At 45.3% G+C, this 163,552-nt stretch carries 130 protein-coding genes; 88 read left to right on the top strand and 42 right to left on the bottom strand.

All coding sequences use genetic code 11. The features are described 5' to 3' along the window. Positions 1-184: 184 nt before the first annotated feature. From yidC to rpmH, 4 genes are read right to left on the bottom strand one after another with little or no spacing between them, the layout of a single operon-like run. Entirely contained in the window at positions 185-1,972 is a 1,788-nt protein-coding gene (yidC, locus tag HY960_14795) for a membrane protein insertase YidC (protein MBI5217020.1), read from the bottom strand. A gap of 22 nt (positions 1,973-1,994) precedes the next feature. After that, positions 1,995-2,195, bottom strand: a complete 201-nt coding sequence (gene yidD, locus HY960_14790; protein ID MBI5217019.1) for a membrane protein insertion efficiency factor YidD — start codon at positions 2,193-2,195, stop codon at positions 1,995-1,997. A gap of 7 nt (positions 2,196-2,202) precedes the next feature. Then, positions 2,203-2,586 (bottom strand): ribonuclease P protein component, encoded by a 384-nt coding sequence (locus HY960_14785; GenBank protein ID MBI5217018.1) that lies wholly within the window; start codon positions 2,584-2,586, stop codon positions 2,203-2,205. Positions 2,587-2,631: 45 nt separating this feature from the next. Continuing rightward, entirely contained in the window at positions 2,632-2,778 is a 147-nt protein-coding gene (gene rpmH / locus HY960_14780) for a 50S ribosomal protein L34 (protein ID MBI5217017.1), read from the bottom strand. 488 nt (positions 2,779-3,266) lie between these two features. Between rpmH and dnaA the strand changes: the two genes are divergently transcribed. From dnaA to gyrA, 10 genes are all read left to right on the top strand, one after another. Further along, positions 3,267-4,715 (top strand): chromosomal replication initiator protein DnaA, encoded by a 1,449-nt coding sequence (gene dnaA / locus HY960_14775; protein MBI5217016.1) that lies wholly within the window; start codon positions 3,267-3,269, stop codon positions 4,713-4,715. A 378-nt stretch (positions 4,716-5,093) separates the two neighbouring features. Further along, a complete protein-coding gene (dnaN, locus tag HY960_14770; protein ID MBI5217015.1) occupies positions 5,094-6,209 on the top strand; it encodes a DNA polymerase III subunit beta in 1,116 nt (371 codons plus the stop codon). A gap of 13 nt (positions 6,210-6,222) precedes the next feature. Continuing rightward, on the top strand, positions 6,223-7,365 hold the full coding sequence (recF, locus tag HY960_14765) for a DNA replication and repair protein RecF (GenBank protein MBI5217014.1): 1,143 nt from the start codon (positions 6,223-6,225) through the stop codon (positions 7,363-7,365). Continuing rightward, a complete protein-coding gene (locus HY960_14760) occupies positions 7,362-7,652 on the top strand; it encodes a DUF721 domain-containing protein (protein MBI5217013.1) in 291 nt (96 codons plus the stop codon). The genes recF and HY960_14760 overlap by 4 nt, the downstream gene beginning before the upstream one ends. Before the next feature lie 15 nt (positions 7,653-7,667). Continuing rightward, positions 7,668-9,695, top strand: coding sequence for a DNA topoisomerase (ATP-hydrolyzing) subunit B (gene gyrB, locus HY960_14755; protein MBI5217012.1), 2,028 nt, complete (start codon positions 7,668-7,670; stop codon positions 9,693-9,695). A gap of 52 nt (positions 9,696-9,747) precedes the next feature. Further along, positions 9,748-9,948, top strand: a complete 201-nt coding sequence (locus tag HY960_14750) for a hypothetical protein (GenBank protein MBI5217011.1) — start codon at positions 9,748-9,750, stop codon at positions 9,946-9,948. Continuing rightward, positions 9,935-10,501: a nucleotidyltransferase gene (locus HY960_14745; GenBank protein MBI5217010.1), complete on the top strand. Its 567-nt coding sequence runs from the start codon at positions 9,935-9,937 to the stop codon at positions 10,499-10,501. The genes HY960_14750 and HY960_14745 overlap by 14 nt, the downstream gene beginning before the upstream one ends. Positions 10,502-10,578: 77 nt before the next feature. Continuing rightward, positions 10,579-10,866 carry a type II toxin-antitoxin system HicB family antitoxin gene (locus HY960_14740; GenBank protein MBI5217009.1) on the top strand — a complete coding sequence of 96 codons (288 nt, stop codon included), beginning with the start codon at positions 10,579-10,581 and terminating at the stop codon, positions 10,864-10,866. Then, on the top strand, positions 10,859-11,077 hold the full coding sequence (locus HY960_14735; GenBank protein MBI5217008.1) for a type II toxin-antitoxin system HicA family toxin: 219 nt from the start codon (positions 10,859-10,861) through the stop codon (positions 11,075-11,077). Before HY960_14740 ends, HY960_14735 begins: the two co-directional genes overlap by 8 nt. A gap of 99 nt (positions 11,078-11,176) precedes the next feature. Continuing rightward, positions 11,177-13,684, top strand: coding sequence for a DNA gyrase subunit A (gene gyrA / locus HY960_14730; GenBank protein MBI5217007.1), 2,508 nt, complete (start codon positions 11,177-11,179; stop codon positions 13,682-13,684). Here the strand turns inward: gyrA and HY960_14725 are convergent. From HY960_14725 to HY960_14710, 4 genes are all read right to left on the bottom strand, one after another. Beyond that, on the bottom strand, positions 13,595-14,353 hold the full coding sequence (locus tag HY960_14725) for a response regulator transcription factor (GenBank protein MBI5217006.1): 759 nt from the start codon (positions 14,351-14,353) through the stop codon (positions 13,595-13,597). The two genes, gyrA and HY960_14725, sit on opposite strands and share 90 nt — an antisense overlap. A 14-nt stretch (positions 14,354-14,367) precedes the next feature. After that, complete coding sequence (locus HY960_14720; GenBank protein MBI5217005.1) at positions 14,368-16,293, bottom strand: PAS domain S-box protein; 1,926 nt, start codon at positions 16,291-16,293, stop codon at positions 14,368-14,370. A gap of 180 nt (positions 16,294-16,473) precedes the next feature. Further along, entirely contained in the window at positions 16,474-17,892 is a 1,419-nt protein-coding gene (locus HY960_14715; protein ID MBI5217004.1) for a BamA/TamA family outer membrane protein, read from the bottom strand. Positions 17,893-17,903: 11 nt separating this feature from the next. Continuing rightward, a complete protein-coding gene (locus HY960_14710) occupies positions 17,904-19,913 on the bottom strand; it encodes a hypothetical protein (protein MBI5217003.1) in 2,010 nt (669 codons plus the stop codon). A gap of 421 nt (positions 19,914-20,334) precedes the next feature. On the opposite strand from HY960_14710, the gene sprA reads away from it, so the two are divergent. The 27 genes from sprA to HY960_14575 all read left to right on the top strand — a co-directional run bounded on the left by sprA (position 20,335) and on the right by HY960_14575 (position 53,558). Beyond that, positions 20,335-27,486 carry a cell surface protein SprA gene (sprA, locus tag HY960_14705; GenBank protein MBI5217002.1) on the top strand — a complete coding sequence of 2,384 codons (7,152 nt, stop codon included), beginning with the start codon at positions 20,335-20,337 and terminating at the stop codon, positions 27,484-27,486. A 207-nt stretch (positions 27,487-27,693) separates the two neighbouring features. Next, the gene (locus tag HY960_14700; GenBank protein MBI5217001.1) at positions 27,694-28,068 is read left to right on the top strand and encodes a glyoxalase; all 375 of its coding nucleotides are present in this window, start codon (positions 27,694-27,696) and stop codon (positions 28,066-28,068) included. Positions 28,069-28,374: 306 nt separating this feature from the next. Beyond that, complete coding sequence (locus HY960_14695) at positions 28,375-29,208, top strand: alpha/beta hydrolase (protein ID MBI5217000.1); 834 nt, start codon at positions 28,375-28,377, stop codon at positions 29,206-29,208. Between the two features lie 84 nt (positions 29,209-29,292). Further along, complete coding sequence (locus HY960_14690; GenBank protein ID MBI5216999.1) at positions 29,293-30,858, top strand: response regulator; 1,566 nt, start codon at positions 29,293-29,295, stop codon at positions 30,856-30,858. Between the two features lie 95 nt (positions 30,859-30,953). Next, positions 30,954-31,391 carry a tRNA (adenosine(37)-N6)-threonylcarbamoyltransferase complex ATPase subunit type 1 TsaE gene (gene tsaE / locus HY960_14685; GenBank protein ID MBI5216998.1) on the top strand — a complete coding sequence of 146 codons (438 nt, stop codon included), beginning with the start codon at positions 30,954-30,956 and terminating at the stop codon, positions 31,389-31,391. Next, a complete protein-coding gene (gene tsaB / locus HY960_14680) occupies positions 31,388-32,173 on the top strand; it encodes a tRNA (adenosine(37)-N6)-threonylcarbamoyltransferase complex dimerization subunit type 1 TsaB (GenBank protein MBI5216997.1) in 786 nt (261 codons plus the stop codon). Before tsaE ends, tsaB begins: the two co-directional genes overlap by 4 nt. Positions 32,174-32,200: 27 nt before the next feature. Then, positions 32,201-33,049, top strand: coding sequence for an acetyl-CoA carboxylase carboxyltransferase subunit beta (locus HY960_14675; GenBank protein MBI5216996.1), 849 nt, complete (start codon positions 32,201-32,203; stop codon positions 33,047-33,049). Between the two features lie 146 nt (positions 33,050-33,195). Beyond that, positions 33,196-33,393: a hypothetical protein gene (locus tag HY960_14670; GenBank protein ID MBI5216995.1), complete on the top strand. Its 198-nt coding sequence runs from the start codon at positions 33,196-33,198 to the stop codon at positions 33,391-33,393. Between the two features lie 5 nt (positions 33,394-33,398). Further along, positions 33,399-33,827, top strand: a complete 429-nt coding sequence (locus HY960_14665; protein MBI5216994.1) for a PIN domain-containing protein — start codon at positions 33,399-33,401, stop codon at positions 33,825-33,827. 61 nt (positions 33,828-33,888) lie between these two features. After that, positions 33,889-34,797 (top strand): arginase, encoded by a 909-nt coding sequence (gene rocF, locus HY960_14660; GenBank protein MBI5216993.1) that lies wholly within the window; start codon positions 33,889-33,891, stop codon positions 34,795-34,797. A gap of 273 nt (positions 34,798-35,070) precedes the next feature. Continuing rightward, complete coding sequence (locus tag HY960_14655; GenBank protein ID MBI5216992.1) at positions 35,071-35,739, top strand: MotA/TolQ/ExbB proton channel family protein; 669 nt, start codon at positions 35,071-35,073, stop codon at positions 35,737-35,739. Continuing rightward, positions 35,736-36,152 (top strand): biopolymer transporter ExbD, encoded by a 417-nt coding sequence (locus HY960_14650; GenBank protein MBI5216991.1) that lies wholly within the window; start codon positions 35,736-35,738, stop codon positions 36,150-36,152. Before HY960_14655 ends, HY960_14650 begins: the two co-directional genes overlap by 4 nt. After that, positions 36,149-36,853, top strand: a complete 705-nt coding sequence (locus tag HY960_14645) for a TonB family protein (GenBank protein MBI5216990.1) — start codon at positions 36,149-36,151, stop codon at positions 36,851-36,853. The genes HY960_14650 and HY960_14645 overlap by 4 nt, the downstream gene beginning before the upstream one ends. A gap of 23 nt (positions 36,854-36,876) precedes the next feature. Then, on the top strand, positions 36,877-38,766 hold the full coding sequence (locus HY960_14640; GenBank protein ID MBI5216989.1) for an outer membrane beta-barrel protein: 1,890 nt from the start codon (positions 36,877-36,879) through the stop codon (positions 38,764-38,766). Positions 38,767-38,958: 192 nt separating this feature from the next. Further along, positions 38,959-41,994: a tetratricopeptide repeat protein gene (locus tag HY960_14635; GenBank protein ID MBI5216988.1), complete on the top strand. Its 3,036-nt coding sequence runs from the start codon at positions 38,959-38,961 to the stop codon at positions 41,992-41,994. Further along, complete coding sequence (locus HY960_14630) at positions 41,991-43,631, top strand: TonB-dependent receptor (protein ID MBI5216987.1); 1,641 nt, start codon at positions 41,991-41,993, stop codon at positions 43,629-43,631. Before HY960_14635 ends, HY960_14630 begins: the two co-directional genes overlap by 4 nt. Then, on the top strand, positions 43,628-44,482 hold the full coding sequence (locus HY960_14625; GenBank protein ID MBI5216986.1) for a pantoate--beta-alanine ligase: 855 nt from the start codon (positions 43,628-43,630) through the stop codon (positions 44,480-44,482). Before HY960_14630 ends, HY960_14625 begins: the two co-directional genes overlap by 4 nt. Positions 44,483-44,658: 176 nt before the next feature. Beyond that, a complete protein-coding gene (locus tag HY960_14620) occupies positions 44,659-45,432 on the top strand; it encodes an NTP transferase domain-containing protein (protein MBI5216985.1) in 774 nt (257 codons plus the stop codon). Positions 45,433-45,507: 75 nt separating this feature from the next. Then, the gene (locus HY960_14615) at positions 45,508-45,732 is read left to right on the top strand and encodes a DUF433 domain-containing protein (GenBank protein ID MBI5216984.1); all 225 of its coding nucleotides are present in this window, start codon (positions 45,508-45,510) and stop codon (positions 45,730-45,732) included. 26 nt (positions 45,733-45,758) lie between these two features. Beyond that, a complete protein-coding gene (locus tag HY960_14610; GenBank protein ID MBI5216983.1) occupies positions 45,759-46,094 on the top strand; it encodes a DUF5615 family PIN-like protein in 336 nt (111 codons plus the stop codon). A 94-nt stretch (positions 46,095-46,188) separates the two neighbouring features. Next, positions 46,189-46,668, top strand: coding sequence for a hypothetical protein (locus HY960_14605; GenBank protein MBI5216982.1), 480 nt, complete (start codon positions 46,189-46,191; stop codon positions 46,666-46,668). A gap of 127 nt (positions 46,669-46,795) precedes the next feature. Continuing rightward, positions 46,796-47,311, top strand: a complete 516-nt coding sequence (locus HY960_14600) for a LytR C-terminal domain-containing protein (GenBank protein MBI5216981.1) — start codon at positions 46,796-46,798, stop codon at positions 47,309-47,311. A gap of 12 nt (positions 47,312-47,323) precedes the next feature. Continuing rightward, complete coding sequence (gene rsfS, locus HY960_14595) at positions 47,324-47,713, top strand: ribosome silencing factor (GenBank protein MBI5216980.1); 390 nt, start codon at positions 47,324-47,326, stop codon at positions 47,711-47,713. Then, a complete protein-coding gene (locus HY960_14590; protein MBI5216979.1) occupies positions 47,710-49,341 on the top strand; it encodes an arginine--tRNA ligase in 1,632 nt (543 codons plus the stop codon). The genes rsfS and HY960_14590 overlap by 4 nt, the downstream gene beginning before the upstream one ends. Before the next feature lie 192 nt (positions 49,342-49,533). Then, the gene (locus HY960_14585) at positions 49,534-49,887 is read left to right on the top strand and encodes a translation initiation factor (GenBank protein MBI5216978.1); all 354 of its coding nucleotides are present in this window, start codon (positions 49,534-49,536) and stop codon (positions 49,885-49,887) included. 81 nt (positions 49,888-49,968) lie between these two features. After that, positions 49,969-51,681 (top strand): hypothetical protein, encoded by a 1,713-nt coding sequence (locus tag HY960_14580; protein MBI5216977.1) that lies wholly within the window; start codon positions 49,969-49,971, stop codon positions 51,679-51,681. Positions 51,682-51,686: 5 nt separating this feature from the next. Beyond that, complete coding sequence (locus tag HY960_14575) at positions 51,687-53,558, top strand: PAS domain S-box protein (protein ID MBI5216976.1); 1,872 nt, start codon at positions 51,687-51,689, stop codon at positions 53,556-53,558. A 255-nt stretch (positions 53,559-53,813) separates the two neighbouring features. Here HY960_14575 and HY960_14570 read toward each other — a convergent pair whose 3' ends face one another. Next, positions 53,814-54,551, bottom strand: a complete 738-nt coding sequence (locus HY960_14570) for a hypothetical protein (GenBank protein MBI5216975.1) — start codon at positions 54,549-54,551, stop codon at positions 53,814-53,816. Between the two features lie 213 nt (positions 54,552-54,764). Further along, on the bottom strand, positions 54,765-54,926 hold the full coding sequence (locus HY960_14565) for a hypothetical protein (GenBank protein MBI5216974.1): 162 nt from the start codon (positions 54,924-54,926) through the stop codon (positions 54,765-54,767). A 181-nt stretch (positions 54,927-55,107) separates the two neighbouring features. Here HY960_14565 and HY960_14560 point away from each other — a divergent pair, with 181 nt between their 5' ends. The 6 genes from HY960_14560 to HY960_14535 all read left to right on the top strand — a co-directional run bounded on the left by HY960_14560 (position 55,108) and on the right by HY960_14535 (position 84,012). Then, entirely contained in the window at positions 55,108-56,898 is a 1,791-nt protein-coding gene (locus tag HY960_14560; protein ID MBI5216973.1) for a M2 family metallopeptidase, read from the top strand. Continuing rightward, positions 56,895-57,749 (top strand): hypothetical protein, encoded by an 855-nt coding sequence (locus HY960_14555; protein ID MBI5216972.1) that lies wholly within the window; start codon positions 56,895-56,897, stop codon positions 57,747-57,749. Before HY960_14560 ends, HY960_14555 begins: the two co-directional genes overlap by 4 nt. A gap of 84 nt (positions 57,750-57,833) precedes the next feature. Continuing rightward, positions 57,834-59,087 (top strand): DUF4032 domain-containing protein, encoded by a 1,254-nt coding sequence (locus HY960_14550; GenBank protein MBI5216971.1) that lies wholly within the window; start codon positions 57,834-57,836, stop codon positions 59,085-59,087. 335 nt (positions 59,088-59,422) lie between these two features. After that, positions 59,423-71,059, top strand: coding sequence for a proprotein convertase P-domain-containing protein (locus tag HY960_14545; GenBank protein MBI5216970.1), 11,637 nt, complete (start codon positions 59,423-59,425; stop codon positions 71,057-71,059). Between the two features lie 132 nt (positions 71,060-71,191). Then, positions 71,192-80,518 carry a choice-of-anchor D domain-containing protein gene (locus HY960_14540; protein ID MBI5216969.1) on the top strand — a complete coding sequence of 3,109 codons (9,327 nt, stop codon included), beginning with the start codon at positions 71,192-71,194 and terminating at the stop codon, positions 80,516-80,518. Between the two features lie 128 nt (positions 80,519-80,646). Next, complete coding sequence (locus HY960_14535; GenBank protein ID MBI5216968.1) at positions 80,647-84,012, top strand: choice-of-anchor B family protein; 3,366 nt, start codon at positions 80,647-80,649, stop codon at positions 84,010-84,012. A gap of 17 nt (positions 84,013-84,029) precedes the next feature. Here the strand turns inward: HY960_14535 and HY960_14530 are convergent, their stop codons facing one another. The 3 genes from HY960_14530 to HY960_14520 all read right to left on the bottom strand — a co-directional run bounded on the left by HY960_14530 (position 84,030) and on the right by HY960_14520 (position 89,492). Beyond that, positions 84,030-85,565, bottom strand: coding sequence for an N-acetylmuramoyl-L-alanine amidase (locus tag HY960_14530; protein MBI5216967.1), 1,536 nt, complete (start codon positions 85,563-85,565; stop codon positions 84,030-84,032). Between the two features lie 94 nt (positions 85,566-85,659). Continuing rightward, the gene (locus HY960_14525) at positions 85,660-86,751 is read right to left on the bottom strand and encodes an ATP-dependent 6-phosphofructokinase (GenBank protein ID MBI5216966.1); all 1,092 of its coding nucleotides are present in this window, start codon (positions 86,749-86,751) and stop codon (positions 85,660-85,662) included. 113 nt (positions 86,752-86,864) lie between these two features. Beyond that, positions 86,865-89,492: a T9SS type A sorting domain-containing protein gene (locus HY960_14520; GenBank protein MBI5216965.1), complete on the bottom strand. Its 2,628-nt coding sequence runs from the start codon at positions 89,490-89,492 to the stop codon at positions 86,865-86,867. Between the two features lie 456 nt (positions 89,493-89,948). Here HY960_14520 and HY960_14515 point away from each other — a divergent pair, with 456 nt between their 5' ends. From HY960_14515 to HY960_14505, 3 genes are read left to right on the top strand one after another with little or no spacing between them, the layout of a single operon-like run. Further along, the gene (locus HY960_14515; protein ID MBI5216964.1) at positions 89,949-90,179 is read left to right on the top strand and encodes a helix-turn-helix transcriptional regulator; all 231 of its coding nucleotides are present in this window, start codon (positions 89,949-89,951) and stop codon (positions 90,177-90,179) included. Between the two features lie 4 nt (positions 90,180-90,183). Next, positions 90,184-90,513, top strand: a complete 330-nt coding sequence (locus HY960_14510; protein ID MBI5216963.1) for a HipA N-terminal domain-containing protein — start codon at positions 90,184-90,186, stop codon at positions 90,511-90,513. Then, entirely contained in the window at positions 90,510-91,517 is a 1,008-nt protein-coding gene (locus HY960_14505) for a HipA domain-containing protein (protein ID MBI5216962.1), read from the top strand. Before HY960_14510 ends, HY960_14505 begins: the two co-directional genes overlap by 4 nt. 45 nt (positions 91,518-91,562) lie before the next feature. On the opposite strand, the gene HY960_14500 is transcribed toward HY960_14505, so the two are convergent. The 4 genes from HY960_14500 to HY960_14485 are packed head-to-tail and all read right to left on the bottom strand — an operon-like array spanning position 91,563 to position 94,038. Further along, positions 91,563-91,754 (bottom strand): hypothetical protein, encoded by a 192-nt coding sequence (locus tag HY960_14500; GenBank protein MBI5216961.1) that lies wholly within the window; start codon positions 91,752-91,754, stop codon positions 91,563-91,565. Positions 91,755-91,761: 7 nt separating this feature from the next. Continuing rightward, positions 91,762-92,202, bottom strand: coding sequence for a hypothetical protein (locus tag HY960_14495; GenBank protein ID MBI5216960.1), 441 nt, complete (start codon positions 92,200-92,202; stop codon positions 91,762-91,764). Between the two features lie 9 nt (positions 92,203-92,211). Beyond that, positions 92,212-92,844, bottom strand: coding sequence for a threonylcarbamoyl-AMP synthase (locus HY960_14490; protein ID MBI5216959.1), 633 nt, complete (start codon positions 92,842-92,844; stop codon positions 92,212-92,214). A gap of 51 nt (positions 92,845-92,895) precedes the next feature. Then, positions 92,896-94,038 carry a DNA recombination protein RmuC gene (locus tag HY960_14485; protein MBI5216958.1) on the bottom strand — a complete coding sequence of 381 codons (1,143 nt, stop codon included), beginning with the start codon at positions 94,036-94,038 and terminating at the stop codon, positions 92,896-92,898. 110 nt (positions 94,039-94,148) lie between these two features. Between HY960_14485 and pdxH the strand changes: the two genes are divergently transcribed. Beyond that, positions 94,149-94,757: a pyridoxamine 5'-phosphate oxidase gene (gene pdxH, locus HY960_14480; GenBank protein ID MBI5216957.1), complete on the top strand. Its 609-nt coding sequence runs from the start codon at positions 94,149-94,151 to the stop codon at positions 94,755-94,757. A 39-nt stretch (positions 94,758-94,796) separates the two neighbouring features. On the opposite strand, the gene HY960_14475 is transcribed toward pdxH, so the two are convergent. The 3 genes from HY960_14475 to HY960_14465 are packed head-to-tail and all read right to left on the bottom strand — an operon-like array spanning position 94,797 to position 97,607. Continuing rightward, complete coding sequence (locus HY960_14475; GenBank protein ID MBI5216956.1) at positions 94,797-96,077, bottom strand: aminotransferase class V-fold PLP-dependent enzyme; 1,281 nt, start codon at positions 96,075-96,077, stop codon at positions 94,797-94,799. Further along, positions 96,074-96,619 (bottom strand): CoA pyrophosphatase, encoded by a 546-nt coding sequence (locus HY960_14470; protein MBI5216955.1) that lies wholly within the window; start codon positions 96,617-96,619, stop codon positions 96,074-96,076. The genes HY960_14475 and HY960_14470 overlap by 4 nt, the downstream gene beginning before the upstream one ends. Positions 96,620-96,656: 37 nt before the next feature. Then, positions 96,657-97,607, bottom strand: a complete 951-nt coding sequence (locus HY960_14465; GenBank protein ID MBI5216954.1) for an RNA methyltransferase — start codon at positions 97,605-97,607, stop codon at positions 96,657-96,659. Here HY960_14465 and HY960_14460 point away from each other — a divergent pair. Both HY960_14460 and HY960_14455 read left to right on the top strand, forming a co-directional pair. Continuing rightward, positions 97,592-98,338, top strand: coding sequence for an urease accessory protein UreH (locus tag HY960_14460; protein ID MBI5216953.1), 747 nt, complete (start codon positions 97,592-97,594; stop codon positions 98,336-98,338). The two genes, HY960_14465 and HY960_14460, sit on opposite strands and share 16 nt — an antisense overlap. A gap of 10 nt (positions 98,339-98,348) precedes the next feature. Continuing rightward, a complete protein-coding gene (locus tag HY960_14455; GenBank protein MBI5216952.1) occupies positions 98,349-98,870 on the top strand; it encodes a DUF1572 family protein in 522 nt (173 codons plus the stop codon). On the opposite strand, the gene HY960_14450 is transcribed toward HY960_14455, so the two are convergent. Next, entirely contained in the window at positions 98,818-99,516 is a 699-nt protein-coding gene (locus tag HY960_14450) for a pseudouridine synthase (GenBank protein MBI5216951.1), read from the bottom strand. The two genes, HY960_14455 and HY960_14450, sit on opposite strands and share 53 nt — an antisense overlap. 162 nt (positions 99,517-99,678) lie before the next feature. On the opposite strand from HY960_14450, the gene HY960_14445 reads away from it, so the two are divergent. From HY960_14445 to rodA, 9 genes are all read left to right on the top strand, one after another. Beyond that, entirely contained in the window at positions 99,679-100,716 is a 1,038-nt protein-coding gene (locus HY960_14445; GenBank protein MBI5216950.1) for an LD-carboxypeptidase, read from the top strand. A 77-nt stretch (positions 100,717-100,793) separates the two neighbouring features. After that, entirely contained in the window at positions 100,794-101,447 is a 654-nt protein-coding gene (locus HY960_14440; GenBank protein ID MBI5216949.1) for a phosphoribosylglycinamide formyltransferase, read from the top strand. After that, entirely contained in the window at positions 101,444-102,991 is a 1,548-nt protein-coding gene (gene purH / locus HY960_14435; GenBank protein ID MBI5216948.1) for a bifunctional phosphoribosylaminoimidazolecarboxamide formyltransferase/IMP cyclohydrolase, read from the top strand. The genes HY960_14440 and purH overlap by 4 nt, the downstream gene beginning before the upstream one ends. Positions 102,992-103,003: 12 nt before the next feature. Next, on the top strand, positions 103,004-104,029 hold the full coding sequence (locus HY960_14430) for a rod shape-determining protein (GenBank protein MBI5216947.1): 1,026 nt from the start codon (positions 103,004-103,006) through the stop codon (positions 104,027-104,029). Between the two features lie 115 nt (positions 104,030-104,144). Beyond that, complete coding sequence (gene mreC, locus HY960_14425; GenBank protein ID MBI5216946.1) at positions 104,145-104,978, top strand: rod shape-determining protein MreC; 834 nt, start codon at positions 104,145-104,147, stop codon at positions 104,976-104,978. Between the two features lie 169 nt (positions 104,979-105,147). After that, a complete protein-coding gene (gene mreD / locus HY960_14420) occupies positions 105,148-105,648 on the top strand; it encodes a rod shape-determining protein MreD (protein MBI5216945.1) in 501 nt (166 codons plus the stop codon). Next, on the top strand, positions 105,638-106,417 hold the full coding sequence (locus HY960_14415; GenBank protein ID MBI5216944.1) for a hypothetical protein: 780 nt from the start codon (positions 105,638-105,640) through the stop codon (positions 106,415-106,417). Before mreD ends, HY960_14415 begins: the two co-directional genes overlap by 11 nt. 32 nt (positions 106,418-106,449) lie before the next feature. Continuing rightward, on the top strand, positions 106,450-107,472 hold the full coding sequence (locus HY960_14410; protein ID MBI5216943.1) for a hypothetical protein: 1,023 nt from the start codon (positions 106,450-106,452) through the stop codon (positions 107,470-107,472). Then, a complete protein-coding gene (gene rodA / locus HY960_14405; GenBank protein ID MBI5216942.1) occupies positions 107,444-108,661 on the top strand; it encodes a rod shape-determining protein RodA in 1,218 nt (405 codons plus the stop codon). Before HY960_14410 ends, rodA begins: the two co-directional genes overlap by 29 nt. A gap of 389 nt (positions 108,662-109,050) precedes the next feature. On the opposite strand, the gene HY960_14400 is transcribed toward rodA, so the two are convergent. Continuing rightward, a complete protein-coding gene (locus tag HY960_14400) occupies positions 109,051-109,440 on the bottom strand; it encodes a hypothetical protein (protein MBI5216941.1) in 390 nt (129 codons plus the stop codon). A gap of 245 nt (positions 109,441-109,685) precedes the next feature. Then, a complete protein-coding gene (locus tag HY960_14395; protein ID MBI5216940.1) occupies positions 109,686-110,189 on the bottom strand; it encodes a 3'-5' exonuclease in 504 nt (167 codons plus the stop codon). Positions 110,190-110,490: 301 nt separating this feature from the next. On the opposite strand from HY960_14395, the gene HY960_14390 reads away from it, so the two are divergent. The 3 genes from HY960_14390 to HY960_14380 all read left to right on the top strand — a co-directional run bounded on the left by HY960_14390 (position 110,491) and on the right by HY960_14380 (position 111,644). Further along, a complete protein-coding gene (locus HY960_14390) occupies positions 110,491-110,634 on the top strand; it encodes a hypothetical protein (protein MBI5216939.1) in 144 nt (47 codons plus the stop codon). Positions 110,635-110,701: 67 nt separating this feature from the next. Continuing rightward, positions 110,702-111,001, top strand: a complete 300-nt coding sequence (locus HY960_14385) for a hypothetical protein (protein MBI5216938.1) — start codon at positions 110,702-110,704, stop codon at positions 110,999-111,001. Between the two features lie 7 nt (positions 111,002-111,008). Beyond that, complete coding sequence (locus HY960_14380) at positions 111,009-111,644, top strand: hypothetical protein (protein MBI5216937.1); 636 nt, start codon at positions 111,009-111,011, stop codon at positions 111,642-111,644. 32 nt (positions 111,645-111,676) lie between these two features. On the opposite strand, the gene glgP is transcribed toward HY960_14380, so the two are convergent. The 4 genes from glgP to HY960_14360 all read right to left on the bottom strand — a co-directional run bounded on the left by glgP (position 111,677) and on the right by HY960_14360 (position 116,530). Next, the gene (gene glgP, locus HY960_14375; GenBank protein MBI5216936.1) at positions 111,677-114,238 is read right to left on the bottom strand and encodes an alpha-glucan family phosphorylase; all 2,562 of its coding nucleotides are present in this window, start codon (positions 114,236-114,238) and stop codon (positions 111,677-111,679) included. 158 nt (positions 114,239-114,396) lie between these two features. Beyond that, a complete protein-coding gene (locus HY960_14370; GenBank protein ID MBI5216935.1) occupies positions 114,397-115,923 on the bottom strand; it encodes a fumarate hydratase in 1,527 nt (508 codons plus the stop codon). Positions 115,924-116,063: 140 nt separating this feature from the next. Next, positions 116,064-116,357 carry a type II toxin-antitoxin system RelE/ParE family toxin gene (locus tag HY960_14365; protein ID MBI5216934.1) on the bottom strand — a complete coding sequence of 98 codons (294 nt, stop codon included), beginning with the start codon at positions 116,355-116,357 and terminating at the stop codon, positions 116,064-116,066. Further along, entirely contained in the window at positions 116,342-116,530 is a 189-nt protein-coding gene (locus tag HY960_14360; GenBank protein ID MBI5216933.1) for a hypothetical protein, read from the bottom strand. Before HY960_14360 ends, HY960_14365 begins: the two co-directional genes overlap by 16 nt. A gap of 247 nt (positions 116,531-116,777) precedes the next feature. On the opposite strand from HY960_14360, the gene HY960_14355 reads away from it, so the two are divergent. The 7 genes from HY960_14355 to ssnA all read left to right on the top strand — a co-directional run bounded on the left by HY960_14355 (position 116,778) and on the right by ssnA (position 122,211). Continuing rightward, the gene (locus HY960_14355; protein MBI5216932.1) at positions 116,778-117,317 is read left to right on the top strand and encodes a thioredoxin family protein; all 540 of its coding nucleotides are present in this window, start codon (positions 116,778-116,780) and stop codon (positions 117,315-117,317) included. Position 117,318: 1 nt separating this feature from the next. Further along, positions 117,319-118,503, top strand: coding sequence for a T9SS type A sorting domain-containing protein (locus HY960_14350; GenBank protein MBI5216931.1), 1,185 nt, complete (start codon positions 117,319-117,321; stop codon positions 118,501-118,503). Between the two features lie 113 nt (positions 118,504-118,616). Then, a complete protein-coding gene (locus tag HY960_14345; GenBank protein MBI5216930.1) occupies positions 118,617-118,754 on the top strand; it encodes a hypothetical protein in 138 nt (45 codons plus the stop codon). Between the two features lie 105 nt (positions 118,755-118,859). Next, positions 118,860-120,101: a threonine synthase gene (gene thrC / locus HY960_14340; protein MBI5216929.1), complete on the top strand. Its 1,242-nt coding sequence runs from the start codon at positions 118,860-118,862 to the stop codon at positions 120,099-120,101. 8 nt (positions 120,102-120,109) lie between these two features. Beyond that, complete coding sequence (locus tag HY960_14335) at positions 120,110-120,454, top strand: nucleotidyltransferase domain-containing protein (protein MBI5216928.1); 345 nt, start codon at positions 120,110-120,112, stop codon at positions 120,452-120,454. After that, on the top strand, positions 120,451-120,855 hold the full coding sequence (locus HY960_14330; protein MBI5216927.1) for a HEPN domain-containing protein: 405 nt from the start codon (positions 120,451-120,453) through the stop codon (positions 120,853-120,855). The genes HY960_14335 and HY960_14330 overlap by 4 nt, the downstream gene beginning before the upstream one ends. A gap of 18 nt (positions 120,856-120,873) precedes the next feature. Beyond that, positions 120,874-122,211 (top strand): putative aminohydrolase SsnA, encoded by a 1,338-nt coding sequence (gene ssnA, locus HY960_14325; protein MBI5216926.1) that lies wholly within the window; start codon positions 120,874-120,876, stop codon positions 122,209-122,211. Positions 122,212-122,271: 60 nt separating this feature from the next. Here the strand turns inward: ssnA and HY960_14320 are convergent, their stop codons facing one another. Next, on the bottom strand, positions 122,272-122,475 hold the full coding sequence (locus HY960_14320; protein ID MBI5216925.1) for a cold-shock protein: 204 nt from the start codon (positions 122,473-122,475) through the stop codon (positions 122,272-122,274). A gap of 281 nt (positions 122,476-122,756) precedes the next feature. Between HY960_14320 and HY960_14315 the strand changes: the two genes are divergently transcribed. Both HY960_14315 and HY960_14310 read left to right on the top strand, forming a co-directional pair. Then, positions 122,757-123,602, top strand: a complete 846-nt coding sequence (locus HY960_14315; GenBank protein MBI5216924.1) for an acyltransferase — start codon at positions 122,757-122,759, stop codon at positions 123,600-123,602. Further along, the gene (locus tag HY960_14310) at positions 123,599-124,732 is read left to right on the top strand and encodes a glycosyltransferase family 4 protein (protein MBI5216923.1); all 1,134 of its coding nucleotides are present in this window, start codon (positions 123,599-123,601) and stop codon (positions 124,730-124,732) included. The genes HY960_14315 and HY960_14310 overlap by 4 nt, the downstream gene beginning before the upstream one ends. Positions 124,733-124,813: 81 nt before the next feature. Here HY960_14310 and HY960_14305 read toward each other — a convergent pair whose 3' ends face one another. Next, entirely contained in the window at positions 124,814-125,911 is a 1,098-nt protein-coding gene (locus tag HY960_14305; protein MBI5216922.1) for an adenosine deaminase, read from the bottom strand. Between the two features lie 299 nt (positions 125,912-126,210). Here HY960_14305 and HY960_14300 point away from each other — a divergent pair, with 299 nt between their 5' ends. Together HY960_14300 and HY960_14295 are read left to right on the top strand one after the other, a co-directional pair. Then, positions 126,211-126,570, top strand: coding sequence for a winged helix-turn-helix transcriptional regulator (locus tag HY960_14300; GenBank protein ID MBI5216921.1), 360 nt, complete (start codon positions 126,211-126,213; stop codon positions 126,568-126,570). 1 nt (position 126,571) lies between these two features. Continuing rightward, positions 126,572-128,689, top strand: a complete 2,118-nt coding sequence (locus HY960_14295; GenBank protein ID MBI5216920.1) for a heavy metal translocating P-type ATPase — start codon at positions 126,572-126,574, stop codon at positions 128,687-128,689. Between the two features lie 22 nt (positions 128,690-128,711). On the opposite strand, the gene HY960_14290 is transcribed toward HY960_14295, so the two are convergent. After that, positions 128,712-129,101 (bottom strand): response regulator, encoded by a 390-nt coding sequence (locus HY960_14290; GenBank protein ID MBI5216919.1) that lies wholly within the window; start codon positions 129,099-129,101, stop codon positions 128,712-128,714. A 278-nt stretch (positions 129,102-129,379) separates the two neighbouring features. Between HY960_14290 and HY960_14285 the strand changes: the two genes are divergently transcribed. Further along, positions 129,380-130,585, top strand: a complete 1,206-nt coding sequence (locus HY960_14285; GenBank protein ID MBI5216918.1) for a hypothetical protein — start codon at positions 129,380-129,382, stop codon at positions 130,583-130,585. Between the two features lie 70 nt (positions 130,586-130,655). On the opposite strand, the gene HY960_14280 is transcribed toward HY960_14285, so the two are convergent. Further along, positions 130,656-133,082, bottom strand: coding sequence for a carbohydrate binding family 9 domain-containing protein (locus HY960_14280; protein ID MBI5216917.1), 2,427 nt, complete (start codon positions 133,080-133,082; stop codon positions 130,656-130,658). A 208-nt stretch (positions 133,083-133,290) separates the two neighbouring features. Here HY960_14280 and HY960_14275 point away from each other — a divergent pair, with 208 nt between their 5' ends. From HY960_14275 to HY960_14255, 5 genes are all read left to right on the top strand, one after another. Continuing rightward, positions 133,291-134,016: a Crp/Fnr family transcriptional regulator gene (locus tag HY960_14275; GenBank protein MBI5216916.1), complete on the top strand. Its 726-nt coding sequence runs from the start codon at positions 133,291-133,293 to the stop codon at positions 134,014-134,016. 51 nt (positions 134,017-134,067) lie between these two features. Beyond that, complete coding sequence (locus HY960_14270) at positions 134,068-134,904, top strand: PHP domain-containing protein (protein ID MBI5216915.1); 837 nt, start codon at positions 134,068-134,070, stop codon at positions 134,902-134,904. An 18-nt stretch (positions 134,905-134,922) separates the two neighbouring features. After that, the gene (locus HY960_14265) at positions 134,923-135,399 is read left to right on the top strand and encodes a 6,7-dimethyl-8-ribityllumazine synthase (protein ID MBI5216914.1); all 477 of its coding nucleotides are present in this window, start codon (positions 134,923-134,925) and stop codon (positions 135,397-135,399) included. A gap of 129 nt (positions 135,400-135,528) precedes the next feature. Beyond that, entirely contained in the window at positions 135,529-137,841 is a 2,313-nt protein-coding gene (locus HY960_14260) for a hypothetical protein (protein ID MBI5216913.1), read from the top strand. Beyond that, positions 137,838-138,506, top strand: a complete 669-nt coding sequence (locus HY960_14255; GenBank protein ID MBI5216912.1) for a glycosyltransferase — start codon at positions 137,838-137,840, stop codon at positions 138,504-138,506. The genes HY960_14260 and HY960_14255 overlap by 4 nt, the downstream gene beginning before the upstream one ends. Before the next feature lie 201 nt (positions 138,507-138,707). Here HY960_14255 and HY960_14250 read toward each other — a convergent pair whose 3' ends face one another. Further along, positions 138,708-139,457 carry a hypothetical protein gene (locus HY960_14250; protein MBI5216911.1) on the bottom strand — a complete coding sequence of 250 codons (750 nt, stop codon included), beginning with the start codon at positions 139,455-139,457 and terminating at the stop codon, positions 138,708-138,710. Positions 139,458-139,670: 213 nt separating this feature from the next. Here HY960_14250 and HY960_14245 point away from each other — a divergent pair, with 213 nt between their 5' ends. The 3 genes from HY960_14245 to HY960_14235 are packed head-to-tail and all read left to right on the top strand — an operon-like array spanning position 139,671 to position 143,622. Beyond that, entirely contained in the window at positions 139,671-142,751 is a 3,081-nt protein-coding gene (locus HY960_14245) for a glycosyl hydrolase (GenBank protein MBI5216910.1), read from the top strand. A 4-nt stretch (positions 142,752-142,755) separates the two neighbouring features. Further along, complete coding sequence (locus HY960_14240; GenBank protein MBI5216909.1) at positions 142,756-143,202, top strand: hypothetical protein; 447 nt, start codon at positions 142,756-142,758, stop codon at positions 143,200-143,202. Between the two features lie 3 nt (positions 143,203-143,205). After that, positions 143,206-143,622, top strand: a complete 417-nt coding sequence (locus HY960_14235) for an acyl-CoA thioesterase (GenBank protein MBI5216908.1) — start codon at positions 143,206-143,208, stop codon at positions 143,620-143,622. Between the two features lie 125 nt (positions 143,623-143,747). Here HY960_14235 and HY960_14230 read toward each other — a convergent pair whose 3' ends face one another. Next, a complete protein-coding gene (locus HY960_14230; protein ID MBI5216907.1) occupies positions 143,748-144,452 on the bottom strand; it encodes a DNA alkylation repair protein in 705 nt (234 codons plus the stop codon). Positions 144,453-144,712: 260 nt separating this feature from the next. On the opposite strand from HY960_14230, the gene HY960_14225 reads away from it, so the two are divergent. Further along, the gene (locus HY960_14225) at positions 144,713-146,545 is read left to right on the top strand and encodes a phosphoenolpyruvate carboxykinase (GTP) (GenBank protein MBI5216906.1); all 1,833 of its coding nucleotides are present in this window, start codon (positions 144,713-144,715) and stop codon (positions 146,543-146,545) included. Between the two features lie 62 nt (positions 146,546-146,607). Next, positions 146,608-147,633, top strand: a complete 1,026-nt coding sequence (locus tag HY960_14220) for a zinc-binding dehydrogenase (protein ID MBI5216905.1) — start codon at positions 146,608-146,610, stop codon at positions 147,631-147,633. A 745-nt stretch (positions 147,634-148,378) separates the two neighbouring features. On the opposite strand, the gene HY960_14215 is transcribed toward HY960_14220, so the two are convergent. After that, positions 148,379-149,605, bottom strand: a complete 1,227-nt coding sequence (locus HY960_14215) for a DNA polymerase (protein ID MBI5216904.1) — start codon at positions 149,603-149,605, stop codon at positions 148,379-148,381. A gap of 227 nt (positions 149,606-149,832) precedes the next feature. Between HY960_14215 and HY960_14210 the strand changes: the two genes are divergently transcribed. Beyond that, complete coding sequence (locus HY960_14210; GenBank protein MBI5216903.1) at positions 149,833-152,145, top strand: SEC-C domain-containing protein; 2,313 nt, start codon at positions 149,833-149,835, stop codon at positions 152,143-152,145. A gap of 29 nt (positions 152,146-152,174) precedes the next feature. On the opposite strand, the gene HY960_14205 is transcribed toward HY960_14210, so the two are convergent. The 5 genes from HY960_14205 to ftcD form a co-directional block, all read right to left on the bottom strand. Next, positions 152,175-152,348 carry a hypothetical protein gene (locus HY960_14205; GenBank protein ID MBI5216902.1) on the bottom strand — a complete coding sequence of 58 codons (174 nt, stop codon included), beginning with the start codon at positions 152,346-152,348 and terminating at the stop codon, positions 152,175-152,177. 19 nt (positions 152,349-152,367) lie between these two features. Further along, positions 152,368-152,715: a type II toxin-antitoxin system PemK/MazF family toxin gene (locus HY960_14200; protein ID MBI5216901.1), complete on the bottom strand. Its 348-nt coding sequence runs from the start codon at positions 152,713-152,715 to the stop codon at positions 152,368-152,370. Next, positions 152,705-152,923, bottom strand: a complete 219-nt coding sequence (locus HY960_14195) for a hypothetical protein (GenBank protein MBI5216900.1) — start codon at positions 152,921-152,923, stop codon at positions 152,705-152,707. The genes HY960_14200 and HY960_14195 overlap by 11 nt, the downstream gene beginning before the upstream one ends. Before the next feature lie 88 nt (positions 152,924-153,011). Next, complete coding sequence (locus HY960_14190; protein MBI5216899.1) at positions 153,012-153,644, bottom strand: cyclodeaminase/cyclohydrolase family protein; 633 nt, start codon at positions 153,642-153,644, stop codon at positions 153,012-153,014. A gap of 8 nt (positions 153,645-153,652) precedes the next feature. Continuing rightward, positions 153,653-154,648 (bottom strand): glutamate formimidoyltransferase, encoded by a 996-nt coding sequence (gene ftcD / locus HY960_14185; GenBank protein ID MBI5216898.1) that lies wholly within the window; start codon positions 154,646-154,648, stop codon positions 153,653-153,655. Positions 154,649-154,867: 219 nt separating this feature from the next. Here ftcD and HY960_14180 point away from each other — a divergent pair, with 219 nt between their 5' ends. Further along, the gene (locus tag HY960_14180; protein MBI5216897.1) at positions 154,868-156,655 is read left to right on the top strand and encodes an ABC transporter ATP-binding protein; all 1,788 of its coding nucleotides are present in this window, start codon (positions 154,868-154,870) and stop codon (positions 156,653-156,655) included. A gap of 133 nt (positions 156,656-156,788) precedes the next feature. Next, entirely contained in the window at positions 156,789-157,685 is an 897-nt protein-coding gene (locus tag HY960_14175) for a dihydrodipicolinate synthase family protein (protein MBI5216896.1), read from the top strand. 35 nt (positions 157,686-157,720) lie between these two features. Here HY960_14175 and HY960_14170 read toward each other — a convergent pair whose 3' ends face one another. Both HY960_14170 and HY960_14165 read right to left on the bottom strand, forming a co-directional pair. Further along, complete coding sequence (locus tag HY960_14170; protein ID MBI5216895.1) at positions 157,721-159,547, bottom strand: S9 family peptidase; 1,827 nt, start codon at positions 159,545-159,547, stop codon at positions 157,721-157,723. Positions 159,548-159,620: 73 nt separating this feature from the next. Then, positions 159,621-162,050 carry an AAA family ATPase gene (locus HY960_14165; protein MBI5216894.1) on the bottom strand — a complete coding sequence of 810 codons (2,430 nt, stop codon included), beginning with the start codon at positions 162,048-162,050 and terminating at the stop codon, positions 159,621-159,623. A 211-nt stretch (positions 162,051-162,261) separates the two neighbouring features. On the opposite strand from HY960_14165, the gene HY960_14160 reads away from it, so the two are divergent. Both HY960_14160 and HY960_14155 read left to right on the top strand, forming a co-directional pair. Continuing rightward, positions 162,262-162,486, top strand: coding sequence for a DUF5618 family protein (locus tag HY960_14160; protein MBI5216893.1), 225 nt, complete (start codon positions 162,262-162,264; stop codon positions 162,484-162,486). A gap of 92 nt (positions 162,487-162,578) precedes the next feature. Further along, a complete protein-coding gene (locus tag HY960_14155) occupies positions 162,579-162,842 on the top strand; it encodes a hypothetical protein (protein ID MBI5216892.1) in 264 nt (87 codons plus the stop codon). Between the two features lie 5 nt (positions 162,843-162,847). Here the strand turns inward: HY960_14155 and HY960_14150 are convergent, their stop codons facing one another. Further along, complete coding sequence (locus tag HY960_14150) at positions 162,848-163,420, bottom strand: hypothetical protein (GenBank protein MBI5216891.1); 573 nt, start codon at positions 163,418-163,420, stop codon at positions 162,848-162,850. Between the last annotated feature and the right edge of the window lie 132 nt (positions 163,421-163,552).

Here is a 163,552-nt window from a genome sequence, read left to right as displayed (position 1 = left end):
TGGGGTAACTCCGCTCGTCCTACGGACTCGCTCCGTTACCCCACACGGTACTTGAACTTGATTCTCTGAACTTAAACTTGTATTATCTACTGACATTTCTAAAGTGCTCTACATACTGACATTTCTAAGGAGTTACTACACGTCCCGAAAATTTTCAGGACGGGGTTATAGAAAAATCTTGCTGTTACTTTTTCATCTCAGGAAGATTCTTTGCAAGTCGTGCAATTATTCCTTTTGATTTTTTTGACGGGTCAATCTTCTTCAGCGGTTCATCTCCATGTTTTCGTTTTATCCATTCTTGTTGAGCGATTGAAAGAAGGTTAAACATGAAGTAGTAAAGATTCAACCCGGAAGGAAATGAATTGAATAATAATGTCATTAACACCGGCATCATCCAAACCATCATTTTTTGTCGCGGGTCTTGAACAGTCATTTTTTGTTGGATGAACATTGTAATTCCCATAAGAATTGCCAAACCGCTTACTTCTGTTATACCAAAAATCGGAATTGCAAATGGCAGTTTTGCTATGACATCAGGAATTGAAAGGTCTTTTATCCACCAAATAAATTCTGCCTGGCGTAGTTCGATTGTTGAGCGAAACACAGACCAAAGTGCATATAAAATCGGCATTTGCAACAGCATCGGAAGACAGCCGCCCGCCGGATTTACACCGTACTCTGAATACAGCCGCATAATCTGTACGTTCATTTTCTGTGGGTCGTCTTTATGCTTTTCCCGTAACTCTGTAATCATCGGTTGTAGTTTTTGCATTTTGCTCATTGATTGCAAACTACTCTTACTCAACGGATGCAAAAGTATTTTTATGATGATTGAAAATACAATCAACACAAAACCATAATTGGGAATGAACCAATTAAGAAATTGAAAAAGAGGAATGATAAACCACTCGGAAATTGGTCGAATGAGAAACGCCATTCCCAAACTCATCATTTGGTCAAGTTCTACATTATAACTTTTGATGATATCGAAATCGAGCGGACCTAAAAACAATGTGAGGCGTGAAGTCTCAACTTCTTTTCCGAGGAATTTCATACGCAATCCAACACTGTAATCTTCTTTCGCTCCTAGGTCAGGCATTGCTTTACGATTCCCTTCGATGAACGCTCCCTCGCTTTCTGCACCGTTCGGTATCATTGCTATGGCGAAATATTTGTTCCGTGTTCCAACCCATGCGACCTGTCCGGTTACATTTTGCTTTACCTCTTCGTTTACGTTTGCGGCATCTATTTCCGTAAGTTCACCACCTGCAAAGATTGATGCGTTTGCAAATCCTGATTCATCTACACTGTTATGTTCAGCATACTTCATCCCGGTTTCCCATGTAACCTGATATTCGAAATCGGAAATTATTGTCTCCATGTTTTCGAATCGGTATGCTACGCTCACATCATACTTGTTTCCATAGAACGTCAGAGTTTTTACAATCCGACTTTTATCATTGATATTCAAAGCATAATCAATGTTTAGTGAGTCTGAACCTGTCAGTTTAATGTTCTGAAAGTTCGTGTAAGTCGTTGTAAAGTAAAGGCTTTTCGTGTTGACCACCTTGCCCTCACTCGTTGAGAAAAGAAGATGAAAGTCCCCTCCTTTTGTTTCATCAATCAGGTTAACTGGAAGTTTATCCCACGTTTTGAACTTGCTGAGTTCCCACGACTTCAGACTTCCTCCTTTGTTTGAAATCTTCGCTTTGTATAATTCCGTTTCAACAAAAAGTGTTTTCCTCTCTCCTGAAACGAGTGGTGCAAAATAATTGCCGAGGGTATCTTGCGCTGTAAGTGTGTCTGTCGTTACCGTTTGAACTGGTTGTTTCAAACTATCGGGTTTTGTCTGAACGGCAGTTGTATCATGAGCTACTTGTTGTGGTGGTTTCGGCGGCGGCGCGGTGATGTACATCCACACCATTAAAATGATACCGATGAGAACAAACGCAATGACTGTATTTCTATCCATAGTTACTTTCTAAAAACTTTTTTCATGGGACGGGGTCGTATCCTCCGGGGTGCAACGGATGACAACGAAATATTCTTTTTACTGCTAACGAAAACGCTTTGAAGAAGTTATGCTTTTGAAACGCTTCTAATGCATACGATGAACACGTCGGATAAAACCTGCATGTGTTGGCGGGCAAGAGTGGAGAAATCAATTTCTGATAAGCACGAATTGCAAAAATCATGAACGAATTAAACACGCCCATCAATGAATGCAGAAATTGTTTCTAATAACGTAATTATATCATCCTGGATGAATGCAAAGGAGGGAAGCGGAGCGTCCTGTTTACGGGGAAATGTATAAATAAACAAAATTTGTATTTGCTTTGATAAATCGTGGTGTACATTGAGAAGCAGTGATTTGTTGAGTCTATACGATTCTCTCATTAGCCGACGGATTCTGTTCCGGTCAACCGCTTTTGCGAGTAACTTTTTGTTTACAGAAAAAGCGACTGCGAACTGTTTAACAGAATGATGTTCCTCCCTTGATTGTATTGCCACATAGCAGCGAAGAAACTTTCCTTCGAACTTCTTGCTATTTCTTACAAGGTGCTCAAAATTCTTCTTGCCCCTCAAAATTTCAGATTTTTTGAGAGTAGCACGCACACAGGTAAAAACCGGTTACTTCTCGTCGCTGACGGTAAGTTTCCAACGACCTTTTGCTCGGCGGCTTGCAAGCACTCTTCTGCCGTTCTTTGTTTTCATCCGTTCGCGAAATCCGTGTTTATTCTTGCGCTTGCGATTGCTTGGTTGAAATGTTCTTTTCATGACTTTTCTTAAATATCTATTACCAATAGGGAAAAAAAGAGGAACACGTGAAATGTTCCTCAGCGTTTGTTTAAACGCGGGCTAAAAATATGAATTTCCCTGCTCAAAACCAAACAGATTTTTTTCCTGAAAGAGGTGTTGCGATGAATTTGTTTTCTTTGTATAATCGGAATACACAAGCACCAATTTTTTATGTTGATAACCTGTGGATAACTTTTATTTCTTTGAAAAATGATTTGTTTTCAAAGCGTTCTCTGTGTAAATATGCTTAAAGTAATTTGTTAATAACTCCGAGTTCGCTATTACTCAGCATTGCATTTTTGAAAGAAAAATAAGTTCTCTTGAAGCCTTTGTCAACTCGAATTGTTTTGTTCGCTTCTGTGTAAAAGTTGTTCACATAGTTGTTAACACAATGTGGATAATTCAACTATTCCCGTTAACTTATTTACCTGTAACGAATTAGAAACATGGAAACTCAAGAACTTAGTATGAATATCTCTTCTGAGATAGAAAAACATACAAAGACTGCCGTATTAGATCTCTCCGCTCAACAGATTTGGCAGGATTGCCTTAACATCCTCCGAAGTAAGTTGAGCAATTTGAACTTCAAAACATGGATAGAACCTATTATTCCTCTGAAAATAGAGCAAAGTAATTTTTTTCTTCAGGTTCCAAGCCCGTTTTTCTTTGAATGGATTGAAGAGCATTTTTACAAAACCATCAGCGATTCGCTCGCTCAGGCGTACGGAAAAGAAATTCCTGTTCAGTATATCATCTCTCAAGACGAAGATACACTGAACGAAAATCTTACTCCCGCCCCTTCTGTTTTTTCTTCTCCTCGCCTTGATGAAACACAAGTTCCGCGGGTTTCAACTAATCAGATTCACATTACTCCAAAACCACAATTTGAATCCGGCTTGAATCCAAAATATAAATTCGACCATTATGTAAAAGGCGAGAGTAATCAATTCGCTCTTGCCGCCGCTCTTGCCGTTGCAAATAATCCCGGAGGAACATCGTTCAATCCGTTGGTGGTGTACGGTGGTGTTGGATTGGGAAAAACACATCTTGTTCAATCAATCGGAAATCAGGTTGTTCGTTCCGGCAAACCGACAAGAGTATTGTACATCTCAAGTGAAAAGTTTACAGTAGATTTTGTTGATGCGATTCAGAAAAATAACATTGCCGATTTTTCCAACTTCTACGGCAATGTTGACCTCTTAATTGTGGATGATATTCAATTTTTCGCGGGAAAAGAAAAAACACAGGATTATTTCTTTCACATCTTCAACGCCTTACATCAACAAGGAAAGCAAATTGTACTCTCGTGCGACCGTTCTCCGAAAGAACTGAAAGGATTGAACGATAGGTTGATTTCCCGTTTTCAATGGGGATTAACGACCGATGTTCAGCCGCCTGACCTTGAGACACGCATTGCAATCCTTAAAACCAAGAGTTCTACTGAAAATATTGAAATTTCACACGAAGTAATAGAATTCGTTGCCTCCAATGTTACAACGAACATTCGCGAACTTGAGGGATGTTTGATTGGAATTACCGCACGAGCATCGTTAGAGAAACGAGTAATTGATATTGACCTTGCAAAAGATGTTATTCGCTCGGTGATTGGTGAATTCCGAACCCACATCACAATTGAAGATATCCAACGGCTTGTGAGTCAACAGTTCAGTATTCCTGAAGATTTGTTGCGTGGAAAAACTCGCAAGCAAGAAGTCGTTACGCCGCGACAAATTGCAATGTATCTTTCAAAGGAATTAACAAATTCATCGCTCAATACAATTGGTTTACATTTCGGAGGACGAGACCACAGCACCGTCATTCATGCATATCAAACAGTAGAAGATAACATGAAAAACGACGCTAAGCATCGTCAATTAGTTCTCTCTCTTAAATCAAAATTAGAAAGCAGATTATAGACGTAGCACACCGTGGATAACTTGTTGGCAGGTGAAGTATTTCTCTTGATAGTTTCCCAATAGTGTGTTGACAAGTTCGGTAGTTTTTTCTTCTTGTCAGATGTTTGTGGATTGTGTCTATAACTAAGCTAATCATCCACATCCCATTCACAAAACAAAACTCTCATTCTTCTACAAACGAAACAGGGAATGACATATCCTCCAAGTTATCAACATATTCACAAACATATTAATACAATCATTTTTAAAGAAATCTCTCTCTTATAATATATTATAGCACAATATGTTACAGTGATTTTGATATTGTAAGTCACCTAAAAAATGCGTACTTTCTTCACGCATTTTTATCACCAATTTTCTCTTAGGAGTTTATTTTACATGAAATTTTCCGTATCTACATCAGACCTCCAAAAACATTTAGGAAGCATCAGTGGAGTAATTCCGGCAAAGTCCACGTTACCGATTTTAGAAAATTTTCTTTTTGAACTTTCCGGCAATGAGTTAGAGATAACCGCTACTGACCTTGAAATGTACACGACAATTAAATTGAATGTTGAAGGCAACGATAAGGGTAAGTTCGTTATTCCGGCTAAACGACTTTTAGAGACAATTCGCTCACTTACCGACCCGACAGTGAAGTTTGATGTTGATACCGACACGTTTAAAATTGTGATGAAAACGGAGAATGGAGAATATAAACTCACGGGTGAATCAAACGAGAATTATCCGTCACTTCCTGACTTCAAAGGAGAAAAGGAACTGAAAATCGGGAGCGATATTCTTCGGAGATTAATTGCAAAAACGGAATTTGCTGTTAGCAGTGATGAACTCAGACCGGCAATGACAGGCGTGTTATTTCAAATGCGACCGGAAGAAATTTGTGCGGTTTCTACCGATGGTCATCGTCTTGTAAGGATGAGAGAAACAACATTCAAATCAAAACATAAATCTACAGACGTTATCATTCCGGCGAAAGCGCTTAAATTGATTGCAAAGAGTCTCGAAGAGTCAGAGGGAACCGTTCTCTTTAATGAATCGCACATCAAATTTACACTCGGCAGTCTTATTCTGATTACGCGGCTTATCGAGGAGAAGTATCCGAACTACGAAAGTGTTATTCCTCAGGATAACAATAAGAAACTTTCGGTCAATAAAAATCAACTTCTTTCTTCGGTGAGAAGAACTGCATTGTTTGCAAACTCAACAACACGGCAAGTTCGTTTCTCTCTGAAAAGTAATTCCATGTCCGTCTCTGCTGAAGATATTGATTTCGGAAGTGAAGCAAACGAAACGCTCACATGCGATTACAATGCAGACGATATGGAAATTGGTTTCAACGCAGGATATGTTGTTGATGTGTTATCACATATTGATAGTGATGAAGTGGTGTTTATGCTCAATACATCAACACGCGCAGTAACAGTTATGCCGCCAACTCAGAAGGAAGGCGAAGATATTTTAATGTTGGTGATGCCCGTTCGTTTGAACGCTTGAAGGTGAACCGTGAATGCGTCTGACGACACTTCGGGTACAAAATTTTCGGAATCACGCCGAATCGGTTTTTGAATTCGGTAACAACGCCAATCTTTTTTTAGGAGAGAACGGACAAGGAAAAACAAATATCCTCGAAGCAATTTCGTATCTCTGTCTGACGAAAAGTTTTTACGCAAGCAGTGATGCAGTTGCCCTGCGACTCGGAACAGAATTCTTCGAGCAGGAAGGAATGTTCGTTTCGGAGTCGGGCAACGAAAACAAAGTCCGCGTCGCATACGATAGACAACAATCTCAAAAAGCGTACTTCATCAACAAGAAATCGGTCGAACCGTTTTCTACCGTCATAGGAAAATTCCCGGTCGTTATTTGCTCGCCCGAACATAACCCGATTACATCCGGCGGGCCCGAAGAACGGCGCAGATTTGCCGATTTTGTGATTTCTCAAGCAAGTTCTGTCTATTTAAAAGCGTTGATGGAATACCGCCGGGTCATCAAGCAACGAAATAAAATTTTGCTCGATGCCCGAATCGGAAACATGAGTCCAGCGGGATTGCTTGAATCGTGGGATGAACAACTTCTCCAACACGGTGCGACAATCACGCACCGGCGAAAATTATTTGTTGATGGATTCAAACATATTCTTCATTCATCGTATCACGAACTTATTGGGAGTGAAGAAGAGCCGCAGATTGAATATTCTCCGTTTGCAGAATCGTTCTTGTCTGAAGATGATTGCCGGGTGTTGTTGAAAACTTCGTTGGCGCAAAATCGAAAAGAAGAATTGCGTGTCGGTTCAACTCTTACAGGTCCGCACAGAGATGAGTTTGTTTTCACCATCAACGGGCTTGACTTACGAAAGTACGGTTCGCAAGGTCAGCATAAAACCTTTTTGGTTGGATTGAAGTTAGGCGAGTTTTTCTATTTGAAAAATCTCTGCAACGAAACGCCGTTGCTGTTACTCGATGATATTTTCAGTGAGTTGGATGAACGCCGCTCGAAACGGCTGTTGGATTTTGTCGGAACAATCAGTCAAACATTTATCACCTCGACCTCGGTGAAATGGTTTGAACCGTTTGTAGAGTTCAATCATACAAACAGGAAATTTTTTATTAAAAGCGGCTCAGTTGTTCCGGAAGAGAAAGCGATTGTTGCATGAGAGCATCGGCGCCGAAACAACTTGGCGGTGTTCTCGAATCGGTTATTCAAAACCTTGGACTCGGACAACGACTTAAGAAAGCAGAAGCGCTCGACCGGTGGAGCGAAATCGTTGGAGAACAAATTGCACGCGTAACCGTTCCGGTTCGAGTTGAAGGTGATACGTTAGTTGTTCATGTCACTTCATCGGTGTGGCGGAACGAGTTGGTGTTTCTCAAACGAGAGTTGATTACAAAAATCAACAAATCGGTACAAAAAGATTTAATCAAGGATATAATTTTTCGATAAGAAATCGAACAAAAAATGAAATCAGAAAAAGAAAATAAGAAAAAACAAGAAGGCGAATACACTGCGGACGACATTACCGTTCTTAAAGGACTTGAGCCGGTCCGTCAGCGCCCCGCCATGTACATTGGTGATGTATCCACACGCGGGCTTCATCATCTTGTGTATGAAGTTGTGGATAACTCGATTGACGAAGCGCTTGCCGGCTATGCTCACAATATTAATGTGAGTATCAATAAAGACGGTTCAATAACGGTCGTTGATGACGGGCGCGGAATCCCGACGGGAATACACGCTGAAGAAAAACGTTCGGCGCTTGAAGTCGTTATGACGGTTCTGCATGCAGGCGGGAAGTTCGATAAAAGCACGTACAAAGTTTCCGGCGGTTTGCACGGCGTCGGTGTTTCGGTGGTGAACGCTCTTTCCGAGTGGCTTGAAGTGGAAGTTTCGCGTGAAGGAAAATTGTGGTTTCAGAAATTCAAACAGGGAAATCCTGTCGAACCGGTGAAAGTTATCGGCAAAGCAGAAGGAAGGAAAACAGGAACAAAGGTTACCTTCCTTCCCGACGGTACGATTTTTAAAAACCGAACATATAAATTTGAAACACTTGCTGAACGGCTGCGCGAACTCGCGTTCCTCAATCCCGACGTTGTTCTCACCATCAAAGATTTGCGTAAAGGACAGGAACAGGAAGAAGAATTTCATTTCAAAGGGGGATTGATTGAGTTTGTAAAATATATTGATTCAACCCGTCCCTCGTTGTTGAAAAAATCGTTCTATGCAAAAGGACAGGACAAGGATGAAAACGGACGGGTGGTCGAAGTTGAAGTCGCGTTTCAATACAACGACCAATACAACGAAAATATTTTCACCTATGTCAACAACATCAATACGCATGAAGGCGGAACGCACCTTATCGGGTTCCGCACAACGCTTACCCGCACACTGAATAGTTTTGCATCGAAAAATAATCTTGTAAAAGAAAACAGCGTTCAACTTACCGGCGATGATTTCCGCGAAGGATTGACGGCGGTAATCAGCGTGAAAGTTCCGGAGCCGCAGTTTGAAGGACAAACAAAAACAAAACTCGGTAACAGCGAAGTGAAGGGAATTGTTGAAGGAGTTGTAGGCGAACATCTTGCAACGTGGCTCGATGAAAATCCGCCCGATGCGAAACGGATTATTGAAAAGTGTTTACGCGCGGCAGAAGCGCGGGAAGCCGCCCGCAAGGCACGCGAACTTGCGCGCAGGAAAAACGCGCTCGAATCTTCAACGCTTCCCGGCAAACTTGCCGATTGTTCCATTGAAGACCCGGAACACTGCGAACTTTACATTGTAGAAGGAGATTCCGCAGGCGGCTCGGCTAAGCAAGGACGCGACAGAAGATTTCAAGCAATCCTTCCCATTAAAGGAAAAATTCTGAACGTGGAAAAATCGCGGATGCATAAAATTCTTGAGAACGAAGAAATCCGTTGTATCTTTCAGGCAATCGGAACAGGCGTGGGCGAAGATTTCAGTTCAGCAAAATTGCGCTACGGGAAAATCATCATCATGTGCGATGCCGACGTGGACGGTTCACACATTCGCACACTCTTGTTGACACTCTTCTTCCGCCACATGAGAGAACTGATTGACCTCGGGCATGTGTATATCGCACAGCCGCCGTTGTACAAAGTCAAAAAAGGAAAACAGGAACATTACGCGTTCGATGATGAAGAGCGGGATGAAATCATCAAACGATTAAAGGGAGAAAAGAAAAAAGACACAGAGAAAGAAGAAGCAACGGTTGAAGTTGTGGAAGGAGAAGAAGTTATTGTTAACTCGAGCGGGATGGCTATCTCCCGTTTCAAAGGGTTGGGTGAAATGAATCCCGAACAACTGTGGTCAACAACGATGAACCCCGAAACACGAACCGTGTTACAGGTAGCGATTGAAAACGCCGCGGATGCCGACCGAACATTTTCCATATTGATGGGAGATGAAGTTGAACCGCGCCGTGCATTCATAGAGAAGAATGCGAAGTATGTACGGAATCTTGATGTGTGATTATATGTATGTGAGTATATAGTATTTGAGTAGTTGAGATTAAAGATAAAGCATGATAAGAAATCCGGAAGAAGTAGAGCGAATGAGAAGAAGGCAAGAGCGCGAGCATCCTTTGACTATCGAACAAAAATATGCTCTTCTTGATTCGATGTATGAAGAAGTAAAATCGCTCGGCAAATTGAAGACGAATAACGGAGAAGATGATTTGAGCCATTTGATTGCCATAGCAAGGAAATTGAATGTCGGTATTTGAAAAACTCCTCTCGAGAATCGTGCCTTTGCTTGATCGAGAAAACATTCCGTATATGGTAATTGGTGGTCAAGCGGTCATTGTTCACGGCGAACCGCGCTTTACGAAAGATATAGATATTACGCTTGGAATTGACACAAACGAAGCAGAACGAGTATATAAAATAGCTCAAGAACTTTCGCTTGAACCGAGGAAGGGCGTAACAAAGGAGTTTGTGATACGAAATGCTTTATTCAGCGTGGAAGAAAAAGAGACGAACGTTGTTGTTGATTTTATCTTCTCATTTATGCCGTACGAGAGAGAAGCGATTCAACGAACGGTGACGGTCCGACTCGGGAATACAAACGTACGATTTGCGACCGCTGAAGATACGATTATACATAAACTGTTTGCCGGAAGACCGCTCGATATTCAAGACATAAAAGGTATTATTAATACAAACCGAAATCTTGACACAACGTACGTAAAAAAATGGTTGAAGGAATTTTCAATGAATTCAGAAAGAAACTTGGTGAAAGAGTATGATGAAATTGAAGAAGAAGTACAAGGTTTGTAATTAAGAATACGCGAGGTTTGTATGTCATCAAGATGTTTAATAATTAGATTATCGAATAGTTTCTAATGGAATGAAATATGAAGAAAGTATCGTTTGCAGAATTTGTCAAAGAAGTCCTCAAGAACGCGCGTTACAAAGAAGGAGTGAATGAAAAATGTATTATAGGCATCGCCCCGGATTTGCCGGGTTGCATGACGCAAGCAGATAATTTTGAAGATGCCCGGGCAAATCTTATTGATGCAATAGAATTATGGGTAACTTCTGCATTGAAGGATGGGGATCCGATTCCCGCTGTTAACGGACGAAGTTTGATTACCGCCGTGAACAGATTAAGCAAATCAAGAAAAAATTTTGTTCATGCCTAAAATTCCACCTTGCTCACGGTCTGAGTTAGTGAAAAAACTGAAGAATCTCGGGTTCCAGGGTCCATTTCCCGGTGGAAAACATGAATATATGAAGCGTGAAAAATTTCGGTTGACAATTCCCAACCCGCACGGAAAACAAATAGATAGTATTTTCATCAAGGAATTGTTGCGGCAAGCAGAGATTGATGTAGATGAATGGTTAAATAGATAGATCGTCGAAAAGAAAAAAATGATTTACAATTTAAACTGCTAAGAATAAACAACAAAAGAACAACAGTCAACCGACAACCAAGAACGAAGAACTAAGAGAATGGCAACATTAAGCGAAAAAATAGTCCCCGTAGATATTGAAGACGAAATGAAGGGCTCGTACATTGATTACGCGATGAGCGTAATCGTGTCAAGAGCATTACCCGATGTGCGTGACGGATTAAAACCCGTTCATCGCCGCGTGCTGTTCGGAATGAGTGACCTCGGACTTGCGAGCAATCGGGCGTATAAAAAAAGCGCGCGTATCGTCGGAGAAGTGCTTGGTAAATATCACCCGCACGGAGATTCGGCGGTGTATGATACGATGGTTCGTATGGCGCAGGATTTTTCTCTCCGCTATCCGCTTGTGGATGGACAAGGAAACTTCGGCTCGATGGATGGAGACGCGCCCGCGGCAATGCGTTACACAGAGGCGCGGCTTTCCCGTATCGCAGAAGAAATGCTTCGTGACTTAGACAAAAACACGGTGGATTTCGCCCCGAACTTTGACGACACGCTGAAAGAACCGACCGTTATGCCCGCGCAGATTCCGAATCTTCTCGTCAACGGAAGTTCAGGAATTGCAGTCGGCATGACGACAAACATTCCTCCACACAATCTTACCGAAGTGATTGATGGTTGCATCGCGGTGATTGATAACCCCGCGCTTCCCGAAGAAAAGTTGATGAAGATTATCAAAGCGCCCGATTTCCCGACCGGCGGAATTATCTATGGTTACGACGGAGTGAAGGATGCGTATAAAACAGGGCGCGGGAAAATTATTGTTCGTGCGAAAGCGAACATCGAAACAGGAAAAGGAGACCGGCAGAGAATTATCGTCACCGAAGTTCCGTATCAGGTCAACAAAGCATCGTTGATTGAGAAGATTGCAGAACTCGTCCGGGAAAAGAAATTAGAAGACATCTCCGGCGTGAATGATGAATCCGACAGAGACGGATTGCGTGTCGTGATTGATTTGAAACGCGATGCCGATGCGGAAGTTGTGCTGAACAATCTTTACAAACACACGCAACTTCAGACAACATTCGGCGTTATCATGCTTGCGTTGGTTGACGGACGCCCGCAAACGCTGACACTCCGACAGATTATTGACCACTTCATCAAGCACAGAAATGAAGTTGTCGTTCGCCGCGCGAAGTACGATTTGGATGAGGCGGAGAAACGCGCTCATTTACTCGAAGGATATATTATCGCGCTCGATAATATTGATGAAGTCATCCGTGTCATCAAAAAATCGAAAGATGTTCCGACGGCGCAGGAACAGTTGATGAAGCGATTCAAACTTTCCGAGATACAGGCGAAAGCGATTCTTGACATGCGCTTGCAACGGCTTACCGGTCTTGAACGGAAAAAGATTGAAGAAGAGTACAAAGAGACGATTAAACTCATCGAGAAGTTGAAAGCAATTCTTGCAAGCAAAAAATTACAGATGCAAATCATCAAAGAAGAATTGCAGGAAATCAAAAAGAAATATGGGGATGAACGCCGGACGGAAATCATCTACAAAGCGGAAGAGTTCAGCATTGAAGATATGATTGCGCAGGAAGATGTCGTTATCACGGTCAGCCACGGCGGATTCATTAAACGTTTCCCTGTTTCCAACTACAGGCGGCAAGCCCGTGGCGGAAAAGGAGTTACAGGCGCGACTACGAAGGAAGATGATTTTATTGAACAAATGTTTATCGCCTCGACGCACAATTATATTTTATTCTTCACAGATAAAGGTCGGTGTTATTGGTTGAAGGTGTTCGAGATTCCCGAAGCGGGACGAATGGCGCGCGGGAAATCCATCGTCAACCTTGTTCACAAACAATCGGATGAAAAAATCACCGCGTTTGTTTCCGTCGCACAGTTTGATGACGACCACTATGTTGCTATGTTCACCGAACAGGGTTTGATTAAAAAGACGGCGCTTTCGGAATACAGCAACCCGCGTAAAAACGGTATTGCCGCAATCAAATTACAAAAGGGAGACCAACTGATTGATGTAAAACTCACCGATGGAAAATCCGACATCGTTATCGGAACGAACAAGGGAGTTGCAATTCGTTTCCATGAATCAGAAGCGAGACCGATGGGACGAACAGCGAGCGGCGTTCGAGCCATCAGGTTAGAGAAGAAAGATAAAGTCGTCGGCGCAGTAGCGGCGCGAAGACAAACGACAACAATTCTTGTCGTCTCGGAAGATGGTTTCGGAAAACGGAGTGACCTTGCCGATTACCGCGTTAGTCATCGCGGAGGCAAAGGCGTGTACACATTAAAGATAACCGAGAAAACAGGGAACATGGTTGCCATCAGGGAAGTGTTAGACAATGATGACATCGTTGTCGTAACATCGCAGGGCATTATCATCCGCCAACCAGCGAAGACAATTCGCGTTGCCGGACGGAACACGCAGGGCGTTCGCCTCATCCGTCTTGATGAGAAAGATAATGTTTCCGCGGTTGCCGCCGTTCCATCAGAGGAAGAAGAAAACGGCGCGAAAGAAATCGCGGGCGAAGGTGAACAGCAGACATTGTTTGAAGAGAAGAAACGCGGGAAGAAATAATGTTGAATATTCTACCCGCACCAATCCCTTCTGAATTGCATATTTAACCAACCCCGCGACATCGTGTACACCGAGCTTCTCTATAATGTTAGCTCGGTGAAACTCGACCGTGCGAACGCTGATAAAAAGTTTATCGGCAATTTGCTGGTTGGTGTTTCCTTCCGCTATCATCTGGAGGATTTCACGCTCACGCGGCGTCAGTTCAACTTCTTTTACTTTGTAATCGTGGGTATTTGATTGTTTGACGAACGAATCAATAATTATTTTTGAAATCGCCGGAGTAAAAAACTGTTCTCCTGAGTGAACCGTGCGTATCGCCTTCAGCAAATCTCCGGTTAAAGAATTTTTAAGAATATATCCGCTTGCCCCGCACTGTAACACCCGCTTGATGTATTCTTCATTGTCATACTGTGTGAGGATTAGAACATTGACTCCCGCGTGATGCTTTTTAATACGATACGTCGCCTCGATGCCGTTCATGTTCGGCATACTAATATCCATTAAAACAATATTGGGAGAAAGCGTTCGAACTTTTTCTATTGCATCCAATCCATCCTCTGCCTCGCCTACGACATGAATGTCGGTTTGATTATTCAACAGCGCGACGATTCCCGCGCGCACAACATGGTGGTCATCTACAATTAGGACTTTTATTTTTGAGGATTTCATTCCGGGTAATTTTGTTAATGAATTGCTTTGTGTGGCGATGTATTCGGTGAGAGTAGCTCGGGGATGACAGTGTTATTCCGTAGAGGAATTTCAATCATGATTTCTGTTCCATGGTGAGGAGCGGATTCGACGCGAAATGTTCCTCCGAAGAATTCCACGCGCTCTCGCATGTTTCGTAAACCATGGTGAACCCCGTCGGCATCCTGCACGTGTTCGCGCCGGACAAATCCTTTTCCGTTATCTGCAACAATAAGTGCAAGCACACCATCACGGATAAGAAACTGAATTGTCACTTTTGTCGCGTTCGCGTGTTTGGCAACATTCGCGAGTAATTCCTGAACGATGCGGAAAAGACTCGTCTCAATCATCGAATCGAACCGTGCTTCATAAAAGGGAAGATGGAGGTCAATGGCAATGCCCGTCCGCCGTTCAAAATTCGCCGAGTGAAGTTTGATTGCCGCTTTCAATCCGAAATCATCGAGAATGGTCGGACGAAGGTCGTTTGCAAGATGTTTCGCTTCTGCCTCGGCTTCATTGGCAAGTGTTAGGACCTCCTGTAAATAGGTCATTGCTTTTTCCTGTTCTGCGTCAAAACTTTTTATCGTCAGTTCGGTATTAATCTTCAACATTGTTAACACCTGGCTCAACCCGTCGTGGATTTCCCGTGCGAAACGCTTGCGTTCTTCCTCTTGTAAGCGTACCATTGCGTGAGACATCTCGCGTAGTTCCTGCTCGCGTTCACGGGCAGATTCATACAGGGTCGCGTTCTCTAAGGCAACACCGATTTGCTTGCCAAATGTTTGCAACATCAGTTTCAGTTCATCTGAAAACGGAAACGGTTGACGATGAATTATGCTTAAAACCCCAAGCAAACGCCCTTTCGAAACAAGGGGAAGTGTTGCAAATCCACGGATGTTTTCCATAGCGCGGAGTTTCGGGTCAAACATTAAATCATGGTTCGCATCATCTATAAAAATAGGCAAGCCGGTTTTTGCCGCCAAGCCCGTGTTTCCTTTTCCTATTTCCCAGCGGCGGACTTGTTCAAGAAACCCGGGAGAGAGTCCGTGAGAAAATTGTACGATTAAATCTTTACGCGCTTCGTCAACGAGATAAATAATTCCCGCGTCGAATCGTGTAACTTCCAGGACGACCGAGAGTGCGTTTTGTAATCGTTGGTCGAGTTGAAGCGATTGTGCAAGTCCAAACGAGAGACGTTGCATCGCGGAAATTTGTTCGTAGCGTCGTTGTAATTCTTCTTCCGTTTTTTTTCTGTCGGTAATGTCAATAAGCAGGAGGACGTATTCAGTTGTTCCGGTTTGATTATTCACCGACGGGGTTGCATCGACAAGAACCCACCGGGGAACCGCGCTTGAAGCATATATTTGAATTTCAAACGGCTGTCGTTCGTTCAAAGGCTGATGAAGTCGCTGCATCAACTGAGAACGGGAAGTTTCATCGCGAACAAACGTCGAAATATTCTTTCCAAGAATTTCATGCGGAGCAAAACCAAGCAAAGTTGCCGCGGGCGCGTTGACATACTTGATGATGTTTGTTCCGTCAACAGCGATGATTCCCTCGATCGCGCTTTCAACTATTTTCGTATAACGTTCTTCTGCGTGATGTAATTGTGAGTGGAAGTGTTGGCGGATATAATCAAGCATAAACACAACGCCGGAAAAAATGGCTGCTCGTTCAACGGAACTCCACAAAATCATGCCGAGTGAATTCGCTTCCCAGAGTTGAAGATTCACTTGCCAGACGAGAAGACAAAGGGCAACGATAAGCAAACCGGGAGTTCTCCCCCCGTACCATGTGACAAAGGCAATGGGAAGTAAATAAAAAAGTTTGAGAGAAATGTTCGGACCGGCAAAATGCGACGCGATACCAACGATGAGCGTCAGGATAATTCCAAGTGCAAGGAGATATGTTCGCGAAAACATTTGTTCGATAATGATGTAGAGAAGTTATGCTCAGTGTAAGTCGCCTAAGTATAAGGCATTAAATTTCAAAAATCAATTTTTTGCCTGCCGTGAAATAAAGAATGGATGCCTTTATCAGACATCCATTCTTGTTTCAGGAAGTTGGAGTTGGGTGGAAATTCACCAATTGCCGTTTCTTGATTAAAATGGTCTGTTCAGCCTCAAAAATACATGAACGGGTTCGGCAATATCCGTACGCCATGCAAAGCCGAGACGGATTTTTGCATCTCTTGAACCGACACCGAATCCCCAGTCGGATTTCAAATTATCGAACCGGAGAGTTTCGAATCCTTTATCGGATTTTTCATCACTTGCGACTGTATTCGCATAGCCCGCATCATAAAATAAAATCAAATTACAGTTGCGTAATAGCCACGACGGGAACACGTCCACCGCATCAAATATTTTTCCGTTCAACATATACTCGGCATTGAACAGTGCGATGCGGTTTCCTTGAAACTCTTTGTAACCGTACGCGGGCAATGTGCTGATGCCGCCGAGTTCGAACCATTTTTGCGGAGGAACATTGCCAGTCGCAGAAGCGGCACGCAATCGGAAGTTGAGATTTTCGTATTTGCTCAATGGCTGGTAGCGAATAAAATCAAACACGTAACGGTTGAATTCAAAATCGCCGCCGAATGATTTGCCTGCGACTTCCGCGCTCATCGCGACTTTCCATCCGGAAGTAAAATATGTGCGTTGTTGTTCCCGATGCATCTCGAACGAAGCAAGCGCGCTTTTCATTCTTCCTTCAAGTACTTGAGGATTATCTCTGAATGATTTATCTCCGCCAAAGAGTGACCAGTTCGTGTTCCAGTCGAGAGATTGATATTGGTCGCTTAGGTACGCAACGCGGAATTGCATGTCGGAACTTTTCCATTTGCCGAACAGACCGAACCATGCAGAAGCGCCTTCCCGCCCGTAGTAATCCCGGTAATCATCTCTCATAAAAAATGAAGTTAATGAGTTTTCCCCTTCGTCAATAATCCATTGGTCTTTCGAATCGGTGAGACTGTGTCCTTCGGCTCCGACTTCAATCAGCGTGCGTCCCATGCCGAATTGTTGAGAAATTCCTCCGTTGTAACGCCAGCGATGTGAGGCAAATCCGTAGCCGACAGAACCAAATAATGATATGGAACGCTCGTCCCACGAATAACGATTCGGGAAATTCATTCCAAGGAACAGGGCTTCAACGCGGTTATACCTGACAAAAAAGTTTTCATTATTGAGTTCCCATGGATATGAAACAAACGCCGCCTGATTCAGGCGAGAGTCGTTCGCCCCGGCGTAGAGCCTGCTTTCGGCAATTCGTTTCCTTCTCAAGAACCGTTCGTCGTTCGACCAATCTTCGAGGTCGTCATCTTCGTCTCTGTATTCGCGAGGTTCATCACTGAAGATGTACGTATCATATTTTTCATCGAATCGTGTGAACGCATCTTGCACAACCGAATCAATCATTGAATCAAACGAGTCAGACCGATCGTTTTCCTGACCAACAGAAATTCCTACAAGAACGAGTGTGCAGATGATAATTCCTAAAAGTGTAAACCATGTTTTCATTTATTTCATCCTTATTGTTCATTCTCTCTATATAAAGTTATTCCCCACATTGTCGGGTCGTCCGGCGCATCCATGTTCCAGTCGTTGTAAGAATGTGAATCGTCTGAAACATAGCGAAGGAGGTATTCGCCCTTTCTGAGAATAATGGTTGTGTTCACCATTCTGTTTTTGCGCGCTCCGCCGGCATGAAACGTCATCGAGTACGTCATTTCCCAAACAACTTCGCCCGTGTGCGCGTTTTCAATCCAACCATAATCAAACATCTCGCGGTTTTGTCCTTCGCCGAGTGCGTAGACACGAACGCGTGTCTCCTGTTCAAGTTTGAAGCGCTCACTATTATCTTCGCCGTCCCGTACCTGAATGATTTGTGCAAGCGCACTGTTTCGTTTTGGGGAAACATCTTTTTCCACAGACGCGGGATTAAATTTTTCTCCTTCTCCCATGATTGTGATTCCCCAATGTTTTTGGTCAACCGGCGCCGAAGCATTCCACTCATTGTATGCATGCGAGTCATCGGTTTTGTAATAGACAGTGTAAGTTCCATTGGGCAACGAAATCGTTTCATCAATCATTCTGTTCTTTGAACTGCCGCCAGCGTGTTCGGTTCGGTCGGCTTCCATTACCCAGACTTTCTCGCGGGTTTTCGCGTTGATAATCCAGGCATAATCAGCCATGGAACGATCGGAGAGCGAGCGTTCGCCGAGTGCATAAATACGTATTGAGGTTTCTTCTTTGAGATTGAACGATGAGTTACGTGTTTCATCATTTCCGATGCGCGATAACTCAACGATAATATTTTTGAAATCAGCCGCCTCACTCAACTTGAAGTTTGATTTATCTGTTGCATTGGTTGCCATCAGGGTGACTCCGTAATGGAACGGGTCGTTCGGTGGCGCAGAGTTCCAGTCGAGATACGAATGTGAGCCATCGGTAACGTACATCAAAACATAGTCCCCGGCATCGAGAGAAATTGTTTCGTCGCACTTCTTATTTTTCTTTGCGCCGCCTGCATGTGTGACGTTCTCTTCGCTCATTTCCCAGACGCGCTTGTGAGTCTTCGTGCTGACAATCCATCCGTAATCAACCAACTCATCGTCGTTCACTCCTTCGCCGAGCGCGTACACGCGAATCGTCGTCGGCTTGCCCAGAGAAAATCCCTGTTTCACATAATCATTCTCTCCGACTTTATGAGATTTATACAGAATGTTGGAAAATTCTTTTGGCGCGTTGAACGTCGTTTCATCAATGGTCGGGTCGGAAAGATAAATATCAATACCCCAATTCTTCACGCGCTTCTCCCAATCTTTGTAAAAATCGTCAGTGAAAAAATTGTAAAACCACGAGAACGGCCCCCATTCTTTTTTCATCTCTTTGGAATCCATTTTTTCCCGACGGTCAATATTTAACTCGATGTTTCCCAATCCGGATTTTTCCTGAAAACCATACGCGGCAAAATAAACCTCATAACTTCCGGCGGGTAATTGAACGCTGCCATCAAACAGACGGTCTTTGTTTTGATTTTCAGTATTCTCATAATTCATTACCCAGACACGTTCACGGGTTTCCGAGTTGAGTATCCAACCATACGCGAACAAATTGACGCGGTCAAAAAAGTCTCCGCTTTTTTTTCCACCACCCAAGGCATCAATATGAATGGTTGCAGGATGGGGGAGGGTGAATCCAGCGGCTTTCACTTCGACCTGTGAAAAATCTCTAAGCTGAATTAACAGCCGCTCGCCGGCGAATGCCTGGAGTGAAATGAGCAACGAGAGCAACGTAACGGTTACGCGTGCAATTCCCGGATGATGTTTATGGTTTTGTTTCATAGTTTTTATAGAAAATTCCCTTTTCATGGTACGGTTTCGGGGTATTGAAGTTTCAAAACCCGGCAAATGCTTTATTAATAGAGCGAACAATCCCGCATTCCGTTTTACTTTCGATAGCGAGATTGTGAGCGCCTTGCGCCATCCCGTTGGGACTTCGTCGCTTCGCTCGCGATGACCATCTGGCAACAAGCTCATTATGGGACGGACATTTTGTTCGAGGAAGATTCGGATTCTGCATTTTTGAAAATCTATTGAATCTGAACATCCCCGGCAACTTTTATCATAGGGAGACTGTTTAGTCTCGGCATGAAAAACGATATTCACGGGAATAATACTGTTCAACAAAATATATTCAAAGCAGAAAGGGCTTTGGCAAACTGTTTTCTTGCTATTGACAGACCTTTTTCCTATTTTTTCCGTGTAATCGTTGAGAGCAGAAGTCTCTCATAATAAATTCAACATTATCCACCTCAACAAGCCTCAGAAAGGAACGTTGTATCGGTTCTTGGTAACAGTTTTATTTTAGTGAGCAGGAAAGACTTGCTTACGCTGTACTTTTTATAAATAACAGGATCGAAGTTTCAACGTGCCTAGGGGTTCCAACGCGTCCGGCGATATGACTATACATCTACCGGCGCGCGCATTAGTTCCGTTAGTAAAGGATTTCACGCGTACGCGTTATTTTTACGCGATAGGTGTGGTGTGTCTTCTTTTGCTCACACAGCAGACGGGAGTTATTTCCTTTTCAACGGGAATGTTACATCAACACGCTCCCTCACAAGGTAATTTTCTTTTTCAGTCCTCCAATACATTTACTGCTTTAGCAGATACCGACCTTGTTGGTGCGGATACGGTGAAAACCGACAGTCTGAAAAAAGATACGCCGGTCGAAGCGCTTCCTCTTGAAATTCCTGATACAACAGAAGATGAGTCTGTTGCACCGGAAGATTCTGTTGAAGAAGAACCGGAGGTTGAACCGGAAACTGAAGCGGGAGAACCCGATTCACTTGTACAAGAAGATAGTTTAAAAATCCCCAAAAGTCTTCTTCATGATTCACTGCGTGTTGCCAGCGATTCAACAAGTTCCGATTCCACGAAGAATGATTCAACGTATGTTGTCTTTTTAGATTCGACGTGGAGGATGCAACAACACACGCATCATCGCCGCGATGATGTTGCGGTCAATCTGTTTGCGCGATATAATTCTTCGTTGTACTTAGATGTTGTTTCTCCTGCATACGTGCGCGAGATTTCGATGGATACGCTTGGCAGATTTGTCACGATACGCGAGCAGGTGAACGGCGTGGATGTGAAAGTACCTATCACGCTGACAACGGAAGAATACATCAGGCAACGGCTTGAATTCGAGAAACTGAATAACTGGCGCACGATGACGTACGAGTACAACCTTAACAAGGGAGACGATGGGCTTGGCGGCTTATTCAGTTCGTTCACAAATATTGAAATTCCCGTTCCGCAAAACCCGATTTTCAGCATTTTCGGAAAAAATAAAATCAGTTTGCGCATTACGGGGGCGATTGATATCCGCGCCGGCTTCCGGAATGTTACTTCCGACCTGCAAACATTGGCATCAACAGACCAATCGCGCAACGAGCCCGATTTCAAACAGGATGTTTCTATTAACGTCGATGGTTCGGTCGGAGACAAGTTGAAAATCAATGCCGATTGGAACACGCAACGAACGTTTGAATTTGAAAACTCCTTGAAAATTCGGTATCAGGGATACGACGATGACATTATCAAAACAATTGAGGCGGGAAACGTTTCCCTTTCTGTTCCGTCGTTTGTTGGAAGCAGTCAGGCATTGTTCGGAATTAAATCAGAAATGCAATTCGGTCCGCTCAAGTTGACTGCGTTAGTTTCTCAGAAGAAGGGTTCGGCGAAAGAGGTTTCGGTGTCGGGTGGTTCAAAAGCGGTTGGGAAAGATATTTCTCCGTTGCGTTACTCACTGTCTCACTTCTTTGTTGATACTGTGTATCGGAAAATTTTTGAAGAGTTTCATCGGGTCTATCCTCCGCAAATTACAAGCGAGATGCAGCAGTTGGAAATCAGTGAAATTGAAGTTTGGAAGGCGCCGACTAATGCTCAGGTACAAGGAAGGAAACAGGCACGCGCGTACATTAATCTGCCTCCCAAGATTGACCGTAATGAAACGTATGACGAAGACATTCTTTCAACATTAGACTCTACGGTAGGTTCGTACTACTCAGGATTTTTTGTTCGTCTCGAACCAAACAAAGATTATAAAATTCATCCTGTCGAAGGTTTCATCTCGCTTAACTCCGCTCCGAACGACAATGAAATCATTGCGGTGTCGTACAGTACGATTGGAGGACAATCCAGGTACTTTGGAGAGTTTGCCGGGAACGATACAAACTCAACGCGCCCAATCGTACTCAAACTGATTAAGCCGGAAAACTTAACGGAATCTTATTATCCTGCATGGAAACTTCAACTTCGAAATATTTATTCGCTCGATGCGAGAGATATTAAAGAAGGGGGACTTGACCTGAAGGTGTATTACAAGCCCATAGTCGGGAACGATATAGAAGACCCGAAAGGCGTGAATTTGTTGACACTGCTTCAACTCGACAGGTATCGCGTGGGCGGTGAAGGTCCTGATAATTTATTCGATTTCCTACCGAACTTTACCATTGATAAAGAACGGGGAGAACTGATTTTCCCCAACCTGGAGCCGTTCGATTCTGCCCTTGCCGAACAATTCGAAGCAAACGGTGTTAAAGATTATGACAGTTTAATTCTTCGTGGCATCTATAACAGAAAATTAACCGAACAGGAAAGAAACTCACTCCAGAGTAATATCTATACAATTCGTGTCAATGTTACAGGTGCCGTCAGCGCGCGGATTCCGCTTGGCTCGTTCAATGTTGTCGAAGGAAGCGTTCAGGTGTTGCTGAATGGTTCACCTCTTACCGCCGGTGTTGATTATGATGTGAATTATATTATCGGTGAAGTAAATGTCAGGAAAGAAGAAGCGCTTGTGCCGGGAGCGAATCTTCAGGTGAAGTTTGAACAGAATGATATGTTCCAGATTGCATCGAAGACGTTGATGGGAGCGCGCGGCGAACTCGATTTGGGACGAGATTCAAAATTCGGTTTCACCATTATGAACCTGAATCAGGAAACACTCAGCGATAAAGTCCGTCTTGGCGAAGAGCCGACGAACAATACCATCATGGGAATTGACGGGGGAACGTCGTTCAATCTTCCGTTCCTCACTTCTGCTCTTGATGCAATTCCCGGGCTCCGCGCGCGTGAGATGTCATCAATAAAAATTTCCGGTGAAGCCGCGTACATTCTCCCCGACCCGAACACAAAACGAAGTTCTATTCAAAGCGATAACGGCGCGAGCATTGCCTACATTGATGACTTTGAAGGTTCCCGAAGAACTGTTCCGCTCAATGTCAACTACACGGCGTGGAAACCTGCAAGTCCGCCGGTGTATACGTTGGTTGGTCCTGAAACTATGACACCGCTTTCGAAAATGTATTCAAAAGCGAAAATGTCGTGGTTCAATAATACACAACGATATGAGCCGGTATCTACACAGGAAATCTGGCCATTTAAAAGTGTTCGCCGCGGGCAGGAACTCGTCCCGATTTTGATTCTCGATTACAACCCGCTCGAACGCGGGATGTTTAATTACTCTTTGAATATTGACTCGACGTTGAAGATGTATCCGGAGAGAAACTGGAACGGTGTTCAGCGATACATCAACTCGACAGCCGGAGATTTAACACAACAGAACATTGCGTACTTGGAAATGTGGTTCCGCGCGACGAGCGAGGATTCGCTTGATTTGCGTAAAGGACGATTGTATGTTGATATCGGAAAGGTGAGCGAAGATGTCGTTCCGAACGGTAAGTTGAATTCGGAAGACGCTGTCATCACCGAACAAAATCTCGCAGGTTTACCGAATGGCGTTCTTAATCCCGGAGAAGATATTGGATTGGATACGCTATCTGATGTTCAGGAACGTGCACGGTATTCAGAATTTATTACGCGTAACCCCCAGTATGCCGACGACCCGAGCGGCGATAATTTCGACTATACAACCGAAAGCAATAGTTTTGAACGCATCAACGGAACAGAGAGAAATGGTGAACGAAACTCGGTTGATGGTCGCTATCCCGACACAGAAGACCTGAACGGGAATGGTACGGCAGACGTTACCGATACATATATTGAATATGAAATTCCGCTTGCAGAATCGCTTGAGGATGGTTCGAAAAACATTGCTATCGTTGGCGGCGGAACGAACAAATGGTTTCAGGTTCGCATTCCCTTGCAGGATAGTACAAGGATAGTTGGCGGGCAATCGGTAGTAAGCATTTTACAAAATGTTCAATACATCCGTCTCTGGCTTTCGGGATATAAAGCCCCGGTCCGTTTACGAATCGCGGAAATCAGTTTTGTCGGAAATCAATGGCTCGAAACCATGCGTGATGATTCTGTAATGAAAGTTTCGGTCGTGAACATCGAAGACAATAGCGGCGCGCCTGATTTCTACACGATTCCCCCAGGCGTTATCCGTGAGCGGGACCGCACACAGCCGGACCAGGAAATTTTCGGGAACGAACAATCGCTTGCCATGCTTATCAACGGGTTGCGCGCAGGCGAGACCCGGCAGGTAGCGAAATATTTTTCTCAACGCCCGATTGATATGTTCAACTACCGTTCGTTGAAAGTCTTTGTGCATGGTGACCAGTCGTTTGGTGAAGATGCGGAAATCTTTTTACGGTTTGGAGCCGACACCTTAAACTATTATGAATACCGCCAGCCACTCACATCGGAGTGGGGTGAGATGAATGTCGTCTTTTCCGAATTGACTTCGGTGAAAGCCGCGCGGGATTCCGGTGCGAACGCGTCACAGATTCCCGCTCCCAGCGGACCACCGGGTTCGTTCTATGCGATTCGCGGAAACCCCGCACTCACGAAAGTGCAATATCTTGGCATTGGCGTCCGGAATATTTCGGGAAGATATCCGCATAAAACACGCTACACAAATCCGCCGCGCGAGTTGTTCGGTAAGGTGTGGGTGAACGAAATGCGTGTAACCGAGGTGGACAACAGCGCAGGCGGCGCGTACAGGTTCGACACGCAAATAAAATTAGCCGACTTCGGAAATGTTTCTGTGAATTATTCGTACACCGACCCGAACTACCACGGAGTTGACCGTGCGTTCGGCGACCGCGTGACAAGGAAGAATTGGGCGGTCAATACAAATTTTGCACTTGACCATTTCCTGCCGCAGGATTGGAAAACATCACTGCCGATTGCCTACAGCCATCAGGAAAATATCGCATTGCCGAAATATCTCCCGAACACCGACGTCGTTGTTGATGAAGCGGCACGGAGAGCGGGGGAGAGAACTTCGGCAGATGCAACTCCCGAAGAAAAACTCGCCGCATCCGAGCGTATCATCACCGAATCGCAAACGTTGAGTGTGCGTGACAACTTCTCTGTTTCAGGCTTCAAATTCGGACTGCCGTTCGAGGCGTGGTATATCCGCGATATTATTAATAGCATCACGCTCCGGTTCAACTATGCTTCATCAAGTCAGCGCGACCCATCCATTGTTTCGGCTACTTCATGGCAATGGAATTTCGGAATGAACTATGATGTGACGCTGAACCACAGTCTCTTCCTGCAACCGTTCTCTTCGTTGTTTAATGGAATTTATTTGCTGGAAGATTATAAAGACTGGAAGATTTATCTCTTCCCGATTATGGGCTTCAGATCCAGTTTGGATGGCGGACGTTCATTGAACTCATCGTTAAGCAGAACGCAAAACTCGGCAGTGCGCGAAACGCGAACGTTCAATGCCTCGAAACAATTATCGTTCGGTTGGAAAATTACAGAAGGTGGTTTGCTTGGTATTGGCGGCGATTATGTTATCAACATCAAAAGAGATTTGTTGTATCTTGATACAACCGGAACACAGAGTTTTTCACAAGTCCTTCATGCACTTTTCTTCGGCGGGCGCGATGGTTCATACGGGCAGAACATCACGTTCAACCTGAAACCGAAAATCCCGAATATCTTCAACATCACAAAATATCTTGACCAGATTAATGTCGGGTACCGGGTTAACTATGCATGGCAGAACGCGTTTCAGCGCGGCGACCTCGGCAAAAGCGCGGCGTGGGAAAACTCCATCAGTGCGGGGTTCAACTTCCGTCTGAAATCGCTTGCCGACGGTTGGTTTAAGGATGATGATGCACCGGCACAATCAAAACAACAACAACCACCGCGCATTCAGCAGCGGGAAATGCGGGTTGACCCGAATGATTCTACCAAGAGAATTCCGGCAGATTCAGCCGCGGTGGAAGATACAAGTGCCTCTATTAACCCGTTGGAGAAGTTGAAGTATTTTGCAAAGATTTTAATCAAGTATCCACTGCTTGATTATGAAAATATCAACATTTCATTCGGGCAATCGAATCGCTCTGCCAACAACGGAGTAATCGGAAGTACGGGGTTTAAAAATTTCTGGGGAACGCTCCCGTTCCAGATGCCGGATGCAGACACAAACGGCGGCGGACCTTCGCGGCTGTATCAGTTAGGACTTGTCTCCGACCCAAGCAGTACATTACGATGGACAGGCAGTTTCCCGTTCTTCGAACCGATTGCGTATCGCGGACCGGATGGCTGGGTTTCAAACTCGCTTGGTTTACGAGCAAAAAATGGTAGACTGACGAACGACTTCAGCCAGAAAAATGATATCGCTCTGAAAACCAATCGTCCGTTGTGGGAAGGCGCTTCTTTGGAAATCAATTGGAAAGTCGGATGGCAATACCGGCGTACAACGAACCTGTCAACAGATTCTATCCTCGGGCTTCCGATAGAAGGTTCTACGAAAACTGGCGGTACTGTTGAGCGTTCGTATATGTCGCTTCCCCCGATTTTGCTGTTTAAAGTTTTCAAGAGTAATCTGGAAGATGTGGGAAAGAAGTATGAAGCAAATATAAAATCCCCTGAATATACGAACAAGCCGGGCGCGGCGGCAGCAGATGCATTCGAGAAGGGAATGGAAGCGCTTCCGTTCCTCAATAAATTCCTCGGACAATTTGTACCGCGCGCAAACTGGTCTCTGCGTTGGAGTGGCGTAGAAAAAATTACGGGTATCAGCGATTGGGTGCAATCTATGTCGCTCGACCATAGTTACCGCTCTTCGTTCCGACGTGATTTCCACATCGCCGATGATGGAAGCGAACAAACGGATGTGGAGCGCATCAGTTATGATTTTGCCCCGCTTATCGGACTTCAAACAACATTCAAAGAAGTATGGAAAGGAAATCTGGGCGGAAACTTCCAGTATAAAACCAGCACGGCGTACGACTTGAGTCTGACAAACCAGAAAATCACGGAGGATGTTACATCGGAAATGTCGTTATCGCTCAACTATTCGCGTCGCGGTTTTGAGTTCCCGTTGTTCGGATTGAATTTGAAAAACGATTTGGAGTTTTCGTTCACCTATTCGCGTGCGTTAAAAACACGGCGCCAACACGACCCGGCATTCCTGCAAACCAATCAGGAAGGAACACCGTTGGATGGAAACATCCGCACGACCATGGAGCCGCGCATTCGTTATACACTGAGCGCACGCGTTACCGCATCGTTGTTCTATCGTTATTCCCGCACCGCGCCGGATGAGGGTGGTTCAACCATCCCCGGCACAACAACGAACGAAGCGGGTGTGGATATTCATATTTCCATCCAATAATTTCCGAAAGTTGAATTCTGATTTCTGCCCGAAAAAAATCAGAAATCAACAACGCTATGGTTCTCCTTCGCGAAATTTCAATTTTGGGTCTGTTCTGTCACGGACCACGCCTTGATTGAGTAAAGAGAAGATTAGTCTTGCGATTATATTATCTCTCTTCATTTTCAATAATTGAGTTCATCCCACACAACAACTATTAAGAACACTATGGAAAGCCTGACACCAAACATCTTCGTCAAGGATATCAACGAGACAATTGAGTTTTACAAATTGCTCGGCTTCACATTGACCATGACCGTACCGGAAGAGGGAGACTTCGTTTGGGCGATGATGAACAACGGAAACGTTACTATCATGTTTCAAACATTCGGGAGCCTCGGAGAGGAGTTGCCGAATATCAGCAGGCAGGATGGCGGTTCGTTGCTTTTGTATATCAAGGTGAGTAACGTTCGTGAATTGTTTCAAAAGGTTCAAAGCAATGTGACCATTCTGAAAGGATTGGAAAAAACTTTTTACGGCGCCACCGAGTTCTCAATCCTTGACATCAATAACTATATCTTGACGTTTGCGCAAGATGAGTGAACAACGGCAACTGAGTTACTACTCAATCCGAATATTTTTTCTTATTACAACCCTCCTTTCATTTATCGGGTGTAGGAACGTAATGCATTATGCCCTTCAAGGCTCAACTCCAGTTTTTTTAATGCTGAGTGTTTGACTCATCAATCCTTAGGTAACCCTAAGAATTGGGAAAAAACGAGACAGTTCTTCAACCAACTTGTTTGAATATGTTGGATTCCTTATTATTCACATCAACTTTTTCTTGTTCCCCTCGCTCCATAATTTTTCCGGTGAAGGGGGAACGTACACATTTATTATTATCATTATATGAGACAGTTAATCACAACCTTCTTGTTCTTCATCCTATGTTCTGTGGGTTTTTCCCAGGTACCGGTTTCCGAAACAGGGAAATTCTATGATTACAACGGAACGAAAATTTACTACGAAGATATTGGTCAGGGTGAACCGCTCTTACTTCTTCACAACTTCAACGGTACAGCAGATTCATGGAAGCCCTACTTTGAAAGTTACTCCAAGCATTTTCGTGTAATTGCTGTTGATATGATTGGTCATGGTCGCTCCGACATCTACAAAAAGGATGATGTGGAGTTTAAACATGGTGAGTATGCTAACATCGTTCTTGCTCTTATGGATTATCTACACATAGATACCGCCAATGCAATTGGCGCAAGCGCCGGCGGGATGACTCTTCTCTACGCGAATTATATGAAGCCGAATAAATTTAAAAACGTTATCACAGTTGGAGCGCAAATATATATTGACAAGAGAGTGCGAGAATGGATAATTGCAGATGGTTCTGACAGCGCTAAGCCTGCTTATCTCGAGCGTGCCTCGAAGAATCATGGATATGAAAAAGCGCTGTTGCAAGCAAGGCAGTTTTGGCAATTCAGAAGAGCATACGGAGACCCTGCATTTACGCCCGATATGTTAAACTTAATAACTGCAAATTGGTTAATCGTGCATGGTGACAACGACTTTATTCCGTTAGACCAGGCATTAGAAATGAAACAACATATTCCCAATAGCAGGCTTTGGATTTTCCCAAATGGCGGACACCTGCCACATTTACGTCAAGCAAATATTACAGACTTCACACAACGCTCAACAGAGTTCTTGCTCGGAAAATGGAATAAAAAATGAGTGGGGAATTTCTCCGCCCGCTTCGCTGTTGAAGAAACGAATTCACTTTGTTTCTCACTTATCAAATCTGTATTTTCACATCGCATGAACATCTCAAAAGGCAACATTCTCTGGGTTGATGATGAAATTGACCTGCTTCGCTCACATATTTTTTTCCTCAAAGAAAAGGGCTACGTCGTCGAAACCGCAACGAACGGTGAAGACGCGATTGACCTCGTCCGCTCGAAACGGTTTGACCTCGTCTTCCTCGATGAAATGATGGCGGGGATGGGGGGATTGCAAACGCTTTCCCTCATCAAAGATGTTCGTCCTGAGTTGCCCGTTGTCATGGTGACAAAGAACGAAACTGAGGGATTGATGGAAGATGCCATCGGCACAAAAATCAGTGACTACCTGACGAAGCCGGTGAACCCAAGTCAGATTCTCCTGACATGCAAAAAATTTCTTGAAGGAAAGAAAATCGCCGAGCAATATGTATCGCGCGATTACATCAAAGAGTTGCAGGATATTTCCATCGCGCTCCAATCGCCGCTCGATGCGGATGAGTGGATTCGGTTGTACGAAAAGATTTCCGATTGGAGTATCGAGTTGGACGCGCATCCCGAATCGGGCTTGCAACAAACGCTCGCCGACCAGGTGCGTGAGTGCAACGTGGAGTTTTCAAAATTCATCGAACGGAATTACCGGAACTGGCTTGAACAGAAAGAACGTCCCGCTCTTTCACTCGATGTCGTTGACCGGTTCGTTATCCCGGAACTGCAGGAAAACAAATCGGTCTTTCTCTTCGTCATTGATTGTATGCGGCTCGACCAATGGCTGATGTTTGAAGAAGTTCTGCGCGAGTATTTCACTATCTCGAAAGATTTTTATTATTCGATTCTCCCGACGGCGACGCCGTACTCCCGCAACGCAATTTTCTCCGGCGCGTTCCCCGATGAAATCGAAGTCCGCTTTCCGGAAATCTGGGAGAAGTGGGAAGACGACGATAACAGCCACAACAAGCACGAGCCGGACTTCCTCAACAATTTATTACAGCGGCGGAAAATCAATCTCAAACCCGAATCGAAGTATGTGAAGATACTCGACCCGGATTACGGGCGCGGCATCGAACAGAATATTCTTTCATTTATGAACAACAAACTCACCGCAATCGTTGTGAACTTTGTTGACATGCTCGCGCACGGTCGCTCCGATTCACAACTGCTGAAAGAAATTGCGCCGAACGAATCGGCGTATCGCTCGCTGACGAAATCGTGGTTTATGCACTCGTCGTTACTCGGAATGTTGCGCACGCTTTCGCGTCAGAAGAACGCGACGATTGTCATCACGACCGACCACGGAAGCATCCGCAGTTTGCGCAACACAAAAGTCGTTGCCGACCGGGACGCGTCAACCAACCTGCGTTACAAGTTCGGGCGCAATCTTAAATGCGACGAGCGACATGCTATTTTTGTGAAGAATCCGAAAGATTTCCGCCTCCCGCGCCGCGGGCTCACCATCAATTACTTGATTGCGAAGGAAGATTTCTATTTCGTCTATCCGACGGATTTCCACAAGTACGTCACGCAGTACCGTGACAGTTTTCAGCACGGCGGGATTTCGATGGAGGAGATGATTTTACCTGCCATCAAATTGCTTCCAAAATTATAGTTTGGTGGACTTGACAACGTGCATCGTTTCGACTACGAAATGCAAAAGGCAAAATTCAAAATGAAAAAAATTTTTCATTTCTGATTTCGGATTTTTTGAAGTTGCTTCGTACACATAACGAACTCGACACCATCAACGCGGGAACGTCTTTTGCGCGTGAATTACAACCGGGAGACATTGTTGCCTGTTACGGCGACCTCGGTTCGGGGAAGACACGGTTCATCAAAGGGATTTGTGAAGGACTTGGCGTGCATGAGCATGTTGCAAGTCCGACGTTTACCATCATCAACATGTACAACTCCGGCAACACAAGTATCTATCATTTCGATTTGTACCGCATCAACTCGCTCGATGAACTGTACGAACTCGGTTTTGAAGAATACACGAACAGCGACGGCATCTGCCTGATTGAATGGGCGGAAAAAGCGAACGGACTTCTCCCGCAAAACCGCTACGATGTTCACTTCCAACTTGGTGAAACAGAGAACGAGCGGGAGATTTCCATTAACCAAATCACCGACGGAAGAAAATGATTCTCGCCATCGAAACCGCAACCAACGTCTGTGCCGCCGCGCTCGTCTCGAACGGAGAAATCATACAAGAACGTTCCGTGAACGAACCGCATGTCCACTCGGAGAAACTTCTTTCTTTGATTGACAGCCTACTCACCGCCCAACAATCCGAAATCCGAAATCTGAAATCCGAAATCACGATTCAGGATTCAGGATTCAAGATTCAAGATTCGCCTGCTTTTAAGCTCGATGCTGTGGCGGTTTCCATCGGTCCCGGTTCTTTCACCGGACTGCGCATCGGTTTAAGCGTTGCAAAAGGATTGTGCTACGCATGGGACAAACCGCTCGTTCCCGTCCCGACTCTTCAAGCATTGGCATGGAATGTTTTGCTTGATAATGTCATCCAAGAAAATGATTTCGTGTTACCAATGCTTGATGCGCGGCGAACTGAAGCCTACACCGCACTCTATCAACGAAACGGAAACGACCTTGTCGAGGTTTATCCCGTACAGGCGCTTTCAGTGGAAAAGATTGTAGAGTTGCTTCCGAACGAGCAAAAAGTATTTGTTTTGGGCGATGCGTCAATAAAATTCAAAGCGCATCTTGAACATTTGGAGTCAAACGTTGAGCGTTGTATCTTTCTGCCGGCTGAACTGCAGCAATGCCGTTCAGCAACTGTCGGACTTGTGGGCGAAAAATTATTGGCGAACGGAATCGTTGTCGACCTCGCCTCGCTCGAACCGATGTACGTGAAGGAATTCTTCACGACCGCGCCGGTGATGCCACACCATCACGGTGCGTAAGCACTCAAACAATCTTAGCACAAGAACATGGCTTGGTTTAGACGCTCAAAAAAAAGTATTGAAACACCCGAATACCCGCGCAAGGAAGTCCCCGATGGATTGTGGACGAAGTGCGACGGATGCGGAGAAATTATTCACCGCAAGCAACTCGAACAGCAATCTTTTGTCTGTTTGAAATGCAACTACCATTTCCGTATCGGAAGCAAAGAGTACATCGGCGTTCTGCTCGATGAAGGTTCGTTCAAAGAGATGGACAAGAAAATGCGCTCCACTGACCCGCTCGATTTTACCGACACAAAAAAATATAAAGACCGCATCAAGGATGCAATCCGCAAGACGGAACTAAACGACGCCGTGCGCACCGGAACCGGTACGATGAACGGCATTGAACTTGTCGTCGCGATTATGGATTTCAGTTTTATCGGCGGAAGCATGGGCTCGGTCGTGGGCGAAAAAATTGCCCGCGCAACTGACCGCGCATTGAAGGAGAAGAAACCACTTATCATCGTTTCATCGAGCGGCGGCGCGCGCATGATGGAGGCAGCTCTCTCGCTGATGCAACTTGCAAAGACGAGCGCGAAACTTGCGCAACTTCATGAAGCGGGCATTCCCTACATTTCCATGATGACCGACCCGACCACTGGGGGAACAACGGCAAGTTACGCGATGCTCGGCGATATCAACGTCGCAGAGCCGGGCGCACTAATTGGCTTCGCCGGTCCCCGCGTCATCAAACAAGCAACGGGAAAAGATTTGCCCGAAGGATTTCAACGCTCCGAATTCCAACTCGAACACGGCTTCGTTGATTTGGTTGTTCACCGGAAAGAGATGAAAGAGACGCTGACGAAGTTGCTGAAGATGATGTATGATAAGTGATGATTTCGGTCTACGACCCGTGGGGATTTCGGATGCCAAGGGCATGCCTTCGGCATTGCGGATTTGTTTTGATCGATTGAAAATCGACTTGTTTATGTTTGATGAAGTTTCTACCTTTATTGTAGCAACAATTAATGAACGCCTTTATGCCTGATACAATTATTAAACGAAAGCGAACAAGACCCCAAAACGGTAAGCCACCTGTCATAGAGCAGAAAAACGAATATTCTGTTGAAGATTTTTTGGAAGGGCGGGTTCCCCGATTCGAGGGAGAACTTGACGTTTTTCATCTGAAGGTTCCGAAGAAATTTAATTTACGCGAAGTTGCTTACGATCTAGACTAATGTTGATGGATGTTATTGCAGTTGATACAGGCATTCTTGTACATGCGGCGATAGATACACTACCTCACCATAAATTTGCAGTCCGGCTTGTAGAGCGGGCAATAAATTTAGAGTTCATCGGCTGCATAACCGGACAGGTACTTCTTGAAAGCTATGCAGTCCTTACAAAATTTGGGGCGAATCCAAAACGGGCTGTTGCTCTTGTCCAAAAATATCGAAAAATCTTTGCCGTGATTCACCCGACTTCAAGAACGACCGACTTGTGCCTTGCCCGCGCCGAACGTCTTCACAATGTTACTCGCTCACAGATTTATGACCTTTTTTTAGCCTCAACAATTCTTGATAATAACATTGATGTACTGTTAACATTCAATGTGCGGCACTTTAAACGATTCAAGTTTCCTATCACCATCCTCGATGCAAAGAAGTTTTAACTTACTCTTTTGTACATTCCACTTGAAATAATTTTTTAACTTTTTCCTTTTGACTTTTGAATTGACAAAATCTATTCACATCATCGGCGTCCCGATGGATTTGGGACAAGGCAGACGCGGCGTGGACATGGGTCCCTCGGCGATTCGTTACGCGGGACTTGACCAACGCCTGAACGAACTCGGCTACTTCGTTACCGACGAAGGCGACCTCAACATCAAAACGCAGGAAGAACAACGCGTCAGAGATGAACGCGCAAAGTATCTTCCCGAAATCAGCCGCGTGATGAAATTACTTGCGCAGAAAGTCGAACGCTCGATGAACAAGCAACGCTTTCCGCTGGTGCTTGGCGGCGACCATTCCATTGCCATCGGAACCATCAGCGGCGTTGCGGCGCACGCACACAAGCAAAAGAAAAAGATCGGTGTGCTGTGGATTGACGCTCATGGTGATTTCAACACGCCGGAAACTTCTCCTTCGGGAAACATTCACGGAATGCCGCTTGCCGTTTGTTGCGGTCTCGGACCGAAGGAATTGACAGGTGTCTGTGGCGCGTTCAGAAAAGTTCAGCCGCAAAACGTCGCCATCATCGGCTTGCGAAGCATTGACCGGAAAGAAAGTGATTCGCTTCTAAAACAGGGACTCAATCTCTTCACAATGGGAGACATTGACAAACACGGAATTCATCGTGTCATGAAAAAAGCGTTTCAAAAAATCGGAGACGTGGATTTTCTTCACGTCAGTTTCGACCTTGACAGTGTTGACCCTGTGTACGCACCGGGAGTCGGAACACCGGTGAAAGGCGGGCTTGATTATCGCGAAGCGCATCTTATCATGGAGATGATTGCCGACTCCGGCAGAATGACTTCGTTGGAGATGGTCGAGGTCAACCCGATATTGGATAACCGTAACCAATCCGCCGAGTTTGCCGTAGAGTTGGTGCAGTCGGCATTCGGAAAAAGTATTCTCTGAGCCGATTACCCGCCACCGTCGGCGGGCTTACGAATTCGGTTCATTCTCTAAATTCTTCGTATCTTTGTACCCGATTGTGCCTTCGAATCGCTCATTGTCATTGCGAGGATTCCGCTCGAAGATCGGATGACGAAGCAATCTCTCGCGTATAATTTCTTTCTGGCGCGGGATTGCTTCACCCTGCTAAAGCAGGATTCGCAATGACTCACAACGACGAAGGAACAAACTCACAAACTTTATAGTTGATATTCAGAACACTACCATCAGAGAAGAATGAATCTTGTAGAAATGTACATCAAAGGGGGCATCGTGATGCACCCGATTCTGTTGCTTTCGATTATCGGTCTCTATATTATTATTGAACGATGGTTGACGATTCGCTCGGCGAAACCCTCCTCAGCACAATTCCATATTAAACTGCGCGTATTCCTCGAAGGAAAAAGCATACAGAAGGCACGTGATTTTTGCATCAAGGAGAATACACCTGCAAGCAGAATCGTTGCGGCGGGGTTGGAAAAAATCAGCCACGGACCAAGCCGTGTTCGTCAGGCGATGGAAGACCAAGGGCGCGAGGAAATCACCACACTCGAACGTCATCTCGGAATTCTTGCATCCATCGGTGGTATCGCGCCGATGCTTGGTTTTCTCGGAACGGTCACCGGATTGATTTCCGCGTTTCAGGCGGTTGCCGCAGTGAGCGGACAACCTTCGCCTGTTGACCTCGCAGACGGAATTTGGGAAGCACTCATTACGACTGTGTTCGGTCTTGTTGTCGGAATTCCGGCGGCGTGGGTCTATAATCTTTTTCTTTCTTCCATTCACGGAATTTCTGCATCGCTCGAACGCGTCGGGCGGGACGCTCTCGATACACTCGAAGAATGTATCTTCGTCAACGGAAATCAACCATTCACTGTCGAACAATCAACGAAAGAACAGGAATGAACTTCACCTCGACAAGCCAACATAAATATCTCGACACGTTCAACTTCTCTTCGTTGACCGACGTCGTGATGCAACTACTGATTTTCTTCTTGCTGACCTTCTCGTTCGCGAACACACGCGGCATGAACGTAACGCTTCCGAAAGCGCAGGCAGGTCAGCCACCGATTCAGAAAACGATTAGCGTTTCCATCGCGCAGGATAAAAAGATATTTCTCAACGGCGACCACGTAACAAAAAATCAATTAGTCAATCGTCTTGCTGAACTTATCAGAAAAGACTCGCAACAACAAATTGTTGTGCGCGCCGATAAAGGACTTCAACTTCAGGATGTGATTGATGTTCTCGATATCGCGAAATCCACCGGCGCGACAAAACTTTTCATCGCAACAGAAGAAGCAACTGAAAACAGGTGAGTGTTTCATCTCCATATTTTGTGGAAGACCGCCGCAGGAAAATTATCGCGGCGTTTTGCAGTGTTGCCTTTCATGCGCTTTTGTTTATCGCGATGTTGTTCATTTCCTCATGGACTCCGCCGAAAGAAAACTTAGTCGAACTTGATTGGGGCGGCATAGGCGGCGGCTCAGGAAATAATCCGATGTTTGCGCCGGAGAATGAACCCGAAGCGGCGAAGGCAAAAACCGAAACCGAGAAGGCAAAGACCGAACTTCCGAAGATGACGAGCGCATCCGATGTGAGTTTGCCTGTCCCGAAAAAGAAAATTGAGAAGGAAAAACGTGTAACTACTGACAACGTTCTTACGTCAAAAAGTAAGTCGCGGAAACGTTCCGGTTCGGGGACGGGAACGGGCGGTGGCATTGGGAAATCTACAGGATATTCAATAGATTGGGGCGGCGTAAACTCACGGAAGTTGTTAAGCGGGCGCGTCCCGGAATATCCCGAGGGAACAGACAAAGAATTGCCCGTGTTCTTACAGTTTTCCGTGTTGCCTGATGGCTCGGTCACCAACGTCATCCCCGTTCGGAAGAGCGATGAGTTGTTGGAACGCGAAGCCATCAGCGCGTTGCAAACATGGCGTTTTGACCCGTTGCCGGCACAGTTTGAGCAAAAAGCTCAGACCGGCAAAGTAACTTTTGTATTTAAACTTGAACGATAATGATGAAAGGAAATTTCTTTACTATGTATAATATCTTGTCGAAGTATATGCTTGTTGTGGCGTTGACACTTTTGTTGTGCGTTTCATTGAACGCACAGGACCAACGCCTGATGCCTGAGTGGTGGTTCGGAGCGGGCTTGGGCGTGAACTTCAACATGCACAGCACCGACATTTTGAAACTCAATAACAACACGGCGTTGCAGTTCTCGAAGCCGTTTGAAAGCGCATCCGGAGTCGGACTGTGGATTGCGCCTCTGCTTGAATATCGTCCCGACCCGGTGTGGGGCGGAATGGTTACGCTCGGTTTTGATGGACGAGGCGGCTCGTTCGATGACATGACCGACACCTCGCTCATCACACACAAACTTTCCACTTCGATGAATTATCTCTCGCTCGAACCGAGTTTGAGAATTTCCCCGTTTGAATATCCATTATATTTCTTCCTCGGACCGCGTCTCGGATTTAATGTTGCAAAAACATTCGAGCATGAAGCACAAGGAACGACGACATCAGGAGAGTGGAACAGCATTCGCGGAACGGTCATCAGCGCGCAAATCGGCGCGGGCTACGATATTCCTCTCGGCTCACGCGATTCCGATTGGTTGACGGATGTTTCGCCGTTCGCTTCATTCCATTTCGGACAGGGACCACGCTCGGAAGAAAGTTGGACGCTGACAAGTTTTCGCGTCGGCGCCGCGTTGAAATTCGGAAGCACAACAGTTATCAAACAAAAAGTCGAACGTGAAGTGCAGTTCTCCGTTCGCTCGCCGCAGTTGATTCCGACTGAGCGAAAAGTGAAAGAGACACTTCCGTTACGCAACTATGTCTTCTTTGATGCAAATGCAACGCAGGTTCCGTCACGATACATCTCGCTCTCAAAAGATGAAGCAAAGAAATTCAGTGAAGAAAGTTTAGTTGAACCGCAACCAAAAGATTTAACCGGACGCTCACGCCGTCAGTTGACCGTCTATTATAATGTGTTGAATATTCTCGGCGACAGGATGAGAAGAAATCCTTCGACGACCGTGAAACTCTCCGGCGCATCATCGCAGGGAGCGAACAACGGCAAAGCGATGGCAGAAGCAATCAAACAATATCTTGTCGGTGTGTTTGAAATTGACGGAAACAGAATTTTAACAGCCGGAACAACAAAGCCGGAAAATCCGTCGTCACAGCCGGGTGGTTCACGCGAACTCGAATTTGTTCAGGCAGAAGACCGCCGTGTTGATATTTCAAGCGCTTCAGTTGAACTGCTGATGCCGGTACAAATCGTTTCTTTACAAGAAGACCCGTTCGACAGCGATGTTATTTTAAGTCTTGATGATGCCGACGGCGCGCTTGCTTCGTGGTCGCTTGATGTTACAGACACGAAGGGCGAGGCAAAACATTTCGGTCCGTTCACTTCTGCTCAGGAACGAATCTCCGGGAAACAAATTCTCGCAGGGCAATCTGACGGACAGTACAATGTTGTCATGGTCGGCGAAACAAAAAGCGGACAGACAATCAGAAAAGAAAAAACTATCCGTCTCGCGCTTGCAGACAAACCGGAAGATGAACTTGGCTTACGCTTCAGCACATTGTTTGAGTTTGACCAATCGAAAACAGTTGCAACATACGAACGATTCCTGACACAGACAGTTGCACCGCTCATCCCCGAAGGAGCGAGTGTCATCATTCACGGGCATACGGATTTTGTCGGGGAAGATGAACACAACTTGAAACTCTCCCGCGACCGTGCAGCGCAAACAATGGCGGTGCTTGAACGTGAACTTCAGAAAGCCGGAAAGAAACGGGTCCGTTTTGACACATATGGTTTCGGAGAAGATGCACGCCGCGCTCCGTTCGATAACAATCAGCCCGAGCAACGTTTTTACAACCGCACGGTGATTATTGATATAGTTCCGGAAGGATAACAAGGTTGATAAGGAGTTCAAGTTACACAGCAACGTTGCATGATGTTAAAAATCCTAATATCGAAATCCTAAATCCTAAACAAATCCGAAATTCAAAAACCAAAACCGTCACTTTCAGGTAAATTAGAACGTTTAACTATTCGAGATTAGAATTTGTTTAGAGTTTCGATATTAGGATTTAGGATTTTTTCATTGCATACACTTGCTTGTGTAACATCCGTAAGGAAAGTAGCAGGACAGGCAGCACTCGTTGCTGCCTGTCTCGTTTGGTGGGTGAGCGGTTTCTGTTTTGCACAGATTCCCGCCGTCGGTTCTTCTTCCCGCGACGATGTTTTGCATCATGCGCAGGAGTGGGAAATGATTCGCTCGGTTCATACGTCGCGACATGTTTTGCATGATGCTTCAACTTCATTTCAGTTTAATGAAGACGCGGAATTCAGTTTCAATCTTCTTGCCGCGACATTTGAAGAACAGGATTACGAAGCGGCGTACGGAGAGGCAAGCACATTTCTTTTTCAGTTCCCGAACGATGCACAACGACTCAATGCGTTGTACATGCAGGGAGTCAGCGCATTTCAAACGGGACGAATTGATTCCGCGCTCAGTTCACTCAATACGTTTCTCGCTCAGGCAACAGATCACCCACGACAGGGCATTGCTTCATATTGGCGTGCGAGATGCTTCCTTGAGAAACGTGATTGGCAATCCGCTTTAGCAGATTTCAAGCAATGTTATGACGATACTTCCTTGCAGAGTCACCGGGATGATGCATTGCTCGGTTGGTCGGTTGCATTGGAACGACACGGAGAGTATGCACAAGCGTTGAGTAATCTTCAAAAATTTCTCAACGAATTTCCTTCAAGCGATTTGCTGAACGATGTCCGGCTTCGGTTAGCATCTCTTTCGTTGCGTCAGGGAGATGCACGCGGCGCGTTGATTCTGCTTCAGGAAACAAAAACGCCTTACCGTTCTCAGCGGGAAGAATCGTTGCTCTTGCGCGCCGAGGCAAATTTTCAAATGGGATTTTATGACAGCGCCCGCGTTCGTTACGAGCGTTTGCTGAAAGATTTTCCTGCAAGTCCGTACGCACGGAAAGCGCGGTACGGCTTGGCGTGGACTCTACTCAAACTCGGAAACACCGCAGATGCACAGGAAGAGTTTGACCTGCTTGGAAATGGCGGCGACACACTTGCGATTACTGCCGCGTATCAAAACGCAATCGTCTCGCTTCTGTATGGCGATAATAAAAATGCAACGTCGCGTCTCGATTCGTTCGTGACAATGTATCCGTATGAAACTGTTTCCGATAACGCGTACTACCAACTCGGCGTGGTTGCATATCGAACACAAAAATACCGGGACGCACGAAAATATTTTCAACTTGCCGCACGGTTGTTTCCCGAAAGCGAACTGAGGCTTCAATCATACTACATGCTCGGCGAAGCGTGCATGGCGCTGAGTGATTTCTCCAACGCGCAACATTCATTCTCGCAAGTGCGAAAGTTGAACGCGCCCGACAGTTTGCTTGCAACCGCGATGTTTCAGGAAGGCGTCGCGCTCTATCATCTCGGAAGATTCAAAACAAGTTCCGAACGCTTCACCGAATTTCTCAGACAATTTCCCAAGCACGCGTTAACGGCGGAAGGTTACGTTTGGAAAGGAGAAGCGTTGTATCAGGATTACCGATTTGATGAAGCAGAGCGCGCATACGCCGATGCGTTACGGCTCTTCCCGAATAATCTGCAACGACAGGGTGCGTTGTACGGAGTTGCGTGGACGCAGTTCGAGCAGAAAAAATTCAGCAAGGCGGTGGAATCGTTTGAACAGTTCATCAAGTCGTATCCGCAAAGCGAACACCGGCTCGATGCTTCATTGAGAAAAGCAGATTGTTATTTTTTCCTTGGTGAGTATTCGAAGTCGGAAGAGTTGTATGCCTCGCTCGCTTTCGAAAAGAAAGACGGACGCTATGTCGAGTATGCAGCGTTTCAAATAGCAATGTCATACATTCAACGCGGCGACAACGAACGGGGTATCGAACACTTGCGTGGTTTCCTCAGCCGCTTCACGAATTCGATTTACAACGAAGTCGTACAGTTCAACATCGCGTGGACATTCTTCTCGAAAGAACAATTCGCCGATGCGTTGAAAGAGTTTCAATCATTGCTCAAAGCGTATCCTGAAAGTCAGTTACTGCCGCGTGTCTTTTTCAACATGGGTGACGCGTTTTACAACACGCAATCGTACGACAGTGCAAGAGTCTATTACACAAACGTGCTTGAGCAGTTTCCGCAAAGCCCGCTTGCGACCGATGCACTTTCCGGTTTGGAGTTCACTTACCGAGCCGAAGGGCGACCGGCGGAAGCACTCAAAGCAATCGAAAAATTTGCAAGTACTAAACCGACCGGTGCATCGCAGGAAGTGTTGTTGTTGAAAAAAGCAGACATTCTTTTTGACCAAGGAGATTTTGCCTCGGCGATTGCCGAGTATCAGCGCGTCCTTTCGCTCAAACCGGACAGAACTCAGCAAGCGAAAGCAATGCAACAACTCGGTCGTGCGTACGAACTTGAAAACAATCTTGCACAGGCGATTTCATATTACCAACAAATCGTGGCTAATTTTTCTGATGCTGATGCCGCGCCGTCAGTCAGTCTTTCGCTCGGACTCGCGTACATCAAAACAAAACAATTTGCTCAGGCGAAAGAAATCTTCGGCAGTTTCGGAACGAAGTTTCCAACATCCTCGCTCCTTTCGGAAGCCCGGTTTCAACACGGCATGACGTTTCTTCATTTGAAAGATACGACGGCGGGATTCAATCAGTTTCAGTCGGTGGTGAGTCAGCACCCGACAGATATTTTTGCCGAACGAAGCCGCTTGCAGATTGCAAAATATCATCAGCGGAAGAAACAATATCAGGCATCGCTCGATACGCTTGAAGGAATTGTCACGCGCCGCAACGATGACCTCGCCGCGGAAGCGTTGCTCATCATGGGAGAAGATTATTTGTTGATGAAACGGAACGGCGACGCGTTGCAGGCGTTTCTCGATGTTGTTGAACAATACACGGAGTTTCAGTTGCTTGTCGAGCGGGCAAAGTTAGGCGCGGGCGAAAGTTATACGCGCCTGCAGGAAAAATCGAAAGCAAAAAAAATGTATCAGGAAATTGTCAACGCGCCGATTGACCCTGAAATGAAAAAGGATGCACAGGAACGACTCAGGAGACTCAAATGAACCGCTCTCTGCTCTATGCTCTACGCTCTTTGTCATTTGTCATTTGTCATTTGTCATTCGGGTTGATTGGATTTGCGCAAGCACCGGACACGACGGGACAGGGAATGCCGAAGTTGGATATTCCTGAAATTACTATCGTCGGGAAGAAAGCGATTACGCTTCCGTTTGCCCGCAAGGGAGAAGTGTTTGATGTGAAATTGTTTCAGCCGCCCGCGCCGGATTCTTCGTTACTTGGCGAGCGACTTTCGTCCTCGCTTCCCGTCGGTACGATGCCTAAAGAAGATGAACGGATTCAGCCGCTTCATGCTTCGGCGGAAGGCGCGTTCGGAAGTTTTTCAACAGGCAAACTCAACGCATTTCTTGATTACCGAAAGGGCGGATGGAATTTTTCTGGTCATAGCGGATTCGCTTCGACGGAAGGACATATGGACAATGCAAAAGCATCTTCGTTCGCGGCGGACGTGAACGCGCAAACATTATTGCTGACCGATAACGACGCGCTGAAGAACTTGCAACTCTCTCTCGGAACTTCGCTTCTGACAGAAACCTACGGAATGTTTGCCTACCCCGATGTTGAACGAAGCCGTCAAAACTTTCAACTCATGTCATCGCTCGGCACGCTTGACCGGCGAGGACTGACGCTTGACCTTGCACTCAACACAAATGTTTGGAATGTGAAAGACAAACTTCCTGCTTTGGAAGAAGAAATTACCGCCGTCTCTCCGACACTCACAGCCGCGTTCGCGACGACGGTTGGCAAGTTTCGATGGACGAATGATTTGTCGTTCAGCAGTATCTCGCTTGATTATTCAATGCCGACGCAATCCGTGACACTGTTTCATTTTACAAGTTCTGTTCGATGGAATATTTCTTCTTCATGGACGACAACACTCGGAGTACTCTTTGCTGATGGTTCCGATGTACTTGGAACAAGTAGGAGTTTACTGCTTCCAACCGCTACGCTTGAATGGAATATCAAGCAAGAGCAACAACTTCGCTTTTGGTGGAAGCCGGAGATGCGGTTGACTTCATATGATGAACAGGTTCGGATGAATCCGTATTTACTCCGTGAGATTGGATTACAACCGGAACGAACTCCCGTCAACGTCGGAGCGACATTCTCGACTTCACAGAATGTATATTCTGTCGAAGCAGGCATTTCGTTCGCCTTGACATCAAACAAAGCAATTACGCTTGCCGACAGCGGAAGGGTTTGGCTCGATTTTGTTGAAGCAACACAAACAAAGTTTGAATTACGCGGACAATTGAAACCATCCGAAAGTTTCAGGTTGCATGCTTCGGGCATTGTTCAGCCGACATTTGAAAGCGGTTCGAGCGGGCAACTTCCCATGATTCCGCTTGTCAAATTTCAGGCAAAAGGAGAATACGATTTGAAACAACCGCTTACTCTGTGGGCTTCGCTTGATTATCAGAGCGTAAGAAATGCAGACAGCGCAGCAACGCGCCAACTCGACGGAGCGCTTCTGCTCGGTATCGGCGCATCAACTACGCTCGTTCCCCGCACCTCCCTCTCGCTCAGTGTAAACAACCTGCTTGATACGAAGTATGATTGGTGGTATTGGTACGCCGCGCCGGGAATTCAATTCTCGCTTGAAGCAAAAGTGAACTTGCGATGAAGCCCGTATCTTCCGTTCTTGAAATGCAGCGAACGGCGGATTCCGTTCGTCTGCAAGGAAAACGCATTGGCGTTGTTCCGACGATGGGGTACCTTCACGAAGGACATCTCTCGCTCATCCGCATCGCAAAGCAACATGCGGATGTTGTTATCACAACCATTTTTGTCAATCCGCTGCAGTTCGCACCGTATGAAGATTTTTCCCGCTACCCGCGCGATATTGAACGCGATTCACGCATGGCAGAAGAAGCGGGAACGGATTTTTTGTTCATCCCGGAACAGAATGAAATGTACTCGGCACAACATCTGACGTACGTTCAGACCGAATCGCTGACGGAAGTGTTGGAAGGAAAAATCCGCCCCGGACATTTTCGAGGAGTCACAACCGTAGTGGCAAAACTTTTCAACATCACAAAACCACATGTTGCTGTGTTCGGGCAGAAAGATGCACAGCAAGCATTGCTGATTCAACAGATGGTTCGCGATTTGAATTTCGATATTGAATTGGTCATCGCACCGATAGTTCGCGAGCCGGATGGTTTGGCAATGAGTTCACGAAATGTCTATCTCAATCCTGAAGAACGAAAACAGAGTGTGGCTCTTTCTCAATCATTGAAGAGGACAGAAGAATTGATTGCAGGAGGTGAACGGAATTGCAAGCACATCAAAGCTGAAATGACAAAGCTCATCAGTTCACAGCCGTTATCAGAGATTGATTACCTTTCTATCGCTGACACTTCAACATTGCATGAGTTTGACCAACTCACAAGCGGAACAACCGCCCTTATTTCGATTGCCGTTCGATTCGGCAAGACGAGATTAATTGATAACACCATCGTTCGTATATCATGAGTGTGTTGCCGAAACGTCATTGCGAGTCATGCTTTAGCATGGCGAAGCAATCCCCCGAATTGAGATTTAATGAACATGTCGGGAGATTGCTTCGTCATCCCATAAATGGGATTTCTCGCAATGACTCTTTCGGAAATATTGCCACACGTATTTCATAACCAACGAAAGGTTTTTCTATGCCCATCGAACTTGTTCGCACACCGCCGTTAGCCGTTGTCATTCTTGCCGCAGGAAAAGGGAAACGAATGAATAATCCAGACCTGGCAAAAGTCATGAACGAACTGCACGGTAAACCGATGATTGAGTATGTGCTTTCGGTCGCTAATAAACTTCAACCGAAACGGGTGTTGCTAGTTGTTGGGTGGCAGAAGCAGAACATTGTGGATTTTGTTTCTTCCCTGTTCCCCGCCATTGAGTTTGTCGAACAGCGGGAACAGTTAGGAACAGGACACGCCGTGCTTCAATCAAAAGAAGCGTTGCAAAATTTTGAAGGAGATGTTCTTGTTCTCTCCGGCGATGTTCCTCTGCTGACCGAGCAAACCGTGAAAGCGCTTGTCGGCTTTCATCAAACAAGCGAAGCAGATGCGACGATACTGACGGCAGAACTCAACGACCCGACCGGCTATGGGCGCATCATCAGGAACAAAGACGGAACCGTAAAGAAAATTGTCGAGCAGAAAGACGCATCAAAAAAAGAACAGGCAATCACGGAAATCAATTCGGGAATTTATGTCTTCAACAAGCAGAAGTTGTTCGAGACGCTCGCGCTCATTACGCCGGACAACGCGCAGAGCGAGTATTACCTGACCGATGTATTTGAACATTTCCGGAACAACCAACAGCATGTCGCCGCGGTGAAAGCGATTGACGCGCAGGAAATCCTCGGCATCAACGATGTGAACCAATTGGAAAATGCCAAGCGGGCGTTGGCGGCAAGAATATCTGCTTGAATATTGGGATGAATTGTTTTACATTTGTGAAGTAATATGACTTTTCAGGTATGAATAATAAATACACATACTATAATGCAAATCGCACATAGAATAACAATTGACAATAATATTCGGTTCGGTAAACCTGTTATAACGGGGACACGTGTTCCTGTTGACCTCATCGTCGGGAAACTTGCAGGAGGAATGACGTACAACGAAGTAATGACTGAATATGAAATTTCGCTTGAGGATATATTAGCTGTGTTGGATTATGCCGCCAAGGTTCTTTCTGAAGAACATTACCTCGCTGCGAGCTAATGATTTGTTTTGTCATTGACGAAGACATGCCTCGTTCAACGGGAAAAATCCTTGAGCAAAATGGTTATCAGGCAAAAGATATTCGGGATTATGGACTCCGTGGTTCGTCTGATGAGATAATTTATGAATTTGCTCAAAGAGAGAAATCCGTAATCCTCACCGGTGATAAAGGGTTTGGGAATATATCCCGAATACCAATCGGCACGCATTGTGGAATCGTGCTGACTCGTTTTCCGAACGATATGCCTACCGACGAAATCAATAGACACATTATTGAAAAACTGAGTAAACTTGAAGAAAAGGATTTCAAGGGAAACCTGATTGTTATAGATTCAGAAAAAATCAGAATCAGAAACAGATGAATCGTTCATTTTCAAGGAACTCTAACTTTCAATTCATGTGTTTGACTATCACCTCCAATTTCACTATACTTATACCGGTTTTAGAAGTTTAACAATGAAACAATTCCTCTTTTTCATCATTCTTGTGGCTTTTTGCACGGCGGTTTCGTCGGCGCAGTTCCGTGCAAACTCGGAGCCGAGCGTTTCGCAGTCGCTCGTGCATCCTTCGGCAAGCATCAACGGTTTTCTCGGTTTGCTCAACCCGGAGAACTTTCTTATGCGGCACAACGTCTCGCTCAATTATATGTCGTTCGGCGGGACAAGTCTATCGTTAGCATCGTACACGAACAGCATGATGTACAAAATCAGCAGCGACCTGAACCTGCGCGCAGACATTACGTTGCAAGGTTCGCCGTTTGGAAACGGTGGTGCGTACTCGCAAAACAATCTTAACAAATTATTTCTCAGCCGCGCCGAGTTGAATTACCGCCCGTCGGAAAATTTCTTTCTCCAACTTCAGTACCGGGAACTGCCAATGAATTATTGGGGCTCGTATCCGTATTCTCCCTACTCACGATTTTTTGGAGACGAATAACAGACGTTGCTATACAGGGGCTTTCTTTTTCAGGTTTCCCGAAAGGGTCGCAAACCTTTCTTGCCGGGTTGTTCCCGAATTGTGAACGACTCGGTTTTTTATTCCCGTTTCGCTTGTTAAACTTCTGATGGAACCACACACAGAAATTCCGACAGAGCAACCGTCCGCGCCCGAAAACAATTCGGGCAAAAAGATGTTGCTCTTTTTGCTGAATATTGTCATCGCCATTCTTCTCGTCGCGACGGGATATTTTGGTCATAAATTTTTCGACCGGTTTTTTCCGCCGAAACAACCTATACAGGTTACAGAGCAAAAAAAAGAACCGCCGCGACCGACAGAAGTTCTCCAAGTAGATGTGCTGAACGGTTGCGGAGAGAAAGGTGTCGCATCGCGCTTCACAAACTTTCTCCGTGCGAAAGGGTACGATGTTGTCGAGATGAAGAACTACAAAACATCGAGCATCCCGCGCACGCTCGTCATTGACCGGATGGGAAACATGAAGCCGGCACGCGACATCGCCGAACTGCTCGGCGTTGCCGACACAAATATTTTACAACAACTCAACCCCGATTATTTCGTTGATGTCTCCGTCGTCATCGGGGAAGATTTTTATGAACTCACTCCACCCAAAGAAAAAAAGTAAAGGACAGAGAATTTGAGAACGAAAACATTTGCCAAACGCATTGCTCAACTCGCTCACACGAAGAAAGCCGCCGATGTCATCATCATGGATGTGCGTGAAGTGACCGACGTTGCGGATTATTTTGTCGTTTGTTCTGCTGATTCGGACACGCAGGCGAAGGCGGTCGCCGACGCAATCATGGACGGGACGGAAAAACTCGGTGAGTTAGCCTGGCATCGCGAAGGTCTTGCCAACCGTCAGTGGATTGTGCTGGATTATGTTGATGTTGTGGCTCATATTTTTCTGAAAGAAGTACGAAAGCATTACGCATTGGAAAAACTCTGGGGCGACGCAACGGTCGAGGCGATTGAAGACAAACCGAAAGTGAAACGCGCTCCGCGCAAGAAAAAATCGGAAGAATGAAAGAATACCTGAAAGAACACGTAACTTCCGCGCTTGCAATTCTTTGCCCGGGAAGCGACATCATTCCTTCGTTTGAAAAACCGCGAAATCCTGAACACGGAGATTTGACCACCAACGTTGCCATGACGGCGGCAAAGCAAGCGAAAACCGCTCCGCGTCCATTCGCTCAAAAAATTATTGACAATCTCCATCTTGATTCTTCACTTGTTGAGAAGATTGAAATTGCCGGACCCGGATTTATTAATTTCAAATTCACTGAGAATGTAGTGAGAACATCGTTGCAGGAAATTCTCCGACAGGAAAAGAATTTCGGGCGACACAGTATTGCAAACGGAAAGAAAACGCAAGTCGAGTTTGTCAGCGCGAATCCGACGGGACCATTGACGGTCGGTCATGGTCGCGGAGCGGTGTACGGTGATACGATTTCCCGCTTGCTTGAGTGGACGGGTCATAATGTTACACGTGAATATTATTTCAACAATGCGGGACGGCAGATGCGCATTCTCGGCGACTCCGTCCGGCTTCGTTATTTGCAATTACTTGGCGATACGATTGAGTTTCCTGAAGATTATTATCAGGGAGAATACATCAAAGACATTGCTCAGACATTGGTGAATGAACATGGCGACAAATTAAGAAATGAACCCGCTGAAGGGCTCTTCAAACAGCAGGCAGAGAAAGATATTTTTGCAGATATCAAAAAGACGCTGAAGTCAATCGGTGTTGTGCATGATGTCTTCTCGAATGAGAACGAACTGTATGAAACCGGAAAAGTAAAAGAAGTAATTGAAGAACTTCGCTCGAAGGAATTGGCGTACGATTTGGAAGGCGCGGTTTGGTTCAAAGCGACACAATTCGGAAGCGAAAAGGATAAAGTCATCGTCAAAAGCACGGGCGAACCGACATATCGTCTGCCGGACATTGCTTACCATCGGGAAAAAATTCGGCGCGGCTTTGAATTGATAGTTGATGTTCTCGGCGCTGATCATGTTGCAACGTATCCCGATGTTCTTGCAGGATTAACCGCTCTCGGTTATGACCCTTCCTGTGTGAAAGTTCCGATTCATCAGTTCGTGACGATTGTGCAGAACGGCGAAGTTGTAAAAATGTCAACCCGGAAAGCGAATTTTGTTACGCTCGATGAATTGATTGCTGAAGTTGGCGCGGATGTCGTGCGCTACTTCTTCATCATGCGAAGCATTGACAGTCATTTGAATTTTGACCTCGGACTTGCGAAGAAACAATCGGATGAAAACCCGGTCTATTATCTTCAATATGCTCATGCGCGGATTGCAAGCATCATTCGCCATGCTGAAAGCGTTGGGATTGATAGAAACGTTCCGGCGGATTTATTGTTGTTGAATCAAGCCGAAGAAATTTCGTTGATGAAAAAACTTGCAGACTTTCCCGACATTGTTGAGTCGTGTGCCGCGACGTTCGAGCCGCACCGGCTTGCTGATTATCTTCACGATGTCGCCGGGCAGTTTCATAAGTTTTATCACTTCCACAAAGTTGTTACGGAAGATATTCCCTTGACGGCGGCGCGCATGTCACTTTGTCTTGCAACGAAGATTGTTCTTGCAAACGGATTTTCTATTCTGGGAATCTCCGCGCCGGAGAGAATGTAGAGACCCTGTCGCAACAATCATTAGTCAACAATTTTATAACAAAGACAACTAAACACTTTATCGTCATGCCGAATTTGTTTCGGCATCTATGCGGGATAGACCCCGAAACAAGTTCGGGGTGACGAATTATTAGTTTAGAGTTTCTATCACACAAGTTTTAACATATCAAACACAAATAATACAGAAGCAAACATGAAAACAGTAAAACAACAACTACGATTAAATTCATTTTCCGATTTGAAAAAACTTCTTCCAAGTACGTCGAAGGATTACTCCCCGGATATTTTTCTTCAGAAGAGTCACAAACATGATGGCAAAGGAAAGTCCGTCCGCGTGTTCATAGACAAAAGCGGACGACGGGGGAAGACCGTAACGGTCGTTTCGGGTTTTCAACATAATCCTCAGACGATTGAAGAAATTGCAAAAATCCTCAAGCAGCATTGCGGCGCAGGCGGTACGGTAAAAGAACGGGAAATTGAAATTCAGGGAGAACAAGGCGACCGCGTGAGTGAAAAACTCAGGGAACTGAATTATATCGTCAAATAATTTTTACTTCATCAAAAGAATCTGGTCTGATTTCAACCGTACAGTTGAAATCAGACCTTTTTTTTCTTATCTTCTCAGCGATTGAAACACTCAGCAAACGTATTTATCAGCCGCCAACCATTTCGGTTTCGACTCACGGGCAGGCATAGTTCTTTTCTCTTGACTGTGCTTACCGGCTGTGTGTTTCTTGTGTTGCTGTCATCCTGTATGCGTGAACAAAAAAAACGAGTAACTTCGAAAGATGAATTGCTGCCGTTCCTGGATACGCTCGAACGGCGATACGAAGCCGCGTGCGTTGCGATGGGAGCTGCGAACTGGCACAGTTATGCAAAAGACAGTTCGTACGACCTCAACGCCGCGAAGGCGCAGTTCTCTGAAATATTTCTTGACACATCGCTTCGCAACATCATCTATGAATGGCTGAATATTTCCGGCTCGCTTGCCGATAAACATCTCGAACGAAGATTGGAACTCTGGAAACGATGTTTCATCGGGGGCGGAATTTATGCCGACCCGGAGATTGCGCGGCAAGAAAACTCTCTACAGGAAAAGATCACCAATTTTAAACTGACCCATCAAGGACAACCAACGACTCGCGCAAAAGCAAGCAATGCGTTACGTCAGGAGAAACGTCAGGCAAAACGAAAAGCATTATGGGGCGTTCCGGGACAAATCTCCAAGGCAACACTCAACGACCTCGTCGAACTTGTTCAACTGCGAAACGCGAAAGCCAAAGACGAAGGATTTCCGAATTATTATTCGCTCTCGCTCTATCTTCATTCGATTGATGAAATGTGGTTGGTTAATACTCTTAACTCGCTTGAGGAGCGAACACGCCCGTTGCTCGATAGTTTCATTTCTACATCAAAGAAGAAACACAGAATAAAAAAGTTTGGTCCATGGGATTTTGATTATGTTCTGCGCGAAGCCGCATCACTTCCCGATAAATATTTCCCGGCAGATTCCGTTTTCAAAGTGATTCATCAGTTTGAAAAAGAAATTGGTTTCGCTGTTGATAGTCTCCCAATCAAAGAAGTAGTGAAAGATATTCCCTACGGTGGATTAAGTCTTGCAATCAAAATTCCGAAAGACTCCCGCTTTCTGGTAAATCCGACAAAGGGAAAAGGATTTTTTGGTGTTGCATTCCATGAGTACGGTCATTCACTCAAGGCGGTTCACACGAATGTCGAGTTTCCGATTATGAAGGGATACGAGTGGATTCCCGGTGCTCAGTGCGCGGCGTACGAAGAAGGCGTTGCCGAGATGCATGCCGAATTCACGGAAGACACGATGTGGATTAAGACCTACACCAAAGTCAAAGAGAAAGAACTTGCAAAGTATATCGAAGGACGAAGTTTGCCCGCTCTCTTCCGCCTGCGACGGTTGTTAAAAGATTTCTTCATCGAGTATGAGATGTACAAAAATCCGACACAGGATTTGGCGGCGCTTGAGCGGGAGATGTTCAAAAAATATTTGCTCGTTGAACTTGATTCAACCGAACAACATCAATTCGCTTCGTCCATCTGGTATGTTTCGTACCCGTGCTATTACCAAAATTATATTCTTGCCGCGATGATTGCCACACAACTGCAAGAAGCGATGTCGAGCAAGTTCGGTGAAGAAAAATTGCACAGCAAGAAAATCGCCGCATGGATGAAAAAACATTTGTACGCCTCCGGCGAAACGACGGAATGGATGGAGAGAATCCGTGACGCTTCCGGAAAAGGACTTGAACCCGGAGCGTACTTGCGTAAACTTGGAATTGAAATCAGTCAACACATTCATAAAGATTGAGTGGTATGAAACAACAACCTTCCAAACGAACGCCCAAACCCCCGCCCCGCACGCACAAAACAAAACCGCTCCCGCACGATAAATACAAAAGCATTTTCTACAATGCCATCGAAGGAATTTTTCAATCAACGCTTGACGGAAGACTCCTTACTGCGAATCCATCATTTGTGAAGATGCTCGGATACAAATCGCTCTCCGAGTTAAAAAAACGTCCGCTCATTGAAATATTTTTCAGCCCGAATGACCGGCGTTTGCTGACGAACGCGCTCAACAGCAAAGGGTTTGTTCATGATTTTGAATTACGGCTGAAACGGAAAGACGGGAAGGAAATTTTTGTCAGCGAGTCAAGCCGTCTTGTAAAAGACAGGAAAGGAATTCCGCAGTACATCGAAGGAATGATCCTCGACATCACGGAACGCAAACGAATTGAGGAACAACTTCACGCGGCGGAGCAAAACTATCAAAGTATTTTCAACAACGCTGTCGAAGGAATCTATCAATCCACACCGGACGGGACGTTGCTGACAGCAAACACGGCGTTTCTCACCATGCTCGGTTATGCAAGCATCGAGGAATTGGAGCGGGCTGATGTCAATCAGTTATACGTCAACCCGGAAGCGCGACTACTTTTTCGTGACAGGGTTGAAAAAGAAGGAGTTGTTACGGAGTTTGAACTTCAACTTCGCCACAACGATGGGAAAGTGATTACCGCGTTGCTCAACTCCCGTGCTGTCCGCAATGAAAAGGGCGAAACGCTTTACTATGAAGGAATCATTCAGGACATCACGCGGCGAAAAGCACAGGAAGAACAACTCCGGGTGCTGAACGCGCAGAAAGATAAATTTCTCAGCATCATCTCGCACGATTTGCGCGCGCCGTTCAACAGCATCTTGGGATTCTCCGAATTACTGTTGGACGAACTGAGTCCGCCGCCCCCCGAAGAGCAGAAAGAATTTGTCCGCTTCATCAATGAGGCGGCGAAGCAACAACTCCTGCTTCTCACGAACCTGCTTGATTGGTCACGCTTCGAAACGGGAAGAATGAGATTCTCGTTCAAGCCGGTGAATCTGAGCGATGTGGTCGGCAAGTGTATTATCGCGCTGTTCGGCAACGCGAAGAAAAAACGTATCGCGCTCTCGGCAACCGTTGACCCGTCGCTTGCAGTCTATGGAGATGAATATCTTCTTCAACAATTATTTACCAATCTGATTTCCAACGCCATCAAGTTCACGCCGGTTGATGGTTCTGTTACGATTGCAACACGCGGAGTGAAAAATCATTTCGTGACTGTCACCGTAAGCGATTCGGGAATCGGGATTTCCAAAGAAGACCAGCAGAAACTCTTCCGCATCGAAGCGAAACATACAACACGCGGAACAGAAGGCGAAGAAGGTTCGGGCTTGGGACTCGTTCTCTGTTCGGAAATTGTCGAAAAGCATGGCGGAACCATTTCGATTGAAAGTGAACCGGGAAAAGGAACGACATTCGTTTTCACGCTTCTCCTCCCGCGTAAAACAGTGCTTGTTGCTGAAGATGATAAAGCAGACCGCTTGCTCACCGTCCGTTTTATTGAACAATGTTTTCCTGATTATTCCGTCATCGAAGCATCCGAGGGAGAGACGGCGTTCAGATTAGCGTTGCAACATCTTCCTTCCGTTATTATCGCCGACTTTGTTATGCCGGTGATGGATGGTATCAAACTCATAAAAGAGTTACGGAAGAATCCTGCAACGAAAGGGATTCCTGTCATCAGTGTTACGTCGGTGCAATCGCAGGGAAGCGCGGCAGATTTACGCGCCGCCGGCGCGATTGAAGTGCTGTTAAAACCGTTCAGCAAATCGGAATTGTGCGCGGTGATGGAGAGGTTTGTAAAGTGAGGGTTTATTAGATGGAGTCCACCTGCGGGTGGACTCCATCTTGACGCAGTAACCTTGCGAAGGTTCCATCTGACGATTACGATATGTTGGAAAAAGAAATGTGTTAAAGAAATGTGTTGCTTCGTTGAGTGGTGTTCTGTATTTTCTTTCCGTGTTCCTGCGTGGTGTGGCCATAACAGCCCAAATTAACCTGCTTTGTCACAGCCTTTGCAAATAAGTGAGTGTGTAGTTTGTCACTGTTAGCTCCGACCATTTTCAAACGATTTCAATGCTCTTTTGAAGCCTGTAGAAGCCGTGACCATTACCCTCCATTTTAACAAAGCCTACCTCTAACAGATATTTGCCTTTCGGAATATCAAGAGTAATTGAGAACTTGTTTAATCGTTGTTGGACTTTGAACTTGTAGTCTCGGATTCTGTAAGCCTGACCTTCCCGATATTCGGTAAGCTCAACTCGTAGTACCTTTACGTCGTTAAGATTAAATGATTCTGAAAAACTGAGATACAAATCAAGTTTCTCTCCGGAGCGGTACTTGTCCGGTAAATACTTTACTTCAAAAAAATCTTCGGGCGGGTGAACAGTCCAGCTGGGAATTTCATACTCAGTGCGTTCATTAGGTTTAAGGGCGTCAAAGAGTTTGAATTCAAGTTCTTTATTGCGTCGTAATGCCAACTCAAAATTCGAAAGAGTAATCTGATACTCCTTTTGCTTCTGTACGAGAAGACGATTTAGACTGTCCAGTTTGGTTTGGTCAATATTTGCAAGCAATGAATCGGTTTGTGCCAGTCTTTGGTTGGCTTTGTTTAGAATGGTCTGCTGAACTGAATCAATTTTGTCATAGCCAAAGTATGCCAATATCGTAAATAGGATAGCTACCGAACTTCCCAATATCTTTAAACTACGTATGTACGCCTTGATGTCAACACGCACTTCAAATAACTCGTCTCTGAGTTTTTCAAAGTTTGATTGATCGTGCTCAGTTTCTTTAGCCATAATCTCTTTCTGGGTGGTTGGCAGTTAATAGTGTAAGTCCGCAATCGTAGTTGCATCTACTATCCCAACGCTGTATAATAAACGCTACCTTGCGTGTATTTCGTTTTTGAATACAATACTCATGACTTAATGTTCATACAAACCGCCGTAATGTATAGAAATGAATTCTGAATGTCAATGGGTTGAATATTTCAAAACCAATTTTCTTCTGTTTCAGGAAGTAGTAACAGTTTTTTTCGCCAACAACTTTTTCAAGTATGCCTTCTCCTCCGCGAAGGTCATGTTCATAATTTCCTTGCTCAATTGGTCGCGGATTTCGCGCATGGTTTTTACGGCATCAAAAACTTTTTCTTCTTTGTTTATTTCTCTTTTCATAACCCTGTTTCTGAAAAACTGTGTAAATGTACAGAATGAAATTCTGAAAGCCAAGAACTATTCCTGTTTCTTGATGGTCATTACCGTAGAAAAACCAAGCAAACCTTTCCTTTGGAGAACACCCCAACCCTTTTTATATTGCTTCCCGCATTATTCACCATCGAAAAAAAAGGAACACTCCATGAAATCTCTTTTGGTATTCACACTGTTGTTACTTCCCTTCGTCGTATTGAGTCAATCGAATGTGAGGGAAGAAGCGGCGGAATTTATCAAGATGTATAACTCACTCTATCAGAAAATCAGTACCGTCTCGGCTGAAGCACAATGGGCTTCGAGTACCGACGTAACGGAACAGCATACCGGCGAACGCATCGGAGCGGATAAAGCATCGGCGGCGTTCTCGGGAAGTCCGTACGTTGTTACGCGTGCGCAGGCGTTGCTCGCCCGTCAATCGGAGTTGGACGAACTGACCGTTCGTCAGTTGAAGAAAATTCTCTACATCGCATCGCATTACCCGGGCACCATTCCCGACCTCGTTAACCAGCGAGTCACGGCGGAAGCAAACCAAAGCGCCGTGCTCGATGGCTTCACCTTCTGCCATGAAAAGCAAGGGGACAATTGTGTGAAGACAACAACGCCAAACCAACTCGACGAAGTCCTTCGCACGTCCACCGATTTAGCAGAGCGGAAACACGCGTGGGAAGTTTCCAAGCAAACCGGTCCCGCGCTGAAAGAGGGACTTGTGAAATTGCAGGGTCTCCGGAACAACATGGCGCGGGAGATGAAATATTCCTCCTACTTCGGATTGGAAGTTTCCGATTATGGCATGAGCGTTCCTGAAATGATGCAATTGCTTTCTTCGAGCGTGGATGCGTTGAAGCCGCTCTATCAGCAACTTCATTGCTGGACGAAAAACAAACTCGCGGAAAAATACAAACAACCGGTGCCGAAGAAAATTCCGGCGCACTGGCTCGGCAATCGCTGGTCGCAGGCGTGGCCCGGCATCGTCGAGGGAGTTGACCTGAACGATTTATTCAAAGACAAATCGTCCGAGTGGATTATCAAACAGGCAGAACGATTTTACACATCGCTTGGAATGCCGGAACTTCCTCCGACGTTCTGGGCAAAATCGGATTTGTACGAACTACCCCCCGATGCAACGCGCAAGAAGAACACACACGCTTCTGCATGGCACATGGATTTGGACAAAGATGTTCGTTCGCTTATGAGCGTGAAAGCGGATTATGACTGGTTTGAAACAACGCATCACGAACTCGGACACATCTACTATTATATGGCGTACTCCAATCCCGATGTGCCGGTAGTGTTGCGTGAAGGCGCGAACCGCGCGTTCCATGAAGCAGTCGGCGATTTGATTGGCATCGCGGCGCGGCAGGTTCCGTACTTAAAAGAAATCGGAGTGATGCCGAAGGAGATGAAGATTGATGAAACACAATGGTTGCTGGCAGAAGCGCTCGATAATGCGGTTGTGTTTATTCCGTGGTCTGCGGGGACAATGTCGCATTGGGAACGGGACTTGTACGAAAACAATCTTTCACCGAACGAATACAATAAACGTTGGTGGGAATATGTCGCGAAGTTTCAGGGCGTAGAACCGCCACAGGAACGTGGCGAAGAGTTCTGCGATGCGGCAACAAAGACGCACATCAACGATGACCCTGCCGGTTACTATGATTACTCGCTCGCGTTTCTTATCAAATACCAACTGCACAATTACATCGCTAAAAATATTTTGAAGCAAGACCCGCACAACTGTAATTACTACGGCAACAAGGAAGTCGGAGCGTGGCTGTGGGATTTATTGAAACTCGGAGCGACGAAAGATTGGCGGCAGGTCATCAAAGAAAAAACGGGTGAAGATATTTCTCCGAAAGCAATGCTGGAATATTTCGCGCCGCTCGAAAAATATCTGAAAAAAGAAAATCGTAAGCGTGAGGTGAGTTGGGAATGAGTCAGGTGTTTATCATGAAGGTTCGTTTGTTCTTCGTTGTACTTGTTGCGCTTTTGGGATTAAGCAATTATTCCCTCGCGCAACTTCCGCTTCTCGAATCATATCCCTTCATGGATTCGGTGAACCGGTATCCGGTGCAGGAAAAAGATTTGGTGGTTCTCTGCAAGAAGAAAGTTTCAGAGCGACATATAACGTTTGTCGGTGTAAAAGGAGTTGATAGTGTTTTGCTTGTCGCGGTCACACTCGAACCGATTGCTGATGTGAAGAAAGATATTTCTCTCACCGTGCAGTTCATGGGCATCAACCCGAAGCCGGGAAAAGTGGAAACGTGGGGATACGTTTATGACCGCAACCACGACGGAAAGATAGATTACCTCTCGCTCATGAGCGGTGCCGCTCCGTTCTGGGCAGATGATATGCCGGAATATTTTCCCGAACGAGGCATGAGCATGGATATGGACCAGATGGAACTGTTCGTCAGTCATGCCGACCTTGTGTTCAATCATTGGGCGGATGATAATTACGATGGCAAACTTGACGGCGTGATTCATGTTGATATGTTCGAAGAGCGTGATTGGGTGAAGCGGCGATTGATGGTGCGAAGCAGTACATTCAACGATGAGTACGACGACATCACTGCGTTTCGCAAACACCCCGGCGACCTTGAAGACACAATTGAAGTGAATGACACAGGCGTCCCGTATATTCCTATCGGCAAGCCGAAAGAAGAAATCAACAAGAAAATGTTTGAGGAGAAAACAGCCATTCTTGATTTGTTGAACAAAGCGGTTTCGGAGTGCAAACTTTCTAAGAAACTGCGCGGGATGCCGATAAAACCGCGTGAGGAATAAAACATTGACGATTGACGGTTGAGTCATTGTATCATTGATGAATAAAAAGATGTCCATTCGTTTGAAGAAGCGGGGTTTCCGTCTGTGAAGCCCCGCTTTTCTTTTCCAAAGATTACGTTCGATGTTGACGAATTGCATCGTGATGAAATAGCATCTCTTCCGTGGAAGCAACCAATCACAGAATGGAAAGAGTTGGGAATCAAACATCTCGAAATCAAGCGGGGAATCGGAAGGCATCCTGTTATTTTCATCGAAGTCGGAAACCATAATTACGTCATCAAAGAACTTGGAGTTGATGTTGCGCTACGCGAGGTGAACAATTACAAACTCATGCTCGCAAAAGGGATTCACACGCTCATTCCGGTCGGTTGCGTGGCGAGAGAAGAATCACCGCTTCGCGTTCACACACAGATTGGCAAGCAGTACGAGCGGAACATCGCAGGACACACGGTGACACTTCTCGTTGACCGCGTCCTTCCCGATTCACAACTTTATCGCCGAGCATTTACGTTCGAAAACAGAAAACGCATTTGGGATGCAATCGTGGATTTATTTGTCGAGATGCACTCGAACGGAGTGTATTGGGGAGATGCTTCGCTCTACAACATGCTTATCAAGTTCATCAAACTCGATGTTCCGTTCATCGGAAAGAAAACACAACTCAAAGCAATTCTTGCCGATGCGGAAACAGTGGAAGTGCGCGATGCACTCAGCGATTCGATGCGCTATGCTGACATGAATTTCTTTTTCGAATCCATGGAGTGGATTAACGAAGACCTTCGTTCTGAAGGAATCATGCGCGATGCATTCTCCACCGAGATGGACAAAGTGTATCTCCGCGAAAATTATGAGAGGTTGTATGAAGTCGCTCAGCGAAGCAAAGCATTCGAGCAAACAAGTTCTCTCAACATGAAGCAGGTGCTCGGAACGGTTCGTGAAGCAGTCTATCTTGATACGTTGCAAAAGCATATCGAAGAACACAAATGGTATCTGAGCGAACAGCAACGCCGCGAAGTCCGCTTCGCCGATGCATCGCAGGATTGGTTGAACAACATTTTTATTCCGATGTGCGAGTTGTTCAAAGCGGAAGGAGTGGTGGATGTGTTCCCGGGAAAAACCGCCTCCGATTTATACGTGGAAATCATGACGCACAAATATTATCTCAGCCAGAAGAAGCAGGCGGATGTCGGGATGATACACGCGATGCGTAATTACGCCAGACAATTCGGGATGAAAAAACCGCCGCGGGGGTTCTGGCAGCGCATTTCACGTAAAATGCTGAAAATACTGGGAGTTCGCGAGCGGCAGGCTCTCAGAGTCGGTGAGATGCAGGTGTAAGTAGGCGCCCTCGTACTACTACGAGGTTGAAATCTCGTAGTAATTTCTTGGAATATTTTTGTTATTTCTATTGCATTTTTCGGGAAAATATAGTAGAATCACACTGCATCTTTCGTAGTGCCTCCTCCAATTCACTCAGCAGTCACAGGGTGAAAGTAATGTTCTTTGTTTAACACTTCAATTTCTCTTTCGGTCCGATTCTTCACAGGAAACAACGGGGAGGAAGTGTTTTATGTTCTGCCACGCAGGATGCATTCTCTGTTGAAAAAATCCCAACTGATTACAACTCAAAAATTTTTTTTCACTATATCCATAAACTTCCAATTGGAGTCTTTATGAAACACGTTACTATTTCTATTCTCTTTATCATCTCTTTTGTGTTGATGACGGGACTGTCTTCCACTCCCGCGATCGCTCAGTATGCAACGCCCACAGTGGACGGCAGCATTGGCGCAAGCGAGTACGGCACACACACCGACGGACAAAACCAACAAACAAATGGCTCGCAGGTTTGGTATGCGACGTGGGATAATACCAATCTCTACGTTGCCGTGAGTGCAGCAAATCTTGCAGAAGGAGCTGTCATTTATATTGACAAGAACCCGGGAAATCCTTCGGGCAACAGCAACGGTTCTGTCGCCGGTCAGAATTATGATGGAACAAATTTCTCGAGTCTTCCAATTCGTGCTGACTTTGTTGCATACATTAAAGACGGATACAGAGAATACAGAAATGCAGATGGCGCAGGAGGTTGGGGAAGTGCGACCTCGGGATTTGGTTCATACGCCTCCGGCGCAGGAGATGTTCGGGAAGTTGCTATTCCGTGGTCGGCAGTTACCGGCGGAACAATTCCTTCATCATTCAGTTTCTTTAGCTACGTAACATCCTCAGGCGGATTTGTGTACGGACAGGTGCCGACCGGTAACGCAGGCGGAACAATCGGTACGAGTGCAACATACTCGCTCTACTATACAGTGAAGAGTACAACGGATGGTGGAAGTACAAAACCATTTTCGCTCAACAGTGTGGATGCAACCGTTGGTGCAACCGGTGCAACCTACACAACGCTGAAAGGCGCGTTCGATGCAATAAACGCAGGAACATTGACAGGGACGATTAATTTATATGTGGTTGATAATACCTCAGAAACAACGGCAGATACATTAAAAGCAAGCGGTATCGGAAGCGCATCGTATGTTTCAATTACAATAAAACCTTCAGGTGGAGCATCAAGGACGCTTTCAAGCGCTGCACCTGCCGGAAGCGCGTTTATACATTTTGCCGGCGCTGATAATGTTACTATTGATGGTTTGAATTCAGGAGGAAACTCGTTGACGATTTCAAACACAACCTCATCGGCAACCTCCGGAACCTCCACGATAAAATTTATGGAAGGTGCAACAAACAATACTGTAACAAATTGTACCGTCTTAGGTTCATTCTCAGCCTCTGTAGCAACGAACGGAGGGAATATTTTCTTTAGTACGGATGGTACTACTGCGAACGGCAACGACAATAACACGATTTCTTATTGTAATATCGGTCCTGCTGGTTCCAACTTACCGACGAAAGGAATTTTAGGAAATGGTTCGACCGGTACAACAGCAATCGGGAACAGTGGAATCGTTATTGATAACAACAACATCTATGATTATTTCGGAGCGGCTGTTACAAGCGCAGGCGTGGCAACTAATGGTGGGTGCAACACATGGACAATAACAAATAACAAATTCTATCAAACTGCTACTCGTACTTGGACGACAGGTGCCCTGCACACTCCAATTTATATAACTCCTTCATCGGCTACTCAGGGTGCACAAGGGTTTACTATTACAGGGAATACAATCGGCTATTCGTCTAACACACAGACGGGAACGTACACACTAACAGGTTCGACGGGTAAGTTTATAGGAATTTACTTTACTGGAATTACCGGCGGAACTGTCTCCAACATCAATAGTAATACGATAGCTTCGGTTAGCCTAACGGGCGTCACCTCCAGTGGTACTGGTTCAACTAGTCCTCTTACGGCGATGTATATTTCCAGTGGTCTTGTAAATACAAATAGTAATACCATTGGAAGCCAAAGTGCGACGGGTTCTTTGACATTTTCCACAACAACTACAACGGCATCAGATTTTTCAGGCATTTACAATTTCAGTAGCGACGACTGGACGGCAAATAATAATACCATAGGCGGCATTTCAATAACTAACCTTGGTGCCTCAGGCACAATGACTATCTATGGACTGAGAGCGAACACAAGCACTTCGAAAGTATTCAACGCAACCTCCAATAATATCGGTGGAACGGTTGCAAATTCAATACAGTTAAACGCAACGGGCGCGTTATCTCAGGTGATTGGTATTGCAACGGGCAACGCGGCTGCTACTTGGACTTCTAATATTATCAGAAACCTCACCAATAATATCGGTACTGGAACAACTACGGGTGCATCTGTTATTGGTATGTTAAGTACAACTACTTCGACAAATCATACTATTTCACAAAACACAATCTATAATTTAAGTAACACCAACACCACGGCGACAACAATAGTAACAGGTATTCAATTTACCGGCTCCACTGCCAATACAGTAGCGCGTAATTTTATTTATGGTATAACTTCTTCAACAAACAGTGGGAGTGCTGAAATCAACGGTATCCGTGTTGGGGGCGGTACAACAACGTATAAGAATAACATGATTGCCTTAGGCGCGGGTGTTACCAATGCGATTGGTTCTGCAGCTACAAATTCAGGAACAACCGGAATCAATGGTTTTAATGGATTTTTGGGTACGGATAATTTCTGGAATAACAGTATCTATATCGGCGGCAGTCCCACAAGCGGAAGCGGTGCATCGTATGCATTTAACGGAACGCAAACTACTAACACGCGTAGTTTCAGAGATAATATTTTTGTCAACGCACGAAGTAACAGCGGGGCGACCGGGAAAAACTATGCGGTAAAAATCAATGGAACAACAGCTAACCCAACCGGACTTACCATCAATAATAATGTGTATTATGCAAATGGAAGCGGCGGAGTTTTTGGCTTTTTCAATTCACTTGATGTTGCAGACCTTGCGGCGTGGAAAACCGCCGTTGGTCAGGACGCGAGTAGTTTTTATGGCGACCCACAATACAACGACCCGACAAACGCAACACCCGACCTCCATCTTCATCCGACTAACTCCACTGTGGCAGAAGGCAATGGTGTTGACCTCGGAGTTACTGATGATTACGACGGCCAGACTCGTGCAAGTTTTACACCGGTTGATATCGGCGCCGATGCAGGAAACTTTACCGGCTCGGATATGTCCGCTCCAGCTATCGCTTACACAGCGTTAGGCAATACATCAAACACAGCAAACCGAAGTTTCACAAGCGTTACTATTACGGATGCAAGCGGTGTCAATACAACCGCGGGAACGATGCCACGCGTGTATTACAAGAAGACATCAAACACCAACGGGCTCGGTGGAACAAATGATAATACCACTGATGGCTGGAAATATGTTGAAGCAAACGGAACATCTTCTCCGTTCGACTTTACGATAGATTATTCTAAACTTTACAACACCGGTAGTGTAACAGGCGGAGATACTGTGCAGTATTTTGTTGTTGCACAGGATTTGGCTGCTACACCAAATGTTGCTATCAACTCGGGTACGTTTGCAGCGAACCCGACAAGTGTTGCTCTCACTTCCGGGGCGTTCCCATTAACCGGAACAATCAATTCGTATAGAGTTCTTGGAACAATCAGCGGCACAAAAACAGTTGGCGCAACCGGCGCAGATTATACAACGCTCACCGCCGCCGTTGCAGATTTGAACAGTAAAGAATTAAACGGCGCACTGGCCATTCTCATCAATGCAGATTATGCAAACACTGGCGAGACATTCCCGATTACCATTAACGCAAACTCCGGCTCGAGCGCGACGAATACGGTTACAATCAAACCAAACACCGGCGTTGCAATTACTGTTAGTGGTTCTTCTGCCTCCTCAATTTTCAAAATCAACGGAGCGGATTATGTAATATTTGATGGCTCAAATACCGCCCTCTCTCCGAACGGAACAGACAAGAGTCTTACGATTTCCAATACAAGTACCGCATCAAGCACAGCGGCGATTTGGGTTGCAAGTCTTGGTACAGGTGCCGGTTCAACAAACGTGACGATAAAGAATTGCAATATCGCGGCAGGTTCAAATACGGTGACGTCAACGTTCGGTATCTTCGTGGGCGGTGCTTCGATTTCAACTTCCGGAACGGGAGATGATAATGATAATCTGACCGTCAATAACAATTCAATCACGAAAGCATACTATGGTCTGTATGCACGTGCTTCTGCTACGGGTGTGAACAATGCGTTGTCGGTAACACAGAACTCTATCGGTTCGTCAACGGCAACCGACTATGTCGGGAAGTACGGATTGGATGTTACCCAAACGACCGGTTCTGATATTTCACAAAACACGATATTCAATTTTATCGGTACGAATACAAACCCCACGGGTATGTTGCTCGGAACCGGTGTTGTGAGCACGACAATTACAAGAAACGATATTCATAGTCTCCGTTATACGGGAACGACCGGATATGGAGGTAAAGGAATTGACATTAACACAGGCTCGTCATCAAGCAACGTTACGATTGCTAACAATATCATCTACGATTTAGCAGGAGATGGTTGGAGTTCTCTGACGAGCGACGCCATCGTTGGTATTCGCATCCAAGGTACAACAGGTGGATTAAATATCTATTACAACTCTGTGAATCTTTCAGGAACTGCTGATAGAGCGGCAACTGCAACTCTTTCTTCTGCATTATACATTCCCTCCGGTGTCACAAATATAGATGTACGTGATAATATTTTTGCTAACTCTATTGTTAATAGTTTAAATGCAGGTGCTAAGGCGTATGCGATTTATGATGCGGGCGCCAACACGGTGTTCTCAACGATCAATTATAATGATTATTACGCATCAGGCACACAAGGCATTCTTGGATTCCTTACGAGTGACCAAACCACACTTTCAGCATGGCAAACTGCAACCGGGCAAGATGTAAACTCAATTTCAGCAGACCCGAAATTTACCAGCAATACAAATCTTCATATCAATACAGCGACAACTGCTTCACCGGTGAGCAATGCAGGAACATCCATCGGAACAGTTACAACCGATTATGATGGAGATGCACGACATGCTTCAACGCCGGACATTGGCGCAGACGAATTCTCTTATCCGATTCCTCAGGCGTTCACATTAACATCGCCAAGCGGTCCCGGGCAAAATCTTTCCGGAACACTTTCATGGGCGTCTTCGACCAATGCTCTTTCATACAACGTGTATCTCGACCAGAATGCAACACCAACGACGTTGCACGAAGGAAATGTTGCCGGTACAACATCCGCGTACACCGGTCTCTCCCAGAACACGACATATTACTGGGATGTGTGGGCGAAAAACTCAGTCGGTGATAGCGTAAAAGCAAGCAATGGTCCGTTCAGTTTCACTACCGTTACTCCTCCGGCAGACCCGACAGGTTTACTGTTGAGCGATGTCAAAATGGATAGCATGGTGGTGAGTTTCACCGATAACGCTCCCGATGGCGGAAGTACGGAAACAGGATTCATCGTCTATCGAAAAGCAGGTTCGGCGCCGACGGTTGGCACCGGCTCTCCGGATAGCGTCGCTTTGTTAGGAGCGAATGCGGGAACGGGAGCGGTCAACTATCAGGATTACGGACTCTTACCGAACCTGAATTATTTCTATCGTGTTGCCTCGCGCAATGCGCAGGGTGAAAGTAACTACACGGAAAATGATACAACCACACTCGCACAAACTCCCGGTGCGCCGGCGCTTACTCCGAGCGGACATTCTATCAGGGCAGTTCTTGTTCCATTGAGCAACTCAGCAGCAACAGAATTTACTTTGCGATTTAACGATACGGCATACGTGAATACCTCGGGAGCGCTTTCTACAACACCGGTGTGGGGAACGTATGCGGCGTTTGGCGGTGCAACAGGTGTGAGCGTGACAGGATTGAATCAAGGTGCAACGTATGTGTTCGATGCAAAAGCGCGCAACGCGAACGGATACGAAACCGGATTCGGCACACAGGCATCAACCACAACGCTCGGTGAAATGAGTGGCGATTACACGGTCGGTCTGACGATGTTTAATTCCATTGCAGGAAAAGAAATTACCTTCAAGAAAGAAACGAGAAAAATTACCGTAACGGTTGATGAATTAGTAAGTGAAGAAACGAAAACCAGCCCGGCAGTCTATAAACAAGTCGAGAAGGAAGTAGAACAGGAATATTATGTTCCGTTTGAAAACGGAAAAGTCTATGAAGGAGAACTCTTCGCCCGCGAACCGAATTCGCCGAACGCCGGAGTGTATCCGACTATCACCGCGGCAATTGCCGACCTGAACGACAGAGGAATTTCCGGAGCCATTCGATTCTTACTCCTCGATGCCACGTATCCGACAGAGACCTTCCCGATTGTTATCAACAATCTTGCAGGTTCATCGGCAACGAATACGATAACAATTAAACCGAGCAGTTCGGTTGTGACAACTATTTCCGGTGTTTCAACATCTGGTATCTTCAAACTTGCCGGAGCGGATTATGTTACGTTCGATGGTTCGAATACGAACGGTGGTACAACGAAAGATATGACAATTAGTAACACGGGAACAGGCTCAAACACCGCCGCAATCTGGCTCGCAAGTCAGGGTGTCGGAGCGGGTTGCTCGAATGTTACGATTAAGAATTGCGATATCGCCGCAGGTTCTAATACGGTTACTTCAACGTTTGGTATTTATGCAGGCGGTACATCAATTTCAACTTCCGGCACGGGGAACGATAACGACAACCTGACGATTACGAACAACTCGTTCACGAAGGCATACTACGGAATCTATGCTCGTGCGACATCTTCCGGTGTGAACGACGCGTTGATGATTACACAGAATACCATTGGCTCCGGTAATGCGGCAGACCAAATCGGCAAGTATGGAATCGACGCGAACCAAACAACAGGTTCGGATATTTCACGCAATACCATTTTCAATTTTATTGCAAGCATTTCAAACCCAACCGGGATGTTGCTTGGAACAGGGTTTACTAATTCGACTGTAACGCGGAATGATATACACAGCCTTAAATATACAGGTACAAGCGGCTACGGCGGAAAAGGAATTGACATCAACACCGCTTCATCATCAAGTAATGTTACGATTGCCAACAACATGATATATGATTTATTGGGTGATGGTTGGAATGTATTATCTTCCGATGCTGTTGTAGGTATCCGTGTTCTTGGAACTACGGGCGGTGTAAACATCTATCACAATTCTGTCAATCTTACAGGAAATACAGATCGCGCTGGTACAGCAAACAAGTCAGCGGCTCTTTTTGTGTTCTCCGGAACGAGTAATTTGGATATACGAAACAATCTGTTGGCTAACTCTATTGTTAATTCGTTGAATACAGGAAGCCGAGCCTATGCTATCGCTGATTCAGGTTCAAATGCAGTATTCGGAACAATCAACTATAATGATTATTACGCTACGGGGACCCAGGGTGTCTTAGGTTATATTAGTAGTACAAACAAGACGACAATAGAAGAGTGGAGAACAGCAACCGGACAGGATGCAAATTCATTTGCTACCGACCCGCTCTTTACAAGCGCAACGGATTTACACATCAATAATTCACCCGGAATGTTTTCTCCGGCAGGAAATACCGGTGTTGCAATCGGAAGTGTTACAATCGATATAGACGGTGATGCGCGTTCATCAACCCCGGATATCGGAGCGGATGAGTTTGTATCGCCTGCGCCAAATGCATTCACTATTCTATCGCCGACCGGCGCATCGCAACCGGTTGTTGTTGTGATGAATTGGAACGCGGCGGTTGGAGCGACACGATACGATGTGTATGCAGGCACGGATAACCCGCCAACAACGCAAGTGGCGGATAATGTTGCCGACACACAATACACATTCAGCGGATTACCAAACACCACATATTACTGGAACGTGTATGCTGAAACGCCCGATTCAGACCAAGGGTCACGAACCATTTCGAGCAACGGTCCGCTTTCGTTCACAACAGTTGATGCACCGAATTCACCGAGTAATCTTATGCTCACAACTAGTGTAAGCACACACTCTGCTGAACTGTTGTCAAGGATTACTTCTCTGAAACAATCGCTCTCTTCAGATAAGATTTCAAAAGTGGAAGCAAATGAGATTGAAAAGCAGATTGAAACACTAACAGCCGAGTATCTTGCATCCGCGTCCATTGAAGCAACGTGGATAGATAATGCAAGCAACGAGGATAATTTCTATATCTATCGCAAAGCAGGTTCGGCTCCATCAATAGGCGCACCATACACAGACAGAATTGCAGTGATAGGTCCGAGCGCAGGTTCAGGTGGAACGGTGAACTTCAATGATACGCCGCTTGATTTAAACACTCATTATTATTATCGGGTTACAGCCGCAACAATAGCAGAAGTAGAAAGCGGTTTTGCTGGTGCAGATACAACAACGCTCGCTGAAACACCGGGCGCGCCGGTGTTTGCTGATGTACAGTTCAACAACTTACGGATTATTGTTGATCCTGCAACCAACCCAGCAGATGTTGAGTTCGCAATCAAAGATTCCAGTTCAGGTTTGTATATAAATGCATCGGGACAAATTGTTTCTGCTTCTCCAGTGTGGCTAACGGTTGCCGGATGGGGCGGCGGTCTCGGGTTAAAATTAGTGAATCTCGAACGCGGGACACTGTATGCCTTCAATGTGAAAGCACGAAATGTTGCTGGTGTTGAAACGGGATTTGGTGCTACGGGCAGACAACAAACAACATTTGACCAGGCTGTGTTTTATGATTACAGCAGCAAAAATAGAAGATCAATTTCTGATAATTCGTACATGTACGATACTATCGCATTAGGTACTATTCAAATTCAAAGTATCAAGGCAGGAATTGACAGTCTCTACCATACATATGATGGTGACATTGATATGTTTTTGTTTGCTCCAAATGGAGATTCGCTTGAACTTTCCACCGATAACGGCGGGACAGGTGAAAATTTCATGGGGACAATTTTTGATGATGCAGCAGCAACATCTATTACGAGTGGGACGGCTCCGTTTAGCGGATACTTTAGACCAGAAGGAGTTCCCGGATTAAATAGATTTGTTCTTGACATGCCGGCGGGGGATTGGGTACTCAGAATTTATGATGACGCGACGGGAGATACCGGTTCTATTCGCGGTTGGCATCTGACAATAGAATCAATTACGTCGCCGAACACCGTCACAATCAAAAAGCAAGTTGATGCGGATGGTGACTTCGGAACAACCGGTGATAGAACTGCGAAGGCGTGGGGTCTCTCACTCCGTACCGGTTCACCGACAGGAACGGTAGTCGCCTCTGTTGCTTCCGATACGATGTTAGTCGTTCCGAATTTGCTTGATGGAACATACTACGCCGTTGAAGAAGACAGTGCAAGTTGGGCGCATCTCGGCTATATTGTTGATGCAACACCGACTGCCAGCTCTGCAAACTATGTTGAGTTCACTATGACGGGCGGAGGAATCGGCAAAGAGATTACCTTTGTGAACTTCCAACCGAATACTGTCATCGTAAGAAAATATGCCGATGCTGACGGAAGTGTTGGGACAACCGATGACCGCTCGAAGAAGAGTTGGTTCCTTGCTCTCTATCGTGGCTCAGTCAGCGAAGGAAATCTTGTTGCTTCCGGAGACACCGATTCTCTCTTTGCAGGCGGATTGAGTAGTGGAACGTATATCGCCGTTGAAACGGATAGTTCAGGCTGGACGGTTCTCGGTCATGTACTGAACGGAACACCGTCATCGAACACGAGCAGATATGACACGCTCAATGTCAGCGGCGGTTCTACAACGACGGTTGACTTTGTCAATGCGTTGTTGAATTCCATAACTGTCAATAAATATCGTGATGCAAACAGTGGTCTTCTCTCGAAAGATGAAGCACGAACATGGTTCCTTGCTGTTCGTTCGGGAAGTTGTTCCGGTACAATAGTCGCAAGCGGAAACTCAACCAGCATTACAGCATCAGGGTTGCCTGCGGGAACGTATTACGTCACCGAAGCGGATAGCAACGGTTGGCAACACAGCGGTTACTTCCTCGATGATGTTGAGAATTATGAACAAGTAAATTGTGTCGCCGTAACGGTTGGCGGTGGTCAATCCAGAACCGTTGACTTTATCAATTGGCACCCGAATACTATTACCGTGCGGAAGTTCCGTGATGCGGATGGCGGGACTCCGTCGTTCGATACACAACTGCCGTGGGGACTTTCAGTTAAAGATGATGAAAATGATGTTCGTGGAGAAGGCACAAGCGGAGAATTAGTTGTCACCGATTTGATTGACGGTACATATAGCGCCTGCGAAGCGGACAGTGAATTCTGGTCAGCGGTCGGCTATCGAATTGATAACGGCTCGACTGTTGCCGGTTCATCACAGTGTGTTTCGTTCTCCGTTTCCGATGGTCAGCACATCGTTATTGACTTTGCTAACTTCTTACTCGATACAGCGAAGTTTTATACAGTTGTTGCCGATTCGTTTGCACTTGTGAAGGACAGCAAACTGGCTTCAAAGTCAATCAAAAAGAAAGCGGATAAAGTTGAATTTACTGTCCTGCTTATCGCAGACAGCAACAATGTCAACGATGTCCATTTCGAATTTGGTGTTGAAATAGATACACTCCTGTACGATTTGACAGTCACGCCAACACCGACAACACTGACGCCGGTTGCAAAATCAAGTAACAAGAAATGGGATGCGACGTTTGCTTCTGCTCTGAACGCGGGCGACACAGTAACTATCTCCGGATGGGGAAAGAAAGGTTCGTTCCAAAAAGTATCCTCGTACTGGTGGACGCGAAACGGAGCCCTCGTTGGAAAGAAAAAATCGAAAGGCGCCGTGTTCACAACGAATCAACTCAGATTGCCGATGCCGAACGTTCATAATCTCGGCGAGGAAATTTTTGCACAAGGTGCATTTACGTCAACAGTTGGAATGTACGTTGGCGTGCCGCGTCTCGATGCACCGAAAGAATTCGGTTGGGTCATTCACAAGAAATACTCAGATGTCCAGAAATCGTTGGTGAAGAAAGTAAAGACCAACTATCTCATCCACGATAGTACGGCTCGTTGCTTCGACTTATTTAAGACCGGTAAATTCCTTGTTGGTAAACAGGGAAGTCTGCCGCCGGATAAGTACGACAATAAGTTATTTGCTGAAGCAATCGCACTGAAGTTGAACATCGCGGCAAGCGCATTATCAAAAACACCGGTTGGTTTCGGTGAATTGAAATACAGCGATGCCGGACATCCGCTCGACGGAAAGATGGTGAAAGAAATTTCCGCCTATGTTGATACACTCTTAACCCAGTGCTCAATGTATGGCGGGTTAACTCCCGTTGGATTTGATTCTGTCGTCAGCAAGATTAATGCAGCATTCGCCGGGACATTCGATACATTAACATGGTCGTCGAAGTTGGTGATGAAGCCTGCCGTTCGGTTGAGCGACAGAACGTTCCTCGTTCGTGACCCGTCTATCGAGTCGGCTACGATTGTTTCGCTCGAACAACCGATAGCACAAACTCCGGAGAAGTATGAGTTGTATCAGAACTATCCGAATCCGTTTAATCCATCAACAATGATTAGTTTTGATTTGCCGGAAGCAAGCAAAGTAACATTGAAGATTTTCAACCTGCTTGGTCAGGAAGTGATGTCGGTATTCGAGAATGTCGAGTTTGAAGACGGCGCACAGGAAATCGAACTCAACGCCTCACAACTTTCTACGGGAGTCTATTTCTATCGTATTTCTGCAACTTCGCTTGATGATGAATCGAGCGCCTCGTTCAGTGAGACGAAAAAACTTATGTTAGTGAAGTAATCTCTCTTGGCTTTAACGGGGAAAACAATTACCTTTGACAGCACTCGTCCCGCCCATGCGGGACGAGTGCTGTCTATTATCTACAAGTGTCTCTATTCCATTATTTAACAATTCAATCGCAAAGGATTCCTCATGTATAACAATGCAACCATCTCTCGTTACCTTTGGTGCATCATTCTTTCTTTGTTTTTTATGGGTGTCGTTGTCGCACAGCAACAACCCGACCCGAGAAAGTGGAGCCAGATTGACCTTCGAATGTCGAAGGTTGCTCGCTCTGCGGAACAAGTCAAAGTTCCTCTCTCGGTCAAAGAATATGTTCATCCCGTAACAACTCCGACGACCTATAACACGGCGCAAGGAATGTTGACGGTTAATCCGAGTTTTCGTGTCCACCCGACAACATGGTCAACACAAAGCGAAGTGCCTATTACACGTCACCCGTTGAACGGAAACATTATGTATGGTAGTGCAAACACGGTGGACTTGGGTGTTTCGTTTATCAGCGAGGGTATGTACCTGACGACCGATGGTGGAAATACATGGTTTGGTTCCGATACAACTGCGGCGGCAACACTTTCACAGCACAGCGGCGACCCCGCGCCGGTGATTACACCGAACGGAACATTGATTATTTCTTATTTGTATGGAAACGGAGTTGGCGCTTCTCGCTCAACGAACATGGGTGCAACATGGGATGCAACGGATGTTCTGGAAAGCGGTTCTTCCGACAAGAACCACACATTTGTAGATGATGTACCGACGAGTCCGTACTATGGAAGAGTGTATGCAACATGGTCTGACTTTTCACAGTCATTACCTCCGACCGCAGTCTCTTATTCCTCCGATGATGGGGCGACATGGTCTGCTTATCAAATTATTCACACAGGATTATCCGGTCACTATGACCAAGGTGTGAACGGTGTGGTTGGTGTGGATGGAACCGCGTATATTTTCTGGCAAAATCCTGTTGCAGGTTCACCGTACACTGGCGATTTTGTCGGTATGGGAAAATCCACCAACGGCGGTGCGACGTGGACAGTAACACCAAATATTTATGATTGTAATGGCATTCGCGGAACGATTTCACAAAAGGCAAGCATCCGTACAAACGATTTTCCTTCAACAGGAATTGATAAGACGAACGGCGCGCGCCGCGGATGGATTTATAGTGTAACAGCAGAGAAGAATCTTGCACCGGCAGGTTCTGACCCCGATATCGTTCTTCATCGTTCAACAGATGGCGGTACAACATGGTCAGCCGGGATTCGCGTGAATCAGGATGCACTGAACAATGGAAAAATTCAATACATGCCATGGTTGGTTGTTGATGATGCAGGGGCGGTCAATGTTATTTTTTATGATGACAGAGAAACAACCTCCGATTCAGCGATGGTGTATGTAGCGCGTTCGCTCGATGGCGGTACTACGTGGACTGAAATTCCTATTCCTGATTCCCGATTCAAACCGCAACCAATTTCCGGTCTTGCCGGTGGTTATCAGGGTGATTACATCGGTATTACGTACGGTATCGGAAAAGTGTGGCCCTATTGGATGAGTAACAGAAGCGGAACGTATCAGGCATGGACAACATCAATCGTGACAACGGAAGGTTTTGGTTTTGTCGAGGGAATGGTGACGACGAACTCCAACCCGATTGGTGGAGTCGCTCTTGATTTCATAGAACCTGAACTACAACTCCCCGGTGCGAGTGATGCAACAGGATATTACTTTGCAGGTGCAAGGGTTGATACACCCGGAACACAGGCGACTTATACCCTGCGTGCGAGAAAGTTTGGTTATTTAGATACAACGTATCAGGTAACGCTTATGCGAGGTGATACAGTTTTACAAGATGTGGTCATGACTCCCGCTCCGGGCGGAACGCTTTCGGTGTATGCACACACAACGAGTGGCGCACCGATTAAGGCAAACGTTAAAGTAAAGTTCAACGGAACGGAAGTCATTAATGAATACACCGACTCGTTAACCGGTATGTTCGCCGCGCCGTTACCGGTTGGGACGTATGAGGTACTTGTTGACCCGCCATCTCCGTACGGGCACAAAACCTATACGAATGTAGCGATAACGGAAAACACAACGACACCGATTGATGCAGAGTTACGTCCGGTCGTGGAAGCATCGCCGACGGCGTTGTATGATACACTTGGAGTCGGACAATCAAACACGGTGATGCTGACGCTGACAAACACAACGAGCGATTCAGTTCCGTTCCGACTTTCGAACGATGAAGCGTTGTTTAGAAATCTTCCGAAGCAACCGCAGTTCGCCGAGAACAGTCCCTCGAAAGATTTGAATCTTGTCGTCGGTAAAGATGAACAAGACCCGCGTTTTGGTCCCAATCAAACCATGGGGAAAGGCGGACCGGATGCTTTCGGTTATGTTTGGATTGATAGTGACGAACCGGGTGGTCCCGCATTTAATTGGATTGACATCTCAACGGTAGGGACTCCGATTACAACTTGGTCGGGTGGTACGGATGACGATGGACACTTTGTTGTGACGCTGCCGTTTACATTCAATTGGTATGGAAATAATTATACCTCGGCAAGAATCGGAACAAACGGTTTCCTCGGTTTTGATGTCGCTTCGACAAGTTATGGTGCGACTAACGGAGCGATACCATCATCTGCTTCACCCAATGATGCTATTTATGCATTCTGGGATGACCTCGATCCGGGTGCAGGCGGAACTGTGTACTATTACTATGATGCCGCAAACAGTCAGTTCATCGTTCAGTACAATAATATTCCACATTACGGAACAACGACTCCCGGTTTGTACACGTTTGAAATTATTCTGCAACCGAACGGAACTGTTCTTGTTCAGTATTTGGATATGCAACAGACAGTTAATGCCTCAACGCTCGGAATTGAAAATTCCGCAGGTGATATCGGATTACAGGTTGTGTACAATAACACGTATGTTCACAACAATCTTGCAATTCTCTACAAGTTGCGCGGCGTAGATTGGCTCTCGCACGAGCCTTCATTTGGTACCATCCCGGCAATGGGCAGCGTGAACATCACGAACACGTTCGATGCTACGGGATTAACTCCAAGCACAACGTATCTTGCAAATATTTTTGTTGATGCAACACATCAGGATATTTCAGGAAGCGTGACGGTGCCGGCATCATTGCGCGTGATTCCTCTCGAAGGACCCGGCATAGCCGTGAATCCGCTTTCGAAAGATTTCGGTCAGGTAATTATTTACCAGACAAAAACCGATAGCGTGAAAATCCGGAACATCGGAACAGCACAACTCAATATTTCGTCTGTCGTTTCTACGAACGGAGATTTCACGACACAATTATCAAGTGCCACAATCGCCCCGGAAGATAGTGCGAAGTTATATATCACATACAGCCCGCAAATGCCGGCAGGCGCGGAAACGGGTGAAATTTATATTCTCAGCAACGACCCGCTTAATGATACAATGACAGTCAATGTTGCCGGTACAGCCGTGGGTGCGCCTCATTTCTTCAGCGCAACAACAACATTAGATAAAACACTTGAAGGCGGTGTAAAAGATTCTATCCTGTTCAATGTTGGAAACGATGGAACGTTGGATGGAAATTTCAATGCCCGCGCGGTGATGTACTCAGTAAATGCAGGAGTTAATGCTATTCCTATTGAAGTACCGATGGCGATCAAATCATCCAAGCGATTTCAACCAGCACAATTATTTGCAGAGAACAGTCCGTTAAAAGATCCATACGCAGAATTTGGTAAAAACGAATTTGACCCAAGATTTGGTCCTCTTGTTCTTATGGGTAAAGGTGGCCCAGATTCTACAGGCTATACATGGATAGATAGTGATGAGCCCGGTGGTCCCCAATTTTCGTGGATGGATATACGTGGAGTAGGAGATACAGTCACCTTGGGGGATGATGTTAATCGCGGACCTTTCCCGCTTGGGTTTGATTTTACCTTCTATGGAAATACGTTCAACTCCATCAGAATAGTATCGAATGGATTTTTGACTTTCACATCTACGGCAACTGGAATCACAAATGCAGCTATACCAACCACGACTGAACCTAATAATTTAATAGCCCCGTTCTGGGACGATCTTGATCTTCGATCAACAAATGGAGGAAGTGTTTGGAAATATTTTGATGCAGCCAACAACAGATATATTGTACAGTACGATAGCGTTAAGAAATATGGCACTACTGAAACAAGCCGCTTTACATTCCAGGTGATAGTACAAGCAAATGGACAAATTGTGTATCAATACAAGAATATGGTTGGCACATTAAACTCAGCAACGATTGGTATCGAGAATAGCACGGGTACAATAGGCTTACAGGTTGTTTTCAATAATACGTATGTTCATGATAATTTAGCAATTCTGTTTAGTCCTCCGGGTGTAAATGGTGGTGGTGGGACATGGTTAAGTATCAATCCAACAACGGGAACGGTTCTCATCAACGACTCAACACAACTTGCCGCGACATTTGATGCAACCGACCCGAGCATCTATAATAATCCGGGCGATTACTACGGCAGGATTGAAATCACTGCAACGAACTCAACGTTAGCAGACAGTCTCAATATTCCCGCTCACTTATTTGTCGTTCCTCCTGCAGGCGCACGATTAGCGGTGACTCCCGATTCACTCGGCTTTGGGAATGTTGAGATTGGCGCGAATACATCATTGTCGGTATTGGTGAAAAATATCGGCGGCGGTTCTTTGAACGTGACAGATATTCAATTGACCAATTCCGGTTTCTCGGCATCGCCGGCAAACTTTACGTTGAACTCACTTGATACACAACGCGTCACCGTGACATTTACAGCGCCGTCTCCCGGTGGTTTGTACAGTAGTGTGATGAGTTTTGTTTCTAATGATGCTTCCGCTCCAACAGTGAAATTGAGCGGACGAAGCATTGGCGTTGCACACTTCACCGCTTCACCGGATTCATTCTATGTCAGTCATCCTTCAGGACCTGATACGTTATCTCAGAATCTGACAATCAACAACACGGGAACCGATACATTACGCTATCGCATTGATGAAGCAGGAACCGGTGTTGTTTCAAGCGTAATTGTTCCGAACCCGGAACCGGCGTATGAATTACCCAAAGGCGTCGAAGACCCGAGGAGTGGAACGCCGCAGTTGATGGGCGCAGGTGGTCCCGATGCATTCGGGTATCGCTGGATTGACAGCGATGAACCCGGAGGTCCGGCGTTTAACTGGGTTGATATTACAACCGTTGGTACGCAGATTACCGATTGGGGTAGCGGTACGGGCGATGAAGGTCATAATATCCAGACGTTGCCGTTCAACTTCCCGTTCTATGGAAATACCTATAACTCCGTGAAGATTACTACAAACGGATTTATTAGTTTCGATGTCGTTTCGACAAATCATACATTTTCAAACGTAGCAATTCCATCTACGGGCGAACCGAATCTCAACATCTTCGGATTCTGGGATGACTTGGATGTACGCACTTCCGGCGGTGTTTATTACTACCATGATGCAACAAATAACCGCTACATCATTGAGTATTACAACGCGCCACATTTCAGTACCGGCGGACCGTACACGTTCCAGATTATTCTCAAACCGAGTGGCGAAATTCTCTGTCAGTATCTGACAATGACCAACCCGTTGAACTCGTCATCAATTGGAATTGAGAACGCAACAGGAACAGATGGACTGCAAGTAGTGTACAACAATACCTATGTCCATAACAATCTCGCGCTGATGTTCACAGCAGATTTGTATCCGTGGCTTTCCACAAACGTAACAACCGGAACACTCGCTCCGGGTGCAAGCCATACGGTTCAGGTTCGTACACATCCCGGGATTGAACTTCCGGCAGGAACATACAGCGGTCGGCTCCGTCTCTCCGGCAACACAACCGATACAAAGAATATCGGTGTGCGAATGGATGTTACCGGCGGTTCACCCTGGGTGCAGGTAACGTATCCGAACGGTGGTGAATCGTTCATCGTCGGACAGTCATATAATATTACATGGAATAAAAATCTTGTTGATTCTGTGAAGATTGAATATTCAACTGACGCGGGAACTACATGGTTACTTATCAACGCAGGAGTTCCTGCATCGTTAATCGTTGATGGAACGCATCCGAAAGATGCATTGCGCGGTGCAACGAGTCTCAATGAAACGGGTTCGTACCTGTGGACCATTCCGAATGCGCCAACAACGATGGGCAGAGTTCGTGTGTCTGACAAGAATAACTCTTCAATTACAGACATGAGTAATGGTAACTTCACAATTTCTTCATCGCCGCCGGCGACATGGGCAACGCAGACAAGCGGTACAACTTCGGCGTTGTACAGTGTTTCTGTGGTAGATGATCAAGTTGCATGGGCAGTCGGTGATGCAGGTGTTGTTCGCAGAACAACGAACGGCGGTGCTACATGGTCGGCTACGGCAATTCCGTTAAGCGGACAACCCAATCATCAGGTGTTTGCAGTAAGCGGTGATGTTGCGTTTGTTTGCGTTAATCCATCAGCAGGAAACGATGGCAGAATCTATCGTACAACGACTGGTGGAACAAGTTGGTCAATGGTGTACCAAAATACAGGTACAGGCGCGTTTATCAACGCGGTATATATGTTTGATGCAACGAACGGTTTGGCGATGGGCGACCCGGTCAACAGTCAGTGGACTCTCTTACAAACTACCAACGGCGGAACTTCATGGACACCGTATGGAACGTTAGCACAAGCAGGAACAGAAGCGGGATGGAACAACTCATTTGAATGGAAAGGATCACAACTCGGTTGGTACGGAACGAATAACTCACGTGTCTATTACACAACCAATGGCGGAGCGTCGTGGCAATATTCTGCAACGCCGGCGCCAAATTCGTATGGTGTTTCATTCATCAATTCACAACTGGGCATGCTTGGCGCCGCAACCGGTGTTACCGCCGCATCGAACAACGGTGGTACATCATGGAGTGCGACCGCAAACGCAGGTTCGGGTAGCGCATTGTTCCCGGCTGGTGTTTCAATCCCGACACAACGATGGTGGATGGCAAGCGGTACAACGCTTTACAAAACAACAGACCAGGGTGCCAGTTGGACGACAGACCATAGTCGTTCAGGCGCGTTCAATCATATGCAAATGAAAGTTGTTTCTGGCGCAGGTGTTATTGTCGGATATGCCGTTGGCGCGTCTGGACAAATTTCAAAATACACGGAATATCTCCCGGTTACAGCAGGTTCCATCAGCGGTATGAAGTTCGAAGACCTTGATGCCGATGGTGTGAAAGACAACGGTGAACCCGGATTAAGCGGTTGGAAGATTTACATTTCCGGAGCGATGACCGATTCAACAACAACTGATGCAAACGGCGCGTACGCGTTTGAAGATATTGATGAAGGCGACTATGTTGTGTCAGAAGGTATGCAACAGGGCTGGTATCAAAGTTATCCTGCAAACGGAACACATTCAATTTCGCTTACCGCAGGTCAGGCGCAAACCGGAGTTGACTTCGGAAACTACCGTCTTGCATCTCTTGCAGGAAGAAAATATGAAGATGCAAACGGTGATAGCACCGGAACGAATGATGCCGGAATTCAAAACTGGGCAATCTATATCAACGGAACTACGTCCGATACAATGATGACCGATGCCGCAGGTGCGTATCTCTTCAGTGGATTGAGACCGGGAACGTATACGATTTCCGAAAACCAATCTGCCGGATGGACGGTAACGCAACCTGCAAGCGGTGTGTATCAGGTGAATCTGCAATCAGGTCAGGCTCGTACCGGATATAACTTCGGGAACTTCGAATTCGGCTCCATCAGCGGTATGAAGTGGAAAGACTTCAATGGCAACGGCGTGAAGGATGCGGGTGAAATCGGGATGTCTGATTGGACGATTAACGCAGTCGGTACGAAGCCGGGCAATTCTCATCAGTTGATGACGGATGCGAACGGCAACTTTATGTTTGATGGTTTGTTCTATGATACGTATACAGTCACCGAAGTTCAGCAGGACGGATATACACAAACATATCCGCCGGGTGGAATGTACTCTATTACAATCACCAGCGGGACGAATGTAACCGGAAAAGATTTCGGAAACTTCTCACCCGATACCGGCGCCTTCCGAACGTTCAGCGGCGATACGATTGCTCTTTCAAAAGATGCAAGAGGAAAAATCGGAAAGCCGGTGAAGCGCGTTGCAAATATTGTGAACTTCAGGTTCAAATTGATTACGCCGAATTCCGCTTCGCATTTCCTGCAATTAGACTTTAATGTCTCGGCAAACGGAAAGATTCATCGCGTTCGAGGTGCTAACGATACAGTTGTTGGCGTCTTTAACAGCAAGCGATTCGGACCGGTGAACTTGAGCGTTGCCAATGGCGATACTGTCTTTGTTGAAGGTGTCGGCAGTTCCGGGAATCCGATTAAAGCAACCTATAAGTGGAATGCTGCAGATAAAGTGAGCGTTTCCTCGTTCTTGCGAAATCAGCCGGGATTACCGCAGCCGAACGCACTCAATTTGATTGAAGAACTCTATCAACAGAACGCATTTGGAAGCACGGGATTGAAAACCGGTGTTGCGCTTACCGGAACGCTTGCCTTGCGTTATGGTTGGGCACAGATTACACGATTCTCCGATGCATCGAAATCGTTCTATGATGGCGGACGACGTCACCAGGGAACACCGCGTGCCTTCGATTTAATTGGCTCGAAGCCGTTTGTCGGAAAGCAAGCGAGTGTTTCTCCGAAGAAACACAACAACGCGTTCTTTGCCGAACTTGCCGCATTGCGAATTAACATTGTAGCCAGTGCAGCAGGAAAAACTCCGAACGGATTCGGCGACCTCATCTTCGATGATGAAAGCGGAAATATGTTCTGCGGTAAATCAGTTATCCAGATTGCATCGAAGGCAGATAGTTTTGCTACCTTTGGAGTGCTGGAATCTCCCGCAACCGCACAACTGTATTACGATGTTGTGAAGATGCTCAACACATCGTTCCAGGGGACGGTTGATACAGTCAGCTTCGCCCGAAAGACGGTGTTCAAAGGTACAAGACGGTTGTACGAAGTTCCTTATTTGCATCTGAACCTGACGGGAGAACGCACGGTCATCACTCTCAATGAAGATGAAGTTGTGTCCGAGACTCCGGTTGCGTTTGCGCTCGAACAGAACTATCCTAACCCGTTCAACCCAAGCACGACGATTAAATTCTCGCTGCCGGAAGATGGAATGGTAACGTTGAAAGTATTCGACATGCTCGGTCGTGAAGTCGCTTCACTCATTAATCGTGAAGAGATGTACGAAGGTGAACATGAATTCGAGTTCGTTGCAACCAATCTCGTCAGTGGTGTGTACTTCTATCGCATCGTCGTCGAAGCGCCGAATGGCATTGAAGATGAAAACGGCGTTGTCGGAGTGAAGACATATCAGGATGTCAAGAAACTCCTCTTGATGAAGTAAGTCACGTAACGTCATCAAGTAAATAATTACATTATCGGCACGGAGAATCCCGTTGTACGGGACTCCGTGCCGTTTTATTTCTACCTGATATTTTTGTTCTTCAGTAATCAAAAAGTTTTATCCTCGCTATGAAATTCGTTCAACTCCTTTTTATCATTGTTTCGTTGGTTGTTCTTTTCACTTCCTCTCTTTTCTCGCAAAACGGTCTTTCGTTCGTCGGTCATCTTGACCAAAAGCATGGTACGTCGGGAGATAACATTTCATATTCTGCATGTTGGGGGTATGTCGCTCCGAACGGTCGTGAATATGCAATCGTCGGGACGTACACCGGCACGCAAATCATCGATATAACCAGCACCGATTCAATCCGGGAAATTACGCACATCAGCGGACCATCCTCTATCTGGCGTGAGATGCGAACCTACAAGCAACGCGCATATGTCGTCAGCGAAGGAGGAAGTGGTGTACAAATCATCAATCTCGAAAACCTTCCCAACTCTGCAAACCTTGTTCGCTCATTCAATTACACAAGTGGCTCGAAAAATATTTTGAGAAATCACAGCATCGAAATTTTCGATGGATACATGTATCTCAATGGAAGCGCGAATTGGTCGCCAGGAGGCGTACTGATTTTTAGTCTAGCAAACGTTGATACGCCAACCTATGTCGGTCAATACCAACAGGAATATGCGCATGACAGTTACGTGCATGGAAACCGATTGTATTCGGCGAGCATTTATACCCCGGGCGGATTGAATGTAGCAAACATTACTAACAAGGCTAACCCAACACATATTACAAAAATAACGTACAGCAATGCCGGAACGCATAATGCATGGACAACAACCGATGGCAATTTTGTCATTACAACCGATGAAGTCGGCAATTCAGTAAAAAATTTGAAGTTCTGGGATGTGCAAAATATTCCACCAGCACCAACTTCGCCGATTGCAACATATAGAGTTGGAGGTGACGATATCGTACACAATGTTTTTGTGCGCGGTAATTATGCTTATGTAGCATGGTACACAGCAGGTATTCAGGTTGTTGACATTTCAAATCCATATTCACCTACAACGGCGGGATATTATGATACATCGTTAGAACCCGCCCCCGGGTACAATGGTGTATGGGCTGTCTATCCGTATTTCTGGTCGGGCAAAGTGATTGCAGGCGATATGCAGAACGGCTTGTTTGTATTTCGGTTTAATAATCTCGCTCCGCGCACCCCGGTCAGTTTACTTGAACCCGCGAACCAACAAGCGTTCTGTTCGAACAATCCGATTAATTTCAAATGGTCAAGAGTTGCAGACCCGGCGAAAGATCCGCACGCGTATTGGTTTTCTCTGAAAGGACCGGGAGTTGATACAATGTATGTTCTTACTACCGACACATCCTTCACTCTGAATAATGTTGCTTCACTGGCGAACGGAACATACAAATGGTACATCACCACAAAAGATGAAGCGACACAAATTGCAACACGTGACACGTTTTCGTTTGTGAAAACCACACGTTCACTTTCTCTTTCTTCTCCCAACGGAAGCGAATTGCTGAAAGCGCAATCAAACGTGAACATCAATTGGTCTGCCGCGTGTGTTGACAGCGTGGAAATCTCCTACTCAACGGACGATGGTTCGACATGGAATATCATACAATCATCCCTTCCGGCATCGGGCGGAACGTACACGTGGAATGTTCCGAACACGCCGACAACGCAGGGAAGAATTCGTGTCCGCGATGTTTCCGACACGACGCTTCTTGATTTGAGCAGTTCTTCATTTACGATTTTTGTTTCAGTGAATGTTACCGTGCTTGTTCCGAATGGCGGAGAAATCTGGGAAAGTGAGAGCATGCATCAAATCTCATGGTCGTATGAAAATGTGAGTAACGTTACCATTGAATATTCTTTGGATGCAGGCGGAACGTGGACGACTATCATTGCAGATACTTCAGCATCAACGGGAACTATTGACTGGCAATTGCCGAATGTTCCCGATACGACCGAAGCGCTGGTGCGAATCATAAATCTCAGCAATTCTTCAATTGCCGATACAAGCGACGCCACCTTCACGATAATTAAAATCCAGCCGCAGCTTCATCTTCTCGTTCCCAACGGAGGAGAGGTCTGGCAGATTGGAACTCAGCAAACAATTTCATGGTCAAGTTTACTTGTTGATTCAATTACGATTGAACTTTCGGTTGATAACGGAACGACGTGGGCAACCATTGTTGCGAATCTTCCGGCATCGTCCGGTTCATACTTGTGGACGGTTGATGGAGAAGGAACAACAACAGCATTGGTCCGATTGAAAAACTCAGCCGATTCAACATTGCTCGACCAGAGCAATGCCGTATTTGAAATGCCGGTGCTTGCAGTCTCTGTGTTGCCGTCATGGAATCTTGTGTCGGTTCCTGCACGGTATGAGAACGAACTCATCAGCAATATTTTTTCAGGTGCGGCTTCAGAAGCATTCAAATATGTCGGTGGGTATGAAACGCTCGATACAGCAATCATCGGAAATGGTTTCTGGATAAAATATGCTTCTGCATTAACATTCCCGATTTATGGATTATCAACATCACAGGAAACGATTGCGGTGAGAGAAAAGTGGAATATCATCGGCTCACTCAGTTCATCCTTCTCTGCATCAACGCTTGAACCGATTCCTCCGACGATGACACTCTCACAACTTTTCGGCTATCATCCCGATTCGGGTTATACCATTGCCGGAACGATTCAGCCGGGAAAAGGATATTGGCTGAAAGCCTCAGAAGCCGGTTCACTTGTGTTGAACAGTTCTCTCATCGCTTCCAAAACAATGCCTGTTGATGAGAACAACGGACAGGCTTCTCTGAACTTCAAGGATAACAAAGGCAGAGTGCGAACATTATATCTCCGGGATGCCGAAGCAAGTCAACGAACAACAGTGATGAATGAATTGCCGCCTATTCCGCCATCGGGCGTGTTCGATGTGCGGTTTGCTTCTCAGCGAAATACGGAATCACTTTCTGAAGCGACATCAAAAGCCACTATCGAAATTCGTTCGGCGGAATATCCGTTGAACTTAACATTGGCGGGCAACCAACATGGTTCATACAAACTTGTCGAGCGGAAACAGGGTGTAATCATACATGAATATGATTTCAATACATTACCCGTCATTTCGCTCTCATCAGGGCCGGAAGGAACGTTGACCATCGAAACCGGTAACTCGTCTGAACTTCCTCAACAGATTTCTCTTGGTCAGAATTATCCAAACCCGTTCAATCCGGTTACGGTTATCAGTTACCGGTTGTCGGTTAATACTTTTGTCTCCTTGAAGGTGTTCAATCTTCTTGGAGAGGAAGTTGCAACGCTTGTCAACGAAGTGCAGGACGCTGGAACGAAGAGCGTGGAGTTTTTCGCCGATAAACTTTCGAGCGGTGTGTACGTGTATCGCTTAACAGCGGGGAACGTAACAGAAGTGAAACGGATGACCGTTTTGAAGTAAGCAGGAATGTCAATGGGTCAACGCGAAGAGGGAGGCCATGCAAAGAGAACGATTTTTCCAGGCTGATTCACTTTTATCCAATATGCCTGAAACGGCATAAGTGTATCTGCCGCGAAGTAACCGGTTCCCTGTGCGTATCCGAAAAAAGAAGAAGTAAGAATTCCATCGGGGATTGTTTGCACAGAACCGACAGAGATTGGTTCGGAAAGTGTCCCGATAAAATTCCAATCGCAGTTGACTTCAAGAGTATCACTTCTCATCGGCATTCCAGAAACGCTTACCGTTCCTTCCGATGGAAGTTTCATCCAATATCCTTTACCCGATTTCAAAGTGTCTTCGACGAAATATCCACCGTTGCAATTATATCTTGTAAGGGAAGATGTTCCGGCAGGAATATCAATCGTGCTTTCATCATTCAACTCTACGGGAAAAGAAAACATATTCCATCCTGCGTTTGCTTCTCGGGTGAGAGTTACAGGAAACGTTTTTATGACAGAATCAACTGCGATGCGAAGAGAAGAAAGCCGCGTATACAGACTCTCGCCCGGACACTCTGTCGAGCATCCAACTCGATGCCCGCTGATGTTCGGAATAGTCAACCCGGTTGGTGAATGAAACGAAGTATCCAACGGCGCAATTGTTCTCTCGTATGCTTTCCATGCAAGAACGTTTCGTAATATTTCCAACGCAGTATCGGTCGGTGCGATAGATGTAAACGTTCCGAGTAGCGAAACACCCATCGTCTGCTCGTTATTGTTAATGCCGTTCGGGTCGGGAGCGATGCCGCAGAAATGTCCGCCCCGAATATTTGAAATCGAATCGCCATACCATGCTCGTCCTTGATATAATACGCCGTTCGGGTCAATCAACCAGTTGTATCCGATGTCGCCCCAGCCGAGCGTGTTTGCATGATACACCCAAATCGAACGGACAACTGCCGCCCAATCAGAATGATTATTTGAATCTGCCGTATGATGAACAATGAGATGCGTAACATTAGTTTGCAACGGAGACCATCGCGGAGATGATTGCCCTTCGGGACATGACCAATCAGTGCGGGAAAGAAATGAAGGAACGACGTTGAAAGTGCGATGTGAAGAATTCGTTTGCTTGATTGGTTGAGGCGTTGTTCCCGGGTTGATGAACGTGAACTTCAAACTTTTTATCGTTGATGAACCATTGGAAACGGGGATGGTGAAACGAAGTTTACATTGAATTGACTGTGTCTCTTTTCCCAGAAACAGCAATGCACTCGAAAGATTTTCGGTCGAGGACACAACGTCTTCATCGCGGTGAACTATTTGCCATTCGCTCCATTTCACTCCGTCGTGGGAGCGAATGAAAAGCGTTACTTCGTCTTGTTCGATGTTATTCATCTCCCACACTATTGCCATGGACAAGAACGGCTCAACGTTGTTCATAGGAATGTTGATTGCTTCAAACAGTATTTCCGAAGCAAACCCGGATGGCAGAATGTTTCCACCCGGAATTAACGTCACTTCTTCTGTTTGTACTAAGCTAGGATTTTCCTGTGCTTGAACGAATTGAGACAAAGGGAAAAATACAATGAACAGAACAATCGAGCAAACTAAAGTTATCAGTCTACATTGTAAATCCGCAATTGGTAATCCGAAATTCGAAATCCAATTAATCACCAAAACTCGTTCCCACCGCTCTCGCTGTCAATATCAACTGCGAATCCAACGGCACAAGTCGCTGACGACTAATGGCATCTTCGAGTTTCACTAATTCAACATCGCGCCCGCGCAGACTGACCATCTGTCCGAATTTTCCTTCCGATGCCGCTTGCAACGCCATCGAACCGAATTTCGTGGCGAGAATTCTATCGTATGCTGTCGGACTTCCGCCGCGCTGTAAGTGACCAAGCACAGTCGTGCGTGTTTCCAATCCGGTATGTTCGGTGATTTTCCGTGCAACAAGGTCGCCGATACCGCCGAGACGCAACGGGTCGGTTCGCTTTGTATCATGTTCTTTGACGACAATCTGGCCGTCTTCCGGTTTCGCACCTTCCGCAACGCACACGATGCTGAACCGCGCGCCTTTACTTCGCTTGAGAACCGTTTCAAAAATCGAATCCCACTTGAATGGAATTTCAGGAATGAGGATAATATCCGCGCCGCCGGCAAGTCCTGCGCCGAGTGCAATCCATCCTGCGTAGCGTCCCATCACTTCAATCACCATGACGCGGTGATGCGCAGACGCGGTAGTGTGGAGACGGTCAATCGCTTCCGTAGCAATCGAAAGAGCGGAATCGTACCCGAACGTTACGTCGGTTGCTTCGAGGTCGTTATCAATTGTTTTCGGAACGCCGATGATGTTCATTCCCATCTTGGAAAATTTGTATGCGATGTTCATCGTCCCGTCGCCGCCGATGGCAAAGAGCGCATCGAGTTCCCATTTCTGATAATTGATGAGCGCGTGTTCCGAGTAATCGAGCGTGGTAATTCCTTTCGGTCCTTCGACGGGATAGTGGAACGGGTCGCCTTTGTTCGATGTGCCGAGAATTGTTCCGCCGAGATTGACAATTCCGAGAATGTCGAGTTTTGTCAACTCACGCATTTTTCCTTCGACAAATCCTTCGAAGCCATCCACGATACCGATGACTTTTGCATTGAAGAACGACATCGCCGGTTTGGCGATGCTTCGGATGACGGCGTTGAGTCCGGGGCAGTCTCCGCCACCGGTGAGAATTCCGACTCGTTTCAATGTTTTGGGCATAGGTTTCCTTTTCTGAAATCAAACAAATGAATGAGGAAGAATGTAAGAAATTTCTTTGATCTTTAATCCGATACTATAAAATAGGAAAGTTATACAAAGAATTGTGTAGGTTACTATTTCAAGATAACTGCCTTTTTTACATCAAAAGATATACCTGATGTGAGTTTGTAAAAATAGATCCCGCTTGGAACATGAGATGCATCCCATTGTACATGCTTATCTCCTGCACTTACTACTCCCTCAACGAGAGTAATGATTTCTTCTCCCAATACATTATACACCTTCAACGTAACATACATTTCTTTAGCAAGAGTGTATTTAATTTCTGTCAAAGAGTTGAATGGATTGGGGTAACTTTGCTCAAGCCTTAATGCAACTGTAATCTCAGGCGGTGAAGGAAAATCTTCTATTTGCCATGGTGGTGATGGGGGTAATTCATGAAAACTCAGCGGATTAATCGGAAGATAACGGACCAATGATTGTAGTAAGATCGAACCTGTATCAGAAGCGAGCGTGATAGATCCATTTCTTTGAGTCTTTATCCAATAACCTTTTCCTGGAGAAAGTACGTTCGATAGTTGATACGTGCCAGACGTGTATTCATAAAATGGAGATATGATAAGGTCAGCCGAATCTTGAATTACATTACTGACATTTATCTGTTGTGTAATTCCTCCTATCAGATTCCATCCTTGGGACAACTCTACCATAACAGATTCCATACTATCTCCGTGTAAAAAATGAAAACGTTCATCCTGTGATTTTACCCAATACCCTTTTCCAATTTCCAGCGTGTCCGTTATTTGGTAACCCTTATTGTACCGATATGCTTTTGATGAGATATTAGGAAAAACAATTGACGGGTTTCTTTCAGAGGTTTCCAATGGTAACGATATCAAATTCCATCCTGTTGAAAAAAGTACTCCGCGACCGGGTATGAAACATTGTACATAGGGCGGTTGGATTACTGATGACGCAGGTGTATGAAGAATGCCTGCACCACAAGCAACCCAGATAGAAACACTATCGAAAATATCAACGCCATAGCCGCTTGGTGAATTCGGAAGAAACTGCCATTTTTTTCCACCGTCAACAGTAGCAATAATACCTTGCGGACCAACAGCCCAACCGACATCATCACTGAGAAATTTATGTTGCCAAGATGTAATGTGAAGTGAATTGATGTCAAACCAACTTACTCCACCATTAGTCGTTTTCAAGAGAGTACTTGTTCCTGAAACCCATCCAATTTGATTTGATGTAAAGGAGATATCTGACAACTGATGCGGAAAAGCGACCGTAGATACTTCAGTCCATGTCATTCCGCCGTCAGTTGATTTCATAATACTTCCTCCATTTCCTACCAGCCACCCATTCAAAGAATCAAGAAAAAAAACCGAGCCTAAATCATCCGGGGTTCCTGAATTAATCGCTATCCATTGATTTCCTCCATCGGTTGTTTTTGCATACGAACCAAATCTTCCAGCGAGCCAACCAAGATTCTTATTAAGAAAAAAGACCTTGTACCAGCCACGAAAATTTTGTGGAGCATACTGTTTTGTCCATTGTTCGCCCCCATCAGTCGTATGATAAACCACAGACCATTCTTCACCAACACACCATGCAGTAAGTGTATCAAGGACAAAGAGTGAATGTAATGTACCGCCGGGTTGATATTGTGGAAACCATTCTTTTCCACCATTAGTTGTTTTCAGTATCCCACCACCAACCGCCCACCCAACTAACGGATTACAAAATTTTACATCGAACGAACTACCAGCATGACTTGAAATATTGTTCCACTCGATACCACCATTTGTTGAGGAGGTAATAAACCCTTGGCCACCCACTGCCCATAGATGAGATCCATCCCGTGTGACATGGAGGGAACTCAGTGAACCGATCGAAGCCACAGAATCCCACGTCCAACCACCATCAACAGATTCATAGAGATAATTCGACGCCATTGCCCATCCATGCATAGAATTAACAAATTGTATTGACTGAAGACGATCATAGATAACCTCATCCCATGAACGATCAATCCAGCTTGTACCACCATCAGTGGTTAATAAATGAGCAGCAAACCATTGCCCTCGTTTACCACCTACCCATCCATGCAAACTGTCAGCAAAGAACACGGAATAATCATAATCATCGTTACTACTCAATGAGAGAAACCATGTAGAACCTCCATTGGTTGTTTTATAAACTTTTGTCTGTAATGCCACCCATCCCAATCGTTCGTTAACAAAGTAGATTGACGAGATAGTGTAATAATCTGAAATTATACTCGAATCCCATGTCACACCACCATTTATAGTGCGCCATACGGTATTTTCTCCTGACACCCATCCGTGAATATCATCAATAAAAAACACAGAGGATAGATTAATGCCGAAATTATTTGTATGGCGAAACCATGTTTGTCCTCCATCTGATGTTTGGAATAATGACTTACCTCCTACGCACCATCCTACACACCGATTAATGAATTGAAGCGATGTTAGGTTAGCAGAAGCACTATCTATTTGGTAAAGAATTCTCCAAGTTACTCCTTTATCCGTGGTTTTCAATACCGTTCCGTTCCCTCCTACAGTTACTACATTATTTGAATCGAAAACCCAAACACTGTTGAGCCAATTTCCCTGCGGTTTTGGATACTGCCATTCCCATTCTTGTCCGTTAGAAGGCAACCAAGTAAAAACAAAGAAACATATGATGCTTAGAATCTTTTTCATAATATCTTTAGCAAAAAAGTGAAGCGTTCATTTTGAGAGAAGTTACTACTTTACTTGACAAAAATCAACCATTCGCTTCATCTTAACCACACTTGTTTCGTCTCAGGTAATCTCCCGTATGTAAAGACCATTAATTACAGAATTCCTGATTGAAAAATCAGTATTAGCAGGAGCCAGTCTTTTTGAAGTAAATTTATCGCCCGAATCTCTCAGGCACGTACTTCACAAACAACTCGGTGAGTTTGTTGCGTGAAATGGAATCGAAGTCTTCGTCGTCGCTGTTTCGCTTGCGGAGGACTTCAAATTCGACCTAATATTATTCCTCTTCCCCCTCAACATTCTTTTTAAGCGTAACATATTAACCGCTTCCCCACGGTAATTAAATCACACTATACTGTGATTTTACTTGCAAAGTCAGGCTTTTCTTATTACATTTGCTCAAAAAATCACACTATAATGTTAGCCAAATATATCGGTGAAACGATAAAGCGCCGGAGAAAAGAACTTGGAATCACTCAGCCGCATCTTGCAGAGTTAGCCAACATCAGCACGAACACGTTGTATAAATTGGAGAGAGGTCAGGGCAATCCTTCGTTAGATGTCTTGAACAAATTAGCAGAAGTGCTCGGCATGGAATTGAAACTTGAAGTCATGAATCTGCCTGCGGGGAAAGCGGGAAAACTGTAATTCCATGAGACAGGCAAACGTATATCGCAACGGAATATTTGCAGGTATTCTGGCGGAGGACGACCGGCATCATTTTGTTTTCCGCTATGATGATGCCTACTTCAACGACAACAGCAAACCGGCAATCAGTGTAACGCTTCCAAAGACTCAACAGGAATACCGGAGCGAAATTTTGTTTCCGTATTTCTTCAACATGTTGAGCGAGGGGGTGAACAGGAAATTGCAATGTACACATCTGAAAATTGATGAAGAAGATAATTTTGGTCTGCTGATGGCAACGGCACAATACGATACAATCGGAGCCGTTACGGTAAAACCGATTGCGATGCAATGAGCGGAGTGCAGATACCATATTGTCCCGGAACATTGGCAGAAGGATTTTCTACCTACAGTCCGGGTTGTTTGCGGAATCTCTTTCATGGGAAGAAAGTAAGCCATGTATTGCCCTACGACGCGCCGGAACAAAACGAAGAGGTGGCTGAGCAGTTCAGAGATAATCGTAAACGCATCTCTATCTCAGGCGTTCAGGAAAAGTTGAGTTTCATCTTAGAGAAAAATGTGTTGCGGTTGACGAACGAAGGCGAACAAGGAACATACATCCTGAAACCGATTCCGAGAGATTTGAAGAATGTTACTCAGGTCCCGGCAAACGAACATCTGACCATGCAAATCGCAAAGCAAGTGTATGGAATAACCACCGCTGAAAATGCTATGATATTTTTCAAAGATGGCACACACGCTTACATCACCAAGCGGTTTGATGTGGATGATAATGGAAGAAAACGAGGGAAAGAAGATTTTGCCTCGCTTGCTGGAAAAACGAAAGATAATGCAGGCGCGAATTTCAAGTATGAGTTCAGTTACGAAGAGATTGGATTCCTGATACAACAATACGTCCCTGCGTGGCGCGTGGAAATAGAAAAATTTTTCTTGTTAGTAGTGTTCAACTATTTGTTCTCGAACGGAGATGCACACTTGAAAAACATTTCGCTTCTCGAATCCTCGAAAGGTGATTACCTTCTCAGCCCTGCGTATGATGTAATCAATACAAGACTGCATGTGGACGATTCTGATTTTGCTTTGAGTAAAGGATTGTTTGCCGATGCAAAACGTTACCGAGGTAAGAGCGGACATCCATCCAAAGCGGATTTTATTGAATTCGGAAAACGTATTGGAGTAACAGAAGGCAGGATTGAAAAATTGTTAATTCCTTTCTTGGAGGAACAACGCATGGTTGTAACGCTGACAAATCGTTCCTTTTTGGATGAACCAAGCAAACGTGGATATTTGTTGATGTATCGAACGAAAAGGAATTATTTGAATACAGAGAACGGATAAACTTGTTCTTGTTCTCACACTCCGCATACCGTAGGAACGAGAACGTTATCTTCTAAATCTCTCCGGCACATACTTCACAAACAACTCGGTGAGTTTGTTTCGTGAAATGGAATCGAAGTCTTCGTCGTCGCGGTCGCGCTTACGGAGGACTTCAAATTCATCGTAATCTTTTCCCTTCATCTTGTGTGAGTATTCTCTCAGTGACTCCACCATCGAATGTTGTTCGCTTTTTGTCATAATGTTTTTAGTTTATAGTTTTTTGTTGTTTGATTCGTACATCAAGCAGGTACAGAATGTATTGAATAAGCGCCCCAATCGCGGCGCCTGTGAAGAACAGATTTTTCACAGGTATTTCATCAAGCAATAATAAAGAAAAATTTTTAGAAATGAGAAGCGCAATCGTGTAACTCATACCGCCAAACATTCCCCAGAGCGGAACATGGGAGAGGATGGCGTACCAACGATGCGGTTGATTGAAATAATTTGCAATCGTGGCGTACCAAAGCCGCTCGCCTCCCCACCCGAAAAATGAAAATCCGATTCCGACCAAACCATACGCGGCAAGGAACCCCGCGTCGAAGTGTCCGAGCAACATCATCGTGAACGAATAGAGCGCCATGATAATGATTGCATAGACACAATTCCGCAGGATTCCCATCGCAGGTGTTTCGTCAAAGAAACGCAACGTTGTTCCTCACGCCACTTGTTCGGTAATGATTAAATTGCTGATGTCCCCCGCTCCTTCGCGGACAACAAGTGGTTGGTCTTCCGTCAAATCCAGAATGGTCGAAAGTTCGAGCCCGCTTATTCCGCCATCGAGAATTACATCCACTCGCTCGTCGTACGCGCGTTTGATGAGTTCCGGGTCGTTCGGCAGTTGTTCGTTCGTGCCGTCCACGCTCGCGTTGAGAATCGGATGACCGAGTTGCTTCACAATCTCGATACAAATTTTATTGTTCGGTACGCGGATGCCGACCGTCTTTCGTTTGCTGATGAGCGATTTCGGAAGTTGTTTCAGCCGGCTTGCTGGAAGTACAAACGTGAACGGTCCCGGCACGAGATGCTTCATCAACCGGAACGCGGGGTTCGATACTTTCGCATACTCGCTGATGTGGCTCAAATCGGAACAGACAAAACTGAACGGCTTCGCCGGGTCTTGTTGTTTGATTTGATAAATCCGCTCAATTGCATGAGTGCTGTAAATGCTACAGCCGATGCCATACACGGTATCGGTCGGATAAATGATGACGCCGCCATGCTTTAACACGTCAACCGCGTGTTCGATGTGGCGACCTTGAGGATTATCAGGATGAACTTGTAGATACATAGAAATTTCCTTGTAATTGTAGTTGGTAAAGAGCGACTGACCGCACTGCGGTCAGCGTAACAATTGGTAATTCGATTCTGATTGTTCATTGGTGTTGGTTCGTTCTGCAATTCCTTCCAATTTGTTTTCGAATAGTGAAAGCCGTTTGTCTGCTTCGTCGTATTTGTTGTGCGCGTTGTTGAGATGCGCACCAAGCGTCTCGAACGCATCGCGCACTTTTCCGATGTCGCCTTGCAAACGACCGAGTGTGTTCAAAATCTGTTTTGCGCTCTGTTCGATTTTTAATCCGCGCAAGCCAAGAGCAATCACCTGTAAGTACGCGTAGAAACTGTTCGGCGAAACCGGCACAACATTGTTGCTTAACGCAAGTTGATACACGTCTGCGCCTTCGGCTTTGATGATGACTTCATAATAAATATTCTCTGCAGGAATATACATCAACGCAAACGGAAAGGTTCCTTCATCCGGAAGGATATATTTCCCTGCAATGGCTTCGATATGTTTCTTCACATCGCTGAGAAATGTTTTCTGAAACTGTTTCTTCTCGCTTTCGGTTGATGTTTCATAATATTTTCTGAAATTTTCGAGCGGAAATTTTGAATCCACCGGAACGATTCCTTCCGATGTCCGAATGATTGCATCAACCGTCTGTCCGTTTTTGAATTTGTATTGCATTTCAAAATGTTCCGACGGTAACACCTGTTTCAGCAAATCTTCGAGAAGCAATTCGCCCAAACCGCCGCGAAGTTTCGGAGCGCGAAGCAGTTCTTCCAACTTGGAAACGCTTTGTCCCAACTCTTTAATCTCCTGCGTCGCCTGTCCGAGTTGCCCGAGATTTTTCTGAACATCGCCTATCACCCGCGTCGCATTATCGAGACGGCTGCCGACGGAAGTGGTTTGCGTTTGCAGTTGTTGCGTAACACTGTTGAGTTGTTGATTAAGATTTTCCGAAACATGCTGTAAACTTGTTCGCATGTCGCCGCGCAACGCTTCGACCTGTTGTTGCATAAGTTGAAGAGTTTGGGAATAATCTGTTTGCGCTGGAGTGGGTTTCCGCGAAAGGAGAATAACAACAAGAATGACAACCGCCCCGAGCAATATTAACGTCAACACATCCATTCGTAGTTTTCGCGAGCGGGAAATGATGAATCCGTTCGACTGATTGAACCTAAGAAAAATTTGGGAAACGGTCAAGAGAGTTGTTCAGTTTTTCTTGATTTATTTTCTTATTTGATATATTGCCATTGGCATGATTCAATCATAGATTTGTTTTGATAACATCCACTATAATAAGAAGTTAAACAATGAACCACTCCCTCGATACAACAACTATTCATCCGAATCCGATTCAGCAATTCAAGAATTGGTTTGAAGAAGCACAAACATCCGGCATCGCCATGCCCGAAGCGATGTCGCTCGCAACCGTTTCAATAGACGGAAAACCATCGTCGCGGATGGTGTTGTTGAAAGAAGTGAACGAACATGGATTTATGTTCTTCACCAACTATAACAGCAGGAAAGGAAAAGAACTTGAACAAAATCCGAATGTTGCGTTATTGTTTTATTGGCAGCCGTTGGAACGGCAAGTGAGAATCGAAGGAACGGTGGAAAAAGTTTCTGCTGAACATTCAGACGCGTATTTTCAGACGCGACCAAGAAACAGTCAATTGAGTGCATTCATCTCCGCGCAAAGCGAAGTCGTTTCAAGCAGGGAAGAATTAGAACGATTGTACTCAGAAGCGGAAAAGAAATTTGAAGGAGCAGCAGTTTCTCGTCCTGAACATTGGGGCGGCTATCTCGTCAAACCAAATCGAATGGAGTTTTGGCAGGGACGTGAAGGGCGTTTGCATGACAGAGTTGAATGTGTTTTGCAAGAGAGTGGAGAGTGGAAAATACAACGGCTTGCACCGTAGTTTGATTCGCGGGCATATATCCCAAATCTCATATCGAAGTTAAGCGACTTCCTTCACCGCTTCCACAAACCTCTCCACTTCATCGAAATTATTATAAAGATGTGTTGACACGCGAATCGAATTCAAATGACTTTCCGGAACAAGGCGAATACGAAATCCTTTCTTCGATGCGTGTTCTCCGAATTTGTCGTACGGGATATTTTTCAAACAAAAACCAATCATCGAACCGCGTGATTGTTCTTCTGTTGGTGTAAGCATTTCAATCTTGTCCCCAAGTTCAAGAAGTTTTTGTTGAAGAGTTGAAGCGAGGGAGTTTCCGCGTCGGACAATATTCTCTACTCCAATCTTGGAAAAGAAATCCACAGCAGAAGCAACACCGATGTACAGCGCAGCATTCTGTGTTCCGTAATCGTACCGATGCGCGGTTGGAACAAATCCTTTGAACTCAATCGGGTTCGTCGTCAAATCCCATCCGAGGTCGGTGTAACCGCCGACGAATTTCGGTTGAAGAGTTTCGAGCAATCCTTCTCTCACATACAAAAATCCGGTTCCTTTCGGTCCGCAAAGCCATTTATGACTGCACGCCGAATATGTGTCGCAACCAATTTCCGCAAGGTTCAGATTCGTCATCCCCGGCCCGTGCGCTCCATCGAAACAGACGAACAATCCTTTGTCGTGTCCGAGTTGAGAAATTTCTTTTGCCGGAAAAACTTGTCCGGTGGTGCAGGTAATGTGTGGAATCGCGATGACGCGGGTTTTCTTCGTGAGCAAATCGTTGATGCGGTTAAGATTTTCCGAAACAGTTTGTGCGGGTTGAAATGTTTTGATGACGATGCCGTCAACCTTCGAACGGTTAAGCCACGGCAATGCGTTGCCGACATGTTCGTGCGTTGTAAGAATCACCTCGTCGCCCCGTTTGAGAGGAAGTCCCCACACAACAACGTTGATTCCTTCGGTTGTGTTGTGCGTGAGAGAAATTTCCGATTCCTTTACGCGAACAAACTCAGCGAGTTTTGTGCGCGCAACTTCCCATCCGCCGTACTCGCCCCGCCTGTCCAAATCATCAATTGCCGCTTTCACTGCTTCACGAACGATATACGGTGATGGTCCAATCGTCCCGTTATTGAAATAGATTCGTTCGTGAGTAAGAGGAAATTGTTCCCGCACAAGTTTCCAAAACTGTTCATTCTCCGGTTCGATGTCCTGACCAATTTCAGGAAAGGAAAACGCCTGTGATGAATCAAAAAGATTGGAGAGGAGAAGACTGCCGGAAATTCCACCGACAACCTTCTTTACGAATGTCCTTCGAGTTGTGTTCATGGCTTATCTTGAATAATGTTGAGAAAATGTTTGATTATTCCCGCGGTCGCCCCCCAAATAGCATGCTGTTGATAATCGAAAAACCAAACTTTCAAATGTTTTCCGTTCACCGTTCGCTCTTCTGTTCTCCCGTTTTGTTCATCGGCAAAAAAGGAAGGAGGGACAAACAACACCTCGGCAACTTCTTCGGGATTTGGTTTCAATAGCGGGAGCGATTGGATGTAGCCAACAACGGGAGTAATCAAAAAGCCGGTTGGCGTTACAAAATCATCAAGAATACCGAGAATTTCAACAGAAGATTTGGGCAATCCGATTTCTTCTTTCGCTTCACGCAACGCCGTTTCTGTTTCGTTCGCATCTTTTTCATCACACATGCCGCCGGGGAATGAAATTTGTCCTTTGTGCGTTTCTACTTCGTGCGTTCTCACGGTCAGCAATACATGCAATTCATTGTTGAGAACCACCAACGGCACAAGAACGGACGCACGAATAATTTCGTTCTCGGTAGACGTTGTGGCAACTTGCCGTTGATGTTGAGACACGGCTTTTTTTATTTTTTCAATAGAAATATTTATCACTCTACGCCCTACACTCTACGCCCTTAGCTCTTTGCTTATGTGCTTCATATAAAAACACAGCGCTCGCACTTGAAACGTTCAGCGAATCAGTTTCATTCTCCATCGGGATTGCAACATGCTTTGAGCAGACATCGAGAATTTCTTTCGAGATGCCAAGCCCTTCATGTCCGAACACAATGCAAGTATTTTGAGATAAGTCTGTTTGATGAATTGACGACTGTTCATGCGGATGCGCGGCGATAACTGTTGTTGAATATTTCTGTTGAAGAGTTGTCAAAGTCTCCGCTAAGTGAAGAACATGAACGACGGGAATTTTGAACACCGTTCCCATTGAGTTTCTTACAGCGCGCCGCAAATACGGACTGCTTGATGTTTCACCGACGATGATTCCCTGAACTCCGAACGCTGCGCAGTTTCTTACAATGACGCCGATGTTTTCCGAGTTAACAAGTCCGTCGAGCGCGACGAGGAGAAACGGTGACGGGATTGTATTCATTAATGATTCGAGCGTCGGATTTTCAGGAACTCTCGCAACCGCCATGATACCTTGGTGGAGATTGTAGCCGACGATGGTCTCGACAAGTTTGTGGTCAGCAAGGTAAACAGTGATTGGTGAATGGTGAGTAGTTAGTTGTGAGTCGGTTGATAATGCATCGAGCCATTCGGGAGTCATCAATAATGAAATAATGGAGAGATTGGAGGCGAGTAAACGTCTCACAACTTTTTCTCCTTCCGCGACGAAAATTCCCTGTTGAATATGTTCAAGCGGACGGCGGAGCGTTCTGTACGGTTGCAACTCAGGCAAATCCAATGAGTTGACCGATTGTATGTTCGTTTCTTTCACGGGTAGAAAAGTACAGTATTCGGATGAGAGAAGCAATTTCTTTTCTCTCAATTCCGATGTTTGTATATTGGTTCGCAATCGAATCAACAATAATGGCAACAGAAACATTTTCCATTCTCGCTCTCGGCTTCGGACTTGGCGTCAAGCACGCGCTTGATACCGACCATCTCGTCGCGGTCGCGGCAATAGTCAGTGAGCGAAAAAACATGCTGAGTTCATCGCTTGTCGGTGCGCTGTGGGGAATCGGGCACACTGCTTCACTTCTTGCCGTCGGACTTGTCATTCTTCTGTTTGATATTCAACTTCCCGAAACATTTTCTCATGTTATGGAATTTGTTGTTGCGCTCATGCTTATCATTCTTGGCATTATCGCAATCAAAAAAGTTGCACGAGGAGATTCAGTTCACATCCATCAACACGAACATGAAGGGCGCAGACACATTCACTTGCATGTTCACAACCATTCCGAAAATCAGATACAAGAGAAACATCATCACGAGCTTCCTCTTTTTACGCGCCTCAGTTTGATCGCGGGAAGTAAGAAGCCGTTGTATATCGGGATGGTTCACGGACTTGCAGGAAGCGGCGCGTTGATGCTTCTGATTTTATCAACGATTCCCTCAACAGCAATGGGGTTGTTGTACATCGGAACGTTCGGTGTTGGTTCGATGCTCGGGATGTTGATGATGAGTGCGCTCATTAGTGTTCCTTTTTTTCTCTCAGCAAAAGCATCGCACAAACTGAATAATGGCGTGAGATTAGTTTCGGGAATTCTGAGTATTTGTTTCGGAATTTTCTTCGGGTATCAAATTGCTTTCGTTGATGGATTATTTCTTTAACAAATAACAAATGGCCATTTCAATCGAACAAGAATATCTCGCCTATTGCCGGCGAAGATTGTTGCAAGAATATTTTCCACGCATTCAGAAATGTCTCGAAGAACTTTCGGAAGAAGATGTGTGGTGGCGTCCGAATGAGGAAAGCAACAGCATTGGCAATCTTCTGCTTCATCTTTGCGGCAACGTGCGACAGTGGATTATTCACGGAATAGGAGGCGCGGAGGACAAACGCGTTCGCGACGTTGAATTTTCTGAACGGGGACCGCTTCCCAAATCAACACTCCTCACGAAGATGCAAGAGACGCTTCTTGAAACCGACAAAGTTCTTGAACGATTTGATGTTGCGAAGTTTCTTGAGGTGAAACACATCCAACGCTATGACCTCACGTATCTCGATGCTATCTCTCACGTTGTAGAACATTTTGCTCAACACACAGCACAGATTGTGTATATCACGAAGTTGAGGAAAGGCGGCATCGTTAATTTTTTCCCGACGTACTTCCCTGATAAAGAATCTTCTTCAACTCCGTAAGTTCCGCTACGCTCACTTCGCGATGCTGACCGGGAACTAACTTTCCAATCGTGAGATTAGCAATTTTGATTCGCACCAAACGCAACGCCGGATGACCAACCGCGGCAGTCATCTTTCTAACCTGACGATTTCTTCCTTCTTTCAATGTTATCTCCAACCAAGCAGTCGGAACAGTTTTTCTGAACCGGATTGGAACAGGGCGCTCCGGCAGGTTTGGTTCTTCCGATAATAATTTCACAATAGCAGGAAGCGTTTTCTTCCCTTCAATTACAACCCCACCTTTTAATTGAGTCAAGACAGTTTCATCGGGAATTCGCTCGATTTGCACCATATATGTTCGCGGGTGGTGAAATTTTGGTTCGAGTAAACGATGTTTCATTGTCCCATCGTTTGTCAATAGAACTAATCCCTCGCTGTCAAAATCAAGTCTGCCTGCCGCATACACATCGGGTGGAAACGGTCCGAAATCAGAAAAAGTTTTTCTCCCCTCTTCATCGGTGAATTGACATAGAACTCCATACGGTTTGAAAAATACAATGTATCTGAAACGATTCGGTTGGTTTCGTTTGCTGAGATGCGTAGCTGAATCGTGAACGTGTGAGGTTCGTCGTGAGCCACTTTGTTTTGTGAGTTTTCGCACAGGCATTGTCAAATTTTATGAGTTTATTGAATGTAGAAATTGCGGCAACGCTAGTGAATGTCCGTCTCATCCAACGCACCGCAACGCGAAATATATAGTGGAATAACGTAACCGACTCTGAATGTTGAAGCTGTGCTTCGGGGGCTTCGAAGATGATGCAACATTCAGATGTCGGTTTCTTATTTCCATGAAGGTACTTCCTTCCCGTCCTACTTCCAAACTTTTGTTGCAAATCGTTCTCCATCTCGTTATTTTGCCATCCAATCAATGCAAATTATCAAACCAAAAGCCCTGAAACGGGGCGAAGTAATTGGGATTGCCGCACCTGCAAGTCCGCCTGCGTCGGAAGAACATCTCACGCGCGGGGTCAGGTATTTGGAATCGCTCGGCTTCAGAATCGAACTTGGCAAATATGTGCTCAAACGCAGAGGGTATCTCGCAGGAACCGACCGCGAGCGGGTTTCCGATTTACATGATTTATTCTCCAATCCGAAGGTCAAAGCTATTTTTACAGTCCGCGGCGGCTACGGCTGTACTCGCATTCTTCCTCAATTGAATTATCGATTGATACGACGGAATCCCAAAATACTTGTCGGGTACAGCGACATCACGGCTCTCCAACTCGCCCTTCTTTCCAAATCGGGTTTGGTTTCCTTTTCCGGTCCTATGGTTGCTGTTGAAATGGCAGGAAAACTACAGGGAGAAACGGAAGAGCAATTCTGGCGTTGTCTGACCTCAACGGCGAAGTTACCATCTGTTCATCTAAATCAAACAAAAAAAAGAATCATTCAAAAAGGAATTGGTGAGGGAATTCTGTTGGGGGGAAATCTCTCGCTCGTAGCCTCGCTTGTTGGAACCGAGTATGTTCCCAGGGTCAAACCATCAATTCTTATGCTCGAAGAAATTGAAGAGCGACCGTACCGGGTGAACCGAATGCTCAACCAACTCCGATTAGCGAACGTGTTCAAGCGAAGTGCAGGAATTGCGCTTGGGGAATTTACGGGTTGTGAAGCAGAGGCGGGGAAACCATCACTCACGCTTCAGCAGGTGTTTGAAGATTCGTTTCAGGGGTACAATTTCCCCGTTGCAGGTCACTTCCACAACGGACATGTTGATAATTTGTTGACCATTCCGTTCGGTGTGCGGGTTCGATTGGATGCAACGCGCGGGCGGCTTTCCTTCCTCGAAAATGCCGTAACGCGATAAAATCGTGTTTTGATATTGCTCGAATTCTCACTACATTTTCCCCGCGTTTGCTCTGAATCGTTCTCGAATAATTTACATTGAATGAAAGTAAGTCCGCTTCGGGCGGACTAAGAATTGCTGTACTTGCGTCCGGTCGCGGCTCTAATTTGCGGGCGATTGTTGACGCCATCCATGCCGGAATCATTTCCAACGCCAAAGTTTCTCTTGTCCTCAGTAACAATAGTTCTTCCGGCGCGCTGGAGTTTGCTCGTCAGCAGGGAATTCCCGCCGTGCATTGCAGCCGACTTCAGTTTTCTTCCGATGCAGAATTCGTCGCGGCGATGATGCAAACGCTTAGGGAACACAACAATAATTTTATCGTCCTTGCCGGATACATGAAGAAACTCGACCCAACAATTATTTCATCGTTCAAAAACCGAATCATCAATATCCATCCTGCGCTCTTGCCCGCGTATGGTGGAAAAGGAATGTACGGGATGCACGTGCATGAAGCAGTGATTGCCAATCGTGATTCTGTTTCCGGCGCTACGGTACATCTGGTTGATGAAGAATATGACCGTGGTCCGGTTGTGTTGCAGGAACGGGTTGATGTTTCAACGACGGACACACCCGAATCGTTGGCGGAAAAAGTTTTGAAGATTGAACATACGTTGTATCCTAAGGCAATTAATTTATTCGCGCAAGGAAGAATTCATGTGAATGGTCAACAAGTGACGATTGAACAGAAATGAAATTGGTTGAAATCAAACGCGCACTCATCAGTGTGTCAGATAAAACAGGCATCGTTGAGTTCGCTCGCTCGTTACAAAAATGGAATGTCGAAATCATCTCGACAGGCGGAACGCTGAAGACATTGCATGAAGCAGGAATTACCGCTTGCTCAGTTTCTGAACTCACAGGCTTCCCCGAAATTCTTGACGGCAGAGTGAAGACGCTTCATCCGAACATTCACGCGGGCTTGCTTGCGGTTACAGAAAATCCTTCTCACGTTCAGCAACTCGCCGAGTTGAATATCGAACCGATTGATTTGGTCGTGGTGAATCTCTATCCGTTTGAACAGACAATCGAGAAGAGCGGAGTCTCGCTTGATGATGCAATCGAACAGATTGATATCGGCGGACCGACAATGCTTCGCTCTGCGGCAAAAAACTTTTCGAGCAAAACAGTCATCGTCAATCCGCAACATTACGCACGAGTTCTTTCCGAGATGGAAGCGCACAATGGATGCGTCACCGAAGAAACAAGATTTGCCCTTGCAACGGAAGTGTTTCACCATACAGCACGATATGACACGGCAATTGCCGGGTATCTTCAACGTTCAGGCGCGACTGGCTCAGCGTTACCTGAGACTTTTTCTCTTTCACTTCCGAAAAGTTTTGATTTACGGTACGGAGAGAATCCGCATCAGTCTGCCTCGTTGTACGGAACGTTCAACGAAATATTTGAAAAACTGCACGGAAAAGAACTTTCTTTCAATAATATTGTTGATATTCAAGGCGCCGCGGAATTGGTGGAAGAGTTTGACGAACCGACGGTTGCGATTATCAAGCACACGAATCCGTGCGGCGTTGGTTCGGGAACAACGCTTGCCGAAGCATACGAGAAAGCGCTCGCAACCGACAAAACTTCAGCGTTCGGCGGAATTGTCTGCATGAATCGTCCGTTGGATTTAGAAGCGGCGAGGTTGATTGATTCGGTTTTCACGGAAGTTATTATCGCACCGGAAATTCCGAACGATGTTCTTGAATTTCTCAAAAAGAAAAAAGACCGTCGTTTGATTCTTCAGAGAAAGCTGCTTCAGTCGTTGCATCAAATGAATGTACGGAGTGTTGCAGGCGGTCTGCTTGTTCAATCTCCCGATGTTCTGCTTCTTGAAGAAGAGAAACTTCGTGTTGTAACGAAACGTACTCCAACAGAAGAAGAACACTCCGCTATGATGTTCGCATGGCGCGTTGCAAAGCATGTCAAATCAAATGCGATTATTTATGCACGAAGCGACAGAACCATCGGTATTGGCGCGGGACAAATGTCACGTGTTGATTCATCACAGCTTGCAACAATGAAAGCAAAAGAAGCCGGATTGGAGTTACGCGGAACAGCAGTCGCCTCCGATGCCTTCTTCCCGTTTGCCGATGGCTTGCTTGAAGCGGTGAAGGTCGGCGCGACAGCGGTCATACAACCCGGCGGTTCGGTTCGTGACGAAGAAGTTATACGCGCCGCCGACGAACACAACATAGCAATGCTTTTTACCGGTATCAGACATTTTAAACATTAAGAAAAAACTCCTATGGGAATGCTCTCCCTTTTTTGTCCTGATTTAGCAATTGACCTCGGCACGGCAAACACCCTCATTTACATGAAGGGAAAAGGCGTGGTGCTGAACGAACCTTCGATTGTCGCGTTCGACAGAAACACGAAACGCATCGTTGCAATCGGCAACGAAGCGCGTGAGATGTTGGGGCGCACACACCGCGACATCCGCACAATTCGCCCGATGAAGGACGGTGTGATTGCCGACTTTGAAATCGCAGAAGGAATGTTGCGCGAGTTCATTAAAAAAATTCATGCAGGATTATTTCCGAGCAGGCGCATTGTTGTCTGCGTCCCGAGCGGCGTGACGGAAGTAGAGAAGCGCGCTGTCCGCGATTCTGCCGAGCATGCAGGGGCAAAAGAAGTTCACCTGATTGCAGAACCGATGGCATCGGCAATTGGTATCGGGATGGATGTTGACGCGCCTGTCGGAAACATGGTGGTGGATATTGGCGGCGGCACAACCGAAATTGCCGTCATTGCTCTTTCGGGAATTGTAAACATGGAATCCATCCGTGTGGCGGGCGACGAGATGAACAACGCCATCATTCAGTTTTTCAAAAAGAATTATAACATGCTGATTGGCGAACGGACCGGCGAAGCAATCAAATGCGAAGTCGGTTCTGCGATGCCGCTGAAGGAGGAAATTTCAATTCAGGTAAAAGGGCGCGATTTGGTGAACGGCATTCCAAAAACGGTCGAAACCAACTCTGCTGAAATACGCGAATGTCTGAATGAGGCAATTCAATCCATTGTTGATGCCATCAAACTGACGCTTGAACGAACGCCCCCTGAACTTTCTGCCGATATTCTTGACCGGGGTATCATGCTCTCCGGCGGCGGCGCGCTCATCAAACATTTGGATGAACGCATTCGCCGCGACACAAGTTTACCCGTTCACGTCGCCGAAGACCCGCTCACAGCAGTTGTTCGCGGCACCGGAAAAGTTCTTGAAAATCTCGGACACTACTCGAAGGTGTTGATTAAGACAAGGAGATATTGAGCAGTGGGGTGCTTGCCCGCCTTTGGCGGGTGAAAGCGCTGAGCGCAGAGTTATGAGATTTTTTTCAACACTAATTGCTGCTCACCGCGCACCACTCATTGCTCACTGCTAAAAAATGCAAAGACTTTTCGGTTTAGTTCGTTCTCTCAGAGAATATCTCGTTTTCTCCCTCCTCATTCTCGTTTCATTACTTCTTCTCAGCGCAAATGATAATCCGCAGTTGCGGGAAGTGCGCGCATACACTGTCGGGTTTATCGGACTTGTACAGGATGCGCTCTCGGTCATACCCAATGTATTTCAGTTGCAACGAGAGAACGAAATTCTCCGGCAGTTGAATGTGAATCTTGCTGATGAAGTGAGCCGCTTGCGCGAAGCGCGGCTGGAAAACATCAAACTGAGAGAAATGCTGGGGCTGCGTGAGTCGAGTCCGTACCCGATTCTCGCCGCGGACGTTGTGGCAAAAAGTACGCACATGCTGAGAAACACCATCACGCTCAACGTCGGCGAAGCGGATGGAGTGAAACCCGATATGCCAATCATCTCCGAAGCAGGATTGGTCGGGAAAATTACAACGACGAGCAGTCGTTTTTCCGTCGGGCAGTTGATGTTCAACAAAGATTTTCGGGCGAGCGCAAAAGTGGAGCGAAGCCGCGTGGATGGAATTATCGCGTGGGATGGCGGCGAGTTTGTCCGCCTGAAGAACGTTCCGAAAAAGCAGGATGTCGTTCAGGGAGACATCGTTGTCACCTCAGAGTACAGCAATGTGTTTCCTCCCCGTGTTCGAATCGGGCGCGTCGTTCATGTCGAAGAAAAACCCGCGTCGCTCTTCAAAGATATTGAAATCGAGCCGAGCGTGGATTTCATTCGCCTTGAACAGGCATTCATCGTTCTCCTCACACCGGATACGAGCCGTACCGTCATTGAACATCAATCACCTGAAGGCAAATGATGGGTGTGTTACCAAATACTAAAAAGTGTCTTTGCGAGGAGCGAAGCGACGAAGTCCCAATGGGATGGCGCATTGCGTACACAATCCCACGTTTGATTCTACTTTCAATAGTGAGATTGCTTCGCCCCGATAAAAGCGGGACTCGCAAAGACAATTCAGCAGTATGCTCATGATAGCGCGGCAATTTCGTTTTGCGTTTGTAGGGTTTCTTCTCATCGTTGTGCAGACGACGATTGCGCGCTATCTCAGCGTCGCAGACATCGCTCCCGATTTGCTTGCAATTTTTATCGTGTACCTCGCCGTGAAGGAAGGACAACTAAGCGGAACTATGTGGGGGTTTCTCGTCGGGTTGGGAATTGATATGATGGCGGGAAGTTTTATAGGTCTATCCGCGCTGACGAAAACATTCGGCGGGTTCATCGCCGGTTACTTTCACGAAGAAGGTCAAAACAAATTTACGCTTGGAAGTTACCGGTTTCTGATTGTCGTTTTTCTTTCTTCGTTCGCGCAGAACATTCTCTACTTTCTTCTCTTCACGCGCGGCTCAGACATCGGCTTGGTGTCGGCGATTGTCGAGTATGGCGTCACGACAACACTCTACACAACGCTCGTCTCGTTATTTCCTGTTATGATTGTTGCACGAACATCGGTGAAGGTCAATGTGGAATAGTTTTGAAGAATCAAACAGGAAGCGGCTGTTTGTGTGGGGAATAGCGATGATGTTCGTTCTCTTTTTCGGGCGACTCCTGCAACTTCAGATTCTCTATCACGATGTGTATGGAAAAAAATCGGAGGAGAACAGCATCCGACCGATTGCGCGTGACCCGATTCGCGGGTACATCCTTGACCGGAACGGAAAAATAATTGTTGATAATCGCCCCGCATACACGATGACGATTACGCCCTCGGAGTTCAAATCGGAAGCGGCCTCATTTCTCTCTTCGACGTTGCGGCTTGACCCGGTGTTTATTTTCGACAGAGTAAAACGGGGAATCCGCTACAACCGCTTCGCCCCGACAAAAATCAAACGCGACATTGATTTCAAAACGCTTTCCGTTCTGGAAGAACACCGTGACAAACTTCCCGGCGTTGATTATCAAACAGAAACAAAACGATACTTGCCGACCAAAGCGAAACTTGCTCACCTTGTCGGTTACACGAAAGAAATTCCCGAACGACTTCTCTCCGTTACGTCCGAATATCAGCCGGGCGATATGATTGGCGCGACAGGAATCGAAGCGAAGTATGAAAGGGAACTTCGCGGCAAAAAAGGATTCGAGTTCATCACCGTGAATGCGTGGGGACAAAAAGTTCAATCCTTCAACGAAGGGAAGAATGATATTCCCGATAAAGAAGGAAACGATTTATTGCTGACGATTGATGTTGATTTGCAGGCATTTGCCGAATCGTTGCTCTCGGAAAACAGGGCGCGGTTGTAGCCATTGACCCGACGGACGGCGGAATTCTCGCCATGGTCAGTAAGCCTGATTTCGACCCGGCGCTTCTCACCGGATTTACTTCGCAAGCAGTCTGGTCTGCATTGAATAACGACCCTGCAAAACCGCTCTTCAACCGCGCGACGCTGACGCGTTATCCTCCCGGCTCGACATTCAAAATGGTACTTGCCGCCGCCGCGCTGAACGAAGGAATCATCACACAGGATTGGCGCGTGAACTGTTCCGGCGCGTTTCGTTTTGGCGACCATGTGTTTAAAGATTTGCATGTGCATGGCTCGACGAATGTTGTTGAAGCGATTCAGCGTTCATGCAACGTCTTTTTTTATCAGTTGATGTTGAAGGTCGGCTTCGAGCGGTGGACAGAGTACGGTGCGCAATTCGGTTTCGGACAAAAAACCGGACTCGATATTTTTGAAGAAGACCCGGGCTTGCTTCCCTCGAAAGAATTTTTTGATAAAGTGTATGGCAAAGGAAAATGGACGAAGGGATATCTCATTAGTTTGTCTATCGGTCAGGGAGAAGTCGGCGTGTCGCCGTTACAGATGGCGGCGTACTCGGCGATGCTGGCAAACCGGGGAACGTTCTACACGCCGCACGTGGTGAAGAGCGTGAAAGAAAAAGAGAACGGAAAAGTGTTTGATGTTTCTGTACCGGGCAGGAAATTTGAAATGAAACATCAAACATGGGAATTGATTCAGGAAGGATTGCGCCGCGCAGTGATGGAACCGGGTGGAACGGGAAGTTCGGCAAAGGTGAGCGGGATTTCTGTTTCGGGAAAAACGGGAACAGCGCAGAATCCGCACGGGAAAGACCACGCGTGGTTTGTCGGTTATGCGCCATCGGAAAATCCGAAGATTGCAATTTGCGCGCTGGTGGAAAATGCGGGATACGGCGGAGTGGAAGCCGCTCCGATTGCCGGACTCTGCATCGAAAAATATCTGAACAGATTTATCAACCGCGACAAACCTGCACCCGCGCAGGCAGAAAACAAAACAGTGAAAGAAACAAATGGACAACTGGTTCAAAGAGAGCATTGACGGCGTAACGCTACTCGTTGTGTTGTTGCTCGTCTCGATGAGCGCGCTCTCGGTGTATAGTGCAACGTATGATGCTGGCGCGTCGGTCGTCTTCTATCGCCAACTGATGTGGATTGGTGTCGGCTTGCTTGGGATGATGATAGTCATGTTCATTCCGTTCCGGACAATTCAGCAATGGTCGTATCCGGCGTACGGAATTTCGTTGCTCTTGCTTGCCGCCGTGTTGGTTCTCGGTCGCAGTATCGCCGGCTCGACGAGTTGGTTCGGTGTCAGCGGATTCGGATTGCAACCATCGGAACTTGTGAAAGCGACGACCATCCTCGCTTTGGCAACATTTCTTTCCCGCGGCAATGTGTACCTGTTCCGGTTCAAACACATCGTCATGGCGGCGGGATTCGTCCTCATTCCTGTCGGGTTGATTGTGTTACAGCCCGATGTCGGAACGGCGATTATTTATCTCGGCATGTTGCTCTTGCTGATGTATTGGTCGGGATTATCAGTCTTATTCGTGCTTGCGGTAATTGCACCCGGCGCCGCCGCGATCGCCGCGCTGTTCGGAACAACTCCGTTTCTCATCGTCACCGCGCTTACGTTTGTTGTGTTGCTTCTTCTTCGCGAAAACAAACTCGGCTCTGCCATCGTCTTCTCGCTGACAACGTTGGTCGGTGTTTCCGTGCAGTTTATTTTTGCGCGGCTCGCACCGCACCAACAGAACCGTATTCTTACCTTCATCAATAACGAAGCAGACCCGCTCGGCGCGGGGTACAATATCATTCAGGCGAAAATTGCCATCGGTTCCGGCGGCTTCACCGGGAAAGGATACCTGCAAGGTTCACAGACGCAACTCAACTTTATCCCCGCACAATGGACTGATTTTATTTTCTGCGTTCCGAGTGAAGAGTTCGGGTTTCTTGGAGCGTGTTTCGTGCTGATATTACTCGCCCTGTTACTCTTTCGGGGAATCAAGATTGCATCGCTTGCAAAAAATAAGTTTGCAAGTATCGTTGCAATCGGTATCGTCGCAACGTTCACCGTACATGTTGCCATCAACATCGGCATGTGCATGGGAATTGTTCCGGTTATCGGTGTTCCGCTTCCGCTTATGAGTTACGGCGGCTCAAACATGATTACCAATCTACTTATGGTCGGGCTGTTGTTGAATATGTACGCGAATCGGAAAGAATACTAATACTCTCGTTTTTGGAGTTTAGTAAAGTTTTATGATGAAGCCCTGAGTTTCGTCTGACGCTTGTGACAAACAATTGTATGGTGCGGCACGGAAGCAGCGAGGACACAAACCCGGATTGAGATGAGCGTACGCTTAGTGGCGATTATCAACAAGAGGCTTGGTCTCATTTATTCACTCTCTACAATTTGATGATTTTGAATCTCACATCGCTTGAGAAAAGTCCTCTGTATCAACTACCGACAACTACCACGCCGATTAATTGTGTGTTGAATCCCGTAAACCAATTGTCTTCCTTTGAGTTTTCGTGGGACGGCCGCACCCCGTTTTTTCTCTGCAAAGAAATCTACAACGTTATCACGGGGAGGGTGCGATAAATTTTTCCGGCATCCTTATTTCTTTTTCTTCTTCACCAACACGCTATGGTCCAGCAACAAATATTTACAGTTGTTGCAATGCCATGCCCGGTTAAACGCGGGAGGAAGCGACATGCTCAAGGTGTTTTCCAACACCTGATTGATGGTTGAAAACGAGCTGATGGGTTTTCCGTCGTCGGCTTTGTAAATGATACCCCGTCCGGCTAACGCCATTCCCCGCTCCATGTGCTGATTGCACTTCGGGCATTGATAATGAACCGCGCCCTGAATATCCTCCGCTTCGTCAATCACCCTGTTGTTGCGTTTGTATGTTTTGAAAAGAAAGAACAAAAGAAATGAAACACTGCTGATGCCTATCAGCAATGCAATGATGATCATGAGTATGCGTGATGAATTGTCGTCCATAAATTTTCCTTTTATAAATATTGTTCACGTAAAGCGTCTTTGCGAGGAGTTCCGTTAGAGTTGGAACGACGAAGTCCCAAAGGGCTGGCGCAAGGCGCTCACAATCCCGCGTTGTGTTTCTATCTCGGCGGAGAGATTGCTTCATCCCGTTCTGATACATGATGAACGGGATTCTCAATGACGGTTGGTTCAAAAGAACGGATGACAAAAATGATGGGGTAATGTACGACTCTGTTTTGAAAAATTCAACCCGGAGATTGCTTCATCGTCTCTAACGCGCGAATCATAATTTTCGCACACGCTTCCGTATCCGAAGCCGCATCGTGGTGCCTGAGCGGAATTCCGAAATGCCGGCACACGGCCGCAAGATTTGCCGGTTTCAATTTCCATAATTGCCGCGAGAGTTTCACGGTACATTTAAACGGGATATCCGGCGGTGTTATTCCTGCCGATTGACAACACGCATAAAGCACGCCTTTGTCGAAACTTGCATTATGAGCGACGAGAAAATCTACATCGTGCATCATTGCATGAATCTCTTCCCATAACTCTCCGAATGTTGGTTGATGCTTCACATCGTCCCATGTAATTCCATGAAGATAAGAGAAGTGAATATTTCTTCTCGGCGGGCGAATCAGGTGTGTCTCTTTCTTCACGATGATATTATTCTCCACGCGCACCAACCCGACAGCGCACGCGCTATCGCGCCCGTAGTCGGCAGTTTCAAAATCTATAGCAAGGAATTTCATTTATGGTTTTCTCTGCTGAATGTAATCATTTTTGAAGAAATCATTTGTCCCACAGGTTGTGGGTTTTTTAGGTCGGGCTGTCGTAAACCGTGCTTTTGAGACATCTACATTTTTTCGTTGGAGAGTCCGATTCGTACTCGGACGAAAATAGAAAACGGAATTGTTCTGCATTCGTTGTGTCCAATCGTCCTGATTGGTTGGGAGTCACTACATATTTTTTTGATAGCAACACTACAGTTTTTGTTTGATTGAAAAAAGGAATGATGTATATTCGCGGGAAATGAATTACAGTCAAAACAGAATGAATTTGAGTGGCTCTCGTTTCGGAAGGAAACTTCCGACACCGCATTTAATGCCATCGGAAAAGAAACAAGGATTCATCTTCTCATCGGCGCTTCGGCTCAGGGATAACACACTTCTTATTTCAATCCGGGAAATATTTTAGATGAAGTACTTGATTTCGTAGATTCCATTAAGTATATTATTTGTGATATAATTACTCAGGAATTTTTATGCGTTATAATCGCACATCAAAGAAAACATCAAAAAGAAAAAAAAAGAGAGAACAACTATTTATAGTTAGTAAAAGGGGGAATATTATCAAGCTTTCGGACGGGACACAAGTAAGAATTACAACCATACAAAGACCCGTACCACAGAGCGTTCGTACAGTTCAAAGACCCCTTGCAGTTCCGACAAAAAATCAACGAGCAATTATTCGTGCAGTAAATGTAATGGCCGCTATCAGTAAACAACGAAAATACTTGTTGGATAATCATCGATCGTATCAGGAGTTATTAATAGCTGTTTGATTAATTCATGGATAAGTATTCTCTCAATGTTTTTATTAATTGTCCGTTTGATTCAAAATATAGTAATATCTTTGAAGCAATCGTGTTTGCTGTTTTTGACTGCGGTTATATAGCACGATGTGCATGGGAATCCGATGATGGAAGTCAGGTTCGCATAGAAAAGTTGTATTCAATTATCAAGAACTGTCAGTTTGGAGTTCACGATATTTCAAGAACTGAGCTTGATACAAGGACAAGATTACCCCGATTCAATATGCCTTTAGAATTAGGGATTTTCCTTGGAGCGAAAGCATATGGCTCAAAAAAGCAAAAGCGAAAAATTTGTCTCATCCTCGATAAAGAACGGTATCGTTATCAAAAATTCATTTCAGACATTTCTGGTCAAGACATTCAATCGCACCAAAACAACCAACACGAAGCAATTAATCTTATCAGGAATTGGCTTCAAACTGAATCAAAGAATAGTAATTCTAATTTAATCCCATCCGGGAGTTTCATCTTTCGACGATTTTCAATTTTTAAGAGTCAATTACCAGAACTTTGTTCTCGTTCAAATCTTGACCATAGCAATTTGATTTTTGGGGATTATGTCTGGTTAGTTGCAACGTGGTTGCAAAAAAATGCATGGAGTGAATTTAAATAGTTAAAATGGTCCACAATTTTATTTCTTCCAACTCACGCCCACAAAATCAACCCTAACCGAAACGGACTATGTAAGTCGGGATGAAGAGGGAGAACGCGTACGGTGTGCCCCATTCTTCCGCTCGAATCCAATCTGATTGTGCCTTCGAATGTTGCAGGTTTTCCTTTGGATGCACTGACCGGTTTCATCGCAATCATTTTCGGCTCTTCGATTTCTCCTTTTGCATTGAGTTGTCCGTAATAGAGTTCAACGGAAATATCGGAAGCGTTCAACGCACCGAGTTCTATCGTCGCTTTCACGGCAAGCGTATCTCCGACTTTCATTCCATCGTCGCCGTCAACATGGACACCGGCAATTTTCAGTTCTTCCCAATGTTCCTGAATGTGTTCGAGCCACACGGCGAATGATTTCGCACGCTCGAAATTGTTCGCGCTCAGACTCGCTTCCCGTTTTGCGGCGTGGAGGTACATCTCTTCCGTGTATTGCCGCACCATCCGGTTGCTGTTGAATTCCGGTCCGATGGTTCGCATCGCGGTTTTCATCCGCGCAATCCATTGACGAGGTAAATCATCTTCGCCGCGCGAATAATACAACGGAACAATTTCTTTTTCCAGTAAATCATAGAGCAAATTCGATTCAACATCGTCCTGATATTTTTCTTCCGCGTATTCCTCTCCCTGCCCGATTGCCCAACCGTTGCCGCTGTTATACGCTTCATCCCACCAACCATCGAGGATGCTGACATTGAGCGCGCCGTTGAGCGTTGCTTTCATTCCGCTTGTGCCGCTCGCTTCCAGCGGACGGCGCGGCGTGTTCAGCCAAATATCAACTCCCTGCACAAGATACCGCGCTACCACCATATCATAATCTTCAATGAACACCATGCGCCGCCGCACTTCAGGATTCCGCTCGAAGTGAGCTATTTGTCGGATAATATCTTTGCCTTCATTATCCATCGGGTGCGCTTTCCCCGCAAAGATAATTTGTACCGGTCGTTCTTTGTTGGAAAGAATTTTGATGAGTCGTTCAGGATTTCTGAGAAGTAATGCAGCGCGTTTGTACGTTGCAAACCGTCGTGCAAAACCAATCGTGAGAGCGTCGGGATTCAGCACCTCACGCGCCTGTGCAATTTCTGATGCCGGTACTCCGCGCGCTGTTAATTGATTTCCCAATCGTTGACGCGCAAACGCGACGAGCCGTTCACGCCGTCGTTCATGCGTTCGCCAGAGTTCTTCATCGGGAATATGAAGAACGCGACTCCACATTCCGTGATGCCCCGGGTCTTCACGCCATGTCGGTCCCAAATATCTGTCGTACAAACCGGCAATGTCGCGGCTGATCCACGAAGGAGCGTGAACACCGTTGGTAATCGAAGAAATCGGAAGTTCGTTCACGGGAATTCCTTCCCACACTTTTTGCCAGAGTTTGCGCGAAACCTGTCCATGTAACTTGCTCACCCCGTTACTGAAATCTGACATTCGAAGCGCAAGAACCGTCATGCAGAAATGTTCCGTTTCGTCTTCGGGATTTTGTCTGCCGAGCGCGAGAAATTCATCAATCTCCAACCCAAGTTGTTCTGCCATGAACGAAAAATATTTTTTCATCAACTCGGGCGGGAAGTAATCGTTGCCGGCAGGCACGGGCGTGTGCGTTGTGAAGACCATGCTCGCCATCGTGGCTTCCGCCGCCTGTGCGAATGAAAGGTTCTGCGCCTTCATCAAATCAAGGCTTCGTTCGAGCGTGAGAAATGCGGAATGTCCTTCGTTGATATGATACACCGTCGGAGAATAGCCGAGCAAGTGTAACGCCCTGTACCCGCCGATGCCGAGAAGAATTTCCTGTTTGATGCGCATTTCCTTGTCGCCGCCGTAGAGTTGGTCGGTGATGTTTTGGTCGGCGGGATTATTCTGCGGGATGTTCGTGTCGAGCAGGTACAACGGATTGCGCCCGACCTGTACCTTCCAGATTTGCGCCGCGACCGAACGACCGGGAAGTTCGATGGAAATTGTTTTGGGTTTGCCGTTTTCGTTTCGTTCGAGATGAAGCGGCAACGTGTAGAAATCATTTTCAGGATACCGTTCCTGTTGCCAGCCGTCGGCGTTTAAATATTGTCGGAAATATCCTTGCTGATAGAGTAACCCGATACCGATAATCGGAAGTCCCAAATCGCTTGCCGATTTGAGATGGTCGCCTGCCAGCACTCCCAATCCTCCGGAATAATTTTGCAGGCATTCCGTCAAGCCGAACTCGGCAGAGAAATATGCAATTTGAAGTTTCTCCGCGTCGGGATGACTTTTCTTAAACCAACTCGAAGATGTTGTAAGATACGATTTCAGTTTGCCGCAGCATCGCTCCACCTGCGACATGAATGCGTCGTCGTGGGAAAGTATGTTCAGTCGTTGCTGACTCATTGTGCCGAGCATCATCACCGGGTTGTGGTTGGTGAGTTCCCACAGGTCCGGGTCCATGCGAAAGAATAATTCCATCAGGTCATGGTCCCACACCCAGAGAAGATTGTAGGCAATGAATTGTAAACATTGCAGTTCCTTCGGAAGCGAAGGCGCGACAGTATGTGTATGGATAGGTCGAATCATACCTATTCCTTTTTATATTATGAAGAAAATATCTCGTCAGCCTGAGCGCCCGCCTGCCATAGTGTAACGGCGGGCAGGAAGTCGAAGACTGAGAGTACGCTTCGACTTCGCTCAGCGTGACGGTCTTTTTTTTATTTGAATAAACTCAAATTGTTTTCTTACACCATCATCGGTTCGCGGAACTTTTCCAGTTCAACACCCGAAACTTTCTCAACATCCGCATGAAGACTGTTACCGTGTGAATCCATCGTGACGATGGCGGGGAAATCTTTCACGGTCATGTGCCACATCGCTTCTGGCACACCGAACTCCTGAAGGAAATCCACGCGTGTCACTTCAACGATGCACTTTGAGTAATATTGTGCCGCGCCGCCGATGGCATTCAAATAGACAGCGCCGAACTCTTTCAGTCCGGCAAGTGTCTTCGCTCCCATGCCGCCTTTGCCAATCACCGCACGCAAACCGAATTTCTTAATCACGTCTGCCTGATACGGTTCTTCGCGACTACTTGTCGTCGGTCCCGCCGCGTTGATGAACCACTTGTCGCCTTGCTTCAGCGCGACCGGTCCGCAATGATACAACGCCATGCCGCGCAAATCAACCGGTGCATCATGCGTTATTAAATGATGATGAATCATATCGCGTCCGGTGACAATCTTTCCGCTGAGCAACACAACATCTCCGACTTTCAAACTTCGTACTTGTGCTTCTGAAAGCGGCGTTGTCAACCGGATTTCTCTTCCGGTGAGAGGAAGTTCTTCAAGCGAAGCCATCTTCATGGTTGATGAATCGCCTTTGTATAGCCATTGTTTGATTGAGCCTGATTGCGCATCAAGCACAACGCCGAGACGACGAAACGCCCAGCAATCATACGCAACGGAAACAAAGAAACTTGCAGGCAGGCGATTGTATGCGCCGATTTTACAGCCAATCAATGTCGCTGCGCCGCCAAACCCCATCGCACCGACTCCGAGTTTGTTCGCATCTTCCATGATTCTGTTTTCCAGTTTTGCAAGTTCGGGATTTGGATTGATGTCGTCGAGTTCGCGGAAGAGTTGTGCTTTTGCAAGCGAGTACCCGGACGTTCTGTCGCCGCCAACGCCGACACCAATCGCCCCGACACTGCACCCGTGTCCCTGTGCCTGCCACACTGCGTGCATGATACACTTCCGAATTCCTTCGATGTCTCTGTCCGCACGTCCAAGATGTTCAAGTGTGCATGGAAGAGAATATTGGATATTTTTATTTTCGCATCCGCCCCCTTTAAGAAGCAGTTTCACTTCAATATCATGCTCTTCCCATTGCTCGAAGTGAACGACCGGAGTTCCTGCGCCGAGATTGTTGCCGCTGTTTTTTCCGGTGAGCGAATCCACCGAATTGGGACGAAGTTTTCCGTTCTTCGTCGCGTCGGCGATCGCTTCGAGAATTTGTTTCTTCATCGCAAGTTGGTTCGCGCCAATGGGAGTTTTGATTTCAAACGTCGGCATTCCCGTGTCCTGACAAATCGGCGCTTCGCTGTCGCACGCCATGTCGGTATTGATTGCCATGGTTTGCAATGCAAGAGAGGATTGTGTTCCGGGAATCTCGCGTTTCATTGCTTGGGTAAATGCCCGACGAACATCGAGCGGTAAATTAGTGGAGGTTTCTACGATAAGTTTGTAAATGCTGTCTTTGAATTGGTTCATTGTCTGGGTTCCAGTTGAAAAATACTATGCAAAGTTACCAATTCTTTGGGTGAGGAACAAAGAGATTCATTCAAAGATTGTATTGCCAATCAAGCCCATGTCTATAAAATTCTTAGTGTAACAAAAATACGTAAAGACAGTTACAGTATTTCCTCCAATGGTTTCGAGCAATGACATATTGCAACGATTTCGATGAGCGGTTCTTTTACTCGGTAAACTATTCGGTAGTTTTTGAAGATTTTTTCGCGGAGGAAATAATCGCTGTACTCAGGAACGATGCGTCCAGCAAACGGGAAGCTTAGTATTGCCCTGATGATTGAAAGCAATCGCCGTATGAACGATGAAGCATAATACTCAGAATCGGTCGCTATATATTTGTAGATATGTTCAAGATTTGAGATGGCGCGTGGCGACCACCTTATTTTGCTTGCCATGCAGAGAACCGCCGCTCAACTTCTTCGTGTTGAATTCCTTTCCCATCATCAAGTTCTTTCAATCCCGAATCTACTTGCATCTTGAAATATAATTCCCCCATGATATCGTCAACTGTTACATCATCGGGAAGTTTTTTAATCATTTCGATTACTTGTTCTTTTGTATCAAGCATACGTATATACCTTCATAGAAATTGATTTTTCATCATCGTCTGACGATGAGAAGTTACTAAGACTTTTGGAGAGAAGCAAAGCAATAATTGTAACCTTACGAAGGATTTTCTATCTCTTAGTTCCGTGAGATTATTCAGGTTCTAATCATATTTCTACAAAATCATTTGCAAACGTATCTTTCCGACAAGAATATTTGATTTGAACAAAAGGATATACGATATTCAACACGAACAATGAAAGAATGGTATGACAGAGCAACAACTCAAAACTGGGAACCCACTCCCTTCATTTTCCCACCTTCCCGCCACCGACGAAAAAAATTATTCATCAAACGATTTTACAAACGAAATTCTCGTTATCGTTTTCTCGTGCAATCATTGTCCGTATGTGCAGGCGTACGAAGAACGGATGATTGCATTTCAAAGTGAGTACGCTCCAAAAGGTGTTCAACTTGTCGCTATCAATTCAAACGATGAAATAAATTACCCGGACGATAATTTCGAGAGCATGGTAAAGCGGGCGAAGTTGAAAGGATTCAACTTCATCTATTTGCGGGATGAGAATCAAACGGTAGCGAAAGCATTTGGCGCAACACATACGCCACAGTTTTTTGTGTTTGATAAAGCACGGACACTCTGTTACTCCGGCAAGTTCGATGATAGTTGGAAAGATACTCAGGCGGTAAAAGAGAATTATCTTCGCGATGCAGTTGACGCATTGCTTGCAGGGAAGGAAGTGAACGTGCAGGAAACGTATTCCATCGGATGTACAATTAAATGGAGATAAGATGAGACGAATAATATTACTTTCGATGCTATTCTTCTTATTGATTTTTTCACATCAAACATTTTCCCAACGGGTCATTGTGTTGGTGATAGACGGCGCGAGATACTCCGAGTCGTTCGGAGCGGAAAGTACGTACATGCCGAAAATCTGGAAGAACATGAAACCGCTCGGAACGACATGGTCAAACTTCCGCAACGAAGCGTACACGCTGACGAACCCCGGACACGCTTCGATTCTTTCCGGCACATGGCAGACAATTGATAACAACGGAACACTTCGCCCGACGATGCCGACCGTGTTTGAATACTTCAGGAAACAAACCGGCGCGGATACTTCAGCAGTGTATGTCGCAGTCGGGAAACCGAAATTAAATGTTCTCACCTACAGCACACACGCAGACTACGGCATCAATTACAAAGCCTCGCAGTTTATCGGCTCAAGTGATGCAAGTGTTTACAGCGGCGTTCTTTCCATCATGAACACGAAGCGACCGAGATTGATGATAATAAATTTCCCAAGCGTAGATGTTGCGGGACATGCAGGAAACTGGAACAATTATCTCACCGCAATCAGCGTCGCCGATTCGTTGACGTATGAGTTGTGGAAGAAAATTCAAGCCGACTCTGTTTACAAAGACAGCACGACGTTGTTCATCACCAACGACCACGGACGACATGACAACTCGCACGGAGGATTTCAAAATCACGGAGACGCGTGCGAGGGATGTCGCCGCATCATGCTGCTTGCCATCGGAGAAAAATTTCCCGCCGGAAAAACCGTCACAACAACACGAACACAACGGGATATCGCGACAACAATCGGAGAGTTGCTTTCATTCGGAACTCCGCATTCCCTTGGCAGTAATCTGCTCGCCGATACAACTTCCGTTACAGGCGTTGATGAACATGAATTACACACACCAACTGAATTTTTCCTCGAACAAAATTATCCCAACCCGTTCAACCCGGTAACAGTTATAAGTTATCAGTTAAAAGGTAAAAATTTTGTTACGTTGAAGTTGTACGATGTGCTTGGGAAAGAAGTCGCTACATTGGTAAATGAAATTCAGAGCGGTGGGTATAAATCAATACGGTTTGATGGTTCATCGTTCTCAAGCGGCGTGTATTATTATCAATTGAATGTTGGAGATTTCAGCCAAACGAAAAAACTATTGTTATTGAGATAAAATCCAATGTTCGATGATGCAACCTTCTGACATTCGAAGTCGTATTCGGCTCAGTAATCAATGAAGGGTAGTTCCAAAAACTCTATAGCAAACTCACCATCATTTACTGGTCCATGGATGGATTTCTCGAAGTGTTGTGGCGCGGCGTCGGCACACTTCCCATTCTTCCAAACATCGGAATTCTCCTCGGCATCGCCGCACTCGTGAACGTGGTGAGCGTGATTCAATTCAAAAGGGGACACGTCTTTTAATCAATGCAAAAGTCAAAATGAAAAATTAAAAAAGTTTTTCCTTTAGTATTTTTTACTTTTTACTTGAATTCTTGGTACATTCATCCCACCTAAATAAGAATGACCATGAACTTTTCTCCACCACCTTATGTAACCGGACTCAAATGCCTCATCTGTGGTGCAACGTACCCGCACGGCAACGTCTTCACTTGCCTGAAGTGCGGTATCGAAGGCATCCTTGATGTCCAATACAATTACCACAACATTGACAATTCGCAATTCACAATTCGCAATTCACAATTCAACCACTGGAGATACAAAGAATTACTTCCAATCTCTCCCGACCTGAACGTTCCGCATCTTCACGTTGGTTGGACACCGGTGTATGATGCCAAACGTCTGGCAAAACTTCTCGGCATCAGAAAAGTGTTTCTGAAAGATGACGGACGAAATCCGAGCAATTCATTCAAAGACAGGGCAAGCTCGGTTGGCGTGATGAAAGCAATCGAATTCGGATTCAAGACGATTGCATGTGCATCAACAGGGAATGCGGCATCTTCGCTTGCGTGCATGTCTGCGGCGGTGGGATTGCAGAGTTTCATTTTTGTTCCTGCGCGTGCGCCGGAACCGAAAGTAACACAGTTGCTGATTTTCGGAGCGACGGTTATTAAGGTTCTCGGAACGTACGAACAAGCGTTCGATTTATGTCGCGAAGCGTGCGAGAAGTTCGGCTGGTACAATCGTAACAGCGGAACAAATCCGTATTTGGTGGAAGGAAAGAAAACTGCCGGGCTTGAAATCGCCGAACAGATGAAAGATGACGTCCCTGATTGGGTGTGTGTTTCTGTAGGCGATGGTTGCACCATTGGCGGCATCGGAAAAGGATTGCAGGAGATGAAACAACTCGGTTTCATCGAGCAAGTTCCGAAATTACTTGGCGTTCAGGCAGAAGGCGCGAAGCCGTTGCTTGAAGCATTTCAAACAGGAAAAGAATTGGTACCTTCCGACACAAACACGATTGCCGATTCGATTGCTGTCGGGACGCCGCGCAACTGGCGACGGGCAATTCATCACATCAAACAATCTCACGGAGAAATGATTGCCGTAACTGACGAGGAAATTCTTGAAGCAATGCGAGTAACGGCTCGACTTGGCGGCGTGTTTGGCGAACCGGCAGGCATTGCAAGCACGGCGGGATTGAAAAAAGCGCTTCAACAAAATATCATCAAGTCGCACGAGTCGGCGTTGGTGATGATAACCGGAAACGGGTTGAAGGATATTCAATCGGCGAAGCAGGCGGCGGGGAAGGCGTTAGAGGTTAAACCGACGATGGATTCATTGGTTGATATTCTCGAAAAATCTCTGTAACATTGACCATGCTTATTGAATCACAATCTCCGAAACCTGACAGAGTGCTTGTTGCAAAAGAACTTGCTGATGCTATCCATTCTTATTGCCGTGATGCAAAAATATTGTTATACGGTTCGACGGCAAACAGAACGAACTTGGAAGAGAGCGATGTGGATATGTTGGTCGAAGTTCCCGATTCCGAAAAAAAATCAACCCTTGAACAGGTAATACAAGACCTTGCCTGGAAGACCGGTATGGAAAATAATATCGTGTTCCAAGTATGGGTTTATGGTTCATCGGAGATTTGGAAAACACCAAGGCGCTCCTCACCGTTCATAACTTCTGTGTATCAATCCGGAATTTCGTTATGAATCAGGGCGATATTTCTGCGTTGATGTCTCGTCGTTTGCAACAAGCGAACGATGCGGTAACACAAGCAGAGACATTGCTGGGAATCGGTCAATCGTTTGGCGCTGCGAACCGTGCTTACTACGCGATGTTCTATGCAACGCTTGCCATTCTCTTATCAAAGAATTTAGGAAGTTCGAAGCATACGGGTGTACTGGCATTGTTCGATAAAAATTTTGTCAGGACAAATGAAGTTGAGACAACATGGTCGAAGATGCTTCATCGTGCTTTCACATTGCGGAATCAGGGAGACTATGATGATTGGATGTCGGTGAGCGAGAACGATGCCCGTTTGATGTGTGACGATGCCAAGGAGTTTGTTTCGTGGGCGCATCAGTGGCTTCGTAAACGAAACTTTATTTAATCCTACCGAACAAGATTTATGATTTTAAAAAATTGTTCACTTGCCGTTCTATCCTCATCGAAGGTTATCAATGTTGATGTCAGAATCGAAAACGGCAAAATAACCGAACAAAAGAAACAAATCACTCCACGACGTGGTGAAGAAATTATTGACCTTACCGGAAAAATAGTCATGCCGGGTTTTGTCAATGCGCATACGCATTTGTACTCGAGTCTTGCGAGGGGAATGTCTGCGCCGAAAATTCCTCCGAAAAATTTTCTGGAAATTTTGCTGAAGATTTGGTGGAAACTTGACCGTGCGCTTGATGAAGAATCCATCTATTATAGTGCGTTCGTTGGCGCAATCGAAGCGGCTCTCTGCGGAACCACGACGTTGATTGACCATCACGCGTCACCAAAAGCAATTGACGGTTCGCTCGATATTATCAAACAAGCGATGAACGAAGTTGGTTTGCGCGGCGTCCTTTGCTACGAAGTAACCGACCGTGGCGGAATGAACGAACGGAACAAGGGATTGTTGGAAAACGAGCGTTTCATTCAGGCAAACAAAACCAATCAACAGTTTCGCGGAATGGTTGGCGCACATGCTTCGTTCACTCTTGGAAATGAGTCGCTCCGGTTGCTTGGAGAAATGGCTGAGCGAAATCAAACCGGTGTTCACATTCACGCCGCAGAAGATAAATGCGATATTGTTGATGCGGAAGAAAACTATCGCCAATCAGTTGCTGAACGATTGAAGCAATGGAACATTTTGAAAAAAGAATCAATCCTTGCTCACTGTATTCATCATTCGCATAAAGATTTTCAGACAATTCATCAACACAACTGTTGGTTGGTGCATAATCCCCGCTCGAACATGAACAACGCGGTTGGGTATGCGCCGGTTCATCTCTTCGGCGAGCGAGTAGCGCTTGGGACGGATGGCTTTCCGGGAGATATGTTTGAGGAAGCGAGAACAGCTTTCTTCAAAAGCAAAGATATGAGATATGAGTCTTGGGATATGAACAGGAAAACTCACTCACCATTCACGACTCACCAATCACCCGACTTCAGTAAGTTAGCAACTGGCGGGCAAACTTTGATTTCCGAAATTTTTCAGCAAAAATTCGGAACATTGAATGCTGGAAGTGTTGCTGATTTGCTCGTGCTTGATTATCAATCACCGACACCGGTAACAAAAGAAAATCTTGCCGGACATTTTTTGTTTGGCATGCGTTCAGCGAATGTTGAATCGGTGATGGTCGGTGGGAAATGGATTGTGTGGAACCGGCAGTTTCCCGGAATTGAAGTTGAGAGCATCATGAACAAGGCAAGGAAATCAGCCAAGAAGTTGTGGGAGAGGTTGAGAAAACTTTGAGTTCAATAAAAAACCCCGTCGTACAACAAACGGGGTTTTAAGGTAAAAAAGCAGTAGCGATTATTTCAATACAGTAACCTTTGCTGCCTGCAGTCCTTTCGGTCCTTCTTCGACTTCAAATTCCACTTTGTCACCTTCGTTGAGGTTTTTGAATCCCTCACCGACGAGCGATTTGAAATGAACAAACACATCGCTACCGGATTGACGTGCGATAAAGCCAAAGCCTTTGGTCCGATTGAACCACTTGACTGTTCCTTGTTCCATAGGAACCGTCCTTTCGTAATTGATGATACATTGTGTACGCCTTGCTTGTTGCTCTTGATCCGGGAAATTATTTCCGGTGATTGACCGGCTGAACTTTCCTTCTCACTGCGACACGCACCAATTACGTTACGGGATACAGCGTGAATCAAAACAGAGTAAACAACGGTGTACTGTTATTTGCACATGAAACATAAGGAGTTTTCGGTTGAATAGCAATAGGTTTCACTAATTTTTTTGATATTTGAATCTCCCCCGCAGAAATTGTATTTTCATGCCACACTATGAAACTCGCAATCGTCCAAACAAACCCCGTTTTTGGTCAAATTCAAAAAAATGTAGATGACTCGTTGTCTCTGATGAAGTCGGTCGAAGCAAATCTCTTCGTTCTTCCCGAATTGTTTAATACGGGATATAATTTTCAAACCCAAAACGAAATTGAAGAATGTTCGGAAGATGACTCCGGGTTGACGATGCAACGCGTTGCTGAATTTGCATCGAAGAATTCCTGTTACGTTGTGTATGGATATGCTGAAAAAGTAGTCAGTAGCAAGTCCTCGGTAATTAGTATTGAAAACAATCAACCGTTAACTGTCAACCGAGAACCAAAATATTTTAACTCTTCCGCTCTCGTCGGTCCGGATGGATTGATAGGCAAGTACAGAAAAGTTCACCTTTATTACCGGGAGAAACTTTTCTTTTCTCCGGGAAATCTCGGATTTCCTGTGTTTGATTTACCGTTCGGAACAATCGGGATGATGATTTGCTTCGATTGGTTCTACCCTGAAAGCGCACGCACACTTGCGTTAGAAGGCGCGCAGTTAATCGCCCATCCGGCGAATCTCGTTCTTCCGTATTGTCCCGATGCGATGATAACACGTTGTTTGGAAAATAAAATTTTCGCAGCAACGGCAAATCGTATTGGTGTTGAAAATCGCAACGATATAAATATGACCTACATCGGAACAAGTCAGATTGTGTCGAACAGAGGCAAAATTCTTGCCCGATGCAGCGATGACAAACCCGAAATTATCGTCGTCGAAGTTGATTTGTTGCAAGCAAAGAACAAGCGGCTGAACGAATTCAACGACCTGCTTGCCGACCGAAGACCGGAACAATATTCATTGTGAAACCGCGCTTCAACATTCTTCTCACCAACTCGTCCGATATGTACGGAGGCGGAGAGTTTTACGTTCTCGAACTTGCGTGCGAACTAAAAAAACGAGGACACAACATCATTGTTACATGCAAACCGGATAATTTGCTATGTAAGAAATGTAATGATGCCGGTGTAGTCACGTTGCCGCTTGATTTCCCGCCGCAGGGAAAACTCGTTTCATTTGTGATGAATCTAAAGCACATTATTCAGCAACACAACATTCAGATTGTTCACACAAATACGAATTACGATAGAACAGCCGGAGCGTTTGCCGCATGGCTTTGCGGAGTGAAGCATGTAACGAACGTTCACAGTTTTCATTCGCTTCAGCATAATCTCACGCACTGGATACGGAACAAATGGGCAACCGACCATTTTCTTGTTGATGGTATTTGTGTGAAAGAGTTACTCGTTCGGGGAGATAAAATTTCAACGGATAAAATTTCGGTTGTGTATCTTGGCGTTGACCCGGAATCTATGTCTCGGAATGATGAGCAACGGCGTAGAGTGCGAGCGGAGTTTGGTCTAAATGATGAGCATATTGTTGTAGGAAATGTCGGGCGGCTTGTACCTATGAAAGGACAGGAATATCTTATCAAGGCATTTGCGGAAATTGCATTGCTCCATCCCCGTGCGCGCCTCCTTATCATCGGCGATGGGGAACTTCACGAAAAACTAAAAGCGATAAACCCAACACTACAAACAGAAAATAAAATTTTCTTTGCCGGTTTCCGCGACGACCTTCCTGCGTGCTACTCCGCGTTTGATGTGTATGCACATACAAGCATCGAAGGATGTGGCGAAACATTTCCATTCGCCGTGCTTCAGGCGCTTGCCCAGGAACTTCCTGTCGTCGTAACTCGAGTCGGTGATGTTGCCGCGATGGTAGAGGAAGGAGTGAACGGATTTGTACTTAACGAGAAAGATGTGAAATCAATTACCGAGAAGTTACGTGTTCTTATTGTAAACAAGGATGTTCGCGAAATAATGGCAAAGCAGAGCCGGAAAATATTATTGCAGAAATTCACCATCAACATTATGGTTGATAGTATTGAAGCAGTATATGCTCAAATCGTACCCACGCCCGGGAAAACGGAGTAGCAAATATCTTATTGGATACTTACCCCGAATCTCTGAATCTGACACGCCAAGGAAACGACGAAAAAGAATTCGGATGCAGATTTATTTTTTCTTTGATTTCAATTTTTCTCGCGCCGCTTTATATCCCGGTTTAATTACATCATAAATAATCCCGATACGTTTTTTATAGGGAAGGAACGCACTCTTCATTGCGTTGATGGATAGTTTTTCCAATTCATCCAACTTCAAGCCGAACACATCCTGGGCGAGTTTAAATTCCTTCGAGAGCGTGGTATTGCTCATTAGCCGGTCATCGGTGTTCAACGTAACGCGGAATTTGTAGCGGTAGTAAATTCCGAACGGATGTTCTTCAAGACTTCGCACCGCGCCGGTATCAACATTGCTTGTCAGGCACATTTCGAGCGGAATACGTTTATCTAACACGTACTGAGCAAGATAGCCCATATTCACTATTTCCGTCGGGTCATCGTCAGCAAGTTTGATGTCATCAATGAGACGCGTTGCATGTCCGATGCGATGTGCGCCGCACCATTGAATCGCCTGCCAGATTGATTCTTTCCCGAATCCTTCCCCGGCGTGAATGGTGATATTAAAATTTTCCCGTTGGATTAAATGGAATGCATCAACATGTTTCTTTGGAGGATAACCGCCTTCTTCGCCGGCAAGGTCAAACCCGACAACGCCACGTTCACGGAAATCAACTGCAAGTTCCGCCATCTCCAGTGAAAGTTGCATGTTCCGCATTGCGCAGATAATCAACCCATACTCAACACCAAAATCTTTCTTCCCTCGTTCAAGTCCTCGTAGCACTGCTGATACAACTTCATCCCAATGAAGTTTTTTCTTTGTATGAAACACCGGCGCAAACCGCGTTTCCACATACACAACTCCATCCTTCTTCATATCTTCCATCATTTCATATGAGACCCGTTCGAGAGCGTCTTCCGTTTGCATCACTCCGCATGTGTGGTCGAAGCCTTCTAAGTACAGAGGCAAACTCCCGCGTTGTGCGCCCTGATGAAACCATTCGGCAAGTTCGCCTGCATCGGAAGTAGGGAGTTTTTTGTATTTAACATCCTTTGCTAATTCGATAACTGTTTGCGGACGTAAGCCGCCGTCGAGGTGGTCGTGGAGTAAAACTTTCGGTAACGTGCGGATGAATTTTTCAGTCAGTTTCATAGGATAGTAGTATGTAGTTGAGATTGAATCGTTGTGTTTTGTAAGTACAGAGTAAGGAGAGAAGAATCCGGGTGAATGAAATCGCGCAAACATGACATTCCGTTCCTGAAATGGAAGTTGCCATGAATATTGATTGATTTCATAAGTACACTCAAATTTAGTGGCAGTCAATGTATTAAAAACAATATTCAAAAGCAACGGCACAAAATTTCCCCATCCATTTATGATTTTGCAATAACGTAGCCGCCGCGTATATTGCAACGTATGAATAACTGTTCAATCGTTCTTATGTTACTGATATGAAAAAATCAAATGAACTCTGCGAAGTAAAATATGTCCACAAGGACAGGGTCAACTCTGCCCGGAAGTCGCTCCATGATGAAGAAACCCTATTTGAATTATCGGAATTGTTTAAGATTCTCGGCGACCCGACCCGATTGAAAATCGTGCTTGCACTTTCCAAAGAAGAACTGTGTGTCTGCGACATTGCGGCGTTGCTTTCTATGACTGATTCGGCAATTTCTCACCAACTCCGGCTCCTGAAAAATTTCCGCCTCGTCCGGTTCACCCGCAAAGGAAAAATGACATATTACACGCTCGACGACGAACACATCGAAGACCTTCTTCGGTTTGCCATCAGGCACGTTTCGGAAGATTGATATGAAATCACATACAACAACCTTCGTCGTCAACGATCTTTGCTGTTCGACGGAAGAACTCCTCATCAGGAAAAAACTAAAAACCGTCGCGGGCACGGAAGTGCGAGGGATAAATCTTGCCGAGAAAACCGTCAGTGTTCATCATACCTGTCTGACCAACAACATTCTTAACGCATTCAACGAAGTTGGATTCAAAGTCGAACTTTTAAACGACGTCATCGAAGAACAATCTTTTTGGAAACTGCATGGCGTAATGGTAATGATGATTTCCTCATCAGTATTGTTGTTGACAGGTTTCCTTTTTTCTTTTGTGATTCAATTTGAATTCGTTGCGACGGTTGTATTCATTCTTTCCATTTTCCTCAGCGGATGGAACGTCCTTCGGAAAGGAGTGAGGGCGGCGAAAAACTTCTCCCTTGATATGAATTTTCTCATGACGATTGCAACCATCGGCGCAATCATTATCAACAAATTGGAAGAAGCCGCAGTGGTGATGTTTTTGTTCGCACTTGCAGAACTTCTTGAACAACTGAGTTTGAAACGTTCACGCGGAGCGCTTCGCTCGCTGATGTCATTGACTCCGGAAACTGCAATTGTGCTACGAGACGGAAAAGAAGTTGTTGCCAATGTAAGAGACATTCATGTTGAAGAACGAATCCTCATCCGCCCGGGAGAAAGAATTCCGTTGGATGGTATTGTGGTTTCCGGCGCGTCATCGGTCAATCAGGCACAAATCACCGGCGAATCAAAGCCATCGGCAAAAAACATTGGAGATGAAGTTTTTGCAGGAAGCCTCAATGAACGTGGAACGCTTGAACTGGAAGTGAGAAAACCATACTCCGACACAATGCTTGCGCGTGTCATTCGCTTAGTTGAGAATGCACAATCATCCCGCGCTCCCATGCAAAACACCGTCGAACAATTTGCCCGGTATTATTCTCCGGCAATTTTTCTACTCGCTTGCTGTATTGCTCTCATTCCGCCTCTTGTGTTCCGACAACCGTTCGATGAGTGGGTGTATCGGGCTTTAGTGTTATTAGTCATTGCTTGTCCCTGCGCGCTTGTTCTTTCAACTCCCGTGACCATTATGAGCGGATTGACGAACGCGCTTCGTCACGGAGTTCTCATCAAAGGAGGAAAATTTTTGGAATTACTCGGCAGAATACGAGCAATAGCATTTGATAAAACCGGAACATTGACAAAAGGAACTCCGGTTGTCACAGACATCATTTCATTCAATTCCTTATCGGCAGAGGAAATACTGAAAATTACAGCCTCAGTAGAATCGAAATCTGAACATCATTTTGCAAACGCGGTCATTCAAAAAGCGAACGAACACAACACTTCCCGATTCGACATGTTCGTTCATTCGTTCGAGTCCCTTCCGGGAAAAGGAGTTCGCGCTATCGTTGATGGACAATTGTATGTTGTTGGAAATCATTCCTTGATTGAAGAGATGAACATTTGCAATCAACAAACAGAATACCGGTTGGAAGAACTTGAACGTGAAGGAAAATCAACGGTAATTCTTGCCACTGAGCAGGAGCCCCTGGGAGTAATCGCCATTGCGGATGAAATGCGAACCGATGCGCCGCACATTATCAAGAGACTTCATGATGATGGAATGAGTAAAATAATTTTGTTAACGGGTGACACAGAAGCAATTGCGCGACCATTCGCCGCGCGAGTAGGCATTGATGAAGTATGGTATCAAATCTTACCGGAGGAGAAATTACTCCATATCAACAGGTTAAAAGAGAAATACAACACCGTTGCGATGGTTGGCGACGGCGTGAACGACGCCCCCGCGCTTGCTTCGGCAACTGTCGGGATTGCAATGGGAAAGACCGGAACCGATGTTTCGCTTGAAGCGTCTGATGTTGTGTTGATGTCGGACGAGTTATTAAAACTTCCCCACATCATTTCATTAAGCAAAAAAACTCTTTCTATCATCAAACAAAATATTGCCATAGCGCTACTCACAAAACTTGTGTTTCTTGTGTTAGGAATGTTCGGCGTTGCAACACTCTGGATGGCAATCATCGCAGATGATGGTGCGACGTTAGTTGTAATATTGAACGGGCTGAGAGTTCTTCGGTTCAAACCCAAGAACGAATGACGATTGTCTCCCATTGACAGAGTTAGTGTGAGTTTTTCGTTTTCTTCACTGCTTCTTTCAATGCCTGATGAATTTCATGCATGTCAACTCTTCCCTTCCTGAGATACATTACCTCATGAACTTTTAGGTCGGTGATTTCCTTGACAGAAAGGTCCCGTCCCGTAATCACAATAATCGGTATGCGTTTATGTTTCGCATGTTTCTTGAGTTCATGAATAAAATCAAGCCCGTTCATCCGGTTGAGAGCGAGATCCATACAGATGACGGTCGGGTGCGTCTTTTCGACCCACTCCATAAGATTTTCTTCGAGCGGAAATATGACAGGTTTGAACCCTTCATCTTCTATTACGTACTTGAGCAGTTCGGCGAATCCCGGACTATCTTCAACAATTAATATTGTCGGTTGATTCATAAATTTTCTGTTAGATGTTTCATTGGACGAGAAAGTAAGACGTCTGCTTTACACCTTACGCTTCAGCAGTTGCCCCGTTCGCCGTAAAGGTAGAGAGAATTTTTCAAATAGTCAATCCTTTTAAGAAAAATTTTCGTATTTATTTCTCCACAAACTTGGGTAGAATTCAAGACGAAAAACGGGGGAGATGTTAATTTTGTCTCCAAATCAAGAAAAATGAATGGCACGGCTATTGTACAAAGTCAAACCGGATAAAAAAATTGTAGAAAGATACTTCAATGAAACGGTTAATACTCTTTACGACATTAATAACCCTGCTACTCGGAATCTCCGGTGCAAATGCTCACTCCAAGTTTGGCGGCGGTTTTTCCGTGTTTTATTCTTCGCTCTCGCAATACGGTGAGTGGGTTGATTGTTCATATGGAAATGTCTGGCGCCCGGTGCACGTTCAACACGGGTGGAGACCCTACTTGCATGGCAGATGGGTGTGGACAGATTACGGCTGGTACTGGCTTTCAAGCGAACCATTTGGTTGGGCAACGTTTCACTATGGTCGCTGGCAATACGATGATTACTATGGATGGATTTGGATTCCTGATGATGTGTGGGGACCAGCGTGGGTCGAGTGGCGTTACAGCGACGATTATATCGGTTGGGCGCCGTTACCTCCAATTGCCCGCTTCAGTTTTTCCTTCGGGTTCTCGTTTGATGCCGGTTGGAATGCGCCCATACATTACTGGAACTTTGTTCCATGCAGAAGTTTTACTTCCGTAACGATTAACAATTATATTCAGCCGGTTGAACGAACGCGAAGATTTTTCGGAAGTACACGAAGTGTACGAACTATTGAAGCAGACGGCGACCGTGTGATGAATCGGGGAGTTGATGTTGGATTTGTTGAACGGCGAACACGTTCACGCATCGAACGAACAGAAGTTGTCGGGCGTGACCGCGGCGAGGGCGAACAATTCATACGAAGTGAAGGACGACAACGGCTTGAAGTGTATCGTCCCCGTGTCGAAGGTGCATTGCGGGAAACAGAAATGCGGCAACAACGCGAACGAAGTTCAAACGTTCAACGCGAGTATCAGCGACGCGAACCTGTTACCGGTGAACGATACGAAGGCAGAGATTCGAAAACACGAACCGAGGGAACAGAGGAATCCGTTCGCCGTGAATATGTTCCGAACAGAAGATATGAAGTGCAACGCGACAGACAGGTTCAGCGCGAAACGTACGAGCAAAAAGAACGGTTGCGCGACAACCGGCAAACAGATGTCAATCGTTCATATCAAAGACAGGAGCGGCGGGAAATCCAGCGACGTGAAAGTCAAACAGAACGGAGAACTGAAACACAACGGACCGAACGAAGATTTGAAACCGGTGGTCGCACTAATCCGCCGCAACGAATCGAACGCGCCCCCCAACCGAAAAGAGAAGCGCCGCAACGCGAATCACACTCCGGCGGAAGACGAAGACCATAAATGTAGATAGACCAGACACATATACCCTCCGAACAAGGCGGCTGAGTCACTCCTCAGTCGCCTTTCTTATTCACAAACCTAAATAATAGCTTGCTTTGAGCAAGAGTACATTTGAGGAAGGTATGCGAAATGCATCGTAAAAATCATTTTTGAATGTCTGAAGATAATCCGACGATTCGTCTTCCCTCGCTTGAGACCAAACAAAAAATAACGTACTTCCGGGTAAATATTCCCAACGAAGCACAACATTGGAATGCCATGACTGCGCAACGAAATCCTGATTGACAGCAATGAGTGTGGGAACAAAATCAGAGGTGCCGACAAGTTCACGAAAATTTTCATGGTATCCTTTTGCGCTGAAATATTGTCCATAGAGTTGTAATGTCAAATCGCGTGTGAAGGTGATAGTGCTTCTGAGCGTCAGATTCATTTCATCAATGTTCCGGTCTCCGAAAATACTTATGCCTGTCCCGGGTAGATTTGTTAACCATGCTTCGAATCCACGGGTACGACTTGCCTCGGATTCAAATTCAAATTCCATCCACGAAACAGGTTTGAGCAACAACCGGAGTTCAGTTTCTGCTCGTGTTGCAGATTTGCTGTTGGAACTTGCTTTTTGTTCAAAGGCAACGATAACATCGTTTCGATGGTCTGTTGAAATGTCGAAGGATGCATTGTACGTTATTGGTTTACGATACAAACCGTTTCCGCGAGTTTCCCTATCGTCATACAACCCCGCTTCAATGCCGCCGCTTAATTCTACATTCCAGTAATTTGTAAAAAGAAATTCCGTGCCGAGGTTTGCTTCTCTGAACAAATTCACTTCATCAAAATTTCTTCGCTCATGCAAAAACAATCCGACGTTGTAGTTTCGAATTACTTTCGCCGGTTTTTCTTCTTTGTAGGTCAGCGTTGCAACACTTCCCCAATCATTTGGGCGACGGAAAAATCCGATGTCGTTGATGTTGAATTTCTTGCTTGTGAAATCAAGGTCAACCGACCAGAGCCAATGCTCTCCACCGATTTTCGCGTATGTGACTCGTCCAGCGGAGCCGGTGATGCGGTCGAGCTCTCTGTTTGTGGTGTGAGTAAGAGAGAGAAACCCATCGAGTTGATATGTGCTGTTGTCGAATTTCAAGTTCCAGTCTAATCCGCCTGTGAACGCGGGGTAACGTTGTTCTTTTTCAACCGAAGTGAGAATGAATCCAACATTGGAATTTTCAAGAACATCCTGTTTCATTCTCAATATTCCGTAATGGGCGAACGGTTCGACAATTTGTTCGGTTGTATGTCCGGAAGTATCAATGAGCGTTGCGGATTCTTCCTGAGTAAGAGCTTGCATGATTCCTACCGACAAACCGGAGTTTGTTTTCCCTGTAATTTTTGCCGCTCCTAAGATTGTTACGTTTGATGGAATGTTGTCAATTGTTTGAATATCGGAAAGGTTGACTTCATCTGGAGAAATTGCACGCCCGACGCGACGTGAATAAAACATGCCGGGACCAAAATCTCCGCCGAACGTTGAGAAGCGAATAATTTGTGTTCCTTCAATAAAGAAGGGGCGCTTCTCAGGATAGAACGTTTCAAATGTTGAGAGATTCAAAACTGCCGGGTCGGCTTCAACCTGTCCGAAGTCGGGATTGATAGTGAGGTCGAGCGTGAAGTTGGAAGTGATTCCATACCGTAAATCCAATCCGGCATCACCGATAAATTTATTATTCGTTTTTCTTATTGATGATGCTGGCTGAGATGAATGTCTGGCGACGACGAATGGTAGCAATTCGATGTATCGCGGAACGGGTAAGTCAGATAATCCTTTGAGATGACCGAAGCGGGAAACAAATCCGCTCTGGCTCTTCGGATGAAATGCCCACCATGTTGATTCCTGTTTTCTGCTGATGTACCGAAGAAAATTTATTCCCCAATCCTGTTCAGATGTATCACCTTCTTCTGTTCTATATCGAAGAACATGAAACGGAATCTTTACTTCAGCAGACCAACCGTTCGGAAGAATTTTTGTTTCGAGGTCCCACACAACATCCCACGACGCATCTTCTCGATTGGCATCATCATACTGAAGAATATCAATCTTCACTCCGGCAGGATTGAAGGTAAACTCGAACGATGTTTGGTGGTCATGGTACGAATCAATCCGGATAGAACCGCGGTCATATTCTATTTCATTATCGCGGCGAGTAAGCCGTGACACGATTTTGTCCGGCTCAGAATCAAAAAACATACATGCGAAATAGAGAGCGTTCTCATCATAGAGAACACGAATTTCTGTTTGCTCGGTTGCCGGTTGTCCTTCGGAGGGGTCGCGCTGGGTAAAATCGGTCACGGGTTCGGTGAGTTTCCAAACTTCGTCAGAGAGAACTCCATCAATATTCGGAGCGGAAGGTGTTCGTACCGCACGAATGGATTTCGGGTTATCGCCTGTATAACAGGTGCCGACAACAAGAATGAAGAGAAGTAGGAGAAAAAGTGAGTTTCGCATAGTCATTTCCTGATTTTAAGGTGTGGAAAATAAGGAAAACTCCACTAAGACACAATCGAAACCCGATAATTTTCACAAAGAAAAAGAAGAACCGACAAAAAGAAATTTCTCTACAATTTTTCCTTGATTTTCAACACGCACTGCCTTATATTGTGGCACTTGTTTTCGTCCAATGAAGTAATCAATAAAAGAACTATCGAGGTCATTCATGGCTTTTACTACGCAACCGTTTCCGCCAATAACTCCTGAAGTAGCGGAGACGATTAAAATTCTCCGTAACGTTCCCATTTTCGGAGATATTGACCAATCCGAACTTGCACGAATTGTACATGTCGGCGTTCGGAAAAAATATAAAAAGGGAAGTATTATTCTTCTCGAAGAAGAAGCCGGCGCCGCGCTATTCATTATCGCCTCCGGCAAGATAAAAATTGTCCGCACCGATGATGAAGGACGGGAAGTGATTCTCTCCATTCTCGGTGAAAACGATTTCTTTGGAGAAATGGCAATCCTCGATGGATTGGCACGTTCTGCCACAGCGGTTGCTACGACGAAAACAGATTTGTTTATGATTCACCGACAGGATTTTCTCAAGTTGTTGCACGAATATCCCGCGGTCGCGATTTCATTACTCAGGGAACTCACCTCCCGACTCAGAAAAGCAGATGCACAGATTAAGAACTTATCGTTGAAAGATGCAAACGGCAGAGTTGCAAATGTCATCATCCAGATTGCGGATGATATCGGAAAGATTCGGAAAGGGCGCGTCGAGATTGATGAGTTGCCGTTGCAACAAGACCTTGCCAACATGGCAGGAACTTCGCGTGAAACAATTTCGCGCATGTTGCATCAGTTTATTAAAAAAGGTCACGTGGAACTTCAAGGAAACAAACTTATCATTAATGACTATGAAAAATTCAAAAGTCTATACCTGTAGTGCTGTTGTGATAGCATTGAGTTACAACGGTAAGAACGCGGGGAGGAATGTATGCATCCAATTGCCGACTTACACACACACACGACTTGTTCAGACGGCGCACTGACCCCCGAACAACTCGTCGCGAAAGCGCAAGAATCGGGCATCAGTATTCTCAGCATCACTGACCACGATACAATCGAAGGAGTTGAACGCGCGCAAACACGCGGAAAGGAATTAGGCGTTTCCGTTCTTACGGGAATCGAAATGAGCGTCTCGTGGAATCATCAGGAAATTCACCTGCTCGCTTATTGTTTCGACCAACACAACGCTGAACTTTGTTCTTGCCTGGAATTGTTCCGCGTTCAGCGAATCCAACGAGCAGAGAAGATGGTGAAAAAACTCAACACCATGAATCTTCCCGTTACACTCAATGATGTTATGGAGAAAGCGGCAAACGGTGTCGTGTGCCGTCCTCATATCGCCGAAGCGCTGGTTGAAAAAAAACTCGTCGGTTCGTACAGTGAAGTGTTTAATAAGTACATTTACGACAACGGACCTGCATACGAAAAGAAACAGGAGTTTCCGTTGGAGAAAGCAGTCGAAGTAATTTCCAGAGCCGGAGGATTAATGTTCCTGGCGCATCCGGGCAAAAACTTCACAGAAAAAGAACTGGCTAATCTCTTCAAGACAGGAATTGACGGAATTGAAGTTGTGCATCCGAGCCACAATCAGGAAACACAGCATTATTATCGGGGAATTGCAAACGAATATTTCTTGTTAGAAAGCGGCGGTTCGGATTTTCACGGCGGATTACGCGGCGACGAGAAGAATTTCGGTCAGGTCGGAATTTCTCCGCACGCTGTCGAGCGAATGAGACAGCAACTACACAGAAACAAACTTATGTAAGTGAACGAAAGAAACACAATGGCAAATATAATTGAAGGAAATCTCTCGGCGACACCGTTCCGCTTCGGAATTGTTGTCAGCCGGTTTAATGAATTTATTACCGGGCGATTGCTCGATGGCGCGCTCGATTGCCTGACGCGTCACGGAGCGAAAGAAAATGCCGTTGACGTTGTTCGATGCCCCGGCGCATTTGAAATCCCGCAACTTGCGCTTCAACTTGTGCAGAGTGATAAGTATGACGCCGTCATTTGTCTCGGCTGTGTCATACGCGGAGAAACTCCGCACTTTGAATACATTGCGAATGCTGTCAGCGCCGGTATCAACCGCATCGCTCTCACATCGCAAACACCGGTCGTGTTCGGAGTTCTGACAACCGACTCGCTCGAACAGGCAATCGAACGGGCAGGCGCAAAGAGCGGAAACAAAGGTTGGGAATCAGCACTCGCCGCTATTGAACTTGCCGACGTTTTCAAAAAATTATCCAAGAAAAAATAATGAACCTTGTTACGCACGATAGATACTAATTAAACATTCTTTCCGGTTTGCTCTGGTGAACTGAACTGTTCGACGTTTGGAATCCGGGAAAATGATTGTTCCATTGAAAATAATTTCTGTTAGCGTAATATGAAATATAACTTCTTGCTCGCGTATCTGCGTCCTTTCAGCGCAGTTCTGTTCATCCTATTTTTTGTTGAATGTTCATACGGCGGAAACATCGGCAAATGGAAAAACTACACATCAAAAAAAGAAGTGCGGGATGTTGTAGTAGTTGATAATGTCGTTTGGGCGGCAACAAGCGGCGGGCTTTTCTCCTACAATCTTACCGATAAAAATTTTGAGCAGTTTACAACCTCCGAAGGTTTGCGCACAATTGATTTGACCGCAATAACTGCGGATGAAAACGGAAATATCTGGATTGGCGCCTCGAACGGATTTGTTCAATCCTTTAACCCGCGCCACCGTGAATGGAATTATGTTGCCGGAATTGCTTCGATGACGGATGAACCGACAAAGCGAATCAATTCATTCTATGTTTCAGGTGATTCGTTGTTCATACTTTCCGATATTGGCGTAAGTGTGTTTTTCGTTTCACGAAATGAATTTGGTGATTCCTACCGTCGATTCGGAACTTCACCACAACTCACAGGCAAAGTCACCTCGTTTGAAATTTTCAATAACAGGTTTTGGGTAGGGACGTCAAGCGGAATTGCTTCGACGCCGATGACAAATCCGAATCCTTCCGAGCCAAGTTCATGGCAGGTGATGAACAACGGTTTACCTTCAATCGCCATTCGGGATATTACTTGTTCCAATGATACACTTTTTGCTGCAACATCTCTTGGTATTGTTTATTTTAACGGAGTTTCTTGGAATACTCTTTCAGAAACATCCGGCAAAGATATTACTGCTCTTTCGACCAACTCAGACTTAGGATTAATCGGAACTCCTTCTATTTTCTTTCTAACCGACAATGAATATTGGATTTATACCAGTGGAGACTTCAGAATATTGGCGTCCGACTTCCCTTCAAAACTAACATCAATTGGGAAAATGGATGTCCTTGGTTCAACTAATAACGGTTTGTTTATTAACACTTCGGTATTACTGAGACCTCTTGGAATAGATTGGCAAAAGATCATTCCTCCCGGTCCACCTGTCAATAAATTTTTCGGAATGGCTGTTGATGACAAAAGCGTTTTTTGGTCGGGTACGGGACAGGCAAGCGGCGAAGGATTCATTAGTTTTAATGGCGATACATGGCGAACATTCACTCCGCAAACATTGCCGTCGCTCAACGGCGCACGCTACGCCTATCAGATTGATATCGGAAGCGATAACTCGAAATGGGTGAGCATGTTCGGCGAAGGAGTTGTCCATCTCGATGCAAACAATTCCGTCCAACATATTTTCAATTCAACAAACGGGCTTTTTTACACGGAGAACGCACATAACAATCGGACGTTTGTTGTCGTTACCGGAGTTGTTGTTGATAGAAGCGGAGACGCTTGGATTAACATTCGCTCAGCCGCCGATAGAAATTTGCTCGCGATATACTCTCCCGGCACCCGGACGTTTCGCTATGCAAATTATCCGACCGGTTCGAAATTGCCGATACTGACCAATATCATTATGGATAACCATGGAACGAAATGGTTCACCTCTCTTTCCGTAACGGAAAACAGTTCTCCCGGGCTTGTTTTTTATGATGAAACGAAACGGTTGCCGCGACGCATTGACGCATCAACAGGGTGGGGAATCATCACGAAAGACCGCGACGGATTGACCGACAATGAAGTTACTGCGGTCGCCATTGATAATGATGGAAGTTTATGGGTCGGTACGAATCAGGGAATCAATATTATTGTTGACCCGGCAGTTCCGTATCGAATTCTTCCGTATCATCCTTTGAGCGGAAAACGTGTGAACGATATTTTGGTTGACCCGCTCAATCAAAAGTGGGTTGCAACGGAACAAGGCGTCTATCTCTGGTCTCCCGATGGAACGACGGTGTTGGAACATTTCACGGTCGAATCAACACAAGGGAAATTACCGGATGACAGAGTTTCTTCTTTGACCATTGATAACAATACGGGAACGTTGTATTTCTCAACGGAGGCAGGGCTTGCCACGCTTACAACTCCTGCCGTTGCGCCTGTCCCATCGTTCGGTGAGTTAAAAATATTCCCCAATCCGTTTTTACTTCCATCATCGAGCGAACTGACAATTGACGGACTCGTTGAAGGTTCAACGCTCAAAGTATTTACAGTCTCCGGAAATTTGGTAAAAGAAATATCCACGCCCGGTGGCAGAGTAGGATTTTGGGACGGGTTGGATGAAGAAGGAAATGTTGTTGCGAGCGGCGTGTACATTGTCGCCGCGTTTTCCAAAGATGGTACCGCGGTTGGGAAAGGAAAAGTGGCGGTCGTAAGAAAATGAACGCGGCTGAAACAACCTGTGTTCTTGTCATCATCAATTATCAAACACCCGATTTAACTCTTCAGGCGTTCAACTCATTTCACAAGTTCTACTCTAAGGTTCCGGTTACGATTGTTGACAATGGCTCGCGGGATAACAGTCAATCGCTTTTTGCTGAAATTCAACGCTCTCATCCCGAACAAATTTCTATTGTAAATTTTCCCAAGAATATACATCACGGTCCGGCGATGGATGCAATGCTTCGGCAAGGAAATTCAAAGTATATATTCTTTCTCGATTCTGATTGCGAAGTTATGCAAGGAGGGTTTATGGAACAGATGCTTGAACTCGCAGAACAAGAAAAGAATGTATTTGCCGTAGGAAAGAAAATTTTCATGAATAAACGCGGATTTGATGTTGAGGAATCGAACAATGCAATTCCTTACATTCGACCGTTTTGTATGCTCGTTCACAGACAAAACTACAAACAACTTCCTCCGTTTCGGAAACACGGAAGTCCTTGTTTGGAAACGATGCGAGCGGCGGCGAAGCAAAATTTTTCGCTCATTCATTTTCCAGTGCTTGATTATATCCGACACGAAGGAAGAGGAACCGTTGGTCGCTTCGGTTATCAATTAGGTTTGAAAGACAATCTGAATTATGTGCTTCATCGGTTAGGATTGTAACGATGTTTGATACTGTTGGATTTATTTCACCAGAAGTTCACCGAACAAAATACCACGAATGGGGTATTGCGTAACCGGTACATTCTTCTAACTTGAGAGTGTAATGGAAATCCGCGTAGCGCTTGTAGAAGACAATTCATCACTCCGAAAAAACTTTCGGCAACAGTTTGCGTTCTATCCCGATATTCACCTCGTTGCGGATTATGCAACGGGTGAGGCGGCAATTGAGGGCTTGCGAAGAATGCCGCCGAGTAAACTTCCGAATATTGTTCTCATGGATATAGAACTTCCGAAAATGTCCGGAATTGAAACAACCATCATCTTGAAAGAATTACTCCCGGAGATTGAAATTCTTATGCTCACCGTGTTTGAAAACAGTGAGAAAGTATTCCAGTCGGTGCAGGGTAGAAATGTATAGAGATATTTATTAGAATGAAGGACAACGTTTCCATCATCATTCATGGTCATATACAACGTTTTATTTTCAACAGGGAATGATGAGAAGCTGTTTCGATATAACACGGAAGGTCCGTTATTTGTCAGAAAATAAATTTTTCCCTTACTATCCTGGATAATTTTACTGACACTATTTCCACGCAATCCTTCCTTTGTTGAATACACCTGAAATGATGTTCCATCAAAGCGTGCAACGCCTCGTTCGTATGTTCCGAACCACATATATCCTTCAGTATCCTGAAATATCGCGGTAATAAAATTGTCCGGTAATCCGTCTCGTTGTGTGTATGTTCTGAATTCTCTTCCATCATACTTACTCACACCCCTATCTGTTCCAAACCAAATGAATCCATCCCGGTCCTGAAACATGCACAACACATAATCGCTGGCGAGTCCCGAGGACCTGTCGTATGTTTTCAACACAAGTTGCTGTGCGTGGATTTCATTTGCAACGAGCAACTGAAACAAAAATAGGAATCCGATGATTCTTCTCATTTGCCTGAATATAGAGAGAATTCTTCATGGTTTCAACAGTTTTGTCTTTCCCTTTGTAAGAAGTTTTTCTATATTCATGCCGAATTACATAGGAACTTCTACATGCATCAATCTACACATCACAAATCACCACTCACTACTCACCTGTTTTTTGCAATCGGTACTTTGTACTTGGTACTTTGTGCTTCATTGTTCGCTGATTCAAAATCGGCAATGAAGTATGATACGCTTCTCTACAATAAAATGAAATGGCGGGAGATTGGTCCGTTCCGCGGTGGTCGCTCGGTTGCAGTCGCCGGACATAAAGACCAACTGAATACATTTTACTTCGGTGCGACCGGCGGAGGCATCTGGAAAACTGAAGACGGCGGTGAATCGTGGCTTAATATTTCCGATGGATTTTTGAAAGTCGGAATAATCGGCGCGCTTGCAGTTGCCGAGTCTGACCCGAATGTTATTTATGCAGGAACCGGTGAAGCATGTATCCGCGGCAACTCGATGCCGGGAGAAGGCGTGTACAAATCTGACGACGCGGGAAAAACATGGAAGTTTATCGGTTTAAAAGAAGCGCAAACCATCAGCAAAATTCGCGTTCATCCGAAAGATGAAAATCTCGTGTATGTTGCTGCGTTTGGCCACGAGTTCGGTTCGAATCCTGAACGCGGTATCTATCGTTCGAAAGATGGTGGAAAAAATTGGGAGAAAATTTTATACAAAAATGACAGCACCGGCGCAGTTGATTTGATGCTCGACCCGAATAATTCAAGAGTTCTGTACGCGGCATTGTGGCAGGCGAACAGAAATCCGTGGAGTATGACAAGCGGTGGCAAAGGAAGCGGCTTGTGGAAATCAACCGATGGCGGTGATACATGGAAAGAGATAACGCGAAGTGAAGGCCTGCCGAAAGGAATGGTCGGGAAAATCGGTATTGCTGTTTCTCCGGCGAAGCGCGAACGATTGTGGGCAAGTGTAGAAGCAGATGATGGCGGTTTGTTCCGTTCGGATGATGGAGGAACAACATGGTCGAAGATGACCGATGACCGACGCATCAGGCAACGTGCGTGGTATTACTCGCATATCTACGCCGACCCGGAAGAGCCTAATTGTGTGTACATTCTTAATGTTCAAATGTTCAAATCAATTGATGGAGGAAAAACGTTGCAAGGGATGGGAGTTCCACACGGAGACAACCACGACTTGTGGCTCAACCCTGACAATCCGAAAATAATGATTCAAGGAAATGATGGAGGCGCGAATGTTACGTTCAACGGCGGACAAACATGGAGCGAACAGGATATTGCTACTGCGCAATTTTATCATGTCGTACTTGACAATCAGTTTCCGTACAACATTTACGGCGCGCAACAGGATAACAGCACAGTGAAAGTTCCAAGTCGCACGCTTGGTTACGGCATTGATGAAACCGATTGGCATCCGGTTGCGGGAGGAGAGAGCGGCTACATCGCTCCCCACCCGACCGACCCCGACGTTACGTACGGCGGAAGTTATGGCGGCTATCTGACGAAATACAATCATCGGACAAAGCAAGAACAAAATATTTCTCCCTGGCCTGACAATCCGATGGGTGGCGGCGCAGTCGCTACGAAGTACCGTTTTCAATGGACATATCCGATTGTCGCTTCGAGGCACGACCAAAACACATTGTATGTTACCGCGAATGTTGTGTTCAAATCAACTAACGAAGGGGATAGTTGGACGGTCGTCAGTCCCGATTTGACACGGAACGATTCTTCCAAGCTCGGCTCCTCCGGCGGACCAATCACGAAAGATAACACAAGCGTTGAATATTATTGTACGATTTTTACGTTTGCCGAATCGCCGGTGAATAAAAAAGTGTTGTGGGCTGGCTCGGACGACGGATTGATTCACGTCTCACAGGATGGAGGAACAATATGGCAAAACGTCACACCGAAAGAATTGCCTGAGTGGTCAATGGTCAGCATCATTGATGCTTCGCCATTTGATGAAGGAACAGCATACGCCGCGTGCAACCGGTACAAGTTGGATGATTTCAAACCGTACATTTTTAAGACAACTGATTTTGGAAAATCGTGGAAGATAGTTGTGAAAGGAATTCCTGAGGTCGAGTTCACACATGTTGTCCGCGAAGACCCGAACAGAAAAGGATTGTTGTACGCCGGAACCGAACGCGGCATGTATGTTTCGTTCAATGACGGTGAGAACTGGCAGACACTTCAACTCAATCTTCCCGTCGTACCGGTTCATGATTTGATGATTCAGGGACGCGATAAAGATTTGGTTGTTGCAACACACGGGCGTTCATTCTGGGTGTTAGATGATTTGACTCCGCTTTATCAAATCAATGATGAAGTAGCGAATGCAAATGCGTATTTGTTCAGGCCGAGAGAGACATACCGCATCGGTGGATGGACGTTCGACCGTCCCGGACTTGCACTCGGGAAAAATCCTCCGGGCGGCGTTGTCATCAATTATTATTTGAAAGATACACTACACCCAAAAGACACGTTGCTCTTAGAATTCTATGATGAACAGGCGAAACTCATCAAATCATTTTCCACCAAGCCGGAACAAAAAGAAGGCGAAGAGCAACCGAAAGTTTCTTCAGACACAGGAATGAATCGTTTTATCTGGGACATGCGTTATCCCGATGCGTCGAAAGTCCCGGGTGCAATTTTCTGGGGCGGAACGACGGAAGGACCGCAGGCGGTTCCCGGAACGTATTCCATTCGGATGAGTATCAACGGAGATTCTGCGCACGGGAAACGAAGTTGGGTTCAATCGTTTGAAATCAGGAAAGACCCGCGTATCCTGACAACGCAGGGTCAGTTCAAAGAACAGTTTGATTTTCTTATCAGGATTCGGGACAAAGTCACGGAAGCGCACGATGCCGTGAACGCAATCCGCGACATCCGAAATCAAACGAACGATTTAGTGAAGCGATTGGAAAAGCACGCCAAGAAAGATACAATCAGTTCCCTCGCGAAAAAATTGAACGATTCGCTCAAATCGGTTGAAGAAGAAATCATTCAAACCAAAATCAAAGCGGGACAAGATGCGTTGAACTATCCGATTAAACTCAATAATAAAATCGCCGCACTCGTGGATGTCGTAGCAAGCGCTGACACGAAACCGACTCAACAATCGTACGATGTCTTCAATGAGTTGTCAGGAAGGTTAGATGGATTTATTTTAAGATACAAGAAAATTGTTGATAAAGATTTAGCCGAGTTTAATAAAACTGTTCGAGAGTTAGATGTACCTGCTGTAATTATCAAACAGAAGGAAAAATAACACGATGGCGAATACGAATGCACAAGTGGAAGCAGAGAAATGGATAAGAGAAAATGAATTGCCACGTATTTACGGTCAGACATTTCGGCAACGGAATCTTTGCTTAAAATCGAAAGGAGAATTTAAGTTTGATGCAGTTTCTGACGATGGAAAAATAGTCGTTGTCATCTCTACTAGCTCAGCTGAAAATAAAAACGGTAAAACAGGAACCGGGAAACTCCTGAAGATAAGGGCAGATGCTTATTGGTTTATGAATTTAGCTGAAAAGCCTGACAAGTGTGTATTCGTATTCTCTGAAGATTCAATGATAGAACTTCTAAATGAAGAACGGAAAAAAGGAAGATTCCCTCAAGAATTTGAAATAATAAAAGTTGTGCTTCCTCCGGAGCTTGAAGATAAAGTTAAAGAATCAAGAAAAATTGCTTCCGAAGAAGTTCGACCGAGAAATTAAATTATGAAAAACTCCTACACCACTTTCGAATCTGAGTTAACTGTCCGCCCCGACGATATTGACATGAACAACCATGTTCACTTCTCGCGGTATCTCGATTATGTTCTTGCGGCGCGCTACGACCAAATGGGACGGTGCTACAAAATGTCCATGAATGAATTTATCGCTCTCGGTTTTGGTTGGGTGGTAAAATCCTGTACGATTGAATACAAACGTCCGCTTGTGTTAGGAGAGACGATGCTCGTTCGGACATGCATAGATGAAGTAAAAGCGACAGAGGCGAGAGTGCGGTTTGAAATTATCAAAAAAGAATCGGGCAAAATTTCGGCAGAAGGATATTTCGATTATACGCTCGTCAACCTGAAGACGGGACGAGCGGAGAAAATTCCCTTGGAAGTTATTGAAAAGTATAGCATCTGATGCTGTGTCCAAAAGAAGATAACGTAAGGTCCGATTCGTAATCGGACAGTGTTTAAAAATTTCTCAGATTCGACTCGCCCGCCTAGAGGTTGTCCAAAAGCCCCTCAGCAGTTGAACGCAATGAATTATTTTATCTTTTTCTCTTTTGCATGTAAGCGTTTCCTTGTAGTCTCGCTCTGTAATTCTTTCAGCGCATCCGAAGCAACCCACCGCGCAGATTTTGAATCGAGGCTCTGAATTTCTTTCGCGGTCTCAATCGCCTTTTGATTCAGCGCTAGATTTCTTTTTCCGATTTGCCGCAATGCCCAGTTCACTGCCTTCCTCACATAATTTCGTTCATCCGTCACTTCCCGTTTGATAACGGGGAGAAGTTTTTCAAATTGTTTATCGTTCGCTTTCTTATCATGCACAGCGAGAACAGCCATCAACGCAAAACCGGCACGTTTAACAAATTCTTCTTTCCGCTTACTCCATGCGAGCGCTTTCTTCCAAGCCAAGGGAGTTCTATCAAATAAATGCAAACACGCTCCGTCGCAAATCGCCCAATTGTCAAAGTCACTCACCCATCGTTCTATTTGTTCCTCGGTAACCTCCGTCGGTTCTTCAATAAAAATTGCAATGATTCTCGCGTCGAAAATTTCTGTTTGCCACAGTTGATGCGCGAGTTCATGGTTCTTGCCAATTTCTTTTGCCATGCTTTTCAGCGTCGGCATACAAACGCCGTACACCGTTTTGGAAACGATTCCGTACCGCGCCATACCTGCAACTGATTCGGGGACAGAAAGAGATTTCAATTTCTTTACAATATTTTTGACTTTTGTGTTGTTCATAGTGTTCCCGTTTTTTGCTTGAAAATTAACAAAGTGAAGGTGAAAACCCAAGAATATTCTTAGTTGGCTCTCTCTTATTTTTTAAGTATTTTCACGGCGTTCAAAACAATGGAAACCGATGAAATGGTTTCACTTCAACATTATTGTGGTTATCCCTCGTAAAGTCGCGGGATAACTAATTCTAGTTCTTTGAAGTTTTCATCATACATTCTTTTGTGATGGAAACTTCATTATCAAATTAAATAGAAAAAGGAACTCTCATGGAAACACCTTTATTTGTCAATAATCAGAAAGCCATCAAATGGATTAATGATGCAGTTGTTCTTTGTAAACCGGATTCAGTTTATTTTTGTGACGGCTCGAAAGAAGAGTACGACGCAATGTGTAACAAACTCGTCGAATCGGGAACGTTCATTAAACTGAATGAAGCAAAACGCCCGAACAGTTTTCTTTCACGCTCTGACCCAGATGATGTTGCGCGTGTCGAAGACCGCACGTTCATTTGCAGTCTCAGAAAACAGGACGCGGGTCCGACCAACAATTGGGTAAACCCGAACGAGATGAAAGCAACACTTTCAAAATTGTTCGATGGTTGTATGCGCGGCAGAACGATGTATGTCATTCCGTTCAGCATGGGACCAATTGGCTCGCCGATTTCTCACATCGGAATTCAGTTGACCGATTCTCCATACGTTGTCGTCAGCATGAACATTATGACGCGCATGGGAAAGAAAGTGTGGGAGACTCTTGGTAACGGAGAATTTGTTCCGTGTATGCACACCGTAGGCGCGCCGCTCGCGCCGGGGCAGAAGGATGTTTCATGGCCCTGTAACAAAAAAGAAAAATACATTGTGCATTTTCCTGAGGAGCGAAGTATCTGGTCATACGGAAGCGGCTACGGCGGGAACGCGCTGCTTGGAAAAAAATGTTTTGCGCTTCGCATTGCTTCCGTGATGGGGCGTGATGAAGGTTGGCTTGCAGAACACATGTTAATTCTTGGTATTGAATCTCCCGATGGAGAAAAAACATATGTCGCTGCCGCGTTTCCAAGTGCGTGCGGAAAGACAAATTTCGCGATGCTCATTCCACCGAAAGTATTCAACGGATGGAAGGTAACAACCATTGGCGATGATATCGCGTGGCTCAAACCCGGGACAGATGGAAAAGTTTATGCAATAAATCCTGAAGCAGGATATTTCGGCGTCGCTCCGGGAACTTCGATGAAGTCAAATCCGAACGCGATGAAATCAATTGAGAGCAATACCATTTTTACCAATGTCGCGCTCACACCCGATGGCGATGTCTGGTGGGAAGGAATGACTGATACGCCGCCTGCCGAATTGATAGACTGGCGCGGAAATACATGGACACCGGAAAGTAAAACGCTCGCTGCACATCCGAACGCACGATTCACAGCGCCCGCGTATCAAAACCCGATTATTGATGCAGCATGGGAAGACCCGCAGGGCGTTCCCATCTCCGCATTTATTTTCGGTGGAAGACGAAGCACGGTCGTGCCTCTTGTTTATCAACCGGTGAACTGGAATTTCGGAGTGTATCTTGCGGCAACGATGGGTTCGGAAACAACGGCGGCGGCGGCGGGAGAAATCGGAAAAGTGCGCCGCGACCCGATGGCAATGCTTCCCTTCTGCGGCTATCACATGGCAGATTATTTTAATCACTGGTTACAATTCGGACGCAACCTGCCGAACCCGCCGCGCATCTTCGGTGTGAACTGGTTCCGCAAAGATGAGAACGGAAAATTCATGTGGGCGGGCTTTGGCGAAAACATGCGCGTGCTTGAATGGATTGTTCGCCGCGTGCACGGTAAAGGATACGCAATTGAAAGTCCGCTCGGCTGGATGCCCCGCTACGAAGACATGAAATGGGACGGAATGGAATCTATGACACCGGAGAAGTTTAATAAACTCATGTCGGTGAATGCAGAAATCTGGAAACAAGAATTGCTTTCACATGAAGAACTTTTCTCCAAGTTGTATGATAAGTTACCGAAAGAGTTCACCTTTATGCGTGAATTACTTCTTTCAAGTTTGTGGCGCTCGCCGGAAGTGTGGGAACTTGCACACGAATAGACCCGGTAGGATAGGACTCCCGTCCCGTCCTCTCTACAACTTATATTACATAAAATAAAAACATGAAAGCAATTCGATTCCATGAGTACGGTAACGTTGATGTCCTTCGTTATGAAGATGCACCAACGCCGACCATCAGTCCAACCGAAGTCTTAATCAATCTCAAAGCCGCAGCGCTCAATCATCTCGATTTGTGGGTGAGAAGCGGCGCGCGTGAGCGAAACATTCCATTGCCGCACATTGGCGGTTCTGATGGTGCAGGAATTATTGCAGAAGTCGGAACAGCTGTAACGAATGTAAAAGTCGGTGACCGCGTTGTCATTTCTCCCGGACTTGGTTGCGGAAATTGTGCAATGTGTCTTGATGGAAAAGACAATCTCTGCTCATCCTATCACGTCCTCGGAACAAAAGAAGACGGCACGTATGCGGAGTACGTGAACGTACCGGCAAACAATGTTGTCACGCTACCATCATCAATCAGTTTTGAAGGAGCGGCGGCGGCTTCACTCGTCTTTCTTACAGCATGGCACATGCTTGTTACGCTTGCCAAAGTTCGGCTCGGTGAAACGGTTCTTGTTCACGGAGCGGGAAGCGGAGTTGGTTCAGCCGCAATTCAGATTGCCAAACTATTTGGCGCTCACGTCATCACCACCGCAGGCACGGATGAAAAACTCGCCAAAGCAAAACAACTTGGCGCCGATGAATTCATCAACTACAAAGAAAAAGATTTTGTCGAGGAATTAAGACGGCTTACCGAAAAACGGGGCGTTGATATTGTGTTTGAACATATCGGCGGCGAAGTGTTCGAGAAAAGTATATTGATTATTAAAAAAGGAGGGCGACTTGTCACCTGTGGCGCGACCGGCGAGTTCGTTGGCAAATTAGATTTACGGTATCTCTACTCACGGCACATCACACTGCTCGGTTCATTCATGGGAACAAAATCAGAATTATTTGAAGTGATGAAGTTTCTCGGCACCAAACTTCATCCGGTGATTGATTCCGTTTTCCCGCTTTCTGAGGCGAAAGAAGCACAGCAAAGAATGGAGGAGCGGAAGAATTTCGGGAAGATTATACTTTTTCCATAAATAATAACTTAAATATTTTAATTAATAATATGACAAATGATCAAAATGAAAAAAAAACAAAGTTTGAAAAAGTGAACGCAATATCAAATATCATCATTGCATTTACTAGTTTTTTAACCTTGATTATTACGTCCTTTGGGAACAAAAATAATTTACCTTTCTGGTTTCTGTTCATGCCATATATTTTTATTTTTCTATTTATAGTATGGCTCATAATGAATTACCTGCCAAGTTTTCTTCAGGAAAGAAGAAACAAAAAAATAGCAAAGGTTTATTTTCCCAGATTTGTACTTTTAGTTGAAGAATTCAGTGAACTAACTAGTCTTAGGATGGATTTCACAATGACGAATGTCCTGGAAAGCCTCAGACTAAAAGGTTACAACTTCCAGAACCGAGAATTTGCTGAATTATCCGAATGGGTAACTTCTAATTTAATTAATAGGTTAAAATCGTGTTCGCTATCATTTAATAATCTTAACATAGGTCTTCGTGACCTCCACACACTAACACATTCATACTATCGCTATTATTTTATCGCGACCTTTAACAATATTAGAGTATTGAATAAAGAGTTTATGACTGATAACGAAAGAAAAAAAATCGAAACTGCCCGAGAAGGTTTTACCAGATACTTAGATAGATTCCAGCTATTATGTAAGGAAATAAATAAAGCGATGGGGGACGATATTTTTCAATATTACTTTGAAAAATCGTCTGCTCTTTAGACAAATTTCTAATCTGTTAATCACTCATCCCCCTCTATCTCCGGATCAGGAATATGCGTGAATGCAATCCGCATCGGCGCGGAATCTAGGGCTTCGTGAGCGCCGCCGAAATAGACCGTGTTCTTTTTGTACATGCTGTTCAGTTTATCGAGCGCGGTATTGAGCGCTTCCGACGACCTGCCGAACGGAAATAACTGAGGCGTCTTGTTTTTCTCCTCCTTCAACTTGAACAGTGTAATAGCAACCTTAATCGGCGTTGCATGAACCGGTTCTTTCCGTTCCCACATTTTCGTCAGAGCGTTGATGAAATGCACCGTGTCCTGTGTTTCTGTAAAATGAATTTCATCCGTCCACCGCTCGCCGCTGATGTATTTGATTTTCACATACATTGCGCTTGCAAGCAGTTCATATTTCCGCAGACGCATCGCCGCTTTTTGAAGCAGGCGATGAAGCGTTGCATACGCTTTCTCTTCCGTCCGGTAATCGGGTGCAAGCACGTGCGAGTGTCCGACGGATGATTTGTGTGTCGGCGGCGAATAGACAACCTCGCCGCGCAAATTATCATACATCCGTTCTCCTTCGATACCGCCCCACACGTTGTGCAGTTTCTCTTTGCTTGCGTTCCACAACTCAAGTACCGTGTTGATTCCGTTTCTTCGCAATCGCTCTTCCATCCTCGCGCCGACTCCGTAAATATCACGCAACTCCATCTTCAGCAGGCAGTGCGGTAAATCTTTCGGTTCGATGATGACGAGCCCGTTGGGTTTTTGTAAATCGGAACCGGTCTTAGAAAGAAAAATATTCGGTGCGATACCAACTGAACAGCGAAGACACTCGCCGACGTTTGTTGCAATTGTTTGTTTGATTTGATGTGCCAACGCGATTGCCTTTTCCCGTTGCCGTTGACTTCCCGTCAGTTCGCACACCATTTCATCAATGGACATGACTTTAAAAACCGGAAGACACGACTCGACCGCTTCAATCAGTTTGTGATGATATTCTATGTAGATAAGATGCCGTGCCGGAACACAAATCAGTCCTGGGCACATTCGCTTCGCCTCTCGTACAAGCGTTCCGGTTTTCACGCCGAACTTTTTCGCCTCATAACTCGCGGCAATGCAACTCGTTGTATCCGCATCCATCGGAACAACGGCAACCGGCTTGCCGCGAAGTTTTGGCTCTACCTGCTGTTCACACGAAGCGAAGTAGGCGTTGAAATCAATGAAGAGGTAACGGAGAGGGGTCATACATTATGAATTTCAATCACAGTATAATGAACTTCTCAAAAAGAGACAACGGGATTAGTTATTTGATTATTCTCGTTTTCACTCAGTCTGGGGTGTGTGGAAATTAGTAGCAAATGACCGAACTTCTGGGACAATTGCTTGTTTCATTATAATGAAAATAATAACTACTATTAATCAACAATTTGATATCGAGTTTAAAATCAGATCACTTTGGATTCTATTTGGTAATGAGAAAAACTGAAATAATAATCGATGAAATTAGACAACTAGTAACCTCTAAGGGCTATATTTATGCTCTTTGTATGATTCTTTTTGAAGATTTTCATATTGTTCTAGAACAATTACACAAATTAGATTACAGAAAAAGATTAAGCACAAACGAAGCATCTCTGCTGCTTGGTTTTTTCATACAAAAGAAGATAGAGTTTGCGCCACCAGAAACTCCCCTGGAGCTAATTCAACTAAAACAAAAAACGTACGGATTAATGGAAGAGTTACATCAATCTTTCAATATTCCATTTATTGAAAAATTAGAAAAAAGCCTCGAAGCAGAGCACAACATTGAAAATTATAGAAGCGACCAAAAAGAGTTCTTTGGCAAGGGAGATATGCTCATCGAGGCAATATTTTATTCTGGAAGTGGGGTTTATGATTTTCAATATTCAGAGTTTTTAGAAAGAAAATACAAATACGATAAAGAGTGGCTTTCTAAAAATAGAAAATTTAGTCTCACTGATACTCCAATGATTGTTTCTCAGATAAAACACATTCTACAAGAAAAATCAGAAAAAGTACACTTATATGGACTGAATGAAAAGTTACCCGAATTAATTGAAAAGATGAAGAAAAAAAAGCCTACCGAGGATTGGGAAAAACAAGCTCGAGATATTTTGCCATTAATGGAAATACATCAATATGTTGAATTATTCTTTGAACATGTAAGAGATAAAGAAAATTTAACAATGGAGGATATAAGAGAAGATGGTTGGAAATCGTTTTATCAGAGTTTAATAGAGTTGTTTATCGTTGAGAGAGCATCCTTCGGAAACGAAAGCAACATTCAAGCATTTTTAGATAATTTTTCCATCTCTCCAGAAGATGGTGTAAATTTTAAGTTTCAAACCATTGGAGATTATAATCTTATAAACTCTCATCCAATCATTAAACTTGATAATGAAAAATATTTTGTACCAATTACATTTTTGTTGTTTGAAGCAATATATGAATGTCCTTATTATTGGATGTCAAATGACAAAGAATACCTTGATCAAGCTGCTGAAAACAGAGGAAGGGTCGGAGAGGAAGTGACGTATGCTTTCTTAGCGAAAGTCTTTGGAGTTTATAGAGCCCATAAATCCGTAAAAATAAAAACAACAAAAGGGCACGAGTCGACTGATATTGATGTTCTTTGTGTTTTGGGGAGTAAGGCTTTATGTGTGCAAGTAAAATCAAAAAAGCTTACCCTCTTATCTAGAAAAGGCAACGATAAAGGATTAATCGATGATTTTCAGAAAGCTGTTCAAGATGCCTATGAGCAAGGATTAGTATCTCGTCAGAAAATATTAGAAAAAAAAGCAAAGTTTATAGATGAAAATGGTAATGAAATAATACTATCAGAAGGGATTGACGAAGTTTATTTAATGGTAGTTTCAACTGAAAATTATCCATCCCTCACTCATCAATCTCATATCATGTTGGACAAGAAAGACGATGAACCGTTTCCAATCGTTTTAACAATTTTCGATTTAGAACTGCTTGCATATTACTTGAATGATCCATACGATTTTCTTTATTACATAAAACAAAGAATAGCATTAATGGATTATTTCCTGGGAGAAGAAGAGATGGTATTTCTCGGTTATCATTTGACTAACAAGTTGTGGAAAATCCCCAAATGCGACCAGTTTCTTATAGATACAAGCTATGGTAAACTAATAGATAGAAATTATTATCCAGTTAAAGCAGGTATAGAAGTTTCCGATGAAGGTGATGCAATTAAAAAGAAATGGAAAAATGAAGATTATGACCATCTTTGTCAAGAGCTTAAAAGTATCTATGAGCCAAAAATAACCGATATTTTGTTTTACCTCTCCGATAATTCTGGTAAGGCAAGAGATGATCTTGTAAATTTCATACTAAAAACAAAACAAAAAACTTTTGAAGACCAAAAAGCACATGATTTTTCTTTACCGCCGGACAATAGATATTTACCGCGTGTTGGTTTTTCATATTTTTCATTGAACTCCGATAACTCTGAGGAGTTAAAAAGTAAATTATTAACATTGTGTCAGGTAAGAAAATACAAAAGTAAGGGTGATGTTTGGATTGGCTTTGGAAGTCTAAAAAACAGTTCAAGAATGATCGATACAATTGCGTTCAATGATGAAGTTTGGAAATATGATGAAAGTTTAGAAAAACTCGCTAAACTTTTATTAGAAGGTAAAGGCCAATATCTTCGTCTTACCAAAAAAATGGGCAGAAATGATCCATGTTCTTGTGGAAGCGGCTTAAAATATAAAAATTGTTGTGGCGCGAACTAATAGAAGTTTATTTATCGACACAGATGAAATCACATCCCCGCAATCTTCCTCCTCACCACATCCAGCACCGCATCCGCCTTCGCCCTGCTCGTCTTCAACAGAGAAATCGCTTCTTCTTTCCATCCGTTAAAGTTATGGTCGGAGATGGAGTTGAGATTGATGCGAACATTGAGAGCGGCGGCTTCGCATGCAGTATGAAACATAAATGCGTTCATCCTCACCTTAATGCTTCGGTTTCACAATCTCTGCTATTACCTTCTCAACTTCTGAGAAATACTTTTCTTTCACAATGCTAAACTTCCGGATAATTTTCGATTTGTGGATGGAAAATAATTTATGTGCTTTCACAACAGAAGATTCGGGCAACATTCCCATTTCCAAATCTTCATTCCGCAACTCTAACGAGTAAGAATCTTTAAAGAGATTACTCGATATAACACAGACAACGACATCATCGAACTTGTCGTTGAAGTCGTCGTTGGACACAATTAAGACAGGACGTTTTTTACTTGCGCTTAAATCTGAATACGGAAACGGAACAAGTACTATTTCACGTTGTCTATAACGCATCCCAGCCACTCTCTTTTTCTCCCCAATGATGAGAGACGCTGTACTCTGTTAAATCTTCCGTATGCTCACCCATGTACAGTCCATATTTATCCTGATAGAGTAAATCAATGAGACGATTGACGTTTTCAAGAAGTTCCGTTTTTTTGAGCAACCGGATTTCTTCAATCAGATTTTGGTATTCATTCATCGGGAGTTGTATCGTATTCATATCGTTTAAATTTATTGAGTGAACATACAAAATGATTGTTATGTTTGCAATTGTCTTTTTGCATCTGTAGTGTTTTTTTTAGGTATCCTTACACACCCGCAATCTTCTTCCTCACTACTTCCATCACCTCATCAGATTTCGCTTTACTTGTCTTCAATAACGAAAGGAGTTCTTCTTCTTTCCAGCCATTGAAGTTATGGTCGGAGATTGTGTTGAGGTTGATGCGAACATTAAGTGCGGCGGCTTCACATGCGGCATGAAGGAGCAACGCGCTCACTCCGGCATCGCTTGCGGAGTTGACGTTTCCTTTTTCTGCGACAACATGCGCAAGCGCGAGAGCATCAATCACATGCTTCATCACTTCGAGCGGAACGAGCGCGGCTTCCTTCGTCGTCTCCTGAATTGCCGCGGCACGAAGCGCCTTCTGTCCTTCCGTATCTTTCGGCAACCCATACGCTTCTATCACCTTGTTGAAGGTTTCCGTGTCTTTATCAACTAATGTTGTGAATGTGGCGCGTAAATCTTCTGCCTGCTCTAACACGGTTCTCAATTCGGCCTCCACATCGGCATACTTCTTTTTGCCGATTGTCAGATTACAGACCATTGAAGTGAGCGCAGAGCCAAGCGCCCCCGCCAGAGCGGCGACACTTCCTCCGCCGGGCGCGGGTGAGTTGGAGGCAAGTTCATCGAGAAATGTTGTGAGTGTTTTTTCGGTTAACATACGTTCTTTCAAATCATGAATTCAATAATTTTCTTTTCGGGGACGAACGGTTCGAGTTGGCTCAATCCCAAATGCTCAATTGCTGTTTGGATTTGTGCCTGCTCGGTTTGCTCAGTCGCACCGTAAAAATTTCCTGCTAAAAGTAACGCTTCTTTCGGAATTAACCCAACGATTTCACTTCCGGTTATTTCCACGCCGAGCGTTTTGGCTTCTTTCTTCACTTCTTCAAATGCGATATGCGGCGGCACGAGCGTATAGTTGGTTACGTTGATGGAAACCTGAGCAATGTTGAATCTCTCCAATTGAACTCCCATTGCTTTAATGGATTTGAGCGAACCGGGAATCGTCGTCTTCGTTCCATCGGGATTTTTTATTGTGCGACCGCTTTCACGGATGCGAAGCGCAATCTCGTGTGCAATCTCTTTGTCGTTCGTTGCAAGATTGACGTTGTATGCAATCAGGAAAAACCTCGCGCCTGTCACCGTCGCGCCGGACTTCGCATTGAACTCTGCAAAACCGAAATCCGGTTTCCATTCCGGGACTTTCAATTTTTCTCTCAGCGCTTCGTACTCGCCCTTCCGGATTGTTGCAAGATTTTTTCGTTCCGGGGTTCGCGCGGCTTCTTCATACAAGTATATGGGAATGTTCAGTTCCTTCGCAACACGCTCGCCATATCCTTCGGCAAGGTTCACACATTCCTGCATCGTCACTCCCGAAACAGGAATGAACGGCACAACATCCGTCGCACCGATGCGCGGGTGTTCGCCTTTGTGATTCGTCATGTCAATCAGTTCGGCGGCTTTTTTGGTCGCGGCAAACGCGGCGTCGCGCACCGCTTCCGGCTCGCCGACAAATGTTACTACCGTTCGGTTGTAATCATTATCCGGCTCGACGCTGAGGAGTTTAACATGCTGTACTTGTTTGATGCTTTCTGCAATTTCATTAATGATATGTTTGTCCCGTCCTTCACTGAAGTTGGGGACGCACTCGACTAATTGTTTCATGTATTCGTTTTCGTTTGATACTATTGAGGTGTAATCTGAATGTACTTTGAAAGTAATTGTGTTATGGAATTTTAGCAAACTCAGGCTGGTAAACATAACAGTTTTTTTCTCATTTTACCACTTTCTCAAAGGGTGTGCTCTCGTTCATCCTTTGAAGCAGAATCTCACAAAAATATTTCCTATCTTAGCCCATCATTTTTTGCTCTGCATCGAACCACTATGAAACTTCTCCTATCGTACCTCAAACACTACTGGAAACTGATTACACTTGCGCTGTTTCTTGCCGCAGTCAATCAGACATTCTCACTGCTCGACCCGCTCATCTTCCGCCATATTATTGATGAGTATGTTACACGCTTCAAGGAATTCTCTTCGGAAGAATTCTTCAAAGGTGTCGGGACGCTTTTGCTTGCGGCAGTCGGCGTTGCGTTCGTTTCACGCGTGGCGAAGAACTTTCAGGATTATTTCATTAATACGATTACGCAAAAGTTAGGAGCGCAAATCTATTCCGACGGACTCCGGCACTCGCTCGAACTTCCGTACTCCGTGTTTGAAGACCAGCGAAGCGGCGAAACACTCGGTAAACTTCAAAAAGTCCGAACGGATGTGGAACGAGTGATTTCAACTTCCATCAATGTTCTCTTTACAACGCTTGTTGGAATTATCTTTGTCATAATTTATGCGTTCAGTGTCCACTGGCTCATCGCCCCGATCTATTTTATGACGATTCCGTTGCTTGGTTTTCTCAGTTCTGTCATCGGAAAGAAAATCAAAACAATTCAGAAAACGATTGTCGCCGAAACAACTGCGCTAGCCGGCTCGACAACAGAATCGCTCCGCAACATCGAGTTGGTGAAAAGTCTCGGACTTGCTCAGCAGGAAATCGAACGGCTCAACACGACGACCGGAAAAATTCTCCTTCTTGAACTGAAGAAGGTCCGGTACTTGCGCAGTCTCAGTTTCATCCAAGGTTCCGCCGTTAATGCACTCCGCACAGGAATTCTCGGTTTCATGCTCTATCTTATTTTTTCTCAGGAAATTACGTTCGGTCAATTCTTCTCGCTCTGGATTTACTCGTTCTTCATTTTCGGACCGTTGCAGGAACTCGGTAACATCATCAATATATATCGCGAAGCGGAAGTCTCGCTTAATAATTTCGAGCAAATTATGAACACACCGAAAGAACCGAAACCGCTCAATCCTGCATCGCTCGGACAAATCAGGATGCTTTCGTTCGAGCAGGTTTCTTTCAAGCATCAATCAGCAACGAAGAACGCGCTCGACAATATTTCGTTTTCCGTGAGAACAGGAGAGAGCATTGCCTTTGTCGGTCCTTCCGGCTCCGGTAAGACAACGTTGGTGAAATTGCTCGTCGGTTTGTATCGCCCGCGGGAAGGGAGAATTTTGTACGATACTATTTCTTCCATTGATGTTGACCTCGACCGGCTTCGTGAACAAATCGGATTTGTCACGCAGGATACGCAGTTGTTCTCCGGGACAATCAAGGAGAATCTTCGCTTTGTCAATCCATCAGCAACAGATGCCGAGTGTATGGATGTTCTTCAGAAAGCGGCATGTCAAAGTTTACTCGCCCGCGCGGAGAAAGGCTTGGATACGGTCATCGGTGAAGGGGGCGTGAAAGTTTCCGGCGGCGAAAAGCAACGGCTTTCGATTGCACGCGCGCTGTTACGTCATCCTAACATACTTGTGTTTGATGAAGCAACGTCATCGCTTGATTCGTTAACGGAAGAAGAAATAACTGAAACCATCCGCGATATTTCTACGCGTCGCGAAATGATTACGATTCTCATCGCACATCGTCTCTCAACTATTCTCCACGCCGATAGAATTTATGTTCTGGAGCGAGGACGCATTGTTGAAGCGGGAACACATTCGGAATTGCTGGAAATGAAGGGCTTGTACTTTGCAATGTGGCGGCAACAGATTGGAGAACGGGAAAACGGTGTGATGAATGAACTTACGATAGAAAAAATGGCGTTGAATTGAAAACGAGAAATTATTCACCACAGATTGCACGGAAACAACGCGGATGTACGCGAATGACTTTCTTACTGTCTGTGTAAATCTGTGTGAGTTTCTGTGTCACCGTGGTTAATGAAAACATGAAGATAGAAACACAATGATAATCAAAGGTATCTTTCCTCCCATGCTCACACCGTTCAAAGAGAACGGCGATGTGGAGTACAACGCATTTGTTCGCAACATCGAGAAGTGGAACAATGAACCGCTCGGCGGCTATCTCGTCCTCGGCTCGAACAGCGAGACGGCATATCTCAATGAAGAAGAAAAACTCACACTCATCGAACTGACGGTTCAAACTGCAAAGGAAGGGAGAACAATTCTTGCAGGAACGGGATTGGAGTCGACGCGGGAAACGATACGAATGACAAACATGGCGGCGAAGTTAGGCGCACATGCCGCACTTGTTCTCACGCCAAATTATTATTTGGGACAAATGACTGACTCAACGCTCATCCGACATTTTACTTTCATCGCAGATGAATCTGAAATTCCGGTATTGATATACAACGTTCCGAAGTTCACGCATCTCAATATTTCTGTTGAAGCGGTACGGGTTCTCAGTCAGCATCCGAACATCGTCGGGATGAAAGACAGCGCAGGAAATATAGCGCAACTTGAATCATTCAAGAAGGCAGTTCCGGAAACATTCAACTTGATTGTCGGCTCGGCGACCATTCTTTATTCTGCATTATCATTAGGAGTGAAAGCGGGTATCCTCGCTCTTGCTAATTGCGCACCGAAAGCGTGTGCAACAGTTCAGGAATTATTCAATCGAGGGAAGCATGACGAAGCCAAACAACTTCAGGGAAAATTATTACCGGCAATCAAGGCGGTAACCGATACATACGGAATTGCCGGATTGAAACATGCGGCAACATTGACAGGGTATGAAGGAGGATTTGTGAGAAGTCCGTTGGTTGAGTTACGTACAGGGGAGAAAGAAAAGATTCGGACGATTCTTTATGAAATTGACGATGTACAATTGCATCAATGATACAATCGTCAATGACTCAATCGTAAATCGTCAATCTATTCTACTCTTCCACCCAGATACTTCGCGAGAAATTTCTCCGCAACCGAATAGAACTTCAACCGGTTTTCCGGTCGGGCGAAGCCGTGTCCTTCATCGGGGAAGAGCATGTATTCTACTTCCTTCCCGTTCTTCTTCAATGCGTCAACAATTTGCTCGCTCTCTGATTGCTTCACGCGCGGGTCGTTTGCACCCTGAGCGATGAGCATGGGGATGGTAATCTTCTCTGCATGAAAAAGCGGCGACCGTGATTTGAGAAATTCTTCTTCCGTTGCCGGGTCGCCGACTCGCTTGGTGAACTGCACTTTCATTGGTTCCCAATACGGCGGGATGGAATTGATGAGCGTGATGATGCTACTCGGTCCGACAATATCAATCGAACAAGCGAAGACATCGGGAGTGAACGCCGCGCCCGCAAGCGCCGCGTATCCGCCGTACGAACCGCCGTAAATGGCAACACGTTTCGGGTCTGCAATTTCTTGTTTGATTGCCCAGTTCACTGCATCAATCAAATCGTCATGCATCTTCGCCCCCCATTCGCGGTCTCCGGCATTGAGGAATTGTTTTCCGTAACCTGTTGAGCCGCGGAAATTAATTTGCAAACACGCGTACCCGCGATTGGCAAACCACTGTGCTTCAGGATTGAATCCCCACACATCCCGCGCCCATGGCCCGCCGTGAACATCAAGCACGAGCGGAAGATGTTTCGACTCTACACCAAACGGAAGAGTCAAATATCCGTGCAGAACCAAACCGTCGCGGGCAGTGACGGTGATGGGTTTCATCTCCGTAAGTTGATATTGTTCCAACGCGGGGCGGTTGCTGAATAAATACGTCGCTTTCTTCGTTTTTCTTTCAAACAAATAATAAACAACAGGGCCGTTATCTTTCGTGAATGCGAGAACCCATACCGAATCGTCAGTCGTTCTGCTGTTCAGCACAACATCTCCGCTGTCAATCTTTTGAATCGTTTCAAAATCTTCTGAGAGTGAACCATCAATAACGCTCCAGACATTTCTGTGTTTGTAAAACGAAACGAGTTGGAGTATGTGTTTCGTCGGATGGAGAATGACGTTGGAGATATCGTATTCTGCATCTTCTGCAAGAACGGAGACATCGCCGGTCAACTTCATCTCCACAAGACGCGTCGCGTTCCAATCGCGGGAATCACCGACGTACATTGCGGAGTTATCGTGTGTGAATCCATACACATTAGGAAATCCATCTTCAAACGACCACGTTGCAAGATGATTCCAACTTCCGTTTGCCAGAACATTCAACGCGTATCCGCCATCCACGTTCTGCACAAGCGCGGCGCGAACAGTGAACGCATTGTCCGCAATCCAGCCGACAACATTTCCGGGATTTTCAACAAGGAGTTTCTCTTCTCCCGTTTGCAAATTCAGTTCATACACATCATGCAGGCGTTTATCCCGGACATTCAAGCCGACGAGAATTTTCTCCGGCACATTCGGGTCGGTGTGAATGACTTGCGCCTGAATTTCCGGATGCGGTGTTAAATCTCGCACCGATTCGGTTTCACAATTCACCAAATATAAATGCCAGTTCTCATCGCCATCTTTATCCTGCGCGTAGATGATGTTGCGGGAATCTTCGCTCCAGAAATATTGACGGATGCCGCGATGTTTATCACGCGTAATAACTCTATCGTCGTTCTTGTCAACAGAACGAAGCCAGACATTCAACACTCCTTCAAACGGAGCGATATAGGAAAGCCATCGTCCGTCGGGAGAAATCTGTGGAGACATCCGTTCTGGGTTTCCGAAAAGGACGGAGCGGGGGATGAGTTTTGTGTTCGTGTTCATTCTTGTATTCAAGTGTTGGGGAATAGTAAGGAATTGACGATTGAGTCATTGAATCATTGATACAATGATTCAATTACGCTGAGAGTTCTTTCCAGCGTCTCGCGTACTTAGCCAGAGTTTGGTCAACGAGAAAATGTACCGAACCCTTTGTGAAGAGATGTTTCTTGTTTTTCGTTCCGGCTTTTCGTCCGGTCAGGATTTCAATTCCCTCGTCAATTGTTTTCACTGCAAAGACTCGAAACTTACCTGCGTTGACTGCTTCAAGTACATCCCGTCGAAGCATTAACTCCGGAATGTTTTGATGCGGAATTATTACGCCTTGTTTGCCGGTCAATCCTCTTGCTTTGCACACATCAAAAAAGCCTTCAACTTTTTGATTTACTCCTCCGATGGGTTGAATTTCTCCTTTTTGATTGACAGACCCGGTGACTGCAATATCCTGCCGCAACGGAAGATTGGAGAGAGAAGAAAGCAACGCATAGATTTCTGTCGAAGAAGCGCTGTCGCCATCCACGCCACTGTACGATTGCTCGAACGCGATGCTAGCCGTCATCACGAGCGGTTTGTTCATTGCATACGTGCTGTGCATGTACCCGTTGAGAATCAACATTCCTTTGTCGTGTGTTGGTCCGCTCATCTCTGCTTCGCGTTCGATGTTGATGATGCCGTCGCGACCGAGCGATGTTTTGGCTGTGATACGAGTCGGTTTTCCGAAGGCGTACTCGCCAAGGTCATACACCGAAAGTCCGTTCACTTGACCGACCGCCCAGCCATCCGAATCAATCATGATGCTACCATCAATAATCATGTCCTGAATTTTTTCTTCGATAAGATTCACCCGCTCGATGCGTTCATCAATCGCTTTCCAGACATGGGATGCGTTTGCCATCGCGCCGTTTTCTTTCGATGCCCAGTAACTTGCTTCGCGCAACACATCGGCGATGATGTTAAACCGTGTCGAAAGTTTGTTTTGTCGTCCGGCGAGCCGCGTTCCGTATTCAATCACCGCCGCAACTCCTGTAGCATCGAACGAACAGAGTTTATCCTCGTCGCAGATCATCTTGATGAACGAAACATACCGGTTGATGGAGTCGTCCTGTTTCGGCATTTCAATATCGAAATCGGCGCGCACCTTAAAAATTTTCTTGAAGTCGTCATCCTGCTCGTACAATAAAAAGTAAATGTACGCATCACCAATCATGATGACCTTGACACCGATTTCCACCGGCTCAGGTTTCAGCGCCGAACTCATTCCGAACAACCCGCTTTCCATGGATTGGATTTCCAGCAATCCATTCCTCAGTGTTCGCTTCAACGTTTGCCATACGCCCGGTTCGACAAGCGCGTCGAGCGCGTTCACAACAAGATAACCGCCGTCTGCCTTCAACATGCTTCCCGATTTAATCATTGTGAAATCCGTTCGCCACACGCCGTTGCGGTCAACTTCCCGTTCTATCGTTCCGAAAAGGTTTTTATACTTCGGATTTGTTTCGATGACAATCGGGATACCTTTCGTCTCGGAATTATCCAGCACGACATTGACGCGAAATTCAATAAACGAATCCTGTTCTGATTGTTCCGCTCCATCTGTTCCCGGTGGTTGGTTCTCCCCATCCTGCGGTTTGAACTTGTGAAGATTGTTGACGACATGTTCAACGACACTCTCAAGGTGCTTGTGCAGTTTTTCGTTCTGATATTTTGTTCGAATTTCTTCAACATGGAGTTTGACAATCGGTTGAAAATGTTTCTTCGTCAACTCTTCGATGGAGTCTTTTGCTTTCCGGTCAATGTTCCGCATTTCGCGAAGCATCACTTCCATCGCTTTCTCAAGAAGCATTCTATCCTGAATTTTCTGTTCGACATCTTCTTTGGTGATTTTTCCTTGTTGAATCAATCCGTCCAACTGGTCGAAACTTACCGGTTGATTGCCGACCACCGGCGCAATCTCCGGCTGAACCCCGGAAGCAACCTGCACCTGAATGACTTCGAATCCTTTTTCTTTCACCTTTTTTTCGAAATCGCGCAACACGCTTCGCTGACGTTCCTGAAAATGTTCCAACACGCCGCGCCGTTTATCCTGATAGCGTTGACTCTCCAGCGCGGATGGAATAATTTTAATCAACTCATGCAACAATCTTTCCATGTCGGAACGAAGTTGAACGCCTTGTCCCGCAGGCAAGGTGACAAGTATCGGCGCGTCGGGGTATTTGATGTTGTGAACGTAACATTGGTCTTTCAGAGGAACCTGTTTTCCTTCAAACTCAGCAAGAAGTCGTTTGATGGTTGTCATTCTTCCTGTCCCGGAATACCCGGTCACAAACACATTGTAGCCGGCGTTATGAATTTCCAAGCCGAGACGAAGCGCACGCAACGCGCGCTCCTGACCGATAATATCATGTGACGGATGAATATCGTTTGTTGATTTAATGTTTAAACTGTTCGGGTCACAATTCCAGCGAAGTTGTTCGACCGGAACTTCATATTGTTTGATGTTCGATTTCATGAGTTCTTATACGATGAATGATTTCTTGGGGTGTAAACTTACTAATGTTCTGGGTGAATGACAAGTTTGTGTTACGTGTTAATTTTCCCGTGTCTAACGAAATATCAGGAGAAATCGTTCGATGTGAGAAAAGGAGCGTTGGAGTATATGAAGGTGGGTATCATGGGCCATTCCGTGAGTCGGCAAATTAGCAAGTGCCATGGTTCGGAACATGACACCCCCAAAAAAAGAGTTATCGCAATCGGTTGAAGGATACAGGCAAGTGCTTCATGCAAATTTATCGGTGCATAACGGCAAATTCAGTAAAAAATTTGAATCATTGTACCGCGAGTTACACATTGCAGGATACTACAGAGGATTACTTACAGATGTCGGTGTTGTCAAAGAAACTTTTCGCTCCGCAAAAGATTTTATTGACAAAATCAGTAATTCATAAACCCGATGTAAAATAATTTGTGATATTCGACCTCATAAGTACACACATTATATACTAAGGAAGTTTTGTTACTACCAATACCGAAAACGGAGATGATTGGATTTGTAAATTTCTTTGAATCGAAAAAAAACACCCAATGCAAGGCAAAAGAGAAATGGATTTTCGGTTATGCAATAAATACGATAACCCTCAGTCCGTGTTTTGATAAGCCATTTGAAGGTTTAAAAAGTTGTAAAAATAATGTGCAAACCACGGGGGCTCAAAGCGATGGCATCTTAGCAAACAGAATCAATATTAATAGAAAGGAGAAAAAAATATTTTTTTTTGAGGGATGTCACTGGTATCAATTTAACTGAGATCATTAAATGAATTTCATAAAAGTAATTTGAGTGCCATGCCGAATATTAGATGAATTTCCCATTTTTTTGAATTTGTTATAATTAGAAGTTAATACAAATCGACGTCGATTTGTCTCTATCATAAATTCATCTACAAAGTGTTGTATTTCATACAGCCCATGATGTCTATTAGATTGTATAAGTTCAAATGGATTTCCTTCAAATCCCAATCCTCTATCTCTCAAAATCACTTTAATATGATCATGTTCAAAATGAACAGAAATTTCTCCTCCACTAGCGTTTTCTAACGCATTTTTTCCTAATTCTATGATACAGTATCCTATCATGGAAATGTTTTTTTCTTTTGGGTTATATCCGTTAGCAATGCATAGATTATCCCACCAAGAATTTAATCTTCCTACCAATTCGTTACTACCGATATGCATTTTAATATTATCAAAGTGATAGTAGTTAAAGGCTACCCTATATATCTTTGGTTGTTTATAATTGTTTGATTTCTTGATAATGGTAAAGTTTGAAATTCTTTCTCTTGAATCTATACTAAAGAAAACAAAACGCCCCTCATGGTGAATCATAACCAAATGTTGTGTAAACTTTTCATTAAGCGGCGTTCAGTATCTTAGCATGGTTTTTCGATTTCATATACTCAATTGTTTCTTCGATCAGTTGGAATGCATTCAGTTTCCGTATTCGCGTTTGTCGTTCCA

This window comes from Ignavibacteriota bacterium (assembly GCA_016212665.1).
Classification (GTDB): Bacteria; Bacteroidota; Ignavibacteria; order UBA10030; family SZUA-254; genus FW602-bin19.
Note: the sequence above shows the minus strand (reverse complement) of the source record. Positions and strands in the feature narration are given on the sequence as shown.

What these genes read in the sequence shown, in the direction of transcription:
- yidC (MBI5217020.1), bottom strand. Translation starts at nt 1,972, where the DNA reads ATGGATAGAAATACAGTCATTGCGTTTGTTCTCATCGGTATCATTTTA.
- yidD (MBI5217019.1), bottom strand. Translation starts at nt 2,195, where the DNA reads ATGATTTTTGCAATTCGTGCTTATCAGAAATTGATTTCTCCACTCTTG.
- rpmH (MBI5217017.1), bottom strand. Translation starts at nt 2,778, where the DNA reads ATGAAAAGAACATTTCAACCAAGCAATCGCAAGCGCAAGAATAAACAC.
- dnaA (MBI5217016.1), top strand. Translation starts at nt 3,267, where the DNA reads ATGAATATCTCTTCTGAGATAGAAAAACATACAAAGACTGCCGTATTA.
- dnaN (MBI5217015.1), top strand. Translation starts at nt 5,094, where the DNA reads ATGAAATTTTCCGTATCTACATCAGACCTCCAAAAACATTTAGGAAGC.
- recF (MBI5217014.1), top strand. Translation starts at nt 6,223, where the DNA reads ATGCGTCTGACGACACTTCGGGTACAAAATTTTCGGAATCACGCCGAA.
- HY960_14760 (MBI5217013.1), top strand. Translation starts at nt 7,362, where the DNA reads ATGAGAGCATCGGCGCCGAAACAACTTGGCGGTGTTCTCGAATCGGTT.
- gyrB (MBI5217012.1), top strand. Translation starts at nt 7,668, where the DNA reads ATGAAATCAGAAAAAGAAAATAAGAAAAAACAAGAAGGCGAATACACT.
- HY960_14750 (MBI5217011.1), top strand. Translation starts at nt 9,748, where the DNA reads ATGATAAGAAATCCGGAAGAAGTAGAGCGAATGAGAAGAAGGCAAGAG.
- HY960_14745 (MBI5217010.1), top strand. Translation starts at nt 9,935, where the DNA reads ATGTCGGTATTTGAAAAACTCCTCTCGAGAATCGTGCCTTTGCTTGAT.
- HY960_14740 (MBI5217009.1), top strand. Translation starts at nt 10,579, where the DNA reads ATGAAGAAAGTATCGTTTGCAGAATTTGTCAAAGAAGTCCTCAAGAAC.
- HY960_14735 (MBI5217008.1), top strand. Translation starts at nt 10,859, where the DNA reads ATGCCTAAAATTCCACCTTGCTCACGGTCTGAGTTAGTGAAAAAACTG.
- gyrA (MBI5217007.1), top strand. Translation starts at nt 11,177, where the DNA reads ATGGCAACATTAAGCGAAAAAATAGTCCCCGTAGATATTGAAGACGAA.
- HY960_14725 (MBI5217006.1), bottom strand. Translation starts at nt 14,353, where the DNA reads ATGAAATCCTCAAAAATAAAAGTCCTAATTGTAGATGACCACCATGTT.
- HY960_14720 (MBI5217005.1), bottom strand. Translation starts at nt 16,293, where the DNA reads ATGTTTTCGCGAACATATCTCCTTGCACTTGGAATTATCCTGACGCTC.
- HY960_14715 (MBI5217004.1), bottom strand. Translation starts at nt 17,892, where the DNA reads ATGAAAACATGGTTTACACTTTTAGGAATTATCATCTGCACACTCGTT.
- HY960_14710 (MBI5217003.1), bottom strand. Translation starts at nt 19,913, where the DNA reads ATGAGCTTGTTGCCAGATGGTCATCGCGAGCGAAGCGACGAAGTCCCA.
- sprA (MBI5217002.1), top strand. Translation starts at nt 20,335, where the DNA reads ATGACTATACATCTACCGGCGCGCGCATTAGTTCCGTTAGTAAAGGAT.
- HY960_14700 (MBI5217001.1), top strand. Translation starts at nt 27,694, where the DNA reads ATGGAAAGCCTGACACCAAACATCTTCGTCAAGGATATCAACGAGACA.
- HY960_14695 (MBI5217000.1), top strand. Translation starts at nt 28,375, where the DNA reads ATGAGACAGTTAATCACAACCTTCTTGTTCTTCATCCTATGTTCTGTG.
- HY960_14690 (MBI5216999.1), top strand. Translation starts at nt 29,293, where the DNA reads ATGAACATCTCAAAAGGCAACATTCTCTGGGTTGATGATGAAATTGAC.
- tsaB (MBI5216997.1), top strand. Translation starts at nt 31,388, where the DNA reads ATGATTCTCGCCATCGAAACCGCAACCAACGTCTGTGCCGCCGCGCTC.
- HY960_14675 (MBI5216996.1), top strand. Translation starts at nt 32,201, where the DNA reads ATGGCTTGGTTTAGACGCTCAAAAAAAAGTATTGAAACACCCGAATAC.
- HY960_14670 (MBI5216995.1), top strand. Translation starts at nt 33,196, where the DNA reads ATGCCTGATACAATTATTAAACGAAAGCGAACAAGACCCCAAAACGGT.
- HY960_14665 (MBI5216994.1), top strand. Translation starts at nt 33,399, where the DNA reads ATGGATGTTATTGCAGTTGATACAGGCATTCTTGTACATGCGGCGATA.
- HY960_14655 (MBI5216992.1), top strand. Translation starts at nt 35,071, where the DNA reads ATGAATCTTGTAGAAATGTACATCAAAGGGGGCATCGTGATGCACCCG.
- HY960_14650 (MBI5216991.1), top strand. Translation starts at nt 35,736, where the DNA reads ATGAACTTCACCTCGACAAGCCAACATAAATATCTCGACACGTTCAAC.
- HY960_14640 (MBI5216989.1), top strand. Translation starts at nt 36,877, where the DNA reads ATGTATAATATCTTGTCGAAGTATATGCTTGTTGTGGCGTTGACACTT.
- HY960_14630 (MBI5216987.1), top strand. Translation starts at nt 41,991, where the DNA reads ATGAACCGCTCTCTGCTCTATGCTCTACGCTCTTTGTCATTTGTCATT.
- HY960_14625 (MBI5216986.1), top strand. Translation starts at nt 43,628, where the DNA reads ATGAAGCCCGTATCTTCCGTTCTTGAAATGCAGCGAACGGCGGATTCC.
- HY960_14620 (MBI5216985.1), top strand. Translation starts at nt 44,659, where the DNA reads ATGCCCATCGAACTTGTTCGCACACCGCCGTTAGCCGTTGTCATTCTT.
- HY960_14615 (MBI5216984.1), top strand. Translation starts at nt 45,508, where the DNA reads ATGCAAATCGCACATAGAATAACAATTGACAATAATATTCGGTTCGGT.
- HY960_14610 (MBI5216983.1), top strand. Translation starts at nt 45,759, where the DNA reads ATGCCTCGTTCAACGGGAAAAATCCTTGAGCAAAATGGTTATCAGGCA.
- HY960_14605 (MBI5216982.1), top strand. Translation starts at nt 46,189, where the DNA reads ATGAAACAATTCCTCTTTTTCATCATTCTTGTGGCTTTTTGCACGGCG.
- HY960_14600 (MBI5216981.1), top strand. Translation starts at nt 46,796, where the DNA reads ATGGAACCACACACAGAAATTCCGACAGAGCAACCGTCCGCGCCCGAA.
- HY960_14590 (MBI5216979.1), top strand. Translation starts at nt 47,710, where the DNA reads ATGAAAGAATACCTGAAAGAACACGTAACTTCCGCGCTTGCAATTCTT.
- HY960_14585 (MBI5216978.1), top strand. Translation starts at nt 49,534, where the DNA reads ATGAAAACAGTAAAACAACAACTACGATTAAATTCATTTTCCGATTTG.
- HY960_14575 (MBI5216976.1), top strand. Translation starts at nt 51,687, where the DNA reads ATGAAACAACAACCTTCCAAACGAACGCCCAAACCCCCGCCCCGCACG.
- HY960_14570 (MBI5216975.1), bottom strand. Translation starts at nt 54,551, where the DNA reads ATGGCTAAAGAAACTGAGCACGATCAATCAAACTTTGAAAAACTCAGA.
- HY960_14565 (MBI5216974.1), bottom strand. Translation starts at nt 54,926, where the DNA reads ATGAAAAGAGAAATAAACAAAGAAGAAAAAGTTTTTGATGCCGTAAAA.
- HY960_14560 (MBI5216973.1), top strand. Translation starts at nt 55,108, where the DNA reads ATGAAATCTCTTTTGGTATTCACACTGTTGTTACTTCCCTTCGTCGTA.
- HY960_14555 (MBI5216972.1), top strand. Translation starts at nt 56,895, where the DNA reads ATGAGTCAGGTGTTTATCATGAAGGTTCGTTTGTTCTTCGTTGTACTT.
- HY960_14545 (MBI5216970.1), top strand. Translation starts at nt 59,423, where the DNA reads ATGAAACACGTTACTATTTCTATTCTCTTTATCATCTCTTTTGTGTTG.
- HY960_14540 (MBI5216969.1), top strand. Translation starts at nt 71,192, where the DNA reads ATGTATAACAATGCAACCATCTCTCGTTACCTTTGGTGCATCATTCTT.
- HY960_14535 (MBI5216968.1), top strand. Translation starts at nt 80,647, where the DNA reads ATGAAATTCGTTCAACTCCTTTTTATCATTGTTTCGTTGGTTGTTCTT.
- HY960_14525 (MBI5216966.1), bottom strand. Translation starts at nt 86,751, where the DNA reads ATGCCCAAAACATTGAAACGAGTCGGAATTCTCACCGGTGGCGGAGAC.
- HY960_14520 (MBI5216965.1), bottom strand. Translation starts at nt 89,492, where the DNA reads ATGAAAAAGATTCTAAGCATCATATGTTTCTTTGTTTTTACTTGGTTG.
- HY960_14515 (MBI5216964.1), top strand. Translation starts at nt 89,949, where the DNA reads ATGTTAGCCAAATATATCGGTGAAACGATAAAGCGCCGGAGAAAAGAA.
- HY960_14510 (MBI5216963.1), top strand. Translation starts at nt 90,184, where the DNA reads ATGAGACAGGCAAACGTATATCGCAACGGAATATTTGCAGGTATTCTG.
- HY960_14505 (MBI5216962.1), top strand. Translation starts at nt 90,510, where the DNA reads ATGAGCGGAGTGCAGATACCATATTGTCCCGGAACATTGGCAGAAGGA.
- HY960_14500 (MBI5216961.1), bottom strand. Translation starts at nt 91,754, where the DNA reads ATGACAAAAAGCGAACAACATTCGATGGTGGAGTCACTGAGAGAATAC.
- HY960_14490 (MBI5216959.1), bottom strand. Translation starts at nt 92,844, where the DNA reads ATGTATCTACAAGTTCATCCTGATAATCCTCAAGGTCGCCACATCGAA.
- pdxH (MBI5216957.1), top strand. Translation starts at nt 94,149, where the DNA reads ATGAACCACTCCCTCGATACAACAACTATTCATCCGAATCCGATTCAG.
- HY960_14475 (MBI5216956.1), bottom strand. Translation starts at nt 96,077, where the DNA reads ATGAACACAACTCGAAGGACATTCGTAAAGAAGGTTGTCGGTGGAATT.
- HY960_14460 (MBI5216953.1), top strand. Translation starts at nt 97,592, where the DNA reads ATGGCAACAGAAACATTTTCCATTCTCGCTCTCGGCTTCGGACTTGGC.
- HY960_14465 (MBI5216954.1), bottom strand. Translation starts at nt 97,607, where the DNA reads ATGTTTCTGTTGCCATTATTGTTGATTCGATTGCGAACCAATATACAA.
- HY960_14455 (MBI5216952.1), top strand. Translation starts at nt 98,349, where the DNA reads ATGGCCATTTCAATCGAACAAGAATATCTCGCCTATTGCCGGCGAAGA.
- HY960_14450 (MBI5216951.1), bottom strand. Translation starts at nt 99,516, where the DNA reads ATGCCTGTGCGAAAACTCACAAAACAAAGTGGCTCACGACGAACCTCA.
- HY960_14445 (MBI5216950.1), top strand. Translation starts at nt 99,679, where the DNA reads ATGTCGGTTTCTTATTTCCATGAAGGTACTTCCTTCCCGTCCTACTTC.
- purH (MBI5216948.1), top strand. Translation starts at nt 101,444, where the DNA reads ATGAAATTGGTTGAAATCAAACGCGCACTCATCAGTGTGTCAGATAAA.
- HY960_14430 (MBI5216947.1), top strand. Translation starts at nt 103,004, where the DNA reads ATGGGAATGCTCTCCCTTTTTTGTCCTGATTTAGCAATTGACCTCGGC.
- mreC (MBI5216946.1), top strand. Translation starts at nt 104,145, where the DNA reads ATGCAAAGACTTTTCGGTTTAGTTCGTTCTCTCAGAGAATATCTCGTT.
- mreD (MBI5216945.1), top strand. Translation starts at nt 105,148, where the DNA reads ATGATAGCGCGGCAATTTCGTTTTGCGTTTGTAGGGTTTCTTCTCATC.
- HY960_14415 (MBI5216944.1), top strand. Translation starts at nt 105,638, where the DNA reads ATGTGGAATAGTTTTGAAGAATCAAACAGGAAGCGGCTGTTTGTGTGG.
- HY960_14410 (MBI5216943.1), top strand. Translation starts at nt 106,450, where the DNA reads ATGGTCAGTAAGCCTGATTTCGACCCGGCGCTTCTCACCGGATTTACT.
- rodA (MBI5216942.1), top strand. Translation starts at nt 107,444, where the DNA reads ATGGACAACTGGTTCAAAGAGAGCATTGACGGCGTAACGCTACTCGTT.
- HY960_14400 (MBI5216941.1), bottom strand. Translation starts at nt 109,440, where the DNA reads ATGGACGACAATTCATCACGCATACTCATGATCATCATTGCATTGCTG.
- HY960_14395 (MBI5216940.1), bottom strand. Translation starts at nt 110,189, where the DNA reads ATGAAATTCCTTGCTATAGATTTTGAAACTGCCGACTACGGGCGCGAT.
- HY960_14390 (MBI5216939.1), top strand. Translation starts at nt 110,491, where the DNA reads ATGAATTTGAGTGGCTCTCGTTTCGGAAGGAAACTTCCGACACCGCAT.
- HY960_14385 (MBI5216938.1), top strand. Translation starts at nt 110,702, where the DNA reads ATGCGTTATAATCGCACATCAAAGAAAACATCAAAAAGAAAAAAAAAG.
- HY960_14380 (MBI5216937.1), top strand. Translation starts at nt 111,009, where the DNA reads ATGGATAAGTATTCTCTCAATGTTTTTATTAATTGTCCGTTTGATTCA.
- glgP (MBI5216936.1), bottom strand. Translation starts at nt 114,238, where the DNA reads ATGATTCGACCTATCCATACACATACTGTCGCGCCTTCGCTTCCGAAG.
- HY960_14370 (MBI5216935.1), bottom strand. Translation starts at nt 115,923, where the DNA reads ATGAACCAATTCAAAGACAGCATTTACAAACTTATCGTAGAAACCTCC.
- HY960_14365 (MBI5216934.1), bottom strand. Translation starts at nt 116,357, where the DNA reads ATGGCAAGCAAAATAAGGTGGTCGCCACGCGCCATCTCAAATCTTGAA.
- HY960_14360 (MBI5216933.1), bottom strand. Translation starts at nt 116,530, where the DNA reads ATGCTTGATACAAAAGAACAAGTAATCGAAATGATTAAAAAACTTCCC.
- HY960_14355 (MBI5216932.1), top strand. Translation starts at nt 116,778, where the DNA reads ATGACAGAGCAACAACTCAAAACTGGGAACCCACTCCCTTCATTTTCC.
- HY960_14350 (MBI5216931.1), top strand. Translation starts at nt 117,319, where the DNA reads ATGAGACGAATAATATTACTTTCGATGCTATTCTTCTTATTGATTTTT.
- HY960_14345 (MBI5216930.1), top strand. Translation starts at nt 118,617, where the DNA reads ATGGATGGATTTCTCGAAGTGTTGTGGCGCGGCGTCGGCACACTTCCC.
- thrC (MBI5216929.1), top strand. Translation starts at nt 118,860, where the DNA reads ATGAACTTTTCTCCACCACCTTATGTAACCGGACTCAAATGCCTCATC.
- HY960_14335 (MBI5216928.1), top strand. Translation starts at nt 120,110, where the DNA reads ATGCTTATTGAATCACAATCTCCGAAACCTGACAGAGTGCTTGTTGCA.
- HY960_14330 (MBI5216927.1), top strand. Translation starts at nt 120,451, where the DNA reads ATGAATCAGGGCGATATTTCTGCGTTGATGTCTCGTCGTTTGCAACAA.
- ssnA (MBI5216926.1), top strand. Translation starts at nt 120,874, where the DNA reads ATGATTTTAAAAAATTGTTCACTTGCCGTTCTATCCTCATCGAAGGTT.
- HY960_14320 (MBI5216925.1), bottom strand. Translation starts at nt 122,475, where the DNA reads ATGGAACAAGGAACAGTCAAGTGGTTCAATCGGACCAAAGGCTTTGGC.
- HY960_14315 (MBI5216924.1), top strand. Translation starts at nt 122,757, where the DNA reads ATGAAACTCGCAATCGTCCAAACAAACCCCGTTTTTGGTCAAATTCAA.
- HY960_14305 (MBI5216922.1), bottom strand. Translation starts at nt 125,911, where the DNA reads ATGAAACTGACTGAAAAATTCATCCGCACGTTACCGAAAGTTTTACTC.
- HY960_14300 (MBI5216921.1), top strand. Translation starts at nt 126,211, where the DNA reads ATGAAAAAATCAAATGAACTCTGCGAAGTAAAATATGTCCACAAGGAC.
- HY960_14295 (MBI5216920.1), top strand. Translation starts at nt 126,572, where the DNA reads ATGAAATCACATACAACAACCTTCGTCGTCAACGATCTTTGCTGTTCG.
- HY960_14290 (MBI5216919.1), bottom strand. Translation starts at nt 129,101, where the DNA reads ATGAATCAACCGACAATATTAATTGTTGAAGATAGTCCGGGATTCGCC.
- HY960_14285 (MBI5216918.1), top strand. Translation starts at nt 129,380, where the DNA reads ATGAAACGGTTAATACTCTTTACGACATTAATAACCCTGCTACTCGGA.
- HY960_14280 (MBI5216917.1), bottom strand. Translation starts at nt 133,082, where the DNA reads ATGCGAAACTCACTTTTTCTCCTACTTCTCTTCATTCTTGTTGTCGGC.
- HY960_14275 (MBI5216916.1), top strand. Translation starts at nt 133,291, where the DNA reads ATGGCTTTTACTACGCAACCGTTTCCGCCAATAACTCCTGAAGTAGCG.
- HY960_14270 (MBI5216915.1), top strand. Translation starts at nt 134,068, where the DNA reads ATGCATCCAATTGCCGACTTACACACACACACGACTTGTTCAGACGGC.
- HY960_14265 (MBI5216914.1), top strand. Translation starts at nt 134,923, where the DNA reads ATGGCAAATATAATTGAAGGAAATCTCTCGGCGACACCGTTCCGCTTC.
- HY960_14260 (MBI5216913.1), top strand. Translation starts at nt 135,529, where the DNA reads ATGAAATATAACTTCTTGCTCGCGTATCTGCGTCCTTTCAGCGCAGTT.
- HY960_14255 (MBI5216912.1), top strand. Translation starts at nt 137,838, where the DNA reads ATGAACGCGGCTGAAACAACCTGTGTTCTTGTCATCATCAATTATCAA.
- HY960_14250 (MBI5216911.1), bottom strand. Translation starts at nt 139,457, where the DNA reads ATGAGAAGAATCATCGGATTCCTATTTTTGTTTCAGTTGCTCGTTGCA.
- HY960_14245 (MBI5216910.1), top strand. Translation starts at nt 139,671, where the DNA reads ATGAAGTATGATACGCTTCTCTACAATAAAATGAAATGGCGGGAGATT.
- HY960_14240 (MBI5216909.1), top strand. Translation starts at nt 142,756, where the DNA reads ATGGCGAATACGAATGCACAAGTGGAAGCAGAGAAATGGATAAGAGAA.
- HY960_14235 (MBI5216908.1), top strand. Translation starts at nt 143,206, where the DNA reads ATGAAAAACTCCTACACCACTTTCGAATCTGAGTTAACTGTCCGCCCC.
- HY960_14230 (MBI5216907.1), bottom strand. Translation starts at nt 144,452, where the DNA reads ATGAACAACACAAAAGTCAAAAATATTGTAAAGAAATTGAAATCTCTT.
- HY960_14225 (MBI5216906.1), top strand. Translation starts at nt 144,713, where the DNA reads ATGGAAACACCTTTATTTGTCAATAATCAGAAAGCCATCAAATGGATT.
- HY960_14220 (MBI5216905.1), top strand. Translation starts at nt 146,608, where the DNA reads ATGAAAGCAATTCGATTCCATGAGTACGGTAACGTTGATGTCCTTCGT.
- HY960_14215 (MBI5216904.1), bottom strand. Translation starts at nt 149,605, where the DNA reads ATGACCCCTCTCCGTTACCTCTTCATTGATTTCAACGCCTACTTCGCT.
- HY960_14210 (MBI5216903.1), top strand. Translation starts at nt 149,833, where the DNA reads ATGAGAAAAACTGAAATAATAATCGATGAAATTAGACAACTAGTAACC.
- HY960_14205 (MBI5216902.1), bottom strand. Translation starts at nt 152,348, where the DNA reads ATGTTTCATACTGCATGCGAAGCCGCCGCTCTCAATGTTCGCATCAAT.
- HY960_14200 (MBI5216901.1), bottom strand. Translation starts at nt 152,715, where the DNA reads ATGCGTTATAGACAACGTGAAATAGTACTTGTTCCGTTTCCGTATTCA.
- HY960_14195 (MBI5216900.1), bottom strand. Translation starts at nt 152,923, where the DNA reads ATGAATACGATACAACTCCCGATGAATGAATACCAAAATCTGATTGAA.
- HY960_14190 (MBI5216899.1), bottom strand. Translation starts at nt 153,644, where the DNA reads ATGTTAACCGAAAAAACACTCACAACATTTCTCGATGAACTTGCCTCC.
- ftcD (MBI5216898.1), bottom strand. Translation starts at nt 154,648, where the DNA reads ATGAAACAATTAGTCGAGTGCGTCCCCAACTTCAGTGAAGGACGGGAC.
- HY960_14180 (MBI5216897.1), top strand. Translation starts at nt 154,868, where the DNA reads ATGAAACTTCTCCTATCGTACCTCAAACACTACTGGAAACTGATTACA.
- HY960_14175 (MBI5216896.1), top strand. Translation starts at nt 156,789, where the DNA reads ATGATAATCAAAGGTATCTTTCCTCCCATGCTCACACCGTTCAAAGAG.
- HY960_14170 (MBI5216895.1), bottom strand. Translation starts at nt 159,547, where the DNA reads ATGAACACGAACACAAAACTCATCCCCCGCTCCGTCCTTTTCGGAAAC.
- HY960_14165 (MBI5216894.1), bottom strand. Translation starts at nt 162,050, where the DNA reads ATGAAATCGAACATCAAACAATATGAAGTTCCGGTCGAACAACTTCGC.
- HY960_14160 (MBI5216893.1), top strand. Translation starts at nt 162,262, where the DNA reads ATGACACCCCCAAAAAAAGAGTTATCGCAATCGGTTGAAGGATACAGG.
- HY960_14155 (MBI5216892.1), top strand. Translation starts at nt 162,579, where the DNA reads ATGATTGGATTTGTAAATTTCTTTGAATCGAAAAAAAACACCCAATGC.
- HY960_14150 (MBI5216891.1), bottom strand. Translation starts at nt 163,420, where the DNA reads ATGATTCACCATGAGGGGCGTTTTGTTTTCTTTAGTATAGATTCAAGA.